Genomic DNA, 230,686 nt, shown 5'->3' on the forward strand with positions numbered 1-230,686 from the left:
GGGGACCGTCGCGAGGGCGGCGCCCGTGAGGGCGGCGGGTTCCGTGGCGGCGACCGTCGCGAAGGCGGTTACCAGGGCGGCGACAACCGCCGGGAGGGTTACGCCGGCGGTGATCGCCGTGAGGGCGGTTTCCGGGGCGGCGACCGTGAGGGTGGCTTCCGCGGTGGCGAGCGCCGTGAGGGCGGGTTCCGCGGCGGTGACCGCGACCGTGGCTTCCAGCGCGACGAGCGTCGCGACGACCGGCGGCCGGGCGGCTACCGGGGCGAGCGGGACGGCGAGCGCCGTGGCTACGGCGACCGGCCGGGTGGTGACGACCGCCGGACCGGCAACTACGGCCCGCAGCGGGAGCGCCGGGACGAGCGTGGCGAGGGGCGTACCGGTGAGGCGCCGGAGCTGCCGGACGACGTCGTCGCGAGCGACCTCGACTCGGCCGTCCGGGCCGAGCTGCTCTCCCTCGCCAAGCCGGTGGCGGAGACGGTCGCCCGGCATCTGGTCGCGACCGGTCTGGTGATCGACGAGGACCCGGCGCTGGCGCTGGCGCACGCCATGGCGGCCCGCCGGCTCGCCTCGCGGATCGCCGCCGTGCGTGAGGCCGTCGGGCTGGCCGCGTACCACGCGGGCGAGTGGCAGACCGCCATCGCCGAGCTGCGGACGTACCACCGGATGAGCGGCCTGCAGAGCCACCTGGCCGTACTGGCGGACTGCGAGCGGGCGCTGGGCCGGCCGGAGCGGGCCATCGACCTGTTCCGCGGCGCGGACCGGGACAAGCTCGACCAGGCCGTCGCGACCGAGCTGCTGATCGTGGCCGCCGGGGCGCGCGGTGACCTCGGTCAGAAGGACGCCGCGGTGGCGATGCTCCAGGTACGCGAGCTGACCGGCGACTCGACCGAGCCGTGGGCGGCGCGACTGCGCTACGCGTACGCGGACGCCCTGTTGGCCGTGGACCGGCGCGAGGAGGCGCGGGAGTGGTTCTCCCGGGCTGCCGACGTCGACTCCGAGGGGGAGACCGACGCCGCCGAGCGGCTGCTGGAGCTGGACGGCGTGGTCATCGAGGGCGACGACGAGCCGGAGGACGACTCGGACGCGTCCGAGTCGTCGGCCGAGGCCGCCAGCGAAGACGAGGAGGACGACGACCTCGACGACGATGACGACGACGATGACGACGACGACGATGACGACGACGACGATGACGACGATGACGACGACGACGACGATGACGACGACGACGACCGCGAGGACGACGCGCGGCTGAGCGGCGGCGACGACATCACGTCGGGCGGGGACGCGGCACGGGCCGGCTACCGGGACCGTGACGCAGGCGATCTGGCCGACGACGAGCTGACCGACACCGAGTCCGGCTCGCTCGCCACCAGCACCGCCACCACCCCGACCTTCGTCGCGGCGACCGAGGAACCGGCCACCACCGCGCCAATCGACACCGCCCCGACCGGCACCTCCGCGGCTGCCGAGGCAGCGGCCGCCGCCACCCCGGCGGACGAGGCCGACGGCGACCGGCCCGCGCCGGGCGACGCCGCGGGCGGCGAGGGCGAGGCGGCGGACCGCCGATGACCGGGTACGCCGGTGACACCAGCTCCGGCGCGGATCGGGGAGAACCCGACCGCGCCGGGGCGGGCGGTGCGCTGGTCGAGGCGTACTCGCTTGTCGTCTTCGACCTGGACGGCGTCATCTACCTGATCGACCGGCCCATTCCCGGCGCGGTCGAGGCGGTCGGCCGGCTGCACGCCGAGGGGCGGGCGGTCGCGTACGCGACGAACAACGCCTCCCGCCGCTCCAGCGAGGTGGCCGACCTGCTCACCGGCATGGGCGTTCCGGCGCAGCCGGCGGAGGTGCTCACCTCCGCGGCGGCCACCGCCGAACTGCTCCGGGACCGGCTGCCCGAGGGCGCGGCCGTGCTCGTGGTCGGCGCGGAGGCGCTGCGGGCCGAGCTGCGCGCGGTGGGCCTGCGGCCGGTGTCCACGGCCGACGAAGAGCCCGCCGCGGTGGCTCAGGGCTACGGCCCGCAGGTCGGCTGGTCCGACCTGGCCGAGGCGTCCCTGGCGGTACGGGCGGGCGCGCCCTGGTACGCCACGAACACCGACCGCACGCTGCCCAGCCCGCGCGGCCCGCTGCCGGGCAACGGCTCGCTCGTCGCGGTGCTGCGTACCGCGCTGGGCCGTGACCCCGACGTGGTGGTGGGGAAACCGGAGCCGGCGTTGTTCACCACCGCTGCGCGGCGGGCCGGAGCAGGGCGCACGCTCGTGGTGGGCGACCGGCTGGACACCGACATCGAGGGCGCCCGCCGGGCCGGGCTGGACAGCCTGCTGGTGCTGACCGGGGTCAGCGACGCCGCCGAGCTGCTGGCCGCGCCCGAGGAGCGCCGTCCCGGGTACGTCTCGTTCGACCTGGCGGGCCTGTTCGACCCGGCCGCGGTGGTGGCGGTGCCGGGCCGGCCGACGGCCGGCGGCTGGTCGGTGACGGAGGCCGGCGCGGATCTCGTGCTCGACGGCGCCGGCGCGCCCCTGGAGGCGCTGGCCGCGCTCTGCGCGGTGGCCTGGTCGACGGCGGCCGGGCCGCGCGTGCGGGCGCAGTCCCCGGCGGCGGAGGAAGTGCTCGCCGGCTTCGGTCTCGACGACTGAGGCGCGCCGGGCCGCTCAGAGCAGCTTGCGGAGCTTCATCAGGTCGAACGGGTTCGCCTTGATCGAGACCCGCCGGGAGGCCACCGCCGACATGACGTCGAGTCGGCCGTTCACCAGCGCGACGAGGTCGTCGCTGCCGGTGCTCAGCGCGATCTTGGCCTTCGGGTCGTCGCCGTCGGTGAGGTCGACCAGCCGGCCACCCTCCAGCCGCCCGTGGAACGCGGTGCCGAGATCGGTGATCCGGCAGGCCAGGGTGCGGTCGAGATCGATGCGTCCCTGTGCCTCGGCGTTGCGGTCCAGTCGAGCGGCCAGGTCGTGCAACGCCTGCCGGCACTCGTCCACGCTGGCCACATCGTCTCCTCACCACGAACCACGCCGTTCCCGGCACCGTACCGCAATGGGGCGTCCGGGGTGCCCGGTAGCGTGGCAGGTGCACACCTCGCCCCGCGGAAGGACTCAGGCATGCAGGACGCGTGGCGCGCCTACCTCGAGCTGGCCATGGGCCTGACGGAGGCGCCCCGGAAGAAGGCACAGGACGCGGTCATGCGCGTCGTCGGCCAGGGCGGCGCGACCGCCGCCCAGATTCAGACGCTCGCCGAGGAACTGGTCGCGACCGGCCTGGCGAACCGGGAGTCGCTGACCAAGCTGGTCCGCTTCGAGGTGGACCGGGCGCTGGGCGCGGTCGGTCTGGCCACCGCCGACGAGGTCGCCGAGCTGACCCGCCGCGTGCACGACCTGGAGCGGCAGCTGCGCGAGGCGCGGGGCACCCTCGAACCGGGCGCCGCGCGGCCCGAGCCGTCCGCCGCACCGGCCGCGCCGACGGCCGGCCCGGCCGGGACGCCGACGGCGCCGCCCGGGACGTCCAGGGCTGAGTCGTCGGGGGCTGAGTCGTCCAGGGCCCAGCCGCGGGACGAGCGGTCGCACGCCGAGCCGTCGCAGCCCGAGTCGTCCGGGGCCGAGCCGTCGCCGGCCGAGAAGTCCCGTGCCGCGACCGTCCCGGCCACAACGCCGGCGGACGCCCCGGTCACGACGCCGTCGAAGACCCCGGCCACGAGGCCGTCGAAGGCGGTGGCGAAGAAGACGGTGGCCAAGAAGGCGATCGCGAAGAAGCCGCCGGCCACCGTGGCCCGTACCCCGGGAGCCGCGCCGGCGAAGAAAACCACCGGCCGCCGGGCGGCCGACTCGTGACCGCGCCCTACCGGCCCGGCCCGCCGCCGGGTCCACGCCCGGGACCACCCCCGGGGGTACGCCCCGCTCCGGTCGAGGAGGTCGGCGAGGCGCGGCACCCGGCGGTGGACGCCGCCGTGCTCGGCATGGCCAACGCCGAGGCACTCGCCCCGGCCGACCAGATCGCCCAGTACGAGGCGGCGTACGAGACGCTGCGCGAGACCCTCGCCACCATCGACCAGGCCTGAGCAGAGGCGGAGAGACACCTGATGGCTCGTCGTACCCGGCTGGACGCCGAACTCGTCCGGCGCGGGCTGGCCCGCTCCCGGGAGCAGGCCGCCGCGCTCGTGGAGGCCGGTCGCGTCCAGCTGCGCGGAGTGCGGGCGCGCAAGCCCGCGGCGATGGTCGACCCGGCCGATCCGCTGCTGGTCACCGGCGAGGATCCGGCCCAGGAGTACGTCTCCCGGGGTGGCCACAAGCTGGCCGGCGCGCTCGCCGCGTTCGCCCCCGGCGGGCTGACCGTCACCGGCCGGCGCTGCCTGGACGCGGGCGCGTCGACAGGCGGTTTCACCGACGTGCTGCTGCGCGGCGGCGCCGCCGAGGTGGTCGCCGTGGACGTCGGCTACGGGCAGCTCGCCTGGTCGCTGCGTACCGACGAGCGGGTCCGGGTGTTCGAGCGCACGAACGTGCGTACCCTCACGCCGGAGGCGATCGGCGGCCCGGTCGACCTGACGGTGGCCGACCTGTCGTTCATCTCGCTTCGGCTGGTGCTGCCCGCGCTGGCCGCGTGCACCGGGCCCGGCGGTGACCTGGCGCTGATGGTCAAACCGCAGTTCGAGGTCGGCAAGGAGCGCGTCGGCGCCGGCGGCGTGGTCCGCGATCCGGCGCTGCGCGCGGAGGCGGTGCTCGACGTGGCCGCGACCGCCGCCGGGCTCGGCCTCGGCCTGGCCGGCGTGGCGGCCAGCCCGCTGCCCGGGCCGAGCGGCAACGTCGAGTTCTTCGTATGGTTGCGCGGGGACGCGCCCGCCGCGGATCCGGAGCGGGTCCGCGCGGTGGTGGCCGCCGGCCCGCAGGGCGCCGCCGCGACGGCGGCCACGACCGAGGAGGTGTCCGGGTGAGCCGTACCGCGCTGCTGGTCACGCACACCGGCCGTCGACGCAGCACCGAGCACGCCCGCGCGGTGGCCGCCGACCTGATCGCCGCCGGGTTCGAGGTGCGTGTGGTGGCCGAGGAGGCCGACGACCTGGACCTGCCGGGCGTGGTGCCGGTGACCGGCCCGGAGGCGGCCGAGGGCGCCGAGATCGTGTTCGCGCTCGGCGGGGACGGCACGTTCCTGCGCGCCGCCGAGCTGGCCCGCCCGACCAAGGTTCCGCTGCTCGGCATCAACCTGGGCAAGGTCGGTTTCCTCGCCGAGGCGGAGATCGACGACCTGGACACCGCCGTGCGTGACGTGGTCCACCGCAACTACACCGTGGACGAACGGCTCACCCTGGACGTCACCGCAGAGTTCGAGGGCGGGCCGACCATCGAGTCGTGGGCGCTCAACGAGATCAGCGTCGAGAAGGGCGAACGCGCCCAGATGCTGGAGCTGCTCGTCGACGTGGACGGCCGGCCGCTGTCCCGGTACGGCTGCGACGGCGTGATCTGCGCGACCCCCACCGGTTCGACGGCGTACGCGTTCTCCGGCGGCGGGCCGGTGGTCTGGCCCGAGGTGGAGGCGTTGCTGCTGGTGCCGATCAGCGCGCACGCGTTGTTCAGCCGCCCGCTGGTGACCGCGCCCACGTCGACGTTCGTCATCACCGTCGACCCGTTCACCACCCTGGCCGTGCTCTGCTGCGACGGGCGGCGCGTCTACGACCTGCCGCCCGGCGCCCGGGTCACGGTGCGCCGCGGCACGCTGCCGGTGCGCATCGTCCGGCTGCGGGCCCGCCCGTTCACCGACCGGCTGGTGGCCAAGTTCGACCTTCCCGTCCAGGGCTGGCGGGGCAACCGTCGCTGACCAGCGGCTCAGCGGAAATCTCTGTTCGGCCCACCGGTCCCGGCACTCGCGCGCGTTACGGTGGGCGTACGGGCCGCGAAGAGGTGAGTCCGGGCGCGGCGGTGAGGCCCGCCGCTTCCCGGATGCGGCCCACCTGTCGCGGGCTCGGCCAGGGGGTGGTCGGGGCCGCGACGGTCGGGACGCCGGAGCGTCGTGAGCCGGCCGCGGCGGGCGGACCGGCACGCCGCGTCCGGTCGGGTGTCGACCCCGGCCGGGCCGACAGGTCGCAGGGCCGCCGCCGGAGGAAGCGGCGGCACGCGAGCTGGGCGACGCGGTCTCCGGCGTCCCGGCCTCCACTCCGTCGCGCTCGTGTCCACCTGGCGACATGTCGCCGGTGCGGCGGCCCGTACCCGGTGACCTGGTGGCGGACGCCGTCGCAGACTCCGATCGCCGGTCTCACGAGGCCGGCCTCGGAGTAGAGGAGCGTCACATGCACCGGTTCCCCCGCTGGCTCGCCGCCGGCGTGGCCGGGGCGTTGGTGGTCGGGCTCGCCGTACCGGCGTCCGCCGTACCGCCCGCCCGGCCCGCCGTACCGCCCTCGGGCACATCCGCCCCGGGCGCGCCGCCCGCCCGCGTCACGCTGATCACCGGCGACCAGGTCGAGCTGGTCCAGGCCGCGCCGGGCCGGATCGCCGCCACTGTCCACCCCGGGCCGGGCCGTGACCGGATCGTCTTCCAGACCACGCAGGCCGACGGCGGGCTGCGGGTGCTTCCCGCCGACGTCGTGCCGTACGTGTCCGCGGGCGTGCTCGACCCGGACCTGTTCGACGTGCAGGAACTGGCCGAGCAGGGCTACGGCGACGCGGGCCTGAAGGCGCTGCCGCTGATCGTGCGCTACCGGGAGCCGGCCGCCGGGCGGGTGCGCCCGCTCGCCGTGGCCGCCGAGTCCCGTCCGCTGTCCAGCATCAACGGCGCCGCGCTGCGCGTCGACAAGGACGACCTGGGCGCGCTGTGGACGTCGCTGCGACAGGCGCCGCAGGCCCGCGCCGCGGGCGCCGGAGCCGTCCGGCTCGGCGCCGGTGTGGAGCGTGTGTGGCTCGACGGGCGGGCCCGGGTGGCGCTGGAGCACAGCGTCCCGCAGATCGGCGCGCCCGCCGCCTGGGCGGCCGGCCGCGACGGCGCCGGGGTGCGGGTCGCGGTGCTCGACACCGGCGCGGACGCCGACCACCCCGACCTGGCCGGCCGGATCGCCGAGGCGCGCGACTTCACCGGCGGCGGCAGCGCCCGGGACGGCCACGGCCACGGCACCCACGTGGCGGCCACCGTCGCCGGCAGCGGCGCGGCCTCGGCGGGGCTGCGCAAGGGCGTCGCACCGGGCGCGCGGCTGCTGGTCGGAAAGGTGCTCGACGACTCCGGCTCCGGCTACGACTCCGGCATCATCGCCGGCATGGAGTGGGCCGCGCGCTCCGGCGCGAAGGTGGTCAGCATGAGCCTCGGCGGCGCGCCCACCGACGGCACCGACCCGATGAGCCAGGCCGTCAACGACCTCACCGCCGAAACCGGCGCGCTGTTCGTGATCGCCGCCGGCAACGACGGTGAGCCGCGCAGCGTCGGTTCGCCCGGCGCGGCCACCGCCGCGCTCACCGTCGGCGCGGTCGACCGTGACGACGTGCTCGCCGACTTCTCCAGCCGCGGGCCGCGGCTGGGCGACAACGGCCTGAAGCCGGAGATCACCGCGCCGGGCGTCGGCATCGTCGCGGCCCGTGCCGCCGGCACCACCATGGGTACGCCGGTCGACGACGCCTACACCCGCGCCTCGGGCACCTCGATGGCCACGCCGCACGTGGCGGGTGCCGCCGCCGTACTGGCTCAGGAGCATCCCGGGTGGACCGCCGGGCAGCTCAAGGACGCGCTGGTCAGCACCACCCGGCCGAGCGCCGGCGCGACGGTGTTCGAGCAGGGCGCCGGGCGGGTCGACGTGGCCCGCGCGCTGCGCCAGCGGGTGTACGGCACGGCCACGGCCGACTTCGGCCGGCTGACCACCGGCGGCCCGGCCGCGACCCGGACGGTGCGCTACGTCAACGGCACCGCTGCCGCGCAGACGCTGCGTCTGGCGCTGGAGCTGCGCAACCTGGACAGCGGCGCGGCCGAGACCGACGGCCTGACGCTCGACGCCGGCACGGTGACGGTGCCGGCCGGTGCCGGCGTGGACGTGCCGCTGCGCGCCGACCCGGCCCGGCTGGACCGGGGCCCGCACGGCGGGTGGCTGGTGGCCACCGGTGCGGACGGCGTGACGGTGCGCACGGCGGTCGGGTTGACGCTCAGCGGCCCGCAGCACACGGTGACGCTGCGCGCGCTGGACCTGGCCGGGCGGCCCGGACCGGCGCCGGTGGTGACGCTGTTCGGCGAGCACCCGGAGTCGGACGCGCTGGGCTGGCTCGGCGGCGGCGACGAGTGGCAGGTCCAGGTGGAGGAGGGTCCGTACCTGCTGCACGCGCTGATCGAGCACGGCGCGCCGCTGGACGAGCAGCTCAGCCTGGTCACCGACCCGGAGCTGACAGTGGACCGGGACCTCACGGTGGTGCTCGATCCGCGGCGCGGCACACCGGTACGGATCGAGACGCCGAGACCCTCCGAGCAGCGGGCGATCCTCAGCTTCTACCAGCACCGGGTGTTCGGCAACGGCCGGCAGGTCGACCACGGCGTGATGGCGTTCAGCACCGTGCAGCAGCTCAACGTCACCCCGACCCGGCAGGTGCGCCGCGGCGAGTTCGAGTTCTCCTCGCGCTGGCAGCTCGTCGCGCCGATGGTCGACATCGACGTCAGCGGCGTGTCCGGCGTCCTGGACGTCAACCTGATGGGCCAGTCGCCGGCCCCGGCCGGGCGGCAGCGGCTGCGCCTGGTCGCCGCCGGCACCGGCACGCCGGGCGAGCTGGCCGGTGTACGGGGCGCGGCGGCGCTGCTCACCGCGTCCGCCGACCGGTCCGAGGAGGAGCAGGTGGCCGCCGCGGCGGCGGCCGGTGCGAAGGCGGTGCTGATCGTCCGGCCGGCGGACCAGAGCGCGTGGACGGTGTGGCGTCCGACCGGGGACCAGCTCCCGGCGCCGGCGCTCGCGGTGGCGTACGACGACGGGCAGCGGCTGCTCGCGGCGGCGCGTACCGGCCGGGCCCGTATCGACCTGACGCTCACCGTGGACAGCCCGTACCTCTACGACGTGTTCCAGGTGTCACGGGGCCGGGTGCCGGAGCGGATCACCCACCGGGTCACCGCCGCCAACACGGCCGAGGTGACCGCGCGTTACGGCGACACCGGCGGCCTGCACTGGGCCACCGAGCAGCGGTTCGGGTGGCGGCCCTGGCAGGAGTTCTCCTGGAACGACGACCAGCGGATGGTGCGTACCGGGACGACCTGGCGGGAGTACGTCAGTTCCGGTGACTCGTGGTGGCAGCACCGGGTGCTGCACCGGCTGATGTTCTCCAGCATGGGGACGCTGACCGGCGGCCTGTCCGACCGGCCGCGGCGCTACGCGGCCACCGACCGGACCACCGAGTCGTGGCACGCGCCGCTGGTGCGTCCCGCCGTGCCGGCCGGAGCGGCCGCGCCGAGCCGGACCGCTGACACGCTCGACCTGCGGGTGGCCGAGTTCGTCGACGCCGACGGCCACGCCGGCGTGGACAACCGCTCGGAGGAGCAGGACACGGTGACCCGGCGGGTCAGCCGGGACGGGCGGCAGATCGCCGACCTGTCCGCCGGCTGGGCGCCGGTGCCTGCCACCGCCGGTCCGGCCCGCTACCGCCTCGACGTGACCACGGCACGGTCGTCGGCGGAATGGCGGTGGGCGACCCGTACCGAGACGGCGTGGGAGTTCACCTCGGCCCGCCCGGCCGGGGACGCGACCCGGCCGTTGCCGCTGCTCCAGGTGGGCTACCGGGTGCCGGCCGACCTGCGCGGCGAGGTGCCCGGCAAGCGGAAGCACACAGTCGGGCTGACGCTGCGCCACCCGGCCGGCCTGCCCGCGCCGGCCGGCGCGACGGCACGCGCCGAGGTGTCCTTCGACGGCGGACGCACCTGGCGCACGGCGCCGGTACGCGGCTCCGGCACGCGGCTCACCGTCGAGGTGCCGGCCGGGCGCGGCACGGTGTCGCTGCGCGTCTCGGCGCGGGACCGGGCCGGCAACGCCGTGACGCAGACCGTGATCGACGCGTACGGGCTGCGGTGAGACCCCGGGGCGGGGCGGTCCTGGGGCCGTCCCGCCCCGGCCCCGGTCAGATCCACCCCCGCCGGGCGGCCTGGAACGCCAGCCCCGGCCGGGTGTCCACAGCGGCGGCGGCCATCAGGTCGGCCAGCCGCCGCTGCACGGTACGGCGGCTCACCCCGAGCTGTGACGCGATCGACTTGTCCGGCACCCCGGCCACGAACAGCGACAGCAGCCGCGCCTCGTCGCCGTCGGGCTGGTAGCCGGTGGCGGCCCGGTCGGCCGGCGTGCCGAGCGGCGTCGCCATCAGCCAGTGGCTCTCGAAGAGCGCGAGCAGCGCGTCCAGCAGCTGGCTGCGGCCGATCACCGCTGCGGTCGGCTCGCCGCCGTCGCGGTCGGGCACCAGCGGGCAGACCGCGGTACGTCCGTCCACCACGGCCAGTCGAACCGGCAGCCGGTCCAGCACCCGGGCCTGCTCCCCGGCGCGTACGCCCCGCTCCACGTCGGCCAGGGCGCCCGGCTCCAGCAGCATCGCCCGTTCGTAGATGGCCCGGTAGCGCACGCCCCGGGCGAGCGCGTCGAACTCCTCGACGTTCTCCGGGCCGGGCATCGCCAGCGGGTTCGCCCGGCAGAACAGCACCTCCTCGCGCGCGCCGTTCTGCAGCTCGCGCAGCCGTTCGCGCAGCGCCCGCGCGCCGGTGACCACCTCGACCAGGTGCGCGGCGTCGTGGCGGCGCATCCCGGCCCGGTAGTCCTCGGCGAGCTGGGTGACCGCGGCGCGGGCCTCCTCCAGCGCCGACTGGCGGCGCAGCAGCGCCTCGCCGAGCGGCACGTCCGGCGCGAGCGGCCGCAGCGGAGCGTCCGGGTCCGGCCCGGTCGGCAGCACGAGACCCTTGTCCCGCAAGGCGTCCAGCCGGGCGACGACCTCCGTGTGGGGCCGCCCCAGCCGTTGCGCGAGCTCACCGACCCGGGCCGTGTTCGCCCTGACCAGGCAGCGGTAGAGCTCCTCCTCGTCCGGGGTCAGGCCGATCTCCTCCAGCACGGGGCTGAACTGTACGGGTGCCCGCGCCCCGCCCTGCCGGCTGGTCAACTGTCACACGGCGGGGCTACTGTCGGGTGCTGTGCTGGAAGAGCTGCGCATCACCGGACTGGGCGTCATCGAGGACACGACGCTGCCGCTGGCCGCGGGGATGAACGTCATCACCGGCGAGACCGGCGCCGGCAAGACCATGGTGGTGACCGGCCTCGGCCTGCTCTTCGGCGGCCGCGCCGACGCCGGCCGGGTGCGCGCCCAGCCGGGCCGCGCCGTGGTGGAGGGCCGGCTGCGCCTGAGCGGACGGGTGGCCGAGTCGGTGCACGCCCGCATCGTCGACGCCGGCGGCGAGCCCGACGAGGACGGCACGCTGCTGCTCAGCCGCACCGTGACCATCGAGGGCCGCTCCCGCGCGCACCTGGGCGGGCGTGCCATGCCGGTGTCCACGCTCGGCGAGGTCGGTGAGCAGGCGCTCGCCGTGCACGGCCAGTCCGACCAGCTCCGGCTGCTGCGCCCGGCCGAGCAGCGCGCCTCGCTCGACCGGTTCGCCGGCCCCGAGCACGAGAAGCTGCTCGACGCGCTGCGCGAGACGTACGCCCGGTGGCGCACCGTCGTCGACGACCTGGCCGACCGGCGGCGCAACGCCCGCGAGCGCAACCAGGAGGCCGACCTGCTGCGCCTGGGCCTGGACGAGATCACCCGGGTCGACCCGCAGCCGGGGGAGGACGCCGAGCTGAAGGCCGAGGCGCAGCGGCTGGAGCACGCCGAGGGGCTGCGCACCGCCGCGCAGGTGGCGCAGCAGTGTGTGGCCGGCGGCGTCGAGGCGACCGACGAGACGCCGGACGCGACGGCGCTGCTGGGCACCGCGCGGCGCACGCTGGAGGCGCAGGCCGGCACCGACCCGGCGCTGGGCGAGCTGGCGGCCCGGCTGGAGGAGGCGGCCACGCTCGTCACCGACGTGGCGGCGGAACTGTCCGGCTACCTGGCCGCGCTGGACGCCGATCCGGCCCGCCTCCAGACCGTCTACGAGCGGCGGGCCGCGCTGCGCGGGCTGACCCGCAAGTACGCCGACGACGTCGACGGCGTGGTGGCGTGGGCCGAGCGGGCCCGGACCCGGTTGTCCGATCTGGACACCTCCGACGAGCTGCTGGACGAGCTGGACCGCGAGGCGACCCGGCTCGCCGGTGAGGTGGCCGACCTCGCCGGCCGGGTCTCGGCGTCCCGGCGGGAGGCGGCGGTCCGCTTCGCCGAGGAGGTGACTGTCGAGCTGGCCGGGCTGGCCATGCCGCACGCTCGCATCGACGTGGCGGTGCTGCCGCGGCCGGCGGGCCGGTCCGAGCCGAGCCTGCCGGTCAACGGCGTCGAGACCGGCGTCGGCGCGGACGGCGCCGACGAGGTGGAGTTGCGGCTGCTGGCGCACCCGGGTGCGCCGGCGCTGCCGCTGCAGAAGGGCGCCTCCGGCGGCGAGCTGTCCCGGGTGATGCTGGCCATAGAGGTGGTCTTCGCCGGGTCCGGCGGCCCGCCCACGCTGGTGTTCGACGAGGTCGACGCGGGTGTCGGCGGGCAGGCCGCGGTGGAGATCGGCCGTCGGCTGGCCCGGCTGGCCCGCAGCCACCAGGTGCTCGTGGTCACACACCTGCCGCAGGTCGCCGCGTTCGCCGACCGGCACCTGGTGGTGGCCAAGGACACCGGGGGAGCGGTCACCACGAGCGGGGTGCGCGTGGTGGAGGACACCGAGCGCGCCCGGGAGCTGGCCCGGATGCTCGCCGGTTTACCGGACTCGGATCTGGGTATCGCCCATGCCGAGGAGCTCCTGGCCGTGGCGGCCAAGGAAAGGCGTCCGTGATGCCCCGATTGTGAGCGCAAGCACACCGGCGCGGGTTCCGGTGTGCTTCCCTGGGTAGGCGGCCCTGCTCAGGCATGTCGCGACAGCAAAACCTGCCTCACATGCCAGGATGGTCACGATGCGTCTACCCACACTGCGCCGGAGCCGGAACCCGGAGCCGGGCTCCATCGTCGGCACCGCGCGCCTTGACCGCCGGACGAAACGGCTGGTCGGGCGACTGCGACCCGGCGACATCGCGGTCATCGACCACGTCGACCTGGACCGGGTGGCGGCCGACTCGCTCGTCGCGGTGGGTGTGGCAGCGGTGCTCAACGCCAAGCCGTCGGTCTCCGGCCGCTATCCCAACCTCGGCCCGGAGGTGCTGATCTCGGCCGGCATCCCGCTGCTGGACGATCTCGGCGAGAGCGTCTTCGAACAGGTCCGCGAGGGCGACCGGATCCGCATCGAGGGCAACACCGTCTTCGTCGGCGACGAGCCGGTCGCGCACGGCTCGTTGCAGGACGCCGAGACCGTGGCCAAGTCGATGGCCGACGCCCGGGAGGGCCTGTCGGTGCAGTTGGAGGCATTCGCCGCCAACACGATGGACTACCTGCGGCAGGAACGCGACCTGCTGCTCGACGGCGTCGGCGTACCGGAGATCCAGACCCAGATCCAGGGCCGGCACTGCCTGATCGTGGTGCGCGGCTACGACTACAAGGCCGACCTGGACGTGCTGCGCCCGTACATCCGGGAGTTCAAGCCGGTGCTGATCGGCGTCGACGGCGGTGCCGACGCGCTGGTCGAGGCGGGCTACACCCCGGACATGATCATCGGCGACATGGACTCGGTCACCGACGACGTGCTGCGCTGCGGCGCCGAGGTGATCGTGCACGCCTATCCGGACGGGCGGGCGCCGGGCCTGGCCCGGGTCAACGGGCTCGGCGTACCGGCGATCACCTTCCCGGCGGCGGCCACCAGCGAGGACCTGGCCATGCTGCTGGCCGACGAGAAGGGCGCCTCGCTGCTGGTGGCGGTCGGCACGCACGCCACCCTGGTGGAGTTCCTCGACAAGGGGCGTGGCGGCATGGCGTCGACGTTCCTGACCCGGCTGAAGGTGGGTGGCAAGCTGGTCGACGCCAAGGGCGTCAGCCGGCTCTACCGGCAGAGCATCTCCGGGTCGTCGCTGCTGCTGCTGGTCCTGGCGGCGGTGGCCGCGATGGCCTCCGCGGTGGCGGTCTCCACCGTCGGGAAGGCGTATTTGGGCGTGGTCTCCGAATGGTGGGACAATTTCGTGTTCCAGCTCGGCCAGCTCTTCTAGCTCCCCGACGATCAAGAGGCTGCAAGCGTGATCAACTTTCGCTACCACGTGGTGTCCCTGACCGCGGTGTTCCTGGCACTGGCGATCGGCCTGGTGGTCGGCACAGCCGCCCTCAACGGGCCGGTCGCCGACTCGCTCCGGGAGACCGTCAACGGTTTGCGCAAGGACAACTCGCTGATGCGCCAGTCGGTCAACAGCATGCAGAAGCAGCTGGAGACCGAGGAGGACTTCGCCGCCGAGATGGCCCAGCTCGTGCTGCCCGGCAAGCTGACCGGCCGCCGGGTGCTGGTGCTCACCCTGCCCAGCGGCCGCGACCAGGCCGAGGGCGTGGTGAAGATGCTCCAGACCGCCGGCGCCGACGTCACCGGCCGCGTCGACGTGCAGGACAAGTTCGTCAACCCGGACAGCAACAACAACCTGCTGGAGCTGGCGGTCACCGCGGCCCGGCCGAACAGCGCCCCGACCGGCAACCTGCCCGGCAACGGGCACGGCGTGGAGACCTCCAGCGCGTTGCTGGCCAACGTGCTGGTGGACCGCCCGGCCGGGAGCCCGCCGGTCAGCGACGCCGACCGGCGCGCCGTGCTGGAGCAGTACGCCACCGCCGGATACCTCACCCCGGCGGACCGGATCTCCACCGCCGCGGAGGCGGTGGTGATGGTCACCGGCCAGCCGTACGTGGACAAGGACTCGGCGAAGAAGGACGAGTCGGTGGTGAAGATCGCCGAGCAGTTCGACCGGGCCGGGGTGCTGGTGGTCGCCGGCATGGGCTCGACCGGCGGGAACCTTGTCTCCGTGGTCCGCGGCGACCCGGTGCTGTCGCAGACCATCTCCACCGTCGACAACGCCAACACCGTGCAGGGCCAGCTGGGCACCAGCCTCGCCCTGGCGCAGCAGCTCACCGAGAAGAAGACCGGCCAGTACGGCGTGGGCGACAACGCCACCTCCCGAGTGCCTACACTGCCCCGGTGACCGCTGCGGGCCGCCCGGTCCGTGCCGCGTCGCGTTCGAAGTCCGGATCGAGGAGGTCCCGTGAGACTGGGTCGGCTGCTCGCCGTGGGCGCGGGGGTGCTGGCCGCCCGCTACACGCTGCGCCAGACGCGCACGTCGCCGGGCGGGCCGGCGCTGGAGCGCACCAACTACCGGGGCCGAACGGTGACCCTGGCCGCCGGTCCGGCCTTGGCCGTCGGCGCGGCCACCGGGGCCGCGCTGGGTGCCGGTAGCGCCCCGGCCGGCGCCGCCGCGCTGGTCGCCGGGCTCGGCGCGGGCGCTGTCGGCCTCTACGACGACGTGGTCGGCGCGCGCCCCGAACAGAAGGCCGCCAAGGGGTTCGCCGGGCACCTCGCCGCGCTGCGCGAGGGGCAGGTCACCGCCGGGATGGTCAAGGTCGCCGGGGTCGGCGTGGCCGGGCTGGGCGCCGCCGCGCTGCTCGCCGCCGACCGGCGGGTCGCCGCGCACCCGCGCCGCCAGCGCGCCGGAGCGTTCGGCCGGGGACTCGACGTGCTGCTCGGCGCCGGCGTGGTGGCCGGCACCGCCAACCTGGTCAACCTGCTCGACCTGCGGCCCGGCCGGGCGTTGAAGTCCGGCATGCTGCTCGGCGTGCCGCTGACCACCGGCCCGTACGGCGGCGTCGCGGCGGGCGCGGTCGGCGCGTCGGCCGCGCTGGTCGGCGACGACCTCGGCGAGCGGGTGATGGTGGGCGACAGCGGCGCCAACGCGCTCGGCGCGCTGCTCGGAGTGAGTCTCGCCGCGCGTACCGGGCCGTTCGGCCGGGCCGGCGTGCTGGCCGTGCTCGCCGCGCTCACCGCCGCCAGCGAGAAGGTCAGCTTCACCCAGGTGATAGCGCGGACGCCGGGACTGCGGCACCTCGACGAGCTGGGCCGGCTCCCGGACTGACGTGACGAAACCTGCTCCGCTCGCCGCCGCCGGCCGGGTCGCCGGGGCAGCTGCCCTCATCGCCGTCCTCACCGTACTCAGCCGGCTCGCCGGCTTCGGCCGGACAGCGGTGTTCACCTGGATGCTGGGCCCCACCGATCTCGGCGGCGCCTACCTGGTGGCCAACTACGTCCCGAACTTCATCTTCGAGATCGTCGCCGGTGGGGCGCTCGCCAGTCTCGTCGTACCGCTGCTGGCCGGTGCCGTCGAGGCGGGTGACCGGCGCGCGGTGGCCGCCACCACCGGCGCGCTGCTGACCTGGACGCTGAGCCTGCTGGTTCCGCTGGCGGTGCTGCTGGCACTGTTCGCCGACCCGCTGCCGGGCCTGATCGGAAACGGTCTCAGCGAGGCCCAGCAGGCGTCCGGGGCGCGGATGCTGCGGGTCTTCGCCCCGCAGTTGCCGCTGTACGGCGTGGGGATCGTGCTGACCGGCGTGCTCCAGGCGCACCGCCGCTTCGCGTGGCCGGTGATCGCGCCGCTGCTGTCGAGCGTCACGGTCATCGGCGTGTACCTCGGCTTCACCGCCGCCGAAGGGCGGCTGTCCACCATCGGCGAGGCCGGGCGCGGGGGCGAACTGCTGCTCTCCGCCGGCACCACGCTCGGCGTGGTGGTGCTCTCGCTGTCACTGCTGATCCCGGTGCGCCGGCTGCGGCTGCGGATCCGCCCGGGCTATCGCTTCCCGGCGGACGCCCGTGCCCGGGTGGGCGGTCTGGTGGTCGCCGGGGCGGTGACAGTGGCCGCCCAGCAGGTCGCCCTGGTGGTCGCGCTCAACCAGGTCACCTACGGCCGCACCGCCGACGTCAGTGTCTACAACCTCGCGCAGACCGTCTACTTCCTGCCCTGGGCGGTGCTGGCGGTGCCGCTCGCCGTGGCCGCGTACCCGACGCTCGTGGCGGCCCGGGCCACCGGCGACGAACGCGCCTACCGGGAGACCCTGGCCCCGGCGGTACGCGGGGTCGTGCTGCTGAGCCTGCTCGGCGCCGCCGCGCTCGTCGGCACCGCGATCCCGGTCGGGCACTTCTTCTTCTCCGACCCGATCGACGCGCGCACCGCGGCGGCCGGGATCGCCGGTTTCGCGCCCGGCCTGGTCGGCTACGGCCTGTTCGCGGTCCTCACCCGCGCGTTGTACGCCCGGGGCGAGACCCGCGCGGCCACCGTCGCCACCGCGTTCGGCTGGCTCAGCGTGCCCGTGCTGGCCGTCCTGTCCGCCCAGGTGGCGCCGCTGGCCGACCGGGTGCTCGCGGTGACGCTGGCGTCGTCGGCCGGCATGCTGCTGCTCGGCGCGCTGCTGATCGCAGCGGTCCGGCGGGCCGCGGGCGGCGCGGCGCTGGCCGGTGCCGGCCGGGCCGGCGCCGCCGGGCTGCTCGCCGCCGTCGTCGCCGGAGCCGGCGGGGTGGCCGTAGCGGCGGGACTCGCCGGGCTCGGTGACGGCACCCCGACGACACCGTGGGCCCTCGCGCAGGGCATGCTGTCCGGGGTCGTGGTCGGTGTCCTGTTCCTCGCCGTCGCCTGGCTGACCGACGCCCGCGACCTGCGGCCGCTGCTCGCGACCGTGACCCGCCGGCTGAGCCGGCGACGCCCGGCCGGCGGGGACGACGGCCCGCCGGCGCAGCAGCACCCCGGCGAGCGGGGTGACGGAAGGGAGACCGTTTCCTCATGACGGACGCCTCGCCGGCACCGCGCTGGCCCGGGTCGGTGGCCCTGGTGCTCGCCTCCAGCACGGGCGGGGTGGGGCAGCACGTGCGCTCGATCACCCGAGGGCTGACCGAGGCCGGCGCGTCCGTGCTGGTCTGCGGCCCGGCCGCCACCGAGGAGCAGTTCGACTTCACCGGCGCCGGGGCCCGGTTCACGCCGGTGGAGATCCCGGCGAGCCCCACGCCGGGCGACGCGCGCGCGGTCACCGCGCTGCGCCGGGCGCTCGCGGACACGCCCGTCGACGTGGTGCACGCGCACGGGCTGCGCGCCGGCCTGGTCGCCGCGCTGGCCAGGCCCGCCGCGCCGCTGATCGTCACCTGGCACAACGCGGTCCTCGCCGGTGGCCTGCGCGGTGCGGTGTCCCGGCTGGTCGAGCGGGTCGTCGCCCGGTCCGTGCGGGTCGCCCTGGGCGCCTCCGCCGACCTGGTCGACCGCGCCGCCGCGCTCGGCGCCGCCGACGCCCGCCTGGCGCCGGTCGCCGCGCCGGCGCTGCCCGCGCCCGGCCGTCGCCGCACGGCGGTACGCGCCGAGTTCGGCGTCGCCGCCGACCGGCCGCTGGTCCTCTCGGTGGGGCGGCTGCACCCGCAGAAGCGGTACGACGTGCTGATCGACGCCGCCGCCCACTGGCGGACCCGTACTCCCGTGCCGCTCGTGGTGATCGCGGGCAGTGGTCCGGCGTACCTGCCGCTGGCCGCCCGGATCTCGGCCGCCCGCGCGCCGGTGACGCTGCTCGGGCACCGCAGCGACGTGGCGGACCTGCTGGGCGCCGCCGACCTCGCGGTCGTGACGAGCGACTGGGAGGCCCGTCAGTTGTTCGCGCAGGAGGCGCTGCGGGCCGGCGTACCGCTCGTCGCGACCGCCGTCGGCGGGCTGCCGGAACTCGTCGGCGACGCGGCGGTGCTGGTGCCGCCCGGCGACGTGGACGCCGTCGACGCGGCCGTGCGCGACCTGCTCGACGACCCCGGACGCCGGGCCGACCTGGGCCGTCGCGGCCTGGCGCGGGCCGCGACCTGGCCCACCGAGGCGGACACCGTGGCCGCGCTCGCCGGCCTCTATGCCGAGCTGACACCCCAGCTCTCGACCGGGAACCGCTGATGCTGCGCAGACTGACCCCGGTTCTGCTGACCCTGGTCGTGGTGGCGCTGGGCATCACCGCGCTCTCCGCCCGCCCGGACGACGGTGCGACCCGGCCCGGCGCCGACTTCGTGGTGCTCGTCGGCGCGGCGGGCCTGCGATGGGGCGACGTCGACCCGGAGAACACGCCGACGCTGTGGCGGATGGCCGAGCAGGGCGCGATCGGGTCGCTCTCGGTACGCTCCGCGCACCGCCCCACCTGCCCGGTCGACGGCTGGCTCACGCTCGGCGCGGGGAACTTCGCCGCCTGGCCCGGCACCCGGCCGGGCGGTGGCTGCCCGGCCACCGGTGTGACGATCGAGCGGCCCGACGGTATCGGCGCGAACCTGCCCGACCAGGCCAGCGCGGTGGTGCACAACCAGGAGCAGTTGTCCTGGGGCGCGACGCCCGGTGCGCTGGCCGAGTCGGTGCGCTGCTCGGTGGCGGTCGGGCCGGGTGCCGCCGTGGCCGCCGCCCGCCCGTTCGGCCGGGTCGACAGGTACGCGCCGTCGCTCCCCGAGAACCCGGCGGAACTGCTCGGCTCCTGCGTGCTGAGCATCGTCGACGTCGGCACCGTCGACGACGACGACCCGGCCATTCGGGCCGCCCAGGCGCGGCAGGCCGACGCCCGGCTGGCCCGGGTGCTCGCCGCCCGGCCGCCGCGCTCGCTGGTTCTCGTCGCCGGCGTGTCCGACACCGACTCCCCGGCGCGGCTGCACGTCGCCATCGCCGACGGCCCCGGCTGGGAGGGCGGCTCGCTGACCTCGCCCAGCACCGCCCGGTCCGGCTACCTGCAACTGATCGACCTGGCCCCGACCGTGCTCGCCGTGCTCGACAAGCCGATGCCGGAACGGGCGTTCCTCGGCCGGCCCGCGGTGACAGTCGACGACCGGCCGGACGACCTTCGGGCGGCGATCGAGGCGCCGGCCGACGCGGACCGGGAGGCAGCCGCCCAGCGCCGCGTCGCCGGCTGGTTCTTCACGCTGCTCGCCGTCGCCCAGATCGCCCTCGCGGTGGCGGTGCTGCCGCTGCTGCGCCGCGCCCGCCGGCTCGCCGGACCACACGGACCGGAACCGGTGTCCCGGCGGATCGTCGCGGTGGTGGAGCTGCTGCTGATCGCCGCCGCGCTGGCCGTGCCCGCGGCGCTGCTCGCCGACGCCGTGCCCTGGTGGCGCGGGGACCACGCCGGCCTCTGGTACGCCTCGGTGACCGCGCTGCTCATCGTCGGCGGCACCGCCGTGGTCCGGTTCAGTCCCGGGCACGAGCGCACGCTCGGTCCGCTCGGGGCGGTCGCCGGGCTGGCCACGCTCGTCGTCGGCGTGGACGTGCTCACCGGCTCACGGTTGCAGCTCAACGGCGTGGTCGGCTACTCGGCGCTGGAGGGCGGCCGGTACGCCGGGCTCGGCACCGTCGGGCTGGGCGTCTTCGTCGCCGGGGCGCTGCTGTGCGGCGGCTGGCTCGCCCAGCGGTTCCGCCGGGGCTGGCGGCCGATGGTGATGGTGACCGTCGGCGGGCTCGCAGTGGTGATAGTGGGCAGCCCGTACCTGGGCGCCGACTCGATCGGCGCGATCGCGCTCACCGCCGGGGTCAGCGTGGCGGCCGCGATCTGTAGCGGAGGCTGGCTGACAGTGAGCCGGCTGGCCTGGGCGACCATGGCCGCGCTGGCGGTCACCGTCGGCTTCGCCCTGGTCGACCTCGGCCGTCCGGCGGACGAGCGCGGCAGCCTGGGCCGGTTCCTGGCCGCTGTCGGCGACGGCACCGGCGGGCTCACCGTGCACCGGTCCAGCAGCTCCAACATCCAGACGCTGGTGAACAGCCCGCTGACCGTGCTGGCCCTCGCCGGGGCCGCGCTGGTCTGGCTCGCGTTGCTCCAGCCCTGGGGTGGGCTGATGCGGCTGTTCGGCATCTACCCGGCGATCCGGGCGGCGATGGCCGGCACCGGCGTGGCCGTCGGGCTGGGCGGCGTCCTCGGCGGGTCGGCGCTGGACGTGGCCGGCGCGGCGGCGGCCCTCGTGGTGCCGATGGCGGCCCTGGCGGCGCTGCGGGTGCTCGACCACTCCACCGACCGCACGGTGCCCGACAGCGGCCGTCCCGGCGGTCAGGTCGGCGCGACCCCGCCGGACGGCGGCCCGGCCGGTGGTGGCGCGGCCGGTGGCGCTCCGGGCCGCGACGACGGCGCGACCTCGCCGGACGCCGACGCCCCGCCGCCCGCCCACGGCGCAGCTCCCGTCGACGATCCGGCGACCTCGGACGGCGCGGCGACCTCGGACGGCGCCGAGACCTCGGACGGCGCCGAGACCTCCGAGGGCGGGGAGCGCGACCCGGAGCGGCCGCAGTCGGCGGGGGAGCGGCGCGCTCCCCGGGTGCCCGCCCAGCCGGCTCCGGCCGCCGGCGAGATCCCCGCCGGTTGACCCCTGAGCGGCCGTTCCGGGGGCGGCGCACCGGCCGGATAGGGCCTCACGTGCGCCGACAGCGGGTGCGACGCCGGCTCACGGTCCGGATGGTGTTACCGTGGAATCCCGTGGATCGCGTGATCACTCTGCTGATCGGCACGGCGGTTCGCACGACCGCTACGGACGACACGGGAGCAGGCGTTGGCCCCTACAGCACGGACGACCAGGCACATTTTCGTCACCGGGGGCGTCGCCTCCTCGCTGGGTAAGGGCCTCACCGCCTCCAGCCTCGGCAGTCTGCTGACCGCGCGCGGACTGCGCGTGGTGATGCAGAAGCTCGACCCGTACCTGAACGTCGACCCCGGCACGATGAACCCGTTCCAGCACGGCGAGGTCTTCGTCACCGAGGACGGCGCCGAGACCGACCTCGACGTCGGCCACTACGAACGGTTCCTCGACCGGGACCTCTCCGGCAAGGCGAACGTCACCACCGGCCAGATCTACTCGGCGGTGATCGCCAAGGAGCGGCGCGGGGAGTACCTCGGCGACACGGTGCAGGTCATTCCGCACATCACCAACGAGATCAAGGCCCGGATCCGTGGCATGGCCGACCCGGACGCCGACGGCCAGGTGCCCGACGTGGTGATCACCGAGGTCGGCGGCACGGTCGGCGACATCGAGTCGCTGCCGTTCCTGGAGTCGATCCGGCAGATCCGCCACGACCTGGGCCGGGACAACTGCTTCTACCTGCACGTGTCGCTGGTGCCGTACCTGGCGCCGTCGGGCGAGCTGAAGACGAAGCCGACCCAGCACTCGGTGGCGCAGCTGCGCAGCATCGGCATCCAGCCCGACGCGCTGGTGCTGCGCTGCGACCGGGAGATCCCGGAGAAGGTCAAGGAGAAGCTGTCGCTGTACTGCGACGTCGACCGGGAGGCGGTCACCGCCGCGCCGGACGCGCCGAGCATCTACGACATCCCGAAGGTGCTGCACCGGGAGGGCCTCGACGCGTACGTGGTGCGCCGGCTCGGCCTGTCGTTCCGCGACGTGGACTGGACCCGCTGGGACGACCTGCTGGAGCGGGTGCACCAGCCCCGGCACACGATCACCGTCGCGCTCGTCGGCAAGTACGTCGACCTGCCCGACGCGTACCTGTCGGTGAGCGAGGCGATCCGGGCGGCCGGGTTCGGCCACCGCGCCCGGGTGCAGCTCAAGTGGGTGCCCAGCGACGACTGCGTGACCCCGGCCGGCGCCGCCGCCGCGCTGTCCGGCGTCGACGGCATCGTGATCCCCGGCGGCTTCGGCGTACGCGGCATCGAGGGGAAGGTCGGCACCGCCCGGTACGCGCGGGAGAACGGCATCCCGCTGCTGGGCCTCTGCCTCGGCCTGCAGTGCATGACCATCGAGGTGGCCCGTCACCTGGCCGACCTCGACGGGGCGAACTCCCTCGAATTCGACGAGGAGGCGGTGCACCCGGTCATCGCCACCATGGCCGACCAGGAGGACATCGTCGCCGGGCGCGGCGACCTGGGCGGCACCATGCGGCTCGGTGCGTACCCGGCGAAGCTGGCCGAGGGCTCCATCGTCGCCGAGGCGTACGGCAGCACGGAGGTCAGCGAGCGGCACCGGCACCGGTACGAGGTGAACAACGCCTACCGCGACCAGCTCACCAAGGCCGGCCTGACCATCTCCGGCACCTCGCCGGACGGGCGGCTGGTCGAGTTCGTCGAGCTGGACCGCAACCTGCACCCCTTCTTCGTGGCCACCCAGGCGCACCCGGAGCTCAAGAGCCGGCCCACCCGCCCGCACCCGCTGTTCGCCGCGTTCGTCGGCGCCGCCGTGGCGTACTCGCAGGCCGACCAGCTGCCGGTGGACCTGGACGGCGCGTCGGAGAAGGCCGGCCGCGGCGGTGGCGCGAAGGCGTCCGCGAAGTGAGCGGCCGGTCCGCGCGAGCGTGCGGGGAGGCGGCGTGAGCGGCGTCGAGCACCGGTACGAGGTGACCGGCCGCCGGGAGATCTGGTCCGGCCGGATCTTCTCCGTGGTCAGCGACGACGTCACCATGCCCGGCGGTGGCAGCGCGACCCGCGACTACGTGCGTCACGTCGGCGCGGTCGCGGTGGTGGCGCTCGACGACGCCGGTCAGGTGGTGCTGATCCGCCAGTACCGGCACCCCGTCGGCCGGCACCTGTGGGAGCTGCCCGCCGGGCTGATGGACGTCGGCGGCGAGGACCTGGCCGCCGCCGCGCTGCGAGAACTGGCCGAGGAGGCGGACCTGACCGCCGGCCGCGTCGACGTGCTCGTCGACCTGCACAGCTCTCCCGGGTTCGCCGACGAGGTGGTGCGGGTCTTCCTGGCCCGCGACCTGGCCGACGTGCCGGCCGGCCAGCGCCACGACCGGCACGACGAGGAGGCCGACCTCCAGGTGGTCCGGGTGGACCTGGACGAGGCGGTGCGGATGGTGCTGGCCGGCGAGATCACCAACGCGTCCTGCGTGGCCGGGCTGCTCGCCGCCGCCCGCGCCCGCGACACCGGCTTCACCGGGCTGCGCCGCCCGGAGGCGCCGCTGCCGCGCTGATCCGCAGACGACGAGGGGCCGCCCGGCGCGCAGTGCGCCGGGCGGCCCCTTCCGTTTGCCGCAAGTCAGTCGCGCAGCGGGCGTCCCTGCCCGTCGACACCGCCGTTGACGAGGATCAGGATGCCGTCGACGAGGCCCCAGATCGCGCCGAAGCCGCACGTCACGAGCGTGACGATGAGCTGGATGACACCGGTCTTGGTGTCGCCCATGTAGAACCGGCCGATGCCGAAGCCGCCGAGCAGGATCTGGAGTACACCCGCGACGACCTTGCTCTTGTCCGAGACGCCCTGCGGGTACTGCTGATAAGGAGTGGTCATGAGCGGACACAATAGTGATCGGTTCACATCCTGTCGGCCTCGCCACCCAGCCGGTGGGAAGATGTCATCGAAGTTTGTCCTCTCGGCGGATGGCGTCTCCACCGGGCAGTCCGAGGCATGCCTGACACACCGTCAGGACCAGCGGGCACCGGATGTCACAGTGTCGCCGTCCGTGGGCTTCCCACGGGCCTAGACTGCCGCCGGCGGGACAGGAGGACCGCGCCGGCAACGGAGCCGGCGCGGCCACGCAGTCGGGGGTGAGCCGCCCCGGAGGAAGGTGTCTGCATCGTGAAGGTCGGAATCCCCCGCGAGGTCAAGAACCACGAGTACCGGGTGGCGATCACGCCCGCCGGCGTCAACGAGTTCACCCGCCACGGCCACGAGGTCTTCGTGGAGGCAGGCGCCGGAGTCGGTTCCAGCATCACCGACGACGAGTTCGCCGCCGCGGGCGCGAAGATCCTGGCCACCGCCGACGAGGTGTGGGACACCGCCGAGCTGGTGCTCAAGGTCAAGGAGCCGATCGCTGAGGAGTACCACCGGATGCGCGAGGGGCAGGTGCTCTTCACCTACCTGCACCTGGCCGCGTCCCGCGAGTGCACCGACGCGCTGGTCGACCGGAAGGTCACCGGCATCGCGTACGAGACGGTCGAGCTGCCCGACCGGTCGCTGCCGCTGCTCGCCCCGATGTCCGAGGTGGCCGGCCGGCTCGCCCCGCAGGTGGGCGCCTTCTACATGATGCGCACCGGCGGCGGGCGGGGCGTGCTGCCCGGCGGCGTGTCCGGCGTGTACGCGGCCAAGACCGTGGTCATCGGCGCGGGCGTGTCCGGCCTGAACGCCGCCGCCATCGCGCTGGGCCTGCAGTCCGAGGTGCTGCTGCTGGACAAGAACGTGGCCCGGCTGCGCTCCGCCGACGCCATCTACCGGGGCCACCTGCAGACCGTCGCCTCCAACGCGTACGAGATCGAGCGGGCCGTGCTCGACGCGGACCTGGTCATCGGCGCGGTGCTGGTACCCGGCGCGAAGGCCCCGAAGCTCATCTCCAACGAGCTGGTCTCCCGGATGAAGCCGGGCAGCGTGCTCGTCGACATCGCCATCGACCAGGGTGGCTGCTTCGAGGACTCGCGCCCGACCACGCACGCCGACCCGGTCTACAAGGTCCACGACTCGATCTTCTACTGCGTGGCGAACATGCCCGGCGCGGTGCCGAACACCAGCACCTACGCGCTCACGAACGTCACCCTGCCGTACGCCCTCGAACTGGCCAACCAGGGCTGGCAGCAGGCGCTGCGCAACGACCCGGCGCTGGCCCTGGGCCTGAACACCCACGCCGGCAAGGTCGTCTACGGCCCGGTCGCCGAGGCGCACGGCATGGACGTGCTGCCGCTGGACGAGGTGCTGAACTGACCGAGACCGCGGTGCGCAGGGCCGGCGCGGAACCCGCGCCGGCCCTGCGCCGTGCGGTCCGGACCTACCTGGACCACCTCACTGTCGAACGGGGGCTGTCCGCGAACACGCTCGCCTCGTACCGCCGGGACCTGGACCGCTACCTCGCCACGCTGGCCGCGGCCGGGGTGGACGACCTGGCCGCCGCCGGGCCCGCGCAGGTCGAGGCCCACCTGGCCCGGCTGCGCGAGGGCGACGACGACCACCCGCCGCTCGCCGTCTCCTCCGCCGCCCGCGCGGCCAGCGCGGTACGCGGCCTGCACCGCTTCGCGCTGCGCGAGGGACTCGCCGGCGCCGACCCCAGCCGCGACGTCCGCCCGCCCGCGCCGCCGCGCCGGCTGCCCCGGGCGCTGCCCGTCGACGCGGTCCTGCGGCTGCTGGAGGCCGCCGGCCTGCCCGGCGCCACCGGCGACGCCGCCGCCCGCGCGCTGCGCGACCGGGCGCTGCTGGAATTCCTGTACGGCACCGGCGCGCGCATCTCCGAGGCGGTCGGCGCGGCGGTCGACGACCTCGACCTGGACGGCGGAACCGTGCTGCTGCGCGGCAAGGGCGGCCGGACCCGGCTGGTCCCGGTCGGCGGGTACGCCTCCGACGCGTTGCGCGCCTGGCTGGTGCGGGGCCGTCCGGCGCTGCTCGCCGCCGGGCGCGGCACCCACGCGGTGTTCGTCAACGCCCGCGGCGGCCCGCTCACCCGGCAGGGCGCCTGGGCCGTGCTGCGCACCGCCGCCGCCCGCGCCGGCCTGCCGGTCGACGGACCCGACGCGGTCTCGCCGCACACGCTGCGCCACTCGTACGCCACCCACCTGCTCGACGGCGGCGCGGACGTGCGCGTGGTGCAGGAACTGCTCGGCCACGCCTCGGTGACCACCACCCAGGTCTACACGCTGGTGACGGTGGAGCGGCTGCGCGAGGTGTACGCGACAGCCCATCCCCGGGCTCGCTGAGCGCCGACGTCGTGAGACCCGGCTGACGGGCGGCCGACACGCCGACCCGCTACCGAACGCGCTGCTGGCCGGTGGCGTACAGTCGGCATCGGCGCGGGCCTCCAGGTGCGACGGACCGGAGGTGCGCAGCGGCGCCGCGAGGGACGTCGGACGGCTCCGACGCCGGGTGGTCGTCGGGAGGGGGCAACGAGGACATGGCAGGAAACGGTGACCGTGCCGAGACCTGGACGTCGGAGCTCCGTGAGCAGCAGGCGACGCTGGGCGCCGATCTCGGCCCCGCCGACCCGGCCGCGTACACCATGCGCAAGCCGATCCCCGAACCCATGCCGACCGACCGGCACGGCCCGGCGCGGATCATCGCGATGGCCAACCAGAAGGGCGGCGTCGGCAAGACCACGACGACCATCAACCTGGGCGCGGCCCTGGCCGAGTACGGCCGAAAGGTGCTGCTCGTCGACTTCGACCCGCAGGGCGCCCTCTCCGTCGGGCTGGGTGTCAACCCGCACAACCTGGACCTGTCGGTCTACAACCTGCTGATGCAGGACGACGTCACGGCCGAGGACGTCCTGATCAAGACCGACGTGGCCGGGCTGCATCTGCTGCCCGCGAACATCGACCTCTCCGCCGCCGAGATCCAGCTGGTCAACGAGGTCGCCCGGGAGATGGCCCTGGCGCGGGTGCTGCGCACCATCCGCAAGGAGTACGACTTCATCCTGATCGACTGCCAGCCCTCGCTGGGCCTGCTGGCGATCAACGCGCTCACCGTCGCGCACGGCGTGCTCATCCCGCTGGAGTGCGAGTTCTTCAGCCTGCGCGGTGTGGCGCTGCTGCTGGACACCATCGACAAGGTGCGCGAGCGGCTCAACTTCGACCTGGAACTCGAAGGCATCCTCGCCACCATGTACGACAGCCGCACCACCCACTGCCGCCAGGTGCTGCAGCGGGTGGTCGAGGCGTTCGGCGACAAGGTCTACCAGACCGTCATCACCAAGACGGTGAAGTTCCCCGAGTCCACGGTGGCCGGTGCCCCGATCACCACCCTCGACCCGGCCTCCTCCGGCGCGCGCAACTACCGGCAGCTCGCCCGGGAGGTCATCGCCGCCCAGGCGGACCGGTAGGGCGCACACCGCCCGCCCGCCGCGTCGTCTACGGTTTCCCGGTGACCGCACCGCCCCTCGACCCGCCGCACGGCCCCGGCGCCCCCGCCGTCGCCGCGGAACTGGCCGCCGAGGTCGACGGTGTGGTGCCCGCCGCCCCGGGCGCCGGCGAGCAGGCGAGTGGCTTCACGGTCCGGCTGGACAACTTCACCGGCCCGTTCGACCTGCTGCTCCAGCTGATCAGCAAGCACAAGCTGGACGTCACCGAGGTCGCCCTGCACAAGGTCACCGACGAGTTCATCGCCTACCTGCGCGCCATGGGCGACCAGTGGGACCTGGACGAGACGAGCGAGTTCCTGCTCGTCGCCGCCACGCTGCTCGACCTGAAGGCGGCCCGGCTGCTGCCGTCGGCCGAGGTCGAGGACGAGGAGGACCTGGCGCTGCTGGAGGCGCGGGACCTGCTGTTCGCCCGGCTGTTGCAGTACAAGGCGTACAAGGAGGCCGCCGCGCACATCGCCGAGCTGGAGGCGGTCGGCGGCCGGCGCTACCCGCGGGCGGTCACCCTCGAACCACGGTACGCCGAGGCGCTGCCCGACCTGGTGCTCGGCATCGGTCCGGAGCGGCTGCGCAAACTCGCGGTCAAGGCGATGAGCCCGAAACCGGTGCCCGAGGTCTCCATCGCGCACGTGCACATGGTCCGGGTCAGCGTCCGCGAACACGCCGGCATCATCGCCGATCGGCTGCGCCGCGCCGGGGTCGCCACGTTCTCGCTGCTCTGCACCGACTGTGAGATGACGCTCGAGGTGGTGGCCCGGTTCCTGGCGCTGCTGGAGCTGTACCGGCAGGGCCTGGTGGCGTTCGTACAGGAGCAGGCGCTGGAGGAACTGACCGTTCGCTGGACCGGCCCGGCCGACGGCGAGGCCGAGCTGACTGTCGACGAGTACGCCGGCACCCCCGAACCCACGACCACGTCCACCCCCGCCGCGCCGGCCGACGCCGCAGATGCTTCTTCGGCCGGCGCCGCCGCTGGGCGGGCCGACGATGCCGCCGGATCCGCTGGCGTCGCCGTGCGGGGCGACGTCGCCGCAGATGCCGCATCCGCCGCCGCCGTGCCCGCCGATGCGGCGGACGAATCCGCACCGACGCAGGAGTGAACGGATGAGCGACCAGGAACGCCCCGACTCCCTGGCCGACCAGGCCGCCGCCTGGGTGCCCCCGTGGGAGCGACCCACCCCGCCCAAGCCCGCCCCGGACGACTCCGACGCGCCCGCGGAGCGGCCGGACCCCGAGATCGCGGACACCTCAAGTTCCGCAGGAGCAGATCTCGACGCGACACCAGATCCCTCGGCGGATCTTGGAAGCGAAGGGCCCTCAGAGGGGCCGATTCCTTCCAAGACCGCCGCAGATGTCCCGCCCGCGCCGGATCTTGGTACGGGGGCGCCCTCCGAGGGGCGGGACCGTACCAAGATCTCGGCAGAGGGCGGGACCGGGGACGACGTCGGTCCGCCCGCGCGGGACGCGGCGCAGCGGGCGGGCGGGGGAGCGGGTGCTGAGGGCGTACCCCCGAAGCGGGGACGGCGCCGGACGGCGCCGGAACCGGTGCCCGCACCGGTCCTGGACGACGCGGAGCTGCGCGGCGCCCTCGAGGCGATCCTGCTCGTGGTGGATCAGCCGGTCAGCGAGCTGGTCCTGGCCGAGATCCTCGAACAGGCCCCCGAGCGGGTCGGCGCGATGCTCGACGAGATCGCCGCCGGATACACCGCCGCAGGGCACGGGTTCGACCTGCGCCGGGCCGCAGGTGGCTGGCGTCTCTACACCCGGCCGGAATACGCGACGTACGTGGAACGGTTCGTACTGGACGGGCAGTCCGTGCGGCTGACCCAGGCCGCGCTGGAGACCCTCGCCGTGGTCGCCTACCGGCAGCCGGTGACCCGCTCGCGCATCTCGGCCATCCGGGGTGTCAACTGCGACGGGGTGCTCCGTACCCTGGTGGGTCGCGGCCTGGTCGAGGAGTGCGGCACCGAAGCGGACAGCGGTGCCTACCTCTACCGGACCACCACCATGTTCCTGGAGAAGCTGGGGCTGAACTCGGTGGACGACCTGCCGCCGCTCGCCCCGTTCCTTCCCGACGACGTAGAAGAGCTTGCCGATGCGACGCGATGACCGTGCCCCGAAGCCCGATGCCCCCGTGTACGAGGGCGCCGAGCGCCTCCAGAAGGTGCTCGCCGCCGCGGGGGTGGGTTCCCGGCGCGCCTGCGAAGACCTGATCTTCCGGCGCCGGGTCACCGTGAACGGACGGGTGGCGCAGCTCGGCGACAAGGCCGACCCGGCCCGCGACGTGATCGTCGTCGACGGGGAGCGGCTGCAGGCCGACGTCCGCCTGGTCTACGTGGCGATGAACAAGCCGCGCGGGGTGGTCACCACCATGGCTGACGAGAAGGGCCGCACCGAGCTCGCCGACTTCATCGGCGCGCGGCTCGAGCAGCGGGTCTACCACGTCGGGCGACTGGACGCCGACAGCGAGGGCCTGCTCCTGCTCACCAACGACGGCACCCTCGCCCACAAGCTCATGCACCCGTCGTACGAGGTACTCAAGACCTACCTCGCCGAGGTGGCCGGGCCGATCCCGCGCAACCTCAGCAAGCGGCTGACCTCCGGCGTCGAGCTGGAGGACGGGCCGGTGAAGGTCGACGGGTTCAAGCTGGTCGACACGCTGGGCAAAACCGCCCAGGTGGAGCTGACCCTGCACGAGGGGCGCAAGCACATCGTCCGGCGCCTGATGGCCGAGGTGGGACACCCGGTGTCCCGTCTGATCCGTACCTCGATCGGTCCGATCAAGCTCGGCGACCTGCGCACCGGGCGGATGCGACGGCTCACAAACGCGGAGGTCGCCGCCCTGTTCAAGGCCGTGGGTGACTGACCCCGACGATCGGGGTACGGCTCCCGGTAGGCTTCGACGCGGTCCGCGGGCCGGCACACGCCGGCCCGGCGGGACGCCCGCGCGGCGCGGGCATGATTCAAGACGGAACATCCGCTCAACGGCGCCCGGCACACCGGGCGACCCGCGAGGTACGGGCTGAGGAGGACAACGGTGGAGGAAAACGTACCGGCCGGGCGATGCGTGGTCGCTGTGGACGGGCCGTCCGGTTCGGGGAAGTCCACCGTGTCGCGGCGACTGGCCACGGGCCTCGGCGCCCGCTACCTCGACACCGGCGCCATGTACCGGGCGCTGACCTGGGCGGTCCTGCGCTCCGGCGTGGAACTCACCGACACCGAGTCGGTGGCCAAGGTCGCCGCCGAGGCCGACCTCCGCATCGGCACCGACCCCCAGGGGTACGCCGTGACCGTCGACGGCACCGACGTGTCCACCGCCATCCGCGGCGCCGAGGTGACCAAGGCGGTGTCCGCTGTGTCCGCCGTCGCCGCCGTACGCGAGCTGCTGGTGGACCGGCAGCGGCGGGTGATCGCCGACGCGGGCCGGATCGTGGTCGAAGGCCGGGACATCGGCTCGGTGGTCGCGCCGGACGCGGAGCTGAAGGTGTACCTGACCGCCTCCGAGGCGGCGCGCGCGAAGCGACGCAGCGCCGAGGACGCGGCCGACGTCGCGGCGACAGCCGCCGACCTGGCCCGCCGGGACCGGCTCGACTCGACCCGCAAGGTCAACCCGCTCCAGCAGGCCCCCGACGCGGTGGTGCTGGACACCACCGAGCTGGGCATCGACGAGGTCGTGGCCCGCCTGCGGGACATGCTCACCGAGCGGGGCGTGGCATGAGTGACAATGATTTCGGTGGCTGGGTGGAACTGCGCGAGCCGGAGGCCGACTCCGGTGAGCCGACCGGCCCGCAGCCCGTCGTAGCAGTGGTCGGCCGACCCAACGTCGGCAAGTCCACGCTGGTCAACCGCATCATCGGCCGCCGTCAGGCGGTCGTGGAGGACATCCCCGGCGTGACCCGGGACCGCGTGCCCTACGACGCGCAGTGGAACGGCCGGTCGTTCACCGTCGTGGACACCGGCGGCTGGGAACCCGACGCCAAGGACCGGGCCGCCGCCATCGCCGCCCAGGCCGAGATCGCGGTGGGCACCGCCGACGTGGTGCTGTTCGTGGTGGACGCCATGGTCGGCTCGACCGACGTGGACGAGGCCGCGGTGAAGATGCTGCGCCGCAGCGCCAAGCCGGTGATCCTGGTCGCGAACAAGGCCGACAACACCACCATCGAGATGGAGGCGACCGCGCTGTGGTCGCTCGGCCTCGGTGAACCGTTCCCGGTGTCGGCGCTGCACGGCCGAGGCTCCGGCGACCTGCTCGACGCCATCCTGCACGCGCTGCCCGAGGCGCCGAAGATCGTGGAGAACCGGCCGCGCGGCCCGCGCCGGGTCGCGCTGGTCGGTCGCCCCAACGTCGGCAAGTCCAGCCTGCTCAACCGCTTCTCCGGCGAGGAGCGGGCGGTCGTCGACTCGGTCGCCGGCACCACGGTCGACCCGGTCGACAGCCTGGTCGAGATCGGCGGCGAGACATGGCAGCTGGTCGACACCGCCGGCCTGCGCAAGCGGGTCGGCAAGGCCAGCGGCACCGAGTACTACGCCAGCCTGCGTACCGCCTCGGCGATCGAGGCGGCCGAGGTCGCCGTGGTGCTGATCGACTCCAGCGAGGTGATCAGCGAGCAGGACCAGCGGATCCTCACCATGGTCGTCGAGTCCGGCCGGGCGCTGGTCATCGCGTTCAACAAGTGGGACCTGGTCGACGGCGACCGCCGCTACTACCTGGACAAGGAGATCGACCGGGAGCTGCGGCGCATCCCCTGGGCGATCCGGCTGAACCTGTCCGCGAAGACCGGCCGCGCCGTCGACAAGCTCGCGCCCGCGCTGCGCAAGGCGCTGGCCAGCTGGGAGACGCGCATCCCGACCGCGCAGCTCAACCAGTGGCTCACCGCGCTGGTGCAGGCCACCCCGCACCCGGTACGCGGCGGGCGCGCGCCACGCATCCTGTTCGCCACCCAGGCCGGGGCGGCGCCGCCGCGGTTCGTGCTGTTCACCACCGGGCCGCTCGACGCCGGCTACCAGCGCTTCGTCGAGCGCAAGCTCCGCGAGGAGTTCGGCTACGAGGGCAGCCCGATCGAGATCTCGGTACGCCCGCGCAAGAAGCTGGGCCCCGGCGGCCGGGGCAAGGCCCACGGCTGACCCTCTGCTTGTCGCTCGGTCTTGCCGCGCCCACCCTCCTAGGATGCTCTAGGGGGTGTGGCGCGCGGCGCGGGAGGGGCCTCTGCGCACGGTGCGAAGATCCTGCGCTAAGCTGTACCGGCTGCCGCGGGGGAGACCTGGCGGGGGCATCGGGACGTGGCGCAGCTTGGTAGCGCACTTGACTGGGGGTCAAGGGGTCGTCGGTTCGAATCCGGCCGTCCCGACAAAGAAAAAGCCCTGACCAGCGGGAACGCTGGTCAGGGCTTTGATTTTCTTCGATGGAGATTTGAACCGCCCCCCGAAAACCCCCCGTTTACGTGGTGCGGCAACCAAGTTCGTCATCGGTGTGCATCGTTCTCTCCTGGCGACGATCCTTGGCTGCTCGGGTGGCTGCCGAGCCGTTCGAGGATGCCGGACACGTCTGGGGCTTGTAACGGCTTGGCGATGTAGTAGGTGTCGGTGACCTCCTCGCTGGAGTGCCCGAGCTGCGCTGCCGCGCTCTTGGTATCGATCTCCTCCTTGATCAGGGTGGCGACGGTCTTTCGGAAGGTGTGCGGGGTGACCCAGTCGAGGTCGGCTTCGGCGCGGGCCTGGCGCCACTGACGGCGGACGTTGTTGGGGGAGAGCCAGGTGCCTCGTCGGGAAGCGAAGATCGCGTCGTGGGGGTTGTCCGCGGCGGTGAGTTTGCGGGCCATGAGCATGCCGACCGCGAACCGGGGGAGGACGACCCTCCGGTAGCCGGCGTCGCTCTTGGTCCAGGGCTGTCGGAAGAAGCCCTGGCTCTTGATGAAGACCAGCGTTCCGCAGATCGTCAGGGTTGGTCGTTCGGCGGCGAGGTCCAGGTCCTCCCAGCGGAGGGCCAGGATCTCGCCGATACGGGCGCCCGTGGCGAGCATGAGGTCGACGACGTCGGCCAGGTCGCCGCTGTGCCGAGGCCCGGGCTTACCAGGGATCGGTCGCTGCCATTCGCGGATCGCCGTACGGACGGCTTGGAGTTGCTCGGCGGACAGGACGACGACGGTGCGACGGGGTTTGCGGAGTCGGCCGGTGTCGCGGACCGGGTTGGTGGGGATGGCGCCGTGACGTACGGCCAGAGCGAACATCTGACTGAGTACGACCTTCACGCCTTTGGCGGCTGAAGGGCGGTCCTTGGCGATGTCGCGCAGGAACCGGTCCAGGCGTCCGACGCTGGCTTCCCGGATTCGGAGGTTGCCGAGGGCGGGCAAGATCGAGGTGCGGACGCTGGTCGCGTATCGGTGGATGGTTTGTGGCGCGATGCGTTCCTCGGCGGTGATCTCTTCGACCCACAGTTCGGCGAGGGCGCTGATGCGCGTTTCGCGGGTGATCTCGTCGTCGGTGGGGGTGGCACGGTCGCGGAGTTTGACCTTCAAGGCCCGTTCGGCGGCCGGGCCTGTGGCGTCGGTGGCCTCGATGTCGCGGGTGATGCCGTCGTAGTCGCGGAACCGGGCGCGTGCCCGGAATCTCTTCGGACCGAGTTTCTCGATCCGGATTTTTCCGGAGGTGCCGATGGCCAGTTCAGGTCGGGCCATGGTTCACCGCTCCGCGTCGGTGTGGTCTTCGAGCCAGCGCTCGACCTCGCTGCGCCGGTAGCGCAGGGTGTTGCCGACGCGGATGGCGCGAGGGCCCTTGCCTCGGCTGTGCCAGGCGTAGAGGGTGTTCTTGGGCTTGCCCAACCAGGCCGCGAGGTCGTCGATGGTCAGGAGTGGGTCTGGTCGCCATTCGGAGGCGGCGGGGCCGTTCATCGCCGGTCCAGGACGTCGGTCGAACCGGGCTGCCAGCGGCGCGTCGTGCGGTTGGCAGTTGGCCTGCGTGCGTCGGCACGTGGTCTGAATTCCGGGCCGGTTCGGGGTCGGGGCGGGCATGGATCATGCTTCCTTTCGTTGGCCCGGCGCTGCTGGGGCCGGGGGTGAACGGGGCCGTCGCTACGACCCGCGGGCGCGGCATCTGACAGCTGTGGCCGTCTATCCATCCGTCGTGTCCCCCATGGGTCAAGCCAAGGGCTGGGCTCGTCCTCGAAGAGGCATCGCAGGCTCGGTATCGATCGCGGACGGACGGCGTCCCCCTGGTCCTGCGGACCGCTGGATGGCGGACAGAGGGCGTCAGTCGAGCCCTCGCTCGCCAGTTGCGAGACGCGGTGCGTCCCCGTACCGAACTGGGTGTGGAAACGCGCGATCCGGGGCGCGGTGCTCGCGCACCCGGTCATCTCGATGCAGATTGGGAAGCTCTGGAGTGTTCTCATCGTCAATTGCCTTTCGGTCAGGCTGATGTGTGGGTTGGTGCTGGTCGTGGTCTGCGATATCCGGGCGCGTGGAACCGGTGACCTCCTTGCGTCAGAGGGCATGCGCGGATGGCCCGCCGAGCAGAGAGGCTCGGCAGGCTGGCTGGATTGAATGGACGGCCCGCCGAGATCGGCGGGCCGTCATCTGTTGGAGCGCTGCCTGGTGCTCACCCCGGTGGCGCCGTCATTGGCCGGACAGCGGTGAGTCCCGAGGGTTGGCGGCGGTGCTTGCTCTGACGACTCGTCAGGCTGTGTGGCTGCTGCCCGCGAGTCGGCGCAATGCCTGCCCGGTGCCGGGGTAGGCGAGCCGCAATGTGTAAGCGGCGAGTTGAACGGCCCACCAGGTGAGGGCGACGAGGTAACCGACCAGCAGAGCGCTGCTGGTGTCGCTGGTGAAGACGATGGCGTAGCCGATGGCGAGGCCGGGGACCGTGATGGTGCGGGTGGTGCGGCTTCGGCTGGTGGTCAGGGCGGTGGCGATGCCGAGCAGTGCTGCTCCGGCGCTGCCGATGAGGCCGGGCATGCCGGTCAGGTCGACCGGTGGGGTGAGGGTGATCGCCGCGCGCATGAGACAGATGCCGGTGGTTGCGATGGCGGCGGGCAGGGCCGCCGGACGGGTGCGCGCGAGCCAGTAGGACAGTTGCGGAGCCGCAATGCGGGGAGCGGTGGCGGCGATGATCGCCGCGCAGACAGCGAGGGGGAGTGCGGAGCCGAGCGTCCATTTCAGGTATGGCTCGTAGCCGAACTGGACGGCGGTGCCGGTGGCGAGGCCGTAGAGGGCGGCGGCGGTTGATCCGCCGACGGCGGCGGCGAGGTATCCGCGTCTGATGAGGTGGCCGGTGGTGGGTCTAGAGGTGGCTGCGTCGGTGGTGCCGGCGAGCCAGGTGGTGGGGGCGAGGTGCGCCACGGCGAATGCGGTGAGCATGGTGAGGGCACCGGCGACGCCCAGTTGAGGCAGGGAGAGGCGGACGCCGACGACCTGGACGGAGTAGGTCGTGACGATGTCCGCGGTGAGGATGGTCTGTAGGAGCACGGTGAGCGAGCAGACGCCCAGGATGATGGCGCTGGTCAGGTCACGGACGCGGAGCCGAACTCGTGGCAGTGCGGTGTCGTTGGCGGTGCTTGTTGTCTGCTGATGGGCTGCGGTGAGCGCGAGGGCGCCGTCAGCGAGGGCGTGGGAGTGACCGTCGAGGGCGATCGGAGTGTGCCCGGTGACGGCCACGAGGCGTTCCTGAAGGCCCGGGATTGCTCTGGCTTCCCGGTGGATCACGCCACTGAGGTGCTGCTGGCCGATGTCGGCGGCGTCAAGGATGCCTTGGACGGCATTGGCGGCATCGTCGAGGAGGGGCTGCGCTGCGGCGGTGACGTCATCGCGGGTCAGAACGGCCGGCGGCCGGGGCGACGGCAGGAGAACGGGTGCGCGTGCCTGAGTGGAGAGGGCGGTCCTGGCCTGGCGGATGGACTCCAGCAGTGCCGCGTCGGCTGGCTCGGGTGTGGCCTCTTTTTCGGTTCGTTGTGGGGGGTCGTCTGCGATGCTGCGGGTCAAGAGGTGCTGCGCGAGGTCTCGATCCAGGTCGCGGCTCGGGCTCACCTGGCGGGTGGCGAGTTCCTGGTACCCGTCGAGGCTGGCTTGCAGGACGGTCAGCGTGATTGGACGCCGCTCGGCGTCGCAGATCAGCAGACATGTGCCATCCGGGACGTGGCCTGCGGTCGCGTAAGCGGCGAGTGCTGCTGGCGCGGTGACCATGGCCGGTGCGGGCAGGCCCGCCCGGGCTGCCGCGTCGGTGAGATGCCCCCGTCGGCGCGGTCCCCAGGCCGAAGGGATGGTCACGGTCAGAGCGGCGACCGGTACGGCGACTTGGCGGACTGCCTGGTCAGCGATGTACCACAACTGCCCGGCGAGCAGTTGTACGGCGTCCACCGGCGGCTCGGCGTCAGCCGCGTGCAGGAGGTCCACCGGGTCTCGGATGAACTGGTGACCTACCGAGGGCTCCGGCAGTCCATTGACGCCGGGGTGGAGTTGACCGGCGGGGTCGATCACGATGCCGTGCGGCATGACGATGCGGCCGTTGAGCAGGACGGGGATCCGGGTGCCATCGCGGTCGACGGTGGCGGCGATTGCCGACGACGTGAGATCGATCGATAGTCGCGTGCCCCCGCTTGGCATGCGAGGCAGTCTCTCCCGACCGGGGAGTGGATCGTCAACCACGTTCTCGTCCCGTGATCGATTGTGCGCGCATGGTGAGAATCCTTCCTAACAGGATGGCCTTCGCTGGGTATCGCCGTGTATGCGAGAGGAAAGGGATCTACCAAGCGGGGGGACGGACAGGATGTCGCAGCAATCCCCGGACAGCGGCAACCGGCTAGCCGAATACGCGCGTCCCACGGTGTACGTCCCGCCCGCGTCGACACCGCCGCGCCACACAGCGGGGCGGGTGTCCTCCGTGATCCGACCGGTCCGGGCCACCGTAGCCACGGTCGTGTTCCTGGCCGGGGTACCGGCGCTGCTTGTGTCCCTTGACGGAAGCCCGCTGCGGAGGTGGCCGTCGTGGACGCAGGTGGTGGCATGGTTCGAGCAGCCGAACGAACGGTTCACCTCGACCGTCCTGGCGGGCGCGGCTGTGTGGGCGGTGTGGCTGTTGTGGGCCGTGCTCGCGCTGCTGCTGATCGCCGAGCTGATCGCGCTGGTAACCCGATGGCGGATCCCGGTGCTACGGCTTCCCGCACCACTGCACCGGCTCGTGTTCGGACTGGCCGGCACCGCGGCCATTGCCGTCACCTCCGTCGGCCAACTGAACACCGGCGGCGTTCGACCATCGGCGGCCATCGACGCGGCCGAGGCAGTGGCTGTTCCTCAGCAAGCTCTCGCGCAGGGGCCGGCGCTGATTCAGGTCGGCAACACCCGCTACCTGTACACCGTCGAGCGACACGACACCCTGTCGAAGATTGCCAAGGAGTGGCTCGGTGACGTCGGCCGCTGGCCGGAAATCTGCCGCATGAACAAGCACCGCCACTTTCCCCAGGTTGGCGGCACACTGCGTGACTGCGACTTGATCTACCCGGGCTGGGAACTGCGGCTACCCGCCGATGCTCAACCCCCACAGGCCGCCATCCCGGGCCGCCGCCCGCGCTCACCGCGACCCGGCGCCGTCGCCCCATCCCCGCCGCCGAGCAACCCGCTGGAAGCCCCGCAGCCCACCGATCCGCCCACGGAAAACCATGAGACGGCTGCCACGCCCAGGAGCTCTTCGCCGACCACATCCGCCGCACCGGATCCCGGGTCACCCACCGACGCTCCCACGCGGCCTTCGTCCTCGCCGGAAGCCGACGGCGCGCAACGCCCGCAGGACGCTGACCACCAGCGGGGTTTGCAGCTGACCTCCGCGGAGTGGCTTCCCTGGTCCCTCGCCGCCGCCATCAGCGCGGCCGCAGTCCTGGTGTGGCGGCAGCGCCGGCGCCGCTACACCGGTGACCCCCACGACGATCCACCCACCGACCTGCCGCCCTCGGTGGCCGAGCTACGCCGTGCCGTGGCCCGAAACCCCGAACTCCCGCACCCCGACGACGGGGCATCAGTGGCCGCCCTTGTCCCGCTGCCGTCCGGTGGCGTCGGCCTCGTCGGCGACGGCGCAGCTGCCGCCGCACGCGCCACCCTCGTAGCAGTGCTGGCTTCCGGCGACCCGCAACACCCCGACGCGCGTGGCGAGGTCGTCATCGACGGCGCTACCCTGACCACGCTGCTCGGCGCAGATATGACGACCGTCAGCTCATGGCCGCGGCTGCACATCACCGACACCCTTGACGACGCCCTCACCAAGATCGAGACCCAGCTGCTGCACCGCAGCCGCCTTCTCGACGAACAGACGCTGACCGACCCCGAAAGGCAGCAACAACCCAAGGCTGCGGAAGCAGAGGTCCTGCCTCCGGTCGTCCTCATCGCCCAGACACCAGCCGTAGCAGCCGAAGCCCGCGTCAAAGCGGTTCTAGCCGCGGGCGCCAGCAGGCAGGTGTTCGGGGTACTGCTGGGTGAGTGGCACCTCGGCGTCACCATCGAGGTAGCCCCAGACGGACAGACCACCCTCATATCCGGTCAGCCAACCGAACCACTGCCGCCGCGCCTACCCGTGCTCGAACCCACCACAGCGATTCAGACCCTGAGCACGCTGCGAGAAGCGCAAACCGGAGAACCTCCAGCGACAACCTCGCCAGCCGTACCGGCCACGGTCATTGCCCTGCACGCCAGCCGGAACGACGCGGCATCTCAGGATCAGCCCGCGGCAACTGCAACTCCCTCCGCCGCTGTCGTCGGGAAGGCCCGACTTCGGGTGCTCGGCCCGCCGCGAATCGAGGACATCACCAAACCGGGTCGGCCCCTGCGCGCCAAAGCCCTCGAACTCGCCGTCTTCCTGGCCTGCCACCCCGACGGCGTCACCACCCGCGACATCGGCGAATACCTCGAACCCGACGCCCGCCTCAGCCAAGCCGACCAACGCGTACACACCAACGCCTCGAACCTGCGACACGTCCTCGGCCGTGCTGGCACCGCCGAGACGAAAAACGCCTACGTCATCAAAACCGCCGGCCGGTACCGACTCGACCCGACGACGGTCGAAGTCGACGTGTGGACTCTCCGCGACCTCATGCGCCGCGCCACCATCGCCACCGGACCGCGACGCCATGAACTGTTGACCGCCGCCTGCGAGCTCTACGACGCGCCACTGGCCGAGGGGCAGGACTACGAGTGGCTGCAGCCCCACCGCGAGACGGTGCGCCGCTGGGGCACTGAAGCCCACCTACTCCTCGCCGACGACCTGCTTAAGCCAGACCCGCAGGCCGCATCTGACCTACTGGACAAAGCCATCGTCCTAGACCGGTACAACGAAGCCCTCTACACCAAGGCTATGCACGCCCGGCACGCCCTCGGCGATGCGGACGGCATTCGTACCCTTCTTCGCGCCCTGACGAGAGTGCTCACCAACCTCGACGCTCAACCGAGCGAAGACACGATCGCCTTGGCCGCCCGGCTCGGTGCGAAGTTGGACCGTATATGACCCAACACGTCACAACGCCACGATCCGTGCGCTTAGGGACAACGACATGACGCATCGGGGGGAGCCGCCCGGCGCGGACTCGCCCACCAACCTAACGACTGGAGCCTCGACCGACCTCGGCGGTGCCGTGCGGTAGGCGATGTGACCTGACGTTCATCGAGCTCAGGTGGCGTCTGGACCTGCCGATGTGGGTGCGTTCCACATAATCGAAAGCCGGTCGCGGTTAAGCGAACACTTGGACTCTGTGGTCCCAGTGAGTGCCACTAACTGCGACACCTGTCGAATCGACACTATTTGGGTGGTTGACACGAGTGGAATAATTACTTTTAAGACGAAGGCGGAAAGACCGGCGTTACAACCTTCAGGCAGCGATAAAGGGGCATGGGGTGCGGGAACTTATCTATCTGTCTGAGGCCAAGCTTGCGCAGTTTGTATCGCAAAAGCGCAAGAGCCTCGCAAATCGCGTCAAGCTCGAAGGCGAAGTCAAGATTCCCGGCATCGGCGGTCTAAAGGCGGCGGCACCGGATAAGTCTTCAAACAGCGGTGTGGATCTTGACGTAGTTGTAGCCGAGCTGGAGGTTTCGCCAAGGTCCGCCGGGTGGTACACAAATGCCGACGCCAAGGTTGGGCAGTGGGTCGAGTTTGAGCTCCCCCTCAACCAAGCAGTCCTACCTGCGGCCGACGGCGCAGTGGCCGTCTTCGTTGACGAGGCGGTACGGGAGTCAGTCAACTCGCCCAGGCTGCTGCTACATGGCTCTCCGGAGCATCTTCTGGGGGTGGTGAGCGAGGCCAATATGGCGAGGGTCGTACGTTCCTACGGCATGGCATACGGCTCAAGATTCGAATACACCCTTACCGTGTTAGCTGAGTTGTTCGGCACGTTGGAGGAAGCAGGGTTGCCATTACAGGGCAACGCTGACTCAGGACAGCAACGCCACTCCTTCGAGGTTGAGCATGCAATCCGAGGTTTTAACCGCGGTGAGGGAGAACTTTTGTGGGGCCTTTTAGAGGCGCTTGAGGACGTTGCCTTCGCCCGAAATACCGCTACCTGGATGTCCGGATGGGCCCGCATAACCTGCATCTTGCCGGGACCACGCGCCGACAAAAGCCGCCGGCTCATTACAGCTACTCCATTATACGTCCAGTATGCGACCCCATTAGAGACGGAACAATGATAGAGCAGCATCCTCATCTGCCGCGATCCGGGCGCCAGTCCGCGTCTACCGATCACACGTCGTGAGTGTCGAAACCGGATCGTCGAGTCGCACATCAGTCGAAGGTTGAGCAGATGCGAGGGCCCGGCGCCCGGCAAGCGGCATCCGGCGGCATCGACTGCCCGAACCCAGGAAGGCCCTTCTCAAGCAGGCTCCTGAACGATCCGTCGGATCGTGGCGATCTGGTCGATCCAGCTGCTCAGCTGAGTGATCTTGACGACGTCGCCGGTCTGTGGTGCTTGGATGATGAGTCCTCCGCCGAGGTACATGCCGACGTGGCGTGGATGGGCCGGGGTGCCGTTGCTGCCGGGGATCAGGATGAGGTCGCCGGGTAGCAGGCGTGTCGGGCTGGCTACTGGTGTGCCGGCGTTGGCTTGGTCGGTGGTGATGCGGGGGATGGAGATTCCGGCTGCTCGGTAGGCGGCTTGCATCAGGGATGAGCAGTCGCACTGTTTGTCGGGGTCGTTGGAGTGCGGGTCGGTGCACGAGCCGCCGAAGTGGTAGGGCGTGCCGAGCTGGGCAGCGGCCCAGAACACCGCGGTTGTCACCGCTGGCGGGGTATCGGAGGGCAGCGTGAATCCGGCAGGTAGGGCGGCCAGTGCATCGGCGGTGCAGTCGGCGAGGGTGCTGGTGAGCTGCTCTACCAGGCGGAGGGCATCGTTGGTCCATGTGGCGTACGCGTTGGGGTAGGCCGAGGCTTGGACCGCCTGGGCGGCCTGGGTGAGTGGCATCGATTCCCAGCCGGAGATTGTGAGGAGCTTGTCGAAGAACTTGCCTGCTTGATAGGCGGGTTCAGACAGTTGTTCGACGGTGCCCCATCCCTGGCTGGGGCGTTGTTGGAACACTCCGATGGAGTCGTGATCGTTGCGGGTGCCTAGATGGGGCAGGTTGCGGAGGCGGGATTCCTGCATGGCGGTGGCGATAGCGATGATCCAGCCCCATCGAGGGATGCCCTTGGTGACGCCGGTGTCGATGATGGTCGCGGCTACGTCAAGTTGCTCGGCATCCCAGGCGCCGACGGTAGGCGGTCGCCCGGAGGGATGCATGTTGGGTGTGGCGGCGGTGCCGCACCCGTTGAAGCCGCCGCCCATGACGGCCGTCAGCAGGAGCATGGGCAGGCCGAGGCAGGCAACGACGACGAGGCTGACAATGCCGGTGATGGCTCTGGTCATGGCGGCGGTCTCTCAATAAGGCTGGGATTGCAGATCGGACAGGAGCCGTCGTGAACAGGCTCAACGGCGGCGGCAGGCGCGGTGCATGGAGGGCCTTCGAAGGTGATGAAGCGGAGAATGACCGTGGGCTGCCTACGTGGGCGGCCCACCTCATTTGCTCGATCGGCGGATGAGTGCGCGGCGCGTCAACACCGGCTGCCCTCAGACCTCTGTACCTCGGTTGTGCCTGGACTGGTCCTTGGCCGTCTGGTCCTCGGTGACGCGGCGGTAGATCGCGATGCATCGGAGGATCAGCTCGTGTGATGGCAGGGTCAGTAGCCGCTGCCGTTTGTCCTCGCGAAGCTTGTCCCAGATGAGGACGGTGACGCTGGCGGACCACATGTCCACAAGCACGCCGTCGATCTTGGCGTACTGCCGGGCGGTGACGATGCGTCGCAACGTGTCGATGAGGGTGGCGTCGCCCGGCGGGTGGTTGGCGTCGTCGGGTCGGGCGGCTTCGGGCAGCAGGGTGTAGCAGTCCTCGCAGGTGTCGTCGATGCGCGGCGGGTTGTCGGCTTCCCACCGCTGCACGTCGGTGGCGGGTAGGCCACATACCGACTGCCGTGGATTGCGGGGGTGGCGGAGGTGGCCGGTCATCGGCGGGTCCTCTGGTCTGCATCGAGCCTTCGGGTGCTGGGCGGCGTCACGTGGGAGTGGCCGTTCCTTCGGCTCCGGGGCAGCGGCGCGGTGACCGCTGCTCCGGAGACGGGTGTGCGGTCAGATCTTCAGTAGGTCGAAGGCGGCGACTTTCAGGTCTCCGGTGTTGCCGGTCAGCACCCGGTTGGCGCGGACGAGGTCGTTCTTGGCGGGCTGGTAGTGGTCGAGGTATTCGGTGATGGCCTGGTATCCGGCCCACCGGCTGCCGGTGATGGCTTTCTGGGTGTCGGCCTCGCGGATCAGGTACTTGAGGGTGCCGAGGCGTTGCTTGGCGTTGTTCTTGGCCTGCTCGGACGCGGTGTCCTTGACCGGCCATACCTGCGCGACGACGTTCTCGAACTCCCGCATGGTCAGCTCCGCGTTGAGCATCCGTTCGGCGGCCTTCTCGAAGGTCTCCATGTAGGTCCACATCAGGCCCAGGGCTTCGCGGGCCTGGCTGATCTGGGAGTTGACGTTGGAGGTGTGCCGGAAGGTGTAGTGGCCGACGGCGTGCTGGAAGGCGGCGCGTTGGGTGTTGGCGCAGACCACCCGGATCGGGCTGGCGTCCACCCGCAGGGCGGCGCTGCCGTCGTGGGAGGTGGTGCCGATGAGGTACAGATCGAGGCGGTCCACCCCGGCGATCTCCATCACGTCGGGCAGCTTCATCGTGACGAACACGCTCTTGCCGCGGCGCAAGCTGCCGGCGGTCTCGAAGTGGGCGCCGCCGACCTGATCGACGAGCCGGTCGAGCATCTCGGCGCACTGCTCGTTCTGGACCACCGTGTAGTCGGTACCGACGATGCCCAGGTATTCGGTCTGGCCGGTGACCGGGTTACGGCGGACGGTCATTCGCTTGTCGTCGGCGGGAACCTGCACCTCGACGCCGTTGACGATGTCGATACCGACGGTGCGGATGGTCCGTACGCCCCAGTCGCCGAGGCGGGCGGCGGCCATGATCTCTTCGGCCTTCATCGTGTTCTGCGTGACGGTGCCGAGCTGGTGCCAGGCCGACAGGCGTGCGCTGGCAAAGGCAGTCGTTCCGTCGGTGAAGGTCTCAAGTTCGTGCGGCACAGGATTCTCCTCTCGATGCGCTGGCGGGGGCCGAGCACGCGGCTCGGCCCCCCGCAGGGAAGTGGCGTTGGTCAGGACTGGTCGGTGCTGCCCGCGTCAGCCTCGACGGGGTTGTCACTGTCGGGTTGCGCCGGGTAGACGAAGGTCAGCGGCGCGTCGGAGACCAGGACGATCCGGCCGCTGGCGGCGGCTTTGGTGCAGTTGTTCCGCACGGCCCCGGAGCTGATAGCGCGGCCGAGTTGGCTGGCGAGCACGGTGGCGATGTCCTGCGGGGTCATCTGCTGGCCGGGGTTGGCGGCCAGGACGTCGAGGGTGAGTCTTTCCAGTTCGCCGCGGCCGAACGGTGGGCTGCCGTCGGCGTTGACGGTCCCGTCACCGCGCGGGCCCGTGCTGCGGGCGACGCGCGGCGTACGGCCGGGTGCGCGCAGCGGCATGGCGACGACGTGGGTCTCGCCGTCTGCGTCGACGACGTGCAGCGTGCCGTCCGGTCGGATCAGGGGCAGCACCGCCGCTGCGGCGATCGGCATGCTTGCTTGGCCGCGGATGACCTGGGAGCACAGCGGGCAGCGGGGCGGCTCCGGATTCGGGTCCACCTCACTGGCTCTGGTCGGGCCGGCGACCCACCGCTCGGGTAGGCCGGGCAGTCGACGGGCGGCGTCGGCCTGCTCCATCGCGGTCAGCAGCCGGGACGCGGTGGCGTGTCCGATGCCGCTCTCGACCACGATGAGGTCGATGGTGGCGCCGACGTCGCCGTAGTCGGCCAGGACTCCCTTGATGGCCATGACCTTGCGGTCACCGGGCCGCGCTGGCTGCGCCGCAACGACGGCGGAGCTTTCACCGGCCTCGCTGCTGTCGTCGTCGCGTCCGCGGCTGTGGTCCTGGTCGGTCTCGTCTCCCGCCTCATCCGGCGCTTTGTCCGCGTGGTCGTCGCGGGATGGATCAGCTGCGTCGCCGTTGGCAGGTTCGCTCGCCGAAGTGTCGAGGTGCGATCCGGTGAGCTGCTCGTTCTCGTCCGCGGCGGCGGTCTGCTGGTCGCCGAGATCGACGGCAGCGTCCGGTTCCGCAGCGGCGGCGCCGTCCGGGGCGGGCAGGGCCCACCGGGTGGACGCGCCGTCGGCCGCATCGGCGTCCGTGTCCACCGGCACGATCAAGCCGGCGTCGGCCAGGGTCTTGAGTGCCTTGTCGGTGGTCGAGCGAGCCTTTCCGGCGCGGTCGACCAGCTCATGGACATCGCCCTGACCGAGATCGGTCAGGGCGTCGAGGACAGCCTGTGCTGCAGGCGTCAGGGACAGGTCTTTCATGGGGTTCCTTTCTTGAGGACGTGGTTCGGATAGCGGCGCGAGTGAGGCCGCCCGGATGGTGAGCCGGGGTCGCGGGTGATAACCGGGGTGGCAGGCGCGCGTCGGGAGCGCCGTGCCGTGCGAGGTGTGCCATTCGTCGCCGGTGAAGGGCACCGGGATGAGACCGGTCGATTACCGGCCCGAGGTGGTGGGCGCGCCTGCCGCGGGCTGCAGCGTGTAGACGCGGCCCTCGGTACGGTCCCGGTAGATACCTGCATCGCTGTGGGACAGCCGCACCGCGCTGACGCTGCCGGGCGGCCGAAACCTGGCGTCGGAGCTGCCCACCCTGACGTGGGCGGTCTGTCCCGCGAGGTTGAGGGCGCGGCAGGAGTCGGTGTGCGGCAGAACGACCAGCACGGTGTCGCCGGGGTCGACGTAGCGCCGACGTATCTGCTGCCCAGGGTGGGTCAGCGCGTAGGCGGTCCGCGTCTCGTCGCCAATGAGGGCGTCGATTCGAGCGTGGGCGTCGCGGTACTCGCCGGCCAGGTCCTGGATCGTCTTCGCCGATCCCGTGATGGCGGCGGCGGATGCATGTAGGTCGTCTTCGTTGAGGAGTCTGGTGCGCAGGTGGTCGACGGCGAGCAGCAGCTCGTCGCGTAGGTGCCGGAGATCGTCGGCGGCCTCGGGTAGGTGCGCGGCGGCGGGGATGGGGTCAACGGCGTGTTGGTCGAGGGTGCGGCCGGTCGCCGCAGTAATCCACCGCTCGACCAGGTTGAGGTGCGGCATCACGCTGCCCCGTCAGTCGGTGAGGTGGGCGAGTTCGGCGGGGGTGAGCTGTGCGGGAGTGCGGTTGTGCCAGGCGTCGGAGTGGCGCAGGTTCCACCAGCGCAGCAGCGTCCGGCAGGCCGAGGTGAGCTCACCCCGGATTGGCAGGGAATACACCGTGGCGAGCGGAACCTGATGCGCACGGGCGACGTAGGCAGTCGGTGCCCATCCCCGTTCGGTGCGGGTGACCTCGCCGACGATGCGCTGCGGGTAGGGGATGTCGAAGGCGGCGGCGGCTTCGGCGTCGGGTATCACCAGCCACGTGTCCGGATCCTTGCGCTGCAGGGTCGCCACGCCACGCGACGGGTCGCAACGCCGCAGAAGCACGTGTCGCTCGTCGCCTTCGTTCATCGGCCGGTGGTTGCGCCAGGCCCCGTAGCAGGCAGTGAGCGTGACGCCGAGGACGGTGTGCCGCTCGCGGGCGGCGAGCGCATCGGTGACGACCTGGTGGTGACCGGGGAGGTACAGGCCAGCGTGCGCAGCCAGTCCCCGTCGGCCTGTTTCGGCGAGTGCACCCAGTCGGGTGAGGGCCTGGTCGAGGTTGGTGGTGCTGTCGGTGAAGTCGAGCGCGGTCTTGTGCAGGAGGCGGGCGAGGTCACCGATCGGTTCGGCGGTGGCGGTGTCGTGGCGCCACTGTTGCTCGGGCAGGACGTCGTTGGTGTCGGCGGCGATGCGCCGCAGCACCGGATCGGTCAGGAACATCAGGGGTCTCCTTCCAACGGTGGGACATGGCGAAGGCCGGTCGCAGCGGGGCTGCGACCGGCCGTGGTGTTTCGGGTCGGGGGGTGTCAGGTGATGGTGACGGCGCACAGCCGCGCGCGTGGGTCGAGGCTGCGCAGGTAGGCGCAGGCGTCGTTGAGGAAGCGGAACCGGTCGGCGACGGAGCCGCCTGCCGGGGTGAGGAGGCGACCGTCGGTGGTGATCAGCGCGTCGCCGACCAGGGCGATGCGCCAGTGCAGGCCGGTGTAGGTGGCTTCGCCGGCTTGGTAGGCGGGCAGTTCGTATGGGTCGAGGTGGTGGGCGAGCATCGCCAGGACGCGGGGTTGCTGCTCGAAGCGTCGGCGGGCCTCATGCGCGCTGACCTTGGCGGGATCGGTGTGGTGCTGGGCGAGGTAGTCCTCAAACGGCCGGGCCGGGGGAGTGGTCGCGGCGACGTGGGCGTGCCAGGCACGCCAGCGCAGGGCGGCGTCGTGTGCGGCGGTGGCGGCGGTGCCGGTCAGGTCGAGGCGGCTCTTGCGGCCGCCGGCGGCGATGGTGATCGCGCCGAAGCGGTGGGCGGCGTCGAGCAGGTAGTAGCCGATGAAGCGGGTCAGCCAGCCGATGAGGCGGCGGTGTCGGACGCGGTAGCGGCGCGACGGCGTGCCGTTGGCTTGCAGAAGGTCGTGGACCTTTTCGGAGGCGGCGAACCAGTCGGCGTCCTGGCCGGGGGCGAAGCAGACGGTGATGACCTGGTCGGTGAGGGACGTGTTGGTGAGTGCGGGCATGACAAGGTGCTCCCTTCGCGAAGGCGCGGTTCGACTGCGGATGTGGTGGTGCCACCGGGATGCGGCGTCTGTGGTGGAGTGCTGCCGGGAAAGGCGGAGGGCGGGGTCACGGGGCCGACCGGATGGTGGGCTGAGGGGTGACCCGCTGGCGCGGGCAGATCCGGGGAGAACAGACGGGCTGCGGTGCGAACAAAAGAGAAGAAGCTGCACCGTAGCGTCGTGACCTGACAGCACGTCCTCGACCAGTAATCGTGATCATGTGCTTCACCTGCGTTGACAGGTTCCGGCGGGTCGGCTGACAGGTCGTGTCAGAGGACGAAGACTCCGTCGTCGAAGTTGGGGTTGTCCGCCACCGGCTGACCGTGGTCGGTGGGTAGCTGCGCGAGCCCGACTCGGCCGGTGGCGCCGACCGGCAGCCACACCGCTTGCGCCGGGTCCGTGTCATGGGTGGCGGTGGCGACGAGGACGTCGCCGCGTCGCCCGCGTAGGAGCCGGTGCAGGTGTTCCTCCCGGGCGGCGCTGCCGAGCCAGAACAGCACCGGGTACCGGATGCCGACGCGTCGGGTCAGGGTGGCGTAGCGGTCGAGTTTGCCGATCAGCCGGCCCAGCGGTTCGGTGCCGGTGTCGGCCTCCAGCCAGAACCCGACGCTGGCGCCGGCGGCGGTCCAGATGCCGTGGCCGTCGGCGGTGATGGTGCGGAACTGCCGGGTGGTGGTGCGCTCCGACCACCACCGGTCCAGACGCGCCTCGGGATGGCTCCGGGTGTGGGTCTTGAGCCGGACGAAGAACTCGTTGACGGTGAGCAGGTGGGTCAGGGTCGGGCTGGCCGACACCCGTTGCACGGCTTGCCGGCTCGCCCGGGCGGTCGGCTCGGGGCGCTCGTGGGCGGCGGCCTGGAAACGACGCCCGTTGTGGCCGAGGGTCCAGTGCCACGGATGGCTGCCGCCGCCGGTGCGCGCGAACCGGAACCGGTCCAGCAGGCCCAGCCCGTACAGCTCGCTGAGGCGGATCTGGCAGGTGCGTCGGGCCAGGAAGAACAGCTGGTGGATCTGATCGGTGGTCAGGACCTGATGGTCGTCGAGGAGGTGGAGCAGGTGCCGGTCCCGGCTGGTGATGTGCGGGTAGATGGCGAGCAGGTCAGCAGAGCGTGTTTGCGGCATGGGTACCCCTGCGGAGAGAGTCCCGGTAGGGAGTCTGGATGAGTTGATCTCGCGGACAGGCCGACGGTAGGCCGGGTACGGGCAGGTCAGGCACCTGACAGGCCGGTGGGGGAGGGCTCGGGTGAGGTCTCGTCTCGCGGACACCCCCAAGCGAGCCCTCACCGCGGCACCCGGACGAGGCCCGAAACGAGCAGGCCGTTGCTCAGCGCTCCCGGCTGGCCATCCGCCGTTTCATCGCCGATCGGGCGACCTGCTGCATCGGCGGCTCACCGTCGGCGCGGCGGTGCGCGGCGGCGCACTCCTGACGGATCGCGGTCGCCTCACCCACCACCTCCGCCGGCGGGTTGGTGGTGAACGTGAACGCAGGCAGCTCCCGGTTGGCGACCAGCAGCCGCGCGGCGGCGGTGTAGACGTCGAGGTGGGCGAGGTCGTGCTCGTCGAGCTCCGGTTTGGTGTGGCGCGACAGTTCCCGGGCGTCAGCCGGGTCGACGTTGAAGAACAGCTTCGATCGGGCGTTGGCTGACACTGCTGCGGCGACATCCTTCGGGAGCTGGGCCAGGTCCTGGTGCGCCAGCACCAGACCCAGCCGGAACCCTCGTGCCTCGGCCAGCATGTCCCCGACCGAGCCGGGCAGGGTCAGGAAGTTGTGACACTCGTCGACGTACAGCACGGCGTCGCGGCGCTGGTCCTCCGGGATGCTGGCGCGGGCGATGGCGGCCTGCCAGACGCGGGCGACGATGAGCGAGCCCAGGATGCGCGTCGTCTCCTCCCCGAGCACCCCCTTTGGCAGTCGGCACAGCAGCACCCCGCCGTCGAGCACCCGACCCATGTCGAACGAGCTGTGCGCGTTGCCGATGACCGACTTGACGAAGTCGCGCAGTAGAAACGCGCGTAGCCGGGCGAGGACGGGGGCGATGACCTGGCCGCGGAACTGCTCGTTGATGCCGTCGTACCAGACCCAGAACCCGCCGAGACCGTCCGGGTCGTCCAGGCCGTGGGTGAACCGGGCCCGGAAGTCCTTGTCCTGCAACAGCGACGGCACGAGGCTCAGCGTCGGTTTGGCGTGGCGCATCAGCGTCAGGCACGCCACCCGCATCGTGTCGTCCATCCGCGGCCCCCACTGCCCCTGGAATATCTTCGCGAAGATCCCCACCAGGTTGTCCACCGCCAGGTGCGGGTCTCCCCGGTCATCGAGCGGGTTGAAGCAGCCGGGGTTCTCCTGGTCCGGGTCGATGATCACGATCTTGCCGGCGGAGGTGGCGGGGAGCCGGTCGAGGATGTCGGTGATCAGGTCTCCGCGCGGGTCGATGACCACCGTGCCCCGGCCGGCTTTGATGTCGCCGAGGATCATGTTCAGCAGCAGCGTGGACTTCCCGACGCCGGTCTTGCCGACCACGTGCACGTGCTGGCGGGCGTCGGTGACGGTCAACCCGACCTTGTGGCGGCCGATCTGCGCGCGGCCGAGCATCTTGACGCCACGCCCACCGCCGGGGACCTGCACGGGCGCCGGCACGGCCTTCGCTCGGGCGCGGTCCAAGCCGGGCACGGCAAGGTCTTGCGGCAACGCGGCGAGGGCCCCGAGTTCCGCCACGGTGGCCAGGAACCCCCGCCGCAACCGGCGCCCGGCGAGGGTGGCGACCGGGTGGGGCATCTTCATGCGCCGCAGCCGGTTCGGGCCCGTGTACGCCGCGGCGGCCGAGGCGATCGTGTGCCCCAGCCCGATCAGCCGCTCACGGATGCGCTTGGCCCGCCCCGCATCCAGTGGTGTGGTGTCCGGGTCGCGGGCGACGGCGAACCGGACCGCGATCTCGAAGTGCGGCACCCGCACCGCCTTCTCCACCACCGTGCGGGCCTCAGCGGCGGCCACCGGATCCCGCTCGGCCACCCGACCCGCCGCAGCCGAGCCGCGCGGCGGCCTGGACGGGCCGGGTGTGAACACCTCGAGCAGCCACAGCAGCGGCTCGACGGCCAGCCTCGCCATACCGGACACCGCCCGCGCGGCCAGGTCCGGCCGCCCGTGCGGGTGGGTGGCGGCGGTTGCCGCGGCCCGGCGGGCGGCGCGGACGCGGCGGGCTGGCGCCGGCCGGGCGAGGACCTGCACGCAGGCGTGCTCGCGGGGGCCGACCTCGGCGCCGGCGGCGAGCAGCGCCCGCAGCGGATCGGTGTCGTGGTCGCTGCGCAGCGGCAGCCCGTCGGGGTGCTGCGGCCAGTGCGCGCCGCCCACCCCCTCACCGACCTGCGGCGGGATCGGCGCGGCGGCATCTGTGGTGGTGATGGTGGCGGCGGGCCAGGCCGCGCGGACGGCGGCCTCGACCGCGCCGGGCGGCACCGTGCCGGGCACCCAGACCCGGATGGTCAGCGCGCGGCCGGTCCACGTGTACTCCCAGCCGACATGCGGGTAGCCGAACACCCGGCGGCGCCACACCGACGGCGTGAGGACGCCGGTGAGGGTGGTCCAGAACGCTGCGGCGGCCTCGGCGGTGACCTGCGGCGGGGCGGCGACGGTCAGCCATCGCGCGCCGGCGGTGAACCGCCGATGCCGCCAGGCGAGCACCTGGTCATGCCCGAACACCGCCGCGACAACGATCGCGGCGGCGACGAAGGCCAGCCACGGCCGGGCGAGCACCCAATGCCCCATGTTGGCGGGCCAGCCCGGGGTGGCGGTCACTCGGTCTCCCCGATGCCCGTGACGGCGATCGTGTGCTCCGCGGCCGACCCGACGCTGCGGAACGGGATCCGCGACCGGCCCGCGACGAGCAGCCCCTCGCCCCGGGGCGCGGCCAGCAGCAGCCGTGCCTCACCTGCGGTGAGGTTGAACGCCTCCACGACAGCGTCGATCGACTGGGTGCTCTGGCGCATCAGCACCTGCGTCGCGGCGTTGGACACCACGGCGAGCCCCAGGTCGGTCGACAGCACATCAGCCGCGTCCTGCGTGACGACGCACAACCCCGCCGACCGCTTGCGGGCCGCCTTCGCCATCCGGAACAGGAACCGCGCGCCTTCACCGTCGCGCATCAGCAGCCAGGCCTCATCCACCACCACCAGATGCCGACCCCGACTAGTGCCGGCTGGCGGGGTGTCGATGCCCGACCAGATCGAGTCGAGCGCCAGCAGCGTGCCGATGGTCCGCAGCTCGTCGGGCAGGTGCCGCAGCGACCAGACCACCAGGTGCCCGTGCGGGACGGTGGTGGTAGGCCCGTCGAACAGGCCGGCGAAGTTCCCCACCGTCCAGGGAACGAGCCGGGCGGCCAGCTGCCCGGCCGCCGGGTCCCCGTCCCCGGCGAGCACCTCGGCCAGGTCGCGCAGCAGGGGAGCGGGCTTCGTCCAGGTGCCCGGGTCGGCGTTGATGCCTGCGCGGGCGTAGGTGGCGGTGATGGCCCGGTCCAGGGCGGCGCGTTCGGCTGGCGGCGGGGCCGCGCCCAGCATGACCGCGATCAGCGTGTGCAGGTACAGGCCGCGTCGGGTGAGCGTGTCCGGCCGCCGGTCGTCGGGCAGGTCAAGCGGGTTGATGCGCACCCCGGGCACGCCCAGCTGCACGACCGTGCCGCCGACGTGGTCGGCCAGCGGCGTGTACTCGTCCTCAGGGTCGATGACGCTGACGGTCGTGCCCTGATAGAGGTTGCGCAGGACGTCGAGCTTGACGAAGTAACTCTTGCCCGCCCCGGAGCGAGCGAGGACGACCGAGTTGTGGTTGTCCTGCGCCCACCGGTTCCACACCAGCACCCCGTTGGAGGTCGTGTTGACCCCGTACAACACCCCCTCCGCCAAGGGAATGCTGCCGGGTGTGGGGGCGGGAAGGTCCGGGGAGGCGAGGGGAAACGCCGCCGCGAGAGAGGTGGTGTCCAGCACGCGGCGCATCCGCAGCGGGTCCACCCCGACCGGCAACGTCGAGAGCCAGCCGTGCTGATGGCGGAACGTCGCCGGCTGCAGGTCCAACAGCACGCTCGCCGCCGCGGACTTCATCCCAGCGGTGAGGGTGGCGAGGTCGTCGAGGGTGCGGGCGTGGAGGGTGACGTAGATGCCGACCTCGAACAGCTTCGCCGCCCCGCGGGCGACCCGCTCGGCCAGGTCCGCGGCGTCGGCTGCGGCGGCGTCGACCATCGGGTCGCCCAGCCGGCCGGCGTCGGCGTCGAGCCGGCGGGAGGATTCGAGGCGGGCGCGTTGCCGCTTCAGCATCGGCGCGGCCAACTGCGGCACCACCGGGTCCAGGTGCACGGCGACGTCGACGCGTCCCGGGTAGGACAGCAGCGGGTCGAGCCACGCCGGGCCGACCTCCGCCGGGTAGCCGCACACGACGTAGGTGGCGGCGTACCCGTCACCAACCCGCACATGTGACGGGGTGACCGACAACGCGGCCGGCGACGGCATGCCCTCTACGCCTCGGACACTCTTCTTGGGGGTCTTCAACAGGTTCATGTGCTGCTCCGCAGAGTGATGGGGACGCCGGGCACCGCGCGGGGGCCGGGTGCCGGTGGGGAGAACGGGTCGACCGCGCCCGCGAGCGCGGCGCACACCGCAGGCCCGTCCAGCACGGTGGCGTGCACGCCGAGCCCGGACAACGCCCGCACGGCGGTGTCGCCGGCTCGCGCGCCGGTGACGACCGCGAGGACCTGCCGGCGCAACGGATCACGCTCGCCGTCGAGGTCCAGCAAGAATCGGGCGTGGTCCTCGGCGGCGGCCTGCAGCGCCCGGTGCGGCAGGCGCCGGGCGTGATTGGCGACAGCGCTCGCGTGTGCGGCCAGGTCGTGGCGCTGCGCGGCCACGACGATCTGCGCCGGCCCGGTCAAGCCGTTGAGGAACCGGCCGAACCCGTCCAGCAACGCGCCCTGCTCCCCGCCGGTGCGCAGGTGAATGTTGGTGGTGCCGCAGGCGATCACCACCTTGTCGCTGCCCCCGCTGGTGAGCACACCAGCGGGGCTGACCGCCGTCACCGGCGACCGCAACAGCGCCGGCACGATCGGCTTCCCCTCCACGGCCGCGACCGGGACCGCGCGGGCCGTCCCGGGTGTCAGCACGCGAGGGCTGTGCGAGAGCGTGAGGGCGTGCCGCAGCCACACGTCCAAGGGCAGGCCGTCGCGGCGGCCGAGCGCCACCACGACCGCGACAGCGAAAACGACAGCACCGCCGACGAGCCACACGGGCCGCGGCAGCAGATGCCCGAACGAGCGGTAGACACCGGCAGCGGCCAAGCCGACGCTGCCGATGATGCCGAGCTGACGGAAGGTGAGCCCGAACGCGACCCGGTCCGGCTCGTTGACGTTGGCCGGCACCACCGCACGCGGCGCCGCCTCATCCAGATTGTTCATTGATCACTCCGGGCTGGGGTAGACGCCGGGCATGTGGCGGTAGGGCGGTCGGATGGGGTTGCTCGACGCCAGCGGGGTGCGCCGGACCGGGGCGGCTCTGAGTCGGCCCAGGTTGCGGGTCATTCCCTGCAGGGCCACCGTTCGCAGGACGACGCCGCCGATGCCGACGCTGCGGCCCTGCTGACCGGAGAACCGCCGCACTAGGCTCGGAACCTTGACCGTCATCCACAGCACGACGACCACGAGCAGCAGGTTCAGGGTGTCGGAGCCAGGCAGGCCGAGCAGGACCGGCAGGTTCCCCCGCGGATCGATCACCAGGTTGACGCCGGCCGAGAACGTGACCGCCTGGAGCGTCGGGGTGGCCAGACAGCCCAGCACCGACCGCCACCACAACTGCGCGACCCGCTCTGTCCAAGGGGTCGCGTGGCACGCCAGGGCCACCGGCGCGACACCGGCCAACACGACCAGCACCGCGATGCGGATCAGCCAGCCGCCGACGAGCAGGAACATCAGCACCACGATCAGCAGCCCGATGATCAGCATCAGCAGACCAGAACTCGGATCACCCATCGCCGAAGCGAGCCGCGCCTTCACGAACGTGACCGCCTCGGTCGTCGGGGCGTCCACCCCGGCAAGCGACGTGGTCAACGCGTTCGCCACCTCGATGAGCACGCCGGTTAACGGAACCGCGAACGCCGACAGGACCAACCCGACCACGAGCCGCGGCACAAGCTGCTTGACCGTGTAGCGGGTCTCGACGGAGTCGCCCAACATGACCGCGGCGCCCGCGGCGACGATCGCGAGAATGAAGCAGGCGTCGACCACGAGGGCGCTCTTTCCGGCGATCGACTGCACCTGCGGCAGCCCGGTCACATCCGGCGACACGAAGATCGAGGACGTCAGGAAAGCCAGCAGGCCACCGAGAAGATCGATTACTCGCTCGGCGAGCCAGCGGACCAGATCGTTCATCAACCAGGTGGTCATCCTCAGCCGCCGAGGATGCCCTGCAAAACCTGCAGGATCACCGGGGCCAACACCGCCAAGGCGTAGCCGACCAACGCAGATTTGAAGTTGCCCTTGGCCTGCTCGACCTGGGCCGGGTCACCGCCGGCGGCCATGTACCGCAGACCGCCGATGACCAGGAACATCGTCGCGACCAACGCGATGATGCCCATGATCCAGCCAGTGATGTTCGAGATGACCTGATGGATAGATTTGACCGACGGCGGCTGTGGCGCGGCGGCGATCTCCGACAGGACAGACAGCGTCAGGTGCATGACGGCACTCCAAAACGGTTCTGTGTGCCGCCCGGCGGAGACCTCGGGGAGGGACCGGTGTGGGTCGGTGGGGGCGCTCCTCCCTCGCGGTCTAGCGCAGGGATCGCGGTGTCAGTACGCCGCGCCGGCCATGCCGAACTCACCTCAGACCCGCCACGCGAACGACCTCCGCCGGGCGGACATGCCATGGAAGGCATGCATCGCCCAGAACTGCGCTGTTAGACAGATCGAACCCGGCTGCCGCCTGTCACGCCCTGACACGACCAGTCAGTGAGCGGACGACGACTCGATCCTTGGCCCTGCTCGGGCCAGCCGGGGCGGCACCTCGAAGCTCAGCCACAGGCACGGCGCAACACACTTCGGCCATCCCCACTCCCGGCCTGCAGGCGCGGCAGCACCAGTCCTCTGCCGCACCCGTCGTCGGGCGTCTCGACCCGATGTCCGTCCCCGGGGAGCACCAGCTCCCTCCGTCCAGTGGAGAAGGAGCACGGTGACTGTGGCACGGGTTCACCCCACGATGCCGACGGGAGACCGCGCGGGACCGGGACGCAGTGACCGCCAGGTCGGCAGTGCGCTCGCCAGCACCGCCAGGAGCAGGCAGAGGCCCACCACCCCGCCGACCACGGACCACGGCAGCACCAGGTCGACCGGTACGCCGGCCTGCTCGGCGAGGCCGGCACGGATGCTCAGCAGACCGACGAACGCGACAGCCCCTCCGAGCAGTGCACCGATCAGCACCACCAGGGCGGACTCGGCCGTGACCAGCCAGATGACCTGCCTTCGGGTCGCACCGGCCAACCGGATCAGCCGCAGGTCGGCCACCCGGCCGGCGGCGGCCATCAGCAACGTGTTCGCCACCGCGACAGCCCCGTAGCCGGCCGAGACACCGATCAGTAGCAGCGTGAAGAGCCAGACGAGGCGGTCCTCGGCGCGGTCCGCCTCGGCCGCCCACCCGGGCACGTCGACGATCCGTGCTCCGATTGGAGGATCGATCCGGTCCTCAACGTACACCGTGGAGGTGAGCGCCGAGGGGTCGTGTGCCCGCACCACGGATCGTGGCAGTAGCAGGTCGCCGGGGATCGAGTCGTCGGTGACGACCGCGACGACGCGCAGCGACACCGACTCCCCATCGGCGAAGACCAGCGCGTACGGCTCGGCCGGCTGCCGGTTCGCCGAGGCGGGGAGGACCACCGTGTCGTCGCCGCTCAGGTCGTTCAGTGAACCGGCGACGACGGTGAGCGCCCGGTTCGCGGCGGCGAAGCCCGCCGGGTCCACGCCGAGCGCGGTCAGTGGCCGGTTCGCCGGCGGCGAGTTCGGGTCGCTCTCGTAGACCGTCGTCGGGAGGAGGGCGGTGCCCCGGGTTGCCGCTACGGCCTGGTCCGACAGGCCTGGTGCGCGGTCGGGCACGACGATCCAGCCGGCGTTGACGTTGTCGGCCCGGCCCGCCGCGTAGGCAGCCGTGGTGGTCCGCACCATTCCGGCGACAAGCACCGCGAACGCAACAGTGAGCAGCACCGGGGCGGCGATCGAAGCGGTCCGCCGGGTCGCGGTCGACACCCCGGCCCGGACCAGCATCCCGATCGCGCCACCCGGTCGGCGCACCGGCCACCGCAACATCCGCACCAGCGGGCCGACGACCGCCGGAGCAAGCACTGTGGCACCGGCCACCAGGGCCATCACCGCGTACAGGGCGTACTGCGCCGCGACGCGGGCCTCGCCGGCGGTCGCCGTCCCGACGCTGAGAGCGCCCCCCACCGCGACGAGCAGCGCGCCGGTGGCGATGCGCAGCCGCCCGATCGGTCGCTGCTCGACCGCGGCATCGCGCAACGCCTCAAGCGGTCGGACCCGGGCCGCTCGGCGCGAGGCCGACCAGACTGCCAGCAGCGAGATCACCGGCCCGGCGACAAGCGAGAGCGCGACCGGCCAGTGCTCGTACCCGACCTTGAAGGTCGACGGTTCGAAGCCGGTGTCGACGAGGAGCCGACCCAGCAGCGGTGCGAGCCCGCCGCCCACCAGCAGGCCGGCGATCCCGCCCGCGGCGCCGACGACGAGCGCCTCGCCGTACACCATGCGGCGGACCTGACGCCCGGTGGCGCCGACGGCGCGCAGCAGGCCCAGCTCACGGCGGCGCTGCGCGACGGTGAACGCGAAGGTGGAGGCGACCACGAACACCGTGACGAAGCCGGCGAGGGCTGCCGTGGCGGTGAGCACCTGCATGCCGATCCAGCGGGTGCGGGCGTCGTTGCGGGGCTCCAGGGCGCCACGCGCGTCGCCGGTCAGAACCGATCCGTCCGCGCCGACGATTCCGCGAGCCGCCGTGGCGACCCGCTCGGGGTCCGCGCCCGCCGCGAGCACCAGCCCGATGGCCCGGACGCCGGGCGCGAGCGTGGCGGCCACCTCGTCGGCGACATGGACGCCGGGCCCGTCGACCAGGCCGGTGACGGTGTACGGCTGCGGGCCTGCCGCCGTCAGCAGGGTCACCGGCACGCCGGGGCGCAGCCCGAGTGCACGGTCCACCACCACCTCGCCGGGCCTGCGGGGCGGCTCGCCGGCAGTGAGGCGCAGTCCACCGAGTCGGGCGCTGGCCCAGCCGTGCCCCTGGTGGGCGTCCTCCCGCCGTCCATCGGTGCCCGCGGGGCGACCGTCGACGAGCGGCTGCGCGTAGAAGGTCCGGTCCGGCACGGCCGCCGCGACACCGGGCAGGGCGGCCAGCCGGCCGACGAGCTTCGCCGTCGTGGTGGCGGACCAGGGCCGCGTCGGCACGAACGAGTCCGGCGATGCGCCCGCTTCGGGGCTCTGCACGACGACCGCCGCCCGCGCGAGCCGATCCGGCACCTGCGGGCGCCCGGAGGCGAGAAGCAGGGTGGCCGCCGCGACCAGCGTGACCCCGATGGCCACGGCCACGAACGCGCTGACCGACCGCCTGATGCTCAACACGACGGCCCCGCAGGCGCGGCCGCGTGCTCGGACGGGCGGGCTTCCCGCTCGGCGATCCGCGCGGCGACCACCGCCGCGGTGATCTCGCCGTCCATCTCGTCGACGACGCGGCCGTCGGCGAGCAGCAGGACCCGATCGGCGTACGCGGCGGCGGCGGGATCGTGGGTCACCATCACGACGGTCTGCCCCTGGTCGTCGACCAGTGCGCGCAGCAGTCGGAGCACCTGCCGGGACGCCGCGCTGTCCAGCGCGCCGGTCGGCTCGTCGGCGAAGACCACCGCCGGGCGGGTGATCAACGCCCGGGCCACCGCGACGCGCTGCTGCTCGCCACCGGACAGCTCACCCGGCCGGTGCCCGGCCCGGTCAGCCAGCCCCACGGCGTCGAGCGCGGCGGCGACGTCCCGGGCCGGCGGGCGGCGGCCGGCCAGGCGCAGCGGCAACTCGACGTTCTGCGCCGTGGTCAGGGTGGTCACCAGGTTGAACGCCTGGAACACGAATCCGATCCGATCGCGGCGCAGCCGGGTCAGCTCGTCCTCACCCAGGTCGTCGAGGCGGGTGCCGTCGATGGTGACGGTCCCCTCGGCCGGGCGGTCCAGCCCTGCCGCGCAGTGCAGCAGGGTGGACTTGCCCGAGCCCGAGGGGCCCATCACCGCCGTGAACGTGCCGCTCGCGAAGCCGGTCGTCACGCCGTCGAGCGCCGTCACCCGCCGGGTCCCGGTGCCGTACACCGCGCGTAGCCCCGTCAGGGTCACCGTGTGTGTGGTCATGGCCGCCACGGTGCCCGGTGTGCGGGGTGCGCGCGTCGTGCCGGCGTGGACACTTTCCGGCCCTCCGCCGGGTGGAGGCGGAGAGCCGGAATCACCGGTACGTCGTCCTCCGGGATGACCGCCCGCAGGTGGACGCATCGGACCCGGCCGGCCGATACCGTCGTGCGGGTGACAGCTCCCCTGCTGACCCGGCGGCTGCGGCCGGTGGACCTGTACGTCGTGGACGCCGTGCTCGCCGTGGCGGTCGGCGGGCTGCTCTGCCCGTACGCGGCCCTGGAATCACCGCTGCACGGTGGCGTACGCGAGCCGCTCTGGGTGTCCGTGCTCGTCGGGATGTCTCTCGGGCTGCCGTTGGCCGTCCGGCGACGGTGGCCGGTCCCCGTCGCCGTCATGATCAGCGGCAGCACCGCAGCAGCCCTAGTCACCGGCGTGATTCCCAACTTCGCCGCTGCCGCTCCGGCGGTCGCCGTCGGTCTGTCCTTCTACACGGTGGGCGCGTCGACGGCCACCCGCCGTTCGCTGCTCGGCGCCGCTGGTTGTCTCGCTCTGGTGAGCGTCGCGCTGGCGCTGACCGCTGGTGATCTCTGGTCGCGGACCGGTGCCGTGGTCTACGCCGCCGTCATGATCGCGCCTGCCTGGGTGATCGGCTGGTTGGTCCGTGAGCGACGCGCCCTCGCCGCCCGGCAGGGTGAGCATGTGGTCCGGCAGGCCGTCGCCGAGGAGCGGTTACGGGTGGCGAGGGAACTGCACGACGTGGTCGCCCACACCTTGAGCCTCATCGTGGTGAAGGCGGCGGTCGCCAACCACGTCGCCGAGACCGACCCCCGCGAGGCGGGGGCCGCACTGCGGGTGATCGAGGAGACCGGCCGCAACGCGCTCACCGATGTACGCCGGGTGCTCGGCATACTGCGTGAGGACACCCCGTACGCCCCGGTGCCCGGGCTGGACGAGCTGCCCGTGCTCGCCCGGCAGGCGGCGATCGGTGGGGTGGACGTTCGGCTCGACGTACGGCGGGAGGAACCGGCCGGCGCGGTGCCGGAGTCGGTGGGACTGACGGTGTACCGGATCGTGCAGGAGGCGGTGACCAATGTGGTGAAACACGCGGCGCCGGCCGCCTGCCGGGCGACGGTGACCGTCACGCCTCGCGAGGTCCGGGTCGAGGTGACCGACGCCGGCCGCCGGCCTGTGCTGTCCGGCGGGGAGGGGCACGGGCTGATCGGCATGCGGGAACGGGTGACGTCGCACGGAGGTGAGTTCCACGCCGGGCCACGCTCCGGCGGCGGCTACGCGGTGACGGCGCGCGTGCCCTATCGGGTGGCCGCGTGATCCGGGTGCTGATCGCCGACGACCAGGCGCTGCTGCGCGGCAGTTTCCGGCTGTTGGTCGATTCGACGCCGGGCCTCACCACTGTCGGCGAGGCGGGCACCGGCGTGGAAGCTGTGGCGCTGGCCGCCGAGCACCGGCCGGACGTGGTGCTGATGGACGTGCGGATGCCGGAGATGGACGGCATCGAGGCGACCCGGCGGATCTGCGGCGACCCCGCCATCGCCGGCACCCGGGTCGTCATCCTGACCACGTTCGACCTGGACGAGTATGTCTACGGGGCACTGCGGGCCGGAGCCAGCGGGTTCCTGCTCAAGGACACCCCGCCGGCGGAACTACTGGCCGGCATCCGGGTGGTGGCCGCCGGAGAAGGGCTGCTCGCGCCGACGGTGACCCGGCGGCTCATCGACGAGTTCGCCCGTCGGCCCGAACCGGCCCGGCCGCTGCCACGACGGCTGGACGGGGTGACCGAGCGGGAACGGGAGGTTCTCATGCTGATCGGCCGGGGCCTGTCCAACGCGGAGTTGGCCGGGCACCTCGGTCTCAGCCTGGCCACCGTGAAGACGCACGTCGGGCGCTTGCTGACCAAACTGGCGGTACGCGATCGGGCGCAACTGGTCATCGTCGCCTACGAAACGGGTCTGGTCGAGCCTGGCCGCCTGCGCTGAGAGCATCGCCCCTCTGCACCGGCCCGAGTACTGAGACCGACGGGGACGGAACGAGGAGCAGGTGCGCGGATCCGCCTACCGTGCGGAAGAGGCGCGCCTCGGTTCCTTGCGGTTTTCACGCCGTGGCGCTCCGCCCTCGGAGGGTTCGACGGCCATGGTCAGTGCCTGAGCTCGGTACCCGGAAGGAATCGGGCCGGACAGGTCGCCCCGGCTGACAGCGGCGGCCACGAGGTGCTCGGCGCGACGCCGGCGCATCCGCAGTGCAGATGCGGTCACGCCTTGCTCGCCGGCCAAGTGCTCGATCAGGGCGTCGCCGAAACGGGTCGCGCTGATCAGCTCGGCGGTGTCGGGGGTGATCAGGCCAGCGGCAGCTGCCCGGCCGAGCAGCAGGTCGGGATGCCCATAGGGCATTCTGGGTGTCCGCGAGCCGGTAGCGAGGTCGGGTGGCAATTCCTCACCATCGTCGACCTTGACGACCGCGACTGCGGCGCGCCAGCCGGCCCAGCACAACCGGAGCCATAACCGAGGCGGCGCAAGGTCTGCGGTGCGGAGAGCGTCAAGGAAACCAGCGAGGACTTCGGAGTCCACATCGTCGGCGTGCCTCCGACTGCCGCGGCTGATCCTTGCCGCAAGGTGCGTCAGCGCCGGGAGCGCGACGCCGATCGCGCCTACGACCCAGGCCGGCCCCCACTCGCGGGCGTGGTGGGCCAGCTGTCGCCACAGCACGTCGGTGGTGTCGCTGCTGTGATGCTCGCCGAGCAGCAACGTGCGTAGCTCGTCCAGCGGCAGTGGCCGGTCCGGCAGGCCCGGTACCGGACGGGCGTCGAACATCAGCGGTGCGGGTTCGCAGGTCAGCAGCTCGAACGCCTTCTCGGCGGTGCTCAACGCCGTGTGGGTCGGCGTTGCATGCGTCGTTGGTGCCACGGTGAGGTCCCCTCGACCGGAGGACGTCGCCTGGTGCGACGTTCCCGAGGCCCTCGATTGGGACAGCTCAGCCTGACACCAGAGTCGGTTGTCAGGGTCGGACGGGTCGTGTCCGACCCTGACAGGTCCACACCGGTCAGAGCGGGTCGACCTGCTGACCTGGCGCCGCTTGCCGCCGGGGTGATGGGTCCTGTCAGACCGGGGGTGGGTTCGATCGGCCTGTCAGCGTGGCCCTGGGAATCGTCAGTACGTCCGCCGGTCCGGGGGCCACGTGCCTATGACCGACAAGAATCCACGTCGCGCACCCGATCCTGTAGGGGATGTGGTGCCCGGCGACCCGCCCGTGCCGATCACCGTGTGGCCGGTCCCCGCGCCGCAGGCGGGGGAGACCATGTCCAACGCGATGGGCGTGCGGCTGGTCCACAATCTCAGCCACTCATCCGATCTGATCATCGACTTGACGGTGGGGCCGCAGTTGGCCCGCGCGATTATCGGCACGCAGCGCCGTGCCCATCTGACCCTGGCGGGTCCTGGAGAGCGGGGCCCGGAACCGGCGACGCTGATCGTGTCCGGCTGGCCGCCCCACGAGGCCGCCGCGCCGGAAGAGTTCTTCACCCGCTGCCGTGCGAGTTTGCTGCCTGGTGGCTGTGTCGCGGTGCTGCTGCCGCACGACGACGTTGCCCTGCCTGTCGACGTGGTCGTCGCCGCCAAGCGGAGCGGACTGATGTATCTGCAGCACGTCGTGGCGGCTGACCGACCGCCCCGGCGTGGCCTGCGCACGCACCTCGACATCCACACCGACGTGCTGATCCTGACCCGAGGCACCACGCAGCGCGGCGACGGCCATGGGTGACTCGCTTCCGATCACCTCGGTGTGGCTGACCTGCCAGATACCCGCCCGTGACCAGCGGCGCGGCCGGTACATTCCGACGACGTCGAGCCATCCGGCCAAGATGCTGCCCCACGCGGCTGCTCATGCCATCGCCACCTACAGCCGGCCGGGGGATCTGGTTTTCGACCCGATGTGCGGGGTCGGGACCACCCTGGTCGAGGCCATGCACCTCGGCCGTCATGGACTCGGCATCGACATCGAACCCCGCTACACCGCCATCGCCGAGGCCAACATCGCTCTTGCCACGGGGCAAAACGCCCCCGGAACCGCGCGGGTGTTCACCGGCGACGCCACCGGACTGCTCGACCTGGTGCCCGCAACCATCGTCGGCCAAGTTTCGCTCGTGCTCACCTCGCCGCCCTACGGACGCGGCACTCACGGACTGGTCCAGACGACGAGCGCCGGCGTGCGCAAGCGACACCACCACTACGGGGACCGGCACAGCGGCAACCTCGCCTACGGTGGTTGGTCGCGTCTGCTCGATGGGTTCGCCACGATCCTCGCCGCCAGCTACCGGCTTCTGCGCCCCGGCGGGATCGTCGTGATCACCTGCCGGCCGGTGCGCCGCCAGCGCGACGACCTGATAGATCTGCCTGGCGAGCTGCTCGCCGTCGCCCGGTCGGTCGGGCTGATCCCGGTGCAGCGGTGCGCGGCGATGCTCGCCGCTGTCCGCGACGGGCAGATCGTCCACCGGGCCAACATGTTCGTGCTGTTGGCTGTGCGCCGCGCCCGCGACGACGGCATTCCCATGCACTTGATCGCGCACGAGGACGTCCTCGTGCTACGGCGTCCATAGACGCCTTTGTTGGCGCTGCCGCCGAGCTGCCGGCATCGCGGCGGCTGGGCTGTCAGGACCTGACAGATAGCCAGGTCTGACACGTCGGGCCCTGTCTCCGGGAGCCCGAATAGCCTCAGGGCTCCTTCTCTTCTCTTCCTCTCGCGCTCGTCTGACGCGTCCGCGACGGCATCGCGCCCACCGCTCCCGGTCGGCCGCCACCGCCAGCCTCAGAACGCCGCAATCCGTCAAGCCCGCTCGTGTCTTCGGCGATCAGGCGCTCCATCCATCGGTCAGGCGGCCACCACTCGGGTGGCCGCCGCTGCCGTCTGTCACGAGCCGGACGCCGACGCCGGCACCACCTGTCATCAGGGCTACGCACCCCGCTCGCCCGCATGCCGTCGGCAATCCCATCCCCTCGAACCGAGTCACATCGTGGAGGTCATCGTGTCGTCACCCGAGAACAAAGTGACAGTCCGCTCGCCGGCCGATCTGGCCGCTGCAGTGCCCTATCTCATCGGCTTTCATCCCAGCGAAGGCAGCGTCGTCGTCATCGCCTGCAACGACCGACGGATCGTCTTCGCCGCTCGCGGTGACCTGCCGACCGGTGCAGAGCACGCACACCAGCTGGACGCCCTCGCCGATCAGTTCATCCCCGTCGTGCAGCGGCAACAACCGCTCACCCACGTGGTGATCATCGGCTACGGCACGCCGGACCCCATCGACCCGGCGCTGCGCGCCCTCAGCGACGCCTTCGCCGCCGCCGGACTGCCCGTCGTCGACTTGCTGCGGATCGCTAGGGATCGCCTGTTCAGCCTTATCTGCGCTAATCCTGCCTGCTGCCCGCCCCAGGGAACCCCGTTCGACCCCATCGCATCAACGGTTGCGGTCCGGGCGACCATCGCGGGCGTCGTGGTTCGACCCGACCGGGCGTCGGTCGCCGGCCAAATCACGCCGGTGAGCGGCGCCGCGCGCGACGCCATCCAACGGGCCAGCCGCGAGGCGCGCATCCGACTGGAGGCATTGCACGTGGTCGGCGGCACCGCGATGTATGAGGCCGGTGAGCGGGCCGTCCGCGACGCGCTACGTCGACACGACGCGGGAGCGCGACTCACCGATGACGAGGTGGCGTGGCTGACCACATTGCTGGTCGACCGGGATATCCGGGACGTCGCCGTCGGCCTCACCGAGCCACACAGCCGGCACGTCGACTTCTGGGCCGACATCACCCGCCGCGCCGACGAGCCGCTCGTACCGGCGCCGGCCACCCTGCTCGCCGTCACCGCCTGGCGCTGCGGCGACGGTGTCCTCGCCGCCATGGCCGCCGAACACGCCCTCCACATCGACGGCGCCTACCAGTTCGCCGAGACGGTCCTTCAAGCCCTACAGGCCGGGGTGCCCCCGACCGTCGTCGAGGAAGTCCTCAACGACGTCGACTCCGAACCGACCGCCCTGCCCGACGACCCGATGGAACAGGAGTAACGATCATGGATCCCGTTCGCGCCATCCTGCTGGCTCTCGCCCGTAGAGCACAAGAAGCCCGGCTGTCCTGGTATGCCGAGCGCGCCGCCCTGCGCGCCCGCGGCGAAACACCCACCCACGGCAACTCGTGGCCTTACAGCGTCCAAGCCGACCTCTGCCTGATCACCGCCATCACCGCAGCCGACCTGCCCGCGAACTTCCGTCTCTACGACACCTCGCTGTCCCGAGACCCCCTCGCCGCAGCCGCGCAACTCCGCGAGGTTGCCTCCGCCTACGACCACAGCGGCCCGATCGAGGCCGAACACGAAGCAGCCCGGCTGGCGTACAAACGGGCCTTCGCCGAACCGCTCACCCCACAGGAACAGCACTACGTCGAACTGCTCGCCGATCTTCCCGCCGCACGCCGAGACAAGGTCATCGAGGCGGCGGAGGAACGTCTCCGACACCGTCCGGCTTGAGCCCCAGCTCGCCGCGACGCCTGCCGCCAGGGACGTCAGCCTCCCATCGCGCCCACCGCAGTACCCGCTTGACAGGCCCGAGCAGCGCCAGCCTTTCCGCAGGGGTCAAGAGCAGGGGAGTGCAGCGCCGGAGAACCAGCGCCGCTGGCGGTCTCCGGGTCAGCCTTCGCGGCCAGCAGGTCGTCGGAGGCAGCGACTCGGCAACGTCGCGAGATCTCCATGAAAGGAACCCATGAGCCTCTACACCCTCGTACCCAGGCCGGGCTTCGACCGGTACACGATCCAGGTCGGCTGGAGCCCACACCGCACCTACGTCGCCACCCTCGTCGACTTCACCTGGGACCCGGTGACCGAACCCGATCGGCAACCCGCCGTCATCCACCTCGGCCGGGTCGAGACCATTCTCGACCCGGCCGAAGTGCTCTCGGCCCTTGAGCCCTACGCCGACATCCCCGCCGAGCTCCCGGCCAGGCTCCGCGCCGACCAGGCCAAACACCCGGTACGCCGCTGACACCATCTCGCGACCAGTCACGAGGTGACTGGCTGCTGTCGTATCTGCAGTGCGGTTCGACGTGCCGCTGTCCGGCGCCGCCGGCCTGGCCCTGGCCCGAACGTTCCGGCCACCAGTGCCGCGAGTCCTTGCAGCAAGAACCGAACCGGCCCGCCACTGGCGGGCCGTCGTCGTATCAGGACCCGGGACGCGCCGCCTACGAAACGTCCGCGTCCCGGGTTCTCCAACAAGGGAGGACCCCAGTGTCCCGACCACTGCTCATGATCGCCACCGCCGTGGTGGCCTACGTCCTGGGCCGGCTCACCGCCTGGCCGACCATCCACCGCCTACGCCACCAACTCGCCGACACCCACCGCTCGATGCTCTACGACCCGCTCACCGGCATGCTCAACCGCGCCGGCCTCCGCGCCGTCCACGCCGCCCTCGCCGACGAGCCCTCCGCCCAGCCGATCATCGTCGCCCTGATCGACCTCGACGACTTCAAGCACGTCAACGACACCCACGGTCACGACCACGGCGATGACCTGCTCATCGCTATCGGCGACCGCATCGCCGACCTCGCCGCCCTCCATGGCGGCGCCGCCGCACGGCTCGCCGGCGACGAATACGCCGTCCTCCTAACCAGCCGCGCTGGCGAACCGGACCGCATCGCCGACGCGCTCGCGACGATCATCGCCGAGCCCGTCGCCCTCGGCACCGACGAGCACTCTGTCACCGCCAGCATCGGCCTGGCCCTCGTCGAAGCCACCGATCCGCTCACCGACGTCGCGCTCCACCGGGCCGACGTCGCCATGTACCACGCCAAACGCAACGGGCGGAACCGATACGCCACCTACCAGCCAGGCATGACCATGCCACCCGCGCCCCACCGCCGCGGACCACGCCTGCGCGATCGCCGACGCCCGATCGACGGAGCCCCAGCATGACCACCCCACTCGAAGAGATGGCCTGCCGCACCTGCCTGGTCCCGCTCAACACCCTCGGCACACCACCCACCCACGTCCACCCGGTCCACCTCGCCACCGACGGACACACCCCCGAGCCCGCCCCGGTCAGCCAACTCGCCACCGTCCGCCGGACCTGCGACTTTTGCGGCGACCCCTACCCGATCTGGACGCTGCACGGCGCAAACGTCACCGCCGTCGCCATCGGCTCCACCGCCACCCTCGTGCAGAACTTCGGCGAGACGTGGGCAGCATGCGCCACCTGCCAAACCCACATCGACGACGGCCGCCCAGACCTGGTCGTCGACCGCGCCGTCCAAGCCCTCGACGTCCGCACCAACCCGGAAGTACGAGGGCGCATCCAGGAACTGCACCTGGCATTCCTCGACGCCCGCCTCCCCGACCGCACGCTCCTCACCACAACCCCCTGGCCAGCGGCATCCATCGCAGCGAAGGACCTGCCCAAGGTGCGCGACCGGCTCACCCACCTCTACCGAGGCAACGACCACCTGCCCGCTGCGCTCGGACTTACCGAAACACGCGCCCAGGTCGCTGACGGACTCGACCAGTCGCGCCTGTACTGGATCGACGACGACTTCACCGACCTCGCCGAACACGCCGCCACGCAGCTCACCGCCCTCACCATCGGCCACGACCTCGGCCCGCCGGCCAACGTACTCATCACCTGGTCGCGGCCCGTGACCCAACACCAGATCACCGCCGCCTCCTGGACCTTGGCCAACAACGGCTGGCAGCTGGTCCTCTACCGCGCCATCGGCGCCGGACTCGACGGCAAACCCCTGCAACGGCTCCGGGAGCAAGTCGGCTGGCTCGTACCCATGACGGCCGCCCACCTCACCGAGCAACATCTGATCGATGCCGGCCACCCCGCAGCCGCCCTGTTCGCTACATGGCTGCTGATCACTCAGAAGGCCGCAGAGGTCGACGTCGCGAGAGTCGACAAAACCATCGCCAAGGCCTATGCCCGTACGAAGCGGGACCAACCAGAGGTGCGCATCGTGCGGATCCGCGGCCGCCGCAGCCCGAGCGACGCAGCAGAGACGACGCCGGGGGAGCAAGGGCAGCGCCAGAGTAGCCGGTTCTGGGTTTCCGGCCACTGGCGCAACCAAGCCCACGGCCCAGGCCGATCGCTTCGCCGCCCGGTCTACATCAACCCATTCCTGAAAGGGCCAGCCGAGTCACCGCTGAAGACCAGTACCACCGTTCGCATGCTCAGCAGCCACAAACCGCAGGGTGAGGAGCCGACCCCTCGACCAGCGTGACCTGATGTCAGGTGGTGGCAGGGGCCGTCCCCTGCCACCACCAACAGCAAGGGCCACCTCTGCATACGGCAGCCTCCACGGCGAGACCAAAAACCGACACTCACCAGGCTTTCTGCCGTGGGAAGTCAAGGATGCGCCTCTATGACTCGGCGATGGTGACGCTTCGTCGTCCGGAGCTCGGCCGAGCAGACGACTACGTTCACACCGAAGAGGTCACTGGTTCGATCCCAGTATCGCCCACCATAGATACATGCAGCTAGGAAGCCCGTGGCCGGTTCAGCCGGTAACGGGCTTCCGCGCTGTTGCCCCTTAAATTGGGAGCAGATTGGGAGCAGGGCGTTCGGCCCTGGGGTCCGATCGCCGTGGGGGCGCCCGGCGGCGGCCTCGGGTTACCGGTCCGACCGGGCGCCGGCTGATGGAGGACTTGGAGCTAGCGGTTCCGGGTCCCATGTCACGAGGGTGCCGTCCCGCTATCGCTCATGTGCCTTACTGATGGCTGGCGGTCCGGTGGGCTGCCCACCCGCCGGTCCACGTCGCCAGGTCGTGTACCGAGCTTTCGGTGCTCTGCCGGGACTTGGCCGACCACTTGGATGCGTTCTTTGACGCGAAGTCGTCCAACACCTCGCGGTCGGTCACGGTCCATGCGGGAAGCTGCGTCAGCCACTCCTCTGCCTGTTCGGCGCTGTGGCCGCTGCCGATGAGCCACTGGACGAGCAATGCGAGTTCGACCCACGGAGCTGGCTTCGTTGCCCATGCCCAATCGACGATCCGTAGGCCGTGCGGAGTAACGATCAAGTTGGCCGGATTGAGGTCGGAGTGGATGAGTATCTCGCCGTCCATCGCCGGGTGTGCGAACCCGAGGCGGGCTGGCGGGGTGAACCATGACTCGCCGGGCGCGGGAGTCTCCTGGAGTCCCTTGAGTGCGACGGCGAGCAGATCGAGATCCGCAATGCCGGGTGACAGGTCGGGGTGGGGAGCGGCGAGATGCTCGGTTCCCACCACCAGCCAGCCATCGGAGTCGAGGTGCCACCGGACTGCGGGCGGGTGCCGGTCGATGGCCTGGGTTACCGCCAGCTCGTAGCGCAGTGGCCGAACGCTTAGCTCTCCAGAGGCCGCCTTGACGAAGACCTGACCGGCTGGCCCGGTGACCGTCGAGGCGATCTCCGCATAGTTCCCACTCGTAGCCGGGGCTACGCCGAAGGCTCCGCCGACCCGTTCGGCGATCCCTGTCGTGACACTCTCCGGCAGAGCGGTCGGAGTCGCTACGCATTGGTTCTCTTTCTGCTACTTGCCGGGCTGAGGCGGGTTCGGCGGACAGCAGACTCGGCCTGGCCACCCCAGATTCCATGTCGACGCGGTAGCCGGTGTCGTGCAATGCCGCGAGTGTGTAGGCGGTTAGCGAGCTGGCGCATCGCGGCCACGACCTGCCGTGGGTCGAGCCGTTCACCGGTGAACCGCTCCGCGCGCGCACCGCGGTGAAGGTGCCGTCCCGGTAAGCATTAGGCAACACCGCTACCAGTCAGCCCGGTCTAGAAGGATCGGGCGAGTGGGTCGGCCGAGGTCCCGGAAGCGGCCGTTCAGTCCGCTAGTGCCCTGACCACGAACGTTCACGGTGTTGGATGAACGCCGTCTGGCCTGTCGGCTGGGCGGGGTCGTGGCGGTCAGGCTGTGGCGGTGGCAGAACCCGTTCGTGTTCGGCGGCTCAGTGACCAGGAGGGTCAGCAGCTGCTGAGGATCACTCGTAGAGGTACCGGCTCGCCGATTCGGTTACGGCGGGCGATGGTCGTGCTCGCCTCGGCTGGTGGGAACACCGTGCCGGCGATCGCCCGCCTCGTTCAGGCGGACGAGGACACGATCCGGCAGGTCATCCACCGGTTCAACGAGATGGGGATGGCCAGCCTGGACCCTCAGTGGGCGGGTTGCCGTCCCCGCCAGATCAGTCCTGACGAAGAGCAGTTCATCGTTGAGACGGCCAGCACCCGCCCCGAGAAGCTGGGACGACCGTTCACCCGCTGCAGCATCCGCAAACTCGCCGACCACCTGCGCCTTCACTCGGCACGCCGGGTCCGCGTGGGGCGGGAACGGCTGCGGCAGATCCTGCACCGGCACTCCATTACCTTTCAGCGGACCAAGACGTGGAAGGAGTCCACCGACCCGCACCGGGACACCAAACTCGCCCGGATCGAGTACGTCACCAGCCACTTCCCCCAACGTGTGTTCGCTTTCGACGAGTTCGGCCCTCTGGTCATCCGGCCGCAGGCCGGCACGGGATGGGCGCCGGCTGGGCACCCCCACCGGCTGCCCGCGAACTACCACAAGCTGCACGGAGTCCGGCAGTTCCACGGCTGCTACTCCGTCAGCGACGACCAACTCTGGGGCGTCGTCCGACGCCGCAAGAGCGCCGCGAACACCCTCGCCGCGCTCAAGTCGATCCGTGCCTCTCGCCCGGACGGGGCGCCGATCTACGTCATCCTGGACAACCTGTCCGCGCACAAAGGCTCGAAGATCCGTGCGTGGGCGGCCCGGAACAAGGTCGAGCTCTGCTTCACCCCGACCTACGCCTCCTGGGCCAACCCGATCGAGGCTCAGTTCGGGCCGCTACGTACCTTCGTCATCGCCGGATCGAACCACCCCAACCACCCCGCGCTGACCCGGAAACTGCAGGCCTACCTGCGCTGGCGCAACGCCAACGCCCGCCACCCCGACGTCCTGGCCGCCCAACGCCGCGAACGCGCCCGCATCCGCAGCGAACGCCAACGACGCTGGGGCCAACCCGCCACCCGCGCAGCCTGACCCCAACGCCCTGAACGTTGGTGGTCACAGCACTAGGCATGCCGCTACGGCCCTGCCCACTCTCGCCGGCAGGCCGGGACGGGCAGGGCCTACGGCTTCCGCTCGGCGACGTAAGAACCGCGACCCGGCAACGTCACGACCAGATCGCGCTCCCGAAGCAGACACACAGCCGCCGGGACCGGCTGGCGCGGCTTGAACTTCCCGTCCTCGATCTGCTTGGCGAGAAGGTGTGCGAGCTGGATGTAGAGCGCCACTGGAGACATCTCGTCAACCATGAGGCGGACTTTTGGACCCGCGCCTGGGCATCGGGCTCGGATCAACGACGCCGCGCCGGACGGCCCCACCTTTAGGTGCACACCGCGGGGCGCGACACACCCGACACCGAGTTAGGAAAATGCTGGAGAATCCTGGAAGCGTGTTAGGGTCATCGCTGTGGCCGACAAAATGATCGACGAGCTAGAGGTGCGGATCGCAGACCTGCGGTCCCGTGTGCGCCGTGCGCTCGCCGATGGCGACCGGGCGGCGGCTATCGATCTCCGCGCTCAGCTACGCGAAGCCGAGTACGCCTGGGACGTGGCGCTCCAGGAGCTTGCACCGATCCAGCCGGTGCGAGCGACGTCGGCGCTGCCGGGGGCAACGTCGTTGCTCCCGGTCCGTGAACAGGTACACCAGGTGCTAACGCTGCTGACGGTGGCTTCGGCGCCGAAAATGATCGTCGCGGTCCATGAGGCGTTCTTCTCCGGTGACCTCGTCGCGACGCAGTTGACTAGCCTGCGGCGCGACGAACGGAACTCCTTCGAGACGTCACCCCATGCCCGGCCGTATTACCTGTGCAACGCCCTGACCGCCGACCGGCTGACCCCGGTTCGGGCGCTGGTGGCCGTGTCGTCATGGCCGCTGGACCGGCGAATGATCGGGCCGCTGTCCGCCCGCGTCGATTTTCTTACCGCAGCGATCCGCATCGGCGAGCACCTGGACCGGATTGGCGATCCCAGCCCCCAGGCCCGCCGGTTGTTGTGGCGCTTCGCGAGCAACATCCCGGGTGCCGCGAGCCCGTTCGAGGCGGCCGAACCGACGTCCGTTATCTCCGCCGCCCGGGCGGAGCTTGAGGTTCACGATTCCGAGGACCGGCGGCACCGCGAAGCGGCCGGCCAGCGCGCACGCAAGCAACTCGGCGAGGTCGAGCAGCTCTTCGGCGCACAGCCGATGGGCATCCTCCGCTCGGCATCGCCCCAGTAACTCCACCGGTGGTGGCGGCCCCGCGAAGGTCGACACCGCCCCGTTTTAAAGGATCGGTATGCTAGGCATCGACGAACGTCTTGCCGCGATCCGGGGGTCATCGGACCGCAAAAGGCACAACGCGCGCACGCTTGCCGCGCTGACCACCAACCCTGGCTGCGCTCGACGAGCGATCCTCGACGCCGCAGGGGTCCATAAGGACAAGATCGCTGCCCGGGTCGGCCACCCCACCGAGATCGGCAAGATGTCGAAGATCGCGGTCCTGCGCGGGACCTTCTTCGAGCAGCAGGTCAAGGCTGAGGGCGGTGCCGAAATGCTGCGCCTGCTGCGTGCCGAACTCGGCCTGCCGATTGAGCAGGCGCACTACGAGGACCTCGGTGCCGCCGAGGTCGACGCAACCGATCCGCGGTCGAAACGCGAGCAGAGCAACGAGAGTCGCTACCAGCTGACCAGACAGGCCATGCGGATGACCGCTGGGTCCGGGCCAGACGCGGGAACGATGTTCGCCAGCCCCATGCTCAGGATCGCGTTTGGAGGCGTGTGGGTGTACCTGGAACCTGACCTGGTCGCATTCCAGATCGGCGACAAGTTCCACATTGTAGAGATCAAGTCCTTCCCGATCATCGACGAGGTTGCGGATCCCGGCAAGGTTGCCGGCGCGTTGCGGCAGGCGGCGGTGTACGTCATCGCGCTGCAGAACCTCATGGAAGAACTCGGTCGCGGCCGCGACCTGGTCTCGCCCGAAGTACTCCTGGTGTGTCCCAAGGACTTCACCAACCAGCCCACCGCTGCGGTGCGTAACGTGCGAAAGGAACTGGCGGTCATCCGCCGACAGCTCGAACGGATGGACCAGGTCAGGGAGATCCTCCGGGCGGTACCGCAGGAGGTCACTTTCGACCTCGCGGCGGACCGTCAGGGACGGCCAACCCGCTCCCCGGCCGATCTCAAGCGGGCCCTGAATCAGATCCCCGCTCGGTACAGCCCCGACTGCCTGAGCAACTGTGAGATGGGCCGGTTCTGCCGAAGCGAAGCACGCGGCAGTACTAACGTGCTCGGCCGGACTATCCGTGAAGACCTCGGCGGCGTCGACTCCACCAGCATGGCCGTCGCGCTCGCCACCGGGCGCCTGCGGCCCACCGACGACCTCGAGGAAACCGCGCACCTGCTGCGCACCATCTACACGATGCGCGCCGACTGCCTGCAGGGGGCGTCGTGAGCGGCCTGACAGCCATGGCCCGGGTGTTAGCCGCCGAGACCGGGACCCGGCAAGCCATCTGCACCTTGCGGCACTTGCACGTGGCGGCGCGCCCGATCGTGCTGGTGCCGATCACCCTGGCCGGCGAGACGAACGCGCCGCTGGCCGTGCTCGTCGGCGACGACCGCGACCGACCGCAGCTCATCGTGACCAACCGCCCACGAGTGCGCGAGGAACGCCTGCGTTTCGCTGAAAGACTCGGCGCAGAACTGCTGCTCCCGATTGCCAACCTCGCTCGCCGAACTGAGGTCGTGCCGACGACGCGTCGCACGACGACGGTTCGCCGCCGCGCGGTCGAAGCCCCGCAGATCTGGGTTCCGAACCCGGCGGGCGTGGAATTCCTGCGGCTGCTCGGCCGGATGACCCGCTTCCGGTCCACGGTGGGGCAATGGGCGGTAGCACCCTCCGTACCGACTCTGGGCATCTGGGCGACCTGGTTCGCCGAGCAATCGGAGTTCGCGGACTCGTCCGTCCTGGTGGCGACGACGCAGGCGCTTACCGCCATGTGGGCGACCGGCCAGAGCGACCTGGAGGACGGTAACCTCGCTGCGCTGATGGCCTGGATCGATCCGCCCCCCGGCACGAGCGCGGCGGACGCCGCGGCCCGCGCCGAGGACACCATCGCGTTCCCGCCAGCGGGTCCCGCGACGGATCCTCAGTTCGACGCGGTTGTGCTCGAACCCGCGTTGCGCGATCTTGATGCCGCTCCTGACGACCAGGTACGTGAGCGAGTCCTGGCGCGCCTTGCCTCAGGCCTACGCGATCAGATGCAGCCGACCTGGGACCGCGTCTGGCGAGCGATCGACCTGCTGGATGCCGTTCCCGCCGCACCGCATGTCGCGGTCCGCTGGGAACGGGACCGCGAGCGGTTCTACGCTTTCGCCGACTACTTGAACACTATCGGGCTGCCGCAGGCCAGGCAGGATGGCGCCGTGCGTGGGGCGAGACGTCTGACCGACCTGGAGGTCCGCAAGTCCACGTTCGACGCGCAGCGCGCCTACGACGACGCGCTCGTCATGGCGGAGTACCGGCTCTCCGGGGAAGCGTTCCGTGGCATCGTCGTCGATGCTGACGCCGACCGTGTGGTACGGCCCTCGTCACGCCGGGTTCGCCGTCCACTGATCACGGTGACCACCCGCGACCCTGCGCGGCTGGCCCCCGGTGACCGCGAACTCCGCGATCCCCAGAGACCCACGCAGGAAGCCGCGGTGATCGACGTCGAGTCAGACGGCGCCCAGACCCGCATTCGCTTAGAACTCAGTGGTGGCCTGGGATCCGGCACCACCGGCCCAGCACCATCTGGCAGTGTGCCCGCTGTTGGCGACGTCGTCACCTACACCCGTCTCAAGGCCGGCGGCTACACCCATCGCGGAACCTTCCCGAACCGGGAAGACACGCCGTGGACCCATGGTGGCCCTCCCGCCGAGTACTACGTGCCCACCTCTCACGACGCGGCGGAGGACTGGTCGTGACCTCACCCGCCGCGGACGCCGAAGCTGCATTCCAGCGCATCATCGCCACGTTCACCTCCTCGGCTCAGCCTGGCGTCGTGGTGGACTCACCTCCGGGCGCGGGCAAGTCAACCCTGGTGGTCAGGTCATCGACGCAGCTCGCCGCCGACGGAGAGCCGGTCATGGTGGTAGCCCAGACCAACTCGCAGGTCGACGACCTCGTCGCCCGTATCGCGCGGCGCGCGCCCACCCTGCGCATCGGCCGGCTTTCCAGGGCCGACTACGTTCCGAGCCCCGACGTGCAGCGACCCAACGTGCAAGTCTCCTCTGACATCCGCAAGCTCGCCGACTGCGCGATCATCGTCGGCACCGCCTCCAAGTGGGTGTGGGTGACCGAGGGTCGCTGGCCGTGGGCCATCATCGACGAGGCTTACCAGATGAGGTCGGACCTGCTGCTGCGTATCGCAGCCCGGTTCGACAGGATCCTGTTCGTCGGCGACCCCGGGCAGCTCGACCCGTTCTCCACCGTCGAGACCAACCGGTGGGCTGGTGTGCCGTGGGATCCGATGCAGAGCGCCGTCGCGGCACTACTTCGCAACAACCCAGACACCCCCCAGGAGCGGCTCCCGGTGTCCTGGCGGCTGCCACCTAGCGCCGCACCGATCGTGCAGCGCGCCTTCTACCCGTCCACCACCTTCACCGCCGGCACTGTGCCTGAAGAGCGCAGTGTGCATCTTCCGGTGGCCGGAGTCGGGGCTGCGGCTGTCGACGAGGTGATCAACCTGGCTAGCGAGACGGGCTGGGGCTTCTACGAACTCCCCGCGCGCAACACGATCCGGACTGACGCCGAGGCCGTCGCCGCGACGGCGGCCATCGCGGCGCGGCTGTTGCAGCGGGGCACCGAAACCGTGTGCGAGGAAAGCCCCGGCGGCCGTCGGCTCACCGCCGACCGGATCGCCATCGGTGCGGCGCACCGCGACCAGGTCGCGGCCATCGCCAGGGCACTTCGCGCCATCGGCGGAGCGGCAAGCCAATGTCGGGTGGACACGGCCAACCGGCTCCAGGGCGCCGAATTCGATATGACCATCGTGCTGCATCCCCTGTCCGGACGCCGCGACGCAACCGCGTTCCACCTGGAATCCGGCCGCCTGTGCGTCCTGACCTCACGGCACCGGCACGCCTGCATCGTCGTCGGCCGCGCAGGAATCCCCGAACTCCTCGACGCCCATCCATCGGTCGAGCCAGTCCACCTCAAGTCTCTGCTGAAGTTCCCCGACGGCTGGGAGGCCAACCAAGCCATGCTCGGCCACCTCGGTCAGCACACCGTTCCCGCGCTGTAAACCCCTTATCGGCATCGCCTTTGAGAACCCGGAGAACCCATGCGCCTGTTGCATACCTCCGACTGGCACGTCGGACGCACGACCTACAACAAGTCCCGCCACCCCGACTTTGTCAAGGTCTTCGACGAGATCATCGAGATCGCCCGCACCCGGCACCCGGACTTGATCCTCAACACCGGCGACCTGCTAGACCATGCTCGCGTCTCACACAGCGACATCAACCTCGCCGCCTCCTGCCTGGGCGAATTGAGCAAGGTCGCACCCGTTGTCGTCGTCGCCGGCAACCATGACTCGGCCATGCTCCTCGACGCGTTCAACCTGCTTCACGCCGGTGACCAGATCCACTTCGTCACCACCCCCCGTGGCCGCAAGGGCGACTACTTGACCTTCCCCGGCAGCGACGGCATCACGCTTCGGCTAGGCGCGCTCCCGTTCGTCAACACCTCCCGAGCCATCGACGTCTTCGACGACCCGGCGCAATGGGCAGGCGACTACCGGCATCGCATCGCCGCGATCCAGAACCAGATTGCCGAGCACCTGAACCACGACCTCGATCCACAGAAGACCGTCACGGTGTTCGCCGCCCACCTGTTCGTCACCGGTGCGGGACTCGGCGGTACCGAACGCGAAGCACACGTCAGCGGCGACTACGGCACCCACCCAGACGACATGCCCCACGTCGATTACGCCGCGTTCGGCCACATCCATCAAGCCCAGCAGCTCCCCGGCCCCGTCGCTGGCCGGTACGCCGGATCACCGCTCGCCCTCGACTTCGGCGAAGCCGGACAGACCAAGAGCGTCACACTGGTCGACCTCGCACCCGGCACGCCAGCCTTCATCGAGGAGGTGCCGCTGCGCGGTGGGCGAGCGCTACGAACCTTCACCGGGACCCTCAACGAGCTGGCAGCCGCCGCCGGCGAGATCGAGGACGCCCTCTGCGTCATCGAGATCAACACCGAGACACATGACCCGGTGCTCTCCCAGCGCGTACACGAACTGCTGCCACGGGCGACCGTCTTGCAAATCCGGCAGAACGCGGCCGATGGACGTGCGTTCCCATCAGTCGTGCTACCCGACATGCCGACAGCATCCGGTGATCTGCTCGAGCGATTCATTACCTACATCGCCGATCAGAACACCTCACCGGCACCCGCCGATCGTGTCATCGCTGTCCTGGCAGAGCTGCTAGATGCCCACGCCGAAGACCGGGAGCCAAGCTTCCCACAGGAGGCGCTCCTGCCGACGGGCGCCTCCACGAGTGCTGACAGAGGGGGTATGGCATGAAGCCCCTCGTCCTCACATTCAAAGGGATTCGCTCCTACCGCGGCGAGCAGACCATCGACCTGAGGCAGCGCACCCTCGTCGGCATCATCGGGGAAACCGGCGCCGGTAAGTCGTCCGTCCTTGAAGCGCTGCACTTCGCGCTCTTCGGCGACTGCACCTGGGAAGCCCCCACACACAAGGTCCTCATCGCCGACGGCGGGGACGGCACCCTATCGGTCAAGCTCACCTTCACCACCGGCAACCGCACTTGGATCGTTGAACGCTCCATCTCCCGCGACCGAGCCACGTCCGTCCACCGGCTCATTAGCCAGGACGACGGCACGATCGTGACCGGACGGCGCGCCGTCGATAAGCGCATTCGCGAGATCATCGGCATGGACCAAGCAACCTTCACCAAGTCGGTGATCCTGCCCCAAGGCCGCTTCGAGCAACTACTGCACATGTCGCCCGGCGAACGCGCCGGCGTCCTGAAGAAACTGCTCGGTCTCGACGACCTCGACACCATTCGTGACCTCGCACGCACACGCCACGAACAGCTACTGCCACTGCTGACCGAGCTGACAACCCGACGCGACGGCCTTGAAACCGACCCACGCGCCGCCGTTGAGAACGCCGAGAGGCGACTACGTACCGTTCAGGCCAAGCTGGTCCGGCTGCGCAGCATCGCCAGGACCGTTGCAGCGGCCAGTGCCAAGCACACCACGCTCGCCGCCGAACGCGACAGCATCGATGCTGCCCAGGGACGGCTTCGACAGGAACTCGGCGGGCACGACCTCGCCGGTGTCGCCACGCTGCAGAACCTCGCGCGCCAGCTAGATGACGAGGGTCGCGCGATCAAGGAACGGCTTGCGCCAATCGAGCGCGAGATCGATGAACTCACCAACGAACTCGGCGACCGCAGCCCCGGACGACCTGAGGCTGACGCCGCCAACAACGCCCGGATCTCGCTCACCCGGATCGCCGAGCAGTTGCAACAGATCACCGAGTTGCGTGGCAGCGTCCAGGACGCCGCAGCCGGCATTTTCGAACGCGAAGCTGCCGTCGAGGCGTTGACCCAAGCCGTAGACGAGGCAGACAGCAGAGCCGAGGCCGCCCACAAGGCCAGCACAGAACAGGCCACCGAGGCTCAAAACGTCAGCGCCTCGAACGCCAAAGCCACCAGACTTCTGGCAGAAGTCCGGTCGGCGGCCAAGGGCGTGTCCACCTACACCGAGCGGGTTGAGAACCTTGACCGGCGTAGGCAGGCGGCCAACGAAGCCCTGACTCACGCGCAGGCAAACTTCGGCGATCTCGGCCGGCGACTGGACGAAGCCAACAGCCAGCAGGCTGAACTGCAGCGTCTCAACTCAGCCGCACACGCCGCCGAGGGCCTCGGCCCAGGCGACACCTGCCCCGTCTGCTCGCACTGCATCGATGCCGACTTCCAGCCACCGGCGACCGCAGAGCTGACCACGATCAACAAGGTGATCAGGGAGCTCAAGAAGCGCCACTCCGCGGCGTTGCAGGCGGTGTCCGACGCCAAGGCGGAACAGGACCATGTGGCCAAGGAACTGCCCGAGGTGCAGATGGACCTCGACACTGCCAGGCGCACCTATGCCGGCAGCCTGGTCACCCTCACCGGAGTCCTCGGCGAATTCAAGGTCGATGACGATGACTCCGTCATCCTTTCCACGACCATCAACGCTGCCATGAAGGCTCAGGAGCGCGCGGTGGAGGCGACACGGGAGCGCACAAGGCTCCAAACCGCAGCTGCCGCCCAGCGCGCGACCGCCACCGCCGCCGCCAAGGAACTCAAGACCCAGACCGATCACCTCGCCAGCCAGCGCCGAACGATCGACGCCCACCTCGCTGCCGTCGAAGCGGCACGTAAGCAGCTGCCAACCCGGTACCAGCCAGCCGACACCACCGACACCGCCATCGCCACCGCAGCCCAAACAGCACGCCTCGATCACGAGCAGCAGGCGCGCCACACCGAACGTCTCGGCCAACTCCGCGCAGAGGTCGCCGCCGCGAATACCGACCGCACGAAGCTCGGCAAGCGATACGACCGCACCGTCCGCGGACCGGCCGCCCAGCACCGGCAGCGCACCCAGACGCTGCTGCACCACCACGACACCCTCGCGGATCTACTCGCCGTCGGCCACGCCGACGCCGGTGACCCGGCCGCCAGCATCGCCGATCAGGCAGCCTGGACTAGAGCTTCAGCCTCTCGGATAGAGGACCTTCTCAGCATCGCCAACAAGCGCATCGAAGAACTCGCCACGGGCATCGCCGAAACCGAGGCCGGCATCGCCGCGGCCATCGCCACCGCGGCTACCAACGGACGCGACCTGTCCGAGGCACTAGAACACGAGATCGGGCAGGAGGCCCTCGCCAAGCAGGAGCACGCCACGCTCACGACGCAAATCGCGATGGCCGACGACCTCCAGCGCCGTATCGAAGCGACCCGTCCCCACGTTCAGAGCCTCAAAGTGCTCGTCGGCCTGCTCAGCGACGCCAAGTTCATCGGTCACATAGTCGCCGATCGCCAACGTGCACTGCTCGCCAACGCCAACGCACTACTCGGCGACATGAGCCGCCGCCAGTTCGCCTTCGCCGACGATTTCCAGATCTTCGACGCTCACACCGGCCAACTGCGCGATGTCAAGACCATGTCCGGCGGCGAAACCTTCCAGGCGAGCCTGGCCCTGGCCCTCGCCCTCGTCGAGCAAACCGCCCTCAACGGGGGCCGCGCCGAAGCGCTCTTCCTCGACGAGGGATTCGGAACTCTCGACCGATCCGCCCTAACTCACGCACTCGACGCGCTGCAAAGCCAAGTTCAGGCGGGACGCCTCGTCGTCATCATCAGCCACATGCGCGCGGTGGCCGACTACGTGCCCGACCTCCTGCTCGTCGAGCGCGGCCCGGCAGGCAGCACGGCGCGATGGGCCAGCGACCGGGAACGCGCTGATTTAGCCGAAGAGGACCTGTACGGCGGGCTACAGGAGTAGCGCCCACAGGAGCGGTGACCGGCCGGCCACCGCAGAAAAGCAAACCGGTGCCTTGCCATCACCTCCAGCGGGGTTGCTGGTGGTGACGCATCTGATGGCGGTGCGGTCGGGCGACCACGCATGATCCGGGCTCGCCCGCTCCGCGCTGTCCGGCTCGACGAGGGGTCGTACGCCTGCTGGATGGCTTAGTCGCAGCTGGTCGCCAGACGTGGTTCGAAAGAGGAGCTGGTCCAATGACTGAACAGCAAGCAGCATCGCGCACGGACGTGAATCCCAGCCGCATCTCCTGCCGTTGCCCTTGGCGGTACGTGTGGCCATGTCGGACCTCTTCGATAGCGTCCATCCATGACTAGCGGCCCGGGCTTCTTCGAGGTAGTACCGACCCACGACGGAGGTTTGGAGATCGCAGATGAGTCCCTAGCGCCGTTTGAGTTCACCGCGGCGCGGCCATTTAGGTCCCCGATGGCGGGGCAGGCGGCGGCCGTTTTGTCTCCGCTTCTGCGCCACGCCAACGCGGTCGAGGATGACGTCCGGGCGCATGATGCAAAGCTCGCCGTCCTTGCGGTTCTCGCTGACCGCGGGGGCGTCGGCCAAGAGGTGTCGCACATCTGCGACGCACTGTCCTCGAGGTTCTCCCGAGCCATGGTTCGAGACGCGCTGCGAATGATGTTGGAGGCTGGCACGATCCAGCGGGCTCGTAAACATGATCCGCGTGTGACGCCGACCCTGCAGGCTGCTCTGGCGCTAGCACTTGTGCCGTCGTTGACCGATGTTCGGGGTCATCGAGGCCTGCTGGAGATGTTCGACCGGGCCCGATCGCGTCTAGGCGCGGGAGTTGAGGTGACTCGCACGGACCTCATCTCACTGCGGCGGATCGTGGCGATCTACACCTCGGACGCGCGGCGGGTCGCCCGCGAAGGGTCCGTTGATGAGGTTCTCGCGCACACCGCGATGGACGAGGCCGCGCTGAAGCAACGGTTCGCCTCGCTGAGCCAAGATGTCGAGCGCATCGGCGACCTACACGCCGAACTCAGCGGCCTGAGCACGGCCATGTGGAAGTACATCGAAGCCGCCGGGGTGCTCGCGTCGCGTGTGTTCGGCACTGGCCGGCGCTTGACCGACGCGCGCCTTCTTCCGGTCGGGGAGTACCAACGGGCGATGCGCACCGCCAGCACGGCCCGGCTCGCGGCCGTGTTCGACGGCATCCTCTTCGACGCTCCACCCGTATACGTCGACGTGGATCTCGCCGCGGAGGTAACTGTTGAAGCAGTCGGCGACAGGGCGCCAGACGTCATACCCGAACCGGTACTCGACGACGGGACCGAGCCGGACGGCCTCACCATGATCGAACGGTGGCGGCGCCGCGCCGACGACCTCCTAGTCGACCAGCAGAGCATCGACCTGGTCCGCCACCTACAGACCCAGATCTGGCCCGGACCAGCCGTCACAACGTCCGAACTCGTCGCGTTGTCGGTGGTAGACCGACGCTACTCCCTCACCCGCACCGAGGCGCTCCTCGTCTCCCCGACAGCGGACGCGTCGATCCTCACGCCGACGGTCCTGTCATACACGCCGGACACGGCACCACCGGTACCCGAGATGCGTACGGAGATGAATGACCCCATCATGGCCCGGACGGGCGGTGAACAACCGTGACGGAGGGCCCATCAACCACTGCTCTTCTGTTCGCCAGAATGCGGCTGCAGGGTTATGCACCCCTTGGCGATGTCGGCTTGGCCGAAGCGGAGCGGGTGGCTGAATTGATCGGGCGCACGGTCGGCCACGTTGACACCGCTGACGGGCATACCTTGACGCTGGGATGGCCGACGGCCTCCGAACCCGCACCGAATCGGCGGGCACCGCGGCTCGTACGACGGGAACTACGAGAATCCGCCGTCCGTACGCTGGTCGTCGCCTACGCGATGCTGACCGACCCGCGCCGTACGCCGTCACACAGCGAGCTTACGGCGGTGACGGTTGCCAGGGTCGTGGAGCAGAGCGACGCGCTGTTCGGGACATCGTCGTGGACTACGTCCGCGCTGCGCCGTGACCTGCTGAATGCTCGACTGCTCGCCGCAGTCGAAGTGGACCTGGTGACGTTGGGGCCGGCAGCGTTGAGTTGGGGCCGCTACCAGCGCCAAGCCCTGGACCTGGCCGCGTCCCGCCTATACGCGTCGCCGCTTTGGATCGAGGTGGCGTCGGCATGACGACCTTCACCGACGAGGACCTCGTCTCTGTCATCCAGGCGCTGGAAGTCACGACCGAACCGTTGTCGTCCGCGGAGTGGTCGCTGCTGGGCGATCCTGACGCCAGGGCGGAAGTCGACCGGCGCCTCGGTGCCGCCGGCCGCCAGTTGCTGACGATATTGCCGCCCGGTGCACCCGATGGCCCGCCACGGTACATCTCTACCTGGCGGGACGATGTCGCCGACGTGCTTCTCGCCGACGGCGCACAACCGTTGTCGGAGCTAGACCGCGCCGTCCTCGCGCTCGTCCTCCTTCAATCGGTGATCATCCCGCAGGCGGCTGGTTCCACTCCGGGACACGGCCTGACCACCGGGGTGGCGGTTGTGGCCACCGAGCTCCGCCAACCAGGTATCGACGGGCGCGGCATCGACGCGGGGGACATCGATGAGGCGTTGACCCGGCTACGGGCATTGACCCTGATCACGCGAGACAACCGGCCCGGGCCCGCATTCGGTCGGCTCAGCCCACGGCAGCAAGATCGCCTGTGGGGCAACATCTTCGAACTCGTTCGTCCATCCACCGCGAATGTGCATTCCCGCTGATCTGGAGCGCTCATGACCATCACCCAGGACGTCTTGCTGCCCGCAGACTTAAGCACTGCCGACGGGATCATTGCCGGGCGGCTGCTGCAATCGGTCCAACTTCTGCGGGTCGCCCGGCACACCGGTCATGTCATTCCGATCGCCGGCGGCGGCATCACCGTCCTGTCCGGGCGAGGGCCCGGCGGGGCCTCTAACGGCGCCGGGAAGAGCAGTCTCGCCGAGTCGGTCTTGCTCGCCACCGCCGATAGACAGTGGACCCGGGGAGGCGCTAGCGCCAAGGCGGTCGGACTGCTGTTCAGCGAGCAGGACGCCCAGCAGGGGGCCGGCACCCTCGGCAACGCCGCTTACGGCTACATCATCACCATCTGGATGCACGCCAACGATGCCACCTACGCACCGCTGAGCGTATGGATGCGCATCCAACGCGAAGGCCGCGACCGGCTCCAGGTTCGGGTTCTCGACGGTGTCTGCCTCGCGCTCGGCAACAGCGAACACGAACGCCTCGCCCACGCCGACCGTACCTGGGAGGGGAGCCGCGGACGGGAGACGTACGGACCCGGCTACTACGGCCCCGCACTGTTCGGGACCGCACCTGGAGCAATCGGCTACGTGCGTAACCGGGGAGCGGACCGCACACCCGACACCGGTCTCCTCGCCGTCGTCGACGGCATGCGGTTCACTCCGACGAGTCTCGCCCGGGAACTTATCGACTTGTGCGGCGTCAGGCAGCTCATCGTGGAGGAACAGCGGCAGCGCCGCCAACACTTCGACCTCGAAGCACAACAGGCTGCAGAAGACGCCGACGACCGCCAGCAGTACGCGATCGAGGAGAGAAGACTCGACGCCATCGTCGCCCGCGTCCGCGCCCGCGAGGTCCGTGACAGTGCCAGAGACATGTGGCGGCGCTATCTCGCCGTCGGCGTCAAGCACTACACAAGCCGGCAAAGCTCCCTGCAAACCAAGCTCGCCGGCCATATCGCGTCCCTCAACTCCCAACGTGAACAGCTCGAAGCCTTCAAGCGCCTCGCCGACGGCACCGCAGTGCGGGAGGCCGCGCGAGCGGTAACAGAGGCCGGCACTGCCCTCAAGCCCATCAAGGAGCAGTACGACAAGCTGACCGACCAGCGCAACATCCAGCGCATCACGGTGCAGCGAATCTCGGCGGAACTCGTGAAGCTGGATCCCGCGGTTCAGGCCACCGAAGGACACAGCCGCGACCGTGCCGCTGCAGCGCTCACCGACCGGCGCCGCATTCGCGACGACGCCGTCGCCGGAGTAGCAGCCGCAGAGAAGACGCACGCAGAGGCGCGGGTACAGCTCACGCATGCTCAAGCCGGCCTTGCTGGAACCGCTGGAGACCACACCCGATCCCTCCGCGAACGTGGCATTTCCGCGGCACCGCTGATGGATCTGGTCGACCTCGCTGAGGACCAGCGCAGCGAGTGGGAACCACGCCTCGCGCTGCTAGCCGACGCGATCATCGTCGAGGCCGTGACCGACGACGTCCTGCCACTCGTGCCGGCGGGCACCGTGCTGGTTGAGATCGGACGATCGCCTGATGGCCTGGACCCGCGCCGACCGGATGGCCCCGGCACCCATCCCCTAGACAGGCTGCTTGCCGACCTCAGCCGCCGCTGGCGCCCGCGGAAAGGGGTAGTGGCCTCCCTCGTTGATGCCACTGGTGTGGTCGTTCGCGGCGCCTACCCTACGGCCCAGACCGGTCGCGCTGGGCGATTGTCCGCAGCCCGCGACGCCCTCGCCGCCGCGCAAGAAGCACACCGCACCGCAGCCGCTGAACTCGTCGCCGCCACCGACGCCCAAGAGATGGCGCAGCGGCTCCTTGACGCCTTCGCCGACGCCGGACGCCACGCCGAGCTTTGCGGGGAACACGACACACTTATTGATCAACTTAAAGCTGGTGAAGAGAGTTACGAGCAGGTGAGGCACGCCCACGATGATGCGGTCCAAACTGCCGCTGACGCTACATACCAGTTCAACCGTCTCATGGGCGAGCAAAGGGACGCCCAGAACCAAGTGGACCAGCTGACGGCCCGAATCGACAACGTGGACCGCGAACGGCAGGGCGCACTTTCCGAACTAGCAAGCCTGCCCCTCGACGGCTTCTCCACCGCCTATCACGCGATGTCGCCCGAGACTGATGCCGACACGCTTGCTGCCGGGGCACCTGCCATGGGCACCCTTCGCAACCAGGTCGCCGCGCGCATGCGCGACGCACTCACCGCACTCCCGGACCAAGGGCTGATCGCCGACTCCACATACGGACCTGCCGTGGCACTCACCGAATTCGCCACCTGGTGCGCCGCGCCCACAGACGAACTCCTGCCAATTCCGTTCGACGAACTCGTCGCTGGCTTCGACCGTTGGCTGGAGATCCAAAGCGACGGCGACGAGGCTGAACGAGAAAACATCCAGACCCTGCGCCAAGAGCGGCGCCAGCGCATCGACGCTGTCAACCGCCGCATCGCCAATAACATCGACCTCGCCGACACAGCACGCACCAATGCTAAGAACGACATCAAACGCAAGCTGGGAGAGGTGCAGAAACAACTGCGTCAGATGTGGTTGCGAGCCGGACGCGCCGAGATCAACCTACACATCACTCACACCGAACCCTCAAGCCCAGACGAGCCACTGACCTGGCACATCGACCTCAGCTGGCGTACGCATTCCGGCGAGCCGTTACGCCGCTACACGGACAAGATCAACACCGCTGAGTTTGTGCTTGTCCACACCATGCTCGCCGCTGCGGCCCTGTCGTGCATTTCCAACCCACACGGTCGCCTGATCGTCATTGACGAGTTCGGCCAGAACCTTGACATGGTCAACATGCCCGCCGTCGTCGACGTGCTCAGCCACATCGCGCAGCAATACGGACTGACCGTCATCCTGGCCTGCCAGGACATCGCCGCGCCCTTGATCACCCGACAAAGCGACATCCTCGTCGAGGTCCAGCACGTCTCCTCTAGCGAAGCTCTTAACCGTGCACCGTACGTGACGGGCCACCACGCTGATGCGGACGTAGTGCGGATGCTCGCCGACGGTTGGGTCAGCGGAAGGCCCGTCCTATGACCGACGCAACGCAGCGCAGCCAACGGTTTACGGACAAAGAGTCAGTCGAGAACCTTGAGGGAGTGCCCACCGGGTTTTTGGCCTACCCGGTATACCTCTGGAGGGTCGCCCAGGACGGCACCCCCCTCGAACGCGTCGACCGCCGCGCCCGCGAGTTCGTTCTCCGGCCGCGCAACATCCCTGCCGATGAGGTCATCCGCGCCGTAGTTCGCGCAGCGCCGGAACGTCTCGACATGGTCCGCAGAGGTTGGGCTTATCTGAGACGCCGACACAATACCGAGGCGGTTCCGCTCGCCGTCGGCCTCGCCAACGACGGGCTCGTCGAACTCACCGTCGCGGCCAACCGAGCCAACATCTCGGTCCTGGGAACTATCAGCGGCTGGCAACCTACCCCGCTGATCCAGGACCTTCTGGACCAGAACCTTGCCCTCAACGCCCAAGTTCGAGAAACCACGACCGCGCACGCAGCCGCTGCCGCGGCAGCCCTGCGCAACGCGGGCCTGAAGTGCGACACAAGCAGCCTGCTCGCCGCCATCGATACGGCCACCGCACGACCACGAACGAACACCCGCATCGTCGCCACCCTCACCGCAGCGGCCGAAGCTCTGTCCCGAGGTGACATCTACGCAGGCAGGCGAGCCTTCAGCCAGCGCCACTTCGACGACTCTAAGGAGATCGACGTCGACCAGATTCTGGCCGACGCCGGCGTCAGCAACGACATCCGCCAACAGCTTGGCGTCTACCGGTACGGCACCATCGACATCGCTGGACCGATCACCGTAACCAGCCGCGAAGATCCCGACGCAACCGCTTGCCTCCGAGGACTTCCAGGGCCGTGGAGCCTTCCTGCCGACCTGGAGCGACTGTCCCTCACCTGCAACGGTGCAGTCCTTCTCGTCATCGAGAACAAAGATCCAGCCCAGCACCTCAGCAGAACGCGCCCCGACGTCGCCGTGTGGTACCTCTCCGGCTACAGCGGGCCCACCCAATTGCAGATGCTGAAAGAGTTGGCAACAACCGCTCGCGAGACCATTGCAATCACCGACGCGGACGCCCACGGCGTCATGATCGCGAGCCAAGTCCTGTCGGCGGTCAAAGATGCTCGGATTGCGGACTTGGGAACTCACCCCCATAAGCCCCGCAAACGGCTAATGGACAAGGCTGCAGCCGCCGCCCTACTCGGTGAGCTCATTGGCGACGAGACTGCGCCGTCATCACTGCGCGAATTCGCCCGCTCAGTGATGATTCGAGGCTACGACGTCGAACAAGACGACATGACCGACGCAGCATTGGACCTTCTACTTCCTCAAGAAGGCCTGCCGACGGAACTCTCCAACTCGTGAATCCAGACGTAGTGCTGGGAATCCAAAGGGCCGGAACCTGGATAGAGGTCGACAGGGTAAACCCCGCAGAGGTTGGCGGTGCCGCCCCTCGTTGCCCTTGAAGGGCGGGCCCGCCCAAGTCTTGCGCATCGTCGGATAGGCGGCGCTTGGCCATCCAGTTCTACCGCATAGGCGGCACGTACCAGGGCTTGGCCGCGGAGGTCTTGAGGACGCCATCGACCAAGCTCCGCTTACTTCTGGCAGCGAAGCGACATACCAGGTCGCGAGCAGCTACACCTAGTGACTCCTGTGCGCTCCGGCACGTACGTCGCCCAAGAGACGATCGTCGGCGACTAGTCATCCGGGAAAAGTGTAGCTCCTCTCCAGAAGAAAGGGCAGATCACGATGTCAGCGGCGGCTGTGTGGCGTGGCGGACGATCACGACGTGATGTCGCGCCCGAGTGATGGCTACACGTAGAAGGCGCCTGCGCGCACGTATGTCGCTATCGGAGGAGGATGGATCGATAAGTTGGTCTCGACCGAACTTCGTCTCAGCGATGATCACACCATCGAACTCCTTGCCCTTTGACTTGTGCATGTTCATAAAGCTGACGTGGGCTGCTTCCTCGAAGCGGTTCTCGTCGATCATCCTGTTCGCCAAGACCCGTCGCACGACAGCGGCAGCATCGATATAGGCGTTTCCGTCCCAGGTGTCGATCAGCGCCCGGCCGATGGCGTCGGTGGCTTTCAAGAGTCGCACAAGGCGTGCCTTCGCGAACAATTCGCTGAGCTCTGCCGAACCCGTGAGGCGTGCCCTGGCAAGCTGCCAGTCCTGCACGGGGTTGCCGCTGAGTTGGATTCCTTCCGCCTGAGCCTTGAGTAGCACCGTGGCGGTCTTCGCCCGGATCGTCGTGTTTGACTTCAGAGCAGTCAGGGCGCGTTCAAGAGTCCTAACGGTGGATTTTGCGCCGGAGGTTTTGGTGGCTTTCACTCGAAAGTAGTCACATACCGCCTCCAACGTTGCGAGTAACGCGTCTTCGTGTCGCAGGCCTGGCCATTCCATGATCGACGCGACTGCGTATGCGGCAGTGGACGCTAGGTCTTGATCGAGATGCAGTTCGTGTTCAACGGCGGGATAGACGGTGCCGTTGATCTCAGCGTCGGTTGAGACGGCTTCGGACAACCGGCCGACGAGGGCGTTGGTGGGCGCCAGCACTGCGATCGTCGGCTCTGTGTCGAGCTTCTTTTGGAGATAGTCTCGAAGTGCTATTAAATACTGGTGGATGCGGGTTTCGACGGAACTCGGCCATGTGTATGTGCCGATGGTGACGTCGTTTGGTACGGGTACTGTAGGATCATTATTCAATACGGCGTTCGCATATGCGAGTAAGCCGTTTCCTGGGCTCCGATGGTTGTCCTTGGACAGGTCGAACGATCTAGGGTTCAAGAAGTCCATGGCGTGTTGGATACGCAACTCATCGACGCCTGGCACGTAATCAAAGATCCGCTGGTCCGGGTCGGCGAGGCAGATGATCGTCGAAGCATGGCTGAGCGCCTTGATGGCCCGCCATTGGTCTTCGTTGGTGTCCTGGAACTCGTCGACGATGACGGTCGGGTAGGTGTCGCTGTACAGCGCGGCAAGCTTTGGGTATTCCTCGAACAGGGTGGCAGCGGTCCAGGCCAGGAGGTCGAAGACGTATCGCCCTTCCTCTTGGGCCATGCGTAGCGTTTCGACTGTCCAGTCGCCATCGAAGTCTGCTCGTAGTTGATGTTCGCGATCGGGCGTGATAAACGCGGATGGCAAACCGGTGCGAAGTCTGCCGTGGCTTTTGACGACGTCCATGAAGAAGGCGTGGAAGGTGCGGACTTCGAGTCGTTGACGGACACTTCGGTTGAGCAGGCCTGACATCCGGTCGGTGATCTGCCGGACAGCGGCACGAGAGAAGCTGAGGAAAAGAACTTTCTGCTCAACCTTCAGTTCGGCTACGCCAGCCTTCGCCTTGAGCAACGCGATCGTGGTCTTGCCACACCCGGGGCCGCCACTGATCAACAGGTGTCCTTCCACGGCAAGAATGGCAAGACGGTCATTGTCAAGATCCATGCGCTTGACCGTCAGACTCCTCGGTGGTGTCCTCGCCGGAGCTTCCCTCAAGCGCCTGGTTGATCTTCACCAAGAAGTCGACGAACGAGTGCGGAAGCTCTGCGCGTGTCCCACATTCGCCTATCAGCAGCGACGCGTACCCGTCGAGCGCACCTTTGCGCTTCTTGAGCAGACTCAGCGTGAGTTGCCTGACGTCGTCGTCGTTGGCGTCCGAGGCCAACGTTCCGCACTCGGAGGGATAGTCGGACCTCGTGGCGACGTTGAGACAGAATCTGCGCTGCACCTGGACCGGGATCTCAGCCACCAACAGCGCTTCAACGCCGGCATACGAAATCTGCTGGTAGAGCGTGAACTGACTCGTCTTCGCCTGCTGGTCGGGCGACAAGGGCTTCGTCGGTGTGTCGTGTATGCCGAAGACAGGTTTGCCCATCGCGCTGAAGACCGGCGCGTACAGCGGCACGGAGACGTCGTTGCCGGCGTCGAAGAAGGTGAGGCCGACCAGGTCGGGATGCTGGTAGCCGGCACTCTTGTCCTGCTCAAGGACGTCGGCGGCGACGCGGAACGCGACCGCTTCGGTCGCGCCTTCGACGACGCACACCGCTCGGGCAAGGACCGCCTCGGCGAACTCGCGCTGCTTGCCCTTGTACTTCTTGATCTTGTAGTCGGGCGGCAGCGCGATTGGGCTGCCGCTGAGGTCGCCGGCGTCGTCGCGGGAAACAGCCACCACATGATCCGGTTCGAACATCTCGATCACGTACGGCGAATGGGAGGTGACGATCACTTGATCCATCTGCTCAAGCGCGAAGCGCACCAGCCGTCGTTGCGCGTGAGGGGGCAGGGCAATCTCCGGCTCCTCCATCGCGAAGATCACCGACTGGTCGCCCTTGAGTTTAGCGATGTAGGTCAGGAGCGCGAAGACAAGAAGGTTCAGCGACCCGGTGCTCAGTCGGTTGAACGGCACCGCATATGTCCCCGGCTGGGGTGAGACGAACAGCTTCAACACGTCCCGCAGATGCTCGCGGGTGAGATCCGATACGTGGACATCGACGGCCGAGCCGTGATCAGTGAGGGTGACGAACTGGCCGATCAGCTCTCGGACTTCAGTTCGGATCTTGGAGAAGCCGGAGGTGCTGTCGGTGACCACGACCTCTGCCACGTCGCGGAGCGCACGCTCCCAGAGGGAGGCCTCCGCGCCTTGGGCTTCGAGACGGACGATGGTGTCGAGCAACGATCCCCGTTGGAAGCTGAGGGCTCGGCTACCGGTCCGGTTGGCCCTGAGGTAGAGGAAGCCGCACAGCCTCTTGTCATCTCGCTTGAAGGGCCTGAGACCCTTACCGAGGTCATCGGCGAAGTCCGAGAAGTCGTCTGGCACCGTCTCTGGGTAGGCAAAGTAGGTGGCGCCGACGAAGTCGTCCTCCTCAGGGTCGAAGCGGCCTAGGAAAACGACGGGCAGGCACCATTCTCCCACGTCAGGGCGTTGGGCATCGCTCTGAGCGCCGTGGTCGATGCCCGCCGGGATGTCGCTCGCAGGCGACAGCGCACCAGGTACGACCAGGTCGAGGAGTTGCCTCGAGGTAGGTGACCATACCCTCAGATGGCTACGGAAACGGCGGGTCGCCTCCTCCGACAGATCCGTCAAAATGACCTCAATGCGGATCTCGGGGGTGCTGCCGTCCTCGAGCAAATAACGCCCGCAATGAAAGTCGTGCTCCTCGATGATGGGACGCCGCGCCAGTCGCTCGGGCCCGAGCACCAGGTCCAGCGCATCACAGATCGTGGACTTGCCAACGCTGTTGCCGCCTACCAGGAGCGAGTTTCCGTCAAAGAGCACGGTGCCCTCCCGCACACCGCGGAAGTTCCGGCACATGATTCGACTGACCTTCACTCGGCCTCCCCTGCTGTCACGTTGGCTACATCTGGCTCATCGGCATGTCCCGCCTAGATCGGTCCGTGGCTCAAGCCGCTGCGGAACTCGGTGGTCTGCCAGCGGTGCGCGACATATAGTCCGATCGTGTCAAAGACGAACAAGATTGCTTTCCGGTTCGCCATCGACAGTGGACCGTCTACTGGGCTTGGCTGCGGCTCTTGGCGGGTGTGGACCAGCAAGAATAGGGAGGATACCTACATCGCCGACCGCGGCCTAGGGGGCACTTGGAAGATCTCCCTGCATGGCGATGTCGCGTGGCGGTACGCCGTCACCTCCGAGCACATGCGGGACGCCGAAAAACCGGTCCTGCCTACAGACCACGACCGGGCGCCATGGAAGTTCACCCCGCCATCCTTCACGGACGGCCGGCGGCTGTCGTTCTTCATCGCGGTCACCCGCGGCGCAATGCTGCCCGAGACACCTGATCCAGCCGCCGCGCCGATTCTCGTCGAGGACCGGTGGGACCGGATGAGCATCGCTGAGGTATGGATGACCGAGCCCGGCGCTGGGCTCACCGACTCCCACACGGTCGTCGGAGGACCGCTGCCCCTACCAAGCGGCCGGCAGGTCTGGGTCACCCGGCGCATCGTGCCGGTCCATGGCGAACCTGAGACCGGCATCGTCAGCGCCATGGTCGAGCCGATCACCCACGACATCGCCGGCGTTTCCACCCCAGGAGTGATCATCCGCGCGGTCCGGCTTGGCTAGGCTCGGCCGCTCAGACCGAGACTCGGGATCCGCGCCGCCGCCATCCTGGCCGTATCGCCGGGCAGCCGTGCCGACACCATAGATACTCTTATCGGTACACCTTCTGTAGTCATAATTGTCACTATGTGCGGTGGCGCCAGCCTGATGGGAGGTTACAGCGGACGAAGCGTTGCAGGACGTGTCACCACGCGCTTTAGCCGTGGGCTCACTCGGCTGATCGGTCGCCGCCGCCAGACGCCTGGCCTGACCTCACCCACGCTGCCCCGCTCGACGCATGCCCTGACCACCGCCCGCATCTCCGTCCTGCTGCGACTCGGTCAAGTCGAGAATCATCGAGTCGTATACAGGAGCGTCATCGAAGGGTTGAAGTTCGCCGATCATTTGCCAACCCCAACTGCGGTATGCGGCCTTGGCGGCGACATTGTCAGGCAGTACGAGTAGCGTTGCTCGCTCCTCGCTTGCCTCCTCAATGAGGGCATCATGCAACTGTCGGGCGATCCCGCGACGTCGCCATCTCTTTCGCACCATGATTTCGTTGAGGGCAAACGTTCTGGTGCCGGTTTCAACGAGTGCCTTCGCATCCACGGCGGATCGCAACCCTTGCCACCACCGCGATTCCGCGGGCAATGTATAACCCAAGGCATATCCGACCAGCGTTTCGTCGACCTTGCCGGCAACAGCCCGAAACCCATTCCTTGTGGCGTAGGCCGTTAGCCGACTCCAGTATGTCTCAGAGGAGAAGAAGGGATCATTAAGCTGCCCGTCATATACCTCTTCGTAAACCTCGATCAGCTCATCCCGATATTCATGGAAAGACTCTTGTTCCAGCTTTCGGATTTGCACAGCAAGAATCTTCTCGTCCAACTCCATGGTCACATCTTTCGGTATCGATCGAGGAACGAGTCGACTTCGGCAACGCCCTGGTGGGCTGCGAAAAGTTGCGACAACTTCGCCATTTCTGTCGAGACTCGTGAGCTTGCCACTTCGCCAACCATGTCGTTCAGTGCGGCATGCGCTGCGCCGGCCGCACCTTCCGGTTCACCCTGCAGGAGGCGTGCATGGGCGAGCCGGACGCGGTACAACGCTCGGTTTCGTGCGTAACCGTCGCTGTAGCCGCTGACAGCTGCGTCGAGCAACTTCTCCGCGCGGACCGGCCTGCCGAGCGTTAGCTGGCACGTGCCGTGGAGCCCATCGATCTCGGTGTGGCTCAGGAAGGAGCACCACTCTGCGGCTGGCTTCTCGCTGTCACGGTCGACGATCCTCCGTGCGTTCGTGAGGGCGGCCTCGGAGCCGCGCGCATCGCCGGTCAGCGATGACGCGACGGCGAGACGCAGCCAGGGGATGGCGGCTAAGCGCGGATGCTGATTGATTGTAGGTACCTGCGCGGCGGATGAGGCGAAGCGGAGGGCCTCTCGCGGTCGGTTGAGTGAGTTGGCCTGACCTGCCAGGTAGGTAAGGGCTGCCGTTTCGACCTCTCGATCCTGCGCTTGTCGCGCCAGGATCAGCGCTTCTGTGAAGCGTGTACGGGCGACGACATGCTCGCCCGCGTCGAGGGCGAGCCATCCGGTGCACATCTCCAGACGGGCGGTGACCTTGAGGAGCCGGCTCTCCGTGGGGGAGGAGTAGGAGCCCTGTTCCAGCATCGAGTAGCCGTCACGGACTTTGATGGCGGCGGCCTGCCATAGGCTGCCGCCGCCGATCTGATAGTCGAGGCTGTACAGATGCCTCACGCTGCGCTCCAACGGCACCACGTCCCCGACACCGATCTTGCGCGCCCGGCCGTTGCTGAAATCTGGAAGACGCTTCTCGGCGCCTGCCATAGCAGCTATCACGCCTAACGTCACTACTGCCCGTCGCCTCACATCACCCGACGTTACGCCTTGCGGCTGCGCTAGCGTTTCGCCAGTTCCGTCCGGTAGTGAAGCGGCGTCCAGGACTTGGCCGTCATGATCGGCGGAGACCACTGCGTGAGTACGCCGTGGGCTGTAGAGGCCGAGATCGGCGTCACTTGCGGCGCCAAGCACGAGTCGTAGCGCGGCACGTCGCTCTTCGCTGGGCCATCGGTGCTCTCCGCGTTCCAGCTTGCCGATCCAACGGTGGTCGACACATTGGGCGGTGAGGTTGCGGTCTGGGTAGAGCTGGGCCAGGGCGGTGTTGACGGCGTCGGCCAGCTCAGTCCGGGACATGCGCTGTCCGGGTCGCCGTGGTGACGGCAAGCCCGCGCGCCTCGCGGCAAGCTGCGCGTTCGGCGTGATCAGCGTGTCCGGATGACGAGGCACCGACACACCCTTCCCCGTCGACTTGACTGGACTCACGTGAATCTGCGGACTCGCCGGTACATCCTCAGTCGCGGCCCTGTGGACATCGCGCGGCCCTTGCTGCCATCGTGGCGTCAGGGTCACGCAGAGTCAAGGCGACCTTGAGTGGCGTCGCCGAGACCCGAAGACCGGTCTCGATCGCCTGGGTGCGGGAAGCACTGTGACGAGATGCTCGGGTTCTGCTACTGCTCCCTTGCGGCCGGAGGGGGTTCCGCGATCGCGGACGCCTGCGTGAAGGTGCACCATTGCCTGGGGGCGAATCGCAGTACCGGTCCGGTGCTGTTCTTCGAATCGCGTACCAGGATCGGTTCGTGGGTGCTGGCGACTTCGGCGCAGTTGCCCTCGTCGCTGTGACTGGACTTGCGTTGGGTGAGCTGGGTACTGGGCCGAATGGTCATATCGAGGCTCCTTCGGTGGGTGCCAGGTCCCCCGCAACGGCGCGGAGGACACGGATACTGATTTGGGAGGCAGGGCGCGGCCTTGAGTCGGCAGTGCAGGCCCCCATAGGGGTCCAGCTCATCTGGATCGGTGTGAATCATGTCGCGGGTCAGGGTGCCGACCGCGACAGGCCGTGACCTCTGCGGGTCGCGATAGCGGTAGATCGAGTACGCCGGCCGGGCGTGCTGTCACCTGTGATCGACGCGTCGGACGGCAGCACCTGGACGGCCACGGATAACGGGTGATTCGTGCATAGGGCGATGACGTGTCGAAGTTGCTCCGCGACGACGACGGGGTCAGCGGCGCGTCGCCGAATCGCACTCTCTCCGATGACGGCTTCGTAACGCGGCCCGTCGGCAACGAGCACCAGGCTCTGGCTGCGAGCGCGGGCGGCAACCGCGGGAGCGGGATCGAACCCGTGGGCGTGGCGGACCGGTTCGCTGCGGAGCCGCGCAGCGGCGTAGGCGGGGGTCTGAAGTAGGCCGGGGATCAGTGAGATGGCGAACTCGGTATCGTCTTGGTGCCGCTTTCCAGATCCGCGTAGATGGCCTGACGGGTTCCCATCCGTCCTGCATCGGCCACCCACCACCCACGCGCCAACCGTCGGCGGCGGCGTCCATAATCGCGGTCCGCCGATTCACGCCCACCGTGAGGTAAGCACAGATTCCGCTGACGAGATCAGTATCAGGGCCGAGATGCCCGCTCTTCAGCGCGCTGATCTGTTGTCTCGAAATCCCAGCGCACGGCGATCGACTCGCCCGTCACATCATGCTCCTCCTGCAGTCGGCGGGTTTCACGTCCGAGCGGTTCAGTTGGCCGGGGTGCGCTCACTGTAACCCCATCATCGCTTGGAGGACTCTGAGTCAGCGGGCAGTACGCCACTGTTTGTGCAGGTCAGATGCTGGTCGGACCGCAGGTCGGTATGCCAAGTCGGACCGGAAGTAGGTATTCCCTGCGCCGACCTCTGCTGGGCATGATCTCCACGAATGAATAACGGTTCAGCTCAAACATTCCATTGCGGATCGGTATTGACGATTACTCAGGCAGGCGGTGCCGCTGTGTTGCTATCGGCGATTGCGGTCCTGGCCAGTCTGGCTATCGGCTGGCTGGCCGGAATGGTCACCTATCGGGCGTCCCGACGGTGGTGTGGCCGGTGCGGTGGTTCTCTTCGCTGCGCGGCCTGCGAACCGGCCTCTGACGGCGGCCAGCTCATCAACGAAGGTCAGCAGCACGTTGGATCACCAGTAGAACCAGGGCAGAGGTGACGGAGTTGAAAAGCGCTGCGAGACGAGGCATCGCCGCGAGGACGCGTCCGTTGGCGGACCTTCCCGTTCGGCTCAAGGCAGCACTGATTGTTCTGCCGACCGTACGAGACGGCGGAGTTGCCTCAGGTGCCCTGCCCGCGGGCGCCGCATCGACCGCCGGGCCGGCCACTGAGGGTGCGCAGCTCGTCCGGTCTGCGGCGACGGCGTCCGCAGGCGCACGTGGTGCCGGGCGTATTGCCGACGCCGTGCGCCAGCCCGGAGTCTCTCGCCCCGATCGATCCGTGGCGACTCGGGCGTAGGTCGTCGGTGCCATGCGGGGTCTGCGGGCCGCGGCGTTCATCCCTCCTCTTCCGCAGCTCCTCACCCTGATAGGAGAACGCTGATGAGCATCAGCACTGCTACCCCCGGTAGTCCCCGGCTTTCGGTGCTGCTGAATGGCGTGGCCCGGCAGACCCCGGTTGTGGCACACGTCGTCGCGGTGTCCGGTGGCGGGAGGCTGCGAGCTGAGGGGCCGTCATGACGGTGAAAGCGGCGCGACACAACGTGCCGGCGAGGGTGGTCGACAGCATGGACGTTCCGCTGGAGATGCGAGGTCCGCAGTCGGTTCCCAACCGGCCGGTCGAACGTGACGATTCTGCTCGCCGGGTACTCGGCTTGCAGGTTCCGGATGAGGCGGTGGTCTGCGCGACCGGCGACGACGTTCCCGTGCTGGCCGCGCTTCTGGCCCACAATCTGTCGGCCGGATCGTTGGGTACGTGGCTGGTGCCTGACGCGGCCGTGCGCGATCGGGCTCTGCGTCGGTATGCCGAGTTCGTACTGATGTATGCGGTGCAGCACGGCCGGGTCGACACGACCAAGGATCGTGCCGCGGTCGCGGTGTGGTTTTCGCGGCTGGAGCCACCGCCGACCGGTGCGGGGTGGGGGTGTGAGCTGCGCCGGTTGCTCGGCCCATTCGCGGCGCGATTCGCGGTGCTGCACGCGGTGGTGCCGCGTACGCCGCATCACTATCTGGCACAGTTCGCGGCCCGTCCTGCGGGGGGCGCGGCGGCGAGGGCGTTGCTGGCGAGCTGTCACGGGGTCGTGGATGCCGAAGGGCTGCCGGCGTACACGCAGGTGTGCGGCAGCGAACCTTGTGAGAGCTTGTTTGGCCAGTTCGGCTACCTGCCGCGGTCACCGATGCTGTTGGGGTCCGGTGGCCCGGTGCTGTGGCGGATGTACCGGCCGCGGCGCGGCGGTGAGCGGCGTGACGGCCTGCCCCGTCGTGTGCGGCTGCACCGGGCTGCGGCGCCTTCTGCCGGCGCAGGGCCGTCGGCGGCGCCGCCGCTTCTCGGTCGGGTCGACACGACCTGACAGCCGTTTCGGCACCTCGATGCACGGCTGCTGGCCGCCGGCCAGCGGGGCGTTTGCATGCACCTTTCCCCTCGATGCAAGGAGGCATTTCTCATGCTGGCTGCTGCGACCCGTTGCCCGTCGCGGCTACGACGGCCGAATGCCGGCCGGTGGCTGTTGGCGTGGCTCGGTGCTGCGCCTGGCGGTGCCGCCGCCGTCACGGACGCGGGAGCTGTGACGTCGCGCGAGTTCGTCTGGGGGTACGCGATCAGGCGGGAGTGGCCGGACGGCAGTCACGACTTGTTCGGGTTCGCGTCGGACGCTCGCGTCGCGCAGCGGCGGCTCGGTCGGGACCAGGACTACTGGCGGGGCGGCCCGGTACGGCCGTTGGCGGTGTACGTCGTGGCCGCGAGCGCGGCCGACGTGGACGGTCATCCGGTGGACGGCTGCCGCCGCACCGGCTGTCCCAACGTGCCGGCGCACTCGCGCTGTCCGGACTCTCCGGATCGGGGGCAGCGGTGAGGTCGATGCATGTGCAGGTGGCCCTGGCTCGGCGGACGTTGACTCCGTTCGGGTTGTGGGTGTTCGGGGCGGCGGCGTCGGCGCCGATGGTGGTGCTGGCAGGAGGCATCGTCGCCACGTACGCGACCACGGGGGTGGAGGCGTTGCCGCTGGTGTTCGTGCTGGTGGCCGGTGTCGTGGCGGTGCTCGCGGTCGGTTACACGGCGATGGCCCGGCAGGTGGGGCACGCGGCGGCGTACTACGGCATCCTGGCGCACGGTCTGGGTCGTAGCTGGGGTGTGGCCGCCGGTCTGGTCGCCCTGGTCGCGTACAACGCGATTCAGACGAGCCTGTTCGGGTTGTTCGGTGCGACGCTGGCCGGGCAGCTCGGCGGCGCGTGGTGGGTGTGGGCGGGCATCGCCGTGGCCGTGGTCGGGGTGGTAGGTGTGCGGGCGATCGTGCTGTCGACTCGCGTGCTGGCCGCCGTGCTGGCGGTATCCCTGCTGATCGTCGCCGCGTTCACGCTGGCCGGTCTCGGGCAGCCGGCGGACGGCGGGTTGTCCTGGGAGGGCTTCGACGCCTCGAGCCTGGCGGTCAGCGGTATCGGCGGTGCGGTCGCCTTCTGCGTGGCCGCGTTCATGGGCACCGACGCGCCGGGCTCGTTCGTCGAAGAGGCCATCGACCGCCGGTCGGTCGGCCGGGCCACCATCGCCGCGGTGCTCGTCCTCGGCGGGGTGTATGCGGCAGCGGCGTGGGCGATGGGCATCGCCGCCGGTCCCCGATCCGTCGCCGACGTGGCTGCCGACCCTGCGGCGGGCCTGCCGTTGTCGGTGCTGGAGCGCCTGGGCGGCTGGTGGGTACCGCTCGCGCAGACGGTACTGATCTGCGCGATCGTCACGTCGATGCTGGCCTTCCATTCGGTCATCGCCCGGTATGTGTTCGCGATGGCCCGGGAAGGCGTGCTGCCTGCCGGGCTCGCAAGGACCGGCAGCGCGACTCGCGTCAGCGCGCCGCGCGGCGGTTCCCTGACGCAGACCGGCATCGCCGTCGTGGTGGTGGGCGGGTTCGCGTCATCCGGCGCGGACCCGGTCGCGGTGATGTTCACCTGGCTGTCGGCCTTGGGCGCGATGGGCTTGTTGTGCCTGCTCCTGGCCGCCTCGGTGGCGGCGGTGCGAGCACCGGCCGGCCTGCGAGGCCCGAAGGCCGGCGTGTGGGAATGGCGACTCGCACCCGTGATCGGTGTGGCGGGCGGGGTGGTGGTGCTGGCCTTGATGGTCGGCAACGTGGACTCCCTGCTCGGCGCCCCGCCGGGGTCACGGGCGCCGCTGCTGCTGCCCGCGATCCTCGTCGCCACGGCCGTCGTGGGCGGGTTGTGGGCCGGGCAGGTGCGCCGGTCCCGTCCGGAGGTCTACGCCGGTATCGGCCGTGGCACACCGGCCACCCATGCCGTACTCGACGCCATCACCGTCTCCATCTGACAAAGGGGCGCAAGTGATGAGGACTCACACGGCGATGACCGGGCCTGGCGGGCGCTACGGCGTCGATCCCCTGCATCCCGGCTGGCGGCCGGAACACCCTCCGGCGGCGCCACCGGGCCCGCGCGCCCCGGCTGTCGGCACGCCGCCCGGCTACCACGCGCCGGGGGAGCACCACCGGCCGCCGCCGCCCCCGGCCCCTCCAACCCCGCCTGCGGCAGTACCCCCGCCGGACATGCCCACGGACCAGCCTGCGCCCGACGGGAACGAGGTGCCGGGACAAGCGCGGCGGTGGGCGGATCTGCGCGTGCAGGTCGCCTACCGGTGCAGGCGGCTCAACACCGGCCACATGGTCGAGGCGGACCAGCGCCACGACACCCGTGAGGCGCTCGGCCCGCACGCTCTGATGCTGTTCTTCGTCTCCGAGGCACCGGCCGAGCCGCACGGCTACCTGCTGCACACCGCCTACCGGCTGTGGCTGGCCTCCCCGGAATCCGAGGACCTGCCCCGGCTCCTGGCCGATCTAGCCGAGGTGGTCCGGACCAACATCGTCCGCGCCGCCTCCGCCGGGCGGCGGTGGCATCCGCTCGGGCCGGACGCCTCGATGGTCAACGGCGGAGACATGAGTCCGCCGCCGGGCGCCACCTACGTCGGCGTCGGGGTCAGCACCCTCGACTCCGACCAGGGCCGCTGGCAGCAGGTCGCCCGCACCCTCCGGGACGGATCCGGCGGTCGGTACCTGTCGGCCTTCGACCTCAAGGGCCAGTGCTACGTGCTGCTGACCGACGGCACCGCCCTGCACCTGGACCGTGACCCCCAGGCCCGCATCGGCGTCGACGGGATCCGCTGCACCAAGACCCTCGACCCGGACCGGCCCGCCTACTGGCACAACCCGCACGCCAACCTCACCGAGCAGGGCGACGACGCCACCCGCGAGCTGTGGCGACGACTCGGCATGCTCCACCACACCCTCACCTCCCACCTGCACGGCGGACGGCCGGCGTGACCCACACCCTGAGACTGGCCGCCGCCGCGGACCTGAGCCGCGCGCCGATCGACATCACGGCCGTGCTTGACCACCTCGTTCGCGCAGCCGACGCCACGGCGGCGACGAGCATCGGGTTCCCCGGCGCTGTGGACCTCGACCACACGGAGGTCATGACCCGCCTCGGCGGCAGGCTGTGGAACAACATCGGCGACCCCGCCGACGAGGGCGGAATCGCGCACACCCGGGCGCTGGAACGCGCGGTCATCACGTGGACAGCCGACCTGCTCGCCATGCCCGCAGACGACCGGTGGGGCTACGTCACCACGGGCGGCACGGAAGGCACCCTGTCCGCCCTGCACGCCGCGCACCGGTGGAAACCGACGGCACGGATCTACTACTCAGCCGCCGCCCACTACTCCGTGGCCAAGGTGGTGCGCCTGCTCGGCGCGCACGGCATCCTGGTCCACGCGCGTCCCGATGGGGAGATGGACTACGCGCACCTCGCCGAGCAGCTCCACCGGCGGCGCCGCTTCCCGGCGATCGTCGTCGCGACCGCCGGCACCACCATGACCGAGGCGGTCGACGACACCAGCCGCATCCGCGCGGTCCTCGACGAGCATCACGCAGGCGGGCATCTGCACGTCGACGCGGCCCTGTCCGGCATCCCCCTGGCCCTCGACGGACGGCTGTCCCTCGATGACGCCAGCGGCATCGGCAGCGTCGCGATCAGTGGCCACAAGTTCTTCGGCACACCGACGCCGTGCGGCATCGTGCTCATCCGCGATCACCTACGCGCCGCCGGTTCCCGGGTGGCCTACACCGCCACGGCGGACACCACCATCACCGGCTCCCGCTGCGGCCTGTCGGCCGCGCTGTTGTGGCATGCCATCGCCGTTCACGGACGGGAGGGGCACCGGTGGCGGGCCAGCGAAGCCCGCCGGCTGGCCGCCTACACCGTCGAGCGGCTCAACGCCGTCGGCTGGCCCGCCTGGCGGCACCCGCACGCCTTCACCGTCGTCCTGCCCACCCCACCCGAGCACGTACGCCGAAAGTGGCTCCTGGCCACCGACGGCGACACCAGCCACCTCATCTGCATGCCCGGCATCACCCCCGGCCAGGTCGACGCCTTCGTCGCCGACATCGCCGACACCCGCCCGCGAATCCGGCCGATCCCGCGACCGAGACCGGCAACAGCATCTCCCGCCAGCTCCCACGCGCGCTGACCACACCAGCACCAGCCACCCCACCGACGAAAGGCAACCATCATGACCACCGGATACGTCTTCCATCCCGAGTACCTGTGGCACGACACCGGCACCAGCGCCGGCCTGCTACCCGCCGACCCGACCGCCGGCGTCCAACCCGCCGTGCACGTCGAGAACCCCGACGCGAAGCGACGCGTCCACGAGCTGATCCACGCCTGCGGACTGCTGGGCGAGCTGATGGTCATCGAGCCCCGGCGGGCCACCGTCGCCGAACTGACACGCGTGCACACCCCCGCCTACGTCCAGCACATCAAGACCCAAAGCGACCTACGCGGCGGGGGAGGCGACGCCGGAGACGGCTTCTCACCGGTCGGGCACGGCAGCTACGACATCGCCCGCCTCGCCGCCGGCGGGCTGATCGAACTCGTCACCGCCGCCGCCCACGGCGACATCACCAACGGCTACGCCCTGGTCCGCCCACCCGGCCATCACGCCACCGCCAACCAGGGAATGGGTTTCTGCCTGTTCAACAACATCGCCGTCGCCGCCCGCCACGCCCAAGCCGAACTCGGGCTCGCACGCGTCGCGGTCGTGGACTGGGACGCCCACCACGGCAACGGCACCCAGGCCATCTTCAACGACGACCCGAGCGTGCTCACCATCAGCCTGCACCAAGCCGGCTGCTTCCCACCCGACTCCGGATGGACCCACGAAAACGGCACCGGCGACGGCACCGGCTACGCCCTCAACGTGCCCCTACCACCAGGCAGCGGCCACGCCGCCTACCTCAACGCCATCCACCAGGTCGTCCTCCCGGCACTGGACCGCTTCGCCCCCGACCTGATCCTGCTCGCCAACGGCTTCGACGCCAACGTCTTCGACCCCCTCGCCCGGCAGATGCTCACCGCCGCCTCCTACCGAGAGATGACCCGCCTGCTCGTCAGCGCCGCCGACCAGCTCTGCCACGGCCGGCTCATCGCCGCCCACGAAGGCGGCTACAGCCCCTTCTACACCCCCTACTGCGCCCTGGCATTCCTCGAAGAACTCACCGGCACCACCACCCACGTCACCGACCCCCTCGCCGCCGTCGTCGCCGGGTACACCGCCGAGCCCTTCCTGCCCCACCAGTGCGAGGTGATCGCGGCAGCCGCACAGCTCGTCGAACGGATCAGCCCAGCCGCCACCAGCATCACCGGCTCCCAGTAAGGCAGCACCAGCACCCGACGCCACCGGCATCACCCGCCACGCCGACATCCGGAGCACCGCCATGACAACCACGCTGCCGGCCCACGCCGGGCCGATACACCTACTGCTGAACCCGAGCATTCACACGGTCCTGGACCGACTCGACATCCGCACCAACCAGCGGGTGCTGGACGTCGGCGCCAGCGAGGAGAGCACCACCCTCCTGGCCCGGCTCGTCGGCCGCTACGGGTCCGTCACCGCCGTCGACGCCGACACCGGCCACCTCACCGACACCGCCGTCATCAACGTCCACCAGCTGGACCTGAACCGTGACCCGGTGCCCGGCCACGCCGCCGGCTACGACCACATCCTCGCCCGCTGGCCCCACGGCACCCTGCGCGACCCCGCGGACCTGATCGCGCAGATGACCACCCGGCTGCGCCCGGGCGGCCGGCTCGTCCTCGCCGACATCACCACCACCGCCCCCCGGATCTACCGGGCGCCCGACGACGAGTCCGCCACCCTCATCCACACCGTCCTGCAGCAGGCCCACCGCGCCCTCACCGGCCCGCATGGCGCGACCTGGACCGCCGACCCCGAAACCCTGCTGTTCAGCCATGGCATGGTGCAGCACTGCATCCATACCACCACCGAGACCTGGACTGGCGCCGACCCCGGCTGCCGGCTCCTCGCCGACGTCATCACTCACCTGCGTCCCCGCCTGAACATCACCAACGCGGACCGGTTCGCCGACCTCATGACCGACCCCCGCGTACTCCTGGGCTCCTACGAACGCCGGGTCATCCACGCCCGCGCCGCAGATAAGGCACGACAAGCATGACCCACCTGACCCTCAAGGCCCGCCGGCAACGTGCCGCGCTCCTCGGCGGCAGCCTCGTCCTCGTTCTGCTCACCGCCTGCCATGCCGATCCACGACCGGCCGGCACCGGGTCCGCCGCACCGCGCCCCGCCAGCACACCAGCTGCAGCCGCCACCGCCGCAGGGCTCACCGCCCAGCAGCGCCTGAACCTGCTCGCCGATACCATCAGCACCGCCCCCGCCGACACCACCGGCGGACTGCCCTACACCTACCTGCACCTGCAGAGCTGGACACGCGCGAGCACCACGATCGTCCGCACCGACGTACGGCGCTGGCGGCACGACGCGGACGGCTCCGGCCGAGAAATCATCCGCCGGGCACCGGACCTGCACGGCCTCAACCACCAGCCCACACCGCAGGAGCGCCAGGAGTTCAGCCGGGCCGTACCGCACACACTGCACCACGGCATCGGTGACCTGCACCCCCACCTCCCCGGGGACATCCCCGCCAATCCCCGCGAGCTGATCCGACTGCTCGCGCCGCCCGCGCTGGCCGACGAGCCCGCCTACCCCAGGATCCTGACCAGCGGCATCGTCGAACTGGCCACCAGCCAGCACCTCAACCCACGGCAACGAGCGACGACCCTGCGCGCCCTGGCAGCGGCCCCCCACCTCACCTACAAAGGCACGACAACCGACCTCGCCGGCCGGACCGGCATGTCCTTCCAGATCGTCGCCGACGGATCCACCTCGACGCTGCTCATCCACCCGGACACCGGCGACCTGCTCGCCGCGACCGAATGGATCAACCGCGGACGCCGACCCGGCCTGCACTCCTACACCCTCCTGCTCGCCCACACCCGCACCCGCAACACCGAAACGCCCACCTCACCTACCACCGCCGCAGCCGTGACCCGCCTGCGGTGACAACCCGGCCAGCCGACGTGCCAGAGGGAAGGCTCAGCGGGGCGGGGCCCTCGTGGCCGGCGACAGCGGCTCTCCCGTCCACGACCGCCGGCCACCCCAACCAGCACGACGACAAAGGCAGCAAGAGAAAGGCAGGGCACGAGGTGCCGCACCACATCCGGGCCGCGCGGTGGCGCGAACAGGACATCGTCGCCACGGTGATCGCCGAGGCCCTCCAACCCACTTCCATCGCCGCCTGGCTGATACCCGACCAGGAACAACGAGGCCGAGTCTTGGCCGACGTCGTCGCCATCTGGGTCGAACACGCCATGCTCTACGGCGACGTCCACGTCACCAGCGACCTCACCGCCGCCACCGTCTGCTTCCACCAATACGGGCCCGTTCCACCACCGGCCGACTACGCCACGCGCCTCGCCACAGCCGCCGGCCCACACGCCGAGCGCTTCCGTCTCCTGGACGACATCATGGACAGCCGGCAACCGACCACGGCGCACTACCATCTCGCCTTCCTGGCCGTGCGCCCCACGCACCAGCGGACCGGCAAGGGCCGGGCGCTGACGGAGCACCTGCGCTGCCGGCTCGACCTCATCGAACTGCCGTCCTGGACCCTCACCCTCCCAGCCGGGCAACACCTCCTCGCCCAGGCCGGTTACGACGCTGACCACGCGATCGTGCGCCCGGCCGAGGACGTGAGCATCCAACCGATGTTCCGTCGCCCCGGCCAGCGCGACCAGACCGCCACCGCAGTGCTCCGCTCGGGAGTGTGGATCTAAGGGTGTTTCCGGCCTGACCTGCCGGGCGTTGTGCCTGGTGAGGAGGGTGCCGTGATGACCGCGACACTGAACGACCAGACCGGACGCAGGAAGCGGCCCGAGCCGTCGGCGGAGGCGAAGGCCGCCGCCGAGCTGGTCCGGGCAGCCAAGGAGCAAGGGCTGTCCCTGACCGGTCCGGACGGGCTGTTGAAGCAGTTGACCAAGACGGTCCTGGAGACCGCGCTGAACGAGGAGATGACCGAGCACCTCGGCTACGAGAAGCACGACCAGGCCGGTGTTGGTTCGGGCAACATCCGCAACGGCACCCGGTCGAAGACCGTGTTGACCGAGGCCAACGGGCCGGTGCAGATCGACGTGCCGCGGGACAGGGCAGGCACCTTTGAGCCGCAGATCGTGCGCAAGCGGCAGCGGCGCCTGTCCGGGGTCGACGAGGTCGTGTTGTCGCTGTATGCCAAAGGCCTCACGACCGGGGAGATCAGCGCGCACTTCGCCGAGATCTACGGGGCTTCGGTGTCGAAGGAGACGATCTCGCGGATCACCGACAAGGTCATCGAGGAGATGACCGACTGGTCCCACCGCCCGCTGGACGAGATCTACGCGGCGGTGTTCATCGACGCGATCGTGGTCAAGGTCCGTGACGGGCAGGTCGCCAACCGGCCGTTCTACGCCGCGATCGGCGTCACCCTCGACGGGGAGAAGGACATCCTGGGCTTGTGGGCCGGCGCTGGCGGTGAGGGCGCGAAGTTCTGGATGAGCGTGCTGACCGACCTGCGCAACCGGGGCGTCAAAGACGTGTTCTTCCTCGTCTGCGACGGTCTGAAAGGCCTCCGGAAGTGGTCACGAACGTGTGGCCGGCCACGATCGTGCAGACCTGCATCATCCACCTGATCCGCAACACGTTCCGCCTCACCTCCCGCAAGTACTGGGACGCGCTCAAGCACGACATCAAACCGATCTACACCGCCGTCAACGCCACCACGGCCCGGGCCGCGTTCGACGACCTGGCCGACAAGTGGGGCGACCGGTATCCGGCGGTGATCCGCCTGTGGGACAACGCCTGGGCGGAGTTCATCCCGTTCCTCGACTACGACGTCGAGATCCGGCGGGTGATCTGCTCGACCAACGCGATCGAGTCGTTGAACGCCCGCTACCGACGGGCAGTCAAGGCCCGCGGCCACTTCCCCAACGAGCAGGCCGCGTTGAAGTGTCTGTACCTGGTGACCCGGTCCCTGGACCCCACCGGAGCAGGCAGAACCCGATGGACGATGCGCTGGAAACCCGCGTTGAACGCCTTCGCCATCACCTTCAGCGACCGCTTCCCAGCCGCTGAAACCTACTAACCAAGATCGCCGGAAACACCCTTAGCGAGACAGGCCCCTCCGCTCGGCTGGCCGCCGTCACGATTCCCGAGCCTGACCCGCGATCGACAGTTTGTTCGGGCCCGCTGCGGGGGTCTGGGATCGGCCCCTCGCGGCCTAGCCGGCGTGGCGCGGGGCAGGAAGGCCGAACTTGTCACCGCCGAGTTGACGTCGGGGGACCAGGCCCGTTCCACGATGTGCGGACTGACGGCGGAGATGGGCTTCGGGGAGAGGAGTGGTTGACCGGCAGCCGAAGGCGCAAGGACAGCGGCGACGGCGGGGCCAGCGATGAGAGCCGTTCAGGGCCTAACCTGACGCGGTGTCGATCAGCAGCAGCGAGTTCGAGGCGTGCCGGCGGCTTTTCACGTACCGTGCGGGGATCTGGGTCTACCGTTTGGCGATCCTCTTGGCTGTTTTTCCGTGGCTGTTCCGGGCGGCGGGTGTGCGGCTGATGTCCCCACAGGGGGCGGCGATGATGGCTGCCGTTGGCTTCATCCTGGTGTTGGCCGGCCATCGTCTCGTTCTGCGCTCCCATCAGAGAGAGGGGTATCTCGGTGACGGCTACGACCCGTTGCGGCCGCCGGGCGGCCTGGTTGCCCGAGATGTGTTCCGCCTGACGTATTGGTAGCCGCATCGGTTCGACCAGCCTGCGGCGGTTTGCCGGGCTGGTCAGCCGAGCGGAACGACCTGCAACCGGCCCACGTGCCCGTTGCGTGCCCGATGGGGTGGGCGACGACCGTCAACTACGGTCAGCTCCCAGGTGTGACGGCCAGCATAGCGACGCAGCTTAAGCCAGGTGATTGCCGAGCGGCTCCCCACCCGTTCCCCCACACTTCCTCAACCGCGTGTGGCCAGTCCGTATTCTGCCAGAGCTCGACAATCAGCTAACGGTCGGTCACCTGCCCTGACAGGCGAGAGGCCGCGGCGTCAGTCGTGTCTTCTGGACAGCCCTCGCCCAACTAACGTAGCCATTTATCGCGTCGCCACCGCCGCCGAGCTCGACGACATCGTGGCGCGTAGCGTCGGTCGCTGCGTTTCCCGGCCGCCCGCGTTTTACCCGTGGAATCGGGCGACGACGGGGGCATGGTCTGGTACGACGGCCTTCTCCCGGCTGCGGGTGGAGGCGCCGATGGAGGTGATGTCATCGACGAGGGAGTCGACGGTGGTCAGCTGGAGTTGGAGGTCGCGGGTTGCCAGGATGTGGTCGATGAGTTCGCCGTTGCCTTGGTAGATGCGGGAGTATGCGCCGGTTGGGGGGAGGCGTCGTCCGAGGTTGTACAGCCGGACGGCGTCGCCTTTGTCGGGGCGGTTGACGTCTCCGTCGGCTGGGCCTTCGAGCAGGACGGTGGTGATGGCGTCCGGGCCGTCGTTGAGGTCGCCGCAGAGGACGGTCGGCATGCCTGGTTGGCCGTCTATGGCGGCCGCGGCGAGGGTCTCGTTGAGGTGTACGCGAAGGGCGACGGCTTCGGCGGTGCGCCGCAGGAGGGCGTAGCCGGCGCCGCGAGCGCGTTCGTCTTCGTTGAGGGGGTAGCGTCGCCCGCCCGGGTAGGTGAGCAGTTTGCTCTTCAGGTGCGCGGTCAGCAGCCGCAGGCCGGCGCCGCCGCAGTCGACGTGTACCTGAAGCGCTCCGCGTCCCATGTGGGTGAGGGTGTCGCCGTCGACGTCGGGGACCGCAGGCAACCCGGAGGGCGGCAGCGCGAGGATCTGCGCTTCTTCGGTGAGGGGATGCCGGGCGAGGACGGCGACGCGGATGCCGCGGCTGTCCGGGTGGGAGGACACGACGGCCTGCCAGGGCTCACCGAGGGCAGCCCGCAGGTCCTGTGCGGCCCGGAGGCTGCCGATCTCTTGGAGGGCGACGACGTCGGCGCCGGTGCCGGCGATCAGACCGGCGAGGTAGGTGAGTTTCGCGGTGTAGGTGTCGGCCGCCGACGTGTCGGTGTCCTCGGGTGGGAACAGGTTCTCGACGTTCCATGTCATGACGATCAGGTTGTTGGCCACCGTCGCTCCCGGAATAGCAGGTGTCGTGCCAGCCTGAGAGTCGCACTCTAGGGCGTCGGATTGTCGCTGATCGCCAGTTCGTCGCCATCTCGACAGGCGCGATCGGCGGCGGGGCAGCGGACCGGCGAGTTCGCCCGGGGCCGGTGGCGCGGACAGGGAATGGCTGTGATCAGTGTTCGTGGGAGCCTTCCCACTCTTCACAGTGGTGACCGTCGATCGACATGATGGGGCGAGATGGTCGCTGTCCACGACGGATGCCCGAGGAGGCCCTCATGCGACTCACCCGACGACTCGCCACATCTGCGTTGGCGCGGCGTGCCATAGCCGGAGCAGCGGTGGCGGTGGTCGCCAGCGCTGGCCTGGTCGCCGTCGACGCCTCGGTGGCTTCGGCGACACCGCCCGGTATTCCGTCCAAGGCGAGCGCCCAGTCGCAGCTCAACGCTTTGACGGTGAAGAGCGAGGGGTCGACGAGCGGGTACTCCCGGGATCTGTTCCCGCACTGGATCACCATCAGCGGGGCCTGCAACACCCGCGAGACGGTCCTCAAGCGCGACGGCACGTCCGTGGTCACCGACAGCAGCTGCGCGGCGACCTCCGGCCGCTGGTACAGCCCGTACGACGGCGCAACCTGGACCGCCGCCTCCGACGTCGACATCGATCACGTCGTGCCCCTCGCCGAGGCGTGGCGCTCGGGCGCCAGCGGCTGGACGACTAGCCGGCGGCAGAGCTTCGCCAACGACCTGACCCGCCCGCAGCTGATCGCCGTAACCGACAACGTCAACCAGGCCAAGGGCGACCAGGACCCCTCCACGTGGCAGCCACCGCTGTCGTCCTACCGGTGCACCTACAGCAAGATGTGGATCACCGTGAAGTACAACTGGGGGCTGAGCCTGCAGTCGTCCGAGAAGTCCGCCCTGCAGAGCATGCTGAACACCTGCAGCTCCTGACGCCCCAAGGAGTCCGCGCGCTCACAGCCCCACACGTCGCCGCCGGGCGGGCTACGACTGAAAGCACGTGCGGGCTTCCGAAGCGAGGAAGCTGATCACCGGATGCCAGTGACGCTGTCATCGGGCGGCAAGCTCAACCCCCGGGCTTGCCGCCTCCACGCCGACACTGGCAGCTGCGACGACAACGGCGGTGGAGCGAGCCATATGACGACCCCATCCGGACGGCTGAGTGGCTGCCGGTCGATAGCGTTGGATCTATGGGGTGAGAGGGCGTAGCCCGGCGGGGATCTAAGGGAGGGGCGTATGGAACCGTGGTCCGTGGCGCAGGTGGACCAATGGCTCGACTGGGTGCACGACCGCCACGACGAGTTCGACTACCGCTACATCTACTTCGCGTACCTGGCGGCTCGTGCGCCTGATCCGCGTGACGACGAGATCACCCTGACTGTTGAGCCCGACGGTGGTGTCAGGTTGCAAGCGGGCAACGACGACCGTGGACTGCGGCTGGCGAACGACGACGAACGGACCCAGTTCGTCAATCACCTACAGCGTCGGTACTGCCGAGACCGATACCCGAGCATGCGCGAGTGGGAGCAAGCCCGGCATGCTGACTTCCTTGAAGAAGCCCAGTGGCGGTACGGACGGTAATACGCGCTCCCATAGCCCACCAGCGCGGGTCGGCGGTGGGATGCCGCCGCAACTCCTGTGACGGAGCGGTGCGTGCCTGCAGCACTGTGCAGGCCAAGTGGTCAGCACACAGGCCGCATGAGCCGAGCGGCGAGTATGTCGAAGCGAGGGAAACCGGATCTTCCCGCAGCCAAATGGCCATCGCCAAAGCGAACGCTATCGCCTGCAGACAGGCGCCCCCGCCTTAACCCGTGACGCTTAGCGAGTCACCCTGGTCGCTCGCTCGCTTGCGGGGCGGCGTCAACAGCTCGGCGAGCGCCGCGATCGCGGACGGCACCAGGCGGTAATAGGCCCAGACCCCACGCTTCTCCCGCTCGAGCAACCCAGCCTCCGTGAGGATCCGAAGGTGATGACTGACGGTCGGCTGGGAGAGGCCGAGCGGCGCGGTGAGGTCACTGACGGACGCCTCGCCCTCAGGAGCGGCCTGAATCAAACTGAGCAGTCGCAGTCGCAGTCGCAGTCGCAGTCGCAGTCGCAGCCGAGCCGGATCGGCGACGGCCTTCAACACTCCCGCGAGCCGTTCGGCATCGGCACGCTTGATCGGCTCGCCGGCAAGCGGCGAGACAGCAGGGGGCAGCGGTCTTCGTGATTCCCAAGCCATGCATCTTGCACCAAACACCATCAACAAGCTGGCGGAACCCAGTACCAGACTTGAGCTACCGCCTGCGCACCCCAAAGTCTCTACAAGATCCGGGGCGGTTCAGCTCGTCGACGAGCGTCACGACCGTCGCCGGGTCGGGTCGAGTTCCGAGGCGAAAAAGCCGACGCGGCCTTCAAGATCTCGTTGGCCCGCTTCAGCTCCGCGTTCTCCCGCCGTAGCCGCCGCAACTCCTCCAACTCGGAGGTCGTCGGCCGGTCGTCACGCTGACCCCGGTCGGCCTCGTCCTGGCGGATCCAGTTCCGCAACGCCTCGTGATGCACCCCAAGCTGGCGGGCCAGCTGGCCGATCACGGGCTTCGGGTGCGACTCCCGATACAAACGCACCGCACGTACACGCAGCTCATCGGGGTACTTCTTCGGTGCTGCCACGGATGACTCCCTTCAGCTCCATCAGAGCATGATCGAAAGCCTCCGAGCTACCGGGGAAACCTCACCGCTGCGGTCTTTGCTGGACGGTGGTGACTCTGGGGTCGTGCGCCTTGCGCGGCTCCGCTACTCTTCGCGCGTGTTGCATTACGACTGGCGAGGAGTGCAGCGTGAACGAGGCAGCCGGAAGTATCGAGGTTTCGTCTGTGGTGCCGCTGCATGTCGACGGACACTTGATCTATCTGACTGGCGCAGTCCTAGACGCACACCAAGGTAGCGATGAGGTTGACGTAGCGTCCCGACCGCTTGATCTTGATCAGGCGCTTGCAGCATTGACGGCTTTTGCGACAAAAGTCGGCGATCGCCTTAAGCAGGCCGACGTCAGCCGACTGGCTGTCGAGTTCTCCTGCGAGTTCGCGGTTGAGTCCGGCAAGTTAGTAGCGGTGCTAGGGAAGGGATCGACGAAGTCTGGCATCAAGGTCGGCCTTGAGTGGGACAGAACCAGGTATGAGCAGCCATGTTAAGTATGGCTGGGAGGACTGCCTCCGGGCAGCCGTGGTGGCCGTCGAAGTTCCTGCGACAAAGGGGGCGCGGCCAGTCCTAGGGACCGGTTTCGTAATCGCACCGGGTTTGGTAGCGACATGTGCCCACGTGGTTGCCGAGCAGGGTCAGCCGCTTCCTGAGATCGTCAGTGCAAGAGCAGTAGACGCTGAGGTTGAGCTCGTTCTTGAAGTATCGGCCGACCGCTGCTTCCGCACGCCTGCTGGGTTGGACCTGGCGTTGCTACAGGTGCGCGAGACGTCCATTCCAACTGACCTTCCGCCGGTGCTCGCGAGTCACGTAGTCGCACTGGGAGATTCACTATGGACCTACGGTCACCCAGCTGGCATGTTCCGTGCAGGTCAATCGGCCACTCTCGACTACGAGGGTCAGTCGCGGCGCAGCGAGGTCGACTCGTTGCGACTACTGCGGGGGCGCGGGACGTGGTTGCCTGAGGGTTTCAGCGGAAGCCCTGTCGTCAACCAGCGCACGGGTGCAGTCTGTGGCATGATCTGCACCTCGGCCAAGACGGGCAGTGCGCACATGTTGCCCATCGACGAGATCGTAGGTCGATGCGAACCGGCACAAGTTGCGCTATCAACGGCGCCAACTATTCACCGCCGCTGGCTCGATTCGCTCACCGATGAACAGATAGGTGCAGGTGAATGGGTATATCCTGGACGCCAAGTCCGTGCCTATCTAGCGCTCGCATCCCGGGCAGCCGCCGCCCATCCGTATAATTTACTATCTGGAGCCGCAACTCCCCCACTGTCCACTGTTTATGTTCGACAAGCTGCTCGGCGCCGAGATGCGGGAGATTCTGAAGTTGAATTGACGCAAGCGCATCCGGCGGACATCGTGTTCAATGGTGAACAGGATGCCATACTTGTCGGCGGTGCTGGCGCAGGCAAATCGAGCCTATTTCAGGTCGCCATAACAGATATTGTAGATCGTTGGCGGGACGGTGAAAGCGTCAATGTTCCTGTCCGTGTGCAGGCGGCAGACATACTCGCCACCGGTCGCCTAGGTGAAGCGATCGCCCGAAGCGTGCGGGCTGAACTAAACTTGCTGGTCGCCAGCGTTTGGTCTGCCGAGTTCTTTGAGCAGCCGCCTTTCTTCGGTGCACGCTGGCTGGTCTTGGTTGACGGCCTTGACGAGATTATGGACACGCACAAGCGGCAACGAGTATTTAGGATGATCGAGGGCCACCGCAGTGGCGCCGGGTGCGTCCACCGATTCATTCTGGCTACCCGTCCCGGAGCAGTAGAAGGCATTGCAGGACCGGAATGGGAACCTTTTCAGTACGAGTTACTTGCCTTTGACGACGAACAGCGACGCCAACTTGTCCAGGGCTGGTTCACCCAGTTGAACGTCGCTGAACCCGGCAATACCGCAGCGGAGTTCATCAAGGAGCTCACGCATCTTGGCTTGGACGAGTTGGGGCGAAATCCGCTCATGGCCACCATTCTATGCCAGCTTTTCATCGCCAGCCCTGACCGTCGCCTTCCGCCAGGCCGATCGCGGATCTTCCAAGAATTTGTTGAACTGCTGCGTGAACGTCAGCACAGCGACGCCGAAGGCGGTGTTCGCCAGCAGCTGCGCCACGCACTAAGCCGCTTTGGTGCGGACGCCGAGCAAGCAGGAGAAAGGCTCATCGCCGAAGGTGAGAAACTTATTGGCCGTCTAGCCGCTGACCGGCTAGACGGTGACACCACCTTGGCAGTTGACAAGCTTGACGACTGGACCCGTGACCTACGCGGTGCAAGTGTCCCGGAGGCGGCTTGGCGAAGCTTGATCGTAGACTACCTTCGGGGCAGTGGGGTTCTGCTCGCTTGGGGCGACGATTTCATGTTCCTGCATCAGACCGTTCAGGAGTATCTGGCTGCTCAGTTTATCCCTGGTGATGCCACCCGTGCTGACGCGGTCTTTTGGGATCTATTCAACAGGTCGGCCGGCGGCAAGATGCTGGCTCCCGTTGCATGGCGGCAGTCCCTTGCCCGGTTTCTCGTCGCTGCTTGGGAAGAGTCGCAGGCGATGGCAAGGGCTCTGCACTCCCTCGCCTCCACTGGTGGCTTGAGCGGAGCCTTGTTTGTGGCTGCGGTTATCGATGACGCCTGCTACGTCTCCCCCGAAACCGTCGCTGCTGCGGTCCGCACGTTGTCCGCCGCCGCCCGCGACACTCGAACTTCGACAAACAGTCGCCATCTTGCCATCGTAACTTGCCTTCGGCTCGATCGTCAGGCAGGACTAAATCTTGCAGCAGAAATCGTTATCGATGAACGGCAAGACCCTGTGCTGCGAAATCCGCTCCTGCGAACTATGGCATCCATGGCGGGAGACGGCAATAACCGGTCGATGGACGACGGCGATGGGAAGGCCATCGGTGGTGACGAGTGGATTATGCGGCAGCTTCTCCAGCTCGAGGGTGTCGATGCTGCGGCTATCCTGTCGGCAATAGCTCGCCACCGTCCGCCACGCAAGCCCAGCCCCCAAGATCCGGGATCCGAACAGCGGCAGCGAGTGTGGGCCGCCGACGCCCTCGCGCGATCCGGAAACACCTTGGGGCGGCAGCTTCTCGTCGACCTTGCAACTGATCGGCGACTTGACGCTGCCGAACGGCGAGCAGCAGCGTCGGCTCTGCATGCCACAGGGGACGGCCGGGGTGCCACCTTACTGCGCAGGCTTGCCCTCGATGAATCCCTGAAGGGCGCAGAACGTCAACTGGCAGTCCACACTCTGCGAGTGACTCCAGGAACGAGATCGCCTGTTAGGCGGGTCGTCAATAGGCTCGGTTTAGGTAGGGTCCTAAACATCGCGCCCACGGTCAGTGTAGTTCTCGAGCCCCTTGTTGCCTGCCACCGCCAGCACTATCCCCGAGCAGATGTGCGTGTCTTGCAGCAGGCCTTCGATGCCGCAGCCTGGTGGCATTCCGGTCAGTATCGAAAGTCTGGCGACCCGTACATCACCCATCCGCTGGCGGTTGCAACCATCCTGGCGAACATGGGCATGGACACCGGAACGCTTGTCGGTGCGCTACTCAGCGGCACGACAGACGGCAGCGGCTACGATGTTGCTCAACTCCGTGAGGAGTTCGGCGGCGAGGTGGCGAGTCTCGTCGATGGAGTTCGGAAGCTCGACCGGCTCCCTTCCGTTGACGACGGTTACGCCACCGTCCGGAAGGTGGTCGGAATTATCGCAGGAGATCCACGTATCTTGGTGATCAAGCTCGCGCGGCGCCTCCATAACCTTCGTACGCTTACTTACGAGGTTCGAAGCGAGCAGGAACGAGTTGCTAGGCAGACTCTCCAACTTTGGACGCCGCTTGCGCACCGCGTCGGCATGAATACGATGCGATGGGAGTTGGAGGATCTGGCGTTTGGGACGTTGTTCCCGAAGCGGTTCGAGGAGATCAACCGGCTGATCGGGGAGCACCAGCCGCAGCGGGAGGCGCTGCTGCGCCAGGTGACCCAGAAGGTGTCCACCGACCTGAAGGCCGCCAAGATCAAGGCGGAGACGACCGGGCGGCCGAAGCACCTCTACTCGATCTACCAGAAGATGATCGTGCGGGGGCGGGACTTCAACGACATCTACGACCTGGTGGGTGTGCGGATCCTGGTCGACACGGTGCGGGACTGCTATGCGGCGCTGGGGGTCATCCACGCCAACTGGCAGCCGGTGCCGGGCCGGTTCAAGGACTACATCGCGATGCCCAAGTTCAACATGTACCAGTCGTTGCACACGACTGTCATCGGGCCCACCGGCAAGCCGGTGGAGATGCAGATCCGCACGTACGCGATGCACCGTGCGGCGGAGTTCGGCACCGCGGCGCACTGGAAGTGCAAGGAGCACAAGGGCACGCCGCTGGTGGGCCCGCCGGCGCACATCGACGAGATGACCTGGCTGCGGCAGCTGTCGGACTGGCAGCGCGAGGCGACGCACCCGAGCGAGTTCCTCGACGCGCTGCGCTTCGACCCGTCCAGCCAGGAGGTGTACGTCTTCACGCCCAAGGGTGACGTCATCCCGCTGCCGACCGGGTCCACGCCGGTGGACTTCGCGTACGCGATGCACACCGATGTGGGGCACAAGTGCATCGGGGCGCTGGTCAACGGCAAGCCGGTGCCGTTGGAGTCGACGCTGTCCAACGGTGACGTGGTCGCGATTTACACCTCGAAGTCCGACACCGCCGGCCCGACGCAGGACTGGCTCGGCTTCGTGAAGAGCCCTCGGGCGCGGACGAAAATCCGGCAGTACTTCAACAAGGAGCGGCGCGAGGAGGCGATCGAGGCCGGCAAGGACGCGATCGTCAAGGCGATGCGCAAGCAGGGCATGCCGTTGCAGCGGATGCTCACCTCGGACGCGCTGATGGCGATCGCCCGGGACCTGCACCTGGCCGACGTGGCCTCGCTGTACGCGGCGGTCGGCGACAGCCAGGTCTCCGCGCAGTCGGTGGTGCAGAAGCTGATGGCGTCCTACGGCGGCGAGGAGGGCGCGGCGGAGGACATCGCCGTGGCCACCTGGCCGCCGCGCAGCCGGCAGAGCAGCGCCGACCCGGGCGTGGTGGTCCACCGCGTCAGCGACGTGTGGATCAAGCTGGCCCGCTGCTGCACGCCGGTCCCGCCGGACTCGGTCTTTGGTTTCCTGACTCGTTCCGGCGGGGTGAGCGTGCACCGCGACGACTGTGCCAACGCGGAGGACCTGCGTGCCCAGGGCGAGCGGGTGGTCGAGGTGAGCTGGAAGCTGACCTCCGCCTCGGCGTTCCTGGTGGCGATCCAGGTGGAAGCGCTCGACCGGCACAAGCTGCTCGCGGACGTAACCCGGGTGCTCTCCGAAGAGCGGGTCAACATCCTCTCCGCCACCGTCACCACCACCCACGACCGGGTGGCGGTGAGCCGGTTCAGCTTCGAGATCGCCGACCCGAAACACCTGGCTCACCTGCTCGCCAGGGTGCGCAGTGTCTACGGTGTCTTCGACGCCTACCGGATGATGGGGGGACTGCACCCGGTTCGGTTGACTCCTGACCTGTGAGGATCTGTTCCTCGCTGGAAGGATGTCTGTCATGCCGAAAGCGTTCCCCCTGGAGTTCCGCCGCGACGTCGTCGCGGTCGCCCGTAAGGGCGAAGCCCCGATCGCCCAGATCGCGAAGGACTTCGGGATCTCCGAGGCTTGTTTGCACCGCTGGCTGAAGCTCGCTGACGTCGAGGACGGCGTCCGCCCTGGAACTACGAGTTCCGAGTCGGCGGAGCTGCGGGAGCTGCGCAGACGCAACAAGATCTTGGAGCAGGAGAACGAGATCCTGCGGCGGGCCGCGGCGTACTTCGCCAAGGAGATCTCCCCAAAATGACGTACCCGCTGGTCGGTGACCTGGCCGCGGACGGGATCCCCGTCGCGGTGACCTGCCGGGTGTTGGGGTTCAGCAAGCAGGCCTACTACGCGTGGAAGAACAACCCGGTCACCCGGCGGGACCTCGACGACGCGTATCTGATCAACGCCGCCCTCGACATCCACCATGATGATCCGGCGTTCGGCTACCGGTTCATCGCCGACGAACTACCCGCCCACGGCATCATCGCCGGCCCGAACCGGGTCGCCCGGTTGTGCTCACAGCAGCGCATCTGGTCGGTGTTCGCCAAACGCAAGGGCCTGACCAGGCGGGCCGGACCCCCGGGTGCACGACGACCTGGTGCAACGCCGCTTCACCGCCGACGCCCCGAACCGGCTATGGCTGACCGACATCACCGAACACCCCACCGCCGAGGGCAAGCTCTACCTGTGCGCGATCAAGGACGTGTACTCCGGTCGGATCGTCGGCTACTCCATCGACACCCGCATGAAAGCCTCCCTGGCCGTCGCGGCGCTGTCGAACGCGGTCCGGCTCCGGCACCCGGCCGACACCGTGGTCCACTCGGACAGGGCAGTCAATTCCGGTCCAGGAAATTCGTGAAAGCGTTGCACCGCAACGGATTGGTCGGCTCGATGGGCCGAGTCGGCGCCTGCGGCGACAACGCCGCGATGGAGTCGTTCTTCGCCATGCTGCAACGCAACGTCCTGGACCGGCAACGCTGGACCACCCGCCACGAGTTGCGCCTGGCGATGGTGACCTGGATCGAGCGGACCTACCACCGCCGGCGACGGCAACAACGCCTCGGACGGCTCACCCCGATCGAGTTTGAGACAATCAACCAGCCCGTACACGCGGCCTGAACCACTCAAACCCGCGAGTCAACCGAACCCGGGGCAGTCCCCTATGTCCGCTGGCATGGTTGAGGCTGGCGTACCCCGCCCTGCCTGCTGGCGCGGCCAGGCAAGATCAGCAACCACAGTCAGTAACAGCAGCAGCCTTTCCTCGTAGAACTCGCACCAGCCGAATTCGCGACCCTGCCAGGTGGCCGTTGATCTCCGCTTGCAGTACGGCGGTGAACACGTCGTTGCCCTGTCCGGGTGAAGATGGCGGCAGGACCGATGTATAGACGGCCAGACGTGGCGGACGTTCAACGTTGGCCCCCCGTTTACCCCCCGAAAACCCAGGCCGAATGTTGACGAAGAGTGACAAGAGCCGGTGAGGCCTTGGCGGCGTACTTGCAGCTCAACGACCATCTCAGGCAAGTAATGACAAGCACACTCCGGCTACTTTCCGTTACAAGGGGTCTTGACAACCAATGACAAGTCCTGAGGGGACTCGACAAGAGGCTGTCGTGGGTTCAAGTCCCCTCGTGTTGGTGGTCTTTGCGGTCAGACGCCGGCGAGGGTGAGTAGTCGCTCCATCTCGGCCACGGGGAGCGTCGCCGCAGCAGCCGCCGCGTGCGCCACCCATTCGCTCGAATCCGCGAGCAAGACGCGACGCACGTGGACCGGTAGGTTCGGGTGGCCGGCGACTTCATGGCGAACCGTGCTGTCCGGGTCGGTGGCCAGACGTCCGGCCAACTCGACGGGCAGATCCGGATCTCGGGGTGCTAGGCATCGCATGCGCGGGTCCGGGTCGGTGGCGAAGCGGCGTAGGGTCTGCGGCGGGAAGGTGAACACGTCGGCCGGACGCCAGCGCGTCTTGTTGTCCGGCCCGAACTCACGGTCGATGCGTTCGGCTGTGGCTGGGTCCACCAGGTGCGGGGCGTGCGTGGCCATGCTGGTGCGTACGCCCCTGTCGTCGTCGTTGAGCAACCGGATCACCGCGTCGGCCGGCAGTGTTCGGCCGCGTGCAGCGGAGCGCCGGAAGCAGATGTATGGCGAGGACAGGTGCGGCAGTGGGTCTGCGGTGACCCAGTCCAGCCGAAGGTGCTGCAGCTCGGCGACGGCCATGTGGTCTTCGACCAGCTGCAACAGCGCAGTGTCGTCGAGTTCGTCGTCGAGCAGGTCGGCCAGCGGGCGGTCGCTCTGCTGGATCTGCGTATAGATCCGGTGGCGTACCGGCTCGGGTGTGTCCCGGCGGCTGAAGACACCCACGCGGACGTTCGCGCTGGGATCCTCGGCGAGCAGGTCCCGTACTCCTGAGGGAAGCTGTGGGTGTTCGGCGACCTGCCGGCGAACATGGTGGTCGGGGTCACCGGCGAGCTTTTTGGCCAGTTCCGGGGTCAGGTCTGCGTGGCGTACGGCTCCGGCGCGGGTGACCGGATCGGCGAGCAGTCCCGCCACGAGGTCGGGCGGCGGTACCGGATGCGGTAGCCGGGCGTAGTAGGTCGAGCAGGCAGCCGCACGAACCTCGTCGACGGAGTCGGTGAGCAGGAGCCGCCGGACCGGTCCGGGGGCCTGCGTCCACCACCGTGCGAGGGTGGCCCGGACCGGCGGGTCAGGGTCCGTGGCGAGCCGGGCGAGCAGATCGGCCGGTACGTCGTCGCGTTCGGCGAGGTGTCCCCGTACCAGCCTGTCCGGATCGTCGATGAGTCGCTCGTACCACTCGCGGGGCGCGCCACGGGCGCCGACAACCAGGGCAGCCCGGACGGCGGGATCGGCGTGGGCAGCCAGCCGCATCCGGACGGCGTTCGGCAACTGGCGGTTGAGCGCGAGCGAGCGCAGCAGCCAGTCATGACCCGAGGCGAGGACCTCCTCGATCATGTCCGGGGTCAGATCGGCGCGCTTGGCCACGTGGCCGAAACCGCGCCGGTAGCGCACCAGCCGGCGGACCAGCCCGGTCGGCAGCGCCGGGTTCTCGGCGAGACCGTCGAGCACCTTCGTCAGGTGGACCGGCGTCGGCTCGTCTTCAGCCATCCGCCGCCCCTTCCAGATCCGTTGCGCCCCGTAACGAGTCTCGCAGGTGCAGTACAGGCGGGACCGCCCCGGGCTCCGTGTCGTTTTCGTTGTCGAACGGTCCGCTGTTCCAGGTCCCCATGAAGCCCCCCAAGATCGGTTGCGCCGTATTTCCGCACCGGCCATCGACAAGACTCCACCGAACACGAAGGCGGCTATGGTGCCCGGATGGCGATCGACAGGTCGGGGCAGCGGCGGCCGGAGACGGCATCGTCCGACCTCGACGCGTACCTGAGTGAGTTCCGGGCGGGCGGCAATTCGATCGCTCGGGTCTTTCATGCCGCGTGTGCGCGGTGCGGTGGGTCGGAGTTCGGCATGAAGTAACCTCTAATGGCCGGACACAGTGTCCGGTCGCAGGTGGTCACTTCAGCCGGTGCGCCGTGGCGGGACGTGCCGTCGTGTTACGGCTCCTGGCAGGTCGTGATCACGTGGGATGTCAGCGTCGACGTGACTGAGGCCAGGCTGCCGGTGGGGCTGAGGCAGTCGCGTCGCTCGAGCTGCTTTCGAGGTAGTTGGGGGGAAGGGCTGGGACGGTCGGGGGTGGACCGCTTGGTTCGGCGCTCCACCCGATCGTTCAGTCAGAAGATGAGATCAAATGCTGACCAGTTGGATCCGATGGTGGTGCAGCTGGTTTGAAGCGTCCGGTGCCGTTGCCATGGGAGAGGTAGAGCTCTTTGGTGGTGCTGTTGCGGGCGGTGATGTCGGCATCTCCGTCACTGTCGAAGTCGCCGGGGAGGAGACGGCATCAAAGGCGGCGATGCTGGTGATGCCGGTTTGGTCACGGGCCGAACGTGTCTCCCTGAGCAAGGGCGTGAGTGAACTGCGGGGCGGAACGACGCTGGCGGCGAACAGTCAGGCCCAGGCGGGTTCTGTGGAATGGGGCCGGCCCTGCTGCTGTTCTTCTATGCGCCTGTGCCTACGGTGAAGCGCGGAGCGACCGGATCGATCGCCCGCGCGGGCATCCGGCGGACGAATAGGGAGGCGCTCGGGTCCGGCGAAATGCCGGACCCGAGCGCGGTGGATCTCTTTCAGCGGTGAACGGCCGTCACCCCGCTGACCGTCGTCGGCGTGGTTGCCCCCTTCCGGGTGCCGTTGCCGAGCTGGCCGAGCAGGTTGCCGCCGTACCCGTGCACATTCCCGTCGGTGTTCACCACGAGACTGTGCAGCAGGCCGCCGGCGATCCAGCCGGCGCCTGTCAGACCGCTCGCCTTCACCGGCGTGGAGCAGTGCAGGCCGCAGTCGCGGTCGTCACCGAGCTGGCCGGAGGCGTTGCTGCCCCAGCCCCACACCGTGCCGTCGCCCTTGACGGCCATCGCGGTGGTGCTGCCCGCGTCGATCGAGACGACACCGCTGATGTTCACCTTGAGGGGCGTCGTCTGGCTGTGCGCTGCGTCGGGGTTGCCGATCTGCCCGTGGTTGCCGTCGCCCCAGGCCCAGACCGTGCCGTCGGACTTCAGCGCGTACGTGTTGTTACCGTCCGCGGCGATCAGCACGACATTGCTCAGGCCCGGCACCTGCGTGGGAGTCGCCGTGGAGCGGTGGTCGCCCAAACCGAGCTGCCCGTCCAGGCCGTGACCCCAGGTCCACACCGTGCCGTCACCCTTGAGCGCGACTGAGTGACCGGCCAGCCCGGGAGTGCCGCCCGCGGCGACCTGCACCACGCCGGTCAGACCCGGTACGGCCGCCGGCTTGGTCGCGGAGAGGACTCCGGTGCGGCCGAGCTGCCCGGCGAGATTCGAGCCCCATGCGGCCACGGTGCCGTCTGACTTGAGGGCGAGCACGTGGTCGTTACCGGCCGCGATCTGCTTGGTCCCGGTCAGGCCGTCGACCTGGACCGGCCGCCGGCTCTGGAGCCGGCTGCCGTTGCCCAGCTGACCGAGCAGGTTCTCACCCCAGGAGTGGACGACTCCGGACCTGGCCAGCGCGTAGGAGGACGCGTCACCGGAGGATACCGCCAAGATCCCGGACAGGCCGGAGACCGGTACGGCCGTGGTCTCGCTGAAGATGCTGCCGTTGCCGAGCTGGCCGAGCAGGTTGTCGCCCCACGCCGACACGGTGTCGTCGTCGTTGACCGCCAGGCTGTGCCCCTTGCCGGCGGCGACCGGCGGCGCGTAGATGATCCGCACCTTCTGGTCACAGGAGGCGGAGTTGCCGGAGTCGTCGGTCGCGGTCCACTTCACCGTGGTCTCGCCCAGGTGGAACAGGGCAGGCTGGTTGCTGTTCACGCTCGGGTTCGGGTCGGCCACGTCCCGCGCGCTCGCCGTCCCGATCGACGGGTTCAGGACGCGGTAGGTGGCGTCGTCCGGGCAGGTGATCGTCGGCGGGGTGGAGTCCCTGACCGTCACCTGCTGCGCGACGGTGGTCCGGTTGCCGGACGGGTCGCGGGCGACCCATGCCACCGTCGTCACGCCCAGCGGCAGCAGTGCCGGAGCGTTGTTGGTCAGCGTGACCGTGTCGCCGTCGGCGTCGGTCGCGGTCACGCCGGGGATCGGGCCGGAGTATCCGCCGGTGGTGTTGGCCTCCAGAGTCACCGGCGCCGCGCTGATCGTCGGGATGGTGTTGCCACCGCCGGTCTCGCCACCGCCTTGCCCGCCGGTGCCGCCGCCGAATCCGCCACCCGGCAGCGGCAGCGGGATCTGCAGGCCCTCGCAGTACCCGCGGTCGACGATCGCGACGTAGAACGGGTCACCGTCGAGGAGCCGGTCGCCGGCGTAGTAGAGGTTCAGCCGGTTTCCGGCCTCCTGGTTGTGGCTGCTCAGCACCGGTCGCACCGCGACGGCGCGGGCCGGGCCGGGGAAGAGGGAGGCCTCGTTCTCGTACGTCTTGAGGAACGGGAACTCGTCACAGTCGTTGGTCAGGCCGTCGGTCCGCAGCGAGGTGTAGTTCGCGCCGTACCCCTGCCGGCACATCGTCCGGACCCGATCCCGGGCCGTGTTGTTCACCTCGCCGTGACCCCAGTAGTCCCGCTGGTGGTAGTTGCGGTGCAGCGGTCCGTTCGAGCCGAATTCGTCGCCGGGGACGTACGTACCGACGGCTCCGGGGTAGGTCCTGGTGATGTCCTCGAAGGCGTCCTTAATGAAGCAGGTCGACTCGGTCATGCCCTGCGACGGGCTGCAGCTGAGGGTGATGTGCGACCGGGTCTGGGTGAACAGGCAGCCACCCGAGCCGAGGCTGTTGCCGTAGGACGCGCTGTCACACCGCATGTCGTCCTTGGGCAGCGGGTTGTGCGAGTCGGAGACCATCCCGCTGAGGTGCGTGCCGAGCAGATCCGGGGCGAATGCGTAGTAGCCCTTCTTGTCCTGCGGATTCGTGTCGCCGGACCACGGGGTGGTGGTGGTCGGTATGTAGAACAGCGACTCGGCGACGCTCTGCCCGTAGAGAACCTGGATGTACGGCGGGCTCGGCTCGCCACACGAGGAGCCGGAGTCCAGCGACACGCAGTTCGGCGACAACCGATAGGCCAGCCCGGGCGCGATCGTGGCCCAGCGGGCGGCGTTCTTGACGTCGACGTCCCAGTCGGTCAGCTGCACCTGGACGTCGGCGTACCGCTGGCCGTTGTAGCCGCGGATGACGTACGTCAGCAGGAACTGCACGTCGGCGATCGGCGCGCCGGTACCCCGCTCGAGGATCGGGAACGTCCAGTCGTCGGAGTAGCACGACGAGAACTTGTTCTTGTGGAAGTACTTGTTGTCGAAGTCGTCGTCGTGCACGGCCCGGCACTCGTCCAGCGTGGCCCAGTCCTCGTTGCCGAGCGGCGCGACCGCCGGCAGCAGCGACGATCCCTCGACGCTGTAGTCGTCAGTCGCCTCCTTGGCGCGCTGGATCGCGTCTTCCGGCGTGTCGATCTGCTGCTCGGCCTGCTGTCGAGGCTTGTCGGCGTTCTCGGCCACCCGACGCCGGAGCTCGGGTAGGTGTTTGCGCGCTTCTTCGCGGCTGCTGAACGAGAAGCCCTGGGTGATGTAGTCGGAGTCGGACGGGGCAGCGGCCGCCGGAGAGCCGACAGTCGCGAGTGCGGTCACCGCCAAAACAAAAGCGGATAGATAAGGTCCGATTCTCATGCGGCGGAGTTTAGGCATCAGCATTCTTCGGTGTCTGTCCGCTACAGTTTCGTCCATGACCGAGGTGCTGGAGGACCCCGAGGAAGTCGCCGATGTGCTACACGGGACCGAATTGGAAGGCCTCCCGGTCGAGGAGGGCCTCGGCGATACGCTGGTGATCACGGGTCTCGACTCGGGCCGGCTGCTCCCTGCCTGGCAAATCGCCCGGGCCGCGCTAGGCCGCACCGGCCGGTGGCCCGTTCTCACCCGGATCGACGAGCAGTGGCAGGACGTCGATGCGGAACAGGCTTCATCTGATATGGATGGCGTCGATCCATGGATGATCTATCGCTGGGCAGGGTTTAATTCGCGAATCCCGCCCGAAGAGGCGCATCTGTGGCTGCCCGACTTTCTCGATTTTCCCGACCCGTCTTTGGAACGTTCCCTGGCCGCTGTGGAGCGCTCGACGTGGGAGCGGTTGCTGGCCGACCCGGTCGCCCTCGATCAGGCGCAGCGCCGGGCGGATCACCTCGTCGGGACCGGTCGATGGTTCACTCCGCCCGGCGGCGCCCAGCTGGTGCTGCTGCCGACCCCGGTCCAGTGGCTGGCGCCGGCGTGGCTCGACTACCACGGTGCGACGGCGAAGGCGGCCCTCCCCGACCTGGGCGATGACCCGGGCCGCCGGGCTCTGGCGGCGGCGATCCGTGAGTGGGAACGCGAGTGGGGTGCCGAGCTGGTGGCCTCCTGGGGCACCATGTTGCAGTTCGTCACCACCCGTCGGCCGGCGTTGGGTGAACCGGCGTGGCAGCTGGCTCTGCAGCACCTGGCGGTCGGCGGCAGCCTGGAGTCCCCGCCCTGGGAACTGGCCCTGGCCCTTACCCGATCGGACGCCTGGTTCCTGCACGACCGACCCTGAAGCGCTGCGCCTGCTCGCTCGCCGCCGGTGGCCGAGGCGGCTCGGCACGCGCGGTGATGCCGCGCAATCAGCCGCAGCTGGCGCTGCCAAGCTGAGCGAGTACCTCCGGCGGAGCCACCCCGACCGGAAGCGGCCGACGTTCGGTGTGCTTGGCACCGGCTGGACGGGCCGTACTCGGCGGTCAGCGCGGCGAGGTGTGGGTCGAGGTGGTCGCGCCACCAGATGCTCATGCCGGTTTGGGGGTCGTGACCCGCAGTGTCTCCCAGGCCCGCCAGAGCGCGTACAGGCGGGAGATCGCCTCGGGGTGCGCCGCCCACGCATCGCGGGCACCAGTTGATCCCGCTGGTCGGCCTGGAGGCGAGGCGCCGCTCGACGACGTGGGCGAGGTAGCCGCCGACCGAAGGCCTCGACGTTGCGGTAGACCGGCTCCGGGCCGACCGGCTCCGTCGCCACCGTCTCGACGGCTGGCCGGGTCGTCGGCGAGCTGGCCGAGCAGCGCGTTGAGGTCGGCGACGGCGTCGGCGGCTGGCCCGGCGTTGGGGGTGGTCATGAGGCTGGCCCCGGTGGGACGTCGGGGGAGAGGGCCAGTCGGTGCGACCGGTGGGGTCCCAGTGAGCGATCGACGCGCGGATCGCCGCCGCGTAGGCCCGTCCTGCCAGGGAGCGGTGCGGGCGAGCGCGGGCGGGGCGCCGGAGGCGTACACGACCATCCGGCCGCGGGGCAGGGCGTGCAGGTCGGAGACGTCGAGGATGCGCTGGCGCCGTGCAACCCGACTCGATGCAGCTTGCCGCTGAGGTGGAGAGACCGACGAACCAAGTGGCCGACCTTCAGCAGACCCATGCCGAGCGCGGCCACGCTGATGACGGGGGCGATCGGCCACCGTTGTACTCCACGGTCGAGGAGCGGATGTTCACGTACCTGTTGCCGACTTTCCCGCGCCTGGCAGGCGGGTCGGCATGTCTCGATGGCATTGGTGCGAGCAATGGCGGCGCGACGACGAAGCAGCTACCCGCCTGACCACCCTCTGGTATGGCTGGGAACAGGCCCGACTGCAGGTGAACGGCATGCTTCCCCGCGGCTCAGAGAACTTGACTACCCGTCCTCTACGGCGACGACGGGCTGTTCCGCATCTGCTCTGCAAGCGATGATCTTGTTTTGGCGCGACACCACCCATCGTCGGAGGTGCCGGCCGTGCCCGCGCCCGAGAACTGGTGGAGTTGGTGGGACTGAAATCGCGTCGATCGGCCAGGCAGGATCGGGTGTGCGGCGACCGACGCGCAAGCTGGGCCCTCCTGCAGCTAACCTCACTGGTTGAGCAGCCACCCGACGAAGGCGCGGGTGGCGCCTGCGACTGCGCTGCCGATCGCAGTGAGCATGAGACGAACCCGCAGGGTCTTCAGCCGGCGGTCGGTGTTGTCTCGCATGGTTTCCTCCTGGTCCTTGCGTCGGTGCTTGGCTTATCCTTGACAGCGGCTTTTCGCCGCCGAACCAGTTGCGATGAGTGCGGTCGGGGTGGAGGGGTGTAGATGCGCGCGGACGATCGGTGACGATGGGCCGCGATGGATAGCGACGGCCGCAGTTCGGCACGACGCCGGGCACGCGGTATTAGTCGGGCACCGCTGGAGCCAGGGGCGCTCAAAGACCTCAAAGATGCGATCTACCGTCTGTACGTGGATGCTGGTCGGCCCACCCTTGACCTGATCGCCGCTGACGTCACCGGTCTGGCCGACGAACTCGACCTCCCGGGCACCCCCGGCCGTGACACCATCAACCGGATCATCGGAGATGCGCGTCTTCCGCCGGTACGTGAGGACACGGTCGCGACCGCAGTGGTCCTCGCCCAGGCGGCTGGTCGACGGGACACGGCAGCAATTGCCGCAGACATCAGCAAACTCTGGACGCGGGCGGCCGGGACGCCTGTGGACAGCAGGTTCGGGCAGCCGGTCCGGCAATGTGACCCGCTGGCGCTCGAGGTGCACCCCGCGATTCAGATAGGTCGTTCGCTACCGCCGTTGCCCCCGTACGTCGAGCGCAGACACGACCACGAGTTGGCAAAGGTCGTTAACGAAGCCTCCTCGGGCAGGAGCCGCATCGCGATGCTCGTGGGAGCGTCCTCTACGGGAAAGACACGCGCCTGCTGGGAAGCGATCCAGCGTCTGCCCGCGCAGTGGCGCGTATGGCACCCGTTCGACCCAACCCGGCCCGACGCCGCCGACCAGCATCTCGCGCAGGTCGCCGGGCATACCGTGGTCTGGTTCAACGAGGCGCAGCACTACCTGCTCACGCCCGATCCGAGGCTAGGGGAGCGCGTAGCAGCCCGATTGCGGACCCTACTGCGTGATCCAGCGCGTGGACCTGTACTGATATTGGGAACAATCTGGCCGTACTACTGGGATGCGTTGACAGGTCCGCCGCCTGCGAATGATCTTGATCTACACGCGCAGGCCCGAGAGCTGCTGATCGGCGCCGACATCACTGTGCCGGATGTTTGGGCACCAGACGAGGTGCGGCAGCTTGCGGCGGCGTCCGACGAGCGTCTGCGGGATGCCGTCGAGAACGCCGAGGCCGGGCGCATCACGCAGTACCTAGCCGGCGTGCCCGAACTGATGCAGCGATACCGCAATGCACCACCATCGGTCCGAGCTGTCCTCACCGCCGCTATCGACGCGCGCCGCCTCGGGCATCCGCTAGCCCTGCCGCACGAGTTGCTCGCGAGAGCAGCGCCCAGCTACCTGGCTGATGTCGAGTGGAACCAACTGGCCGACGACTGGTGGCAAGAGGCTCTCGCGTATACCGCTAAACCGTGTCACGGCATCGCGGGGCCGCTGATCCGGATCCGTCCTCGCCCCACTGAACGTAGCGCCACGTCTCTTACTTGTTATCGACTTGCCGACTACCTTCAGCAGCGCGGCGCAGCGGAGCGCGCGTCTATCTTCCCGCCAGCCGGGTTCTGGGACGCCGTGGCAATCTCCGTCAGCGACCCGGTTACTCTACGCAGCTTCGGTGACCACGCGGAGCGCCGCGGGCGGTACCGGCGTGCCGCTGCGCTCTACCAGCTCGCGGTCCAAGGTGGAGATAACGAGGCTCGCTGGACCTTGGCCGCATTGCGAGAACGCGCCGGAGATCAAGCCGGCGCCGCCGCGTTGCGGCAAGGCGGCACTACAACAGCTGCCGACGAGGCCGGTGAGCTATCTGCGAGCGCGGAACTGCGTGAACGGGCAGGGGACCTGCCTGGCGCAATCGTTCTGTACCGGCAGGCAGCCGATCGCGGGGATGCACAGTCCTGGGACAAGCTGGTGTCGCTGCTAGAGCAGACTTCGGACGCGAACGGCGCGCTGGCCGCGGCATTGCGGGCCGCGGACCAGGGCCAAACATCCGCGCTCAAGGTACTCGCGATCACTCGCGACCGGCTGGGGGACTTGGCCGGTTCAGAACAGGTTGCACGCCTCGCAGCCGATCGGGGCGACGCGACGATATTCACCACGCTCGGTGCGATCCGTGAACGTCTCGGCGACATGAGCAGCGCCAGAGACCTGTACCAGCGAGGTGCTGACCATGGCGATGCGTACGCACTCTGGTGTCTGTCCGAGCTTCTTCGGCGGACTGGCCTCAGGGACGAGGCGGAGAGACTCCAGCAGGCTATTGACAGCGGAACGCCGTCCGCGCTGATGACCCTTGCCGCCCTACGCGAACAGATGGGTGACTGGTCGGCCGCTCGTCAGCTGTACCAGCGGGCATCCGACCGAGGCAGTGTCGCAGCGTTGCTCTCGCTGGCCGCCCTCCACGAGCGCGACGGCGACCTCGACGCCGCAGAGAAGCGATACCAGCAAGCCATCGAGCAGGGCGACGTGACCGGCTTGTGGTCGCTGGCCGGCCTGCGCCACCAATCCGGCAACCTCGTCGGTGCCATCGATATGTATCGCAGAGCCGCCGATCACGGAATCACCGCAGCCTTGATCTCGCTGGCCGAACTAGCTGAAGAACAGGGTGATCGGGTCCAGGCGACGAACTGGGCGCAACTGGCCACTGACCAGGGCGACAGTGATGGCCTCGCCATGCTGATCCGGCTGCGCCACCGAGCGGGAGACCACGCCGGCGCGGCCCGCATGGAACGCTTCGGATTGGAGGACGATGGCAGCCCCGCCGCTCACCTCGAATGAGGGACATCAATCCTCCTTAAACCTGGCCGCTCAGCGCCCGCAGGGCATCCCTGGAATCTCGGCTTCGGCCCACGCGTCTCTCCACGGCCGCGGCGAGCGTGGGCGAAGGTGCGGACGCGGACACGCGGCAGCGGACGCTACGCGGCAGATGAGGGCGGTGCCCGGGGCGGCCTTCCCGGTGAAAAATTCCCGTTGCGGAACTTAACCGCGCACGCGAAGCGCGCCGGGTTTGAGTGCTCATGACAAACCTTGCACGGTGGCTCAGTGTCGCCAGGATTTCAGGAACGACTAAGCGGAGACACCGATGAATAGCGAGGTTGCGGCCGTCGTCGTCGCTGTCGCAGGCGTTGCGGGAACACTCGCTTCAGCTGTGATCACACAGGTCCTGGTGATGCGTGCACGATCACGCGAGGTTGAGGTTCAGAACAACCACCGGCGAGAAGATCATGAGCAAGCGCTGCAGAATGCACAGCGCGCCGAGGTCAAGACCGCCATCGCCAGCTACATTGAAGCTGCCCAGCACTTGCAGACCCAGCTCTACGCGCGCGAGCACGGCCGGGACTTCGAGGATGTAGCGCTGCTCGTCGAACAGATCTGGCTTGCCCATGCGCGAGTCGACATCCTCTGCTCTGACCGACTACGCCTGCCGCTCGTACAGCATGCGCAGGCCCTCAACGAGGTGGCCCGCCACGAAGAACGCCATGAGGACTGGTGGAACTACGTCCTTCCGTATAAGCGAGCTTTAATGGACTCAATTCGTGATGAGCTGAGACGGTCGGATTAGGGCGTGTCCTGTCGATCATGGGAGCCAGATGACGGCAGCGATCAGGACGAGGCCGGCTCGGTAGAGGGATGCGCGTTTGGCGTATCGCGTTGCCAGGTCACGCCACTGCTTGAGCCGGTTGAAGCAGCGTTCCACGACGTTGCGCTTCTTGTAGATCACCTTGTCGAAGGCCGGTGGTCGCCCGCCGTGGCTGCCCTTGGCGGCCCGGCGAGCGACCTGGTCGCTGCGTTCCGGGATGACGTGCCGGATCCCGCGCGATCGCAGGGCTCGCCGGGTCGAGTCATGTGCATAGCCCTTGTCCGCGATCAGCACCTCCGGTCGCTTGCGGGGCCGACCCGGCCCGGGCTCGTTGACGCGGATCGCGTCCAGCAGCGCCAACAGCTGCGGGTTGTCGCCGGCTTGGCCGGGGGTGAGCAGGATCGACAGCGGCCGTCCGCGTCCGTCGACCGCGAGGTGAATCTTCGTGCTCAACCCGCCGCGGGACCGGCCGATGGCCTCGCCATCTTGCGCACCAGGTTGCCGGGGAGCCCCCCTTTTTTGCGGGCGCCAGCGGCATGCTGGTGCGCCCGCACGATCGACGAGTCGATGCTGATCGTCCACTGCACCGGCGTGCCGTCGTCATGCACCTGCGCCGCCGCGAGGATCCGATCCCATGTCCCGTCAGCGGTCCAGCGCACCCGCGGCCAACCAGCACGCCGGCAAGCCCGCCGGACCTTCACCTGGACCTAATCAACCCCATCTCAAACACGCACTTAGTGGAATTCGTTGCGTTGGTGAGTCCGGTCACCGATCTGCTGGCCGTAGATATTGCCGGCCACATGCACGGTGGTCCCAGCGGGAGCCTCGCGGAGCAGATCGCGCGCCGCCGCAAGAACCGCCGGATCGCTGGCGGCCTCGGAGGCGACCAGATCCGCGCCGAGCAGTTCCTGCCACTGGCCCGGCAGGGTCTTGTCGGCGTACAGCTTCCCCTGGGCCTCGGGCCGGTCCGCGAAGAGCTCACGAAGCCGGTCCTTGAGCGCGGCATAGGCGTCCTGCACCGCGCTGCTCGCGGTCGCGCTCACACCGGCCGACGCGCCCGCCGCCAACGCCGTGACAATCAAATCCACCTCGGACAATGTCACCACCTCCTGACCACCAGTCAACCTCGGCCTTGCCACCCTTGACCAGCCGCCGATACGGTGAGCTCCGACGAGGCCGCTCGGGCGCGTCCCCCTACCGCCCAACGGTCCGACGAGGGCGACTGCATCGACGAGGGAATTGTCCCGGCCGGCAGGCTGCGGCCAGGAACTGCCTCGGTGGTGCCACCCCGACGCTGTCAATGTCCACGATGGCGGTGGCGGGCCCGCCCCGAAGGGGCGCCCGTCGGGTCGCCTTCGCCGTCGCCTCTGAATCCCGCTTCAGACAGGGGTACGTGCCGACAGGAGGAGTAATGGACGGCCACATCTTGATCCGCCTGTACTGGATCCCGCACGACGGCACCGGCCGCCTCCTGGTGCACCGGCACATGCCCGGCCGCCAAGAGTTCTGGGAATCGAGTCGAATCAGCGAGTCCACGGTGGCAAAGATCGACGCCGGCGCGCAGGACACCACCGAATGGCGGCGCCTGCTGTGCGGCATGCCGCTGGGGACGCTCACCGTCACTACCGCTGCGGGGCCCGTCGCGCTGTATCTACTGGGCCAAGAGGGCATGCGGGCCAGCCAGGCGCGGTTGGGTTTGGCACGGACGATCGCTGACGTGTCCATCCGGTCCTCGGAGGTGGCCGGCACCGTCGCGCTCGGCGACGGTCTGCTCAGCATCCCCCGGAGGGAGCGGCTGGCGGTGGGCATCCTGCCCGTCTTGCGCCGGACGCTCGCCGATCTAGCGCCGACCCCCCGTCTGACCAGCCCGGCACTGAAACTTGCCGAACCCGGCGAAATCGTGCCAGCGCACGAACTTCGGTTGCGCCTTGCGCAGGTGATCCGATTGTACGACGTCCGAGGTGGACAGATCGGGAACCACAACCTCCAGGTCAACCGCTTCGTGCTGCGTGGACCGAAGCAGAGACTGGACTTCGCGCCGGTGTTGCGGAACGCGCCGGTCAAGGCCGCGATGCACACGCTGCTGGCCGACCAGACCAACGCCCACCTTCGCCACGAGTTGGCCGACGCGCTCCGCCACGGCGCGACCGGATGGACCGTCAGCGCACAGCCACTCCTGCTGTCCGCGCGGAGCACACAGCCCGGTTTCTTCGAGCAACTGCTGGCCTTCGACGTGCACGGCCTGCAGGTCGGAAACCAAGGCACCCAGCACAACACGTTCGTCTACACGGTCGTCGCCGTCCCGACGGCCGCCGCCTTGCTCCGGGCCCACCCCGAGCTCGCCGTGGACCTGGCCGACTACCTCTGTCCACCTGTAGGCGGCGATGGCGACCGAGGCGCGCTGCGTTCCCGGATCGACCACACGCTGGCAAACCTGAACGTCGACTGGGACCGCAACCGCAACTGTAACTACGACAGCCCTCGTCCCGGCGCTGAGCTGCACGTGTTCCGCACGGACGGTATGACGGTCGGCCACCACAACCGGATCCGCACCGTCAAGGAGATCGCCATACACGCTGAACCTCAAGGGCTGCCACCGCACCGACCACCCGAGAGACGACACGGCATCGCCGGCCCCTGACCGGCATCGCCCCGCTGGCAGCTCGGGCGGCCACCCGCGGCGGGCCGGCGGGACGCTCCTATGGGGACAGGCGGTCTGCGTGCCCGTCGTGAGGATCTGGTGCGGGGCGACCGCTGGCAGGGCCTGCTCCTCGACGTCACCGCCGCGCCCCGGTGTCCCGGGATCGTGGTGGAGGTGACCGGGGGTGGGCGTCTGCAGATCCGGCAGGGGCCGACGGTGGTGTTCCTCGCTCGGCTCGACGCGGGCCACTACCACGTCGACTACCGGCGGCTGCCGGGCTACGACCCGATCTTGCCGCCAGTGCGGTCGGCGGATGCGCGGCGCATCGGCGGGGGCCCGGCAGAGGATCGTGGTTTGCGGTGGGTGTACCGGTTCGCGGATCTGCTCACCGCCAGCGGGGTGGGGCCGCTGTATCCGGGCCGGTGGTTGTTGCAGCCCAGCGCACCGAACCTGCGGTACGTGGAGGCAGCCGCGTCGGTCCGGAAATCTGCCGGGACCGCCGAGCGGTGGTCCGAGCTGCTGGTTGACGACGATGCGGGGCAGCTCGACTGGTACGTTCACGGCGGCAGCGGTCTCGTCCTGGCCATGCGTCCGATGTCCCGGGCCGACGACGCGCGGGTGAAGAGCTACCGCAAGCAGGTCCGCAGCGGCACGCTGCCGCCGATCCTGTTGTGGTGGGTGAGCGTCCTCGACTCGTACCTTCTTCTCGACGGGCACGATCGGCTGGCCGCCTGCCTGGCCGAGGTGGTCGAGCCACCCCTGATGACCCTGACGGCGGTTGTCGACGCCGACGAGGTGCAACGGTGCCACGCCTGGTCGGTTCGCCGTCACGCCGAGACCAGCGCGCACATCGAGCGTGAGATCTCCAAGGGCACGCCAGGGGCCGCCGACGCGCTGGTGGCTGAGCGAGGGCGGTTCGCCGACGAACTCGTGGCACCGCAGCTTCGGGCGAAAACCAGCAGGGCCTGGATGCTCCCCGGCGGAGTGGCGCAGTGGGAGCATGTGGCAGCCGTGACCGATCTCGCCCGGGTAGAGAACCATCGTTGAGATCGGCGGTTCACGAGACGGGCGGTTCAGGGGTGGCCGGGCCTGGTCAGCCTCGACGTCGGCCCGGAAAACCGGGTTCATCGCCATGAGTGGCGGGGCAGGATGTCGGGGTGATCTGGGGAAGACGTGACGGCCGGGCCCTCTCAGCTTTGCCGGTGGAGGAGGACGGGCTGCTTCCGGTGGTGCGAGTTGTGGTCGAGCACGGCGGGGCCGGTGGATGGGAGGCGTTGGACCGGTTGGTCGACGTGCTGCTTGAGGTCGATGCTCATGGCGATGAGGTGGCGGCGCGATCGGCGTTGGCGCTGGTGACCGCTGCGCCCGGGCTGGTGGTTCGGCTCGACGAGCACGCGCGCTCGGCCCCGTGGTACGGCCGGCACCGACAACCCTCGTGGCGGCGGATCGCGGAACGGGCTTCTGCGCCGCCGTCGGGGCCGGTGACGACGGCGATGGCGAGCATGCATGGCGATGGGCGAGTCCGGGAGCGGGCGGTCGCGGCGATGATCGCCCGCCCATACACGGAGGCGATGCCGTTTCTGGTGGTGCGTACCGCCGACTGGGTGGCCCCGGTGCGGGATCGGGCACGGGCCGGAATCGCGCTGCTGCTCGCCGACGACGCTGATGTCTACCTGCCTGCAATCTTGCCGACGGCGCTGCGCATCGAGGCCCGCGCTCGCGCCGGCTTCGCGGTCGCCCAGGCGCGGGTGGCGGTGCTAGCGGCGACGGAGCAGTCGTGGCGCGGCCTGCTCGCCTCGGCTGGTCGCCGGGAGCGGCGCTTCGTCTTCGACACCGTGCTGGCGCGCGGTGGGCTGCGTATGCCGGAGCTGGTGACCTTGGCGGAGTCGGATCCGGACGTGTGGGTGCGAGCGCGGGCGGCGGAGGCGGCGTGCCGCGACGCGGTCTGGACCCGCCGGCATGATCTCCTGCGTCGGCTGGCTCGCTCGGCTCGGGCGGAGGTGCGGGTGGTGGCGTTGACCGGGCTGGCTCGGGCCGGTCAGGACGCCGACGTCGCCGGACACCTGGACGACGAGGCGCCGTTGGTGCGGGCCGTGGCCCGCGACGCGGCCCGCCGACTCGGTAGCGATGCGCGGGAGCACTACCGCGCGGGCGTTGACGCCGACGAGCCGGTCGTGGGGGCGATCGCCGGATTGGCCGAGACCGGCTCGGTGGCGGACGCCCCGCTGTTGCTTCGACTGCTCGGCCACGAGAAGCCGGAGGTCCGGGCTCAGGCGGTACGAGGTCTGCGGCTGCTGGACGCGGTCGTGGTGGGGGAGTTGGTGGCGTTGGTGCGGGATCCGTCGCCGGCGGTGGTGCGGGAGGTGACGCTGGCGCTGCGCCCGGTTGCCGGCGCGTTGCCGCCGGCCCTGCTGTGGGAGCTGCTCCGGGACGGCCGGGTGGAACTGCGGCGCGCCGGCTACAAACTCCTGCGCGGTCGTGGCGCCGGCGTGGAGCTGCAGGCGGCGTTGATCCTGGTCGCTGACATGGATAAGCGCCTGGCCGAGCGGGGCAAGGCCGATGCGACCCGCCTCGCCCGGGACGCAGCGGGCACGACTTGGCGCCGGGCCCTCCGACCGGAGTTACGGGTCACCGAGGCAGAGCGCGTTGAACTGCTCGCATTGGCGGCCCGAGCGGCGGCGATGCTCGGGGACGAGACCAGCCGGCAAATCGCCCGGTGGATCGCGGACAGCGACCCCGTCGACTGACGAAGGCCAGATACTGGAAGGCCTCATCAACCCCGACGCTGGCAGGGCGACACCCTGGCCGTCGATCCGTGAAACGGCTACCGGCCTGAATGAGCACGATGACCGCGACAAGCGCGCGGCTTCGTCTGGCGAAGAGACGCGCCGCACCTGACACACGTGACAGCGCACTCGTCTATCGCCCCACCATCGAGGGATCGGCGGGCACGTCACGTGGATTGTCGTCGATTTCTACAGTGTGGTTGCGGGCGTACGGCAGGGAAGGGGCATCCATGGGCATCTGCGTCGTGTGCCGGGCGGATCAGCGCACGATTGTGCTCATCAGCCGCTGGGGAGTCCCGCACGGTACCTCGGGGCACCAGGTCAACTTCCGCTGGAGCAGCGTGGTGGCCTGCCCGGAGTGTGGGGCTGGCCTTCTGGTGCGCTTCGATCACGATTGCTTCCACCCGCCGTGGGAGGAGCCGTGGGACATGGACTGGTCGTGGCCGGTCGACGCCGACGGGGTCCAGCGGCTGACGTCTGCCCTCGTCGGGTGCCCGGACCCGCTGCAGCCATCCTGCGAATGCCCCGCGCACCGCAGCTTGCGCGACACCACCGAGAGACCGCCACCGCGTGACGTCCCGGTGACGATCGTGCTGACCGAGGACGGGCTGCCGCACGTCCGGTCGGTAAACGATCTATAAGGCTGGCACGACCGGTGGATAGACGGTCAGACGTGGCGGACGTTGAACCTGGCCCCCCGTTTACCCCCCGAAAACCCAGGCCAATTGTTGGCGAAGAGTGACAAGAGCCGGTGACGTATTAGTGACGTCCTTGCAGCTCAACGACCATCTCAGGCAAGTAATGACAAGCCCGCTTCGGCTACTTTCCGTTACAAGGGGTCGTCGGTTCGAATCCGGCCGTCCCGACGCAGGTCAGAGGCCATTCGGGATCTTCCGGGTGGCCTTTTCTGATCTTGTACAGCAGCGAAGTACAGCAACGGCTCATTGATCGAGGCTCTGACCGAGCTTTCGCAGGGCCTCCCGGGTCGCCTTCGATGAGACCTGGCTGTAGATCTCCATCGTGATCGAGAAGTCGGCGTGTCGCAGGATCGCCATGGCAACCCGGGGATGCACGTCCAAGTCGACGAGCGGTATCAGCTGTATTCGCGCTTGAAGGTCGGGCCGGGGCGGACGAGCGGTTACCGGATGTCCGACGAGTCAGGCCTTGAAGGGCTGCGGCGAAGTGGCGATGTCGTGTGGGAGAACCAGCGGTACGGCGCGCGGTACGTTGTCGACCGCCCATCGCTGGTGACAAGTCTGTCGGCGGGTGTGCCTGTCGTGCACCTGGGGCAGCGGCAGGCCGTCGCTGCTGTTACCGCGGCTGTCGCTGGTGCTTGCTGGTATGTGGTCTACCTCTGGTGTGCGCGAGAGCTCGCGGAGCAGCGGGTCGTCGCCCGACGGACCGGAGACACCGATGCGCGCCTCCGGGCGTGGGACGCCACCGAGCCGCTATCCGTGGCCGACTTGACCATCAACACCGGTGAGTTGTCTCCACGCGAGGCGGCCGAACGGATCCACCGTTACGTCTTGGCCGACGCTGCGGACGTTCCCCAGGTTCGCCGTAGCAGTGCGAGCAGCTCGTAGCCGTCTTCAATCCGGGCGTCCGGTCTGAGGTCATCGTGTGGTGGTTCCCGGTCCGTGCGGGGTGAGCGCATGAGGATCGCCGCCTGGGCGTTGGCACGTCGAGCGCAGGCGATGTCTCGGCCGAGAGTGTCACCGATGAACCAGCAGGCTCCGATTGGAACGCCGATGGCGTCGGCCGCGAGAAGCGCGAGTTGTGGGTTGGGTTTTCGGGGGCCGGCTTCGTCGCTGTAGAACTCGGCGGCGAAAAGATGCGACAGCCCGGCGCTGGCGAGGAAGTCGCGGTGTGCGGCGCCGCAGAGAGTGTTGCTCACGACGGCAAGTGGTAGGCCGGCGTCGGAGGCCGCCTGTAGTGCTTCCGGGATTCCGGGTCGCACTTCCCATTGCTCCCGCCAGGTCCATGCGTACGCCAGGGAGGTGGCTTCCCGTTCGACGGCGGCGCGGGCAGGCTGGGGCCAGGAGTGAGCGACGAAATCAGCCCATACCTGCGAATGCGGCAGCTCGGTCGGCTCATCCGTGCTGCCGATGTCGTCCCGCCACAGCGCGTAGGCGCGAGCGCCCTCGCTGACGTCAGCGGCGATCTGCTGGATGGGCACTGCGCCGGCGACGAGGCGAAAGAGCCGGTCGATCAACGCAGGCGGCGCCGGAGGCTGTGGAGAAGGGGCGTCGACCAGGACGCCACCAAAGTCGAGCAGGAGCGCATTTGGCGACCGAAGCATGTGCGCCATCTTCCATGGCGTGGGAGGTGGTGTGGTGATGGGGACAGGCGAGAGACCAAGTAAGAAGCCTGGGGACCGCGGGCCGGTGGAGGGGAGTGTGGCAGGCGGACCTTGAGCGGAGTGGGCGCGGGCAGTCTGCGTCACGCGGGATGAGCACTGCGCTCTCAGAGGTGCACCGGATGACGTTGGCCGGATGGTGTTGTGTTCGTGCCGGCTGGGTCGACTCGGAGCGCTGTACGTGATCTGTTGCCGAATTGGCCTGTACTAGATCAAGCGCGCTCCGCGCGACGCGGGCCGGGGCGCGGCAAACGGCTCCTGCGGAGCCGCCGCCCCGGCGCAAGAGCGCCGGGGCGGAAAATCAACCGGCCCGAACCCCACGCCCCACCCCGCGCGTCACACCTGGCTCAGTGAAGTGACCCGGTGACGAGTCCCGAAGGACGACCAGGGCCAGGCGGACACCTTCCACCCGATGCCGACGATCCGAAGCAGCACGAGATTCGGCAGGCCAACCGCGGCGGACGAAGTTGCCGAACGGTTCCGCACGGTCGCTCAGGCCCAGGGTGGGGAAGGGGTGGAGGTGGGTGTGGGGGTGGTGGGGTGAGGGAGAGGGCGGGGTTAGAGCTGTGCCTCCGGCGGGGGCCAGACGACTCCGAGATGGAGTTGCCGAACGGTTCCGGTCCGAGGGTGGTTGAGGTGGGATGCCATCCCGCCAGCCACCGACCCAGGCAAGCCGAGCAGGCCAGGGCCAGGGTGACAAGGTCGTTCGTCCGGTAGGGCGCTCCACCTTGTCACCCTGGCCCTGGCCTGCTCCACGGTGTGTGGGTCGGCGGCAGACGGGATGGCAGCATTGTGGGATTGGCTCACGCAGTGGCGCCACGGCTCAGAGTAGTAAGGGATGGTCAATAGACCCAGGAACCGGGGCCTGCAAGCCAGGCCCGACCGTCAGGACAGGGGTCTGTCGGAAGCTCGACACGTCCTAGGTTTGCCAGAGATATCGGGATCAGCCATGCTCGAAATTTGTGACTGACGCATCCCGCGAGGAAAAGTTGGAGCCAGAAGACCCGTATAGCCCGAGAACCTTCAAAGGTGCGTTACGAAGGAGCCTTGTATTTGGCCCTGCGAAGCAAAAAGGGCCGTTTCTGCCGGTGGTTGTCAGCTTTTTCATGCTCATGTTCGTTCTACTTACGGCGATCACCGCGCCCGACGGCCAAATGAAACGCCGCTATCCCTGGCTTGAAGACGATGCGTTAGATAAGTTCATGGCGAGCTGGGCATTCGAAGTTCTCGCTGGCGCTGCCCTCGTATGTCTCCTGTTTTGTGTCGCCTCCTATCGGAGGGTGATCAACCGGAACTCAGAAATTGCAAAGCCCCCCTGGTTTGCCGCCACTATCGCGACGCTCGGCCTACTTGGTGTGGGCGCCGTCACTATGTGGCTTCTATTCCTGGAGGCCGACAAAGCCGATGCCAGTGACCGGCCCAAGATGCGGATCGATGCCATCAAAACTGCTGCTACCGTCGTTGTCGGCACTACGGGCGCCGGGGCTCTTTTCTTCTCTCTGCGTCGGCACTGGGTGGGCGAAAGAGATAGGGTTGGCGAGCGATTCAATAAATCCATCGATCTTCTAGCCAACGAGAGCAAGTTGGTTCAGGTTAGTGGACTTGTGATGCTTGAGCGCATGATGATTGAGAATCCCGAGTACAACAACAGTGCCGCCGAAATCCTAAACTACTTTAGGATGGTCAATTACGGACCGGAGCGGCTGATAGCTGAAAGGATTCTCATCAGAAACGACCGCCTGCACTTGGCGACCGAGCCCAACCTCCCCGCCGAGCAGGAGGATTGGCCTATCAGCGGCCAGGTGCCCGAGTAACGACGCGGTGCGGGGTCCGGGCCGACTACTCCGGCGCCTGCTTTAAGTCGCTGTTTCTCCCGGCCTGAGGTTAGGAGTTGGAGCCAGCCTGAATGCTAGACGTAGGGGTTGGCGGGCTACTCGGCGACGCCGCGATGCTCGGATTAGGCTGAGGGCCCTGTTCGGGCGGGTCTGCGTTTGTAGTAGGTGATGAGCTCGGCGAGAGCGACGGTGCTTGCGTGCCCGCGGGAGGGACCACAGGGGGCTTGAGGCGAGATGCAGGCAGGTCAGGGCACCACTCGTATCTCGGGTGCAAGTCTTCGCCAATCTGCCACAGGGTCCTGACCGGGGACAGCGGCTTTCCTTCCGGGACGCAAATGGTCCTAGCTCGGACCGCCTTACTCTCGATTGACAGTACTGCCCGGTCCTTGTCCCTGAGGAGCACTAGCCACCGTTCATCTTGGCTCAGGACGTACCCCACCCATTGATCGTTGCCCTGACCTGTAACGACTTCTGCCGGCATCCATGGTCTGTCGTTATTCAGGAGTTGAAGTAGCACGGGTGAAAGTGCAGCAAATACCACGGTGATGGCGGCGATCTCAAGGGGCTGCCGTCTGGCCTTTTGGACCAGATCAACCCGCTCACTGTAACGCCGGGAAACGTCCGTCATCTTCTGATCGGACTCAAGGGCGCCTGAAAGGTCGCCGCGAGAGCGGGCACTATCTCGCTCGGCAAGAATTTCTCGATATTCTCGAACGAGCTGGCGAAGCACGGTGTCCGTTGGAGGATCTGCAAGGATTTCCTCCCACGTTCTCCCACTTGGAGCCGGAGTTTGGGCTGCCCGCTTTCGCCGCTGCCACAGGCGTGGGATCAGGAACATGAAAATGAGGATGACGGCGATGCCAAGTAGTGCACTCCAGCTGACGATGAAGGATAGCCAGAGAACAGCACTTCCGACGTTACCATACATCCAGACGCGCTCCCGTTTGCGCAAACCTTCGTTTTGTTTTACGTTCACAAGAGCGGCCGATATGCCGACGGTCAAGAGGGGTGCAGCGGCTAGGATTGAACCAACGACTACTTGCGTAACGCTAACCCTTGCCAGTACGGCCAGCGTTGTGTTGATGTCACCTTTTCCAATAACTGAAACTTTCAAGATAAGGAAAGCGAAGACTACGGCAGTAACGACTGCCGGGGCGTGCTCGATAACTCGGTTCCGAAAGGAGTAGTACCTGAGACTCTCCTCGACTGCATCCTCTGTCTCTGTCTCTGCGGACCGACCACTCGCTGTCTTGGGTGTCGGGCCTTTCTCTCGTGGCTTGCGGAAAACGCGATCAAGGAGGGGAAGCTTCAATGGAGGGCATCCTATGTCGAACGCAGGGGATATCCGGCGGTCTGGGCGAGTTCCTTGGGTTAAGCCTCCCACTATGCTTAGCGCCAAGCAACTGCCTTCCGGACCTGGCTTCCTGGGTAATCCGTGATTGTCGCAATGTGGATTCCGAGGTCCCCGGGGTGAGGTCGACCCGTGTGTCACCTCGACTGTCTCGCGTCGGTTGCAGCCCGGTGCCGGCGCGACATGCGAGGAAGCCCTCCGGCCGCCATGGGGAGTGGCGGGCACGGCGCTGTGAGGTTAGGTCGGCCCAAGTGCGGTGCTCCGGCGGGGGCCAGACGACTCCGAGATGGACTGGACCAACGGCGCTACCGACCCTGGCAGAGCCGAGCAAACCAGACCCAGGGCGAAAGGTAGTTCGTCCAGCAGGGCGCTCCACCTCGTCGCCCTGGCCCTGGCCCGCTCCACCGAGGCGTGGGTCGGCGGCAGACGGGATGGCAAGAGAGGCTGCTCGCTGAAATGCTGCTCTCCAATACCTATTGGAGGATGTAGCCGGAAGACAACTCGTGGAGAGGACACGATGAGCGAGAGCGTCGAGAAGATTCGGGTCGAGGTTGAACTCGACAAAACCGAGCTAGAGCGCTTGGTAGTGGTTGGAGGCGACCTTGAATTTCTGATTAGCCTACCCCGTGATCGCCTTCTGAATCATACCGAGGTTCGGATATGTGCGGCGGTGCTCCGCCGTCTGATTGTAGATAATCAGCTGAATCAAACATGGCGGGCTCTTGATGGCTTCAAGGTTGCTCCGCCGTCCGTTGAGGCAACCGACATCGATGGTCCCCTCGCTAACTGGGATCAAAGCTGGGTGCGCTATGCCTGGGCTGGGGGCGCGACCACTAATCAGGCGCACCATAGAGGATTTATCTTTGCGGTCATCCCAAAGGCTGTTAACGACAGATATAGCTCCCCTGACGAACTGTTCGAGGCAAGGAGGCTTTCCGGGATTGCTGAAATTCGGGCGATGACCTTCGATCATTGGCAACGATCCACCTCGGTTGCGATTCAGGTCGAGAAGATTGGCTTGATCAAGGTCTCGCGAGCTACGGTCGTCAAGTACCTCGCTAATCGGAAAGGTGGCGTGCACTTCGACCCAAGCCGCAATGTATTGCAGGCTGGAAAAAGGGGGAGGCGCGAGGTTGAGATGAGCCTTCTGGACCATGGTCTTTTGCGAGTTGGCCACCTAAATGGTCCAGAGTTTGAAATTGCCTCGATGGTCCAAGCGATCGCTGGTACATGGTGGGCACCTGAAATCGTTCGTTTGGCTCACGAGCTAGCCTCGGAGGATTTCAATGGTGATCCGCACGAGTTGCAGCTCTGGACCGGACTTCAGGAGGCCGACGGGTCGGGCTGGGCGGCCATGCGTTTCGACCAACCAGAGAGCTAGTCTCGCTGGTTCCTGTCGGGTACAGCAGCGAAGTACAGCAACCGATGGCACCAAGCGGGACCATGGTGACCACCATCCGGCGGTTGAGCAGCGGTGCGAGTCGGACCGGACCGCGTTGCCGATCTCTGGGGGTCAAGGGGTCGTCGGTTCGAATCCGGCCGTCCCGACGCAGGTCAGAGGGCTGATCCGGATTTCGGGTCGGCCCTTTCCGGCTTTCTGGGGACCACGTCGGTCAAGTGCGCCGACCGGTAGCGCTCCTTGACCGCTGGTCAAGTCTCAAGCGTTAGGGCAGGATTCCGGCTGCCGTAGCACTGCCGTAAGCGCTCTTCACCGGGTCCGTTGTCGGCTAGGCGCCCTGTCAGCCGCTGTCGCGGCAATGCAGCCAGCCTGCGATGACCACAACGGGCAACGCGAGGAACATGCCGACCAGATGGGCGGCCACGGCCCATGAGTCGAGGTTGGCCCCGTCCATTCCCTTGTGGTTGATGAACAGTGCCCAGGCGCCACACGGGACGAACAGCACTCCCATCATGACGGCACCCACCGACAGTAGAGCCATCGAACGACGGATAGCGGCCGTCATCAAAACGACGCTCAACGCGGCCGGCACGCCCAACCAGACGCTCGTCTGGCTCCAGTCGATCCCCTGCGGGGCGGAGGTCATCAGACGAAGATCGGCGTCAACCAAGGCCCAGCCCCAACCAGCCGCGACGTTAGCCAGGCTGAGAAACGCACCCGCCCACATGAACCACACAGCTCGCACGGCGGGCAGCATAGCCACTGCGTCAATCACGGTCCGCACTACGCCCGGACCTCATCGCCACAGTCCTCCGCACCTAAAGGGCCTCAGACTCCCAGGAACGCCGAGCTTAAGCCGTGTGCTGAGCTCGTCGAGCGGTTCAGCGTCCCGGGGACCAAGCAGGGACCACACGGCCTGCGCGATGGCGCGCGGCATCGCGTTGACCGCACGTCCTGATCTTGGGGATAGCGTCCGTGACGTGCGGGAACGCTTACCAAATCGTCCTGGAGGGTCAAGGGGTCGTCGGTTCGAATCCGGCCGTCCCGACAAAGAAAAAGCCCTGACCAGCGGGAACCCTGGTCAGGGCTTTGACTTCTTCGATGGAGATTTGAACCGCCCCCCGAACCCCCCCCGTTTACGCGGTGCGGCAACCGACGTTGTCGGGTGAGAGTCAGGTGCCTCGCCGGGAGGCGAAGATCGCATCGTGGGGGTTGTCCGCCGCGGTGAGTTTGCGGGCCATGAGCATGCCGACCGCGAAACGGGGGAGGACGCCCCTCCGGTAGCCGGCATCGCTCTTGGTCCAGGGCTGTCGGAAGAAGCCCTGGCTGCTGAGCCCGACGGTGGTGCCGTATTGCAAGCGGACAACGACGATCGTGGACTGCGGCTGACGAACGACGAGCGGACCCAGTTCGTCGATCACCTGCAGCGGCGGTACTGCCGAGACCGGCACCCGAGCATGCGGGAGTGGGAGCAAGCCCGGCATGCTGACGTCCTTGAAGAAGACCAGTGGCGGTACGCGGACGGTAATACGCGCTCCCATAGCCCACCAGCGCGGGTAGGCGGTCGGGATGCCGCCGCAACTCCCGTGACGGAGCGGTGCGTGCCTGCAGCACTATGCAGGCCAAGTGATCAGCAAACCGGCCGCATGAGCCGAGCGGCGAGTATGTCGAAGCGAGGGCTACCGGGTCTTCCCGCGGCCGGTACCCCCGCCCGCCGCGGCCAAATCGGCCATGACCAGAGCGAACGCTACCGCCTGCAGACAGGCGCCCCGCCGTAACCCGTGACGCTCAGCGAGTCTTTTTGGTCGCTCGCTTGCGGGGCGGCGTCAACAGCTCGGCGAGCGCCGCGATCGCGGACGGCACCAGGCGGTAATAGGCCCAGACCCCACGCTTCTCCCGCTCGAGCAGCCCAGCCTCAGTGAGGATCCGAAGGTGATGACTGACTGTCGGCTGGGAGAGGCCGAGCGGCGCGGTGAGGTCACTGACGGACGCCTCGCCCTCAGGAGCGGCCTGAATCAAACTGAGCAGTCGCAGCCGAGCCGGGTCGGCGACGGCCTTCAACACTCCCGCGAGCCGTTCGGCATCGGCACGCTTGATCGGCTCGCCGGCAAGCGGCGAGACAGCAGGGGCAGCGGTCTTCGTGGTTCCCACGACATGCATCTTTGCACCAACAGCATCAACAAACTGGCGGAACCCAGTACCAGGTCACCGACGGCCCGCTGGTAGGGACGGCCAAGTTCAACAAGGAAGCTCTGGGCGCAGGCGAACCTCGACCCCCTGGTCCTGCCGACTTCTGGACAGTGAATGGAGGAAACCAGACCGGGTCATGATGATCATCACGGTCGGCTCGATGCAGATTCGGGGCCTGGGTGAAGCGCCCGTTTGACAGTCCTTCCAGAATTGTGAAGGACACCCGGGGGCCCTCGCCTACTTCTTGCAGGGTGCGAGTCGTGAGTTGTCCTTCCAGGACTTGGTTCGGCTGTCGTGCTCGGCTGCGCCAGCGACTCCGCAAGGTCGAGTTCGCCGGCCCGGGTCAGCGCGGGCACTTCTGGCGACAGCGCTCGCTCCAGCGGACCGGGAGCACGCGACGAAGGTGATGGACGGGCGCAGCTCTTCCTGGCCCAGTTGGCAGACGCAGCCGCTGCGAACGGCGATCCGCAACGGGCGCTCCGACTGGCCGCGAGGCGGCACAGGCTCGCACCTCGGATACCGAGCTCTGACATGACGCGGCGCTCGTCATACACATCGGCGCAATGGTCCGCCTCGTGCTCTTCTTGACCTTCGACGGCCAGTGAGTCGGTCAGCGGCTGAGCGTGATCCAGTAGCGGCGGACCCGGACATGCCCGGTGTCGAGGATGCCCTGGAACACGCCGCCCTGGCCCTCGATGGTGCGAGCCGAGGCGAGGTTGTCCTCCAGGCAGGGAATGAGCACCCGGTGCAAGCCCAGCACGGTGCGGGCCTCACGGAGCATCTCACCCAGGGCCCAGCTCGCCAGGCCGCGGCGGCGCGCGGAGGGACGTACGCCGTAGCCGATCTGGCCCAGGTCGTCGTCCTGCCAGTGCCGCATTGCGATAGCCCCGAGCACCTGCCCGTCTTCGACGATCCACCGGCAGGAGGCATGCCGCTCGTCGGGGCATGGCGCCCCGGCGCCGTGGTCGAGCCGGACACGTCGCCGCACCCAGTCGGCGAAGCCTTCGGGCGAGTCCAGGTCGTCTTCGGGGCCGATGCCGAAGCCGTCCTCGTGTAGGCCGGGTCCCCAGTCGGCGCGGCAGTCCTGAAAGGCGGCATACAGGCTGGTGGTGGGCGATATCAGTGCTGGCATGTGGCTCACCGTAGCCACGGTCCGGGCCTCCGGCTATGCCCTGAAATCGACCGTGGATCTTGCCCACAGGCCGTCGCTGCCTTCGGTGAGGGCCGCTTGTTCGGAGGAGTACGTGCGTGCTCCTTCAGGCGGTCCTCGGGGGTCTCAGGGTGGGTAAGTGACTGCTTGCGAGGCAGCGCACCCCGGCCTGCGAGGGCTGAGCGCGGGCGAGGTGGGTGATCCGCGTCACAGGTGGTCGCGGCACCGTCGACGGATGCCGCGACCACTGTCTTCACCTTGCGTATTCGAGGCTGTCCACCGGGGACCGCCGGCGGAGAGTGGCTGGATCACCGGGCGCGCAGTTCCGCGGCCCGGTTCGGCGAGCCGAGGATGCACAGCAGCAAGAAGGCCGTCGCCGATGACGTGCCGGACGTGTTCGGCGGGGTGCCCGGCGCCGTACCGGCGGCGTTGCACCGACCGCGACACAAAGATCGCAGACTTCTACCTGTACCTGGCAGCCGCCCTCGTCACCGTACGTCTACTTGCGGAGATTCGGTTGCTCGATCACCGGAGGTTCAGCACCGACAAGGTGGAGAAGGTCGCTCAACAGAATCGCGTACGCGGCGGACTGATCCACCGTCCGGTCGGGCAGCGACCGGAACAGCACCGGGCCTTCCTCCATTGATGCACCCATGCCCCCTAGCTACCACACACAGCGCCGATCGGCAGGCGGAGCCACTGAAGACGTTGGCGCACGCCGAGTCCCAGGTGCGAGTGCTGGGCCTCACGTGTACCGCAGCCGTTGCAACCTTCCTGGGTCGGCTATCTGACCGTAGGTGAGCGGTTTGGATACCTGGGTGGGTCCTGGTGGTGGACTTGTTGGCCGAGTGATCGATGTTGAGATGCGGCTGCGGGGCTGGCGTCAGCGGTTCATGGTGATCACGCCTGCGGCTGCAGCCCGTCTGAGGGATCTGCGCGTCGCCGGCCGGCACCGCACGCAGATGCCGCACTGGCAGTTGCAGGACCTGTCCCTTGCGGAGGCCGTTGAACTAGCCGCCGCCGTACTTGGGCCCGGTCAAGACCACTCAGTCGTCGAGCGTCTCCAACAGTCCAAGCGTGCGCGACTCGATCAGCCGGTAGCCGGCTTCGTTCGCCATGCGCAGCGCGGCCTTGGCGTGCTCGCGAGCGATGTCGGGCTGCTCGGTGGCCAGGTACACCGCCGCCAGCCCCACCAGGGCGCTCGCCTCGCACCACACGAACCGGGTCTGCCGGGCCAGGTCGAGCGCCAGGTGGTGTTCCTCGGCTGCCTCTGCCGGCCGTTCAGCGGCCAGCAGCACGCGGCCGTAAGCCTCGCGTGCCCACGCCTCGGTGCCGGCGTCGCCGATCTCCTGCGTCAACGCCACTGCATGTCGCGCGTCGGCGCAGGCGCGTGGTGCGCGGTTGGTCATCGACCACAACAACGCACGTCCGCTGAGCGCCGTCGCCTCGCCGTACCGATAGCCCAGATCGCGGTTGGCGACCAGCGCCCGGTCGTACAACTCCTCGGCGGCTTCCCGGTCTCCACGGTCGCGGCGGATGCCCGCGAGGTCAACCAGAAGTACCGCTTCGTTGTACCGTGAGCCGCTCCGTTCCGCGCAGGCTAGTGCGTCCCGGATGTGCTGGTCCGCCTGTGACAGCGCGCCGAGCTGCCAGTGTGCGAAGCCGAGGTTGGCGAGGGACATGGCCTCGCCGCCCTCGTTGCGGTATTGCCGGTTGAGCTCCAGGGAACGTTGGGCGCAGTCGATTGCGGCTCGGGGGTTGCCGAGGCGCTGGTGCACCGCGCTGAGATTGTTCAACAGGGCCGTGCGTCCCTCCGGCCACCGGTCATGGGCGTTGATGCGGAGGCCGTCGAGGAGGTGATGGCGGGCTTCCTCGTATCGGCCGGCGGTGACGTGGGCGAGGGCGATGCTCAGGTGCATGCTGGCCTGGGCTGTCAGGTCGTTCGCGGCCTGCGCGGCGGCCAACCCTCCGGTGGCTGCGGACAGCCACTCGGCCCGACGTCCACGCTGGTGGAACCAGGCGCGTAGGGCGTCGGCGAGCTGCCAGACAAAGCGTGCATGCCCGTGGTCGGCGGCGTGGTTGATCGCCGCGATGACATTGGCTGCCTCTGCGTCCAGCCACGCCGACGCCTCGTCGGCATCGGGAAACGATTGTTGCGGGACCGGCCCGGGGAGCCTGAGGAAGTGGGGGATGAGCTGACGTCCGGCGGCGTCGGCCCTGCTGCGATAGTGCTCAAGCAGACGCTGCCGGGCGTCGTGACGGGTGGCGTCGTCGTCCTCCGTGACGAGCCGGTCCACGGCGTACTGGCGGAGCAGGTCGTGAAACCGGTATCTGTCGCCGCCCTGATGCTCGATCAGGTGTGCGGACGCGAGGGCGCGGAGTGTTCTCGTCGCGATGGGGGGCGCGACCCCCTCGAGCGCGGCGGCGACGTGGGCGGTGAAGCTGCCACCGGGGACCAGCCCGACGTGACGGAACATTCGTTGCTGAGCGGTGGGCAGGGCCCGATACGACGTCGCGAAGGCCTTCGTGACCGCGCCCTCGTCGGCACCGTCGACGGTCAGGCTGGTGAGAGGACCGCCCTCGTCGAGTTCCTCGGCCAGTCCGGCGATGTGGGGATGGCCGCTCGTCTGCAGGTTCGCTGCTGCTATCCGCAGTGCCAGTGGCAGGTGCCCGCAGAGCTGGGCGAGGCGAGCCGCGGCGTCGGCCTCGACCCGAACGGCCTCGTCCCCGAGCATCGCCGCCAGCAGCCGTACGGAGTCCGTCGGGTTGAGCACGCCCAGCAGCAGAGATCGGGCGCCGGCCCGGACGACCAGCTCACCGAGCCGACGACGGCTGGTGATCAGAACGGTGCCGCTGGGCGGGATCAGCGGTGTCACCTGGTCAGCGTCACGAGCATTGTCCAGCACCAGCAAAATCCTGCGGCCGGTCATCGTCGAGCGGAACAGCGAGACCCGGCCGTCCTGATCGTCCGGAACGACGCGGGGGTCGACACCAAGCCCACCAAGTAGTTGTCCGAGCGCGGCGGACGGTGTGACGGGTGGGCGCTCGACGTCGAAGCCGCGCAGGTCGATGAACATCTGACCGTCGGGGAAGGCGTCACGTACCCGATGCGCCCAGCGCACCGCCAGCGCCGTCTTTCCGACTCCGGGGATTCCGCTGAGAACCCAGACCGTCGTGGCGCTGGATCCGCCCGACAGCTGGTCGAGACGGGCCATCTCGTCCGTCCTGCCGATGAAACCTGGTACGTCCTGTGGCAGCTCTTCCGGACGGTGCGGGACGCTCGACAGTGCGGCGTGGCGTTCCGCCGGCAGCACCGGATCACCCCTGAGGATGAGCCGGTGCAGGCGGCTGAGCTCGCGTGACGGTTCCAGGCCGAGATCGTCGTGTAGCCGGGTGCGGAGATTGCGGTAGACCTCCGATGCTCGATCGGCCTGGCCTTCGAGATACAGGGCTGTCATGAGCTGACCGACGAGGCGATGCCGATAGGGCTGTCCGGCCACCTGGTCGGACACCTCGCGCACCACTCTCCTCGTGCGACCCAGCCGCAGCAGCGCGTCCGCCCGGTCCTCCGCAGCCGTCCAACGGGCCTCGATGAGACCCGAACAGAGCAGTTGGCGTCCGGAATCGTCGACGACGTCGAGCAGTGGCTCACCTCGCCACAGGTCCAACGCCTGGTCCAGCAACTCCACGGTGGTGAGATCGTCGGAAGAGCCTGCGGACCGCTGGACGAGGGCGGAGAAGCGGTGTGCGTCGACGGTCGCCGGATCGGTGTGCAGCCGGTAGGCGCCGCGCTCGCTCAGCAGCTGCGCGGATGCACCGATCTGCCGGAAGGTGGCCCGTAGGCGCGAGACCATGGCCTGCACCGTCGCTCGTGCGCTTGGTGGGGGCGCCTGCGCCCAGATCAGGTCGATGAGCCGGTCCGCGGGTACCGGTCGATCGGCCTCCAGGACGAGCACCGCCAGGAGCAACCGGGGCTGTCGTCCTCCGATGGCGACGCGGACACCCTCGGACCAGATCTCCACCGGCCCGAGGACCCGAAACTCCATGTGCACTTCCCTGCCGTCGCTGCGTGTGCGGGCCGGCGCGGCTCCTCTGCAAGCATTTTGCAAGATCGCTGCATGCGCCGGCCCTGATTATGGTCGAGTCCGCTGACCGTGAGCGGGCGGTCCGAGCGTGCGCTTCGCGGCGCGGCCAGCACGGGGTGGCCGCGAACGACGAAGGGCGCGCAGAGTCCGGTGCGCTTATCCGAGGGCGACGAGCGACGCATCGACTGGGCGACGGCCTCGGGGGAGAGGCAGTCGCCGGTGACGTGGCGGGCTTCGAAGACCGGTGGACACCGTGTCGGACGGCCCCGGCACCGGCCGGTCATCCAATAGAGGGAGTGCGATGAGAGACCCCCTGGCCCTGCTCAGCGCGACAGTTGTGCTGGCAGCGGCCGTGTTGACCAGTGGCGCCGCGCAGGCAGCGCCCGATTCGGCCGCGGCGCCAGCCGCCGTGGGAGCCGTCGCGCCGCCGCACACCGAACCGCGAGTCACGGCCCCGCCGGTCCCGCAACCGACGCCGTTCAAGGAGGCGCCGCTGCGCACCGCCACCGGCAGGACGGCCGCCCCGCCCGACTTCGGCCCCGGGGAACGCGTGCTCTCGGCGTACCACCGGGGGAAGCTCTCCCGCGACGACGCGGTGCGGTATGGCCTGGGCGCGGTGCGCTCGCCCCGGTCGGTGCCGGCGCACCTTCGGCCGACCGGGGCCATCCACGACCCGCAGCGATATCTGACATACCTGTCGATGTTGGCGGCGAGCGCCGACCCGGAGGCGGCGCGGACGATCGCGCCAGATGTCGCGGTGCCTGCCGGCGCCGCCACGGCCGCCGACTACGACGACTGCGCCGCCGAACCGTACGACTACCTCGGGGTCACCTATCGCTGCCGGGCGTCGGCCGGCGAGTTCCTCGTCCTCTACAACATCGCCGGTGGAGGCAGGCCGGGCATCCCGGCGGACGCCAACCCGAACGGCCGGGCGAAGGCGGTGCAGCATCTGCTGAACGCGCTCTCGATCGCCGTCGACGAGTATCGCGAGATGGGCTACCCGCTGCCCGTGCGGGACGGCAAGCCCTGGGTGCTGGTCTACGGCGTCGATGAGATTCCGCTCGTCGGCGGGGCCGGCCTGCCGATCGATGCGCCGTTCGTCCTGCCGTTCGGCTTGAACCAGCAGGCGACCATGCTGGTGCCCAACGGGCAGGACGACTGGGACTACCTGCCGCGGCATGAGCTGTTCCACGTCATGCAGTACCAGTACTGGGATCGGTCCGACGTCGGCCTGGACTACCTGGCCCTCTTCGTGGGCGGCAAGGAGTTCGGCTCGATGAACTGGTGGATGGAGGCCACCGCGGAGTGGGCGACCCGCCAGACCTACGCCCGGGCGCCGTACGTGCCCATCCCCGGCGAGGAGAAGCTGTACGCCCGCAACGTCTACGACGTGCTCAGCAAGCCCGGGGCGGCACTCAACTCCTGGGGCGGGCTGGGCGGCGGTCCGCAGTACGGCGCGTTCCTGCTGCCGACCTACCTCACCGAGCAGGTCGATGCCTCTTTCGTGCGACGCACGTGGGACAGCATCCGGAACCACGACCATCTGCCGATCGAGGCGATCCGGCACACCGCTGAGGGCTACGGCCTGAACTTCGCGGACATGCTCCTCAACTACCACATCGCCAACTATCGACTGGCCAAGGCGAACGCCGCGCCCGCCCCGACCGTGGACGCCTGGCGCATCTACGGCTACGCCGACTCCGACGCGAGCCTGTGGCGCAGCAACCTCACCGGCGCGAGCGGGACGAGCGGCGACACCCTCGGGGGCGCCAGACCGGCCCGCAAGAGTCACTCGACGCCCGCCGGCGCCCAGGCGGAGTACCAGGACATCCTGCGTAAGGGGGGTGCTGTCTACCACGACTTCCGCGCGGTCAAGAACTCCGGCGACGCGAGCTGCGGATACTGCTCGACACTGATGGTGGACACCACCAGGGACGCCAACCGCAGATCTGCCGTCGTCGTCTGGTCACCGACGGGAAGCACCGGCACGCTGGCGACGTACCCGAGCATCCACACCGTGCGCCATCCCGACGCGGGTGGACTGATCACGGTGCCGGACTTCGCGTACCCCATGGTGGCCACTCTGGTGACCACCTGGACCGAACTGGACATCCACTCCGCCGACGCGGACAGCAGCCCGAAGACGTTCACCACGAATGTGGAGAGCGTGCTGCCACTCACGGCCCGCTCGTGCGCGCTGCGCCCGCTCTCGGTGCGCAGCGTCGAGACCACGGTCGAGCCGGAGGGCGCGTTCAACAGGTACGCCGCCAGCACGCCGGACGGCTGGACCGGTGGCGACTCCACGTACTCGGTGAAGCTGCCCGACGGCCGGATCGTCTGGCTGTTCTCCGACACCTGGATGGGCCCGCTCAACAGCGACGGCACCCGCCCGGTGAGCGCCCCCCTGGTCAACAACACCTTCGTCGTGCAGAACGGCGGCAGCTTCACCACCTACCAGGGCGGCACCGCCGGGGCGCCTCGGGCGTTGATGCCGCCGTCCGGGCCCGGAAAGTGGTACTGGGTCGGTGACGGCCATCTCTCGGGCGGACAACTTCAAGTGGTGTACCAGGAGTACGAGCGTTTCGGCTCCGGCGCCTGGGACTGGCGGTTCAACCGCAACGTCGTCGCCAACTTCGCCCTGTCGAACCTGCGGACCCCGGTCAGCGTCCGGGAGTTGCCCTCTGCCAGCGGGGTCGCCTGGGGCTCGGGGCTGCTGCCGGCCAGCCGCAGCGGCGACGGCTACACCTACGTCTACGGCGTCGACGACTCCCCGATCAACAAGCAGATGCGCATCGCCCGGGTGTACGGCAGCGACCTCGCCAACGGCACCTGGCAGTACCACACGCCGTGGGGTTGGACGCTCCGCGAGCAGAACTCCCGCAACCTGCTGACCGGCATCGCCAACGAATACAGCATCACCCCCTGGGGCGGACAGTTCCTCCTCCTCAGCCAGGACAGCACCGAGGCGTTCAGCGGACAGATCAACGCCTGGACGTCCTGCTCACCGTACGGCCCCTTCACCCAGAAGACCCCGGTCTACCGCATGCCGGAACCCGGCCCCTACGGCAGCTACTGGAACCCCGACGTCATCTCCTACAACGCCCACGTGCACCCCGCGCTCAGCTCCGGTGACACCTTCATCGCCTCCTACAACGTCAACAGCATGGACACCCGCGTCTCCCCGGACGCGGACCACTACCGCGATCCGGGCATCTACCGCCCCCGCTTCTTCCGATTCGTCCTCGGATAACTACTGCGGTTCCGCCGGGCGTAGGACACGCCCGGCGGAACCATCGGGCATCACCGGTACCGGTGTTGTGCCTCCAAGAGCGCGACCGCGACGGGCTGGCTCATTCCCGTGTAGGCGCCCCTTGGGGCAGGGAGGGCTGGTCCCTCGCAGTGGCAGATGCGCCACGGCGGCGGGCGGCCCGTTGCGGGGTCCGCTCGCGGCCGTCGACGCAGCTGGTCAGCCGAGCCGGCCCACCCCGCAGTATGTGGCGAAGCGGCGCGGGTCCTCGTCCGGGTCCACCGGCCAGTCGGGCCGCCACTCGGGCAGCTGCACCAGGCCCGGCGCAACGAGCGTGTAGCCGGTGAAGAGCCGTTCGATCTCCGGCCTGCTGCGCAGGGTCATCCGGGCGGTGTTGGCGTACCCCTGGTTGTAGGTGTCGCGTAGGGCCAGCGCGTCGGCACGCTCGTCGGAGGAGGCGTGCGACAGGGCGAGGTAGCTGCCCGGGGCGAGCCGGTCGCGGTAGCGGGCGATGATCGGGGCCGGGTCGGTCGTGAGCTGGTGCAGCACCCCCACCAGCAGCACCGCGACCGGCCGTTCGAAGTCGAGCACGTCGCGCAGCGTCGGGTCGCCGAGCACAGCGTCCGGCTGGGTGAGGTCGGCGTGCAGCACCACGGTCCGCGGGTCGTCGGCCAGGAGGCGTCGGCTGTGGTTGAACGCCACGGGGTCGATGTCGACGTACGCGACAACGGTGTCCGGGGCGACGCGGCCGGCGACCTCGTGCACGTTGCCCGCCGTGGGGATGCCGGAGCCGAGGTCGAGGAACTGCCGGATGCCTGCGTCGACGAGCGCGCGGACCGCGCGACGCAGGAACGCGCGGTTGGCCCGCATGATGTGCCCGATGTCGGGCATGGCCTTCTCCATGCGGGCTGCCAGCGCACGGTCCGCGGCGAAGTTGTGCGACCCGCCGAGGAAGTAGTCGTAGACCCGCGCAGGGCTGGGCGTGTCGAGATCCGGGGTGAGGTCCATGACACAAGTGTCCGTCGATACGCCTGTTCCGCGCTGCCCGGCGCGATTCGCACGGGAGGTGTAGGCGCGATCTGCTCTTCGCTGCAGCGGGCAGGGGTGCTGGTCTCCTCTTGGAATGGCGCGTGCTGGTGCCAATCGGCGCGCTGACGTTCTGCCCGGGCTTTCGGCGATGTTGCCGGTCGCGTACACGGCGTCCGCCGCCGGTGTCCACCTCAAGGACTGAGCCGCCGCTCCGAGCTACATGAATGTGGCTTCGGAATATCCATTGCCAACCGTGGACGTCGCCCTTACCTTGAATTAAGCAAGGTCATCCGATCAACCCGAGGAGCTCCCCGTGTCGCGGTACGCCTCCACCGAAACCACGCGGTTCATGCCGCGCGGCGGTGCCGTGCTGCCCTCGATCGGGCGAGCCCACGACCACTGTGCGAGCGAGCAGAACTGGAAGCCGGGGTGGCGGCGGGAATAGCGCAGACGCATACGCGAAGCCGCCCCCCCCCGCCAGGGATAGGGCGGCTTTTTCGTTATCCGACCAGCTCCATAGGAGCGTAGCTCAACTGGTAGAGCATCGGTCTCCAAAACCGAAGGTTGCAGGTTCGAGTCCTGTCGCCCCTGCTTCTCGCCCCGACTGCGGCCGGCGGCGTTGCAGATTCTCAACTCCACAGTGGATGGCATAACAAGACCCCGGCCGGTGCCTGCACGGGCCGGCCGGGGGCTTCACCTCCGGGACGAGGGAGACGGCCGACCCGCTCGCCTTGGGAGCGAGAGAGACGGGGTTCGACACCCCGGTCCCGGACCGAGGACTCCATTCAAGCCAGGGAGGGCGCGCAGGCGGATTCCTGGCGAGCGGCCCGCGATCCCCGCCAGATCCATGGGCCGTTGGAGCAAGCTGGCAGCTCACCTGGTTCTCAGCCAGGAGGTTACGGGTTCGAGCCCCGTACGGCCTACGCACAAAATGCCATGCGGTCGTGGTGAACTCGGCGGACACGTCGGTCTTCCAAACCGAAGAAGCGGGGTCGGTGCCCGCCGACCGCTCAGCCATTCCCGGGTGCTCACGGCATCAGTTGAGCGCGTGGAACTTGACGAGATCATCAACTCGTCGCCACCGCTCTCTGCGGATCACGCCTCGGTAGCCCAACTGGTAGGAGGCAGCGCCTTCAAACCGCGCGCAGTGCGGGTTCGAATCCCGCTCGGGGCACTCACGCCGTCGTAGCTCAGTTGGTAGAGCAGCGCCTTCGTAGGGCGCAGGCCGCCGTTCGATCCCGGCCGACGGCTCCATGCGGACGTAGCGCAGTTGGTAGCGCGGCACCTTGCCAAGGTGCAGGTCGCGGGTTCGATCCCCGTCGTCCGCTCGCACAGATCACCGGCCACGACAGAAAGGAGGGCCCGGTGGACGTCGTTCTCGTCCTCAACAGCGGGTTCGAATCCCGCACGCGCGTCCATTCCCTCGTAGCTCAAGGGCAGAGCGGCCGACTGTTAATCGGCTGATCTTGGTTCGAGTCCAGGCGGGGGAGCAATGGAGGGCTCCCGGCGGTCACGGGGACGCCGTTGGAAACGGCGTAGGGGGCGGAAGCTTCCTCGTGGGTTTCGAATCCCACCCCTTCCGCTTATGCCCGCGTAGCTCAACGGGAGAGCACCTGGTCCACACCCAGGGGGCTGGAGGTTCGACACCTTCCGCGGGCACTGGCCTTCGGGCCGAAGTTGTGGCTGTAGCTCAATGGCAGAGCACCGGGTTGTGGCCCCGGAGGTGCCGGGTCAGTACCGGCCAGTCACCCCAGTGGGTGCGCCACCGACGGAGAGGTGGGGCGGCCTGTAAAGCCGTTGCGTTCGCGCTCAGAGGGTTCGAGTCCCTCCACCCGCACCATGCCCAAGTCGGAGGTTCGAGTCCTTCCGTGGGCGCCTTGGTCGTGTGCCCGAGTGGTCAGGGAGCGGTCTGCAAAACCGCGTACGCCGGTTCGAATCCGGCCACGGCCTCGACTGCCATCCACTGCGGATTGTGGGCGGGATGCTGCCCGGGATGCCGTTGCCGCCGGTTGACGCATGGGGATACCGGGCCCGCGCGGTGCAGGTGGTCACATTCTCGGCGGCTACCGCGACCGGTCCACGACTGGTCGGCCTCCGGCTGAACGTAGGTGTTACCGCCGCGGCCTGCCCCTCGGCCAGAGCCGCCCGCCGCATCGCGATCACCGCGCAGTGTCAGCGGCATGAACGCGCACCTGATCAAGCGGTCCTGGCGACCGCGCCGCGCCTGGTCGGCGGTAGATGTGCGCACTGTCCCCGACTCTGTGGCCGTGCGTTATGGGTCGAGTGGTTCGATGACCTGTTTTCGGGCGTGTTGGTAGATGACGGAGCTGCGGAACCCGACGATCTCGCGGCGTCCGCTGAACTTGTCCATGAGGAAGGAGTGCAGGCTGTCGACGCTGGGGACGGCGACGTGGACGAGGAAGTCGTCGCCGCCGGCCACGACGTACACCGACAGCACCTCGGGCAGCTCCATCGCATATTTCTTGAAGCCGTCGATGACGGTGCGGCTCAGGGGCCGGACCTGCACGTGCAGCAATGCTTGTACGCCGCGGTTGAGGGCGGCCAGGCTGATCTCGGCGTGATAGCCGGTGATCACGCCGCGTTCCCGCAGTGCGCGCACGCGTTCTAGGCAGGTGGACGGCGCGATGCCGACCGCGCGGGCCAGTTCGCGGTTGGTCTGCCGCGCATGTGTCTGCAGGTGCTCGATGATCGCCGTATCAAGTTCGTCCACGACCGGGATCTTGTCATCTTCTCCGAACGATGTTCGCTTTGAGCTGGTCGGCGCCAACCACCTGCCTACTGTCGAGCCCGTTCCGGCGAGCGCACGACAGGAGCCATCATGGTCGCGACCCACCTCGACACCGAGTCCATGCACGAACACGTCGTCATCAGGCGGGGCGTACGATCCGGCCTGCCGATCGTTGTCGCGGTGCACTCCACCGCGCTCGGTCAGGCCATCGGCGGCTGCCGGATCGCGCACTACCCGCACTGGCGTGACGGGCTCACCGACGCGCTGCGGCTGTCGGCCGCGATGTCGGACAAATGCGCGCTGGCCGGGCTGCCCAACGGCGGCGGCAAGACCGTCGTCGCCCTGCCCCCGGGCAGGACACTCGACGCGGCCGCCCGTCGGGCGGTGCTGCATGACGCGGGCGACGTGATCGCCGGGCTGGACGGCGCCTATGCCACCGGACCGGACGTGGGAACCGGACCGGACGACATGGTCACGATCGCCGAGCGGACCCCGCATGCGTTCTGCCGACCGGTGCACGCCGGTGGCAGCGGCGACTCCTCCGGACACACCGCCGTCGGCGTCCTCGCCGCGCTGCATGCCGTGTGCGCCGAGCGATTCGGGTCAGCCGACCTGTCCGCGCGCAGCTTCGCCGTGCTCGGCCTCGGCCGCGTCGGCGGCCACGTACTGCGCATGCTCGCCGACGTCGGCGCGACCCTGGTGGCCGCCGACCTCGACGAGGGTAGACGAATGCTCGCCGACACAGCGGGTGCCGCCTGGACCAGCCCGCAGGACTGCCTGACCGCCGACGTGGACGTCCTCGTCCCCGCCGCCCTCGGCGGTCTGCTCACCCCGCACGCAGTGCCGACACTGCGCTGCGCCGCGATCGCCGGCCCGGCCAACAACCAACTCGACATCCCGGCCACCGCCGACCTGCTGCACCAGCACGACATCCTCTGGGCACCGGACATCATCGTCAGCGCAGGCGGCATCATCCACGCCACTGCCGTCGAACTGCACCAGGAAACCTCCGCCCAGGCCACCGCCCGGGTTCAGGGCATCGCCGACACCCTCGCCGACATCCTGCGCACAGCCCGCGCCACCGGCTCGACCCCGGCCGCCGCCGCCCGCTCCCGCGCCCGCCACCGCATCGAACACGGCCGCCGCTGACCCTGCCGCCACCCGACCGCAAGACAACGGCCGACCGCCACCGTTCTCGACGCAGCCGCACCACCGATACCCGGCCGAAGGCCCTTCCCGTCATGATCAGGTGCACTGTTCTCGGCAGGACAGCGCACAATGCCAGGCGCTACCAACACGCGACGGCGGCAGATGAGGGCAGTGCAGAGCGAGCGCTCCACCAGCTAGAGGGCGGAGATGGAGCTGGGAGCTCGTTCCTGCCGAGCTAGCGCGCGTATCACGTTCAAGGAGCCGTGTCGCCAGGCCGCGAGGCTGCTCAGCAGCTGGATTGTCGCTTCAGGCGCTGTCTGCCGAGGGCGGCCAAAACAGGCCCGAGCCGGGTCGACCGCCGCAAGCCAGGCTCGAAACACCACGTCATCACCGACGGGGGCGGCATCCCACCCGCCGCGTCCCTGCCCGGGCGGCAACCTCCACGACGTTGCCCAACTACTGCCCCTGGTCGACAAAGATCCCGCCGATCAGAGGCATCCGCGGCCGACCCGGACAGCGACCGAAACGCATCTACGCCGACCTTGGCTGACGGTGACTGCGGCGGACGGGTTCGGCCTGAGCTGGCACCAGGTGATGACCCGGGCGCGGTGGTGGCGGGTCGTCGGCTGAGCGCGATAGCCGCTCACCGCGAGCTCCCGCCCGATATACGACCGGGCGGTGGCGTGGCGCGCACAGGGACCTGAGCAAGAATGGGCCAGTTCGAACTCCGCGCAACCCTGGAAGGACCCTCCCTTGGCCAGTGGACTCGTAGCCCTGTTGGATGACGTGGCGGTGCTGGCCCGAGCCGCTGCCGCGTCGATCGATGACATCGGGGCGGGCGCCGCGAAGGCCGGCGCCAAGGCTGCGGGCGTCGTCGTCGACGATGCTGCCGTCACGCCGCAGTACGTGCGGGGCCTGGCGGCCGAGCGTGAGTTGCCGATTATCAAGCGCATTGCCCTGGGGTCGCTGCGCAACAAGTTCCTCATCATCCTGCCAGCGGTGCTGCTGCTCAGTCAGTTCGTGCCCTGGCTGCTCACTCCGATCCTCATGCTCGGCGGCGCCTACCTCTGTTACGAGGGCGCGGAGAAGGTGTGGGCCAAGATCGCCCATCACGATGCCCACGGCGCGGGCGAGGAAGAGGTGCAGGACGAGACGACACTGGTGTCCGGGGCGGTACGAACCGACCTGATCCTCTCGGCGGAGATCATGGTCATCACCCTTAACGAGGTGATCGATGAGGCGTTCTGGTCCCGCCTGGCGATCCTGGCTGTCGTCGCCGTCGTCATAACCGTCCTGGTGTACGGCGTGGTGGCCCTGATCGTGAAGATGGACGACGCCGGGCTGCGCCTGTCGCAACGTTCCGGCGCCGTCGCCACGTTCGGCCGCGGTCTGGTGAGGGCGATGCCGGTAGTCCTCACCGTGCTGACGGTAGTCGGCACCGCGGCGATGCTGTGGGTGGGCGGGCACATCCTGCTGCTGGGCACGAACGAGCTGAACCTGCACTTCCTGTACGAGGCCGTGCACCACGTGGAGGTCGCCGCCCACGACGCCACGGGTGTTCTCGGCGGGCTCGTCGGCTGGCTCGTCAACACGGTGGCCAGCGCGATCCTCGGGCTGATCGTCGGAGCACTGGTCGTGCTGGTCATGACGCTCACGCTCCACCGCCGCAAATCCAAGGCTGCGGCTGCGACTGCGGCGGCCACGACTCATACTCACGGCACCATCCCCGTGCCGCCGAGCCGTGCAGCTCAGCGTCGCGACGCTCCTGCGGACCGAGCGCCGCGCGGTTGACCGCAAATCGTCGCAACTCGACCACGGGGTCAGGCGTTCTGGTGCTGAACCGCGCTTAGTACTCCAGCCGCACCTGGTAGCGGGCCGAAGGCGTCGACCTTCGGGGCTTCGGGCCATCGCCCGGGAATGCACGCCTGCTCATGGCCGATGAGCGGATGCGCGGGGACCGGCACGCAGTGTTTCTGGGAATGGGCGCCTGACCCGCCTGCGAACGCGTTGTACGCGCGGATGGGCATTGCGATTGCGTCGAATGTCGTTATATCGGCGTCTTCGCGGAACTTCATGGCATCCGCGAGACCGTATCGAGCTTCTTCATCTTTCCTCTGGCTCCTGGTAGAAGTGCGACATGCCCTCACGGCGTGTCACATCACTGTTGGGTGAGAGCGGATCGCGACGTGCTGGCTCGCGGCTGTTGCACGGGGGCGTGCCTCGCCGGGGCGGGCGGCGCCTCGGGTTTCATGATCGGTCGACTGCTGCTCGCGGTGCTTGGTGCGGGCACCGATTCGGGGGAATGGCGCTTTTCGCAGCTGGTCAGGGCAACTCGTCGTACAGCACTGGAGGTGGCTACAGGTGTCGGTGATCGAACCAGCGCATTGCGTGAGCCGGCATCTGCCGTTGCCGACGGTGTGACTCCAGACGTGTGATGAGCACCCCTGCCGAGGTTGACCGCCTGCTCAGCGCCGCCGACGAGATCACCGCGCGGGCCGGTCTCGGCCCCGACACCCGGGCGGCCGTTGAGCGGGCTGTTGCCGCTGCCCGTGGTCTCGGCGATCCGGGGCGTCTGCTGCATGCCCTCGGCCGCGCCACCCTGAACCTCTCTCAGGAACGACTCGCCGATGGCGGTGATGTCACTGAGCTGCGGGAACAGGCCGAGGAGGTCATCGCGCTCGCCGACGATCTGCTCTCCGATCCGGACTGGCATGCCGACGCCGTGGTCCGCACCGTGCAGGCGGGCCAGATCCTGGCCGGCAGCGGGCTCGTCGATCGCGGGCGCGATGTCGTCGAACGGGTGTGGCGGTTGGTCGCGCCCCGGCCCGCCGACGGCCTCGACGCCCGCCGCGCTCGGACCGCGGCACTGACTGGGCTGGTCACCCTGCGACTCGAGACGGACCCCTCCGTCCTGGGACCGTTGGCCGCCGAGATGGTCGACCTCCAGCGTGGGCTCGCCCGCGACACCGGCGAGGCGGCCGCCGTGATCGACCTGGCGGACGCCCTTGGAATCTTCGCGCGGATAGCCAGCACTCTGGGACGGCCGGACCTGATGCGGGTGGCGCTGACCGAACAGTACTCGCTGGAACAGATGTTCCAGGGCTCCGGAGCGCGGAAGCGACGAGAGCGGATCGAGGCGTCGCTGGCGCAGCTGCAACAAGCCGCGCCGGAAAACCTGGTGGTGCCCGACTCGGGCGCATGGCGGATACGCCGCTCCTACCTGGATCTGCTAGCCCAGCCCTCACCATCCGGCGTTACCGCCGGCGGGTTCGCGGCGCGGCTGGCGGCGGAGTCGCGGGTGACCGGCCCCGCACCCGGCAACCGCCCGCCCGCTGACCCGTCGGTGATCGCCGATTGTGCCGCCCGGCTCGATGAAGGAACCTCTCTGGCCGACGCGGACCAGATCATCGAGGCCGACGGCGTCCTCGCCGAGCTCGCCGACGAGTTGAGCCTGTACGACGGGGCGACGTCGGACCCGGCCCGGCGGGACGTCCGGCGCCTCTGGTCCGCCGCCCTCTACCAGCGGGCGATGCTCCGGCACCGGATCGGCCACTGCGACGACGCCTGGGACCTTGCCTGGCTGTCCGTGGTCGTTGCCGTCCGGCGGCACGAGGGCCTGCTACGCGGGACCGCCACCGAGCGGGAGGCGCTGGCCGACGCGGTCACCCACATGGTCGACGCCGCCGTGGTCGCGGAAGCCACCGGACGTCACGAAGACCAGGTCATGCTGCTGTCCGAGGTCATCGACCGCTGCGCGGACGCGGACGCGGCCTACCCACGGCTGCGTCGAATCCTCGGCACGGCCCTGCACAATCTCGCCGCCGCGCTGCTCGAACGCCGGCAGACGGCGACCGCGGCGCCCTTGGCCGAACATGCGTACGCCATCCGTCATGAGCTGGCCGTGCTGGACCAGCGCGCAGCCTGGGAGTACGCGAACACACTGCTGCTCACCGCCGCCCTCGCCGTCGACCGTCAGGACTGGCGAATCGCCGTCGAACGTCTCAGCGCAGTCGGGCGGCTGCTGGTTGCCTTACGGACGTACCCGGAAGCGATGGCCGGATATGCAGGACAGCTCGTCATCGAGGTCACCGCCCAGGCACCCGAGCTGGTGGACCGGGCCCGTGCCGCCGGCACCTGGCCATATCAAACTTGGACCCCTCAGGCTTAGCGTCCACACGTTCGGGGCCTGGCCGGCCACTTTGTGAGCCCGCTCAACATCAGCAGGGCTCTCCGCAGCCCGGCCTGACTCGAACGGTGCTGCGACCAGAGCGGGGCGCATGGGCAAGGTTCGAGCCGAGCAATCCACGCCTCGCTCGCGAGTCTGACCTCCCCGCACCAGCGATCCAGCGTCCGCCCGGTTATGTCCAGTCTGGCTGCCGGTACCGGGCCTCACGTGACGAGGGAGCCGTCCCGCTATCGCTCACGTGCCTGACTGATGGCCGCCGGTCCGGTGCGCCGCCCACTCACCGGTCTCGTCGCCGAGGGCGACCACGGTCACCCCTTCGTCGGGCGGGGCACCCGGCGACCGGCCCAGCGGGCCAGCAGGTTCAACCCCAGGGCGTAAGCGGCGGCGCTCACCAGCAGGGCGGCGCTGCTGCCGCGCCCCCAGTCACCCACCGGCACGGGCGGTACGGCCCAGACATCCGTCGACAGTCCGGCCAGCGCGATCGCCGTGCCGGCCGCGATCGGTGGGACGGCCCACAACAGCGCGTACGGCGCGGCGAACCGGTCGTCCTGCAGCAGCCCGACCAGGGTGGCGGCGAACCAGCCCAGCAGGAGCAGGAACACGAGCGGCCAGCGCGTCGCGGCTCGCCGCAGGTGCCCCAGAAGCAGCGCGCCGAGACCGACGCCGGCAGCGGCATAGAGCGGGAAGGCGGCCAGCTCGAACAGGAGGACCCGCACCAGGATCGGGTCATCGAGTGCCGGGGTCGTGAAGTAGACGCCCTCGCGTGCGCGGGCGAGCGGGTAGGCGACCGCGACGGCCACGCCGGCCAGGAGCAGCGCGAGCGGGACCGCCACGACCAGCGCCCTCGCCTGTGTGTTGCGGCTGGCAAGGGCGGCCCCGGCCAGCAGCGCCAACACTTGTCCGCAGAGGACGCCGGAGGTGTACTGGAAGATGCGCGTGGTGTGGAGCAGCTCGTACTGCTGTGCGTCACCCTGCGCGTCGTAGTTGACCCAGAAACCGTAGAACGCGTCGTTGAACGGCATGGCCACGAGCACCAGCAGCGCCATCGCCGGCACCGACCAGACAGCCGGGTGCGTCACGGCACGCGGAGCCGCTGGTAGACGGCCGTCTGCCATCCCCGGGCGCATCCGCCAAGTCTGCGCGTCCCGGCTGCGGTCGGGCAAGCCTGCGCGTCATCGGTATGGTGCGGGTTCGCCATCCGGCTGCAGGTCGTGATCAACGCCCGGGTAGCAGCACAGGTGCTCGGCTTCCACCACCGACCGCGACGAGGAGTTGCCATGACCGAGGTCGTCACCTACCGGCCCGAGCCGGCGGAGATGTCGTACACCTTCGGCGGCCGGGAGCCGGTCCTGCGGGTCCGGCCCGGCACCGTCGTGCAGCTGTACACCGAGGACTGCTACGGCGGCCGGGTGCGTGGCATCGACGACCTGCCCTCGCGGGTGTGTGAGTTCCCCTATCTCAACCCGGTGACCGGGCCGATCCACGTCGAGGGCGCCGAACCGGGGGACACGCTTGCGGTGCACGTGGTGGCCGTCGAACCGGCCCGGGACTGGGCGGTCTCCAGCACCTTTCCGCACTTCGGCGCGTTGACCGGGACGCACGCCACGGCCATGCTGCACCCGCCGCTCGACGAGCTGGTCTGGATGTACGACGTCGACGTCGCCGCCGGCACCGTGACGTACCGGGCCCGGCGCGGCGACTACACGGTGGCGCTGCCGTTGGACCCGATGCACGGGACCATGGGGGTGGCGCCGGCGGCGTTCGAGTCGCGGATGACGATCGTGCCGGACGCCCACGGCGGCAACATGGACTCGCCCGAGCTGCGGGCCGGCGTGACCGCGTACTTCGGGGTGAACGTGCCGGGTGCGCTGTTCGCGGTGGGTGACGGTCACTGCCGGCAGGGCCACGGCGAGGTGTGCGGCACCGGGGTCGAGGCGGCGATGAACACCACTCTGATTCTCGACCTGGTGAAGGGCGTGTCGACGCCGTGGCCGCGGCTGGAATCCGACGACGCGCTGATGAGCACCGGCTCGGCCCGGCCGCTGGAGGACGCGTACCGGATCAGCCAGCACGACCTGGTCACCTGGACGGCCGAGCTGATGGGGTTGGACCAGCTCGACGCGTACCAGCTGGTCAGCCAGGCCGGTGAAGCGCCGGTGGGCAACGTCTGCGACCCGAACTACACGATGCTGGCTCGGGTGGCCCGCCGCTACCTGGGCGGGGTGACCGCGTACGACGGCGTGCACGCGCGGCTGCGCGAGACGGGCCGGGCCCACCTGGCCCACCGTTGACCGCCGACGCGGCCTCCTCGCTCACACCTGTCTATCCGTTCCTCAAGGCGTCGCACCTGCCGGCCGGGCCGGCCGGCCACACTGACGGACGACAAGAACCATGAAGACTCCGCGGCTCTGTCCCGAACCCCCGGCCCTCAGAGATCGGCCGGGGTGAATCGCCTCGTCGGGCACCACAAGGGCTACCGGCCTTTCCGGACGGGAACAAGGTGGAGCACCCTACCGGACGATCGGCCTTCGCCCCGTCCGGGAAGGCTGGACGGTCTACCACTGCCCGACGAGGAGATCCCCCAACATCTGCGGGCAATGGCAGACGGCAGGACAGGGCATGATGCTCGGATGACATTGGCCGAGATCTGGCCCGTGCGCCGTCTGCGGGTGACGACGTCGGTGCTTGAGCTGGCTGTGCCGGGTGAGGATGAGCTTGCCGAACTGGCGATCCATGCGGCAGCCGGCATCTACGATCCGCAGAACCGCTTTCTGGCGCGTTCGCCCGTAGCGGGGTGGGAGTCGGGACCGTCTCCCCAGGCCGAGTGGTCGTTCTTGCGGTACTACTGGGCGTCCCTGGCGGACTGGCGGCCGAGCAGATGGAACCTGGTAATGGCTGTGAAGGTCGATGGCGCGTGCGTCGGGGTGCAGGAGATCGGCGCGCAGGACTTCGGCACCACCAAGACCGTCTCGACGGGGTCATGGATCGCGCGGCGGTTCCAGCGGCGTGGGTATGGCAAGGAGATGCGGGGCGCCATCCTGCACCTCGCGTTCGCGGGGCTTGGAGCGGATCGCGCCGAGTCCGCCGCCTGGTCCACCAACGCGCCGTCGCTGGGAGTCTCGTGGTCGCTCGGCTATCAGTCGAACGGCACCACGATCCGGGCTTTCGACGGTGCCCGCCAGGAGCAGATCAACCTGGTGCTCGACCGCGAACGGTGGGAGAGCCAGCGTGACGACATCGCGATCCACGGACTCAGCGACGAGGTGCTTGAGCTGATGGACGTAAAGCGGGCCGCATCCCGGTGATGGCCGAGACGTCGGGCCGGCCTTTCCGGCTTGCTGGAGACCAGGCCGGTCCCTCCGGCCGGCATCGGCCCGGCCAGCCGGCCACGCTGACAGACGACAAGACCTTGAAACGTCTGGCGTTCGTCCCGAACCCCGATCCTCAGGGATGCCGCCGAGAATCACCTCGCCGGGCATCACAAGGGCTACCAGGCTCCCGGGACGGGGCCAATATAGAGCTACAGGGCGAGCAGAAGGTTCAGTAATCGGCATTCGGTTGGTGGCCCGGATTCACCTTGTCCGATCACACGGCGATGCCTTCTTCCCGGGCGGCGGGGACAGTGGCTCGCCGGAGCAGGACGTGGCAGATCGGGTACAGCAGGGCGCCGTCGAGGTAGTGACAGAACATCGCGCCGAGGTATGACGGGCCGCCCCAGGCGTTGCGGGGGAAGTTAGGGTCCAGCCCGGCGAAGACCTGCAGTCCGATGCGCCACGCCATGTACACCTCCAGCAGTACGAGGAAGGCGACGGCCAGGCAGCGCAGCAAAGCCGGAACGCCGGCCCCGGACCGGAATGTGGCTCCGATCCGTGCTGCCATCGGACGTCCGAGCGGCACGAAGATCACTTTCCAGCCGAGCGGGCTACGGCGGGATGCCACCGCGAACCAGACGGTCACGACCGCGAGGACGCCGAGATGCGGCAGCCACGCCTCAGTGCCCGCGATCTGTGGTTCGAGCGTGTCGGATCGGTGGAGGTACCTCGCGACTCCGCTGGCCAGTCCGGCTATCACGGAAACGGTCGCGGTGACGACGGCGGGACGGGACAGCTGCAGCCGGTGGTTTGTCATGACTGGAACAGTGCGCCACACCGACCGGCCCGGGCGTCGCTCTCCAGCATGATCCGGGGCCTCCCTCGGAGGCGGCACCGTCATTCTCGCGCATGACGCCTTCGTCGATACGTTTCGCTAACGTGATCCACATGCGACTGGGCCGGAGCGATCTGCCATGGCCCGATCTGCTGGACATCGCTCTGGCCGTCGGGTCGTTCGGACTGTTCACTCTCCCGGTCCTGCTCCGCGGTTCCGGACATGGGCCGACGGCGGCGATCCTGGTCCTCGGCGCCGCCGCGGCCGTGCCGCTGGCGGCGCGCCGGGCCGTCCCGGTACCGGTACTCGTGACGGTGTCGCTGGTCCTCGCCGTGGCAGCGCTGGCCGATGTCGGCTTCACGGTGTTCCACAGCAACGCGGGCCCAGCCTTGGGGATCGCGGTGCTGACCGTGGCCGATCGGCTTCCGCGCGAGGTGTCGCTGCGGGCCAGCGTGGCGGCGGTCGGGCTGGTCACCATGGCGGAATTGACCGCGATGCAGTTGCACCCGGCCACCGGGCAGAACGCGATCCAACTGGTTCTCGCCATTCCAGCCTGGTTGGTGGGGTACGCGTTCGGTACCCGTCGACAGGCGGAGCGTCGGCTGCGCGCGGAGACGGCGGAGCGGGCCCGGGAGGCGGAGCGCCGGGTCCGCGCCGAGGAACGGGTCCGGGTGTCGGCGGACGTCCACGACATCGTGTCGCACACGCTGAGCATGATCGCGGTCCGATCGGGCGTGGCACGGGTGGTGCTCGAACAGCGGCCGGAGGAGGCGCCGGCCGCGCTGTCGGCGATTGAGACGGCCAGCCGCAGCGCTTTGGACGAGTTACGAGCGGTGTTGCACTCGTTGCGGGACGCTTCGGGGGATCCGTTGGGCACGGCGGGTGCGCTGACGGCCGGCCCGGCCGTCGAACGACCGACACTCGCACACATCCGGTCGCTCGTCGACAATCTCCGCGATGACGGCTACCCGATCACGCTCACACTGTCCGAGACGGCCGGCGCACCACCACCGGTCGAGGAGTCGGCCTACCGGGTCGTGCAGGAGGCGCTGACGAATGTGGTCCGCCACGCCGGCCGGGTGACAACATCCGTCGACGTCACCAGCGGCCCGGACGGAATCAGCATCTCGGTGCTCAACGCCGCCCCCGTCGCCGGCCCGTCCGGGGCCGGGCCGGGCAGCGGACACGGCCTGGCCGGAATGCGGGATCGTGTCGCGTTGTACGAGGGCACCGTCACGGCCGACCCATGTCCGGACGGTGGTTACGCAGTGCGCGTTCAGTTCCCACTTCGATGGACGACGGCACACGCTGACCGCAGCGAGGGGAAGCGCCATGGCTGAACCGGCGGTCGGCGCTGACGGCACTACCGAGCCGATCCGTGTCCTGGTCGTGGACGACGAGGCGCTGGTACGAGCCGGATTCCGGGTGCTTTTGGAAACCTCACCGGGGCTCACGGTGGTCGGCGAGGCATCCGACGGTGCCGCGGCGGTCCGGCAGAGCCGTGCACTTCGCCCGGACGTCCTGCTCATGGACATCCGCATGCCGGTCATGGACGGCCTCGAAGCCACCCGGCACATCGCCGACGACGACAGCATCGACGCCCGTGTGCTGATAGTCACGACCTTCGGCGAGGACGAGCACGTCTTCGCCGCGCTGCGTGCCGGAGCAAGCGGTTTCGTACTCAAGGACACCCCTCCGGAAGACCTGCTCAGCGCCATCCGCGTCATCGCCGGTGGTGAGGCGCTGTTGACCCCACGGCTGACCACCCGACTGGTCGCGGAGTTCGTGCGAAGCACGTCCGGCCACGCCTTGGCAACCGCACCGGGGGCGCTCGACGAACTGACCGAGCGCGAACGGGAAGTGCTGGTTCAGGTTGCGGCCGGCCGGTCGAACGCGGAGATCGCCGAACACTTCACCGTCAGCCTCAACACGGTGAAGACCTACGTGAGCCGACTGCTGCTCAAATTGTCGGCCCGTGATCGAGCCCAGCTCGTCGTGTGCGCCTACGAGGCTGGTTTAGTGGTGCCGGGAAGGTGAGAGAATGCAGTCGTAATGTGGCCGACCGGCACCGTCACTTGAACGGAATTCAGTTACCGGCGTTGACTGTCCGGCCGATAGTGGTCACTTCAGCTGACGCGGTCGGTACGACGACTACAGCTCTCGCGGCCGGTCCGTGGACGCTGCCCTGCTTACAAGAAGCGCTCAGGGTCGAAGTTTTCGAGGTCGATGATGCGAACCCGAGGAAGGACGTTGGTGAAGCAGCCCGCATCCTCCTCGATGTCGAATACATGCAGGCCCGGCAGATCGGCGAAGCCGGCGTTGAGAAACTCCTTGAACCCGACGACCGCGACCTGATGATCACTTCGTAGGAGCTCGTCGACCTGCGGCAGGAAGTCGCCGTCGTGGCTGGCGAGCATCACATTGCCCGGGCGCCGGGCGATGGCCTCCAACGTCCGCTGGATGCCGATGTCCACTACCTTCTGATCCGATGATCCAGCGAGCGGAATAGGCCGGTATTCCATGCTCAGGAGGGCCCGGACGAAGGGCATCGGCAGACCGCCGCCCGAGGCGTTGAGGAAGAACAGCGCCTTCACCGGCTGCTGCCACGTGTCCCGCGCGAAGTCCCGCAGACGCTCCCACCGGGGTCGCTCCGCAGGGGCCGGCCGGCGTTCCAGAACACTGTTGCCGAGAGTGGCATCGATGTTCTCCCCGTCCACGATGAGGTACGTGACGGGGTCGGTCGTGCCGGACATAGGCGTGCCTCTCGAGTCGAGCAGTGCACGGACCGGTCGAGCCCGAGCGTGTGACGTGTCGGAGGAAGCTGCGCTCACGGTCAGGGGCATCGCCTGCCAGCCCTGCCGGCACAGAGTATCCGATTCTCATCTGCCGCTCCGGGCGGGCCGGTGTTCATTACCGCTGGTGACGCACGGTGTCATCTGACTATCTGGTCCATATCGATTCCGAACTGCGAGTCTTCCTGTGCTGCTGCCCGACCACGGCCAGGTCCGCGTACTCCGCCCACCTTCGGGCCGACGGGACGGCCGGTCAGTGGGATCCGGACCGGCGTGGAGACGGTAGGATTTCGGCTCCTGCACGGAACGGGGTCGTGCTCGGCCGATCGCGCCGCTTCGGCCTCGCCGGGCGCCGTGGCGTCCGGGACGAAGGGTGGACACCCCGGATGCACCAGCGGATCCTGCTGCGAGCCCGCAAGGGCCCGTTCGACGTCGTCACCGCCGAGGAGACCTACGAACGGGACTGGATCGGCAAGAACAGCGGTAACCTGGTCTTCAGCCACGCCGCGCACAAGCTTCTGGCCACCTCGGCGGCGGAGATCACCCCGTCGCGGTTCCGGGCGGACCCGCGCGATGCCGACGAGATCAACGAGAAGTACGACGTCTTTGTGATCCCGCTGGCCAACGCCTTTCGCCACGACTACGCGAACCGGCTGATGTCGATGACCCGGCTGATCGAGCGGCTCAAGATCCCGGTGGTGGTGCTGGGGGTCGGAGCGCAGACCGACGTGGACGGCGACCTGGAGTACCTGCGCCCGATCGACGAGCCGGTGAAGGCGTTCTGCCGGGCGGTGCTGGACCGATCGCACAGCATCGGCGTACGCGGCGAGATCAGCGAGACCTACCTGCGTACGCTGGGTTTCTCCGCCGTCGAGCAGATCGGCTGCCCGTCGATGTTCCTGCACGGCGACAGCTTCCGGGTCGAGAAGGCGAAGGCGACCCTGGGCACCGAGGATCGGCTCGCGTTCGTCATCTCGCCATACGTCCGCGCGTTGGCCCCGATCGTCCGCCACCACCACGAGCGCTACCCGAACCTGCGCTACCTGGCGCAGGGCCTGTACACCCTCGGCACCCTGCTCTACGGCGACGCACCGAATTTGCGCGGCAAGACCGACGACATGCCGATCCACACCTCACACCCGCTCTTCGTCGAGGACAAGGTGCGGATGTTCGTGGACCCGTGGCCGTGGATGGAGTATCTCTCCGGCTTCGACTTCGCCTTCGGCACCCGGATCCACGGCACCATCACGGCGCTGGTCTCCGGCACTCCCGGGTATCTCCTCGCACACGACTCGCGCACCCTGGAACTGGCCCGCTACTTCGACATCCCGCACCGGTTGATGCGCGACGCACCGGCCGACGTCGATGCCGCCCAACTCTACGAGGAGGCCGACTACACGGCCCTGAACGAGGGCCACAAGGAGCGTTTCGCGCGGATCACCGCGTTCCTCGCCAAGCACGACCTCGGCCTTTCGTTCGCCGACGGGGACAGCGCCGCCCGCTTCGACATGCAGGTCCGCCAAACCGCCTACCCGGAGGCGGTCCGGCCGGCCTCCGCCTACACCACCGACGAACTGCTGGCGCGCATGCAGTGGCTGCGCGACGAGAACCGGACGCTGCAGCAGAAACTCAAGGCACACCGCGCGCAGCCACTGCGCGAGCAGGTCAAGCAGGCGGTGGGCGGCCGGGTCCGCCGGATGCTGTCGCGCTGACCGTCGTACGCCTGTTCGGCAGCGGGGAGCCGGCGTCGGCGCCGCGACGGTGCCCGGCCCGGTGCCGACGACGACAAGTCAGCTGGCCGTTCGGCCGCCGACCAACAACAGTGACTTGCCCACCGTTGTGCGGGCGGCAAGTGCACGGTGGGCATCAGCGGCCTGCTCCAGCGGGTAGGCGGCGCCGATCGCCGGCCGTAGCCGTCCCTCCGCAGCACGTTCCAGTGCACGGCCCAGCAGCTCGCGCACGGTTTCCTGGTTCGGGGGACCGTCCAGTAGCGGAGCGAGCACCCGTATACCGCGGCGCGCGGCCGACTCTGGGTCCGGTGCGGCGAACCCGTCGGCGGTGCCGTAGGTGACGAACCGGCCGCCGTCGGCCACCGCGCCCAAGGCGGCCGTGCCGAGCGGGCCACCCGCCCCGTCGTAGACCAACGCCGCACCGCCACCGGTCGCCTGCCGCACCCGGCGGATCCAGTCCGACCGCGTGTAATCGACGGCAGCCTCCGCGCCCAGCTCGCGGGCCAGTGCCAGTTTGACGTCGCTGGATGCGGCGGCGACCACCCGGGCGCCGGCATCGACGGCCAACTGCACCAGCAGCGAGCCGGCTCCACCGGCAGCCGCTGAGACCAGCACCCATTCTCCCTTCTCCGGCCTGCCCAGCCGGTCCAGGCTGAGCGCGGTCACGCCGTCGTGCACCAGCGCGGCCGCCACCTCGATGGCCAGTCCGTCGGGCACCGGCATGGTCTCCTCGACGTCCGCGACGATCCGTTCGGCGTAACCGGTGCTGGTCCGTACGACCACACGGCGGCCGATCCATGCCCGGTTCACCCCTTCGCCGGTCTCCACCACCGTGCCCGCTCCTCCGCCACCCGGCACGTACGGCAACGTCCGCGGGAAGAAGTCCTGGCCCCAGCCGCTGCGCAGCAGGGTGTCGAGGAGAATGACGTCTACCGCAGCCATACCGACGACGACCTGGCCGGGTCCGGGTACCGGGTCGGGCAGTTCCGCGGGACGCAGCACCTCCGGGCCACCGAACACGGCCACCTGGATTGCGCGCATGTGTAGCACCCCTTGCATGAGACGGCGTCCCGGCCAGTGTTCAAGCTGAAGCTTGGTTGAGGTCAAGGACGTGCTGAGGGCAGCGCGCCTTTGCTCGTTGCGGTGCCATCCGCTTCCGCCGCTACGACTGGCGTGCTGGCGTTCATCACCGCTGGTTACGCACGGTAATGTATGACTGCCTCTCCTGCCCCCGCTTCCAGCGCCGTGCCGGCCGGCCGACCAACGCGTTTCTGCGAGCCGCAGTTCCGCCTTTCTCGGCCGCTACCGTTGGCGTTCACGGCGCTGCGGCCTACGCGGTGATGTGCTGCCGCGGCAACGAGACGCTGGTGCAAGCCGAGATGGTCCCGGCGGCACCGGCGAAATGCAGCACGAGTCGTTGAGGGGTCAAGATCGGATGCACGGATCTGCCGCGAGTTCCTTGCCGTGGCCTGCCGCTGCCGGACCTCGGCATTACCGTGAGTATTCGGCATGCAGTTCGGCGTACGGCCGGCGTCGGTCGGGGTGGCGGCGCGTTCTGCCCATGCCGATCTCGGCGCAGCAGTGCGTGCCGGGGACGCGAGCGCGATGGGCGGGGCACTCCTCGGCCAAGGCGCGGACCTGGTCGGCTTCCAACTCGAACGCTTCGCGGCTGCCGGTGAGCACCAACGTGTCGGCGGCGATGTCCCACCGCAGATGATCGCGGAACTCTTGATGCCGGACTCGCCGGTGATCATCGATCGACCGCGCCGGCCACGCCTGACCGGGTAGGACGACGGTGTGTGGCCGACCGGTCCCCAACCGGGAACGGACCTGCTTCCACCGCGACGGCGGGAACGCGAGGCGGTGATGCAGCAACACCAGGTCGAGCGGGCGCCCCCAACTGTGATGGTGGGGAAGTGTCGCGCGACGTAGGGGAAGATAGATGATCGTGTGCGGCGACCGGGCAGCCAGCCCCCACGCCAGAGCGAACAGCATCGCTGTTTCCTTGTCGAGGCAGAACTGGGCTCCAAGACGGCCCTCGTACAGACCGGCGAACCCCGGCGGCCTTGCCGGCCGCATGACCCGGTACCGATGGCGGCCGAGGTGGACGGTACTGACCATCACCGGCCATTCGTGTCCGCCCAACCGTCGACCCACTCCAGCAACATCCTTCGACTCTCGTCGTATCGCCGTACGGTGAGCATTGTCGGCGGAGCCGGCACGACACGGCGACAGAGTTACCTGACGGCGGGGAGCCCGACTCAAGACCGAGCACGCTCTCATGCCGCTTCGCCACCCTCAAGGCCGAACTGGTCCACACCCGGGCATGGCCATCCCGTCGCGAACTGGAGATGGAGGTCTTCTCCTGTATCGAAGGCTTTTACAACCCTCGCGACGGCACACCCGTCTGGGAACGTCGGCCCCGACACCTACGAGAAGATCCACCGAAAGTGCTGACAGGCATCGATGTGTCCGCCGGGGCGCCGCTCAGGACGGCGCGGCCGCCGAGCAGGTCAGCCCGAAACGCGCCGCGGCGACCGGAGTCAGGCCGCTGTCCGGGCGCGGACGAGAGAGCAGCCGGTGGCTCCTTCCGGCAGAGTCACGCCATCTGCTCCGAAACTTTCGGCACTCGTCCGGTCGGAAATCCACCCTGCCGTCCGGCGCTCCTGCTGGCAGCGAGGTCATTGACGGATGGCGGGGCAGTTAGTAGCCTCAGCGCACAAAATCATGGCATGTAAATATCTCGATAAGTTTCGGAGGCGACGAGCTCACCGTCGGCGGGACAACGACTGACCGGTCGGTGAGGCCACTCGCCGGATTCTGCCTGCGCGCCCGCGCCGGTGAGAACCCGCCACCCCGCCACCGCTGCTCACGATCACACCGCTGGAGGGCCGTTGAAACGCGTCCGGACCACCGCCACAGCAGTCATCGCCGCCGCCGCGCTCCTCCTTGCCGGTTGTGGGGGATCAGACGGCGAATCCGACTCGAAGACCTTCGAGTTCTGGTCGTTCGCCAACATCAACCAGAAGGCCGACGTCGACGTCTACACCAAGGCGCACCCCGATGTGCGCGTCAAGCTCACCGAGGTGGGCAGCACGACCGAGACCGCGCAGGCGCTCACCGCCGCGCTGGCCGGCGGCAAGGTGCCCGACCTGGTGTTGATCCAGGCCGACGACCTGCCGAAGTTCATGCAGTCCCCGGACAACTTCGTCGACCTCACCACACTGGGCGCGAACGACATCAAGGGCAACTACCTCGACTGGGTGATGGCGCAGTCGACGACCAAGGACGGCAAGATCATCGGTGTGCCGACCGACGTCGGCGGTCTGGCGGTGGCCTACCGTACCGATCTGTTCAAGGCGGCTGGCCTGCCCACCGACCGGGACGAGGTCGCCAAGCTCTGGCCGACGTGGGACGAGTTCATCAACGTCGGTAAGCAGTACGTCCAGAAGACCGGGAAGCCGTTCGTGGACAACACGCCGACCAGCGTCTTCTTCCAGGCGGTGAACCAGGGCAGCCAGCGCTACTACAGCGCCGACCGCAAGCTCGACTACGACAACGAGCAGGTCAAGGCGGCGTTCGACGTGACGCTGAAGGCTTTCGACGCGGGCATCTCCGCCAAGCAGGGGTCGTTCTCGTCCGGCTGGACCGCGGCGATGAAGAAGGGCGACTACGCGGTGGTGTGCTCACCGTCCTGGATGCTCAGCCAGATGAAGACGAACGCCCCCGAGACGAACGGCAAGTGGGACATCGCCACCATTCCCGGTGGCTCGGGGAACTGGGGTGGCAGCTTCCTCGCCATCCCCAAGCGCGCCAAGAACGCGAAGGCGGCGTGGAACTACATCTCCGAGATGCAGTCGCCGAAGGGCCAGCTGGACCACTTCCTGATGCAGGGGTCGCTGCCCACCACCCCGTCGGTCTACACGGACCCGCAGCTGGTGGGGAAGACCGACCCGTTCTTCAGCAACGCGCCGATCGGCAAGATCTACACCCAGTCGGTGCTGGGGATCAAGCCCTTCTACTTCGGTCCGCAGGACGGCCCCATCGGCACCGAGTTCCTCAACACGCTCACCAGCGTCGAGCAGGGCAAGGTCAACCCGGCCAACGCCTGGGACACCGCGCTGACAAACGTCAAGAACGCCGTACGCGAATGACGGAGGGCTGAGTGCGGCGGCCGGGACGAGCCCGGCCGCCGCCCATCGGGAGGGTGACGCTTTGACCACCATGCTCGGCCCGGCCCCGGTCCCACCGGACGTCCGCAGGCCCGCTCGCAACCGGCGGATCCAGCAGGGCGTACGGGAGTTCCTGGCGCCGTACGCGTACATCTCGCCGTTCTTCGTGCTGTTCCTGATCTTCGGCCTCTTTCCGCTGCTGTTCACCTTCTACATCTCGCTGTTCGACTGGGATCCCATCGGCGAGCACCGTTTCGTGGGGCTGGACAACTTCTCCGAGCTGCTGGACGACCCGCGCTTCTGGGGCGCGCTGCGGAACACGTTCAGCATCTGGGTGCTCTCGACAGTGCCGCAGTTGCTCCTGGCGCTCGGCCTGGCGCACCTGCTCAACCACGCGCGGCTGCGGCTGGCCGCGTTGTTCCGGATGTCGGTGCTCGTTCCCTACGTCACCTCGGTGGCGGCCACGACCATCGTCTTCGCCCAGATGTTCGACCGTGACTACGGCATGATCAACTGGTTTCTCGGGCTGCTCGGCTTCGAGCACATCGACTTCACGGCGTCGCTGTGGGGCAGCCACATCATGATCGCCACGATGATCGCCTGGCGCTGGACCGGATACAACACACTGCTGTACCTCGCCGCGCTGCAGGCGGTGCCCCGGGAACTGTACGAGGCCGCCGCCGCCGACGGCGCGAACGGCTGGAAACAGTTCCTGCACATCAGCATCCCCTCGTTGCGGCCGATCATCGCGTTCACCGTCGTGACGTCGACCATCGGCGGGCTGCAGGTCTTCACCGAGCCGCTGCTGGTCAACCCGGTGGGCGGACTCACGTGCGGGGCGGCACGGCAGTGCCAGACCGTCACCCTCTACCTCTACGAGCAGTCCTTCGGGCAGTTCCACTTCGGCTACGGGGCGGCGGTCGGCGTCGCGCTCTTCGTCATCGTGGTGGCCTTCTCCGGACTCAACTATCTGCTGGCCACCCGCATCCGTTCGGAGCGCCCATGAAGCCCGTACCCCCGACCGCCGCGCCCAGGCGGGCCCGGCGGCGCCAGGCCAACCGCGTCCCGATCCCGGTGTACGCCCTGCTCACCCTGATGGCGCTCGCCAGCGTCTTCCCGCTCTACTGGATGTTCGTGGTGGCGACGACGGACTCCGCCACCGCGACGACCCTTCCCCCGACCCTCACACCCGGTGGCAACTTCCTGCACCTGGCGGAGCTGGTCTTCACCATCGTGCCGTTCGTGCAGTCCCTGCTCAACAGCCTGATCGTCGCCGGCACGATCGCCGTGGGCCAGGCGGTGCTCTGCGCGTTGGCCGGCTTCGCCTTCGCCAAGCTGTCCTTCCCGGGCCGCAACACGCTGTTCCTCATCGTCGTGCTGACCATGACGGTGCCGGCGCAGCTGGCAGTGGTACCGCAGTACCTGATCATCTCCCAGTTGGACTGGGTGGACACCCTTCAGGCGGTGATCGTTCCCGGGCTGGTGAGCGCGTTCGGCATCTTCTGGATGCGCCAGCACATCGGCAGCACCATCGACGACGAGCTGATGCAGGCCGCGCGGGTGGACGGCGCCACCACCTGGCAGATCTTCTGGCGGATAGCCTTCCCGCTGGTCCGCCCGGCGGCGTACGTGCTGGGGCTGTTCACGTTCGTCTACGCGTGGAACGACTTCCTGTGGCCGTTCATCGTCCTGAAGTCACCGGAGAACTACACCGTCCAGATCGCCATCAAGGCGCTGCAGCAGAACCGGGACATCGACCTGGGCCTGGCGATGTCCGGTTCCTTCCTGGCCACCATTCCGCTGCTGGTGTTGTTCGTCTTCGTCGGACGCCGCCTGGTGCAGGGAATCATGGAAGGCGCGTTCAAGGGGTGAGGTCCCGTGCCGGTCTGTCATCCGGCCGGCCGGTAGTCGAACCAGTCGAATGCGGCGGTTCCCTCGGTGACGTACATGCCGATGACCCGGCCGGTGAACCCGGAGGCGACCTCGGTGGACAGGTAGCGTCCGTCGAGCTCCGCCAGGGACGACCAGCCGTCGCCGGTCTCGACCTCGAACCGGATCGTGTCGCTGCCGGCAGCCGTGACGCCCACGAGGCCCGCCTGTGCGAGATCGTCGGACGAGGTGACGGTCGGGGGCAGCACGTCGGTTGTCCGGGTGCTCAGTGCCACTGTCACCGCCCCCGCCGGCACGGGACACTCCCCGAACACCTGGCGGAACGGCCCGACCCGGCCGATGACCCGAGCCTGCCCCCGCGCGAGTTCCAGGTCGTAGTGGTGGGCCTCGTCGATCCTGATCGTCAGGCCGGCGCGGCCGGAGCCGGGATCGACGCGTGCGCTGACCCGGCAGTCGTGGTGCTGCTGGCGGCGGCCGACGACGGTGGCGCCACTGCGGTCGAGGCTGTCGCCGGTCGCGTGCAGGGTCAGCCAGCCCGGCCGATCGGTCAGCGACCAGGCGGATGCGGGCCGGTCACGGGGAGAGATCCACTGTGCCCCCAGCCGCTCGTCGTCGAAGTCGTCCCGGTCGTCCCACCGGCCCGTCCCCGCCGAGCCGGACCCGCACGAGACGGGATCGACCACCGGCCACCCGTCCACCCAGCGCACCGGCACCAGGAACGTCTCCCGCCCCAGGACGTGGTACGGCGGCCACTGCCCCCTGGGGCGGATGCCCAGCAGGACCATCCACCAGGTGCCGTCGGTGGCCTCGACCATGTCGGCGTGTCCGGTCGCCTGCACCGGCCGGTCGGTGCCGCGATGCGTCAGGATCGGATTTGCCGGCCCGGGCTGGAACGGCCCACGCGGCGAGCGCGCGCGGGCGACGCTCACCGCGTGGCCGGTGTGGGTGCCGCCCTCCGAGACGAGCAGGTACCACCAGTCGCCGACCCGGTACAGATGCGGCGCCTCGGGGTACTGGCCACCCGTTCCCGACCACATCGGCACCGGCCCTTCGAAGACCTCTCCCGTACGCGGGTCGATCCGGTACGACTCGACCCCGGACACCGTCATCCAGCAGTTGCCGTCGTCGTCCCACGCCAGCGACGGGTCCACGTGGGGGAGGTCCAGATAGACCGGATCCGACCACGGGCCGGCGGGATCGGTCGCCGTGACGATCAGGTGCCGGTCGAGCGTGACGTTCGTCGTGACGACCCAGAACCGGTCGTCGTGGTAGCGGATCGTCGGCGCGTAGACGCCCCGCGAGGCAAGCGTGTCGGCGGGCAGCCGGAGTTGACCAGGGCGGTCGAGCACGTTGCCGATCTGGCGCCAGCCGATCAGGTCACGACTGTGGAAGATCGGGACACCGGGGGAGTACTCGAAGCTCGAGCACACGAGGTAGTAGTCGTCACCGGCGCGGCAGATGCTCGGATCGGGCCAGAAGCCCGGGAGGATCGGGTTGCGGTAGCTGAGGGACTCGCCGTACGCGGGCTCCGGTTCCATTTCCGCTCCTTCTCGTACAGGCACGGCATGAGTGTCGATGTCGCGAACCGCGTCGGGCAAGCCGGTCGTATGCCTGATCACCGCCGGAACCGAGGATGAGGTGATGAGGAGCCTGCGCCGCCGACTGTCCGGGCGGCTCCGCCGCGCCCGTCGCCACGCGGCCACGGAGCCTCCGTACGCCTTCACCGTGCGGCGCGGGCTGCGCGTACCGATGGACGACGGCGTCGAGCTGGTCGCCGACCTCTACCTGCCGGCCGGCGTGGTGGAACCGCCGTTGCCCACGATCGTCGTCCGCTCGCCGTACGGCCGGCACGGCTCACTCACGCACGCGCCGGCGCTGGCCGGCGAGGGGTTCACGGTGCTGGTGCAGAGCTGCCGCGGTACGGGCGGCTCCGGTGGCGACTTCCGGCCGCAGCTCGACGAGCAGCGCGACGGCATGGCCACCCACCGGTGGGTACGCCGCCAGCCCTGGTTCACCGGCACCGTCGCGACGTACGGGGAGAGCTACCTCGGCTACACCCAGTGGGCCGTGGCGGGACGGATGTGCCGGGACGACCCCGGGAACGCCCCCGATGCCCTGTGCCTGAACGTCACGATGGCCGACTTCGGCGCGGTCACCTGGAACAACGGCGCCTTCTCGCTGGGCGGCTCGCTGGGCTGGTCGCGCCTGATGGCCCTGCGGGGCATGCGCGGCGCCCTGGTCCGGGCGCGGCTCGCGCGGCGGCCGGACCGGAAGCTGGCCGAAGCCTTCGACGTCCTGCCCCTGTCCCACGGTGACACGGCCGTGGCGGGCCACCCGATCAGCTGGTACCAGGACTGGCTGGCCCACGAGAGGCTCACCGACGACTACTGGACCGGGCAGTCGCACACCGCGTCGGTGCCCGACGTCACCGCACCCGTGTACATGTCCACCGGCTGGTACGACATCTTCCTGCCCTGGCAGTTGCGCAACTACGCCCAGCTGGCCGCCGCCGGTCGCCCGCCGCGGCTCACCATCGGCCCGTGGGGCCACAGCAGCGAGCAGAGCCCGTTCCTCGCCGAGTCGGTCGCGTTCCTCAAGGAACACCTCGCCGGCGCGCCCTCGGTCCGGCCGGCGCCCGTGCGCGCCTTCCTCACCGGCGCGGAGCAGTGGCGCGACCTGCCCGCGTGGCCGCCGAGTACCGCCGCGCAGCGGTGGTACCTGCATCCGGACGGGCTGCTCGACCCGGCCGCCCCCGGCGGGGGCAGCACCCGCTACACCTACGACCCGGACCGGCCCACACCCGCACTCGGTGGCCCCGGCCTGGGCCCGGCCCCCGGGCCGGTCGACAACAGCGGCCACGAACGCCGTACGGACGTGGTCGTCTTCCGCAGTCCGCCGCTGGACCACGCCGTCGTCCTCGCCGGGGAGCCGGTCGCCCGGGTCCGGTTCCGCTCGACGGCAGCCAGCGCGGACGTGTTCATCCGGATCTGCGACGTGCACCCCGACGGCCGCTCGATGACCGTGTGCGACGGCATCCGCCGCATCGGCGGCGTCGGCACCGCGGCGACCGACCCGCGGCCCGACGGCGACGGTTACGTCGAGCTGGACGTGCCGCTGTGGCCGGCGTTCCACCGCTTCGCCGCCCGCCACCGCATCGCTGTGCAGGTCAGCTCCGGTGCGCATCCGCGCTACGCGCGCAATCCCGGCACCGGCGAGCCCGCCGCCACGGCGACCACCACGGTACGGGCGCAGCAGGAGATTTCCCACGACGGCGCCCACCCGTCCGCGATCGACCTGCCGGTGTGGACATGATCGGGCGCGGACGCGCCGGCCGCTGCGCCGAAGGTATCTCAATCAACCGACAAGGAAGGCTCCCCGGATGGCATCCGTATTCCATGTGGCGACCAGCGGTTCGGATCGCGCCGACGGGTGTGCCGAGCGGCCCCTCCGGACGATCAACCGGGCGGCCGGCGTCGCGCAGCCCGGTGACACGGTGGTGGTGCACGCGGGGGAGTACCGCGAATGGGTGAAGCCGCGCTACGGCGGTCTCAGCGACTCCCGCCGCATCACCTACGAGCCGGCGCCCGGCGAGCACGTGGTGATCAAGGGATCGGAACGCGTCACGGGCTGGGAGCCGCTCGGCGGGACGGTATGGCGGGCGGTCGTCGACAACTCGCTGTTCGGCTCGTTCAACCCGTTCGCGCAGGAGGTGGCCGGCGACTGGATCGTGTACCGCGAGGGCGCGCCACGCAGGCACCTCGGCGACGTCTATCTGAACGGCCTGAGCTTCTTCGAGGTGGCGAGCCGGGCGGAGGTCGACGACCCGCCCCGGCGCACCGAGCTCGTCGACGACTGGACCAGGCTGACCCGTCCGGTCGGCGACCCCGACCAGACCCGGCTCGTCTGGTACGCCGAGGTCGGTGAGCGGACGACGATCTGGGCCAACTTCCAGGGCGCCGACCCGAACACGGAGCTGGTGGAGATCAACGTACGCCGCAGCGTCTTCTACCCGGAACAGCCGCACCTGGACTACATCACCGTCCGCGGCTTCGAGCTGGCGCACGCGGCCAGCCCGTGGGCGCCGCCGACCGCCGACCAGCCGGGCCTGATCGGGCCGAACTGGGCGAAGGGGTGGGTGATCGAGGACAACGTGATCCATGACGCCAAGTGCTCGGCGATCTCGATCGGGAAGGAGGGGTCGACCGGGCAGAACCACTCGGCTCTCCGCGGCGACAAGCCGGGCTACCAGTACCAGTTGGAGTCGGTCTTCGCGGCCCGCCGGATCGGGTGGGACCGGGAGCACGTCGGCTCCCACGTGATCCGCCGCAACACGATCTACGACTGCGGCCAGAACGCGATAGTCGGGCACCTCGGATGCGCGTTCTCCACGATCGAGGACAACCACATCCACCGCATCGGCGTGAAGCGCGAGTTCTACGGGTACGAGATCGCCGGCATCAAGCTGCACGCCGCCATCGACGTGGTGATCAGGCACAACCGGATCCACGACTGCTCGCTCGGCACCTGGCTGGACTGGCAGGCCCAGGGCACCCGGCTCTCCCGCAACGTCTACCACGACAACTGCCGGGACCTCTTCGTCGAGGTCAGCCACGGCCCCTACCTGGTCGAGCACAACATCTTCGGCTCGCCCGCCGCGCTGGAGCTGTTCAGCCAGGGGGGTGCCTTCGTCTGCAACCTGATCTGCGGCACCGTGCGGCTGGAGCCGGTGCTGGACCGCGCCACGCCGTACCACCGGCCGCACAGCACCCAGGTCGCCGGGTACGCGGTGATCTACGGCGGCGACGACAGGTACGTGGGGAACCTCTTCGTGGGCGGCGACCCGGGCAGGGCCTACGGAGCGGGCGCGGAGGGCGAGGGGCCGGCGCTGGCCGGCACCGCCGGATACGACGGCCATCCCGCGTCGTTCGAGGAGTACCTGGCCCGCCTCGCCGACCAGCCGCCCAGCGACCAGCAGAAGTACCTCGACGTGCGACAACCGGTGTACGCCCGCGCGAACGCCTACGCCGCAAGCGCCCGGCCGTTCGAGGGTGAGCGGGAGCCCCGGGTGCTGGGCGCCGCGACGGCGACGGTCGTCGTCGAGGGCGACGCGGTCTGGCTCGTCACCGACCTTCCCGAGGCGTTCGACCAGGCACGTGTCGGTGTGGTCACCGGCCGGGACCTGGAGCGGGTCCGGTGCGCCGACGCGGATTTCGAGGAGGCGGACGGCAGCCCCGCCGTCATGGACGTCGACCTCACGGGCGAGCTCCGGCAGCCGGACCGGGACGGCGCCGTGGGCCCGATCGCGGGCCTTGCGTCCGGGGCACGCCGTACGCGCGTCCTCTGACGACGGACCTGCGCGGACGGTGCGGCCACTCCGCGGCCACTCGTCCGAAGGACGAGACGGTGGCGCCGGTCGGCGCCACCGTCCGCATCGGACTCAGCCGCGTGCGGCCCAGTCGCCGAGGGCCCAGTCGCGGACCTCGGGCATGTCCTCCAGGTGCTCCACCACGTACGCCTCGTGGCGGTCGAGCTGACTGCGGCACCACGCCTTGAGGTCCGCCGCACCGCGTGGCAGACGCTTGGCGTTGTTGATGGCGTCCATCACGAGGTGGTACCGCGACGCCTTGTTGCGCACCGTCATGTCGAACGGGGTGGTGGTCGTGCCCTGCTCGATGAAGCCGCGCACGCGGAACCGGTCCGCGTCCGGGCGGCCGTGTACGAGCTGGTGGATCGCGCCGGGGTAGCCGTGGAAGGAGAAGACCACGTCGACGTCGTCGGTGAACAGCTCGGTGAACAGGGTCTCGCTCATGCCGTGCGGGTGGTCCTTTGGCCGGACCAGGGTCATCAGGTTGACCACGTTGACGACGCGCACCTTCAGACCGGGCAGCCGGTCGCGCAGGATCTGCGCCGCCGCGACCGTCTCCATGGTGACGACGTCACCGGCACAGGCGAGGACGATGTCGGGGTCGCTGGTGCCGTCGTCGGTGCCGGCCCACTCCCAGATCCCCGCGCCGCGGGCGCAGTGTTCGATCGCCTCGTCCATGGAGAGGTACTGCAACTGCGGCTGCTTGTCGATGACGATCAGGTTGATGTACGACCGTGACCGGAAGCAGTGGTCGGCCACCGACAGCAGGGTGTTGGCGTCCGGCGGCAGGTAGACCCGGGCGACGTCGCCGCGCTGGGTGAGCACCACCTGGATCAGGCCCGGGCCCTGGTGGGAGAAGCCGTTGTGGTCGTTGCGCCACGCCGTCGAGGTCAGCAGCACGTTGAGGCTCGGCACCTTCGCGCGCCACGGCAGGTGCTTGGCCTCCTGCAGCCACTTGCCGTGCTGCACGGTCTGCGAGGCGCTGACCATGGCGAACGCCTCGTAGGTGGCGAACATGCCGTGCCGGCCGGTCAGGTTGTAGCCCTCCAGCCAACCGTGGCAGTTGTGCTCGCTGAGTACCTCCATGACCCGGCCGTCGCGGCTGACCGCGACGTCGTCCGGCGTCACCCGCTCCATGAAGGCGCGGTCGGAGACGTCGAAGACGCCGCCGAGGCGGTTGCTGTTCGTCTCGTCCGGACAGAACAACCGGAACCGGTCGGCGTTCCGGGCGTAGATGTCGCGCATCATCTCGCCCAGCTTGCGCGTCGACTCGGCCCGCTGCTGCGCCGGCTGGGGCACCTCGATCGCGTAGGAACGGAAGTCCGGCAGGTCCAGGTCCCGGGTGAGCACCCCGCCGTTCGCGTGCGGGCTGGCGCTCATCCGCAGGTCGCCGTCGGGGGCTTGGTCCCGGACCAGTGCCACGGGCGCGCCGGTGGAGTCGAACAGCTCCTCTGGACGGTACGACCTGAGCCAGCGCTCCAGCAGCGCGAGGTGCTCCGGATTGTCCTTGACGCCGGACAGCGGCACCTGGTGGGAGCGCCACGTCCCGGTGACGGTGACCCCGTCGACGGCGTCCGGCCCGGTCCAGCCCTTAGGCGACCGCAGGACGATCAGCGGCCAGGTCGGACGCGTACCGTCCCAGGAGCCGTCACGGGCGGCGGTCTGGATGTCGCGGATCCTCGTCCAGGCGGTGGCCAGGGCGGCGGCGAAGCGGTGGTGCATGCCGGGCAGGTCGGAGCCCTCGACCTCGATGACGTCGTAACCGTGGCCCCGCAGCAGGTGGCGTACCTCCTCGGGGTCCTTGCGCCCCAGCACGGTGGGACCGGAGATCTTGGCGTCGTTGAGGTGCAGGATCGGCAGGACCGCGCCGTCGCGCTTTGGGTTGAGGAAGGACACGCCCTTCCAGGAGCCTTCCAGGGGCCCGGTCTCGGCCTCGCCGTCGCCCACCACCGCGATGGCCAGCAGGTCCGGGTTGTCCATGACCGCGCCGAACGCGTGGACCAGGACGTAGCCCAGCTCACCGCCCTCGTGAATGGAACCCGGGGTGGTCACCGACACGTGCGAGGGGATACCGCCAGGGCTGGAGAACTGCCGGAAAAGGCGCAGCATCCCGGCCTCGTCCTGGCTGACGTCCGGGTAGATCTCGCTGTAGGTGCCCTCCAGGTAGCCGGCGGCCACCAGCGCCGGCCCGCCGTGACCCGGACCGGCCAGGTAGATCGCCTGCTGGCCGGTGTGCCGGATCAGCCGGGAGACGTGCGCGTAGATCAGCGACAGGCCGGGGCTCGTTCCCCAGTGGCCGAGCAGGCGCGGCTTGATGTGTTCAGCCGACAAGGGCTCGCGCAGCAGCGGGTTGCCCTGCAGGTAGATCTGACCGATGGTCAGGTAGTTGTTCGCCCGCCACCACGCGTCCAGACGGGCGAGTTCGGTGTCGTCGAGTTCGGCGAGCGTACGGAGTTCGGATTCGACCGCGGTCACCGTGCTTCCTTCCACTGATCTCGTCTTGTCCGGACCCAGCCTAGGCCCGGCGGCGCCCGGCCGCGGGGGGCCGCAGGCCGGAAGCCGCGGGACCTTCGGCCCTCGCCGGCGACCGCCGCGCACTGCCGGGCACATTCATGACGTTCGTTCCGCGCGCTGCTTGATACCCAGCAGCATCCGGCGCTCCATGACCAGACTGCCCGGTTCCATCACCATTCGATACGCGGCCCGGCCCGGCCCCGGACGCTCGGCCAGGGAGATCCGGTTGCGGCTGATCAGCCGGGTGCCCGCGCCGTACCGTCGCAGGTGGAAGCCCCACACCCAGGCGCCGTCGGCGGACCGGAACACCAGCGTCCGGCGGGGGTCGAGGATCTCGACCCGCATGGCCGGCCCGTTCCTGCCGAGCGGTAGTTCGTCGCCGCCGGCGAGCTGCTGGAACTGCGGCAGGATCCGGTCGGCGCTGTGCATGTCGAGCCCGAACAGGTTCTCGATCCAGTCGTATGTGTAGGCGCCACCGCGACCGCTGCCCATCTGCACGAGCCAGGGCCAGACCGCCTCGGGTGGCGCGTCGACGGTGACCGCGCGGGTGGAGACGATGTCCGGATCGGCGAGGAACTCGTCACCGGGCAGCGTCGCGTCCACCTCGGCCGCCGTGGCTCCCCAGGTGAGCCACCGCCTGGGCCGTCGGAGCACTGTTCCGTTCATGACCTCTCCCTCCTGGACGAAGCGGCGGTCACCGCCGCGTCAGCCGGCGGTCGCCGGTCCGTGGTACGCGGCGCGCATCAGCTCCTGCATGTCGCCGAGCATCGGCATCCGGGGGTTGGCCGGGGCGCACTGGTCCTCGTACGCGTTCAGCGCCTGTTGCGGCAGCGCGGCAAGGAAGGCCCGCTCGTCCACGCCGACTGCCGCGAACGACGGCTCGATGCCGACCTCGTCGCGCAGGCGCTCGATCGCCGTGGCCAGGGCTTCCACCGCTTCGGCGTCGGTCGCGGCGGGGAGCCCGAGGGTACGGGCGATGTCGGCGAAGCGTTGCGGCGCCCGGTAGGTCTCGTACCTGGGCCAGCCCGTGAGCTTGCCCGGCACGGTGCCGTTGTACCTGATGACGTGCGGGAGCAGGATCGCGTTGGTGCGCCCGTGTGCGACGTGGAAGGTGGCACCCAGGGTGTGCGACATGGCGTGCACGATGCCGAGGAAGGCGCTGCCGAACGCCATGCCGGCAATCGTCCCGGCGTTGTGCATCTTCTCGCGGGCCACCGGGTCCGCGGCGCCCTGGTGGACGGCCCGGGCGAGGTTGCCGAAGATGAGCCGGACGGCGTGCAGAGCCAGGCCGTCGGTGAAGTCGTTGGCGTAGACGGACACGTACGACTCGATCGCGTGGGTGAGCGCGTCGAAGCCGCTGTCCGCGGTGACCACCGCCGGCAGGTCGGCGGCCAGGACCGGGTCGACGATCGCCACGCTCGGCGTGAGGGCGTAGTCGGCGAGCGGGTACTTCTTACCGGACGCGGTGTCGGTGATGACCGCGAACGGGGTGACCTCGGCTCCGGTGCCGGAGGTGGTCGGGATGCAGACGAGCTGGGCCAGCGCGCCGAGGGTGGGGAACTTGAAGGCGCGTTTGCGGATGTCGAAGAACTTCTCCCGCAGATCGGCGAAGACCACCTCGGGGTGCTCGTAGCACAGCCACATCACCTTGGCGGCGTCCATCGCCGAACCCCCGCCGAGCGCGATGATGGTGTCCGGGCGGAACGAGCGCATCGACTCGGCGCCCCGGTCGACCGTGCGCACGCTGGGCTCCGGCTCGACGTCGTCGATGATCTGCAGGGCCACCTGCTCGCGGCGGCGGTGCAGCACGGACAGCACGCGGTCCACGTACCCCAGTCTGGTCATGGTGTGGTCGGTCACCACGGTGACCCGGTGCACGTCGGGCATGTCGGCGAGGTAGCGGATCGCGTTCGGCTCGAAGTAGATCTTCGGCGGAACCTTGAACCACTGCAGGTTGTTCGTCCGCCGGGCCACCCGCTTGATGTTGATGAGGTCGACCGCAGTGACGTTGTGCGACACCGAGTTGTGGCCGTAGCTTCCGCAGCCCAGCGTCAGCGACGGCAGGAAGGCGTTGTACATGTCGCCGATGCCGCCCTGGGAGGCCGGTGCGTTCCAGATGATCCGGACGGCCTTGACCCGGCGGCCGTACGCCTCGGCCAGGTCGGCGTCCCGCGTGTGGATGACGGCGCTGTGACCCAGACCGTCGAACTCGACCATCTGCTCGGCGTACCCGAAGGCCTGGTCGTGACCGGTGGCGGGCAGCAGGGCGAGCACCGGGCAGAGCTTCTCCCGGGTCAGCGGCTCGGTCGGGCCGACCCGGTCGACCGGGACCAGGATGATCGAGGTGTCCGGGGCGACCGGGAAGCCGGCGTGCTCGGCGATCCACGTCACCGGCTGCCCGACCACGTCCGGGTTGAGCTTCCCGGAGCCGAAGAGCAGCTTCTCCAGCAGCGACTTCTCCTCCGGCGTCGCGATGTGGGCGTGCAGTAGCCGGAACTCGGCGAGGGCCGCCGGCCGGATCGCGTCGTCGATGACGACCGCCTGCTCGGAGGCGCAGATCATGCCGTTGTCGAACGCCTTGGACAGCACCACGTCATTGACGGCGCGGGCCACGTCGGCCGACGCCTCGATGTACGCGGGGACGTTGCCGGCGCCGACACCGAGCGCCGGTTTGCCGGTGGAGTAGGCGGCCCGCACCATCGCGTTGCCACCGGTCGCCAGGACCACCGAGACCGCGGGATGCCGCATCAGCTCGTTCGTCGCGGCCACCGACGGCTCGTCGATCCACTGGATGCAGTGCTCCGGCGCTCCGGCGGCGACGGCGGCGTCGCGGACCGTGCGGGCCGCCTCCGCGCTGCAGCGCTGCGCCGCCGGGTGGAAGGCGAAAATCACCGGGTTGCGGGTCTTGAGGGCCAGCAGCGCCTTGAAGATGGTGGTCGAGGTCGGGTTCGTCACGGGCGTCACCGCGGCCACCACGCCCACCGGCTCGGCGATCTGGGTGATGCCCGTGATGTCGTCCTGCGCGATCACGCCGACGGTACGGATGTCGGCCATGTGGTTGGTGACGTGCTCGCAGGCGAAGATGTTCTTCACCGCCTTGTCCTCGAACACGCCTCGGCCGGTCTCCTCGACCGCCAGCATCGCGAGTTCGGCGTGCCGGCCGAGCGCGGCCACCGACGCCTTTTCACGATCTCGTCGATCTGTTCCTGGCCGTAGGAGTCGTAGCGGGCCAGCGCCGTGAGGCCGTTCTCCACCAGGGTGCCGATCATGCTTCCGCCCTCCATCGGTCCGTCACCCCGAACATAGATCTGCGGCGATCGATGCGGGCATGGCCGATGGACCCGCGAGGACGGGACCACCGGCCCGCGCCCGTACGCGTGGGCTACGTGACCCTGTGCCGGGACCGGCGAGGCACAGTCACGGCGCCGGCCGCGGCGCCGCGATCGGCCCGCGCTTGGCCCGCTGGATCTGCTCGTAGACGCGGGTCCGCAGTTCGGTGAACCGGGGCAGAGCCCGGGTGGTGAGCTGATCGCGCTCCCGCGGGAGGTCGATCACGAGGTCCTCCTGCACCCGGGTCGGTGCGTTCGACAGGACGAGCACGCGCTGGCCCAGATACACCGACTCGTCGATGTCGTGCGTCACGAACACGGTGGAGATGCCACGGGTCAGGTGCAGTTCGCGGACGAGGTCCTCCAGGTCCGCGCGGGTCTGCGCGTCCACGGCGGCGAACGGCTCGTCCATGATCAGCACGTCCGGCTGGTACGCGATGGCGCGGGCGATCGCCACCCGCTGCTGCATCCCGCCGGAGAGCTGCCACGGATGGCTGCGCGCCGACTGCGGCAGGCCGACCGCGTCGAGGGCGTCGGCGACCGCCCGGGCACGTTCGGCGCGGGACAGCTTCTTGTGGCGAAGCGGCAGCTCCACGTTGCCCCGGACCGTCAGCCACGGATACAGGCTGCGGCCGTACTCCTGGAAGACCACCGCCATCGCCGGGCTCGGGCCCGTCACCGGCGATCCCTCCATCTCGACGAGGCCGCTGGTGGGCCGGAGCAGCCCGGCCAGGCATTTCAGGAGCGTGGTCTTCCCGCAGCCCGAGGGTCCGACGATGCAGAGCAGTTCGCCGGGATCCATCGTGAAGCTGAGATCCCCGATCGCCTCGACCTCGCCCCGGCCGGACGCGTACACCTTCCGCAGGTGCTCGACCCTCAGCAGGGGGCTCCCGTCAGCCACGGTTGACCTCCTTCATTCCGTGGTACCAGCGCAGGACGCGGCGTTCGACGACACCGAAGGCCACGGCGAGGAAGACGCCGATGAGGCCGAGCAGCAGGATGCCGCTCCACATCTCGGCGATGAGGTAGTTCCGCTGGAAGTAGGCGATCCGGTAGCCGAGACCGGCGGACGACGCGAACATCTCCGAGATGACCATGAGGATCAGGGCCACCGAGAGCGCCTGCCGTACGCCGGTCATGATGCGCGGACTCGCCGCCGGGAGGATCAGCAGCCACAGCCGGTCCCACCGGGAGATCCGGAACGAGTGCGCGGTCTCCATCATCACGCTGTCGGTCGCCCGGACGCCCTCGATAGTGTTCAGCAGGATCGGCCAGATCGCGCCGGACACGATGACGACGACCTTCATGGTGTCGGTGATGCCGAGCAGCAGCATGGCGACCGGAATCAGCACCGGTGGCGGAATCGCGCGGAAGAACTCCAGCAGTGGTTCGAGGATCTCGCGTAACGGGCGGAGCCGGCCGATGACGACGCCGGCGGCGACGCCGAGGAGGACCGACGCGAACAGGCCGATCAGGAGCCGGTACAGGCTCGGCAGGACGTCGTCGACGAACGCCGGGCCGATCCAGGTCTGCCGGAACGCGTCGAGGAGGGCGCGGGGGCCGACGAGGAAACGGTTCGTCGACCGGGTGGACCAGACGGCCCAGAGCCCCACGGCCAGGACGGGAAGCCCGACCGCGAACAGCACGTTCTCGGCGACCCGGACGCCCAGGTCGCGGGGACGGGCCCGGCCCGCGCCGAGGGCGGTCACCGGGCCGCCTCGTCGGCGAGCACCGACTGGTGCCAGGCCAGCGAGCGGCGTTCGACGAAGCGGAACACGACGTTCACCAGCAGGCCGAGGACCCCGGTGACCACGACGAGGCCGTACAGGCCGACGGCGTCCCCGGAGGAGCGGGACAGCTCGATCATGCGCCCGATGCCCGGGTTGCCGATCACCATCTCCGCGGTGACGGCCAGGATGAGTGCGACGGCCGCGCCGAGGCGCAGCCCGGTCATCAGGTACGGCAGGGCGGTCGGAAGGACGAGGTAGCGCAGCCGCTCGGCGCGGGTGAGGCCGAAGCTCCGCGCGGTGTCCCGGGCGACGGTGTCGACGTCGGCGACGCCGTAGATCACCTGCACGAACACCTGCCAGAACGCCGCGTAGACGATGATGACGAGCGCGGCGCGCATCTGCAGGCCGAACATCAGCACGGCGAGGGGGATCAGCGCGACCGACGGCACCGGCCGCAGGAACTCGACTGTCGTGTGCGTCGCGCGACGCAGGAACGGCACCATCCCGACCACGGTCCCCAGCGCGAGGGCCGCGAGCGTCGCCAGTGTCAGGCCGATCGCCCAGGACGTCATGGTGAGCCGGAGCCGCCGCCAGAACGCCAGGTCGCGGACCTCCTGGAACAGCCACCCGAACACGTCCGTCGCGTACGGCAGGTCGTGGGGGTCGGCCAGCCCCAGTGTCGGGATCAGTTGCCAGACGACGAGGAACCCCAGCAGACCGGCGGCGCCCAGCAGGATCTTGCGCATCGGCCGGCTACTGCTGCTGGATGAGGCGGTCGAAGTCGGGTCGCCGGTCGAGGACGCGGTACTTCTGGGCCAGCGTCGCCAGTTGCTCCAGGCCGGCCCGGTCGAGCTCCCACCCGAACGCCGGGAGCCGTACCGAGTCCGCCACCGGCTCCGGAAGCTCGAGGTTGTCCTTGATGGCCTGTCGGAGGTCCTTCTCGTTCGCCGGATCCTTGGCCCAGGTGAGCGTCTTCTTCATCGCCGCCGAGAAGTCCGCGACCAGCTCGGCGTCGGAGTCCCTCAGCTTGCTCGACGTGATCGTCGTCAGGGTGGTGAGCCCGGGCACGGTGGCCTGGTACGGGGCGACAACGAGAACGTCACCGCGCTTGCGCATCTGGGTGATGAACGGCTCGGTCACCCAGGCGGCGTCGATGTTGCCGGCCGCGAGCTGGGCCGGCGCGTCCGGGAAGGCCACCTCGACGAACTTCACCTTGGCGGGATCGCCGCCGTCCTTCTCGACCGCCGCCATGATCGTGACGTCGCCGGCCGCGCCCAGGCTGTTGACCGACACCTTGCGCCCCGCGAGCTGGGCCGGCCGGGTGATGCCGGACTTCGCCGACGCGACCACGGCGTTGATGTCGTCACCGTCGGCATAGGACGACGCGTAGTTCCCGATGATCACCACACCGAGGTTCTGCAGGTCGGCACGGAACGGGCCGAACGGCTGACCGATGGCGAAGTCGATGTCGCCGTTGATCAGCGCCGGGATGGCCTGTGCGCCGCCCTGTGCGGGCACCACCTCCACGTCGAGCCCCTGCTCCCGGAAGATGCCCGCCTTGATGCCACCCCACAGCGCGGCGGTCTCGCTGATCGGCAGCGCCGCCACGCGGACCTTCCGCAGGTCGCCGCTCGCCCCGGGGGACGGATCGGTGGCGTCGGAGTCCGTACAGCCGGTCAGGGCGATCGTGAGGCCGGCGAGAACAGCGAGGGCGGTGACCTTCTTCATGGACGAGCCCTTCCGTGCGAAGCGCTGGTGCATCCGGAGGAGTGAGGGCCGGCGAGGAGAGGTGAACCATCCGACCGCGTCGATCAGCGTCATGCAGAGATGATTGATTGTCAAGAATTCCGATAAGGCGAATCGCAATGCGGGACGAGTGGTCGGCCTCGATGTAAATACGTCTTGACGCGTGACGATTTTGTGACCAAACTGTGTGGTTGGTGGTGCGGCGGCGGAGGGAGCGACGACTTGGCGATCGTGATCGTGGGCGCTGGTATCGGTGGCCTCACCACCGCGCTCAGCCTGCATCGGGCCGGCTTCCGGGACATCGCCGTCTACGAGCGCGCCGCCGCGCTGCGCCCACTCGGCGTCGGGATCAATCTGCTTCCGCACGCCGTCCGAGAGCTGACCGAATTGGGTCTCGGTGAACGCGTGGAAAGGCTCGGCGCCGCCCCCGGCACATTGGCGTACTACAACCGGCACGGTCAGCAGATCTGGAGCGAACCCCGCGGGCTGGACGCCAGATATCGCTGGCCGCAGCTTTCCGTGCACCGCGGCCGGTTCCAGATGGAACTGCTCACCGCCGTGCGGGAACGGCTGGGGGCCGACGCGGTGCGCACCGGGCACCGGCTCGTCGGCGTCCGGGACGGCGTCGCCCGCTTCGAGACCGCAGCGGGGGAGGCGAGCGTCGCGGGCGACCTGATCGTCGGAGCGGACGGCATCCACTCCGAGCTGCGCCGGCACCATCAGCCCGGCGAGGGGCCGCCGATCTGGAACGGGCTGACACTGTGGCGGGGCACCGCTCGGGCGCCCGGATTCCTGGACGGGCGAACCATGATCATGGCAGGGGACGCGGAGCAGAAGTTCGTCGCGTACCCGATCGGCGCCGGCCTGATCAATGTCGTCGCGGAGCGGCGCGGGCCCGGTTTCGCCGGGCCGAACGCGGACTGGAACCGGGCGGTCGACCCCGCGCCGGTCGTCGCGCTCTTCGCGGGCTGGCGTTTCCCGTGGCTCGACGTGCCGGAACTGCTGGCCGCCGCCGACGAGATCCTCGAATACCCCATGGTGGACCGCGACCCGATCGACACGTGGACCCACGGGAACACCACGCTGCTCGGCGACGCGGCGCACCCGATGTATCCGAACGGCTCCAACGGGGCGTCGCAGGCGATCCTGGACGCGCGTACCCTCGCCTTCCACCTCGCCACCGCGCCGACGGTCGGGCAGGCGCTCGGCGCCTACGAGGCGGATCGGCGTCCGGCGACCACAGCGCTCGTGTTGAGCAACCGGCGGCAGGGCCCGGAACAGGTGATGGTGCTCGCCCGCGAGCGCGCGCCGGACGGGTTCGACCACATCCACGACATCATTCCGCCGGAGGAGCTCACCGAGATCGCCACCGGGTACAAGAAGGCGGCCGGCTTCCTGCCCGCCGACCTCAACGAACGGGCCTCCCTGACGCCGACGGTCTTCTCGGGCGTCCTGCCGTGACCGGCTCGGAAGCGACCGAGCTGGACGCCGCGCGACTGGCGTCGGTGATCTCACCGCTGCGCCGCACGCTGCTCGCCGCCGCCCGGGCCGCCGAGCACCTGCCGGAGATCCCGGACGCGCAGATCGAGATCGTGCGGGCCCTGCCCCGGGGCACCGTCTCCGGTCCCGGTGAGCTGGCCGAACGGCTCCGCCTGAGCCGCTCGACGGTCAGCAACCTGCTCACCACGATGGAGGGCAAGGGTCTCGTCGAGCGCCGTCCCCGTCCCGGCAACCACCGCCACGTCGACGTCCTCGCCACCCCGAAGGCCCTCGACCTGTTCGACCGCTTCGACCTCGCGAGCGGAGACCTGGTCGCCCGCGCCGCGGCCACCCTGCCCGCGGCGGACCGGGCGGCCCTCGCCGCCGCGGTGCCCGCGCTGGAACGCCTGCGCGACGCCCTCGCACAGACCAAGGACACCCCATGAGTACGCGCCGACCCGCCGGTCCGGGGCCGTTGCGCGCCTTACCGGTTCCCGGTCTGGAGGCCGCGTTCGAGGTGGAGGCCCGGCTCGGCGCGCTGGAGGACCACGGGACGACCCGCGCGGGCCACCGTCGCGTCGTGCCGATCGTCGGCGGCCGGGTCACCGGCCTGTTCGAGGCCGACATCCTTCCCGGCGGTGCCGACTGGCAGGTGGTCCGCCCCGACGGCGCGATCGAGATCGACACGCGCTACTCGGCGCGCACCGCGGACGGCGGTCACGTCTACATCCGGACGTTCGGCGTCCGCAGCGGACGCCCGGAGGTCCTCGACGCGCTGCTGCGCGGCGAGGAGGTCGACCCGGCCGAGTACTACTTCCGGCTGGGCGTACGACTGGAGACGTCGGTGCCCGCGCTGGCCGTGCTGGAGCAGTGCGTCTTCGTGGCGTCGGCGATCCGCGAGGCCGACCGGGTGCGCTACACCGCCTACCGCGTCACGTAGGTGTGAGCCGGCACCGCGCGAGGATCCGGCGGCTCACCTGATCGTCATGTAGGCCAGGGCACGCTTGTCCGGCTTACCGCTCGGCGCCACCGGAACCCGCTCGATCGGCTGGATGCTCTGCGGGACCGACGCCTCGCCCAGCGCCTCCGCCACCACCGCACGCAGCCGCCCGGCGTCCGGCACGCAACCGGCGGCCGGCACCACGTACGCGTGCACCGCCTCCCCGGTCACGTCGTCGGGACGGCCGACGACGTACGCCTCGGCGACAGTGGGGTCCGCGGCGAGGATCCGCTCGATCGGGCCGGCGTACACCAGGTTGGCCTGCACGATGACGACGTCCCGGATCCGGCCGAGCAGGTGCAGGTAGCCGTCGCCGTCCAGCCGGGCCAGGTCGCGGGTGCGGACCCAGCCGTCCACGAACACCTCGGCGGTCTCGACCGGATCGTTCCAGTAGGCGGCCGACTGCGCCGGTGTCCGGACGAACAGTTCCCCCTCGGAGGCGGGACGGCCGTCGGCGTCCCGGATGGACAGCGTGGTCACCGGGGGAGGCCGGCCGACCGAGGCGAGCGCGGCCGGGGACGCCAGCATCTCGGCCGGCGTCACCATTGTGATCATGCCGGTCTCGGTCTGGCCGTAGCCGTGGAAGACGACGGGGCCGAGCACGTCGAGCGCCTCGGCGAGCCGGCCCGGTGGGAGCGGGGAGCCGGAGACCAGCAGGGCCCGCAGGCTGCTCAGGTCGGCCGGATCGGTGCGCTGGTCCCGCACGAGCTGGTTCAGCTTGCCCACGGTGATCACGCTCGCGGTCGCCCGGTGCCGGGCGATCATTCCCGGGAAACCGGCGGGCCGGGCCGCGACCAGGGTGCCACCGGCGGCCAGGGTGAGGATGCCGTACTCCAGCATCACCTGGCTGCTGAGCGAACCGAAGACGAGATAGCGCTGGAGCCGGGTGGCGAGGTCCGCGACCGCCGGCGGCCAGCGATCCGGGTACGGCGCCCAGGCCGCGCTCATCGCCGCGTACGTCTGCGCGCAGCCCTTCGGGCTGCCGGTGCTGCCGCTGGTCCAGATGATCCGGGCGACGTCGTCCGGGCGTCCGGCGGCGATCAGCGGCCTTCCGTCGTCGGGGGTCCGCGCCAGCTCGGCCGCCCGCGCGTCGTCGACCAGCAGCGTGGTGCCGCCGAGCTGCCAGGCGCGGTGCGCCGGGCTCAGGTCGGGGCGGATCCCGGAGACCCGGGCGCCGACCGCGAACGCCGCGATGATCGTCGCGAACGCCTCCGCGGTGACGCCGAGCCGCAGGGCCACCCCGACGCCGGGGCCGGCGCCGGCGGCCCGGAGGCCGGCGGTGATGCGACGGACCATCCGGTACAGCTGGGCGGTGGTGACGATCCGGTCGCCCTCCTCGAAGACCGGCCGGTCGTCGCCGGCGGCGAGCAGGTCCAGCACGGGCTGGGGCCAGACCTCAGCCGGCATCGGAGAGGACGCCCTTGACGAAGAGCACGAGCGGCTGGTGGTGGACGTCCGGCAGGTTCCAGTGGTTCTCCAGGTTCTCCGCGAGGTGGTGCACCGCGACGACCCGGCCGCCGCGGTGCACCCGGACGACCGGGTGCAGGTAGCTGGCGTCGTGCGCGTGCGCGGCGTCGTTCTCGGCGATCCGCGGCACCGTGATGTCGAAGGGGTCGACCTGGTCGTGGTCCGGCCCGTACTCCAGGGTGACCACGAACGCGAACGGTTCCGGGCCCAGGCCGCCGTCGTGCAGGTACGCGACCGGCACCTCCTCGTGGTACCGCGCGGTGTCGCCGGAGACGACGACGACGTCGCCGAGGACGGCGAACTGCTGCCACAGCGCCGAGGTGCGGTTGATCCGGGCGATGATCGCGTCGGTGATCGCCTCCGGGGTGACCTCCAGTGGCGCGGCCGGCCAGGCCGTGTCGTGGTGGCGGGCGTCGAGGATCCGGTGCAGGGCCCGCACGCCGTACCGGAAGCCGTGGATGAACCCGTTGGTCGAGCGCTTGAAGTCGCGCTGCTGGGTGAGGGTGCCGGCGAAGTACAGGCCGGGGACGTTCACCGACTCGTACGCCGAGGTCTGCTCGGGGAAGCGGTCGTTGATGACGAGCCGGGGCCGGGCGGACGGGTCGAAGATGCTCGCGTCGAACCGGAATCCGGTGCAGAGGATCACCCGGTCGTAGTCGATCTGCCGGATCGCCTCGACCGTGCGGGCGTACCGGAAGTCGATCCGGTAGCCGCCGTCGTCGCGCCGGGCGATCCGTTCCACGGTGCCGTCGAGGACCGCGTTCTGCGACTTGAGCTGGTACGTGTCGAGGAAGTTGTTGTTCACCGCACGCAGGTGCCCGACGTAGTGCGACTGCCACGCCAGCTTGACCGAGTGCGGGCCGGCGACGTGGATGACGGCTGCGGTCTCGACGAGCGCGTCAGCGGTCTCGAAGGTGGAGTTGCCCTTGCCGATGATGAGGACGCGCTGGTCGGTGAAGTCGTCCGGGTCGACGCTGACGGTGTCGTACCGTTCGGCGAGTTCGGCGCCGTCGATCGGCGGGACGTACAGCTGGGACACGCCGGTGGCGACGACGACGCGGCGGGCGGTGAGGGTGTCGTCGCCGGCGTGGACGGTGAACAGGTCGCCGTCGCGCGCGACCCGGGTGACCCGGGTGTCGTACCTGACCCGCAGGCCGCGGGCGAAGTCCGCGAGGTAGCGCACCAGGTCCGCGGCGTCCGGGAAGTAGCGCCGGCTGTAGTTCTTGAACAGCAGCGCCGGATCGTCGGTGAGCAGTGAGTTCCAGTCCGCGCGCAGGTTGAACTCCGGGTCGTCGGAGCCGGTCCAGACCTTGTTGATCGAGATGAGTTGCCGGTGCCGGGGATAGGTGGTGAAGAACGTGCCCGGCGTCGGGCCGGCCTCCAGGACCAGATGGTCGCGGCCGTCGCGCTCGAGCAGGTGAGCGAGCTGCAACCCGGCCGGTCCGGCTCCGATGATCAGATAGTCGAGCGTCATGCGCCGCAACGTAGCGACTCGATCTCAGAGCGTTCTGAGAATTCGTCTCTAGGGTCCGATCGCATGACGACAGAGGTGGACCTCGATGTCCCACTGCGGATCGCGGATCTCCGCGCCGCCCGTGACCCGATCAAAGTCGTGGTCGGACCGCAGGTCCGCGACCGGGTCACGGCCGCCCGTACGTTCCTGTCCGCGGTGCTCGGCGGCGACCGCGCGGTGTACGGCGCCACCACCGGCTTCGGCGCCCTCGTCGGGTACGCGGGCCGCGCCGACCTGCGCGACCAGGCCGACAACACGCTCGCCCACCTCGGCGCCGGTCAGGGCCCGGACCTCGACCCGGAGGTGGTCCGCGCGACGCTGCTGCTGCGGGCCGGTTCACTGGCCCGCGGCGCGTCGGGCGTGTCCCCGCACGTGATCGACGCCCTCGCGGCGGTGCTCGCGACCACCTTCGTCCCCGCGATGCCCCGGCTGGGCTCGGTCGGCGCCAGCGGTGACCTGATTCCGCTCGGCGCGGCAGCCCAGGCGTTACGGGGTCGCGGCCACGCCTACCTGGACGGGGTACGGATGCCCGCGGCCGAGGCGCTGAAGCTGGCCGGGCTCGAACCGCTGCCGCTGGACGGCCGGGACGCGCTCGCCCTGGTCAACGGCACATCCCTGACCACAACGGCGACAGCGCTGGCGCTGCACGCGGCCCGCGCCGCACACCGGGCGGTCCAGGTGCTCACCTGCCTGCTCGCCGATCTGCTCGGCAGCGACACGCAGTTCCTCGACGCCCGGCTGCTGGCCGCGTACGGCCATCCGGGCGCGATCGACGTGGGCGCGCGGATGCGGCGGATCAGCGACGGACTCGTCGCGTCGGGCGGGCGTCCGCTGCAGGAGCCGTACAGCATCCGCTGCACGCCGCAACTGCTCGGCGCGGCCGAGGATGCCCTGCGCCACGTCGACGCCGTGGTGGCGGCCGACCTCGCGAGCGTCACCGACAACCCGCTGTTCTTCCCCGACGACGACCTCGTGGTGCACGGCGGCAACTTCTTCGGGCAGCCGGCCGCGTTCGCCGCCGACGTGCTGTCGATGGTCGTGGCGCAGGTCGGCAACCTCGCCGAACGGCAACTGGATCTGCTCGTCGACCCGAACCGCAACGGCGGCCTGCCGCCGATGCTGGCCGCCGGCCCGGGACAGCAGCACGGGCTCCAGGGCGTGCAACTGGCGGCGACCGCGCTGGTCACCGAGATCCGCCGGGACACCATGCCCGCGAGCATGCAGAGCGTGCCGACCAACCTGCACAACCAGGACGTCGTCCCGCTCGGCACCCAGGCCGCGCTGCGGGCGCTGGACCAGGCCCGGCTGCTGCATCTCGTCGTCGGGTCGCTCGCGCTGGGGCTGCGCCAGGCGGCGTACGTGGGTGCGCGTACGCCGACCGCGTCCGGCTGCGCCGGGGCGCTCGCCGCGGTGGCCGCGGCCGTACCGCCGGTCGACCCGGACCGGCCGCTTGACGGTGACGTGCGCCGCGCGGCCGACGTGATCGCGGATTTCTCCGTTTCTTTCTCCTGAGAGTGGGCGCACATGACGCTTGACTACCTGATCGTCGGGGCCGGGCCGGCGGGCCTGCAACTCGCGGCTCTGCTGGAGGCCGACGGCAAGCGCGACTATCTGGTCCTGGAACAGGCGGACATCCCGGGGGCGTTCTTCGCCACCTTTCCCCGCCACCGGCAACTGATCTCCATCAACAAGCCGCACACCGGCTCGGACGACCCGGAGCTGAACCTGCGGCTGGACTGGAACTCACTGCTCAGCGACGACCCGGCGCTGCGGTTCACCGGCTACACGGAGCGGTACTTTCCCGACGCCGACGTGATGGTCCGCTACCTGGCGGACTTCGCCGCGAAGACGGGGGCGCGGGTCCGGTACGACTCCCGGGTGACGTCGGTCCGCAAGGTCGACGGACTGTTCGAGGTCCAGGCGGGGGAGGAGGTCTTCCGGGCGCGCCGGCTGATCGTCGCCACCGGCGTCTCCAAGCCGTACCGGCCGGAGATCCCGGGGCTGGAACTCGCCGAACAGTACGCGGAGATGTCCGTCGACCCGCGCGACTACCTCGACCAGAAGGTGCTGATCATCGGCAAGGGGAACTCCGCGTTCGAGACCGCGGACAACCTGATGGAGACAACCGAGCTGATCCACCTGGCCGGGCCGAGTTCGGTGCGGATGGCCTGGCGTACGCACTACGTGGGGCACCTGCGCGCGGTGAACAACAACTTCCTCGACACCTACCAGCTGAAGTCGGCGAACGCGATCCTGGACGGCGACGTCAGACGCATCGAGCGCGACGGCGCCGGTTTCACCGTGACGTTCTCGTTCACCCGCGCCGACGAGGTGGTCAAGGAACTGCGGTACGACCGGGTGCTCGCCTGCACCGGGTTCGCCTTCGACGCGTCCATCTTCGACGACACCTGCCGTCCGCAACTGGCGATCCGGGACCGCTTCCCGGCGCAGACGCCGGAGTGGGAGTCGGTGAACGTACCCGGCCTCTACTTCGCCGGCACGATCAGCCAGGAACGGGACTTCAAACGCTCGACGAGCGGGTTCATCCACGGCTTCCGGTACGCCGTCCGGGCGCTGCACCGGATCCTGGAGCGACGGTACGGGGACACGCCGTGGCCGGCGGAGAAGCTCGACGCCACCCCGGCGCTGATCGCCGACGCCGTCGTCGCGCGGCTCAACCGCACCTCCGCCCTGTGGCAGCAGTTCGGCTTCCTCGCCGACGTGGTCACCGTGGCGGGATCCGACGCGCGCTACCACGACGAGGTGCCGGTCGAGTACTTCACCGGCACCGGCCTGCGTACCGCTGACCACGACTACACGGACGCCTTCGTCGTCACCCTCGAGTACGGCCCCGAGCACGATCAGGTGGATCCGTTCGACGTCACCGTCAGCCGGGTCGCCCAGGACGTCCCCGGTCAGGCCCACGACGCCGCCTACCTGCATCCGGTCGTCCGCCACCACCGGGCGGGCCGGGTCGTCGCCACCCACCACCTGGCGGAGAACCTGGAGAACCGGTGGGATCGGCCGGAGACCCACGTCGCGCCGCTGGTCGCGTTCGTCGACCGCTGCCTGAGCGGTGTCGAGGGCTGAGATGCGTCCGCTGGACGGCACCGCGCTGGACGGCCCGGCGCTGAACCTGGCCGAGCTGGCCGCCGACGCGCGGGGCCGCCTGGACCCGGTGCACTGGGACTTCTTCACCGGTGGGGCCGGTGAGGAACGCACCGTCCGCGCCAACGAGGCGGCGTTCGCCCGGCGCTACCTGGTGCCCCGCGTCCTGCGCGGCGCGGTCCGGCGCGACCTGCGGATCTCGCTGCTCGGCACGCGGATCTCGATGCCGGTGCTGATCGCGCCGACCGCGTTCCACCGGCTGGCCCACCCCGAGGGCGAGTTGGCCACCGCACGCGCCGCCGCCGAGGCGGGCACGATCATGGTGGTCAGCATGGCGGCCACCCGGCCGGTCGAGCAGATCGCCGCCGCCGGCGGGCCGCTGTGGTTCCAGCTCTACCCGCAGGCGGACCTCGACTTCACCGCATCGGTGGTACGGCGGGCGGAGGCGGCCGGCTGCTCGGCTCTTGTCGTCACCGTCGACTCGCCCGTGTTCGGCCGGCGGGAACGCGATCTGCGGCACGGCTTCGCCGACCTGCCGCCCGGGATGGTCTGCGAGAACATGCGCGACGCGAGCGGCCGGGTGCGCGACATCGGGATGGACGCCGGGCTGGACTGGGCCCGGATCACCTGGCTGCGTGAGGTCACCAGGCTGCCGATCCTGCTGAAGGGGGTGCTGCATCCCGCGGACGCGGCGCTGGCCGTCTCGTACGGTCTCGACGGTCTGCTGGTCTCCAACCACGGCGGCCGGCAGCTCGACGGGGCGCTCGCCACCCTGGACGCGTTGCCGGCCGTCGTCGAGGCCGTCGGCGGGCGGCTGCCGGTGCTGCTCGACGGCGGCGTCCGCCGGGGAACCGACGTCCTGGTGGCGCTGGCGCTCGGCGCGAGCGCGGTGCTGGTCGGCCGCCCGGTGCTGTGGGGGCTCGCGGTGGGCGGCGCCGCCGGGGTACGCCACGTGCTCGACCTGCTGCACGCCGACCTCGACCGGGCGCTGGCGCTGGCCGGCGTCACCGGCCCGGCCGACCTGCGCGGTGACCTGGTCGCCACGGTGGCATGCGGATGAGCGTCCTGATCGTCCTGCTGGTCCTGGCGGGGATCGCGTGGACCGTCCCGTACTGGCTTCCCCGCACTGTGGTCCGGCTGCGCGAGTGGGTGTTCATCAAGGTCAACGGCGTCGAGGGCGTACCGGTGCCGGGCCCCACCGTCGGCATGGAGCACTTCGAGCGGGTGTACTCCGATCCGGCGGCGGACGGGCGCAGCCGGGGAGCCGGGTTGTCGGACCTGTTCTGGTACTGGCTGGCCCCCGGACCGCACATGCACCAGGAGCATCTGGAGCCGGGGGAGCGCTACCGGACCGTGGCCGCCACCACCCGGCGGGTGCTCGCGGTACGGCGTGGGCGCTGCGACGACCTCGCGACCGCCGCCACCCGGCGGGTGCTCGACCGGTTACCGGCCGGCCGGACCAGCCACGTCCGGCTGCGCGATCTGATGATGCCGGTCTGGGCCGAGGTCTACTACGAACTCGTCTTCGGCGAGACGTGCCCCCCTGATGCCCGGGCGTTGATCGTCGCCAACGCCGACGACGTGGTCAACGGGCTCAAGTGCACCGGCCTGCGGCACATGCGGCGGCGCGACCGGCTGACCGGGTATCTGCACGACCGGATCGAGGCGGGGACCTGCCCGGTGACGCTGCCGCCGCCGTTCACCACCCGGGAGACGGCCTGGTATCTCCAGGGCGCCTTCTTCAACACCGCCGTTGTGCAGATGTCCGAGGCGATGGCGCACGTGCTGCTCGCCCTCGCCACACGTCCCGCGCTCCAGCGGGGACTCGACGACGACGAGGCGCTGGACCGGGTGATCGACGAGACGCTGCGGGTGCATCCGCTCTTCGGCGTGGCGCACCGGATCACGTCGGCGCCGATCACGCTGCCCACCGGCGTGTCCCTGCCGGCCGGAACCGTACTGCTCTTCAACTACCTGGCGTTCCACCGCGGCGGAGCCGCCGGCGACGACCGGTTCGATCCGGACCGGTGGCTGACGCTCAAGCGTGGCGACGCGCACTTCATCCCGTACGGGGTCACCGCGAACCGGGCCTGCCCGGCCCGCGGCGTCGCGCCGGTGATGATGCGCGCCGCGACCCGCGAGGTGCTGCGCCGTTACGTCCTGACCTCCTCGGCCTCACACACCCGCTCGCTGCCCAGCCGGGGCCCGGCGTATCTGACTCCGGCCGGGTGCACCGGCCCGGGGCGGCTGCGGCTGGCCGCGATGCGGTCGCGGGACCGGTGGGCCGACGTGGGCCGCAGCGTCCGGCAACTGGTGTTCGGCACCTGGATGGTGATCGACGCCCGCCGGCAGCGGTTGTGCACCGACTACTTCGAGAGGGCTGTCCGATGACACCAACGGAGCTGGCGCCGCGATTCTTCATCGCTGTCACAGTGATCCTGATCTTCTGCAAGGGGGTCGCCTGGCTGCTCGGCAAGGCGGGCCAGCCCGCCGTGGTCAGCGAGATGCTCGCCGGCGTCCTGCTGGGCCCGTCGCTGCTCGGGCTCCTCCTGCCGGACGTGCAGAACGCCCTGTTCCCGGCCCCGCTGCTGCCGGTCCTCTATGTGGTGGGTCAGGTCGGCCTGGTGCTGTTCATGTTCCAGGCCGGGTACGCGTTCAGCGCCCACCGGGTCACCGGGCTCGCCGGCACCGCCGGCGTGATCTCACTGGCCGGGGTCACCGCGCCGCTCGTGCTGGGTGTGCTGCTCGTCCTGGTGACGGCGGGCGCGGTGCCGATCCGGGCCGACGGGACGTCACTCGGGGTCTCGGCCGCGTTCGTCGGCGTCGCGCTGGCCATCACCGCGTTCCCGATGCTGGCCCGGATCATCACCGAACACGGGCACGCCGGCACCCGGCACGGCACCCTCTCCCTGGCCAGCGGCGCGATCGACGACATGGCCGCCTGGATCATGCTGGCGGCCGTCCTGGCCTTCGCCTCCGGCGAGGCCGGTCCCGCCCTCGTCACCGCCGGTGGAGCGGTCCTGTTCGGACTGCTGCTCTGGCTCGGCGGGCGTACGGTCACCTCCACGCTGATGACCCACCGCGCCCTCAACGACCGCGCCCGGCTGCTCGGCACCGTCGCCCTGCTGTTCCTGGTCGCCTGGTACACCGACGAGATCGGTCTGTACGCGGTCTTCGGCGCGTTCGCGGTCGGCGTGGTGATGCCCCGCACCGACAACACCGACCGGGTCGTGGACACGCTCACCCCGGTCGCCGCGACGCTGTTCCTGCCGCTGTTCTTCACCTACTCGGGTCTGCGCACGGAGTTCGGGCTGCTCGGTTCCCTGCCGGTCCTGCTGTTCGCGCTGGCCTGCGTGGCGGTGGCGATCGCCGGCAAGTTCGGTGCCTGCTGGGCGGCGGCGAGGCTCCGCGGCGAGCCGTCGGGTGTGGCGCTGCGGGTGGGCGCGCTGATGAACGCCCGCGGCCTGATGCAGCTCATCGCGCTGAACGTGGGACTGGAGGCGGGCATCGTGAACCCGTCCCTGTTCACCGTGCTGGTGCTGGTCGCGCTGGTCACCACGTTGATGACGACGCCGGCGCTGAGCTGGATCGAGCGCCGGGAGGCGCAACGGCCCGACGACGTCCGCACGCCCGCGCTGGCGGTTTCAGATAGTTGAAGATGCAAATACCGATGCTTCCATCGGTCTTCATCTATGGGATCGTTAACATATGCGGGGCGGAAGATCGAACCGGCTGCTGCTGGTCGAGGACGACGCGGATCTGACCGAGATGCTCACCGAGACGCTGGGGCATGAAGGCTACCTGGTCGACCGGGCCTTCGACGGCCAGCGCGGGCTGCATCTCGGGCTGACCCGCTCGTACGACGTGATGGTCATCGACCGGATGCTGCCGGCGCTCGACGGCCTCGACCTGGTCGCCCGGCTGCGCGCCCGGGCGGTCCCGTCCCGGACCCTGATGCTCACCGCGCTCGGCACGGTCGACGACCGGATCGCCGGGCTGGACGCGGGCGCCGACGACTACCTGGTCAAGCCCTTCGACCTCGACGAACTGAGCGCGCGGGTGCGGGCGCTGTGCCGGCGTAAGCCCGAGTCGACCGACGTGCTGCGCATCGGCGCCGGTCTGCTCGACCTGGGGCCACGGGCAGCGGTGCTGCCCGACGGCACCCGCGTGGCCCTGTCCACCCGCGAGTTCGAGCTGCTGCGCGTGCTGGCGGCCCGGCCGAGCACCGTACATCCACGCGCGGTGCTGCGCCGCAAGGTCTTCGAGGAGGCCGCGGCGGCGTCGATAGTGGACACCTACGTCTACTACCTGCGGCGCAAGCTCGGCCGTGCGGCGGTACGCACCGTGCACGGCCTCGGCTACCGCCTCGGAACGCTCTGATGGAGGCGGTCGAGCAGGCGATCGTACGGCGGACCCGACTCCGGATCGGCCTGTTCGTCGGCCTCACCATCGGCGCCCTGCTGTTGCTGGCGGGCGGCATCTCCTACGCGGTCCTGGTCCGGGGCCAGGACGCGCAGATCCAGCGCGAGCTGGCGTGGGGCACCGAACACGGCACCATCGCCGGCCCGCCCGCCTGCAGCTGGATCTTCGAGTACGAGGGCGCCACCGTGCACACCGGCGCGAACCCGCCACCACCGGGCTTCCCGTTGCACGACGCGCTGGCCACGGTGGCGGCCACCGGGGCCACCGAGATCACCACTGTCACGCGTAACGGCACGACCTACCACGTACGCACCGAGGCCCGCGGCGACGGTGTGGTCCAGGCGGTGTTCGACGCCCGTTTCCAGCTGTCCGACCGCCGGCACCTCCTGCTCGCGTTCAGCCTCGCGGCGGTGGTCGGGCTGCTCGCCGCCGTGCTGACCGGAATGGTCGTCGGACGTCGAGCCGTCGCACCACTCGCGGAGGCCCTGACCCGGCAGCGCCGCTTCGTCGCGGACGCCAGCCACGAACTGCGGACCCCGATCGCCCAGGTGCACACCCGGGCCCAGCTGATCGCGCGGCGGGCGCGCCACGACGGCGCCGCCACGAACCTGGAGGACCTGGACCGACTGGTCGGCACGACCCGCCGGCTGGGTGAGATCGTCGACGATCTGCTGCTCTCGGCCCGTCTCGCCGCCGCTCCCGCCGACCGGGAACCGGACCCGCCGGTCGACCTCACCTCGCTGATCGGCGCGACGCTCGCCGCCGAGGCCGAACGCGCCGCCGAGCGCCAGGTCACCCTCACCCTGGACACCCCCGCCGCCCCGCTGCCGGTGCCGGGTGTCGAGTCGGCCCTGCGCCGGGTCGTCGGCGAACTGCTCGCGAACGCCCTGGCACACACCCCCGCGGGCGGCCGGATCGACGTGACGCTCCGGGCCGTCGAGAACGTCGCCGAGATCGTCATCGCCGACACCGGGAAGGGTTTCGACCAGGCGGACGCCCGGCGGATCTTCGACCGGTTCCACCGCGGCGCGGGCGCCGGTGACCGCCGCTACGGCCTGGGACTGGCCCTGCTCCAGGAGGTCGTGACGAGTCACCACGGCACGATCGAGGCCGAGGGCCGGACCGGGCGGGGAGCCCGCTTCACGGTGCGCCTTCCCATGACACGGTCGCCGGGCCTGACGGGCAGGGCGGCGTGGATCGGGCACCGTCGGATGCGGCAACTCGGAGCGGGTACGTGAGCGCGGGCCGCTGGGCCGTTGCCGCTGTCGTCGGTGAAACCGGGCCCGGCGGTCCTGGTCAGCGCACCGCCGGACCGGCGACGGGCCGGTCGTCGGTCTGCCCGGCGCCGTCGTCCTGCCTGGCGTCGTCGGCCCGGCCGGCGCCGTCGATGTGGTGGCGGACCACGAAGCTCAGCGCCCCCGCCGTCAGCAGAGTGGCCGCGATGAGGGTGAGCGCGCGCGGCAGCCCGAAGCCGTCGGCCAGGAAGCCGATCGTCGGGGGCGCCATCAGGATGCCGGCGTAGCCGAGCGTGGACGCCAGGGCGATGCCGTCCGGCCCTCCCTTCGCCCCGGCCAGCGCAAGGGCCGACGGAAAGATGTTGGACAACCCCAGTCCGGTGACGACCAGGCCGGCGAAGACCAGCCACAGCACCGGGGACAACGCCATCACCAGTGCGCCGACGGCCGCCGCGACTCCGCCGCCGACGACTACCAGGGAGTGACCGAAGCGCTCGATCAGACGTACTCCGGCCATCCGTCCGATGGTGAGGGTTCCGGCCACCGTGGCGTATCCGGCGGCCGCGACCGCTGAGTTTCCGTCGAGGTCGGTCTCGATGTGCAGGGGAACCCAGTTGTCCAGGGCGCCCTGGCTGTAGGCCGCACAGAGTGCCGCCGCGGAGGCGATCACCACGACGAACCTGAGGTCACGCCCGCGGCCGTTGTCGGCGACGGCCGACATCTCCGGCTGCCGGGCCGTGGGCAACGGCGCCGACATCAGCAGTCCGGCCGACCAGAACGTCGCCACGAGGCCGAGCGGCAGGGCCACCAGCATATGGGTGAGCGGGCTGAGCCACAGCGCCAGCACCGCTCCCAGACCGGCGCCGGTCAGGCTGCCGATGCTGTTCGCCGCGTGCAGGCCGGACATGATCGGCCGCTTCACCACGGCGATGAGGTCGACCGCGACGCTGTTGACCGCGACGTCGATGGCGCCGTAGCCGATTCCGAAGAGAACCAGGGTGAGGCCGAGGGCGAGCGGCGACCGGGTCAGGGTGGGCGGCACCACGGCCAGGCAGAGCAACGCGGCGGCGGCGATCGTCACCTGCCGGCTGCCCCAGCGCCGGCACAGCCGCCCGGTCACCATCATGGTGAGGACCGCGGCCCCGGAGATGCCGAGCAGCGCGAGCCCCAGTTCTCCGGCCGACGCGTGCACCTGTTCCTTGATGGCGGGAATCCGGACTGTCCAGCCCGCGAACAGGAACCCGCCGATGCCGAAGAACATGGTGGTCGCAAGGCGGAGCCGGGCGATCTGGTCGGTGCCGAGGGCGGGGGCGTCACTCATGGCGGCTCCTTCTGTCCAGCGGACTCGGGGGATCCCGCCCCGAAGGCGGCGGGCGGGGTCGAAGCGCCGGCTTCTCTCCGTCATGGGGTTCCTGTACCGGTACAGTGTGCCCTACTGTACCGATATAGAGAAGCGCGCCGACGCGGTCACCTGGAGGATGTCGTGGAATTTCCCGTCGCTCTCGTCCTGTCGGTCCGCCTGGTGGCTCACGAGCAGGCCGCCGCCCGTCCCGGCGCCCCGTGCCGGCCGCATCCGCGGCCGGGCCGTCACCGCTTGGCCCGAGCGCTGCACAGGGCTGCTGGTCTGCTCTCCGCCGCCCGTTCCCGCCGCTGGTAGCCTGGGATCGCCGGTGCCAGCCGGCCGGTGGACTCCTCCGGGGGGTGGCGACGTGGGGCGGCGGGTGACACTGCAGACCATCGCCGACCGCGTGGGCGTCAGTCGGATGACCGTCTCCAACGCGTTCTCCAAGCCCGACCAGCTCTCCACCGGCCTGCGGCGGGAGATCCTGGCCGCCGCGCACGATCTGGGTTACGTGGGCCCCGATCCGGCGGCCCGTGCCCTCGCCCGGGGCACCACCGGCGCGGTCGGCATCGTGCTCACGTCCTCGCTGCGATTCGCGTTCACCGACCTCGTCGCCACCAGCTTCTTCGGAGCCATCGCCGAACGGCTGGCCCCGACCGGGCTGGCCCTCACGCTGTTGACCTCCGCGGACTCCGGGGACATCATCCCCGCCCGGGACGTCGCCATCGACGGCGCGCTCATCTACTCCTGCGACCCGACCTCGGCGGCGGTCGACTACCTGACCCGCCGCCGGCTGCCGCTGGTGTACGTCGACCAGGAACCACTGGAGACCGTTACGACGATCAACGTGGCGGACCGGCACGGCGCCCGGGCCGCCGCCCGGCACCTGCTCGACCTGGGCCACCGCCGAATCGGCCTGCTCATGTCCGGCATGCACCCGCCGCACGGCCTGATCGACCCGGCGGACGTGACGATCGACGGATACGCCGCCAAGCAGCGGCTGCTCGGATGGTGCGACGTGCTGGGCGAAGCGGGGATCACTCCGCTCGTGGCCCGCCAGCCGGGCGCGAACCCCGAGGAGCCGCGGGCCGCAGCCCGTCTGTTGCTGGATCGGCCGGACCGGCCCACCGCCGTCCTGTGCTTCTCCGACGCGACCGCGCACGGTGTCCTGCGGGCGGCGGTCGACCTCGGCATCGACGTACCCCGGGATCTGTCAGTCGTCGGCTTCGACGACAATCCGCTGGCCGCCCAGCTGCGCCCCGCCCTCACCACGGTCCACCAGGACGTCGAAGCCAAGGGCAAGGCTGCGGCTACCGCTCTCACCAGGGCGATCGCCGACGCGCGCGCCGGCGTCGCGCATGTGCCGCAGCACCACGTCCTGCCGGCCGAGCTGGTGGTCCGGGACAGCACTGCGCCACCGCCCCGCTGAGCGGTCACGCCGGCCCGGCCGGCACCGCACGGCCTCGACGTTCACCGGGGCGGCTTCCCGTCGTGGAGGACGAGCGTGAAGCCCGCCTCGATCCGCCCACCCGGTGCCAGCACGGGCGCGCCGGCATGCGGCAGCTCACGGTCCGGGCCGAAGAGCGGCGCGTTCGCCGGCTCGACGGCGAGCGCCCAGCCGCGCCGCGCGGGATAGATCCACTGAAAACACCGCGGTAGGACGGCGGCGTCCCAGGTCACCTCCGCGTACATGCCGACGGCAGGGGAGTGCACGACGATGCCGGCGGACCGACCGGCGAAGCCGGCGTGCTCCCAGACCACCTCTCCGACGGCGTCGAGCGGTTGCGGAAAGACCTGCCAGTCCGAGTCGTCGTCGCGGGGGACGTGGCGTCCGGCGGGCGTGCGCACGCGTACTCCGGGCGTGAGGAACGGGGCGCCGAAGTTGAGGTGGTAGAGGAGACCGACCGGCTCGGCGGTGATGCCCTCGTTCACGATCGTGTCGCGCACGGTGACGGCGGTCCGGCCGGCGGTGGACGAGATCTCCCGATGGAGCAGTAGCTGCCGGCCGAAGACCGAGGCCGACGGCACGGTCCCGCTGATGACCACCCCGGCCGGTGCGGTCGTCCGGCGTACGACCACGTCGACCGCCCGGGTCTGGTGATGCGTGCCGTGCTGGCCGTACGTGTCACGGGCGCGGCCGATGTTGTCCAGCCCGCAGGTGGCCAGCATGCCCCCGGTGAACCGGCCCACCCAGCCACCTGCGGCAGCGGTGTCCGGTCCGGCGGCCCGCAGGGGGGAACGCCAGGCGACCGGGATGCCGCGGCACCACAGGGCACCGATGTCGAGGCCGCGCTCCGACAGCACCTCGAAGGCAAGGCCACCGGCGAGACAGACCCGGTACGAACGCCCACCGGGCCCGGAGTGCGGGTCGCCGATCGACTCGCGGATCTCCACCACCGCGTCCGGGTCCGAGACGAGGCCGTGTTCGAAGAGTTCACTCACTGATGCGACGTCCATGGATCTCCATTCGGATCAGGGGTCCGGTGTCCGGTGGTGTGCGGTCCCGCGGTCAGAAGTAGCCCTCCCGCTTGCGGTCCTCCATCGCGGCCTCGGAGACCCGGTCGTCCCCACGGGTCGCGCCGCGCTCGGTGATCCGGGTCGAGGCCACCTCATCGATCACCTTCTCCACCGAGTCCGCTTCCGACAGCACCGCCGCGGTCTGGGTGGCATCGCCCACCGTCCGGTAGCGCACCCGGCACAGCCGGGAGGACTCGCCCGGCCGCGGGCGCAGGAACTCGTTGACGGCGTACCACATGCCGTTGCGCTCCACCACCTCACGCTCGTGTGCGAAATAGATGGAGGGGAGCGGCAACCTCTCCCGGGCGATGTAGTGCCAGACGTCCAACTCGGTCCAGTTCGACAGCGGGAACACCCGGATCGACTCCCCGGCATGGTGCCGGCCGTTGTACAACGCCCACAGCTCCGGCCGCTGGTTCTTCGGGTCCCACTGCCCGAACTCGTCCCGGAAGCTGTACATCCGCTCCTTCGCCCGGGCCTTCTCCTCGTCTCGGCGCGCCCCACCGAACAACGCGTCGAACCGGTACTTCTCCACGGCGGACAGCAGCACGGGTGTCTGGATGCGGTTGCGCGTGCCGTCCGCCGGCTCGCGTACCAGGCCGGCGTCGATCGCCTCCGGCACCGAGGCCACGATCAGGCTCAACCCCAGCGCCGTCACCCGCGCGTCCCGATACTCCAGCACCTCGCGGAAGTTGTGGCCGGTGTCCACGTGCAACACGGGGAACGGAATCCGCGCCGGGGTGAACGCCTTCTCCGCCAACCGCAACATCACCACCGAGTCCTTGCCGCCGGAGAAGAGCAACACCGGCCGTTCGAACTCCGCCACCACCTCCCGCATCACGAAGATGCTCTCCGCCTCGAGTTCGTCCAGGTGCGACACGCGCAGCGTCACCGCGAGCCTCCGTCTCCATGTCCTCCCCGCCGGGTGGCCGGTCCGAGGTACCGGTCCGTGAAGTCGTTCCGGAACTTGCCACCGGGGTCGTACCGGCGCGCCAGTGCCCGGAAGTCGGCGAGGCGGGGGAACAGCTCCCGGATCCGTTCGGGCGGCATCTCGGTGAGCTTGGCCCAGTGGGGCCGGGCGCGGAACGGTTCGAGGCTCGCCTCGACCGCGCGGATGGTCCGCCGTACCGGGTCGGCGTCCGGAATCCAGGTGAAGTGGATGGTCACCACGTCGGTCCCGTACGCGGGGCTGAGCCAGAACTCGTCAGCAGCCACCGTACGGACCTCGCAGATCTGCAGGACCGGATGGATCACGCCGGCGATCTCACCGAGCGCCTCCAGCGCGGCGACGGCGTGCCCGGCCGGCACCGCGTACTCGGACTGGAGCTCCTCCCCGGAGCTCGGCGTGAACTCCGGCCGGAAGTGCGGCAGCCTGGTGTGCCACGGACCGGGCACACCCCGCTGTCCGGTGCACGCGGCGGCCGGCTGGGTGCTCACCGGGTGCAGGTCGCGGGTGGCCGGTGAGGCGGAGAACCACTCCCGGCCGGGCGACTTCGGCTGGGGATCGTCGGTACGTGCCATCACCCACACCTGGTTGAAGACCGGTGCTCCCCAGTCGGTGAAGAGGCAGACGCTGTGCGCGTCCGACATCAGCTCCCGGAAGTGGTCCAGCCCGGCCCTGACCGGCAGGTCGAGGTAGACCGTCGTGCTCACCTCGTACGCCGGTTCGACGCCGAGCGTCAGGCTCGTGACGACGCCGAGGGCGCCCAGGTTCACCGGCACGCCGGCGAAGTCGGGGTCGTCCCGCCGTACCGTGACCAGCTCGCCGCCCGCGGTGACCAGTTCCAGGCTCCGCACCGAGCCGGCCAGGATCGTGTTCCGTACGCCGGACCCGTGCGTGCCGGTGGCGCAGGACCCGGCGACCGAGATGTGCGGCAGCGACGCCATGTTGGGCAACGCGAACCCGGCGGCGTGCAACTCGCGGGCGAGCCCGGCGTAGCGTACGCCGCCGGCGACGGTGACAGTGGCGTTGCGCGCGTCGACAGTCGTCACCGGCGGCATGTCCTCCAGGGACACCAGGTCGGCGGCGGTGTCGGCGATGTCGCTGAACGAGTGCCGGGTGCCCAGCGCCCGGATGTGGTCCGCCCCGGCCACCACCGCCCGCACCTCGTCCAGCGTCGTCGGGCGGTGTACCCGGCGGGCCCTGAACCGCAGGTTGCCCGCCCAGTTGGCCAGCTCAGCGGACACCGAGCACCACTCCCTCCAGGGCGCCGAGTGACACTGCGGCGAGCCGCACCGTCCCCGGTTCGCGGCCGGCGTCGGTCGACAGCTCCAGTCGGGCGGTGCCCTCGCCGAGACCCACCACGATCGGCCGGTCGGCGAAGTTGAGCGCGACGAGCAGTTCGTCGCCGCCGGCGCGCCGCCGGTACACGTAGGTGTCCTTCGGCGAGGGCAGTGACTCGTAATCGCCGAACCGCAGCGCCTTGGAGTCGCGCCGGTACCGGATGAGACGGCGGTAGAGGTTCAACATCGATGCCGGATCGTCGTCCTGCACGCGGACGTTGGCGGTCTCGATGTCCGGCCCGAACGGCAGCCACGGGCTGCCGGCAGTGAACCCGGAACCGGTGGGCTCCCAGTTCATCGGCACCCGCTGCCCGTCCCGGTCGTCGACGTCGAGGGCCTGTGGCGGACGGGAGTCGGCCATGCCGATCTCCTCGCCGTAGTAGACGCAGGGCAGACCGCGCAGGGTGAACTGCATCAGAGCGGCCGCGCGAGCCTGCCGCAGGCCGTACCGGCTGACCGTCCGGGAGATGTCGTGCGTGGCGAGCGCGTAGGTGGGCAACGCGTCGGGTGCGGCCAGGGCGCAGAGGCCGTCGACCGTGCGGCGGAAGCGGGCGCTGTCCCACGGCTGCTCCCAGAAGGCGACATGGAAGGCGGTGTGCATGCCGTCGGCGCCGAAGTACCGCACCAGCCGCGTGTCGTCGCTGATCGGGACTTCGCCCAGCAGCAGGCCGGGCCCGTACCCGTCGAGGACGGCGCGCAGCTCGCGGAGCAGGTCGTGGCACTCCGGCAGGTCGATGTTGAACTGGCGCAGTTCGGGATGGCTGTGGTGTCGCCGGAACGCGGCCAGCGGCTCCGGGTTGTCCCGCAACGCGGCGTCCTTGAACAGCCGATGCGCCACGTCGATGCGGAACCCGTCGACGCCCAGGTCCAGCCAGAACCGCCACACGTCCCGGATCGCCGCACGCACCTGCGGGTTGCGCAGGTTCAGGTCGGGCTGCTGCGGGGTGAAGCTGTGCAGGTAGTACTGGCCCGTGGCCGGGTCGAGCGTCCAGGCCGGCCCGCACCGCTCGAACGAGCTGAGCCAGTTGTTCGGCGGCCCGCCGTCCCGGCCGTCGGCCCAGATGTACCAGTCCCGCCTGGGATTCGACCGGCTCGACCGGGACTCGACGAACCACGGATGCCGGTCGGAGGTGTGGTTCATGACCAGGTCGACCAGCAGGCGCATGCCGCGCCGGTGCACCTCGTCGGCGAGTTCGGCGAAATCCGCCAGGGTGCCGTACGCCGGATCGACAGCCGTGTAGTCGCTGATGTCGTAGCCGAAGTCGGCCTGCGGCGACGGGTAGAACGGGGACAGCCACAGCGCGTCGACGCCCAGCGATCCGGGCGCCCCGTTCAGATGGTCGAGGTGTTCGATGATGCCCCGCAGGTCGCCCACGCCGTCGCCGTCGGAGTCGGCGAAGCTGCGCGGGTAGATCTGGTAGATGACGGCCGTGCGCCACCAGTCCTCGGTGTCCATGACGATCTCCCGTCGCGCCGCTAGATGTCCACGCCGGACATGTCCGGGTACCGGTCACCCGCGGCGGCGCCGACCGGTGCGATGCCGTCGAGCAGCGCCAGCTCCTCGTCGGTCAGCCGTACGTCGGCGGCCGCGATGTTCTCCTCCAGCCGGCCGACGGTCTTCGTTCCCGGGATCGGGACGATGTCCGGCCCCTGGGCCAGCACCCAGGCCAGGGCGAGCTGCGCGACTGTGAGACCGCGGCGATCGGCGAGTTCCCGGATGCCCCGCACCGTCGCCGCGTTGCGCCGCAGGTTCTCACCGGTGAACCGGGGCAGGCCGCTGCGGAAGTCGTCGTCCGGGAAGCGGGCGTCGGCGTCGTACCGCCCGGACAACAGGCCGCGGCCCAGCGGCGCGTACGCGATGAACCCGATCCCCAGGTCGTCCAGCGCGCGCAGCAGACCACGCTGCGGATCGCGGCTGAACAGCGAGAACTCCGTCTGCACCGCCGCCACCGGGTGCACCGCGTGCGCCCGGCGCACCGTGTCCTCGGCGGCCTCGGAGATGGCCAGGTACCGGACCTTGCCCTCGGCCACCAGCTCGGCGAGCGCACCCCAGGTCTCCTCGATCGGGGTGTTGCGGTCCACCCGGTGCTGGCAGTAGATGTCGATCACGTCGACGCCGAGCCGCCGCAGGGATCCCTCGCAGGCCCGCCGCACGTACTCCGGGGTGCCGTCGACCCGGACCACCCGGCCGGTGTCGTCCTTGACGTTGCCGAACTTCGTGGCGACCAGCACCTCCTCGCGGCGGGTGCGCAGGACCCGGCCGATCAGCTCCTCGTTGGTGTACGGGCCGTACATGTCAGCGGTGTCCAGCAGGTTGACACCCAGGTCCAGGGCGCGGTTGATGGTCCGCAGGGACTCGGTGTCGTCGCCGGGGCCGTAGAACTGGGACATGCCCATACAGCCCAGTCCGAGGTCGAAGGTGGTGGGTCCGTTCTTGCCGAGCCGGCGCATCAGCGCCCTCCCTCCGGCAGCAGGTTCTCGATCAGCCGGCCCCACCGCAGCAGGTGCCGGTCCGGCAGGTAGTGCTCGCGCACCCGGCGCCGGGCGCCGGCGCCGAGATGTGCGGCGAGCTGCGGATCGCCGAGGACGCGGGCGATCGACGCGGCGGCGCCGGCCGTGTCGGACGGCTCCAGCAGTAGGCCGGACTCGTCCGGGACGACCTGTGTACGCAGCCCGCCGACCGCGTTGGCGAGTACCGGCCGGGCCTTCCACATCGCCTCGGTGGCGGTGAGCCCGAAGCCCTCGGCGAGGCTCTTCTGCACCACCACCGTCGCGTGCTGCTGCAACGCGTTCACCACGAGCGCGTTCTCCCGCATGTCCGTCATCGGCAGGCACAGCAGTTGCACGCGGGCCCGGATCGGCTGCGGCAACTGCGCCCACTCGCGCCGGCACTCGTCGAACATCTCGGCCGCCTCCGGGTCGTCCGAGACGCCTGTGACATCCGAGCCGGCCAGGGTGAGGTAGCTGCCCGGCACGTCGGCGGCGACGAACGACCGGAGGACCCCGGCCATGTCCTTGAGCCGGTCCCACCGCGAGACCTGCACGACCATCGCCGCGCCCGCGTCGGGCGGGGCGCCGTCGCGGACCGCGATCACCGGGTGCCGTATCTCGATGGGCGGGCCGCCGCGGGAGACGGTGACCGGCCTGCCGCTCCCACCGGACAGGACGCCGGCCGCGCGCAGCACCTCGACGGTCTCCGCCGGGCTCAGCGTGACGTTCTTCGGCGAGCAGGGGTCGATCGAGGGGGCGATCACGTGCGGGTTCGGCGCCCAGCCCTGCACGTGATCGGCGATGAGGAAGACCGAGGCGTCGGCCTTCTCCACGTACGGGCGGAGGAAGGCCCAGCCGCGCGCGGTGTTCTCGTTCGGCACGTCGCAACCGGTGTGCGCCCGGTAGACCACCCGGGCGCCCATCTCCGCCACGGCGGGCACCAAGCCGGCAGGCTGCGCCTCGTGCACGACGACCACGTCGCCGGGGCGTACGAAGCCGGCGAGGTCCTCGGAGTTCGCCCGCAGCACCCGGCGGTAGTGCTCCTGCTCCGGCTCCCCGGTCGGGCCGCCGTCGCCCGGTGAACCGTAGACCAGGGTGCAGAGCCGCTTGGTGACGGCGAAGAACCGCGGATCGCCGTCGATCACCAGCCAGCGGACCGGGAGACCCAGCGCCGTCGCGAGTGGGACCAGGGAGTGCAGCAGCTCGGCCACGCCGCCCCCCGCGGCGGTCGAGTTCACGTTCCACACCGTCCGCCCGCCCAGCAGGCCGGCGAGGCGCTCGGCGCCCGAGCGCAGCGCGGCGCTGCGCTCGGGGCCGAGAATCTGCTGGTACGCCGCGAGATCGGCGGTACCGACAGTCACCTCACGCATGGGCGCCGTCCTCGACCTTGACCGCCGGCTTCGCCAGCGGTTCGAAGCCCTCGGTGATCCAGACGCCGGTCCAGAACTCCGGGTCCGACGGCAGGACCAGTTCGATGAGCGACGGTCCGGCGTGGTTCACGGCCGACGACAGGGCCTGCCGGAAGTCGGTCAGGCGCGTCGCCGCGTGCTCGCCGTCCAGCCAGTTCGTCAGGTCGACCCGGCGTGCCTGCATGCCCAGCACCTCGGCGATCTCCGCGTATCGCATCCCGGCGGCGTTGTCGAGGTACTGGTGGAAGCCGGAGTTCAGCAGCGTCTGTCCGCGCGACTGCTTGCGCAGGGACACGCTGCCGCCGTTGTTGCAGACCACGAACGTGATCGGCGCGTTCTCCTGCACGGCTGACACCAGACCCTGGATGCCGTTGGTGAGACCCTGGTCGCCGACCGTGCAGATGACGCTCACGCCGGCCTCGCCCACGGCCAGGCCGGTCGCCGTGGCCGTGCCGCCGCCCACGAAGCCGCCGTGGTCGCCGAACACCCGGACTCCGGCCGGCAGCAGGTCGTAGACCTCGGCGAGCAGCCCGCCGAACATCTGACTGTCGTCGACCAACGTGACCGGGCGGTCCTGCTCGCCGGCCACCGCGGTGACGGCCCGGGCCAGTCCTTCGCGGACCGTCAAGGCCGCCGTCGGCACCACGTGGCGCGGCGGGGACGGCTCCCGGACCGACTCGGCGTACCAGCGCGGGGCCCCGTTGCGGTCACCGAGCACCGCGGCCAGCTCGTGGAGCGACCCGACCACGTCACCGTCGACGAGGAGGTCGTCGCCGGTCAGGTAGCCGTTCTTGCGCACGCCCGCGGGCTTGGACGTCAGGGCGATCTTCGGTCCCGGCGGCAGCTCGCCGATGACGCGGGGATACATGTTGCGGTCCTCGACCGTGACGATCATGTCGGTCGCTTCCATGATCCTCCGGTGCGCCTGGTCGTTCGGGTCGTACCAGCCGACGAAGCCGGGCACCTCCGTCTCGTCGACGCGTTCGAAGAGCATCGGGCCGCGCCGGTACTTGACCTGAAGCACCGCGCTGCCGGTGGCCCTGCTGAACGCGGCGAGCGCGGGCCGCATCCCCTCATGCCGGAGCGCGTAGTCGTCGATCAGCACGACCGGGCGGCCGGCGCCGGTCAGCCGGGCGGCGGCCTCCCGCAGGGTGTCCCGGTCGACCGGCCGGTGCGGGTCCGCCGGCCGGAACTGCAGCACACGCTCCAGTGGCACCCAACTGCTCTCCGCGACGTCCTGCGGTACCCCGAGCAGCACCGGTCCGCACGGGGCCTGGCGGATCGCCAGGTCGGCCTGGTGGAGGACGTCGACGAGGTGTGCCGCGGCGGCGGCCCGCTCGTCCGGCGCGTCGGCGGGGGGAACCGGGCCCAGCTCGAACGCGGCCTTGGCGAACTCGCCGGATGCCTCGATGAGCCGCGGCTCGCCGTGCGGAGGCAGGAACGGCGCGGAGGCGGTGGACGGCATTCCGACCACCACCAGAGTGCCGACCTCGTTGCGGCGCGCCGCGCCGACCGCGCCGAGAGCGTTTGTCAGACCCCGTGCCGCGTGGACGATGGCGGCACCGTGGCCGGGTCGCAACATGCTGGCGCCGGCGGCCTGGAAGACACTCTCCCGGTCACCTCTGCCGTTGCGGAGGATGCCGAGCCGGGCAGTGGCGTCGCACAGGGCCAGCTCGGACGTGCCGGCGTAGGTGAAGGCGACGGTGACGCCGAGCCGGTGCATCATCAGCGCGATCGCCTCGGCGCCGGTGAGCGTCAGGTCGCTCGTCCCGTCCAGCGCCTGGTTCACCACGTACCGGATGGAGTCGGGGGAGCAACCCAGGACGGCGGCGACCGCGTCCCCGAACGCCGCCGCACCGCGGTCGGCGATCAGCGCCCTGCTGAGCGCGCGTGGCGCGCCGTCGGGGTGATGCAGCAGCGAGTGCAGGAACTCCTCGACGGTGTTCGCCATCCGCGCGGCGCGGACCTCCGACGGGTACAGGCCGAACTCGGCCAGCGCGTCGTCGCGTACGCCGTCCGGCACCACGTCGAACTCGATCTCGGTCAGGTTGTCCGCGTGCAGCTCGTCGAAGACCAGACCGTCGTCCTGCGCCAGGGTGATCCGCAGCCGGTACCGCCCGGCCTCCTCCGGGACACGTGCCCGGACCAGCACCCGGGTCGCCGATTCCGGCGGCAGGGACCGGGGCAGGGCGGACTTGGCGACCGCGCCCGGCACCGGCTCGCCGTCCGCGTCGTACCACCGGGACACCACGCGGACCGGCTTCGGCGGCGCCGGCGTGAGCATCCCGGCGCCGGTGTTCTGGATCAGGCAGGCGACGCTCAGCAGGCTGCCCGCCTCGATCTCCTCGTAGATCGGCTCCTCGGGCGTGACGGTGATCCGGCACTCCTCCTCGCGGAGGTGGTCGCCGACCGCCCAGAGCTGCCGCGGCTGCTTGCCGAGCTGGTCGAACAACTGGCGCTGGCCCTGCTCGTGTGTCCGGGTGTTGTTGGCGTTGAAGCCGTGACGGGCGCCCTCGGCGAGGGCCTCCGGGACGACGGCCAGCGAGTAGATCTCCCGCGCGGGCAGCTTGATGACGCCGAGGACCCTCCACTGCGCCCGGTCGACGACCGCCACCGCCGCGGTGTCGACGGAGGAGTCCAGGTACCGGTGCGGGCTGATGCCGACGTACAGGTGATCCGGGGTGACGGCGAGGCCACGTGGCCAGCCCGGCAGGGGCAGCCGGCGGGTGGGACGCCGGATGGAGTCGGGCAGTTCGACGAGTTCTCCGGCGGCCGAGTCGCACACCAGCCACATCCCGTCGGAGTAGTGCGGATGGTGCGGCGCTCGGAAGCCGCTGAGCAGGGGCTCACCCGTGTCGAGCGCGACCACCCTGCCGGTGGAGGGCTTGCCGTTCTCGTCCCACCCGCGTCGCCGCAGGAACGGTCCGAAACCGGAGACGACGATCCGGTCGCCGTACCGGGCCAGGCTGTTGAGGTGCCAGCTGTCCGGCTCACCCGGAGCCCGCCAGCGCCACAGCACCTCGCCGTCGCGGCCTATCGACTGCACCTCGTTCTGGGTGGTGGCGACCACCAGCACCTGGTCGTTCACGCAGAGGATGTCGTGCGGCGTGGAGACGTCGTCGAGCCGCTGGTACCGCCGCACCCCGGCGCTGTCGTACGCGACCAGTTCGGCAGGGCTGCCCTCGGCGCTCCACAGGCACCGGTAGAGCAGCGAGTCGTCGGCACACATGCCCGTACTGGACACACGGTCGATCACCTCGACCGTCTTGCCGATCGAGAACAGGCCGCCACCGATGGTGTGGTGGGCGTCGAAGCACGAGCTGAGCAGCACATGCCCCGGCGGTAACAGGTCCCGTGTTCCCGACCAGGTGTCGTAGGTCTTCTCGGTCACGACGCATCCTCCGTACTCCCCTGTGGGGGTTCTGTGGCCGCGACGATGATTCGTTCGGCGACCATGCTGAGGTCCTCCTCGACGAGCACGTCGACGTGCTCGCCGTCGTACACACGGCCACCGGTGGGTTCGGCCGTGCAGAAGATTCCGGGGGTGCCCTGGCGGGCGAAGACCGCCGCGGCCGCGTGGAGCAGGCGGTCGTCGACGCCGGTGAGATCGACGAGTACGTCGAAGCCGCCGAAGGCGCGCACCGCCTCGCGGACGACCGCGTCGGGAGCGGACAGTCGCGCTCGGAGGTGTACGACGTCCGGCCGCGACGGCTCGCCACCGCCGGCCAGGGCGACGTTCGCGCCGGCGGCGTGCAGATCGGCGACGACCCGGCCGGTCGCCTCCGTCGCACCGGCGACGAGTACGACCGAGCCCGCCAGCCGGCCCGGTGCCGTCCGCAACAGCGGCTTCAACCGCATCAGCGGCCAGTACTCGTCGGCGATGCCCTGCCGTTCGGTGAGGCTCCGGTAGCCCCCGGCCGCGTCTGCGGCTTCGATCACCGAACGGGTCTGGGCGAAGTGCTCGGCGCAGATGGCCGCCTGCGCCGGGTCGGCGCCCCCGGCCACCACGCCGAGCCCGGGCAGCAGCACCACCCGGGGCAGGTCACGGCGGGGACCGTGCCGGCGGGCCGCCGCGTCGGCGTGACGTTCGAACATCGCGGCGTACGCGCTGCGGTAGCGCCTGATCGCGCCTCGCACCCCCTCAGCGGTCAGGTCGGTGGGGGTGAGGGCGAGGGGACGGTAGCCGACAGTCACCAGCGAGTCGGGACAACCCGGCCCGGCCTGGGTGAGTTCCGGCCCGCGTACGGAGGAGACGAACCGGACGGCGTCCGGGCTCGTGTCGGTGCTCAGGACGATGCCACGCCGGTCCTCACGCATGGCGCCCCGCAGGACCGGGAGCAGTTCGTCGAGCAGGTCGTCCGCCTGGTCGGCGACCAGCGGCCGCACGGCGGACCCGCCGAGGTCCCCCGGCCGTCCGCGCGCGGCGGCGCCGAGGGCCCGCCGGGCCCGGGCCACCGCTTCGAGCGAGTTGCGGTAGCACTGGTCACTGGTGTCGGCCCAGGTGAAGATGCCGTGGTTGGCGAGCAGGACGAACCGGCAGCCGGGCTGCGCGGCGACCCGGTCGGCCAGCTCCTGCGCCACGCCCATGTCGAACTGCCGGTAGTCGAACCAGATCGCCTCGTCGCCGAACTCGGCGGCAGCCCGCTCGCGACCGTCGGGAATGCAGGTCAACGAGATGACGGCGTCGGGATGGCAGTGGTCGACGTGTGCCGCCGGGAGGAAGGCGTGGGTGAGCGTCTCGATGCCGGGCGGTCGCTGGTCGGCGGTCAGCGCGGTGGCGGCGATCCGCTCCACCATGGCGGGACCGTCCAGGGGTACGGCGTGGCGCAGTTCGAGCAGATCGTCCAGGCGCAGCGCGGGGAAGTCCTCGGCCGTGGTGGCGGCGCCGTCGCAGCCCCAGGAACTCATCCACAGCACCGGAACGTCGCCGACGACACCCTTGGCGGAGAAGTTCCCGCCGCCGGCCCGGGTCAGCGTCAGGTTCCCGCCGACCAGGTGGGACCGGCGCAGGACCTCGTCGGTGGGTGAACCGGCGACGGCGCCGGGCGAGGATGCCGCGCGCGTCGTCGGCACATTGATCAGACTGGACATGTCGCCCCTTCCGGGCAGGGTGGTTCCACGGCGGGCGACGCCGCCGGTGGAAAGGGGGGAGGCGTGGAGCCGGTGTGCCGGATCAGGGCGTACGCGCGCGGACCTGGGTGAAGGGCAGCTCGGTCAGCGGGTCGACGCGCAACCGGCCCGGCTCGTAGCGGGTCTGCCGGAGGTCGGGTACGACGGTGAGTGCCCCGATGGCGGTGAGCCGGCTCGCCCGGACTGCCGGGCCGATCGCGACGCAGGTGCCGTCGGCGGACACCGCCGCGGCCACTCCGCTGAAGGCGTCCTCGAAGATCACACAGCGGGTGATGTCGACGCCCAGGCGCCGAGCCGCGAGCCGGTAACAGCCCGGATCCGGCTTGCCGACGGCGATGTCGTCGGCGCGGATCTGGACGTCGAAGGAGGCGGCCAGACCCAACTGGGCGAGGACGGCTGTGGCCTTCCAGTCCTGCGCGCCGGTGACCAGGGCGACCGGCACGTCGGCGGCGCGCAGCTCGCCGATCAGGCGGGTCGCCCCCGGTATCTCCGCGTAGCGCAGCGTCTGGTCGTTGACCCGAAGCCGTTCGTACACCGGTCCGTGTTCGGCGACCGGGATCGCCGGGAAGAGCACCTTGAGGGTGTGGTCGGCGTGCCGGCCGAACACGTGCTCCTCCAGTTCCTCGTCGCTGATGGTGAAGCCGTGCTCGGCGGCGAGGAGTCGCCAGAACGCGGCCACCGTCCGTTCGGTGTCCACCACCACGCCGTCCATGTCGAACAGGACGGCTTCGTACGCATGCTTCGGCACTTCTCTCTCCCCCGCTCTCGGAGACGGTCAGGGCAGCGGCAACGCGGTGTCGGCGTACTCGGCGGTGAACGCCTGTTCCGCCTCGATCGCGGCCGCGTCGGCGGTCACGGCACGCAGGACGTCCAGTGGCGCGGTGACGGCGTCGGCGCCGTCGCGGTACGCCTGCACGAACTGGCCGGCGTTCTTCACCGAGGCGGCGATGATCCGGGTGTTGCCGTGGCGTACCTGCGCCAGCGAGCGCACCAGGTGGCTCTCGGTGCGCTGGTCCCGCCAGGCTCGGTCGACGTACGGGATGACCGCCTCGCACCCGATCGCCTCGGCGACGATCATGACGGTCGAACTCTGGGCGGCGGTGAGCGCCACCTGCGCGCCACCGTCGGCGAGCCGGCGGGCCAGCGCGATGCCGGAAGGTGTCGACATCAGCTTCAGCGTCATCCGCTGCGGGTCCAGCCGCCAGGCCGCCCAGCTCTCCGCCTCGAGGTCTCCGTACGCCCCGGTCGGCTGGTAGAAGACCTCCAGCCGGTCGTACTTGCCGAGAAGCTCGGAGCAGTGACGGAGCGGATCGTCGGTCACCTGCCGCAGCAGCGTGGGATTGGTCGTGAAACCTCTGATGAGACCGTCCTCGGCGGCTGCCCGTATCTGCTCGGAGTCGCCGGAATCCAGATAGACAGACGTCAAAGCACTATCCTTCCGGTAAGAAGGTATTCGTCGACAGGATTTCAGCCTGAGGCTGCGCTCAGTAGAGCATGTGGCCGGAGGGCCTGCAACGCTTCATCGGCGCATGCTGATCTTCAAAGATGTGAATCGGTGGCGTGAGCGCGAGCTGTTAACAGATCCGAAACCCGGTTTTACGTCCTCGGTCGCCCGGACGGGCAAGGCGGCCCTGGGCAGGCATCAGGCCAGCGAGGAGGTGCGTCGTCGGGAGGTGCCGATCGGTTCGGAAAGCGCGGCCCGTAGGGCGCTCGGTTAAAAGTCCGTAAACGATCCTGGGCGCGTCAGGAGGTCACGGAATTGGCGGGAGAGCCTTGTGGTCATGGAGCGCGCGGAATCGCGGATCGCCATTATCGGAGGTTGGCCGTCGCTGGTATCGATGTGGCGACGGCTCCGTGAGAGGGCTCATCGGAGGAGACTTCTCAACGAGAATGGGCAGGCTCCTGGACCGGTATAGCCCGAGCCTACTCGACCGGTACAGTGGCCGCCACCGGAGCGAGTCCCCGGCCGGCGACGATCAGCCTCGGTAGCCGTGCTGGTGGCCGCCGCCCTGCGGGGACGTGCCGTACGAGTGCGGGGAGCCGCCGGCGGCCGGCCCGGTGTGCAGGATCGCCGTCGGAGCATCGGCCATGCTCCCCGCGGGCGGCGCCGGCAGCCAGGCCGCCGGGGGAGCGGCCGCCTCCGCCTCCGCACTCGGTGCGTTCCTCCGCCGCACCAGCACCAGTGCGAGCGCGCCCAGGCCCGCGGCGACCAGCAGGCCGCCCAGGAGGAACATCGACGTGCTGCCGCCCTCGTCACTGGCGGCCGTGAACGTGGGCGGCGTCGCCCCGGGGACGGCGTCCTCGGCCGCCGCGGCGAGAGGGCTCGCCTCCGCGGTGGGCGACGGCGGGGTCGTGGTGGGCGACGCCACCGCGGAGAGGGTCAGTCGCACGGTCGCGACGTCACCGGCCCTGCCCCGCACGGTCGCGCGGGCGGTGCGGTAGCCGTCCATGGACGCGCGGACCGTGATGGATCCCTCGGCGATCGTCCGGCCGGCCTTGGAGGTGATCGAGAACTGGCCGCTGCGGTTGCTGGTCGTCCGGTACTCGTGACCGGCGCTGTCCTGGATGGTCAGGTCCGCGCCGCCGATCGCCTTTCCGTCGGCGTCGCGGACCCGGCCGGAGACCCCACTCACCCCGGCCGCCGGTGCGGCCCCGCCGGTGGGCGAGGCACCCGCGCCGTGGACGTAGACCATCTTGTAGGCGTAGCTGTTCTGCCCGGCGAGCCGCACACCGATCGAGATGTTGAGACCGGTGGTCTCGCCCGGGCGGGCCTCCGGGGCGACGAGCGTCGCGTCGAAGGTCTGGCTCTGGCCGGGACCGAGCTTCGGCTCCGCCCGGCAGCCGGCGGTGCACCGCAGGCCGCCGCCGACCACCACGACGGCCGTCTCGGCCCGGCGTCCGCTGTTGGTGACGCGGAACTGCACGCGCACCGTCTCGCGGGGTTTCACGTTCTCCGCCGACACGCTCAGGATGCTCACCGTCTCCGGCGCGGCGGTCGCCGGTGCCGCCGGCGCCGCGAGCGTCCCGCCGGCCAGCGTGGCCAGTGCGGCCGCCCGGGCCCATCGGACACGTGAGCGCGTCGTCACTTCCCACCACCTTCGCCGAGAGCGGGCAACATCGGTCGATGGAGCCGCGGGCCACTATGCCCTGTGCGGGACGGGTTGCGCGACCCGCTCCGCTCGCAGCGTCTCGGGTGGACCCGGTCAACGCCCGCGGGGTCGGCCGGCGGCCACTAATCGGTTGCCCGCCGCGGGTGGGCCTGCCTAGATTGCCGATCATGCACGACATCGACGGGTATGCCGGATGAGCGGCCGTCTCCGCGAGATCGCCCGGCAGACGGTCGCGATCGGCGAAGCCGGACGCTATCGCAACGACGCCGGCGACGACGTCGAGATCGGGGCGGCGGTACGCGCCGCGGTCGCCGGCACTCGCGAGCACCTGCCGGACGAAGTCCTCCACCTCGATGGCGCGCAGCCGGGCGCCGGCGCCGTGGAGGTGACGTACGAGTCGACGTTGCAGGCCGCCCACCGGCTCGGGTCCGGCGCGGCGTGTCTGGTGTTCGCGTCGGCGAAGAACCCGGGTGGCGGGTTCCTGGGCGGGGCGCAGGCGCAGGAGGAGAGCATCGCCCGCTCGTCGGCGCTCCACCCGTGCCTGCTCGCGGCGCCGGACTTCTACGCCTTCCACCGGGCGCAGCGGGACCTGCGGTACAGCGACCGGGTCGTCCACTCCCCGGGCGTGCCGGTGTTCCGCGACGACAAGGGCAACCTGCTCGACCGGCCGTACACCCCGTCCTTCCTGACCGCGGCGGCGCCCAACCTGGGCGCGATCATGCGCAACCAGCCGGACCACGCCGCCGATGTGCCGGCGGTGCTGGCGCGGCGTGCCCGGCGGGTGCTGGAGGTGGCGGCCGCGCACGGGCACCGGACCCTGGTGCTGGGCGCGTGGGGGTGCGGGGTGTTCCGGAACGACCCGGCCACGGTGGCGGGCGCGTTCGCCGACGCGCTCCGGGTGGTCGACCGGTTCGACGTCGTGGTGTTCGCCGTTCGCGACGGGCTGCCGGGCACACCGGTGTACCGCACGTTCGCGGAACGCTTTTCGGTAGGTTCGTCCCATGAGTGACGACACCTTCCGGTCGGTGGAGATCGAGCGCACCAGCGTGGGCAGATACGTGGCGCGCAACGCCCGTGGCGGCGAGTTCGCGATGGGTACGGGGGAGGACGCGACCTTCACGCCCGTGGAACTGCTGCTGGCGGCCCTCGGCGGCTGCACCGCTGTGGACGTCGACCACGTGACCAGCCGGCGCGCCGAACCGACCCGCTTCGCCGTCACGGTGAGCGGCGACAAGATCCGTGACCCGGAGGCCGGGAACCGGATGGAGAACCTCACCGTCACGTTCGCGGTGACGTTCCCGGACGGCGCGGACGGTGACCGGGCCCGCGAGGTGCTGCCACGTTCCCTGCGGCAGTCGCACGACCGGCTCTGCACCGTGTCCCGGACGGTGGAGCTGGGCACGCCCGTCTCCATCGTGGAGGCGACGGCTACCCCGGACTGATTACCTTGACACCTGTCTATGTTAACGAGAACATTGCCGTAACTTGAAGGTAATGCCGTTGCCACGAGCGTCACGGGTGGGGCGAGCCGCCGCGGCCGGCCGGTGACGACCAGGCGCAGGAGGTTCTCGGTGACAGGGACCGCTCGGAGGACGCGTACGGCGGCGGTCGTGGTGTCGGCGGCACTGGTCCTCGCCGCGGGGGTGGTGGCCGGGACGCCCCCGGCGTCGGCGGCGACCGTCGACACGTCCGCGTCGTACGTGGTCGTGAACCGGCACAGCGGCAAGGCGATGGACCTGTACGACTGGTCGACGGCGGAGAACGCGCCGGTGAACCAGTGGACGCGCAACGACCTCGCGGTGCAGCAGTGGCAGTTCGTGGACGCCGGCGGCGGGTTCCACAAGGTGCGGTCCCGGCACAGCGGGAAGGTGCTGGAGTTGCCGGCCGGCGGCGACGGCACCCAGCTCGTGCAGAGCACCGACCGCTCGTCGGCCACCCAGCAGTTCCGGTTGCAGGACTCCGCGGGCGGGTTCGTGCGGTTCGTGAACCGGCAGTGGAACAAGGTCGTCGACGTGTGGCAGTGGTCGACCGCCGACGGTGGCCGGCTGGCCGGCTACGCCGATCTCGACGGCGCCAACCAGCAGTGGCAGCTGATCCGGCTGGGCGGCGGCACGCCCACCCCGGCGCCCACCACCCCGGCGCCGGCCTACCCGCAGCCCGGCCGGGTGTCCGGCGACGTCGGCGTCCACGACCCGACGGTGGTCAAGCGGCCCGACGGCACCTACCTCGTCGCGCACACCGGTGACAACGTCGCGCTGAAGACCTCCGCCGACCGGGTCACCTTCCGCAACGCGGGCGCCGTCTTCCCCGGTGGCGCGCCGTGGACCACCACGTACACCGGCGGCGCCCGCAACCTGTGGGCCCCCGACCTGTCGTACCGCAACGGGCGTTACCACCTGTACTACTCGGCGTCGACGTTCGGCTCCAACCGCTCGGCGATCTTCCTGGCCACCAGCCCCACCGGCAACTCCGGGAGCTGGACCCACGAGGGACTGGTCGTCGAGTCGCGGACCACTGACGACTTCAACGCCATCGACCCCAACCTCACCGTCGACGACCAGGGCCGCTGGTGGCTCAGCTTCGGCTCGTTCTGGTCCGGCATCAAGATGATCCCGATCGACCCGTCCACCGGACGCCGGCTCGGCAGCACCATGCACAGCGTGGCCGCCTACGGCCCCGGCATCGAGGCGCCGATCCTGGTCAAGCGCGGCTCCTGGTACTACCTGTACGTCTCGTTCGACCGCTGCTGCCAGGGCGCCGCCAGCACGTACCGGATCATGGTCGGTCGTTCGGCGAGCCCGACCGGGCCGTTCGTGGACCGCGCGGGCCGGGACATGCTCGCCGGGGGCGGCACGCAGATCCTGGCCTCGCACGGCAGCGTGCACGGCCCCGGCCACCAGGCCGTCCTCGCGGACACCGACGGCGACGTCCTCTTCTACCACTACTACGCCGACGACGGCGCGTCGCTGCTCGGCGTCAACCGCATCGGCTACGACGCCGCTGCCTGGCCCTACGTGTACTGAACCGGCCACCTGGGAGGGCGCAGATGTCGCCTCGGCACTTTCTCCACCCGGCCCGCCGCCGTACCGGCGAACCGGCCCGGACCGACGGCTCGGCCCGTACCGTCGAACCGGCCCGCCGGCGTCTGCGGCCGATCCTGGCCGCGGCGCTCGCGCTGCTCACCACCTCGGCCGGCCTCGCCGTGCCCGGCCCCGCGCAGGCGGCGCCCGCGGTGAGCTACACCAACCCGCTGGTGAACCAGCGGGCCGACCCGCACATCGTCCGGCACACCGACGGCTACTACTACATGACCGCGACGGCGCCGCAGTACGACCGGATCGTGCTGCGGCGGGCCACCACGCTGCAAGGGCTGGCCACCGCCGCCGAGACGACGATCTGGCGCCGGCACACCAGCGGCGAGATGGGCGCCCACATCTGGGCCCCGGAGATCCACTTCATAGGCGGCAGGTGGTACGTCTACTTCGCCGCCGGGCGGACCGACGACGTGTGGCGGATCCGGATGTACGTGCTGGAGAACGCCGGCGCCAACCCGCTGACCGGCTCGTGGACCGAACGCGGCCGGATCACCACGCCGTGGGACACGTTCAGTCTGGACGCCTCGACGTTCGTGGTGAACGGGGTGCGGTATCTGACCTGGGCCCAGCAGGAGCCGGGCATCTCCACCAACTCCAACGTCTACCTCGCCCGGATGGGCGCCGAGCCGTGGCAGATCAACGGCCCGGTGGCCCGGCTGGTCGTACCGGCGTACGACTGGGAGACCCGCGGCTACCGGGTGGCCGAGGGACCGGCGGTGATCCAGCGCAACGGCCGGGTCTTCCTCACGTACTCGGCCAGCGCCACCGACGCGAACTACTGCCTCGGCATGCTCACCGCGTCGGCCGGCGCGAACCTGCTCGACGCCGCCTCCTGGAGCAAGAGCCCCACTCCGGTGTTCGTCAGCAACGCCGCCACCGGCCAGTACGGCCCCGGCCACAACTCCTTCACCGTCTCCGAGGACGGGCAGAGCGACATCCTGGTCTACCACGATCGCAACTACCGGGACATCAGCGGCGACCCGCTCGACGACCCGAACCGGCGGACCCGGATCCAGAAGCTGTACTGGAACGCCGACGGCACCCCGAACCTCGGCATCCCCGTACCCGACGGAGCCACCCCGGTCCGGTTGCGCTCACACGATCTGACCGCGAGCTACATCCGGCACTACGACTACCGGGCCCGGGTCGAGCCGAACGTCACGAACCTCGCCGACTCGCAGTTCCGCATCGTCCCCGGCCTCGCCGGCGCCGGATCGGTCTCGCTGGAGTCGACGAACTTCCCCGGCTACTACCTGCGTCACCGGGCCTTCGCTCTCTACGTCGAACGCGACGACGGCTCGACCCTGTTCGACGGCGACGCGAGCTTCCAGCGCCGCCCGGGGCTGGCCGCCGCCGAAGGGCTCTCGCTGGAGTCGCAGAACTACCCCGGCCGGTACGTCCGCCATCGGGACGGACTGCTCCAGCTCGAAACGGTGGGCACCGGCGCGGACCGGGGCGCCGCCACCTTCCACCTGGAGTAGGCGACCCGACAACCGCTGCGCCGGACTCGGCGTACCCCTTCTCGGAGGTCGAACGATGCTCAACCCCGCAGTGACGTCGCTGCCCCGCGCAGCACGGGGCCGGCGCGCCGGCCTGGCGCTCGTCCTGGTGGCGGCGCTGGCCGCCGTGGCCGGCGTCGCCGTGGCGGCCGCACCGCCGGCGCAGGCGGCCACCATCGACACCAGCGCCTGGTACGTGCTCGTCAACCGCAACAGCGGCAAGGTCCTCGACGTCCGGGACACCTCGACCAGCGACGGCGCGGCGATCCAGCAGTGGTCCCGCAACGACGGCGAGTGGCAGCAGTTCCAGTTCGTCTCCTCCGGCAGCGGCTACTACCGCCTGAAGGCCCGCCACAGCGGCAAGGTGGTGGACCTGTGGGAGTGGAACGTCGCGGACGGCGCGGAGTTCCGGCAGTGGCCCGACCTCAACGGCACCAACCAGCAGTTCCAGGTCCTCGACTCGGACAGCGGCTACATCCGCCTGATCAACAGGCACTCCGGGAAGGCCCTGGAGGTCTGGGAACGGTCGACCGCCGACGGCGCCAGGATCAGCCAGTACGCCGACCTCAACGGCACCAACCAGCAGTGGCAGATGGTCCGGGTGGGCGCCGGCGGCACGCCGACCACGCCGCCGCCGTCCACCGGGTGTGGCAGCGGTTCCTACCAGGCCGAGGCCGTGCTGAACGGCGGCACCTGGACGGCCCGTAACGGCTCGTCGACGGTGTACTCGGGCGGGGACATGCTCGCCGCGATGCAGGCCGCGGTGAACTCGCTGCCGGCCGGCCGGACCGCCAAGCAGCGGGTGGTGGTGCGCGGCTCCGGCTCGATGGGCGCGGGGTCGCGGTTGTCGCTGCCGTCGTACACGACGCTCGCGGTCTGCGGCACGATCAACGTGACCGGCTCGGGATCGGGCGACTACGCGCCCGTCTACTCGCGGGGGACCACCGACGTCGAGGTGCAGAACCTGACCCTCACCGGGGCGCCGCTGTACGGGATCTTCATGCGCAACGTGAACAACCTGACGCTCGGGCAGATCGACATGCGGCTGTCCGGCGGCCTGGGGGTGCGGATCGACAACCACGGCGGTGACCGGGCGGTCAAGGTGCGCAACGTGCGCATCGACACCGTCTACGTGTCGGGGACCGGGGCGCACGGCGTGGAGACGTACGGCGTGGACGGCCTGACC

174 protein-coding genes, 13 tRNA genes and 9 pseudogenes (1 of these 196 cut by a window edge) are annotated in these 230,686 nt (G+C 69.7%); 119 read left to right on the plus strand and 77 right to left on the minus strand.

Translation table 11 applies throughout. The features are described 5' to 3' along the window. Nucleotides 1-465: 465 nt before the first annotated feature. Nucleotides 466-1,066, plus strand: a pseudogene (locus GA0070562_RS30730) (Replicase polyprotein 1ab); the annotation flags it as partial. Between the two features lie 499 nt (nucleotides 1,067-1,565). Beyond that, on the plus strand, nucleotides 1,566-2,636 hold the full coding sequence (locus GA0070562_RS20235) for an HAD-IIA family hydrolase (RefSeq protein WP_091424605.1): 1,071 nt from the start codon (nucleotides 1,566-1,568) through the stop codon (nucleotides 2,634-2,636). Between the two features lie 15 nt (nucleotides 2,637-2,651). Here the strand turns inward: GA0070562_RS20235 and GA0070562_RS20240 are convergent, their stop codons facing one another. Continuing rightward, entirely contained in the window at nucleotides 2,652-2,987 is a 336-nt protein-coding gene (locus GA0070562_RS20240; RefSeq protein ID WP_091424607.1) for an SCP2 sterol-binding domain-containing protein, read from the minus strand. 111 nt (nucleotides 2,988-3,098) lie between these two features. Between GA0070562_RS20240 and GA0070562_RS20245 the strand changes: the two genes are divergently transcribed. From GA0070562_RS20245 to GA0070562_RS20265, 5 genes are all read left to right on the plus strand, one after another. Continuing rightward, a complete protein-coding gene (locus tag GA0070562_RS20245; protein WP_091424610.1) occupies nucleotides 3,099-3,824 on the plus strand; it encodes a phasin family protein in 726 nt (241 codons plus the stop codon). Continuing rightward, complete coding sequence (locus GA0070562_RS20250; RefSeq protein WP_091424612.1) at nucleotides 3,821-4,051, plus strand: hypothetical protein; 231 nt, start codon at nucleotides 3,821-3,823, stop codon at nucleotides 4,049-4,051. Before GA0070562_RS20245 ends, GA0070562_RS20250 begins: the two co-directional genes overlap by 4 nt. A 21-nt stretch (nucleotides 4,052-4,072) precedes the next feature. Further along, nucleotides 4,073-4,921: a TlyA family RNA methyltransferase gene (locus GA0070562_RS20255; protein WP_091424615.1), complete on the plus strand. Its 849-nt coding sequence runs from the start codon at nucleotides 4,073-4,075 to the stop codon at nucleotides 4,919-4,921. Next, on the plus strand, nucleotides 4,918-5,802 hold the full coding sequence (locus GA0070562_RS20260; protein WP_091424617.1) for an NAD kinase: 885 nt from the start codon (nucleotides 4,918-4,920) through the stop codon (nucleotides 5,800-5,802). The genes GA0070562_RS20255 and GA0070562_RS20260 overlap by 4 nt, the downstream gene beginning before the upstream one ends. 469 nt (nucleotides 5,803-6,271) lie before the next feature. Beyond that, nucleotides 6,272-10,000 (plus strand): S8 family serine peptidase, encoded by a 3,729-nt coding sequence (locus GA0070562_RS20265; protein ID WP_091424620.1) that lies wholly within the window; start codon nucleotides 6,272-6,274, stop codon nucleotides 9,998-10,000. Between the two features lie 46 nt (nucleotides 10,001-10,046). On the opposite strand, the gene GA0070562_RS20270 is transcribed toward GA0070562_RS20265, so the two are convergent. Then, on the minus strand, nucleotides 10,047-11,018 hold the full coding sequence (locus GA0070562_RS20270; protein ID WP_091424622.1) for a helix-turn-helix domain-containing protein: 972 nt from the start codon (nucleotides 11,016-11,018) through the stop codon (nucleotides 10,047-10,049). 79 nt (nucleotides 11,019-11,097) lie between these two features. Here GA0070562_RS20270 and recN point away from each other — a divergent pair, with 79 nt between their 5' ends. From recN to GA0070562_RS20315, 9 genes are all read left to right on the plus strand, one after another. Next, on the plus strand, nucleotides 11,098-12,855 hold the full coding sequence (recN, locus tag GA0070562_RS20275; RefSeq protein ID WP_091424625.1) for a DNA repair protein RecN: 1,758 nt from the start codon (nucleotides 11,098-11,100) through the stop codon (nucleotides 12,853-12,855). 118 nt (nucleotides 12,856-12,973) lie between these two features. Then, nucleotides 12,974-14,152 (plus strand): putative cytokinetic ring protein SteA, encoded by a 1,179-nt coding sequence (steA, locus tag GA0070562_RS20280; protein ID WP_091424628.1) that lies wholly within the window; start codon nucleotides 12,974-12,976, stop codon nucleotides 14,150-14,152. A gap of 27 nt (nucleotides 14,153-14,179) precedes the next feature. Then, nucleotides 14,180-15,121 (plus strand): copper transporter, encoded by a 942-nt coding sequence (locus tag GA0070562_RS20285; protein WP_091424630.1) that lies wholly within the window; start codon nucleotides 14,180-14,182, stop codon nucleotides 15,119-15,121. 60 nt (nucleotides 15,122-15,181) lie between these two features. After that, nucleotides 15,182-16,045, plus strand: a complete 864-nt coding sequence (locus GA0070562_RS20290; protein WP_091424634.1) for a hypothetical protein — start codon at nucleotides 15,182-15,184, stop codon at nucleotides 16,043-16,045. Nucleotide 16,046: 1 nt separating this feature from the next. Further along, nucleotides 16,047-17,744, plus strand: coding sequence for a murein biosynthesis integral membrane protein MurJ (murJ, locus tag GA0070562_RS20295; RefSeq protein WP_091424636.1), 1,698 nt, complete (start codon nucleotides 16,047-16,049; stop codon nucleotides 17,742-17,744). Continuing rightward, the gene (locus tag GA0070562_RS20300) at nucleotides 17,741-18,874 is read left to right on the plus strand and encodes a glycosyltransferase family 4 protein (RefSeq protein ID WP_091424639.1); all 1,134 of its coding nucleotides are present in this window, start codon (nucleotides 17,741-17,743) and stop codon (nucleotides 18,872-18,874) included. The genes murJ and GA0070562_RS20300 overlap by 4 nt, the downstream gene beginning before the upstream one ends. Beyond that, nucleotides 18,874-21,303 carry a hypothetical protein gene (locus tag GA0070562_RS20305; protein WP_091424642.1) on the plus strand — a complete coding sequence of 810 codons (2,430 nt, stop codon included), beginning with the start codon at nucleotides 18,874-18,876 and terminating at the stop codon, nucleotides 21,301-21,303. The genes GA0070562_RS20300 and GA0070562_RS20305 overlap by 1 nt, the downstream gene beginning before the upstream one ends. A 183-nt stretch (nucleotides 21,304-21,486) precedes the next feature. Further along, nucleotides 21,487-23,217, plus strand: coding sequence for a CTP synthase (locus GA0070562_RS20310; RefSeq protein ID WP_091424645.1), 1,731 nt, complete (start codon nucleotides 21,487-21,489; stop codon nucleotides 23,215-23,217). Nucleotides 23,218-23,251: 34 nt separating this feature from the next. Then, nucleotides 23,252-23,857, plus strand: coding sequence for an NUDIX domain-containing protein (locus tag GA0070562_RS20315; RefSeq protein WP_091424649.1), 606 nt, complete (start codon nucleotides 23,252-23,254; stop codon nucleotides 23,855-23,857). 65 nt (nucleotides 23,858-23,922) lie between these two features. Here GA0070562_RS20315 and GA0070562_RS20320 read toward each other — a convergent pair whose 3' ends face one another. After that, nucleotides 23,923-24,237, minus strand: a complete 315-nt coding sequence (locus GA0070562_RS20320; RefSeq protein WP_254663846.1) for a TM2 domain-containing protein — start codon at nucleotides 24,235-24,237, stop codon at nucleotides 23,923-23,925. Nucleotides 24,238-24,462: 225 nt separating this feature from the next. On the opposite strand from GA0070562_RS20320, the gene ald reads away from it, so the two are divergent. From ald to GA0070562_RS20365, 9 genes are all read left to right on the plus strand, one after another. After that, entirely contained in the window at nucleotides 24,463-25,578 is a 1,116-nt protein-coding gene (gene ald, locus GA0070562_RS20325; protein WP_091424656.1) for an alanine dehydrogenase, read from the plus strand. Between the two features lie 11 nt (nucleotides 25,579-25,589). Beyond that, entirely contained in the window at nucleotides 25,590-26,561 is a 972-nt protein-coding gene (locus GA0070562_RS20330) for a site-specific tyrosine recombinase XerD (RefSeq protein ID WP_091424660.1), read from the plus strand. 194 nt (nucleotides 26,562-26,755) lie between these two features. Continuing rightward, the gene (locus GA0070562_RS20335) at nucleotides 26,756-27,679 is read left to right on the plus strand and encodes a ParA family protein (protein WP_013285595.1); all 924 of its coding nucleotides are present in this window, start codon (nucleotides 26,756-26,758) and stop codon (nucleotides 27,677-27,679) included. 101 nt (nucleotides 27,680-27,780) lie between these two features. Continuing rightward, on the plus strand, nucleotides 27,781-28,812 hold the full coding sequence (locus GA0070562_RS20340; protein WP_420811447.1) for a segregation and condensation protein A: 1,032 nt from the start codon (nucleotides 27,781-27,783) through the stop codon (nucleotides 28,810-28,812). A 4-nt stretch (nucleotides 28,813-28,816) separates the two neighbouring features. Further along, nucleotides 28,817-29,821, plus strand: coding sequence for an SMC-Scp complex subunit ScpB (scpB, locus tag GA0070562_RS20345; RefSeq protein ID WP_091424669.1), 1,005 nt, complete (start codon nucleotides 28,817-28,819; stop codon nucleotides 29,819-29,821). Continuing rightward, complete coding sequence (locus GA0070562_RS20350) at nucleotides 29,808-30,578, plus strand: pseudouridine synthase (protein ID WP_091424673.1); 771 nt, start codon at nucleotides 29,808-29,810, stop codon at nucleotides 30,576-30,578. Before scpB ends, GA0070562_RS20350 begins: the two co-directional genes overlap by 14 nt. A 171-nt stretch (nucleotides 30,579-30,749) precedes the next feature. Continuing rightward, entirely contained in the window at nucleotides 30,750-31,430 is a 681-nt protein-coding gene (cmk, locus tag GA0070562_RS20355) for a (d)CMP kinase (protein ID WP_091424677.1), read from the plus strand. Then, on the plus strand, nucleotides 31,427-32,836 hold the full coding sequence (gene der / locus GA0070562_RS20360) for a ribosome biogenesis GTPase Der (RefSeq protein WP_091424681.1): 1,410 nt from the start codon (nucleotides 31,427-31,429) through the stop codon (nucleotides 32,834-32,836). Before cmk ends, der begins: the two co-directional genes overlap by 4 nt. A gap of 150 nt (nucleotides 32,837-32,986) precedes the next feature. Further along, a tRNA-Pro gene (locus tag GA0070562_RS20365) sits at nucleotides 32,987-33,060 on the plus strand. A gap of 114 nt (nucleotides 33,061-33,174) precedes the next feature. Here GA0070562_RS20365 and GA0070562_RS20370 read toward each other — a convergent pair. The 3 genes from GA0070562_RS20370 to GA0070562_RS20385 all read right to left on the minus strand — a co-directional run bounded on the left by GA0070562_RS20370 (nucleotide 33,175) and on the right by GA0070562_RS20385 (nucleotide 37,302). After that, nucleotides 33,175-34,386: a tyrosine-type recombinase/integrase gene (locus tag GA0070562_RS20370; RefSeq protein ID WP_091424685.1), complete on the minus strand. Its 1,212-nt coding sequence runs from the start codon at nucleotides 34,384-34,386 to the stop codon at nucleotides 33,175-33,177. A 3-nt stretch (nucleotides 34,387-34,389) separates the two neighbouring features. Continuing rightward, complete coding sequence (locus tag GA0070562_RS20375; protein ID WP_030504821.1) at nucleotides 34,390-34,599, minus strand: helix-turn-helix transcriptional regulator; 210 nt, start codon at nucleotides 34,597-34,599, stop codon at nucleotides 34,390-34,392. Between the two features lie 780 nt (nucleotides 34,600-35,379). Next, nucleotides 35,380-37,302 carry an acetate and sugar kinases/Hsc70/actin family protein gene (locus GA0070562_RS20385; RefSeq protein WP_091424692.1) on the minus strand — a complete coding sequence of 641 codons (1,923 nt, stop codon included), beginning with the start codon at nucleotides 37,300-37,302 and terminating at the stop codon, nucleotides 35,380-35,382. A 394-nt stretch (nucleotides 37,303-37,696) separates the two neighbouring features. Between GA0070562_RS20385 and GA0070562_RS20390 the strand changes: the two genes are divergently transcribed. Then, nucleotides 37,697-40,186, plus strand: coding sequence for an AfsR/SARP family transcriptional regulator (locus GA0070562_RS20390; RefSeq protein WP_254663830.1), 2,490 nt, complete (start codon nucleotides 37,697-37,699; stop codon nucleotides 40,184-40,186). Nucleotides 40,187-40,572: 386 nt separating this feature from the next. Further along, nucleotides 40,573-41,361 carry an SAVMC3_10250 family protein gene (locus GA0070562_RS30005; protein WP_139135472.1) on the plus strand — a complete coding sequence of 263 codons (789 nt, stop codon included), beginning with the start codon at nucleotides 40,573-40,575 and terminating at the stop codon, nucleotides 41,359-41,361. A gap of 182 nt (nucleotides 41,362-41,543) precedes the next feature. Here GA0070562_RS30005 and GA0070562_RS20395 read toward each other — a convergent pair whose 3' ends face one another. The 15 genes from GA0070562_RS20395 to GA0070562_RS20465 all read right to left on the minus strand — a co-directional run bounded on the left by GA0070562_RS20395 (nucleotide 41,544) and on the right by GA0070562_RS20465 (nucleotide 59,354). Continuing rightward, nucleotides 41,544-42,572 carry a C40 family peptidase gene (locus GA0070562_RS20395; protein ID WP_091424700.1) on the minus strand — a complete coding sequence of 343 codons (1,029 nt, stop codon included), beginning with the start codon at nucleotides 42,570-42,572 and terminating at the stop codon, nucleotides 41,544-41,546. 201 nt (nucleotides 42,573-42,773) lie between these two features. Then, a complete protein-coding gene (locus GA0070562_RS20400; RefSeq protein WP_091424703.1) occupies nucleotides 42,774-43,208 on the minus strand; it encodes a hypothetical protein in 435 nt (144 codons plus the stop codon). Between the two features lie 120 nt (nucleotides 43,209-43,328). Further along, entirely contained in the window at nucleotides 43,329-44,318 is a 990-nt protein-coding gene (locus GA0070562_RS20405) for a DUF932 domain-containing protein (protein WP_091424707.1), read from the minus strand. 71 nt (nucleotides 44,319-44,389) lie between these two features. Then, nucleotides 44,390-45,619 (minus strand): MarR family winged helix-turn-helix transcriptional regulator, encoded by a 1,230-nt coding sequence (locus tag GA0070562_RS20410; RefSeq protein ID WP_091424710.1) that lies wholly within the window; start codon nucleotides 45,617-45,619, stop codon nucleotides 44,390-44,392. A 171-nt stretch (nucleotides 45,620-45,790) separates the two neighbouring features. Next, nucleotides 45,791-46,384 (minus strand): hypothetical protein, encoded by a 594-nt coding sequence (locus tag GA0070562_RS20415; protein WP_091425270.1) that lies wholly within the window; start codon nucleotides 46,382-46,384, stop codon nucleotides 45,791-45,793. A gap of 12 nt (nucleotides 46,385-46,396) precedes the next feature. Further along, nucleotides 46,397-47,125, minus strand: coding sequence for a hypothetical protein (locus GA0070562_RS20420; RefSeq protein WP_091424713.1), 729 nt, complete (start codon nucleotides 47,123-47,125; stop codon nucleotides 46,397-46,399). 86 nt (nucleotides 47,126-47,211) lie between these two features. Beyond that, nucleotides 47,212-47,907: a hypothetical protein gene (locus GA0070562_RS20425; RefSeq protein ID WP_091424717.1), complete on the minus strand. Its 696-nt coding sequence runs from the start codon at nucleotides 47,905-47,907 to the stop codon at nucleotides 47,212-47,214. Nucleotides 47,908-48,215: 308 nt separating this feature from the next. Then, nucleotides 48,216-49,067 (minus strand): replication-relaxation family protein, encoded by an 852-nt coding sequence (locus tag GA0070562_RS20430; protein WP_091424721.1) that lies wholly within the window; start codon nucleotides 49,065-49,067, stop codon nucleotides 48,216-48,218. A gap of 202 nt (nucleotides 49,068-49,269) precedes the next feature. Continuing rightward, nucleotides 49,270-51,705, minus strand: a complete 2,436-nt coding sequence (locus GA0070562_RS20435; protein WP_476737601.1) for a type IV secretory system conjugative DNA transfer family protein — start codon at nucleotides 51,703-51,705, stop codon at nucleotides 49,270-49,272. 26 nt (nucleotides 51,706-51,731) lie between these two features. Next, nucleotides 51,732-53,483, minus strand: a complete 1,752-nt coding sequence (locus GA0070562_RS20440) for a VirB4 family type IV secretion system protein (protein ID WP_091424729.1) — start codon at nucleotides 53,481-53,483, stop codon at nucleotides 51,732-51,734. Further along, nucleotides 53,480-54,373, minus strand: coding sequence for a PrgI family protein (locus GA0070562_RS20445; RefSeq protein ID WP_091424731.1), 894 nt, complete (start codon nucleotides 54,371-54,373; stop codon nucleotides 53,480-53,482). The genes GA0070562_RS20440 and GA0070562_RS20445 overlap by 4 nt, the downstream gene beginning before the upstream one ends. Before the next feature lie 3 nt (nucleotides 54,374-54,376). Continuing rightward, nucleotides 54,377-55,357: a conjugal transfer protein TrbL family protein gene (locus GA0070562_RS20450; protein WP_091424735.1), complete on the minus strand. Its 981-nt coding sequence runs from the start codon at nucleotides 55,355-55,357 to the stop codon at nucleotides 54,377-54,379. Nucleotides 55,358-55,359: 2 nt separating this feature from the next. After that, complete coding sequence (locus GA0070562_RS20455) at nucleotides 55,360-55,650, minus strand: pilin (protein ID WP_091424736.1); 291 nt, start codon at nucleotides 55,648-55,650, stop codon at nucleotides 55,360-55,362. A 507-nt stretch (nucleotides 55,651-56,157) separates the two neighbouring features. Beyond that, a complete protein-coding gene (locus GA0070562_RS20460; protein WP_091424739.1) occupies nucleotides 56,158-58,587 on the minus strand; it encodes an ABC transporter permease in 2,430 nt (809 codons plus the stop codon). Next, complete coding sequence (locus GA0070562_RS20465; protein ID WP_167435540.1) at nucleotides 58,581-59,354, minus strand: ABC transporter ATP-binding protein; 774 nt, start codon at nucleotides 59,352-59,354, stop codon at nucleotides 58,581-58,583. The genes GA0070562_RS20460 and GA0070562_RS20465 overlap by 7 nt, the downstream gene beginning before the upstream one ends. A gap of 168 nt (nucleotides 59,355-59,522) precedes the next feature. On the opposite strand from GA0070562_RS20465, the gene GA0070562_RS20470 reads away from it, so the two are divergent. Then, nucleotides 59,523-60,680, plus strand: a complete 1,158-nt coding sequence (locus GA0070562_RS20470; protein ID WP_254663831.1) for a sensor histidine kinase — start codon at nucleotides 59,523-59,525, stop codon at nucleotides 60,678-60,680. Further along, nucleotides 60,677-61,345: a response regulator gene (locus GA0070562_RS20475; RefSeq protein ID WP_091424744.1), complete on the plus strand. Its 669-nt coding sequence runs from the start codon at nucleotides 60,677-60,679 to the stop codon at nucleotides 61,343-61,345. Before GA0070562_RS20470 ends, GA0070562_RS20475 begins: the two co-directional genes overlap by 4 nt. A gap of 75 nt (nucleotides 61,346-61,420) precedes the next feature. Here the strand turns inward: GA0070562_RS20475 and GA0070562_RS20480 are convergent, their stop codons facing one another. Next, entirely contained in the window at nucleotides 61,421-62,230 is an 810-nt protein-coding gene (locus GA0070562_RS20480) for a hypothetical protein (protein WP_254663832.1), read from the minus strand. 382 nt (nucleotides 62,231-62,612) lie between these two features. Between GA0070562_RS20480 and GA0070562_RS20485 the strand changes: the two genes are divergently transcribed. The 7 genes from GA0070562_RS20485 to GA0070562_RS20515 all read left to right on the plus strand — a co-directional run bounded on the left by GA0070562_RS20485 (nucleotide 62,613) and on the right by GA0070562_RS20515 (nucleotide 68,614). After that, a complete protein-coding gene (locus tag GA0070562_RS20485; RefSeq protein WP_254663833.1) occupies nucleotides 62,613-63,122 on the plus strand; it encodes a hypothetical protein in 510 nt (169 codons plus the stop codon). Continuing rightward, entirely contained in the window at nucleotides 63,115-63,957 is an 843-nt protein-coding gene (locus GA0070562_RS20490; RefSeq protein ID WP_091424747.1) for a TRM11 family SAM-dependent methyltransferase, read from the plus strand. The genes GA0070562_RS20485 and GA0070562_RS20490 overlap by 8 nt, the downstream gene beginning before the upstream one ends. A 414-nt stretch (nucleotides 63,958-64,371) precedes the next feature. Beyond that, nucleotides 64,372-65,418, plus strand: coding sequence for a DUF4192 domain-containing protein (locus GA0070562_RS20495; RefSeq protein WP_254663834.1), 1,047 nt, complete (start codon nucleotides 64,372-64,374; stop codon nucleotides 65,416-65,418). A gap of 5 nt (nucleotides 65,419-65,423) precedes the next feature. Further along, a complete protein-coding gene (locus GA0070562_RS20500) occupies nucleotides 65,424-65,876 on the plus strand; it encodes a hypothetical protein (RefSeq protein WP_091424751.1) in 453 nt (150 codons plus the stop codon). Between the two features lie 232 nt (nucleotides 65,877-66,108). Next, nucleotides 66,109-66,387, plus strand: a complete 279-nt coding sequence (locus GA0070562_RS20505) for a hypothetical protein (RefSeq protein WP_091424754.1) — start codon at nucleotides 66,109-66,111, stop codon at nucleotides 66,385-66,387. A gap of 260 nt (nucleotides 66,388-66,647) precedes the next feature. Further along, entirely contained in the window at nucleotides 66,648-67,313 is a 666-nt protein-coding gene (locus GA0070562_RS20510; protein WP_091424757.1) for a GGDEF domain-containing protein, read from the plus strand. Then, complete coding sequence (locus GA0070562_RS20515; RefSeq protein WP_091424760.1) at nucleotides 67,310-68,614, plus strand: AcrVA2 family anti-CRISPR protein; 1,305 nt, start codon at nucleotides 67,310-67,312, stop codon at nucleotides 68,612-68,614. Before GA0070562_RS20510 ends, GA0070562_RS20515 begins: the two co-directional genes overlap by 4 nt. Before the next feature lie 486 nt (nucleotides 68,615-69,100). Here GA0070562_RS20515 and GA0070562_RS20520 read toward each other — a convergent pair whose 3' ends face one another. Further along, nucleotides 69,101-69,616, minus strand: a complete 516-nt coding sequence (locus GA0070562_RS20520; RefSeq protein WP_338060917.1) for a phosphotransferase family protein — start codon at nucleotides 69,614-69,616, stop codon at nucleotides 69,101-69,103. A gap of 672 nt (nucleotides 69,617-70,288) precedes the next feature. On the opposite strand from GA0070562_RS20520, the gene GA0070562_RS20525 reads away from it, so the two are divergent. Beyond that, nucleotides 70,289-71,407, plus strand: a complete 1,119-nt coding sequence (locus GA0070562_RS20525; protein ID WP_254663835.1) for an IS630 family transposase — start codon at nucleotides 70,289-70,291, stop codon at nucleotides 71,405-71,407. Nucleotides 71,408-71,496: 89 nt separating this feature from the next. On the opposite strand, the gene GA0070562_RS20530 is transcribed toward GA0070562_RS20525, so the two are convergent. Beyond that, the gene (locus GA0070562_RS20530; protein ID WP_254663847.1) at nucleotides 71,497-71,670 is read right to left on the minus strand and encodes a GntR family transcriptional regulator; all 174 of its coding nucleotides are present in this window, start codon (nucleotides 71,668-71,670) and stop codon (nucleotides 71,497-71,499) included. Between the two features lie 169 nt (nucleotides 71,671-71,839). On the opposite strand from GA0070562_RS20530, the gene GA0070562_RS20535 reads away from it, so the two are divergent. The 11 genes from GA0070562_RS20535 (at nucleotide 71,840) to GA0070562_RS20585 (ending at nucleotide 88,187) form a co-directional block, all read left to right on the plus strand. Next, entirely contained in the window at nucleotides 71,840-72,646 is an 807-nt protein-coding gene (locus GA0070562_RS20535) for a hypothetical protein (protein WP_254663836.1), read from the plus strand. A 58-nt stretch (nucleotides 72,647-72,704) separates the two neighbouring features. Further along, nucleotides 72,705-73,862, plus strand: a complete 1,158-nt coding sequence (locus GA0070562_RS20540) for a hypothetical protein (RefSeq protein ID WP_091424772.1) — start codon at nucleotides 72,705-72,707, stop codon at nucleotides 73,860-73,862. After that, nucleotides 73,859-75,373, plus strand: coding sequence for a hypothetical protein (locus GA0070562_RS20545; protein WP_091424775.1), 1,515 nt, complete (start codon nucleotides 73,859-73,861; stop codon nucleotides 75,371-75,373). The genes GA0070562_RS20540 and GA0070562_RS20545 overlap by 4 nt, the downstream gene beginning before the upstream one ends. Further along, nucleotides 75,370-76,692, plus strand: coding sequence for an AAA domain-containing protein (locus GA0070562_RS20550; RefSeq protein WP_139135473.1), 1,323 nt, complete (start codon nucleotides 75,370-75,372; stop codon nucleotides 76,690-76,692). Before GA0070562_RS20545 ends, GA0070562_RS20550 begins: the two co-directional genes overlap by 4 nt. Nucleotides 76,693-76,731: 39 nt before the next feature. Further along, nucleotides 76,732-77,976 carry a metallophosphoesterase family protein gene (locus tag GA0070562_RS20555; protein ID WP_091424778.1) on the plus strand — a complete coding sequence of 415 codons (1,245 nt, stop codon included), beginning with the start codon at nucleotides 76,732-76,734 and terminating at the stop codon, nucleotides 77,974-77,976. Then, nucleotides 77,973-80,966, plus strand: a complete 2,994-nt coding sequence (locus GA0070562_RS20560; protein WP_091424781.1) for an AAA family ATPase — start codon at nucleotides 77,973-77,975, stop codon at nucleotides 80,964-80,966. Before GA0070562_RS20555 ends, GA0070562_RS20560 begins: the two co-directional genes overlap by 4 nt. A 345-nt stretch (nucleotides 80,967-81,311) precedes the next feature. Further along, nucleotides 81,312-82,622 (plus strand): hypothetical protein, encoded by a 1,311-nt coding sequence (locus tag GA0070562_RS20565; protein WP_091424785.1) that lies wholly within the window; start codon nucleotides 81,312-81,314, stop codon nucleotides 82,620-82,622. Between the two features lie 38 nt (nucleotides 82,623-82,660). Continuing rightward, complete coding sequence (locus tag GA0070562_RS30010) at nucleotides 82,661-83,173, plus strand: hypothetical protein (protein ID WP_139135474.1); 513 nt, start codon at nucleotides 82,661-82,663, stop codon at nucleotides 83,171-83,173. Next, on the plus strand, nucleotides 83,170-83,754 hold the full coding sequence (locus GA0070562_RS20575) for a hypothetical protein (RefSeq protein WP_091424792.1): 585 nt from the start codon (nucleotides 83,170-83,172) through the stop codon (nucleotides 83,752-83,754). The genes GA0070562_RS30010 and GA0070562_RS20575 overlap by 4 nt, the downstream gene beginning before the upstream one ends. Nucleotides 83,755-83,766: 12 nt before the next feature. Then, nucleotides 83,767-86,844: a coiled-coil domain-containing protein gene (locus tag GA0070562_RS20580; protein ID WP_091424794.1), complete on the plus strand. Its 3,078-nt coding sequence runs from the start codon at nucleotides 83,767-83,769 to the stop codon at nucleotides 86,842-86,844. Beyond that, entirely contained in the window at nucleotides 86,841-88,187 is a 1,347-nt protein-coding gene (locus tag GA0070562_RS20585; protein WP_091424797.1) for a hypothetical protein, read from the plus strand. The genes GA0070562_RS20580 and GA0070562_RS20585 overlap by 4 nt, the downstream gene beginning before the upstream one ends. A 379-nt stretch (nucleotides 88,188-88,566) precedes the next feature. On the opposite strand, the gene GA0070562_RS20590 is transcribed toward GA0070562_RS20585, so the two are convergent. Both GA0070562_RS20590 and GA0070562_RS20595 read right to left on the minus strand, forming a co-directional pair. After that, complete coding sequence (locus GA0070562_RS20590) at nucleotides 88,567-90,267, minus strand: UvrD-helicase domain-containing protein (protein WP_091424800.1); 1,701 nt, start codon at nucleotides 90,265-90,267, stop codon at nucleotides 88,567-88,569. Then, nucleotides 90,257-92,152 carry an ATP-dependent nuclease gene (locus GA0070562_RS20595; protein WP_091424803.1) on the minus strand — a complete coding sequence of 632 codons (1,896 nt, stop codon included), beginning with the start codon at nucleotides 92,150-92,152 and terminating at the stop codon, nucleotides 90,257-90,259. Before GA0070562_RS20595 ends, GA0070562_RS20590 begins: the two co-directional genes overlap by 11 nt. A gap of 126 nt (nucleotides 92,153-92,278) precedes the next feature. Here GA0070562_RS20595 and GA0070562_RS20600 point away from each other — a divergent pair, with 126 nt between their 5' ends. Next, nucleotides 92,279-92,902, plus strand: a complete 624-nt coding sequence (locus GA0070562_RS20600) for a hypothetical protein (RefSeq protein ID WP_139135475.1) — start codon at nucleotides 92,279-92,281, stop codon at nucleotides 92,900-92,902. 249 nt (nucleotides 92,903-93,151) lie between these two features. Here the strand turns inward: GA0070562_RS20600 and GA0070562_RS20605 are convergent, their stop codons facing one another. The 4 genes from GA0070562_RS20605 to GA0070562_RS30735 all read right to left on the minus strand — a co-directional run bounded on the left by GA0070562_RS20605 (nucleotide 93,152) and on the right by GA0070562_RS30735 (nucleotide 96,247). Further along, entirely contained in the window at nucleotides 93,152-93,772 is a 621-nt protein-coding gene (locus GA0070562_RS20605) for a GNAT family N-acetyltransferase (protein WP_254663837.1), read from the minus strand. A 2-nt stretch (nucleotides 93,773-93,774) separates the two neighbouring features. Beyond that, nucleotides 93,775-95,181 carry an NsdA family TPR-like regulatory protein gene (locus GA0070562_RS20610; RefSeq protein WP_139135476.1) on the minus strand — a complete coding sequence of 469 codons (1,407 nt, stop codon included), beginning with the start codon at nucleotides 95,179-95,181 and terminating at the stop codon, nucleotides 93,775-93,777. 221 nt (nucleotides 95,182-95,402) lie between these two features. Beyond that, nucleotides 95,403-95,759, minus strand: coding sequence for a DUF397 domain-containing protein (locus GA0070562_RS31055; RefSeq protein WP_420811445.1), 357 nt, complete (start codon nucleotides 95,757-95,759; stop codon nucleotides 95,403-95,405). An 8-nt stretch (nucleotides 95,760-95,767) separates the two neighbouring features. Beyond that, nucleotides 95,768-96,247 (minus strand): Scr1 family TA system antitoxin-like transcriptional regulator, encoded by a 480-nt coding sequence (locus tag GA0070562_RS30735; RefSeq protein WP_338060918.1) that lies wholly within the window; start codon nucleotides 96,245-96,247, stop codon nucleotides 95,768-95,770. Between the two features lie 1,192 nt (nucleotides 96,248-97,439). Between GA0070562_RS30735 and GA0070562_RS20630 the strand changes: the two genes are divergently transcribed. The 10 genes and pseudogenes from GA0070562_RS20630 (at nucleotide 97,440) to GA0070562_RS20680 (ending at nucleotide 108,111) form a co-directional block, all read left to right on the plus strand. Beyond that, entirely contained in the window at nucleotides 97,440-98,273 is an 834-nt protein-coding gene (locus tag GA0070562_RS20630; protein WP_254663838.1) for an N-acetyltransferase, read from the plus strand. A gap of 506 nt (nucleotides 98,274-98,779) precedes the next feature. Continuing rightward, a complete protein-coding gene (locus GA0070562_RS20640) occupies nucleotides 98,780-100,231 on the plus strand; it encodes an APC family permease (protein WP_175438813.1) in 1,452 nt (483 codons plus the stop codon). A gap of 232 nt (nucleotides 100,232-100,463) precedes the next feature. Next, nucleotides 100,464-101,234: a hypothetical protein gene (locus tag GA0070562_RS20645; protein WP_244206016.1), complete on the plus strand. Its 771-nt coding sequence runs from the start codon at nucleotides 100,464-100,466 to the stop codon at nucleotides 101,232-101,234. Next, nucleotides 101,231-102,439 (plus strand): histidine decarboxylase, encoded by a 1,209-nt coding sequence (locus GA0070562_RS20650; protein ID WP_091424831.1) that lies wholly within the window; start codon nucleotides 101,231-101,233, stop codon nucleotides 102,437-102,439. The genes GA0070562_RS20645 and GA0070562_RS20650 overlap by 4 nt, the downstream gene beginning before the upstream one ends. Before the next feature lie 42 nt (nucleotides 102,440-102,481). Next, nucleotides 102,482-103,627, plus strand: coding sequence for a class II histone deacetylase (locus GA0070562_RS20655; RefSeq protein ID WP_091424836.1), 1,146 nt, complete (start codon nucleotides 102,482-102,484; stop codon nucleotides 103,625-103,627). A 61-nt stretch (nucleotides 103,628-103,688) separates the two neighbouring features. Then, on the plus strand, nucleotides 103,689-104,447 hold the full coding sequence (locus GA0070562_RS20660; protein ID WP_091424839.1) for a class I SAM-dependent methyltransferase: 759 nt from the start codon (nucleotides 103,689-103,691) through the stop codon (nucleotides 104,445-104,447). Beyond that, entirely contained in the window at nucleotides 104,444-105,352 is a 909-nt protein-coding gene (locus GA0070562_RS20665; RefSeq protein ID WP_091424842.1) for a hypothetical protein, read from the plus strand. The genes GA0070562_RS20660 and GA0070562_RS20665 overlap by 4 nt, the downstream gene beginning before the upstream one ends. A 143-nt stretch (nucleotides 105,353-105,495) precedes the next feature. Further along, the gene (locus tag GA0070562_RS20670) at nucleotides 105,496-106,125 is read left to right on the plus strand and encodes a GNAT family N-acetyltransferase (protein WP_091424845.1); all 630 of its coding nucleotides are present in this window, start codon (nucleotides 105,496-105,498) and stop codon (nucleotides 106,123-106,125) included. Between the two features lie 54 nt (nucleotides 106,126-106,179). Next, nucleotides 106,180-107,465, plus strand: a pseudogene (locus GA0070562_RS20675) (IS256 family transposase). 337 nt (nucleotides 107,466-107,802) lie between these two features. After that, a complete protein-coding gene (locus GA0070562_RS20680; RefSeq protein ID WP_091424847.1) occupies nucleotides 107,803-108,111 on the plus strand; it encodes a hypothetical protein in 309 nt (102 codons plus the stop codon). Nucleotides 108,112-108,536: 425 nt separating this feature from the next. Here GA0070562_RS20680 and GA0070562_RS20685 read toward each other — a convergent pair whose 3' ends face one another. Next, nucleotides 108,537-109,481: an endonuclease/exonuclease/phosphatase family protein gene (locus GA0070562_RS20685; protein ID WP_091424849.1), complete on the minus strand. Its 945-nt coding sequence runs from the start codon at nucleotides 109,479-109,481 to the stop codon at nucleotides 108,537-108,539. 272 nt (nucleotides 109,482-109,753) lie between these two features. On the opposite strand from GA0070562_RS20685, the gene GA0070562_RS20690 reads away from it, so the two are divergent. Together GA0070562_RS20690 and GA0070562_RS20695 are read left to right on the plus strand one after the other, a co-directional pair. Next, nucleotides 109,754-110,428: an HNH endonuclease family protein gene (locus GA0070562_RS20690; protein WP_091425283.1), complete on the plus strand. Its 675-nt coding sequence runs from the start codon at nucleotides 109,754-109,756 to the stop codon at nucleotides 110,426-110,428. A 303-nt stretch (nucleotides 110,429-110,731) separates the two neighbouring features. Then, nucleotides 110,732-111,076, plus strand: a complete 345-nt coding sequence (locus GA0070562_RS20695) for a hypothetical protein (RefSeq protein ID WP_091424852.1) — start codon at nucleotides 110,732-110,734, stop codon at nucleotides 111,074-111,076. Nucleotides 111,077-111,299: 223 nt separating this feature from the next. On the opposite strand, the gene GA0070562_RS20700 is transcribed toward GA0070562_RS20695, so the two are convergent. Continuing rightward, nucleotides 111,300-111,716 (minus strand): ArsR/SmtB family transcription factor, encoded by a 417-nt coding sequence (locus GA0070562_RS20700; RefSeq protein ID WP_091424855.1) that lies wholly within the window; start codon nucleotides 111,714-111,716, stop codon nucleotides 111,300-111,302. A gap of 80 nt (nucleotides 111,717-111,796) precedes the next feature. Further along, complete coding sequence (locus GA0070562_RS20705) at nucleotides 111,797-112,144, minus strand: transposase (RefSeq protein ID WP_091424858.1); 348 nt, start codon at nucleotides 112,142-112,144, stop codon at nucleotides 111,797-111,799. A 167-nt stretch (nucleotides 112,145-112,311) separates the two neighbouring features. Between GA0070562_RS20705 and GA0070562_RS30015 the strand changes: the two genes are divergently transcribed. The 4 genes and pseudogenes from GA0070562_RS30015 to GA0070562_RS20715 all read left to right on the plus strand — a co-directional run bounded on the left by GA0070562_RS30015 (nucleotide 112,312) and on the right by GA0070562_RS20715 (nucleotide 118,882). Continuing rightward, nucleotides 112,312-112,665, plus strand: a complete 354-nt coding sequence (locus GA0070562_RS30015; RefSeq protein WP_139135477.1) for a CU044_2847 family protein — start codon at nucleotides 112,312-112,314, stop codon at nucleotides 112,663-112,665. Further along, nucleotides 112,649-113,179: pseudogene (locus GA0070562_RS31060) on the plus strand (S1 family peptidase); the annotation flags it as partial. The gene GA0070562_RS30015 and the pseudogene GA0070562_RS31060, both read left to right, overlap by 17 nt. A 2,061-nt stretch (nucleotides 113,180-115,240) precedes the next feature. Further along, the gene (locus GA0070562_RS30740; RefSeq protein ID WP_393353921.1) at nucleotides 115,241-117,706 is read left to right on the plus strand and encodes a RelA/SpoT family protein; all 2,466 of its coding nucleotides are present in this window, start codon (nucleotides 115,241-115,243) and stop codon (nucleotides 117,704-117,706) included. Between the two features lie 31 nt (nucleotides 117,707-117,737). Then, a pseudogene (locus GA0070562_RS20715) lies at nucleotides 117,738-118,882 on the plus strand (IS3 family transposase). 528 nt (nucleotides 118,883-119,410) lie between these two features. Here GA0070562_RS20715 and GA0070562_RS20720 read toward each other — a convergent pair. From GA0070562_RS20720 to GA0070562_RS20725, 3 genes are all read right to left on the minus strand, one after another. Further along, on the minus strand, nucleotides 119,411-121,198 hold the full coding sequence (locus GA0070562_RS20720; RefSeq protein WP_254663839.1) for a hypothetical protein: 1,788 nt from the start codon (nucleotides 121,196-121,198) through the stop codon (nucleotides 119,411-119,413). A 295-nt stretch (nucleotides 121,199-121,493) separates the two neighbouring features. Beyond that, on the minus strand, nucleotides 121,494-121,619 hold the full coding sequence (locus tag GA0070562_RS31065) for a hypothetical protein (RefSeq protein WP_363606759.1): 126 nt from the start codon (nucleotides 121,617-121,619) through the stop codon (nucleotides 121,494-121,496). Nucleotides 121,620-121,947: 328 nt separating this feature from the next. Further along, entirely contained in the window at nucleotides 121,948-124,938 is a 2,991-nt protein-coding gene (locus GA0070562_RS20725; RefSeq protein WP_167435545.1) for an RCC1 domain-containing protein, read from the minus strand. Nucleotides 124,939-125,032: 94 nt separating this feature from the next. On the opposite strand from GA0070562_RS20725, the gene GA0070562_RS30025 reads away from it, so the two are divergent. After that, nucleotides 125,033-125,872: a DUF4253 domain-containing protein gene (locus tag GA0070562_RS30025; RefSeq protein WP_175438814.1), complete on the plus strand. Its 840-nt coding sequence runs from the start codon at nucleotides 125,033-125,035 to the stop codon at nucleotides 125,870-125,872. A gap of 185 nt (nucleotides 125,873-126,057) precedes the next feature. On the opposite strand, the pseudogene GA0070562_RS31110 reads toward GA0070562_RS30025, so the two are convergent. Next, a pseudogene (locus GA0070562_RS31110) lies at nucleotides 126,058-126,102 on the minus strand (hypothetical protein); the annotation flags it as partial. After that, the gene (locus GA0070562_RS31070) at nucleotides 126,099-126,581 is read right to left on the minus strand and encodes a DUF4913 domain-containing protein (protein ID WP_420811446.1); all 483 of its coding nucleotides are present in this window, start codon (nucleotides 126,579-126,581) and stop codon (nucleotides 126,099-126,101) included. The pseudogene GA0070562_RS31110 and the gene GA0070562_RS31070, both read right to left, overlap by 4 nt. Before the next feature lie 53 nt (nucleotides 126,582-126,634). On the opposite strand from GA0070562_RS31070, the gene GA0070562_RS30745 reads away from it, so the two are divergent. The 4 genes from GA0070562_RS30745 to GA0070562_RS30035 all read left to right on the plus strand — a co-directional run bounded on the left by GA0070562_RS30745 (nucleotide 126,635) and on the right by GA0070562_RS30035 (nucleotide 130,816). Further along, entirely contained in the window at nucleotides 126,635-126,889 is a 255-nt protein-coding gene (locus GA0070562_RS30745; RefSeq protein WP_244206065.1) for a hypothetical protein, read from the plus strand. Then, nucleotides 126,829-127,020 carry a DUF4913 domain-containing protein gene (locus GA0070562_RS30750; RefSeq protein WP_244206055.1) on the plus strand — a complete coding sequence of 64 codons (192 nt, stop codon included), beginning with the start codon at nucleotides 126,829-126,831 and terminating at the stop codon, nucleotides 127,018-127,020. The genes GA0070562_RS30745 and GA0070562_RS30750 overlap by 61 nt, the downstream gene beginning before the upstream one ends. A 411-nt stretch (nucleotides 127,021-127,431) precedes the next feature. Continuing rightward, complete coding sequence (locus GA0070562_RS20745) at nucleotides 127,432-130,032, plus strand: tetratricopeptide repeat protein (RefSeq protein WP_139135480.1); 2,601 nt, start codon at nucleotides 127,432-127,434, stop codon at nucleotides 130,030-130,032. 304 nt (nucleotides 130,033-130,336) lie between these two features. After that, nucleotides 130,337-130,816 (plus strand): hypothetical protein, encoded by a 480-nt coding sequence (locus tag GA0070562_RS30035; protein WP_139135481.1) that lies wholly within the window; start codon nucleotides 130,337-130,339, stop codon nucleotides 130,814-130,816. 15 nt (nucleotides 130,817-130,831) lie between these two features. On the opposite strand, the pseudogene GA0070562_RS20755 reads toward GA0070562_RS30035, so the two are convergent. From GA0070562_RS20755 to GA0070562_RS20760, 3 genes and pseudogenes are all read right to left on the minus strand, one after another. Further along, nucleotides 130,832-131,347 (minus strand): annotated as a pseudogene (locus GA0070562_RS20755) (IS5 family transposase); the annotation flags it as partial. Further along, complete coding sequence (locus GA0070562_RS31000; protein WP_338060919.1) at nucleotides 131,284-131,493, minus strand: hypothetical protein; 210 nt, start codon at nucleotides 131,491-131,493, stop codon at nucleotides 131,284-131,286. The pseudogene GA0070562_RS20755 and the gene GA0070562_RS31000, both read right to left, overlap by 64 nt. A gap of 75 nt (nucleotides 131,494-131,568) precedes the next feature. Next, nucleotides 131,569-131,931, minus strand: a complete 363-nt coding sequence (locus GA0070562_RS20760; protein WP_139135482.1) for a hypothetical protein — start codon at nucleotides 131,929-131,931, stop codon at nucleotides 131,569-131,571. A 314-nt stretch (nucleotides 131,932-132,245) separates the two neighbouring features. On the opposite strand from GA0070562_RS20760, the gene GA0070562_RS20765 reads away from it, so the two are divergent. The 4 genes from GA0070562_RS20765 (at nucleotide 132,246) to GA0070562_RS20780 (ending at nucleotide 136,902) form a co-directional block, all read left to right on the plus strand. Next, nucleotides 132,246-133,475 (plus strand): hypothetical protein, encoded by a 1,230-nt coding sequence (locus GA0070562_RS20765; RefSeq protein ID WP_091424876.1) that lies wholly within the window; start codon nucleotides 132,246-132,248, stop codon nucleotides 133,473-133,475. A 165-nt stretch (nucleotides 133,476-133,640) separates the two neighbouring features. Further along, nucleotides 133,641-134,522, plus strand: coding sequence for a hypothetical protein (locus tag GA0070562_RS20770; protein WP_146074821.1), 882 nt, complete (start codon nucleotides 133,641-133,643; stop codon nucleotides 134,520-134,522). A 155-nt stretch (nucleotides 134,523-134,677) separates the two neighbouring features. Beyond that, nucleotides 134,678-136,222, plus strand: coding sequence for a HEAT repeat domain-containing protein (locus GA0070562_RS20775; RefSeq protein ID WP_167435546.1), 1,545 nt, complete (start codon nucleotides 134,678-134,680; stop codon nucleotides 136,220-136,222). 269 nt (nucleotides 136,223-136,491) lie between these two features. Next, on the plus strand, nucleotides 136,492-136,902 hold the full coding sequence (locus GA0070562_RS20780; protein WP_091424883.1) for a hypothetical protein: 411 nt from the start codon (nucleotides 136,492-136,494) through the stop codon (nucleotides 136,900-136,902). Nucleotides 136,903-137,202: 300 nt separating this feature from the next. Here the strand turns inward: GA0070562_RS20780 and GA0070562_RS30475 are convergent. Further along, nucleotides 137,203-137,349 (minus strand): annotated as a pseudogene (locus GA0070562_RS30475) (site-specific integrase); the annotation flags it as partial. A gap of 431 nt (nucleotides 137,350-137,780) precedes the next feature. Then, nucleotides 137,781-138,560 (minus strand): HAD family hydrolase, encoded by a 780-nt coding sequence (locus GA0070562_RS20790; RefSeq protein ID WP_175438822.1) that lies wholly within the window; start codon nucleotides 138,558-138,560, stop codon nucleotides 137,781-137,783. Between the two features lie 1,019 nt (nucleotides 138,561-139,579). Here GA0070562_RS20790 and GA0070562_RS20795 point away from each other — a divergent pair. Together GA0070562_RS20795 and GA0070562_RS30050 are read left to right on the plus strand one after the other, a co-directional pair. Then, nucleotides 139,580-140,431, plus strand: coding sequence for a hypothetical protein (locus GA0070562_RS20795; protein ID WP_139135485.1), 852 nt, complete (start codon nucleotides 139,580-139,582; stop codon nucleotides 140,429-140,431). A 1,889-nt stretch (nucleotides 140,432-142,320) separates the two neighbouring features. Beyond that, nucleotides 142,321-143,184 carry a hypothetical protein gene (locus GA0070562_RS30050; protein ID WP_139135486.1) on the plus strand — a complete coding sequence of 288 codons (864 nt, stop codon included), beginning with the start codon at nucleotides 142,321-142,323 and terminating at the stop codon, nucleotides 143,182-143,184. Nucleotides 143,185-143,542: 358 nt separating this feature from the next. On the opposite strand, the gene GA0070562_RS20800 is transcribed toward GA0070562_RS30050, so the two are convergent. From GA0070562_RS20800 to GA0070562_RS20820, 5 genes and pseudogenes are all read right to left on the minus strand, one after another. After that, nucleotides 143,543-143,947 carry a hypothetical protein gene (locus tag GA0070562_RS20800; RefSeq protein WP_139135487.1) on the minus strand — a complete coding sequence of 135 codons (405 nt, stop codon included), beginning with the start codon at nucleotides 143,945-143,947 and terminating at the stop codon, nucleotides 143,543-143,545. 430 nt (nucleotides 143,948-144,377) lie between these two features. After that, nucleotides 144,378-144,551 (minus strand): annotated as a pseudogene (locus GA0070562_RS20805) (site-specific integrase); the annotation flags it as partial. A 439-nt stretch (nucleotides 144,552-144,990) separates the two neighbouring features. Continuing rightward, nucleotides 144,991-145,362, minus strand: a complete 372-nt coding sequence (locus tag GA0070562_RS20810) for an ArsR/SmtB family transcription factor (RefSeq protein WP_091424893.1) — start codon at nucleotides 145,360-145,362, stop codon at nucleotides 144,991-144,993. Nucleotides 145,363-146,002: 640 nt separating this feature from the next. Then, complete coding sequence (locus GA0070562_RS20815; protein ID WP_091425289.1) at nucleotides 146,003-146,524, minus strand: GNAT family N-acetyltransferase; 522 nt, start codon at nucleotides 146,522-146,524, stop codon at nucleotides 146,003-146,005. Nucleotides 146,525-147,588: 1,064 nt separating this feature from the next. Continuing rightward, nucleotides 147,589-150,588 carry an AfsR/SARP family transcriptional regulator gene (locus GA0070562_RS20820; protein ID WP_091425291.1) on the minus strand — a complete coding sequence of 1,000 codons (3,000 nt, stop codon included), beginning with the start codon at nucleotides 150,586-150,588 and terminating at the stop codon, nucleotides 147,589-147,591. Nucleotides 150,589-150,928: 340 nt separating this feature from the next. On the opposite strand from GA0070562_RS20820, the gene GA0070562_RS20825 reads away from it, so the two are divergent. Next, nucleotides 150,929-153,877 carry a hypothetical protein gene (locus tag GA0070562_RS20825; RefSeq protein WP_091424894.1) on the plus strand — a complete coding sequence of 983 codons (2,949 nt, stop codon included), beginning with the start codon at nucleotides 150,929-150,931 and terminating at the stop codon, nucleotides 153,875-153,877. Between the two features lie 216 nt (nucleotides 153,878-154,093). On the opposite strand, the gene GA0070562_RS20830 is transcribed toward GA0070562_RS20825, so the two are convergent. Further along, nucleotides 154,094-154,882, minus strand: coding sequence for an SAM-dependent methyltransferase (locus GA0070562_RS20830; RefSeq protein WP_091424896.1), 789 nt, complete (start codon nucleotides 154,880-154,882; stop codon nucleotides 154,094-154,096). 539 nt (nucleotides 154,883-155,421) lie between these two features. Between GA0070562_RS20830 and GA0070562_RS20835 the strand changes: the two genes are divergently transcribed. The 12 genes from GA0070562_RS20835 (at nucleotide 155,422) to GA0070562_RS20870 (ending at nucleotide 156,853) form a co-directional block, all read left to right on the plus strand. Continuing rightward, nucleotides 155,422-155,494: transfer RNA gene (locus tag GA0070562_RS20835), tRNA-Trp, on the plus strand. A gap of 258 nt (nucleotides 155,495-155,752) precedes the next feature. After that, nucleotides 155,753-155,826, plus strand: a tRNA-Glu gene (locus GA0070562_RS20840). A gap of 15 nt (nucleotides 155,827-155,841) precedes the next feature. Next, nucleotides 155,842-155,914 (plus strand) — tRNA-Gly (locus tag GA0070562_RS30310). Nucleotides 155,915-156,002: 88 nt separating this feature from the next. Continuing rightward, nucleotides 156,003-156,077 (plus strand) — tRNA-Leu (locus GA0070562_RS30315). Nucleotides 156,078-156,082: 5 nt separating this feature from the next. Next, nucleotides 156,083-156,157, plus strand: a tRNA-Thr gene (locus GA0070562_RS20845). A gap of 1 nt (nucleotide 156,158) precedes the next feature. Then, nucleotides 156,159-156,231 (plus strand) — tRNA-Gly (locus tag GA0070562_RS20850). 91 nt (nucleotides 156,232-156,322) lie between these two features. Further along, nucleotides 156,323-156,393, plus strand: a tRNA-Asn gene (locus GA0070562_RS20855). A gap of 4 nt (nucleotides 156,394-156,397) precedes the next feature. After that, nucleotides 156,398-156,485, plus strand: a tRNA-Ser gene (locus GA0070562_RS30320). A gap of 5 nt (nucleotides 156,486-156,490) precedes the next feature. Further along, nucleotides 156,491-156,562 (plus strand) — tRNA-Val (locus GA0070562_RS20860). 20 nt (nucleotides 156,563-156,582) lie between these two features. After that, a tRNA-His gene (locus tag GA0070562_RS20865) sits at nucleotides 156,583-156,656 on the plus strand. Then, nucleotides 156,657-156,743: transfer RNA gene (locus tag GA0070562_RS30325), tRNA-Tyr, on the plus strand. Between the two features lie 39 nt (nucleotides 156,744-156,782). Continuing rightward, nucleotides 156,783-156,853: transfer RNA gene (locus tag GA0070562_RS20870), tRNA-Cys, on the plus strand. Between the two features lie 322 nt (nucleotides 156,854-157,175). Here GA0070562_RS20870 and GA0070562_RS20875 read toward each other — a convergent pair. After that, nucleotides 157,176-157,634: an Lrp/AsnC family transcriptional regulator gene (locus GA0070562_RS20875; protein ID WP_091424898.1), complete on the minus strand. Its 459-nt coding sequence runs from the start codon at nucleotides 157,632-157,634 to the stop codon at nucleotides 157,176-157,178. 108 nt (nucleotides 157,635-157,742) lie between these two features. Here GA0070562_RS20875 and GA0070562_RS20880 point away from each other — a divergent pair, with 108 nt between their 5' ends. From GA0070562_RS20880 to GA0070562_RS20895, 4 genes and pseudogenes are all read left to right on the plus strand, one after another. Next, on the plus strand, nucleotides 157,743-158,801 hold the full coding sequence (locus GA0070562_RS20880) for a Glu/Leu/Phe/Val dehydrogenase dimerization domain-containing protein (RefSeq protein ID WP_244254068.1): 1,059 nt from the start codon (nucleotides 157,743-157,745) through the stop codon (nucleotides 158,799-158,801). 332 nt (nucleotides 158,802-159,133) lie between these two features. Beyond that, a pseudogene (locus tag GA0070562_RS30755) lies at nucleotides 159,134-159,348 on the plus strand (transposase); the annotation flags it as partial. Between the two features lie 206 nt (nucleotides 159,349-159,554). Further along, nucleotides 159,555-160,592: a DUF808 domain-containing protein gene (locus GA0070562_RS20890; RefSeq protein WP_091424902.1), complete on the plus strand. Its 1,038-nt coding sequence runs from the start codon at nucleotides 159,555-159,557 to the stop codon at nucleotides 160,590-160,592. 643 nt (nucleotides 160,593-161,235) lie between these two features. Continuing rightward, nucleotides 161,236-162,969 (plus strand): hypothetical protein, encoded by a 1,734-nt coding sequence (locus GA0070562_RS20895; RefSeq protein WP_139135489.1) that lies wholly within the window; start codon nucleotides 161,236-161,238, stop codon nucleotides 162,967-162,969. A gap of 326 nt (nucleotides 162,970-163,295) precedes the next feature. Here the strand turns inward: GA0070562_RS20895 and GA0070562_RS20900 are convergent, their stop codons facing one another. After that, a complete protein-coding gene (locus GA0070562_RS20900) occupies nucleotides 163,296-164,066 on the minus strand; it encodes a hypothetical protein (RefSeq protein WP_091424906.1) in 771 nt (256 codons plus the stop codon). Nucleotides 164,067-164,264: 198 nt separating this feature from the next. Between GA0070562_RS20900 and GA0070562_RS20905 the strand changes: the two genes are divergently transcribed. Beyond that, nucleotides 164,265-165,278: an acetamidase/formamidase family protein gene (locus tag GA0070562_RS20905; protein ID WP_091424908.1), complete on the plus strand. Its 1,014-nt coding sequence runs from the start codon at nucleotides 164,265-164,267 to the stop codon at nucleotides 165,276-165,278. Nucleotides 165,279-165,617: 339 nt separating this feature from the next. Further along, entirely contained in the window at nucleotides 165,618-166,292 is a 675-nt protein-coding gene (locus GA0070562_RS20910) for a GNAT family N-acetyltransferase (protein ID WP_175438815.1), read from the plus strand. 280 nt (nucleotides 166,293-166,572) lie between these two features. Here the strand turns inward: GA0070562_RS20910 and GA0070562_RS20915 are convergent, their stop codons facing one another. Beyond that, entirely contained in the window at nucleotides 166,573-167,115 is a 543-nt protein-coding gene (locus tag GA0070562_RS20915) for a hypothetical protein (protein ID WP_217493434.1), read from the minus strand. Between the two features lie 131 nt (nucleotides 167,116-167,246). Between GA0070562_RS20915 and GA0070562_RS20920 the strand changes: the two genes are divergently transcribed. After that, nucleotides 167,247-168,473, plus strand: a complete 1,227-nt coding sequence (locus tag GA0070562_RS20920) for a sensor histidine kinase (RefSeq protein WP_254663849.1) — start codon at nucleotides 167,247-167,249, stop codon at nucleotides 168,471-168,473. Further along, on the plus strand, nucleotides 168,466-169,170 hold the full coding sequence (locus GA0070562_RS20925; protein WP_091424913.1) for a response regulator: 705 nt from the start codon (nucleotides 168,466-168,468) through the stop codon (nucleotides 169,168-169,170). The genes GA0070562_RS20920 and GA0070562_RS20925 overlap by 8 nt, the downstream gene beginning before the upstream one ends. A 152-nt stretch (nucleotides 169,171-169,322) precedes the next feature. On the opposite strand, the gene GA0070562_RS20930 is transcribed toward GA0070562_RS20925, so the two are convergent. Further along, nucleotides 169,323-169,886, minus strand: a complete 564-nt coding sequence (locus tag GA0070562_RS20930) for an NYN domain-containing protein (RefSeq protein ID WP_091424916.1) — start codon at nucleotides 169,884-169,886, stop codon at nucleotides 169,323-169,325. Between the two features lie 425 nt (nucleotides 169,887-170,311). Here GA0070562_RS20930 and GA0070562_RS20935 point away from each other — a divergent pair, with 425 nt between their 5' ends. After that, nucleotides 170,312-171,637 (plus strand): polysaccharide pyruvyl transferase family protein, encoded by a 1,326-nt coding sequence (locus GA0070562_RS20935; protein WP_091424918.1) that lies wholly within the window; start codon nucleotides 170,312-170,314, stop codon nucleotides 171,635-171,637. A gap of 78 nt (nucleotides 171,638-171,715) precedes the next feature. On the opposite strand, the gene GA0070562_RS20940 is transcribed toward GA0070562_RS20935, so the two are convergent. Beyond that, entirely contained in the window at nucleotides 171,716-172,696 is a 981-nt protein-coding gene (locus GA0070562_RS20940) for a zinc-binding dehydrogenase (RefSeq protein ID WP_091424920.1), read from the minus strand. Nucleotides 172,697-173,146: 450 nt separating this feature from the next. Then, nucleotides 173,147-173,779: a hypothetical protein gene (locus tag GA0070562_RS20945; RefSeq protein ID WP_217493435.1), complete on the minus strand. Its 633-nt coding sequence runs from the start codon at nucleotides 173,777-173,779 to the stop codon at nucleotides 173,147-173,149. Nucleotides 173,780-174,549: 770 nt separating this feature from the next. Between GA0070562_RS20945 and GA0070562_RS20950 the strand changes: the two genes are divergently transcribed. The 3 genes from GA0070562_RS20950 (at nucleotide 174,550) to GA0070562_RS20960 (ending at nucleotide 177,699) form a co-directional block, all read left to right on the plus strand. Beyond that, nucleotides 174,550-175,809: an ABC transporter substrate-binding protein gene (locus GA0070562_RS20950; protein ID WP_091424922.1), complete on the plus strand. Its 1,260-nt coding sequence runs from the start codon at nucleotides 174,550-174,552 to the stop codon at nucleotides 175,807-175,809. A gap of 70 nt (nucleotides 175,810-175,879) precedes the next feature. Next, nucleotides 175,880-176,833, plus strand: coding sequence for a carbohydrate ABC transporter permease (locus GA0070562_RS20955; protein ID WP_091425301.1), 954 nt, complete (start codon nucleotides 175,880-175,882; stop codon nucleotides 176,831-176,833). Further along, the gene (locus GA0070562_RS20960) at nucleotides 176,830-177,699 is read left to right on the plus strand and encodes a carbohydrate ABC transporter permease (protein WP_091424924.1); all 870 of its coding nucleotides are present in this window, start codon (nucleotides 176,830-176,832) and stop codon (nucleotides 177,697-177,699) included. The genes GA0070562_RS20955 and GA0070562_RS20960 overlap by 4 nt, the downstream gene beginning before the upstream one ends. 17 nt (nucleotides 177,700-177,716) lie before the next feature. Here the strand turns inward: GA0070562_RS20960 and GA0070562_RS20965 are convergent, their stop codons facing one another. Next, complete coding sequence (locus tag GA0070562_RS20965) at nucleotides 177,717-179,255, minus strand: glycoside hydrolase family 43 protein (RefSeq protein ID WP_091424926.1); 1,539 nt, start codon at nucleotides 179,253-179,255, stop codon at nucleotides 177,717-177,719. 103 nt (nucleotides 179,256-179,358) lie between these two features. Here GA0070562_RS20965 and GA0070562_RS20970 point away from each other — a divergent pair, with 103 nt between their 5' ends. Then, nucleotides 179,359-181,029 carry a CocE/NonD family hydrolase gene (locus GA0070562_RS20970; protein ID WP_175438816.1) on the plus strand — a complete coding sequence of 557 codons (1,671 nt, stop codon included), beginning with the start codon at nucleotides 179,359-179,361 and terminating at the stop codon, nucleotides 181,027-181,029. 67 nt (nucleotides 181,030-181,096) lie between these two features. Then, nucleotides 181,097-183,061, plus strand: coding sequence for a right-handed parallel beta-helix repeat-containing protein (locus GA0070562_RS20975; protein ID WP_091424931.1), 1,965 nt, complete (start codon nucleotides 181,097-181,099; stop codon nucleotides 183,059-183,061). 93 nt (nucleotides 183,062-183,154) lie between these two features. Here GA0070562_RS20975 and GA0070562_RS20980 read toward each other — a convergent pair whose 3' ends face one another. From GA0070562_RS20980 to GA0070562_RS21010, 7 genes are all read right to left on the minus strand, one after another. Beyond that, nucleotides 183,155-185,557, minus strand: coding sequence for a phosphoketolase family protein (locus tag GA0070562_RS20980; RefSeq protein ID WP_254663840.1), 2,403 nt, complete (start codon nucleotides 185,555-185,557; stop codon nucleotides 183,155-183,157). Between the two features lie 135 nt (nucleotides 185,558-185,692). Then, nucleotides 185,693-186,262, minus strand: a complete 570-nt coding sequence (locus GA0070562_RS20985; protein WP_091424936.1) for a hypothetical protein — start codon at nucleotides 186,260-186,262, stop codon at nucleotides 185,693-185,695. Nucleotides 186,263-186,301: 39 nt separating this feature from the next. Next, nucleotides 186,302-188,770 carry a bifunctional acetaldehyde-CoA/alcohol dehydrogenase gene (gene adhE, locus GA0070562_RS20990; RefSeq protein ID WP_254663841.1) on the minus strand — a complete coding sequence of 823 codons (2,469 nt, stop codon included), beginning with the start codon at nucleotides 188,768-188,770 and terminating at the stop codon, nucleotides 186,302-186,304. Nucleotides 188,771-189,013: 243 nt separating this feature from the next. After that, on the minus strand, nucleotides 189,014-189,826 hold the full coding sequence (locus tag GA0070562_RS20995) for an ABC transporter ATP-binding protein (protein WP_091424938.1): 813 nt from the start codon (nucleotides 189,824-189,826) through the stop codon (nucleotides 189,014-189,016). Next, nucleotides 189,819-190,634 carry an ABC transporter permease gene (locus tag GA0070562_RS21000; RefSeq protein ID WP_091424940.1) on the minus strand — a complete coding sequence of 272 codons (816 nt, stop codon included), beginning with the start codon at nucleotides 190,632-190,634 and terminating at the stop codon, nucleotides 189,819-189,821. The genes GA0070562_RS20995 and GA0070562_RS21000 overlap by 8 nt, the downstream gene beginning before the upstream one ends. After that, nucleotides 190,631-191,401: an ABC transporter permease gene (locus GA0070562_RS21005; RefSeq protein WP_091424942.1), complete on the minus strand. Its 771-nt coding sequence runs from the start codon at nucleotides 191,399-191,401 to the stop codon at nucleotides 190,631-190,633. The genes GA0070562_RS21000 and GA0070562_RS21005 overlap by 4 nt, the downstream gene beginning before the upstream one ends. Nucleotides 191,402-191,408: 7 nt before the next feature. Beyond that, entirely contained in the window at nucleotides 191,409-192,476 is a 1,068-nt protein-coding gene (locus GA0070562_RS21010; protein WP_225853185.1) for an ABC transporter substrate-binding protein, read from the minus strand. A gap of 156 nt (nucleotides 192,477-192,632) precedes the next feature. Here GA0070562_RS21010 and GA0070562_RS21015 point away from each other — a divergent pair, with 156 nt between their 5' ends. The 3 genes from GA0070562_RS21015 to GA0070562_RS21025 are packed head-to-tail and all read left to right on the plus strand — an operon-like array spanning nucleotide 192,633 to nucleotide 194,820. After that, a complete protein-coding gene (locus tag GA0070562_RS21015) occupies nucleotides 192,633-193,862 on the plus strand; it encodes a flavin-dependent oxidoreductase (RefSeq protein WP_254663850.1) in 1,230 nt (409 codons plus the stop codon). Further along, nucleotides 193,859-194,326, plus strand: a complete 468-nt coding sequence (locus tag GA0070562_RS21020; RefSeq protein ID WP_091424947.1) for a MarR family winged helix-turn-helix transcriptional regulator — start codon at nucleotides 193,859-193,861, stop codon at nucleotides 194,324-194,326. Before GA0070562_RS21015 ends, GA0070562_RS21020 begins: the two co-directional genes overlap by 4 nt. Further along, a complete protein-coding gene (locus GA0070562_RS21025; RefSeq protein ID WP_091424950.1) occupies nucleotides 194,323-194,820 on the plus strand; it encodes a DUF3237 domain-containing protein in 498 nt (165 codons plus the stop codon). Before GA0070562_RS21020 ends, GA0070562_RS21025 begins: the two co-directional genes overlap by 4 nt. A 33-nt stretch (nucleotides 194,821-194,853) precedes the next feature. On the opposite strand, the gene GA0070562_RS21030 is transcribed toward GA0070562_RS21025, so the two are convergent. Beyond that, nucleotides 194,854-196,287, minus strand: a complete 1,434-nt coding sequence (locus GA0070562_RS21030) for a class I adenylate-forming enzyme family protein (RefSeq protein ID WP_091424953.1) — start codon at nucleotides 196,285-196,287, stop codon at nucleotides 194,854-194,856. Next, complete coding sequence (locus GA0070562_RS21035) at nucleotides 196,277-197,821, minus strand: NAD(P)-binding domain-containing protein (protein WP_091424956.1); 1,545 nt, start codon at nucleotides 197,819-197,821, stop codon at nucleotides 196,277-196,279. The genes GA0070562_RS21030 and GA0070562_RS21035 overlap by 11 nt, the downstream gene beginning before the upstream one ends. Before the next feature lie 63 nt (nucleotides 197,822-197,884). On the opposite strand from GA0070562_RS21035, the gene GA0070562_RS21040 reads away from it, so the two are divergent. The 7 genes from GA0070562_RS21040 to GA0070562_RS21070 are packed head-to-tail and all read left to right on the plus strand — an operon-like array spanning nucleotide 197,885 to nucleotide 206,628. Beyond that, entirely contained in the window at nucleotides 197,885-199,372 is a 1,488-nt protein-coding gene (locus tag GA0070562_RS21040) for an aromatic amino acid ammonia-lyase (RefSeq protein ID WP_091424959.1), read from the plus strand. A gap of 12 nt (nucleotides 199,373-199,384) precedes the next feature. Beyond that, on the plus strand, nucleotides 199,385-200,950 hold the full coding sequence (locus tag GA0070562_RS21045; protein ID WP_091424961.1) for an NAD(P)-binding domain-containing protein: 1,566 nt from the start codon (nucleotides 199,385-199,387) through the stop codon (nucleotides 200,948-200,950). Between the two features lies 1 nt (nucleotide 200,951). Next, a complete protein-coding gene (locus GA0070562_RS21050) occupies nucleotides 200,952-202,028 on the plus strand; it encodes an alpha-hydroxy acid oxidase (protein WP_091424964.1) in 1,077 nt (358 codons plus the stop codon). Then, nucleotides 202,025-203,359: a cytochrome P450 gene (locus GA0070562_RS21055; RefSeq protein WP_208576669.1), complete on the plus strand. Its 1,335-nt coding sequence runs from the start codon at nucleotides 202,025-202,027 to the stop codon at nucleotides 203,357-203,359. Before GA0070562_RS21050 ends, GA0070562_RS21055 begins: the two co-directional genes overlap by 4 nt. Continuing rightward, a complete protein-coding gene (locus tag GA0070562_RS21060; RefSeq protein ID WP_091424968.1) occupies nucleotides 203,356-204,624 on the plus strand; it encodes a cation:proton antiporter in 1,269 nt (422 codons plus the stop codon). Before GA0070562_RS21055 ends, GA0070562_RS21060 begins: the two co-directional genes overlap by 4 nt. A 52-nt stretch (nucleotides 204,625-204,676) precedes the next feature. Further along, nucleotides 204,677-205,348 carry a response regulator transcription factor gene (locus GA0070562_RS21065; RefSeq protein WP_091424969.1) on the plus strand — a complete coding sequence of 224 codons (672 nt, stop codon included), beginning with the start codon at nucleotides 204,677-204,679 and terminating at the stop codon, nucleotides 205,346-205,348. Next, nucleotides 205,348-206,628: a sensor histidine kinase gene (locus tag GA0070562_RS21070; protein ID WP_254663842.1), complete on the plus strand. Its 1,281-nt coding sequence runs from the start codon at nucleotides 205,348-205,350 to the stop codon at nucleotides 206,626-206,628. Before GA0070562_RS21065 ends, GA0070562_RS21070 begins: the two co-directional genes overlap by 1 nt. A gap of 58 nt (nucleotides 206,629-206,686) precedes the next feature. Here GA0070562_RS21070 and GA0070562_RS21075 read toward each other — a convergent pair whose 3' ends face one another. Continuing rightward, nucleotides 206,687-207,946 carry an MFS transporter gene (locus GA0070562_RS21075; protein ID WP_091424973.1) on the minus strand — a complete coding sequence of 420 codons (1,260 nt, stop codon included), beginning with the start codon at nucleotides 207,944-207,946 and terminating at the stop codon, nucleotides 206,687-206,689. 400 nt (nucleotides 207,947-208,346) lie between these two features. Between GA0070562_RS21075 and GA0070562_RS21085 the strand changes: the two genes are divergently transcribed. Continuing rightward, complete coding sequence (locus GA0070562_RS21085) at nucleotides 208,347-209,396, plus strand: LacI family DNA-binding transcriptional regulator (RefSeq protein ID WP_225853188.1); 1,050 nt, start codon at nucleotides 208,347-208,349, stop codon at nucleotides 209,394-209,396. Between the two features lie 41 nt (nucleotides 209,397-209,437). Here GA0070562_RS21085 and GA0070562_RS21090 read toward each other — a convergent pair whose 3' ends face one another. From GA0070562_RS21090 to GA0070562_RS21140, 11 genes are all read right to left on the minus strand, one after another. Further along, nucleotides 209,438-210,409, minus strand: a complete 972-nt coding sequence (locus GA0070562_RS21090) for a DUF4432 family protein (protein ID WP_175438817.1) — start codon at nucleotides 210,407-210,409, stop codon at nucleotides 209,438-209,440. A gap of 67 nt (nucleotides 210,410-210,476) precedes the next feature. Next, nucleotides 210,477-211,376, minus strand: coding sequence for a sulfate adenylyltransferase subunit CysD (cysD, locus tag GA0070562_RS21095; RefSeq protein ID WP_091424984.1), 900 nt, complete (start codon nucleotides 211,374-211,376; stop codon nucleotides 210,477-210,479). Beyond that, nucleotides 211,373-212,671 carry an FAD-binding protein gene (locus GA0070562_RS21100; protein ID WP_091424986.1) on the minus strand — a complete coding sequence of 433 codons (1,299 nt, stop codon included), beginning with the start codon at nucleotides 212,669-212,671 and terminating at the stop codon, nucleotides 211,373-211,375. Before GA0070562_RS21100 ends, cysD begins: the two co-directional genes overlap by 4 nt. Continuing rightward, nucleotides 212,661-214,223, minus strand: coding sequence for an alpha-amylase family glycosyl hydrolase (locus GA0070562_RS21105; protein WP_091424987.1), 1,563 nt, complete (start codon nucleotides 214,221-214,223; stop codon nucleotides 212,661-212,663). The genes GA0070562_RS21100 and GA0070562_RS21105 overlap by 11 nt, the downstream gene beginning before the upstream one ends. Nucleotides 214,224-214,243: 20 nt before the next feature. Continuing rightward, complete coding sequence (locus tag GA0070562_RS21110) at nucleotides 214,244-215,218, minus strand: aldo/keto reductase (protein WP_091424989.1); 975 nt, start codon at nucleotides 215,216-215,218, stop codon at nucleotides 214,244-214,246. Beyond that, on the minus strand, nucleotides 215,218-216,627 hold the full coding sequence (locus GA0070562_RS21115) for a glycosyltransferase (protein ID WP_091424991.1): 1,410 nt from the start codon (nucleotides 216,625-216,627) through the stop codon (nucleotides 215,218-215,220). The genes GA0070562_RS21110 and GA0070562_RS21115 overlap by 1 nt, the downstream gene beginning before the upstream one ends. After that, complete coding sequence (locus GA0070562_RS21120) at nucleotides 216,620-220,057, minus strand: DUF4915 domain-containing protein (RefSeq protein WP_091424994.1); 3,438 nt, start codon at nucleotides 220,055-220,057, stop codon at nucleotides 216,620-216,622. Before GA0070562_RS21120 ends, GA0070562_RS21115 begins: the two co-directional genes overlap by 8 nt. Continuing rightward, nucleotides 220,054-221,757, minus strand: coding sequence for a class II aldolase/adducin family protein (locus GA0070562_RS21125; protein WP_091424996.1), 1,704 nt, complete (start codon nucleotides 221,755-221,757; stop codon nucleotides 220,054-220,056). The genes GA0070562_RS21120 and GA0070562_RS21125 overlap by 4 nt, the downstream gene beginning before the upstream one ends. Nucleotides 221,758-221,839: 82 nt before the next feature. Beyond that, a complete protein-coding gene (locus GA0070562_RS21130) occupies nucleotides 221,840-222,544 on the minus strand; it encodes an HAD family hydrolase (RefSeq protein ID WP_091424999.1) in 705 nt (234 codons plus the stop codon). Between the two features lie 27 nt (nucleotides 222,545-222,571). Continuing rightward, nucleotides 222,572-223,222, minus strand: coding sequence for a transaldolase family protein (locus GA0070562_RS21135; protein ID WP_091425001.1), 651 nt, complete (start codon nucleotides 223,220-223,222; stop codon nucleotides 222,572-222,574). A 550-nt stretch (nucleotides 223,223-223,772) separates the two neighbouring features. Further along, on the minus strand, nucleotides 223,773-224,882 hold the full coding sequence (locus GA0070562_RS21140; protein ID WP_254663843.1) for a carboxypeptidase-like regulatory domain-containing protein: 1,110 nt from the start codon (nucleotides 224,880-224,882) through the stop codon (nucleotides 223,773-223,775). A 217-nt stretch (nucleotides 224,883-225,099) separates the two neighbouring features. On the opposite strand from GA0070562_RS21140, the gene GA0070562_RS21145 reads away from it, so the two are divergent. The 5 genes from GA0070562_RS21145 to GA0070562_RS21165 all read left to right on the plus strand — a co-directional run. Then, complete coding sequence (locus GA0070562_RS21145; protein WP_091425005.1) at nucleotides 225,100-225,915, plus strand: TIGR02452 family protein; 816 nt, start codon at nucleotides 225,100-225,102, stop codon at nucleotides 225,913-225,915. Next, nucleotides 225,908-226,348 carry an OsmC family protein gene (locus GA0070562_RS21150; protein ID WP_091425008.1) on the plus strand — a complete coding sequence of 147 codons (441 nt, stop codon included), beginning with the start codon at nucleotides 225,908-225,910 and terminating at the stop codon, nucleotides 226,346-226,348. Before GA0070562_RS21145 ends, GA0070562_RS21150 begins: the two co-directional genes overlap by 8 nt. A gap of 129 nt (nucleotides 226,349-226,477) precedes the next feature. Then, entirely contained in the window at nucleotides 226,478-227,929 is a 1,452-nt protein-coding gene (locus GA0070562_RS21155) for a family 43 glycosylhydrolase (protein WP_091425010.1), read from the plus strand. Between the two features lie 23 nt (nucleotides 227,930-227,952). Next, nucleotides 227,953-229,482: a family 43 glycosylhydrolase gene (locus GA0070562_RS21160; RefSeq protein ID WP_091425012.1), complete on the plus strand. Its 1,530-nt coding sequence runs from the start codon at nucleotides 227,953-227,955 to the stop codon at nucleotides 229,480-229,482. A 55-nt stretch (nucleotides 229,483-229,537) separates the two neighbouring features. Then, on the plus strand, nucleotides 229,538-230,686 hold the 5' portion of the coding sequence (locus GA0070562_RS21165; RefSeq protein ID WP_091425014.1) for an RICIN domain-containing protein. It continues 513 nt past the right edge of the window; only the first 1,149 of its 1,662 coding nucleotides appear in the window; its start codon is at nucleotides 229,538-229,540; the stop codon falls past the right edge of the window.

This window comes from Micromonospora tulbaghiae, from assembly GCF_900091605.1.
Taxonomy (GTDB): Bacteria; Actinomycetota; Actinomycetes; order Mycobacteriales; family Micromonosporaceae; genus Micromonospora; species Micromonospora tulbaghiae.

Excerpts from the sequence above, each read along its gene's own strand:
- GA0070562_RS20235 (WP_091424605.1), top strand. The coding sequence starts at position 1,566 with ATGACCGGGTACGCCGGTGACACCAGCTCCGGCGCGGATCGGGGAGAA.
- GA0070562_RS20245 (WP_091424610.1), top strand. The coding sequence starts at position 3,099 with ATGCAGGACGCGTGGCGCGCCTACCTCGAGCTGGCCATGGGCCTGACG.
- GA0070562_RS20255 (WP_091424615.1), top strand. The coding sequence starts at position 4,073 with ATGGCTCGTCGTACCCGGCTGGACGCCGAACTCGTCCGGCGCGGGCTG.
- GA0070562_RS20265 (WP_091424620.1), top strand. The coding sequence starts at position 6,272 with ATGCACCGGTTCCCCCGCTGGCTCGCCGCCGGCGTGGCCGGGGCGTTG.
- steA (WP_091424628.1), top strand. The coding sequence starts at position 12,974 with ATGCGTCTACCCACACTGCGCCGGAGCCGGAACCCGGAGCCGGGCTCC.
- GA0070562_RS20300 (WP_091424639.1), top strand. The coding sequence starts at position 17,741 with ATGACGGACGCCTCGCCGGCACCGCGCTGGCCCGGGTCGGTGGCCCTG.
- GA0070562_RS20305 (WP_091424642.1), top strand. The coding sequence starts at position 18,874 with ATGCTGCGCAGACTGACCCCGGTTCTGCTGACCCTGGTCGTGGTGGCG.
- GA0070562_RS20335 (WP_013285595.1), top strand. The coding sequence starts at position 26,756 with ATGGCAGGAAACGGTGACCGTGCCGAGACCTGGACGTCGGAGCTCCGT.
- scpB (WP_091424669.1), top strand. The coding sequence starts at position 28,817 with ATGAGCGACCAGGAACGCCCCGACTCCCTGGCCGACCAGGCCGCCGCC.
- GA0070562_RS20350 (WP_091424673.1), top strand. The coding sequence starts at position 29,808 with ATGCGACGCGATGACCGTGCCCCGAAGCCCGATGCCCCCGTGTACGAG.
- der (WP_091424681.1), top strand. The coding sequence starts at position 31,427 with ATGAGTGACAATGATTTCGGTGGCTGGGTGGAACTGCGCGAGCCGGAG.
- GA0070562_RS20370 (WP_091424685.1), bottom strand. The coding sequence starts at position 34,386 with ATGGCCCGACCTGAACTGGCCATCGGCACCTCCGGAAAAATCCGGATC.
- GA0070562_RS20375 (WP_030504821.1), bottom strand. The coding sequence starts at position 34,599 with ATGAACGGCCCCGCCGCCTCCGAATGGCGACCAGACCCACTCCTGACC.
- GA0070562_RS20385 (WP_091424692.1), bottom strand. The coding sequence starts at position 37,302 with ATGCCAAGCGGGGGCACGCGACTATCGATCGATCTCACGTCGTCGGCA.
- GA0070562_RS20395 (WP_091424700.1), bottom strand. The coding sequence starts at position 42,572 with ATGACCAGAGCCATCACCGGCATTGTCAGCCTCGTCGTCGTTGCCTGC.
- GA0070562_RS20400 (WP_091424703.1), bottom strand. The coding sequence starts at position 43,208 with ATGACCGGCCACCTCCGCCACCCCCGCAATCCACGGCAGTCGGTATGT.
- GA0070562_RS20410 (WP_091424710.1), bottom strand. The coding sequence starts at position 45,619 with ATGAAAGACCTGTCCCTGACGCCTGCAGCACAGGCTGTCCTCGACGCC.
- GA0070562_RS20415 (WP_091425270.1), bottom strand. The coding sequence starts at position 46,384 with ATGCCGCACCTCAACCTGGTCGAGCGGTGGATTACTGCGGCGACCGGC.
- GA0070562_RS20420 (WP_091424713.1), bottom strand. The coding sequence starts at position 47,125 with ATGTTCCTGACCGATCCGGTGCTGCGGCGCATCGCCGCCGACACCAAC.
- GA0070562_RS20425 (WP_091424717.1), bottom strand. The coding sequence starts at position 47,907 with ATGCCCGCACTCACCAACACGTCCCTCACCGACCAGGTCATCACCGTC.
- GA0070562_RS20430 (WP_091424721.1), bottom strand. The coding sequence starts at position 49,067 with ATGCCGCAAACACGCTCTGCTGACCTGCTCGCCATCTACCCGCACATC.
- GA0070562_RS20435 (WP_476737601.1), bottom strand. The coding sequence starts at position 51,705 with ATGGGGCATTGGGTGCTCGCCCGGCCGTGGCTGGCCTTCGTCGCCGCC.
- GA0070562_RS20440 (WP_091424729.1), bottom strand. The coding sequence starts at position 53,483 with ATGAACCTGTTGAAGACCCCCAAGAAGAGTGTCCGAGGCGTAGAGGGC.
- GA0070562_RS20445 (WP_091424731.1), bottom strand. The coding sequence starts at position 54,373 with ATGAACAATCTGGATGAGGCGGCGCCGCGTGCGGTGGTGCCGGCCAAC.
- GA0070562_RS20450 (WP_091424735.1), bottom strand. The coding sequence starts at position 55,357 with ATGACCACCTGGTTGATGAACGATCTGGTCCGCTGGCTCGCCGAGCGA.
- GA0070562_RS20455 (WP_091424736.1), bottom strand. The coding sequence starts at position 55,650 with ATGCACCTGACGCTGTCTGTCCTGTCGGAGATCGCCGCCGCGCCACAG.
- GA0070562_RS20465 (WP_167435540.1), bottom strand. The coding sequence starts at position 59,354 with ATGACCACACACACGGTGACCCTGACGGGGCTACGCGCGGTGTACGGC.
- GA0070562_RS20490 (WP_091424747.1), top strand. The coding sequence starts at position 63,115 with ATGGGTGACTCGCTTCCGATCACCTCGGTGTGGCTGACCTGCCAGATA.
- GA0070562_RS20500 (WP_091424751.1), top strand. The coding sequence starts at position 65,424 with ATGGATCCCGTTCGCGCCATCCTGCTGGCTCTCGCCCGTAGAGCACAA.
- GA0070562_RS20505 (WP_091424754.1), top strand. The coding sequence starts at position 66,109 with ATGAGCCTCTACACCCTCGTACCCAGGCCGGGCTTCGACCGGTACACG.
- GA0070562_RS20510 (WP_091424757.1), top strand. The coding sequence starts at position 66,648 with ATGATCGCCACCGCCGTGGTGGCCTACGTCCTGGGCCGGCTCACCGCC.
- GA0070562_RS20515 (WP_091424760.1), top strand. The coding sequence starts at position 67,310 with ATGACCACCCCACTCGAAGAGATGGCCTGCCGCACCTGCCTGGTCCCG.
- GA0070562_RS20530 (WP_254663847.1), bottom strand. The coding sequence starts at position 71,670 with ATGTCTCCAGTGGCGCTCTACATCCAGCTCGCACACCTTCTCGCCAAG.
- GA0070562_RS20540 (WP_091424772.1), top strand. The coding sequence starts at position 72,705 with ATGCTAGGCATCGACGAACGTCTTGCCGCGATCCGGGGGTCATCGGAC.
- GA0070562_RS20555 (WP_091424778.1), top strand. The coding sequence starts at position 76,732 with ATGCGCCTGTTGCATACCTCCGACTGGCACGTCGGACGCACGACCTAC.
- GA0070562_RS20560 (WP_091424781.1), top strand. The coding sequence starts at position 77,973 with ATGAAGCCCCTCGTCCTCACATTCAAAGGGATTCGCTCCTACCGCGGC.
- GA0070562_RS20565 (WP_091424785.1), top strand. The coding sequence starts at position 81,312 with ATGACTAGCGGCCCGGGCTTCTTCGAGGTAGTACCGACCCACGACGGA.
- GA0070562_RS30010 (WP_139135474.1), top strand. The coding sequence starts at position 82,661 with ATGCGGCTGCAGGGTTATGCACCCCTTGGCGATGTCGGCTTGGCCGAA.
- GA0070562_RS20575 (WP_091424792.1), top strand. The coding sequence starts at position 83,170 with ATGACGACCTTCACCGACGAGGACCTCGTCTCTGTCATCCAGGCGCTG.
- GA0070562_RS20580 (WP_091424794.1), top strand. The coding sequence starts at position 83,767 with ATGACCATCACCCAGGACGTCTTGCTGCCCGCAGACTTAAGCACTGCC.
- GA0070562_RS20585 (WP_091424797.1), top strand. The coding sequence starts at position 86,841 with ATGACCGACGCAACGCAGCGCAGCCAACGGTTTACGGACAAAGAGTCA.
- GA0070562_RS20590 (WP_091424800.1), bottom strand. The coding sequence starts at position 90,267 with ATGGATCTTGACAATGACCGTCTTGCCATTCTTGCCGTGGAAGGACAC.
- GA0070562_RS20605 (WP_254663837.1), bottom strand. The coding sequence starts at position 93,772 with ATGGAGTTGGACGAGAAGATTCTTGCTGTGCAAATCCGAAAGCTGGAA.
- GA0070562_RS31055 (WP_420811445.1), bottom strand. The coding sequence starts at position 95,759 with ATGATTCACACCGATCCAGATGAGCTGGACCCCTATGGGGGCCTGCAC.
- GA0070562_RS20630 (WP_254663838.1), top strand. The coding sequence starts at position 97,440 with ATGACGGTGAAAGCGGCGCGACACAACGTGCCGGCGAGGGTGGTCGAC.
- GA0070562_RS20640 (WP_175438813.1), top strand. The coding sequence starts at position 98,780 with ATGCATGTGCAGGTGGCCCTGGCTCGGCGGACGTTGACTCCGTTCGGG.
- GA0070562_RS20645 (WP_244206016.1), top strand. The coding sequence starts at position 100,464 with ATGCCCACGGACCAGCCTGCGCCCGACGGGAACGAGGTGCCGGGACAA.
- GA0070562_RS20655 (WP_091424836.1), top strand. The coding sequence starts at position 102,482 with ATGACCACCGGATACGTCTTCCATCCCGAGTACCTGTGGCACGACACC.
- GA0070562_RS20660 (WP_091424839.1), top strand. The coding sequence starts at position 103,689 with ATGACAACCACGCTGCCGGCCCACGCCGGGCCGATACACCTACTGCTG.
- GA0070562_RS20665 (WP_091424842.1), top strand. The coding sequence starts at position 104,444 with ATGACCCACCTGACCCTCAAGGCCCGCCGGCAACGTGCCGCGCTCCTC.
- GA0070562_RS20690 (WP_091425283.1), top strand. The coding sequence starts at position 109,754 with ATGCGACTCACCCGACGACTCGCCACATCTGCGTTGGCGCGGCGTGCC.
- GA0070562_RS20695 (WP_091424852.1), top strand. The coding sequence starts at position 110,732 with ATGGAACCGTGGTCCGTGGCGCAGGTGGACCAATGGCTCGACTGGGTG.
- GA0070562_RS20700 (WP_091424855.1), bottom strand. The coding sequence starts at position 111,716 with ATGGCTTGGGAATCACGAAGACCGCTGCCCCCTGCTGTCTCGCCGCTT.
- GA0070562_RS20720 (WP_254663839.1), bottom strand. The coding sequence starts at position 121,198 with ATGAAAGACCCGAGCGATCGAATTGCCGCCCGCCCGGAACTCACTCAG.
- GA0070562_RS30025 (WP_175438814.1), top strand. The coding sequence starts at position 125,033 with ATGACCGAGGTGCTGGAGGACCCCGAGGAAGTCGCCGATGTGCTACAC.
- GA0070562_RS31070 (WP_420811446.1), bottom strand. The coding sequence starts at position 126,581 with ATGGTCGTGTACGCCTCCGGCGCCCCGCCCGCGCTCGCCCGCACCGCT.
- GA0070562_RS30750 (WP_244206055.1), top strand. The coding sequence starts at position 126,829 with ATGTCTCGATGGCATTGGTGCGAGCAATGGCGGCGCGACGACGAAGCA.
- GA0070562_RS20745 (WP_139135480.1), top strand. The coding sequence starts at position 127,432 with ATGGATAGCGACGGCCGCAGTTCGGCACGACGCCGGGCACGCGGTATT.
- GA0070562_RS30035 (WP_139135481.1), top strand. The coding sequence starts at position 130,337 with ATGAATAGCGAGGTTGCGGCCGTCGTCGTCGCTGTCGCAGGCGTTGCG.
- GA0070562_RS20765 (WP_091424876.1), top strand. The coding sequence starts at position 132,246 with ATGGACGGCCACATCTTGATCCGCCTGTACTGGATCCCGCACGACGGC.
- GA0070562_RS20780 (WP_091424883.1), top strand. The coding sequence starts at position 136,492 with ATGGGCATCTGCGTCGTGTGCCGGGCGGATCAGCGCACGATTGTGCTC.
- GA0070562_RS20790 (WP_175438822.1), bottom strand. The coding sequence starts at position 138,560 with ATGCTTCGGTCGCCAAATGCGCTCCTGCTCGACTTTGGTGGCGTCCTG.
- GA0070562_RS30050 (WP_139135486.1), top strand. The coding sequence starts at position 142,321 with ATGAGCGAGAGCGTCGAGAAGATTCGGGTCGAGGTTGAACTCGACAAA.
- GA0070562_RS20810 (WP_091424893.1), bottom strand. The coding sequence starts at position 145,362 with ATGCATGTCGTGGGAACCACGAAGACCGCTGCCCCTGCTGTCTCGCCG.
- GA0070562_RS20815 (WP_091425289.1), bottom strand. The coding sequence starts at position 146,524 with ATGCCAGCACTGATATCGCCCACCACCAGCCTGTATGCCGCCTTTCAG.
- GA0070562_RS20820 (WP_091425291.1), bottom strand. The coding sequence starts at position 150,588 with ATGGAGTTTCGGGTCCTCGGGCCGGTGGAGATCTGGTCCGAGGGTGTC.
- GA0070562_RS20825 (WP_091424894.1), top strand. The coding sequence starts at position 150,929 with ATGAGAGACCCCCTGGCCCTGCTCAGCGCGACAGTTGTGCTGGCAGCG.
- GA0070562_RS20830 (WP_091424896.1), bottom strand. The coding sequence starts at position 154,882 with ATGGACCTCACCCCGGATCTCGACACGCCCAGCCCTGCGCGGGTCTAC.
- GA0070562_RS20880 (WP_244254068.1), top strand. The coding sequence starts at position 157,743 with ATGGTCGCGACCCACCTCGACACCGAGTCCATGCACGAACACGTCGTC.
- GA0070562_RS20895 (WP_139135489.1), top strand. The coding sequence starts at position 161,236 with ATGAGCACCCCTGCCGAGGTTGACCGCCTGCTCAGCGCCGCCGACGAG.
- GA0070562_RS20905 (WP_091424908.1), top strand. The coding sequence starts at position 164,265 with ATGACCGAGGTCGTCACCTACCGGCCCGAGCCGGCGGAGATGTCGTAC.
- GA0070562_RS20910 (WP_175438815.1), top strand. The coding sequence starts at position 165,618 with ATGACATTGGCCGAGATCTGGCCCGTGCGCCGTCTGCGGGTGACGACG.
- GA0070562_RS20915 (WP_217493434.1), bottom strand. The coding sequence starts at position 167,115 with ATGACAAACCACCGGCTGCAGCTGTCCCGTCCCGCCGTCGTCACCGCG.
- GA0070562_RS20920 (WP_254663849.1), top strand. The coding sequence starts at position 167,247 with ATGCGACTGGGCCGGAGCGATCTGCCATGGCCCGATCTGCTGGACATC.
- GA0070562_RS20925 (WP_091424913.1), top strand. The coding sequence starts at position 168,466 with ATGGCTGAACCGGCGGTCGGCGCTGACGGCACTACCGAGCCGATCCGT.
- GA0070562_RS20930 (WP_091424916.1), bottom strand. The coding sequence starts at position 169,886 with ATGTCCGGCACGACCGACCCCGTCACGTACCTCATCGTGGACGGGGAG.
- GA0070562_RS20935 (WP_091424918.1), top strand. The coding sequence starts at position 170,312 with ATGCACCAGCGGATCCTGCTGCGAGCCCGCAAGGGCCCGTTCGACGTC.
- GA0070562_RS20940 (WP_091424920.1), bottom strand. The coding sequence starts at position 172,696 with ATGCGCGCAATCCAGGTGGCCGTGTTCGGTGGCCCGGAGGTGCTGCGT.
- GA0070562_RS20955 (WP_091425301.1), top strand. The coding sequence starts at position 175,880 with ATGCTCGGCCCGGCCCCGGTCCCACCGGACGTCCGCAGGCCCGCTCGC.
- GA0070562_RS20960 (WP_091424924.1), top strand. The coding sequence starts at position 176,830 with ATGAAGCCCGTACCCCCGACCGCCGCGCCCAGGCGGGCCCGGCGGCGC.
- GA0070562_RS20965 (WP_091424926.1), bottom strand. The coding sequence starts at position 179,255 with ATGGAACCGGAGCCCGCGTACGGCGAGTCCCTCAGCTACCGCAACCCG.
- GA0070562_RS20970 (WP_175438816.1), top strand. The coding sequence starts at position 179,359 with ATGAGGAGCCTGCGCCGCCGACTGTCCGGGCGGCTCCGCCGCGCCCGT.
- GA0070562_RS20975 (WP_091424931.1), top strand. The coding sequence starts at position 181,097 with ATGGCATCCGTATTCCATGTGGCGACCAGCGGTTCGGATCGCGCCGAC.
- GA0070562_RS20985 (WP_091424936.1), bottom strand. The coding sequence starts at position 186,262 with ATGAACGGAACAGTGCTCCGACGGCCCAGGCGGTGGCTCACCTGGGGA.
- GA0070562_RS21005 (WP_091424942.1), bottom strand. The coding sequence starts at position 191,401 with ATGCGCAAGATCCTGCTGGGCGCCGCCGGTCTGCTGGGGTTCCTCGTC.
- GA0070562_RS21010 (WP_225853185.1), bottom strand. The coding sequence starts at position 192,476 with ATGACGCTGATCGACGCGGTCGGATGGTTCACCTCTCCTCGCCGGCCC.
- GA0070562_RS21025 (WP_091424950.1), top strand. The coding sequence starts at position 194,323 with ATGAGTACGCGCCGACCCGCCGGTCCGGGGCCGTTGCGCGCCTTACCG.
- GA0070562_RS21030 (WP_091424953.1), bottom strand. The coding sequence starts at position 196,287 with ATGCCGGCTGAGGTCTGGCCCCAGCCCGTGCTGGACCTGCTCGCCGCC.
- GA0070562_RS21035 (WP_091424956.1), bottom strand. The coding sequence starts at position 197,821 with ATGACGCTCGACTATCTGATCATCGGAGCCGGACCGGCCGGGTTGCAG.
- GA0070562_RS21040 (WP_091424959.1), top strand. The coding sequence starts at position 197,885 with ATGACGACAGAGGTGGACCTCGATGTCCCACTGCGGATCGCGGATCTC.
- GA0070562_RS21045 (WP_091424961.1), top strand. The coding sequence starts at position 199,385 with ATGACGCTTGACTACCTGATCGTCGGGGCCGGGCCGGCGGGCCTGCAA.
- GA0070562_RS21050 (WP_091424964.1), top strand. The coding sequence starts at position 200,952 with ATGCGTCCGCTGGACGGCACCGCGCTGGACGGCCCGGCGCTGAACCTG.
- GA0070562_RS21055 (WP_208576669.1), top strand. The coding sequence starts at position 202,025 with ATGAGCGTCCTGATCGTCCTGCTGGTCCTGGCGGGGATCGCGTGGACC.
- GA0070562_RS21060 (WP_091424968.1), top strand. The coding sequence starts at position 203,356 with ATGACACCAACGGAGCTGGCGCCGCGATTCTTCATCGCTGTCACAGTG.
- GA0070562_RS21065 (WP_091424969.1), top strand. The coding sequence starts at position 204,677 with ATGCGGGGCGGAAGATCGAACCGGCTGCTGCTGGTCGAGGACGACGCG.
- GA0070562_RS21070 (WP_254663842.1), top strand. The coding sequence starts at position 205,348 with ATGGAGGCGGTCGAGCAGGCGATCGTACGGCGGACCCGACTCCGGATC.
- GA0070562_RS21075 (WP_091424973.1), bottom strand. The coding sequence starts at position 207,946 with ATGAGTGACGCCCCCGCCCTCGGCACCGACCAGATCGCCCGGCTCCGC.
- GA0070562_RS21105 (WP_091424987.1), bottom strand. The coding sequence starts at position 214,223 with ATGGACACCGAGGACTGGTGGCGCACGGCCGTCATCTACCAGATCTAC.
- GA0070562_RS21110 (WP_091424989.1), bottom strand. The coding sequence starts at position 215,218 with ATGCGCCGGCTCGGCAAGAACGGACCCACCACCTTCGACCTCGGACTG.
- GA0070562_RS21115 (WP_091424991.1), bottom strand. The coding sequence starts at position 216,627 with ATGCGTGAGGTGACTGTCGGTACCGCCGATCTCGCGGCGTACCAGCAG.
- GA0070562_RS21125 (WP_091424996.1), bottom strand. The coding sequence starts at position 221,757 with ATGTCCAGTCTGATCAATGTGCCGACGACGCGCGCGGCATCCTCGCCC.
- GA0070562_RS21145 (WP_091425005.1), top strand. The coding sequence starts at position 225,100 with ATGAGCGGCCGTCTCCGCGAGATCGCCCGGCAGACGGTCGCGATCGGC.
- GA0070562_RS21150 (WP_091425008.1), top strand. The coding sequence starts at position 225,908 with ATGAGTGACGACACCTTCCGGTCGGTGGAGATCGAGCGCACCAGCGTG.
- GA0070562_RS21160 (WP_091425012.1), top strand. The coding sequence starts at position 227,953 with ATGTCGCCTCGGCACTTTCTCCACCCGGCCCGCCGCCGTACCGGCGAA.